Below are 230,686 nucleotides of genomic sequence, written 5' to 3' on the forward strand. Positions count from 1 at the left end.
TGAGCACCAGTAGCACCTTGAGCGCCCGCCGGCCCTTGAATACCTTGAGGTCCTTGAGGTCCAGTAGCGCCTTGAACACCTGCTGGTCCTTGAGCGCCTTGAGGCCCTTGAGGTCCAGTAGCGCCTTGAGCGCCTGCCGGTCCCTGAGGCCCAGTAGCACCTTGAGCACCCGCTGGTCCTTGAGGTCCAGTAGCACCAGTAGCACCAGTAGCGCCAGTTGCTCCTCCTCCAAGGCATCCTGACCCGTATTGAACTAGGATAGCTTGGATCTCTGTTATGAGTTTAACTAGTTTGTCGGTCGTACAACAATCTACTTTGAATAACTTAGCGATATACAATAAATAATTAAGCAGGCTTTGTAGTTCAACGTACAACGCTCCGCATGAGAAAGGTGTTGTTCTTAAAATAGTTAATAGATTAGCAATGATAGAATTTCCAATTTGTTTTTGTGCTGGAGATAAATCTAAGCAATTGAGAAATTTTTGTAAGTTATTTAGGGCAGCGATTAAGTTATCGATATTATTTTGAGAAGGGTTTTGAAAGACAGCTTGAATAGCTTGGCCAAGAGCTTGAAGAAGTCTAACGAATTCTGTAAGTTCGGACTTAGAGATGTTAATATGACTACAAGCTCTGACTTCGCAACAGTCATTACCATAAAATACTTTTCCTTTATTTTTATTGTTCATCTTTTCATTCCTTTCTTTCATAGAATCAATAGTCATTACTATATATTAAAATGAAATTTATACTAAATCCGTGATGGACAAACTACCATTTCTAAAAAAATAAGAAATTGGCCCGCTTGGCAAACAAATAAGTAAGATATAGAGAAGGTTTCATATAATGTAAAGAAGAAAAGTTCAACATAAAAAACTGCATGTCGATTGTTAAGGGATTTAACAATTGACATGCAGTTCGTGGATTGGATTTTATTTGTCTTGATTTAATCTTTCAAGGGCTGTTTTAGGTAAGATTGGAATTGAAATAGTAAAAGTAGTACCATCTTCATTACTAGTCATTTTTAATGTACCGTTATGATTTTGAATAATTTTTTTCGTTACTGCCAAGCCGAGTCCTGTACCGGAATCTTTTGTTGAGAAGAATGGATCAAATATATATTCTTGAATCGCTGATGGAATACCAGTTCCATTATCAGTAAAAGTAATACGAACAAAATTATCTAGGCGGTAACTAGTAATTTGGATAGAAAGTTTTTTTTCTCCTTGAGCATCGACAGCGTTCTGGAATAAGTTTAAAAAAACTTGCACAAGTTCATGACGATCAATATGAACTAAAATATCATCTAATTCGGTAGAAAAATTATAATCAATTGAAATGTTATGTAAAAAGACTTCGCTAGCTAGTAACTGTTGAATATAATCACGTAAAAATGTATTAATTGGAAAGGGTTCTCTTGTAAATTCACGTGTTTTTGAAATAGATAAAAATTTTGTAATGATACTATTTGCGCGATCTAATTCAGGAATAAGTAAGTTTTTAAATAGTTCTTTATTAGATGGAGAAACAGTTTCTTGTAAAAATTGTAAATAACCTCGTACGGTTGTAAGAGGGTTACGTACTTCATGTGCAATACCAGCTGCAATTCGCCCTGCTAACGAAAATTTTTCTGCATCACGTTCTGTGTTTAAATAATGAAAGACACTAATAACTCTAAAAATTTCTCCGTTATAATCACGAATAATCCGGTTATTTAAAATGCCATAGTTTTTGTCTAAAACTTCTTCATTATATATTTCTGTGCCTGTTCTTAATGTTTCAAGAGCTTTAATTTTTTCTTCAGGTAATTTTAGTAATTGTTGAATTGGTTTTCCGATTATATCATTTCGTACTACACCAAAATCATCTGCCGCAGCCTGATTACATAAAGTTATATTTCCTTTATTATCAACAAAGGTTACATGATGTGAAAAAGCATCAAAAATATGAACAAAGTATGTTTCAAGTTGTTTAAATAAAAATAATGAATCGCAAGTAAGCTGAAAATCAGCCTCTTTATTCTCTTTTTGTATGTTTTGAATAGAATGAGTTGATCTCGTTTTCTTTATTTGTAAACCAATCTGTGGATTTTTATATGTGAAATGATGTGGTAATTGATTCACAAGTTCTTCATAAAAACGTACTTTATTTTCTAATTCTTCTATTCGTTTTTCATGACACACAATATCATCTTTTGGAAGCATAAATAAATAACCCCTCAATTTAAAAATTCTTCCATCTAGTATATCATATTTTTATACGGATACTCTTAAAGAAGGGACTACTTAATGAAATTGATTGGTCGAAGTGTTCAGGAAGTGAGTAGAATAGATAGTAGGTGAAGTTAAAAAGGGAGGAATATATTTGCTTTTCATTGGAGTAACAGGGTGGGGAGATCATGATTCTTTATATATAGACCCCTATGAAAATAGAAATAAATTACGAACATATAGTGAGCATTTCCCTATAGTAGAAGTGGATAGTTCATTTTATGCGATGCAACCTGCACGAAACTATACGAAATGGGCAATGGAAACACCGAAAGATTTTTCTTTTATCGTCAAAGCATATCAAGGAATGACAGGACATATGAAAGGTGAAATTCCTTTTTCTACGTTCGATGAGATGTTTGATGTATATAAACAATCTATTTTTCCTTTAATTGAAGCTGGTAAATTAAAAACGATTTTATTTCAATATCCACCATGGTTTGATTGTAAAAAGAAAAATGTAGATTTTCTCCGATATACGAAAGAAAAAATGGAAGGTTTTCCGTGTGCAATAGAATTTCGAAATCAAACATGGTTTTATCCAGAAATGAGAGATAAGACGTTAAAGTTTCTAGAGCAAGAGAAATGGATTCATACAATTTGTGATGAGCCACAGGCAGGGATGGGTTCGGTACCACTCGTATTAGAAGTAACGAATGCAGAGATGGTGTTAATACGTTTTCATGGCCGAAATGTTCATGGCTGGCTTGATAAAGGGGAAAATTGGAGAGCGGTTCGTTGCTTATATCGCTACAATAATAAAGAATTAGAAGAATGGGTAGAAAGATTAGAACAATTAAAAAAGAAGACAAAGGACATATACGTACTATTTAACAATAATTCAGGTGGAGATGCGGCTGATAATGCGAAACAGCTTATGAAAATGATGAACATTACATATGGTGAGCCAAAGCCTGAGCAATTAAATTTGTTTGAGTGATAATAAACAAGAAAGGCACTGTACAAACAGGGGGAATGTACAGTGCCTTTCTATATGAAAAAGAGGGGTAACAATGTTACTGAGCGTTTGGTTGATTCATCAATTGTTGGCTTCGTAATAAATGATAATGGTTATCATTATCATTGTCAATGGTTTTCCTGAAAATAAATAAAAAAATTTTTATGAGGTAGTAATGATAGGGAGATCCCTAATAGAAGTTTGGCTAAAGTAAGGAATTGTTTCGAGATAGATTTCCGGCAAACCCCTGATAAAGTATAAAAAAAGAACAGCAATTAATGCTGTTCTTTGCTAGTGATGAATTGTTGTAAATCAAAAGGAGTTATCGCTTGGATAAATTCTTTTGAGATAAGTGTTTGAACAAGAGTACTCTCAGAAATAGAAGCACCTGTTTTCTTTTCATAAGCTTGTTTTAATAAATCAAGTTTTTCAGCCGTTTCTTTCGGTAATTCAATTGTTAAAGTGTTCATAATTTCTCCCCCTTACTATTAGAGTACCACTACAATATAGGAGAGACAAGAAAAGAGAATGTGAAACATAAAAAAGGTTACCATTTATAAATGGTAACCTTTTTTATGTATAAGAGTTATTAAGCAATACCGATATACTTTAAAGTTTTTGATGGAGTACTATGATCAAAGAAGTGTTGTAAAAATGCGATATCAACACCTGATTTGTATGCACAATATCCCCAAGTTTTTCGAAGTGTATGTGAGCTAATCCCTTCTAATCCAACTTCTTTTGCAGCTTTGTTTAAAATGTACCACGCATGTTGTCTCGTAATAGATTTTGTTCCTTTTTGAGACTTTAACAATGGTTCATTACGTTTCCAAGTTTTACGTTCTTTCATATAGTCTTCGATCGCGTGCTGTAAGTCTTCATTTACAGCGAACCATTTATGTTTCTTTACTTTTTCATTGTAAAATAAAATGGAATGGCGAACATTTTCATTTTCATCGATTACATCACTAACTTTTAATTGTAAGATTTCGCTTACTTTTAAGCCAGAATTTACAGCTAATACGAATAATAAGCCATCACGTTTCGAAGATTGTAAAAGTATATTTTTGATAGTTTCTAATTGTTTTTCGTTTTGAATAGGTTGTCCTGCTTGTTTCATTTCACGCACTCTCCTCTTTTATATGTGTAAAGGAAAGGATTAACTTGTTTCTTACTATAAAGGGAGAGTGTGAATTTCATGTGAACTCCTAGTGAAATTAAGACAAATTATTTGACTTCTTTTACTTTTTGTAAATTAAAGTAGAATACAACACTATTAGTCGTATTATATACACCGTACTCGGCATGGTGGAGGTCTAAAATATTTTTAACAATAGATAATCCAAGACCAGTACCACCAGTATGACGGCTACGCGATGCATCTAAACGATAGAAACGATCCCAAATTTTTTCAAGACTTTCTTCTGGAATAGGGTTTCCTGTGTTTTCGATTTCAACTTTTACTGTATCTTCCATTTCCATAACGGAGACTTGTATTTTTTCTCCATCTGGTGTATAGCGAATTGCATTGCTAAGTAAATTCACAACTACTTGTTCAATACGACTACGATTCGCTTTCACAAATATAGAAGGGTCTACATCTATATTCACTTGTAAATGCTTTTCCTCCATGCTAAATAATAACTTTGTATAGACTTGTTGAATTAATTCACCGATTGAGAACGTCGTCATATCTAATTTGTACGTACCTGATTCTAATTTTGCTAATTCTAACATTTCAACAATAAGTCTGTTCATATTTTCAGTTTCTTCTAAAATAACATCTGTGTAATACGTCGTATCTTTACTAACGCCATCTTTAATTCCCTCAGCGAAACTTCTAATTACACTGAGCGGTGTTTTTAATTCGTGTGATACACCAGAAATGAATTCTTTTCGCGTTTTTTCTAATTGACGTTCACGTTCAATATCTTGTTGTAATTTTGTATTGGCAACATTTAATCGATCGATTCGGTCTTTTAAATTTACAGATAACGTATTAATACTACCGGAAAGCCCTCCAATTTCATCGTCTGCTGTTACAGGTAATTTTTCGCTAAAATCAAAATTGGCCATTTTCTTTGTAACGCGATTCATTTTAATTAATGGTTTCACAATGATTTTTGAGTAGTAGAAGGATAACAAAATAATTACGAGAAATACGATGATTAAGGCATAGACATAATAATCTTTCAAAACGAGCATCGCTTCATTAACAGGTTGCAAAGATGCTATCGCAAAAGCATATTCTGTAATCTCTCCATTTTCTATAATAGGTTTTACAAAGATACTATTCTTTATATTCTCCCCGCTATCTATTATATAAGTGTTTAATTGCTGCGAGTTAGCAGTGCCATTTCTAATAAGCTCTGCAAAATATTGAACGGCTTGCAATGTTTCAATATCATTTGCAAGACGAACCTCCGCTTTCGATGGAAGCTGTAATTTAGAGATCGTACCAGTAAACTCAATTTGAGTAACAGTTTTGTATCGGTTTGTAAGTCTATTTTTAGAAGGGTTACCATTAATAGATGAAAAATCTGAATTGGTATATTCGTTTTGCCATCGATTATAATTTGTTGTCAATTTTATTGGTGTTATTGTTTTGTTTTGTAGCAAACCGACGACGTTTATCACATCGTCTTTTTTCAATCCTAAGTTTTCGAATTTCTTATATTCTTCGGGTGTTAAAAGATTATTGAGAGGAATAGAATATGTCTCATTATTTTTAGGATTAAATACATCAATATAGTAATTGTTGTCGCTTTTAATAATGCCATTCGTATTTAAAAATTGCATGTCAGCATTTGTTTTATCATGAAATTCTTGTTTTAGTTTTCGAATTTCTTCATAAGTTTTCCCACTTTTTTCGTACGTATCTACGAACTTTTCAAAAGCAGTTTGAACTGTTTTTACTTTTTTATTAATATAAAATTTCTCTAAAAATAGAGATTGTCCTAGGAAAAATAGGAGGAATATGATTGTAAATAATGTTGATGTTAATAGAAATAGTTTAAAGACGATACTTCTGTTTTTCACTGCGTCACCTCTTGTGAGAAATACTGTAAATGGTTTCTTTATTATAACAAACGTTACAAAAAAGTAGAGGAGAAAATCTGTCTCTTCTGGAAGTAGTTTTTAATAAAAAGTCACATAAAAAGAACTCGACAGACGTATGACGAGTTCTTTAATGTATTATTGTTGAATTGCTGCATCTAAAGCGATTTCAATCATTTCGTTAAATGTAGTTTGACGCTCTTCAGATGTTGTTTCTTCACCAGTGAAGATGTGATCGCTTACTGTTAAGACAGATAATGCATTTACACCGTATTTCGCTGCTAATGTGTAAAGCGCAGTTGTTTCCATTTCTACTGCTAGTACACCGTAATCTCCAAGCTTTTTAACCATGTCCATGCTTTCGCGGTAAAATACATCTGCTGTTAAAACGTTACCAACACGAACGTGTAGGCCTTTTTCAGTTCCAGCATCGTAAGCTTTCTTTAGAAGATCGAAGTTTGCAGCTGGTGCAAAATCAAATCCTGGGAATGTTAAACGGTTCATATTAGAATCCGTACAAGCTGTCATTGCAATAATAACGTCACGTACTTTTACGTCTTTTTGAATGGCACCGCAAGTTCCAACGCGAATTAAATTTTTAACTCCGTAGCTTTGGATTAATTCGTTTACATAAATAGAAATAGAAGGAACACCCATACCTGTACCTTGCACAGATACACGTTTTCCTTTATAAGTTCCAGTGAAACCTAACATACCACGCACGTTATTATAGCAAGTAACGTCCTCTAGAAATGTTTCAGCAATATATTTTGCACGCAATGGATCACCAGGTAATAGAATAGATTCAGCAATTTCGCCTTGTTTTGCTTCAATATGTACACTCATGAAAAGTCCTCCTTATAATGTATTGATAGAAATCAATATCATTTGCATTATACACTACGAATCCTTTTAATTAAAATCTTTTTATCCTTTTCGGCAAGAAGACTCCATCTGATTTGTGTTACGGGTGAAACCCAACAATTCAGGTGGAGATGAATTGCCGTCAGTCAATAAGGCTGAACTCTTTTGTTTCGCTTATAACAATTTTCCCAGGGGGAATGTTTGTTTCTTTTTGTCTTACAATATGTCGGAAATAAGGAGGGAATATATCTTAAGATAACGAAATTGGATAATTATAATCGTTTTGTTACTTACACCAAAAGGAATGAATAAGTTAATTCTTTAAGAAAGGTGGTGAAAACAATGGCTAAAAAGAAAGCAGTGAAAGTATTATGGAAACAAAAGAAAAGAGAAACGCTGCGACGTTTCACGCAAAAGCAAAATATCGGACGAGCTTGCCTGACTGCACAAGAATTTCGTTTACTTCAGCGCATGTCACACAGTTCAAAGGCATTGCGAAATGTTGGGTTGTACACGATGAAACAAAGTTATTTGAACCACAATAAAATGGCTACTGTAAAAGAAGTGGACACTGCCATGCAAGCCGATATGAACTACTGGGGTATTCAATCAAACTCTGTTCAAGCGATTCGTAGAGCCTTGTTTACAGAAGTGAAGAGCTTTTTTAAAGCATTGGAACAGTGGAAGGAAAATCCTGAGAAGTTCACAGGTCGTCCGAAGTTTCCAAATTATTCTCATTCCACCGACAAACGAATTATTGAAATCTATCAAGTTCCAAAAGTGGATGAGAACGGGTTTTGGATGATTCCGATGAGTGTTGCATTCAGAAAAAAATTCGGTTCCATTAAAATACGTATGCCTAAAAACTTAAGAAATAAAAACATCTCCTACATTGAGATTGTACCGAAGCAAAAAGGTCGGTTCTTTGAAGTGCATTACACATATGAAATGCACGTTTCTCAAATGAAGAAACAACCCATGACTACGAGTAACGCTTTAGGTTGCGATTTAGGTGTAGACAGATTAGTAAGTTGCGTGACCAATACAGGTGATGCCTTCTTAATTGATGGAAAAAAACTAAAATCCATTAACCAGTACTTCAACAAAACGATACGTAATCTACAACAAAAAAATGTGGAAAATGGACTTTCAAAACGAATTGTAACGAACAAAATCGCTGCACTTTGGCATAAACGAGAACGACAAATACATGGTTACATTGCACAAACGGTAGGTTTGTTGTTCAAAAAAGTGAAAGAATTCGATATAGATACGATTGTTGTAGGGTATAACGCTGGTTGGAAACAAAACTCTCATATGGGGAAAAAGAATAATCAAAAGTTTGTTCAAATCCCGTTCCATAAACTGATTGCAGCAATTGAGAATAAATGTATAAAAGAAGGTATCCGATTTTTCAAACAAGAAGAAAGCTATACTTCAAAAGCCAGTTTCCTAGACAAAGATCCGGTTCCAGTTTGGTCTAAGGATGATAGGACGCAGTATCGCTTTAGCGGCAAACGAATTACTCGTGGTCTGTATCAAAGTAAAGCAGGAACATGTATTCATGCGGATATTAATGGTGCGCTGAATACATTGCAAAAATCACAAGTTGTAGAATTGGATGGCAATCTCAAAGTAAAAACGCCGATTCTATTAGAAGTGCAAAAACGGAAGGCTGTTGCTTCGCGCATAGCTTAGTGGGTGTGTCAACCATCCATGTGTACCCGACTTGTCGGGGCTTGTAGTACACGCCAGATTCATCTGAGTGGTGGCTTCTTTCATAAGGAAGAACTGCTCTTTTTCGAAAGGGTGGTGCAAGTGGGAAAACGATCGTTCGTTGCCAGTACCAACCAAAAACAGACTTGGGGTGTTACCATAAGGTAGCATGGATGCTAGAGCGTCAACCGTCTAGCGATAGATGAAAAGACCTAGTGTTCTAACTCAAGCCCCCACTGAAATGTTTTATCTCAGTGGGGGTAGTTGACTATTTGTAATATGTGCAAAACAGAAGGATTTCATAAATTGTCATCTAGAATATATATGTAAGAAGTTTTGTATGAATAGAGACTATAAAAATGGTAGGTGATGTTTTGAAAAATCTTGTCATTGGACTCGTTGCTTTGCTATTTGTTGTAGTAGGCGGATTTTACATAAAAAAGTATCAAGAAACTACAGAGACTGTAGGTGATGTTCAGGAAGTAAAATGGGATGTGTCAAATGGAAAAGGAAATGAGAAAGCAGATATTGTGTTTCAATTATTAAATAATAAAAGTAGCGAAGTGCGTGGTGTGAATGATCAAATTCGGGCAGTTATTGTAGACGGACAATTAAAACATGTACAACAAATGAAACCTACATTCGCAGGAAATGGATCATATAAGGTATCTTCTAAAATAGCGAAAGATGAAGGATATACAATATTTTTATATGAAGACAAAAATAAGTCTGTGCAATCATTTGCGAAGAAAGATTTTGGGAAGGAAATAGAGGAGAAAAATAAGAAAAAAGTAAAATTTCCAATCGATAGTGTACTTACAAAAAAAATAGGGGAGTATGAAGTTTCTCTTTTATTCGGTGCACTGCATCCGAATGAGCCAGTGACGTTAACATTTCAATTTCAAGCGAAAAAGGGTGAAAAATTGAAATTACATTCAGAGAGAGGAGAAGTGGAGGCGCTCTATATTGTGGACGAAACGAGAGAAAATTTTTTATATGCAATCCCTGTTGATACAGATGGACAATTACAATACCGTATTACATTTCCTGCTGAAGGAACGTACAAAATATGGGGAGATTTCTATATAAATGGTAAGAAATATGAAAAAGAATTTATTGTACAAGTTCAAAAAAGAAAAAACAGCTAACTATTTAGCTGTTTTTTCTTTTTCCTATTAATTTTGTTACAGAGAGCATTGTAATTGGTAAAGAATGATTCTTTCTAAATGCTAAATATTTACCGCTCCATGCTGGTTTATATTTTTCTTTAAAATGTCGTAATCCGCTGAAACTATATGTATAACGAACATTATTAAAGATGGCAGCAGCAACCCGTTCAGACCAGAAAGATTGTGTCGATAAACCTACATTTGAAAGTGGTGCCATACCAATATTAAAGGAGTGGTATTCATTTTCTTTTGCCCACTGGAATAGGTGGATGAAAATTGCATCCATAATGCCGCTAGGCGCATCTGGATAATAGCGCATTAAATCAACAGACAATGATCCGTCTTGATATACGGGCATAAATGTCGTGAATGCAATGATTTTTCCATCTGCATCAGATAATGTAGCGATAGGAGCACGGCTAATATATTCACGATCAAAGTATCCGAGTGAGAAACTTTTCTCTTTTTTTCCACCGAGCCACGCATCTGAAACTTTTCTTAATTCTTCAAATAGTTCATCTGAGAACGGCGGCTGGTGAATAGAGAATGTATAGCCTTCTCGTTCAAAACGGTTGAAAGTCGCTCGCATACCGGCACGTTTTTTTCCTGTTATTGTAAATGTGTTCAAATCAACGACAGCTTCTTCACCAAGCTTAAAGAAGTTATAACCAAAATCATGATATAAACTCATCCATTTACTTTCGATTTGGTAGAATACACAAATGTATCCAAATCGGTCAGCTTCAGCTAAAAACTCTTGTAACACAGTACGGTAGGAGGAAGGATCTCCAATTGGATCACCTAGCACAACAAGACGTTTTCCAGTTATAGAGAAGAGAAGGAGCGCTTTCCCATCACTACTAAAGAAGAATTGTTTATCACCTAAAAAACCTAAATGACTAAGTACATTTCCACCATGTTCATCTAAAAAGTTTTGCAATCTTTTATCATTAGCTGGTTGCCCGGGAAATTCATTTCGATAACGATTAGCAATGAGTGAGCCAATCAGTAAAAATGTAGGAACGAAAAAGGCAGCTGCTAATGCACTTCGTTTTACTTGCGTAATATTACGAACGACAAAATCAGGTTTAAAAGCTTCTTTTGCACCTGCAAATAAAATACCTAAGTTTTTATATAAATATAAAGTTATAAGTAAGAATATAAAAACTTTTACGATATCAGAAAGTGAGACTTCCATTTTCTCGCGTACAAATCTTTTACGAAGCATATATAATACAGCGAGTACAATTAATAAAATAAACGTTTCTTCAATATCAATCCCTTTTAGCGTATTAAAGATAGCTGCTCCGATTAAAGAAATAATCGTCATATAGTAAGAACGCTTTGTTCCATAATATATGCCTCGTGAAAGGATCAGGAGGAGAATACCGAATGTTAGTGATAAGCTAAAAGAAAATTGAATAAGATGTTTTGGAGCTAGAATATGTAAGGCGTGAGCTCTATTTATACTTGTCGGTAGAATGGTCGATAAAATAACCATTAATCCAGCAAATACTGTTAAAGCAGCAGAGGCCCATGAACCTAGTTTTCCTAGAAAATCACGCTGCAAAGTCCATATAACACCAGTTGTTTCTAATGCAGGCGCAATAAAAGGTTTGTCTTCAAACTTTTTAATGGCCACGCCTGTCATTTCAAAAGCTGCAAAAATAAGACCGAGGCAGAATGGTAAAATGTAATAGACGAGGCGATATAATAACATAGCAGGTAGTAATACGCCTGTATCAATGCCATATTGTCCGAGCCCAGTTAAAAAGACAAGGTCAAATGAACCAAGTCCACCAGGTACAAGACTAACAACACCAGCTAAAGCAGCAATGACATACACACCTAAAAACTTTTGAAATTCGATATCAATGCCAAATAATATTAGTATGACGTACATAACAATGCCAGCAGATACCCACTCAATTAATGAAACTAATGAGTATAAAACAGTTGGATTTTTCTCTTCTTCTCGTTCATCTTGTCCTTCGGTTTGCTTTGGTTTTCTATTTTTTAGTTTAGAAAAGCCGATGTATATAGGGACGAAAAGGGCGAAGAAGATCAAAACAGGCCATAGCCACGGTTTTTCATGCAAAATAAAACTTGTGTCTAATATTCCAATAAGGCCGAGGAATGAAAGAATAGCGAGTCCGTTAATAAAAGCAGTTGTCATCCAGGCGATACTTTTAATCAGCTTGCCATTTTCTTTTATGTATGGACGATAAAGCATCGTACGTACACCCGCTCCAACGAGACCACCAAATCCAATAAATCCATTTAAGGTATTAGCAATCCATGAGATACGAAAAATCTTTTGGACAGGTATATCAGCTTTTAAATAACGAAGCATAACATAGTCGTAAAAGAACATTGTTGATACGGCAAATGCACCAAGTGTAATTGCTAAAAAGACTCCTCCGGTTGGAATGTTTTTAATTGTATTGATTGCTTCTAAAAAAGAAATGCCTGCTAATTCTTTTTTTGCTTGAAAGAATACAATGGTTAATACAACAAATGGGAAGATAATTTTCCCGATTTGTAAGAAACGTTTCCATGAAAACGACATAAATACAACTCTCCTTGTATAAGAAAACTGAGACAATAATATTATTATGACAAACTTCAAGAAAAATAAAAAGGTAAATTCCTGTATGAGGAAGCTATTTTTTTATAGGGATTATATTTAAAAGAGTATTTCGTTTGTCAGAAAATTAAGTTAAAATAAATTGAAAGAAGGAAGAGAGGGGAAGTAGATGATTATAATAGGTTATGCGGGATATGAGCTAGAGAAAGCAAAACCTAATACATCAGAAGATTTCTTTAATAGATCTGAAGTGACATATATATTAAATGATAAAGAAAGAACCTTTTCTGTTTTATATGTTCGATATTTTGAAGAAGTTTTACAAGAAATTACTCCTTTTGAAGGAAATCCGGTATGTAAAGTAGAAAATCAAGACATATATTTGCGGGATATTGTAGCGATCTGTTGTTTACTGAAAGAGAATGAGCTTCGCATGCAAAAACGTTTGTATTTAAATAATATAGAAGAATTCCAACAATATTTTGATGAGGAAATAGTCGTGAAAGTACAAGAAATATTGGCTGAATTACATAAAAATAAAAGAGTAGAAATAGCGTGAACTGGCAAAGGAGAGGGAAAAATGTCTAATCTAATGGTGGAAAATCAAACAGAACAAGTTTCTATGTTTTTAGAAGATGTTATTCATTTGATAACCAATTATGTAAATTATCATACGTTGCCTTCTTTATTAGAAGAGACACCGGCAGGAAACGAACAATATTATAAAGGGTTATTAGCGTCAATAAGACGTCTTCTCGTTTTTTGTGAAGAAGGGCATGATGCGTGTTTTGTTTTGTTAAATAGCCAGCCATTTCGAAAGACAGCAGCTGAAAAGATTTTATATAAAATTTATCATCAAGTAATTGCAGAGTTTTTTTCACCAAAGAGTGATCATTGGTATGAAAATAGTCGATCTGCTTATACAGGGAAAAACTCCATCGTTTTTCAACAAACGCCACCTGCATCTATAGAGCAAGTAATGAAGAATTTAGAAGGTAAATTTCAATTGATGCGTGAAGAACTAGAATATTATGAGACGGATTACCAAACAAAGATGTTACACAAATATTAATTGTGAAAAAGAAGCTAAGGGTACTTAGCTTCTTTTCCTTTTGCACAGTTATATAAGGGATTTCCTTTGAATATATTTAAGGGGATAGCATTAAGGAGGTGTAACATGAGTCAGCAAGGTGTATTCACAGATTACTTTCATGAAGTAGAAAGCTGGTGTGAAAGTGTTCTTCACGTATTAGATAGCCGTGCAATGGAAGTGTATGATGTCCATATGCTTGCTTATAAAATTCAAACGTTATTAGATCGTATGAAAGAGCATGAGTATGATACAGATGCAGAGTTTATGTATGAAATAAGTGATGATGTAGAACATATTCAGCATCATTTGCAGGAAGTATTCGTGCAGGGAGAAGAGGAATATGAACTATGTGAAAGAGGGGATAGTGAACGAGCTGTTCCAATTGGAGGGCATACACTCCCGCCACTACCATATCCATATAATGCGTTAGAACCGTATATTTCTAGAGAAATTATGATGTTACACCATGATAAACATCATCGTAGTTACGTGGAAGGATTAAATAAGGCAGAGAAGATGATGGAAGAAGCGAGAAAAACAAATCAATTTGATTTAATTAAGCATTGGGAAAGAGAAGCTGCTTTTCATGGATCAGGTCATTACTTGCACACAATATTTTGGAATAACATGAAAAAAGGTGGCGGCGGAAGTCCAAGAGGGGCTCTTTCACACCGGATTGAACAAGATTTTGGAAGTTTCTTGCGTTTTCAAAAACATTTTACAGAAGCAGCCTCTAAAGTGGAAGGTTCAGGATGGGCAATTCTCGTTTGGGTTCCGCGATCGGGAAGATTAGAAATTTTACAGAGTACACTTCATCAATTATTTACACAATGGGATACGATACCGCTCCTTGTACTAGACGTGTGGGAACATGCGTATTATTTACAATACCAAAATCGAAAAGATGAATATATTAAAAATTGGTGGAATGTTGTAAATTGGCCGGATGTAGAAAAAAGATTTGAAAGTGCAAAACAAATAGAATGGACACCTTATTAGACGCAGATTCTCTGCGTCTTTTTTATTGGTAGGAGAGGGAGATTTCGTTCATATTTTAAAAGGCCAAGCATACACTTGTACAAAAAGTGCCAAAAGGACGTGGGGGGAAATATGAGACGAATTTGTGTAATCATTACGCTTCTTATTATGTACGCAAGCGTTATACCAATTCCTACATATGCAAAGATGACCAGCAATGTTAGTGCTCGAAATGCTGTATTAATGGAGCAACAGTCAGGTCGCGTATTATACGGAAAAGCAGAACATGAGCCGCAAAAGATTGCTAGTATAACAAAAATTATGACTGCCTTGTTAGCTGCTGAGTCAGGAAAAATGAAAGAAATGGTCTCGGTTAGTAATGAAGCAGTGAGAGTAGAAGGCTCAGCAATTTATTTAAAGCCTGGACAGAAAGTAAAATTAGAGGATTTAGTATACGGACTCATGCTTAGATCTGGTAATGATGCAGCACAAGTAATTGCTGAAAATGTAGGAGGGAGTATAGAAGGGTTTGTATATTTAATGAATGAAAAGGCGAAACAAATTGGAATGAAAGATACTCACTTTTCAAACCCACATGGTTTGGATGGAGATGGATCCCATTATTCGTCGGCCTATGACATGGCACTTTTAACAAGGTATGCAATGGGGAACGAAACCTTTAAGAAGATTTTTGGGACAAAAACGTATAAATCAGATTCGTGGGATTATCCGTGGAAAAACAAACATAAACTTGTGACGTCTTATTATGAATTTGCAACAGGAGGAAAAACGGGTTTTACGAAGAAAGCAGGACGGACGCTTGTTACAACAGCATCAAAAGATGGACTAGATTTAATTGTCGTAACTTTGAGCGCTTCTAGCGATTGGGATGATCATATGAATTTATTTGATAAAGGTTTTGAACGTTTCAAACAAACAAACGTTGTAGGACAAGGAGCTCTTGCTGAAATAACTGAAAAGAAATATGCCAATCATGTTTATACGAAAAATAGTTTTGCGGTACCTTTAACTGAGCAGGAAAGAAAGAATGTCGTATTAAAAGTTGAACTCGATAAAAGTGCGAAACTTAAGGATGGAGTAAAGGTTGGAAAGACAGAAATTTATGTTGGCAATGAGAAAGTTGGAGAACGAAATTTATTTTATAGTAAACGAAAGTTAGTAGCTACAACGGGAGTGTATTGGAATAATGTGAAAGAAATTTTTTCTCATATGATAGGTGTTGGAAGCGATGGTTAATCTCGTATGGGTAGCGATGGCAGTCATAGGGATTGTATATGCCATGATAAATGGAACGATGGAAGCAATCAATAAAGCAGTATTTGATGGAGCAAAAGACGCAGTAACAATTTGTATAGGACTCATTAGTGTTTTAGTATTTTGGCTCGGTTTAATGAAAGTTGCAGAGGAAGCAGGGTTGTTAAAAAAGTTAGTGTCACTTTTTATGCCGATAGTAAAAAGATTGTTTCCAGAAATACCAAAGGACCATCCGTCAATGGGATTTATTTTATCGAATATGATGGCTAACTTTTTTGGGTTAGGTAATGCTGCGACCCCTCTTGGTATAAAAGCGATGGAACAATTGAAAGAGTTAAATGGGGGAAAGGATTCGGCGAGCCGTTCTATGGTGACGTTTCTTGCGTTAAATACATCAGCGATTACTTTAATTCCTACTACTGTCATTTCGATTCGAATGACGTATGAATCAGCGAATCCAACTGAAATTGTTGGGGTAACATTCATTGCACAAGTACTCTCTATGATCGGAGCGATTTGGATTGATCGCTATTTTTACCGAAGAAGGAGTAGGAAGGGGCGGAAAAAATGAGTATTGTTAATACGATATCATTATGGGTAATCCCTTGTGTAATTGGTTTTATTCTTTTATATGGAACGATAAAGAAAGTGCCGACGTATGAATCGTTCGTTGAGGGGGGAAAAGAAGGAATTCAAATTGCAATCTCTATTTTACCGTTTATGGTTGGAATGCTCGTATCTATTTCTATATTTCGAGCTTCAGGTGCATTGGATGCAATGATATCAGTAATGAAGCCGATGTTAGATTTAATTCATGTCCCAGCAGAAATTGTTCCACTGGCACTTATACGCCCTATTTCGGGCTCTGCTGGTTTAAGTATTACGACCGATTTAATTGCCACATATGGGCCAGACTCGTTCATTGGGCGATTGGCTTCTACGATGCAAGGGAGTACAGATACGACTTTTTATATTTTAACAGTATACTTCGGAGCTGTTGGAATTAGAAAAATGGGAGATGCATTAAAAGTAGGACTTTTTGCTGATTTAATCGGAATTATTTGTTCGATTGTGTTTGTTTCTTTAATGTTTAAGTAATACTATTCATTTTTTATGCTATTTCGCTTATAATACGTATACGACCACTATTAAGGTGTTGCTTAATAGTGGTTTTTTTATGCGGTATTTTTGACAAAATAATGAACTTTTATTGTGAGCAATATGAAAAATATGGACAATAATAAAAGGTAAAATCATGATTTGACCTTTATATGTTTATTATCATCGCTATGTTGTTTAAGTAAGAGGAAGCGAAAAGCCGTTAAGTGTATGCGGTTGCCAAGTCTTTCTAATGTAAGGTAAGATAAATTCGAGGTGAAAAAAAGAAATGGAACGATTACAAAAAGTGATTGCGCAAGCAGGTATTGCATCGAGAAGAAAGGCTGAGGAATTAATTCAGCAAGGAAAAGTGAAAGTTAACGGAAAAATAGTGAAGGAGTTAGGAACGAAAGTAACTCCTCAAGATAAAGTAGAAGTAAATAACATTCCTCTTGAAAAAGAAGAACCTGTTTATTTTTTACTATATAAACCAACTGGCGTAATTTCAAGTGTATCAGATGATAAAGGAAGAAGTGTTGTAACAGACTTTTTCCCGGAAATTACACAACGTTTATTCCCAATTGGACGTTTAGATTATGATACGTCTGGCGTATTATTAATGACAAACGATGGGGACTTTGCAAATGTATTAATGCACCCTAGATATAAAGTTGAAAAAACATATGTTGCAAAAATAAAAGGGCCTCTAACAGGTGAGAAAATCCGCATGTTAGAACGCGGTGTTATGTTAGAAGACGGAAAAACAGCACCAGCGCGTGTGAAGATTATTTCTTGGGACAAGCGTAAAGAAATGGCGATTGTACAATTAACAATTCATGAAGGACGTAACCGTCAAGTACGTCGTATGTTTGAAGCTTTAGACTGTAAAGTAGTGAAACTAAAGCGTGAACGCTACGCCTTTTTAGAAGTGGGTAGCTTGCGACCTGGTGATGCAAGAGAATTGACACCGCATGAGGTGAAACAATTACGTGCATTGGCTTCTACAAAGCCTCGCTAATCGATATTGTGAAACTTTCACCAGTGGAATGCTCCGCTGGTGATTTATTAAAAATACATATATTCATCACTCGTCGAAGAGAGGGGAAACAATATGAAAAAAAATCGCTTATTATTTCGCGTTATTATTCTGCTCATTTTAAGCGGTGCTGTAGGATTTACACTTTATCAAGGATATTTCTCTAAAGAAGAGAAAATGGAAATTGGAAAAGAAGCACCTAACTTTGTTGTGACAGATTTAGAAGGAAAGAAAATTGAGCTAAAAGATTTTAAGGGAAAAGGTGTATTTTTAAACTTTTGGGGTACGTGGTGTAAACCTTGTGAGAAAGAAATGCCTTATATGAATGAACTATATCCAAAGTATAAAGAAAAAGGCGTTGAAATCATTGCGTTAGATGCAGATGAAACGGATATTGCTGTTAAGAATTTTGTGAAACAATACGATCTTAAGTTCCCCGTTGCAATCGATAAAGGTGGAGAAATTATAAAAACGTATGGAGTAATACCATTACCAACAAGCTTCTTGATTGATAAAGATGGTAAGGTGATTCAAGAGATTAAAGGTGAACAAACGAAGGAACAATTGGAGGAGTATTTAAAGAAAATCACTCCGTAATAAAGAAAACCTTTACATACAAGGCGCTTACCTATAGTGCCTTCGGTTTAAAAATTCTGAGTATTGTGGTAACTTGAGGTTAGAATATACAATAGTACATATAGATACAGGGGCGGTGAGAGTGTTGAAAGAAATTAAATGTGAATGTGGACATGTGAATCCGATAGGAACTGTTTTTTGTGAAGCTTGTGGGAAACCATTTGAAAGCAATGAAAATATAAAACTATTGGATATGCGCTATGAGGGGAGTGCTCGGAGATCTCTCACGCAAACAAAAACGATTATTGATAAAATTTGGAGCTTTTTCTCTTCTGTAAAAGTGGGTGTATGGCTCATTGTAATCACTTTAGCTGCATCGGCGATAGGGACTATTTTTCCGCAAGAAATGTACATAACTCCAGGAATTGCACCAGCTGAATATTATAAGCAAGAATACGGATTTTTAGGGCAATTATACTATCAATTAGGCTTTAATAATTTATACGGTTCATGGTGGTATATGATGTTAATTGCTTCAATTGGTATTTCTCTTGTGATATGTAGCTTAGACCGTGTCATTCCACTTTATAAAGCTTTAAAGAAGCAAGGGGTAAAAAGACACCCTAGCTTTTTAAAGAGACAAAGATTATATGGCACTGGTACACCGCAAGAGGGAGATTTTGAAAAAGTTCAAAAGAACTTAAAGAAAACGAACTATAATGTGAAAGTGGAAGACGGAAACGTTTTAGCAGAAAAGGGACGTTTCTCGCGTTGGGGTCCATATGTAAATCATATCGGTCTTATTATCTTTTTATTCGGTGCGATGCTTCGTTTTTTACCGAGTATGTATGTAGATGAAACGCTTTGGTTACGTGATGGTGAAACGAAAGAAATACCAGGGACGGATGGCCAATATTATTTAAAAAGTGAGAAGTTTATAAAGGAAGTTTATGATAAAAGTAAGGACAAGGAAGTTTTTGATGAAGCAATTGACCGTGTAGGTGATAAAATGATTGCGAAAAACTTCCAAACGAATGCCGTATTATATAAAGCGGTAGGTGAAAAGATAGCTGGACAAAAACCAAAATTGGAAAAAGTAAAAGAAGTTGAAATTCGAGTAAATGAACCGCTGAAATTTGATCAATTTGCTGTTTATCAATTGAGTTATAGAGAAAATGAATTTAAAAGTATGTCCTTCCGTTTGCAAAATAAAGAAAATAATCAAAAGTGGGGACCGATTAAAGTTGATTTAACAAACCCTGCAGAAAAATATGATTTAGGAAATGGTTATTCTTTAGAACTATTAAGCTATTTCCCTGATTTTTATTTTGATGAGAATGGAAGGCCAAATACAAAAACAAAATTACCAAACAACCCTGCATTTGTATTTAAAATGTTTACGCCTGAAACACCAGATGGTGAAGTGAGTTTTGTTGGTATTCAGCAAAATATAGAACCTGATGGAAATAATAAATATAAAATGTCCTTTGCAGGCGTGGAAATGCAAAATGCAACAGCACTTACTGTAAGGAAAGATTTAACGCTTTGGATTCTCGGTATTGGAGGATTTATATTTATGGTTGGTGTCATTCAAGGAATGTATTGGAATCATCGCCGTATTTGGATACAACGCGTTAATGATGAATGGTGGATTGCAGGACATACGAATAAAAACTGGTTCGGTTTAAAGAAAGATATTGAAAGAGTACTAGAAGGTACAGCAATTCCGCAACCAAATGATACAGTAGTCGATAAAAAAATTAGTTAAGGTGGGGAAACGATATGGTGCAAATAAGTAGTAACTTTCTCTTTACCGCATTTATTTTATATTTAATTGCCACTCTATTTTTTGGGGGAGCAATTAAAGAAAAGGGTCATAAATGGGCAAACGTAGGAATAACGATTACAATTTTAGGGTTTATTGCACAAACAGTTTATTTTGTAACAAGGTGGATCGCATCAGGTCATGCGCCAGTTAGTAACTTTTTTGAATTTGGTACGTTTTTCGGCATGATGCTTGTCGGAGCATTTATTGTCATGTACTTTATGTACCGCGTAAGTATAATCGGACTATTTGCATTACCAGTTGCGCTTTTATTAATTGCTTATGCAAGTATGTTTCCGAGGGAAATATCACCGCTTATTCCATCTTTAAAAAGTAATTGGTTACATATTCACGTGACGACTGCGGCTGCAGGACAAGCAATTTTAGCAATTAGTTTTATTACGGGCGTTATGTATTTATTGAAAAATGTAGATCAATCAGTGAAAAGTAAACGTACATTTTGGCTAGAGACTGTAGTATTCACACTTGTTTGTACAGTTGGGTTTATTGGAGTGACAACGGTATATTCTAGTATGAAATATGAAGCGAAGTTTCAATGGATTGATAAAAATGAACAACAAGTGGAAATGAAATACAATCTTCCGGCTTTAGTGGGGCCGCATGAAGGGAAGTTACTGACAGAAAATAAATTAGAGCCGACAGTTGAAGTTCCGGCGATTGTAAATGCGAAAAAATTAAATACTGTTATTTGGTCAGTGTTAGTTGGAACGTTACTCTATATCGTATTAAGGCTAATTTTACGTAAACGAGTATCAGCGGCACTTCAGCCGTTAGTGAAAAATACGAATAGCGATTTGTTAGATGAAATAGGATATCGTTCTATTGCAATTGGATTCCCAGTTTTCACATTAGGTGCATTAATTTTCGCCATGATTTGGGCTCAAATAGCGTGGACACGTTTTTGGGGCTGGGATCCGAAAGAGGTTTGGGCACTTATAACTTGGCTCTTTTATGCGGCGGTATTACATTTACGTTTATCAAAAGGATGGCATGGAGAGAAGTCAGCATGGTTAGCTGTAATTGGTTTTGCAATCATTATGTTTAACTTTATTGTAGTAAACTTAATTATCGCGGGTTTACATTCATACGCATAGAGAAATAAAATAGGAGAGTGTATGTCACTTTCCTATTTTATTTTTGTCAACTTTTCTTCTTTTTTGAGAAAAACATGACAAAGTAGCGGTTGATTTTGTAAAATGATGTCGAGGACATTATATACTGTTCAAAAAAAATACATAGTTTTGGAAAAAAATTGAACAAACTTTATTATTCTTGTGAAGCATAATATGGGAAGTGAAACATTTAGAAGGTTGCTTAAATAAACGAGAATAGCGCAACATAATAGTATAGAAGGGTAGGTGTGAACCGTTGTGGTAAAAGTACGCAACGGGTAGAAATGGAAAATGAATCAAGAATTTTAATTGTAGACGATGAGGATCGTATTCGTCGTTTGTTGAAAATGTATTTAGAGAGAGAACAATACACAATTGAAGAAGCAGACAATGGTGATACAGCTTTAGAAATGGCGCTGCAAAATGATTATGATTTAATTTTATTAGATCTTATGATGCCGGGTAAAGATGGTATCGAAGTATGTAAAGGGGTTCGTGAGAAGAAAGCGACGCCAATTATTATGTTGACAGCAAAAGGTGAAGAAGTAAATCGAGTACAAGGGTTTGAGGTAGGAACTGATGATTATATTGTGAAACCATTTAGCCCACGTGAAGTAGTGCTTCGAGTGAAAGCGGTCTTACGCCGTTCTGTACCAACAACATTCTTTACACAAGATACAACGACAAAAGATGTTACTGTATTCCCTCATTTAACAATTGATAATGATGCACACCGTGTTACAGCAGATGGTAATGAGGTGAACTTAACACCGAAAGAATACGAATTACTATTATTCTTAGCGAAAGCGCCTGATAAAGTATTCGATCGTGAGCAATTGCTAAAAGAAGTATGGCAATATGAATTCTTCGGAGATTTACGTACAGTTGATACGCATGTAAAGCGTTTACGTGAGAAGTTAAGTAAAAAATCACCCGATGCTGCGAAGATGATTGTTACCGTTTGGGGAGTAGGTTACAAGTTTGAGGTTGTGAACGACTGATGCTTTGGAGAAGTGTAGTAGGGAAGTTATGGATGACCATATTACTTCTAGTTTCGTTCGTGCTTGGATTTGTTGCGATTTTACTTTCACAGTTTTTTAGAACATATTATGTTGATATGAGTGAAGCTAGGCTTCAAAAAGTTGCAACAAGTGTTTCAGAGTTAATTGAAGAAGGTGCCGATGTAAAAACGATTGAGAATATCGCATACAAATTCTCTGATCCACTTTCAAGGATCATTATTGTAGAAGATGGAAAAGAAATATCTTCTTCACCGAAACAAGAAGGATTAGTCACTCTTACAATGGATGACTTAAAAGAAGATAAAGAATTAGCGGCTGTGTTTACAGACAAAAAAGAAATTAAGAATAACATTAGAAAAGCCTCTAATAGTAGAAAGAATAAAAATACTGAAAATGATATTATGATTGTTGGAAAACCAGTACAGTCAAAAAATCAAAGTGCAGTGTTTGTATACGAATCTTTACAAGTGCCGATACAAGGTATGGAAAGAACGACTGATTTTATATTCTTATCAGCAGGGATTGCGATTATATTAACAACTTTCTTTGCATTCTTCTTATCTACTCGAATTACAGCACCGCTTCGTAAAATGCGTGAGGTTGCTTTTGAGGTATCGCGTGGGAAGTTTGATGCAAAAGCTCCTATGGTATCCCAGGACGAGATTGGTGAGCTTGCAACAGCCTTAAATCAAATGGGGAAACAGTTGAAGTTTAATATGAATGCCCTGCAGCAAGAGAAAGAACAGTTAGCTAGTATTTTAAGTAGTATGGCAGATGGGGTTATTACATTAAATCAAGAGGGTGAAGTCGTTGTAATCAATCCGCCCGCTGAACATTTCTTACAAGTTTGGCAAGAAGAAAAAGAGATAGAGCTCAGTAAAAAACTACCTTCTGAACTTGTTGAACTATTCCATCTCGTTGTAGAAAGCGAACAACAACAAGTGGTTGAAATTAATTTACAAAAAGGTAACTATGTAGTTCTTATGACGCCGCTTTACAATCAAACGAAAATTCGTGGGGCTGTAGCTGTATTGCGTGATATGACGGAAGAACGCCGTCTTGAGAAAATGCGCCAAGACTTTATTGCGAACGTATCACATGAACTTCGTACACCGATGGTCATGCTCCAAGGGTATAGTGAAGCAATTTTAGATGATATTGTGCAAACAAAAGAAGAAATTAACGAGTTTGTTCAAATCATTTATGATGAATCCGTTCGTTTAGGGAAACTTGTAAATGAATTGTTAGATTTAGCGCGTATGGAAAGTGGTAATGTAGAGTTACATATAGGTGAAGTTGATATTCATCCTTTCGTTGAAAAAATAGGTCGTAAATTCCAAGGAATTGCAAAGGATAAAGAAGTCGCGTTAACGGTTGATTTCAAAAATCCAATTGAGCAATACCCGTTTGATGCAGATCGTATGGAACAAGTATTGACGAATTTAATTGATAACGCAATACGTCATACGAACGCAGGTGGACATGTAACGCTTGTAATTGATACGAAAAATAATGGTCTTATTTTTGAAGTACAAGATTCGGGCGCTGGTATTCCAGAAGAAGATATTCCATTTTTATTTGATCGTTTCTATAAAGCTGATAAAGCAAGAACACGTGGAAAAAAAGGTGGAACAGGACTCGGGCTTGCGATTGCAAAAAATATTGTGCAAGGCCATGATGGGAAAATTGCTGTTTCAAGTGTTGTTGGAGAGGGAACTACATTCTCTGTATATTTACCGAATCGTATAATTTAAATATACGTTTTAAAAGTTGATAATGAATAAAGTTCTACTGTTGTTTATTTTTTTGTAAAATCAATTAAATAAATAATAGTAGAACTTTTTTTCTAACTTAGTCGAATGAAGAATGATGAGAGGGGTGTCGTAAAGCGATGAAATTATATACAAAAACAGGAGATAAAGGGACAACAAGTGTAATAGGCGGCAGAGTGGATAAAGATAATATCCGAGTTGAAGCATATGGCACAATAGATGAGGCGAATTCTCATATTGGATATGCGATGACTAAACTACAAGGCAGGTCTTTCGGAGATATTTATAATGAACTTGAAAATATTCAACATGAACTATTTGATTGCGGGGGAGACTTGGCGATAGTAGGCGAGAAAATTCCTTATAAAGTAAAAATTGAAATGGTCGAAAACTTAGAAAGTAGGATTGATTCGTATATAGAAGAAGCACCGCCGCTAGAACGTTTTATTTTACCAGGTGGAAGCGAATCGGCAGCTGCTATTCATATTGCACGTACAGTTGTAAGGCGAGCAGAACGATGTATCGTGTCCCTGCAAAAAGAAGGAGAAATAAATGAAGTTGTTCTAAAGTATGTAAATAGATTATCTGATTATTTATTTGCAGTAGCTAGAGTAATAAACGCTCGATTACAAGTAAAAGATGTAGAGTATAATCGCAGTGCAATCGTTTTTCGTGATAAGAAAGAGAAGGAAGTGGAGTGATTCACTTTCTTTTTTTGTATAGTTTTTTCTGTAATATACCAAAATAGAGAAGGTATGGTCGTAATTAGAAAACGGAGGATGTATATGAAAGCTTTAAAATATGGCGTCATGTTATTGACAGTACTATTTTTATCTCAATTACATGTGTACGCAGAGGGAAATCAATGGGCATGGCCTGTTGAAGGACAGATAAGTGATTATTTTGGAACAAGGCACGGAAAACACTACGGTATAGATATAGCGGCACCGATCGGCGCGCCTGTGTCAGCTATTCAAGAAGGTAAGGTAACAAAGTCTTATTATTCAAGTAGTTATGGAAACGTTGTTTTTATTAAACATGGAGAATATGAGGCTGTGTATGCACATTTAAATAAGAGATATGTAGTTCAAGGGGATTATATTTCAAAAGGAGAAATAATTGGAGAAGTAGGAAATACAGGAGAATCCCGAGGTGCACACTTACATTTAGAAGTTCATCAAGGAAGATGGACGATGGCAAAAAAGAATGCGATGAATCCATTGCTTGTTTTACATGAACAAAGAAATGAAGCAGTTTCTTCATCGTTATACGTCGTCCAAAAAGGCGACACTCTAGTTAGCATTGCGCGGAAATTTAGAATGTCAGTTAAGGAAATTCAAGAAAAAAATGGGTTGCAACAAGAGCTGATTTATCCAAATCAACAATTATATGTAAAGTAAAAAAAGAGCTAGTTAAAGCTAGCTCTTTTTTACCAAAAAATAAAGACACATATAAATCCAGAAATAGCTAAGTAGCTATATAAGTAAAATACTTTCGCTCTTGTTTTTTCGTTTGTTCGAAATAGTACAATAGTCGGTTCAATTAAACCAATTGTCAAACAAAGTAAACCAAGAAGCATACAACCGATTGAAATAGAGTACAGGGCGATTTGTGGTCCTTGAAATGGAATCATCCATTTTAATAAAAATGCAATGAGTGCAGTATAGCAAATGCTGCCGATGTATTTATTCAACGGTGCATTAGAACGGAAACCAGGAAGCTTTTTTAAGAAAGAGCGGGAAACAACTTCAATTTGTAAAGGTGTATGCTCTTCTATTATTTTTTGAGCTTCTTTTCCTTTTTGGAAAAGGGATAATATCCAGTTTCGCTCACCTTGAAAAATAAATTGTGAAGTTGTCAAATAATGATCAACCTTTACTTTATTCCAACTCTTCCATGGATGACGCTCACATAATTTTAATTTACTTTCTGAATTTTTATCATACTGATAAATACTGATGCCATCTTCATCGAAAGCAGCATAGTATGTCTCGCTTGAGAATGTGCCTAAATCAATTGGACAGTAGAAAAGTAATTCTTTTTTTAAGTAAAAGTATTCTTTCCTTAAGTTTTTTTTCATTGTTTCTCGAATAGAGTGTCTCTTTTCTTTCTTCATGACATTTCCTCCATAATCCAGAAAATGTTCTTATCTTAACAATTCAACATCTTATCACTTTTAATTATATATGACTAGGGGATTCATAGGAGAAATGCCGAATACTAAAAAATATGGAGTGTATTGTAAAATATAATGAATGATTTTGATTATGTAAAATCAATAACTTATTTTTAATAAGTTACGATTTTTTTGTTCACAATACGATCATGTTGTTGTATAATGAAGTAGAAAATAGAATATCGGTCTATCTTCGGGGCAGGGTGAAAATCCCGACCGGCGGTGATGAACTATATGTGATTTTGTTCTAAGCCCGCGAGCCGTTAAGGCAGGATTTGGTGTGATTCCAAAGCCGACAGTACAGTCTGGATGGGAGAAGATGGAGGTTCAAGCGTTCAAAAAAGATAGGTATTTGAACGTCTGTTTGATGTGCCTTAAATTCTCCCTTTGTGTAAAACACAAAGGGTTTTTTCGTTCTATGAAAAAGTAGGCATAGCAGAACCTTTCCACTTTCCATGAGATGATCGATGGAAAAGGAGAGAGAAAGATGAAACAAAAAAACAGTGTAGTGCAGATGGTGAGTGTAGCAATGCTAAGTAGTATTGCATATTTACTGATGATGTTGGATTTCCCATTCCCAGGGCTTCCGCCATTTTTAAAAATTGATTTTAGTGATGTGCCAGCTCTAATCGCTGCGATTATTTTTGGGCCAGTTGCAGGGGTAATTGTAGAAGCGATAAAGAATATTTTACATTACGGGATTCAAGGGAGTTTAACGGGAGTACCAGTTGGAGAAATTGCTAACTTTATTGCAGGATGTTTATTTATTGGACCAGCAACTTTCTTATTTAGGAAGTATCGTACTGTTAAGAGTTTAACGACAGGATTAATGCTAGGGACAATTACAATGGTGCTCATTATGAGTGTATTAAATTACATCATCATATTCCCAGCTTACACTTGGTTTTTAAATTCACCAGCTATGTCTAGCGAAGCGATAAAAACAACGGTTGTAACGGCAATCTTACCATTTAATTTGATTAAAGGAATTGTTGTAACAATTGTATTTGTAGCGTTATTCTCACGCCTGAAAGTATGGGTATTTGCAAAAATGAAAAATGCATAAATATAAAATAAAACCATTAGTAGTATACAACTACTAATGGTTTTTTATTAAGGAGACTGAAAATAGAAAACAAAAAATACCCCTCAAATGAATGAGGGGTATTTTTTGAAGTTAATAAAAGACTATTCGAATTTTAAAGCATCGCCGTCGAATGATTCGTCAGCAACTTTAATTGAGTCAGTTGGACAACCTTCGAATGCATCCATCATATCTTCAAGTAATACATCTGGAATTTCAACGATACCTTGGTTATCGTCTAATGTTACGAATGCAATACCTTCATCATCATAGTCATAAATGTCTGGTGCAGCAGCGCCACAAGCACCACATGCAATACAAGTATCTTTATCAACGATTGTATATTTTGCCATCTTTTTTCCCTCCTGATAATATGTATGTGAAAAGCTCGCCATAAAAATTATAACCTTATTGTAAAACGGTTTTTAAAACTTTTCAACATAAAATTATAATGATAATCCTTATCAATTAGAGTGTCAACTAATTTTTGCATTATGTCATAAGATTTTCAAAATACGTAAATGTTATTTCGTTTGGTACAATATAATATATACAAGTATATATTGCCCATATGATAAGTTTAATGAGTAACGGTAGATGGCGCAATCATATCAAAAGTAATTAAGTTAGATTGAAAGGTGGAAGCGGTAATGCAACTACAATATACTGTATTGTATTGTTTAAAACAATTGAATGGTGAAAGAACCGTTTCTTCTATTTATTATTTATTAAAGGGAAAACGTTCTTCGCAAACGTTACAAGATGGAAATATGTTCCGAATTTCTTTTTTGTTTGGAATATATAAATCGTTAAATAGAAATGAATATGATCGTGAAGTTGCAAAGTTGTTGCAAGCAGATTTGATTCAAGAAATACATGAAAATACATATTTGTTAACACCTAAAGGTAAAATGCAGTTACATACATGGGAGGAAGGGTATGCTTTTCCAGCCCATTTGCATGGTTTGCACTATGGTGAATTAGGTGAAACGTTTTGGAAAAGATTATCTTTAATTATTCAAACTGTATCTAATTTACAACAGAATAATACGAAGTTTATTCCTATTCAACAAGATACAGAAATAATGGTGTGGGTGAAGCGATTTTTAACAGGTATGCCGTATAGGCGAAGTGAATTGGCGAAAAGATTATGGAAAGAAATACATAATCTTTTAGGGAAATGTGATGTGATAGAAGCGACGATTGTAACATATAGATTAACAGGATATGAACGTATCGGTTGTACATTGCAGCAGTTAGCGGAAATTACGAAACGAGATATTTTCAGGGTATATTTCTTATTTTGGGGTACAATTCATTTCCTTATACAAGAAGTTCGCGATAAAGAAAATGAATTTCCGTTATTAGCTGAGATTATCTCTTATCCAAATGAGAGAGCTGAATTATTTAGTTTATCAACGAAAAAAACATATAATTTTTGGAGACAAGGGCGCTCATTAGAAGAAATAGCGACAATTAGAAATCTAAAGGTTGCAACGATAGAAGATCATTTTGTTGAAATTGCTTTGCGTGAAAGAGATTTTTCTATCGAGATGTTTATGGAAAAAGACAAAATAGATAAAGTAACAGAAGTAATTGATGCATTACAAACACGTAAGTTGCGTGAGTTGAAACAAGCTGTTGGAGAGGGTATCTCTTATTTTGAAGTTCGTCTTGTATTGGCGCGGATGGAGGGTATAAATGAAACTTGAGGAATATTTATATAGGTGGTTTGGATATTCTGAATTTCGTCCAGGTCAAAAAGGGGTAATTACAGATTTATTGGAAGGAAAAGATGTTATAGCGATGCTTCCGACCGGAAGAGGGAAGTCTATGTGCTATCAACTTCCAGGGCTCATGCAAGAAGGGACAGTACTTGTTGTATCACCATTATTATCTTTGATGGAAGATCAGGTTACACAATTAAAATATGTTGTGAAAAACCGAGTGATAGCATTTAATAGTTTTCGGACATTACATGAAAAAAGAGAAGCAATGAAAAGGTTAGCTTCCTATAAATTTATTTTTGTTTCACCTGAGATGTTGCAGTCGGAATTGTTAATAAGAGAATTGAAGAAAGTTCATATTTCATTATTTGTTGTGGATGAAGCTCATTGTATTTCGCAATGGGGTTATGATTTTAGACCAGATTATAAAAAACTAAATGTAGTTATTGAAAATATCGGGTCTCCTACGGTACTAGCATTAACTGCAACAGCGACGAAAGATGTACTCCGAGATATAGCAGAGAGTTTGAATTTGGAGAATGTGACGCAGCATGTGTATTCTATTGACCGTCCAAATATAGCAATGGAAGTACAATTTGTGGAGACGATAGAAGAGAAGAAAGAGGCGCTTTTGGAACAGGTGATGTATTTACAAGGGCCGGGGATTGTATATTGTTCAAGCAGAGCATGGACAGAACGTTTAACGGAATATTTAAGAGGAAAAGGCGTTACTGGTGTCGCTTTCTATCATGGTGGTATGGAACATGAAGAGCGCATGTTAATTCAACAGCAGTTTATGAATGACCAGTTGCAGCTTGTAATATGTACAAGTGCTTTTGGTATGGGAGTAAATAAATCAAATACGAGATATATTATTCATTTCCACTATCCGACTAATATAGCTTCTTATTTACAAGAAATCGGAAGAGCTGGAAGAGATGGTGAACCTAGTATAGCTATTTTACTATGCAGTCCGTTAGATCACGATTTACCAATTTCAATCATTGAAGATGAATTGCCAAGCCAGTCACAAATACAATTTTTATTTTCTTTACTGCAGGAAAGAATGTTTCAAACGAAAGAATTACCAATAGAAGAGGTAGAAGAAATTTGTTATAATGCAGCAAGATTTAATGAACAATATTGGCGTTTCATCCGCTATCATCTTGAAAAGCTTGGAATCATACAACAGAGAAAATTAATATTAGAGAGCTTGTCAGATGAAATTATGACAAGATTAATAGCTGAAGTAGAAATCAGGCTACGTAATAAATATAGTGAGCTAGAAAACATGAAATCATGGATACAAGTGAAAGAATGTAGACGTGAATATTTGCTGCGACAGTTCGGTTACAGAAAAGAGGGCGAGTTAAAGAATTGCTGCGACTATTGTCATATTACAAAAACAGATTATAAAAAAAGACAAGCGCAACAATCGGATTTCGACTATAATTGGGAAACAGAGTTACAAAAGCTTTTCGGTCTAGAAAAGATGGGGGAATGATGAACATTCAAAGGCATAATATTGAAGATATGAGTCCGAAAGAAATAAGGTTGAATCTGTATATCACACAGTTCATTATTATCGGTATCGGTTGTTTACTAGCATATATACTATTCCGAGATATAAAGTCGGTGTATAGTCTGTGGAAATGGGAACCGGTGTCTATACTTATAATAGGTGGCTTGTTAGCGATTGGTATTGTGTTATTAGATTATGTTGCAATGCGAGTATTTCCAGAGTCTTGGTTTGATGATGGTGGTATTAATGATAGGATGTTTCAAGGGATGTCAGTTATGCATCTACTTGTTATTACATTCATTATCGGCTTTGCAGAAGAATTTTTATTTAGAGGTGTAGTGCAGACGCACTTTGGAATTGTAATAGCGAGTTTCGTATTTGCAGTATTACATATTCGGTATATAAAAAAGCCATTTTTGTTTTGTTTCGTCTGTTTCATTAGTTTTGTTTTTGGCTATGTATTTGAATGGACAGGAAATTTGTTTATAACAATCTTTGCACACTTTCTTGTTGATTTTATAATGGGGCTCCAATTAAGAAAATAAATGGAAGGTGGTGGTGAACAACATGAGAAGACGAATTCCTGATTTTGAAGAGGAATTAGAAGTTGAGCGAGTGGAAGAAAAAGAAGGTTTACCGCCGCGTAGTGAAATTCATAGAAATAAAGAGAAAAAACAAAAGTTTAAAATGAATCATATTTTCGTCCGAGTTTTAACATTTCTATTCATATTACTACCAATTAGTATTTTATGGTATACGGATAAATATATTCAGGTGAAAAGTGATGGTAATAACGCTGGAAAAAGTGCATTTGAGGTCATTTTCTTTGATTCAGCTAAATCTCAGTCCGAGGCATCATCTGAGAAAGTTGTCACACATACGGTGAAAGAGGGAGAAACCTTAGAAAGTATAGCGAAGCAATATTTTTCAGATGAAACTGGGATCGAAGTGATTAAAAAGTATAATGATTTACAAAAAGATGAAGTGAATGTAGGTCAAGAATTAAAAATTCCGATAAAAGATAAGTCCACAAAGCGAGAGAGTTAGTAAAATACTTACTATAAAAACTGGGGATTATCTTTATGAGGAAGGGAGTAAAAAATATATGATATGGATTATCTTATTAAGTACTCTCGTTTGTATTGGTATTATATTTCTTCTTGTAATGTATACGGAAGCAACGCGTAATACGGTGCTAGAACATACTTTAATATTTGAAGAATTTCCGAAAAGTTTTCAAAAAGTAAATATATTCTTTATATCAGATATTCATAGAAGGGGCATTTCGAATTCGTTAATTGAACAAGTAAAAGGAAAAGTAGATCTTGTAATTATTGGTGGTGATTTAGCGGAAAAAGGTGTCCCTTTATCGAAAATCTCTGCAAATATACAAAAGTTAAGAGCGATAGCTCCTGTATATTTTGTATGGGGAAATAATGATTATGAGATTGAATATCATGAATTGGATGCTTTATTATTAGAAAATAATGTGAAAGTTTTAGATAATACAAGAGTTGTATTTGAGTCTGAATTAGGAGAGAAAATTTGTTTGCTCGGTGTAGATGATGTTGGTTTGAAACGTGATCGTTTAGATTTAGCGTTGGCTGATTGTAAGGAAGATGGTTTTCGCATATTAATTAGTCACAACCCTGATATAATAAATAAAATGTCTGGAAAAGAACAAATTTCACTTGTGTTAAGTGGACATACACATGGAGGACAGATTCGATTATTCCCATCTAAAAAATATTTAAAAGGTGGCGTATATAAGCATTCAAATATGACTCTTTTTGTTAGTAATGGGTATGGAACAACGTTGGTTCCACTTCGCTTCCGAGCACCTGCTCAAACACATATTATTACGTTATGCGGAGGGAAATGATGCCAACTCTAAACGGAAAATATAATATAAAAGCTGTTTCGAATATAATTGGAATTCAACCAAGTACGCTTCGTGCATGGGAAAGACGATATCAAATGATTGCCCCAAAGCGGAATCATGCGGGGCATCGATTATATACAGAAGAGCATATTCAAATTTTAAAATGGTTAATGGACAAGGTTTCTTCCGGCATGATGATTGGACAAGCAGTTCAATTATTAGAAGGGAATCGTTTGCAGAATAATGTTCAAAATGAAATACATTACGATAGAGAAGTTGTTTTAGTGGACGATATACTACAAGCTTTGTTAAAATTTGATGAAATTACAACTTCTGCATTGTTAAACGAGGCTTTTAGTATTTATGCAACAGAAAAAGTTATAGCAAGTATTGTTCTTCAAGTGTCAAATAAATTGTTAACGTTAAAAAATAATAATGAAGTTACAATGGTGCAATTCCAATATGTCGTATCATTTTTACAAACGCGTCTAGGGATGGTATATCATAATGCATCATCGTTTTCTTCTATACACAAAGTTGTCGTGTTAGAAAGTAATATGTTGAAAGGGTTTGTTTTCTCAACGTATTTACGATTAAAAGGATATGATGTGATATATATTCGGGCAAGCGTAGCGGAAGATAGTATTTCGTTAGCTGTTGAGCAAATAAGACCTAAATATGTAGTAATCTCTTTTGATGACGGACGAGAACGGAAGAACGTAATGAGCTATGTGGATTTTTTGCAAGAAAAAAATGAGAACCTTTCTGTTGGGATTATAGGAGAAATAGGTGCTCGAGATCAGTTGAACATTCAAACAAGCCTAATTGGTGATACGAAAGAAGAATGGGATGATTGGTTAAACATGTTAGAATAGTTGTTTGAAAAGAACCATCTATTTTCTATTTCATATAATAAAAATTATATTCATTGGTTGCGTAGGGAGGGTATGATATGAGGCTGGAACGATTAAATTACAATAAGATAAAAATTTTCTTAACATTTGATGATTTATCTGAAAGAGGATTAACGAAAGAAGATTTGTGGAGAAATGCACCGAAAGTACAGCAATTATTTCGTGATATGATGCAAGAAGCAAATAAAGAATTAGGATTTGAAGCGGATGGTCCGATTGCAGTTGAAGTATTTTCTCTACAAGCGCAAGGAATGGTCGTAATTGTAACGAAAGAACATCAAGAAGCGGATACAGATGATGAGTTCCGTGACGAGTTTATTGAAATGCAAGTGACTCTAGATGAAAGCGAGCATATCCTTTATGAATTTGCTACACTAGATGACGTAATTAACCTGTCGAATCGTTTATATAACCTTGATGTAACTGGCGGAAAATTATATACGTGGGATGGGCGTTTCTATCTTTGGATGGAAGAAGAGGAGCAAATTCAATTACTGAAGGCAGATTTTATAGCTATTTTAGCGGAATATGGTAATCCGTCTACAGCAACTATTTATCGTCTAATGGAGTATGGTAAAGAATTAATGGCTTCTCAAGCAATTGAACAAATACACAATTACTTTGTGAAAAAACAAAACCTTAGCTAATATAACCTAAGGTTTTGTTTTTTTTATTGTACTTAAATGTATCTTTTCAAAGTGCTGTACATGAATAAAATAAAAAATATTTAAATATTTAAGTATTTTACTTTTCTAAAAGTAATAAAAGGACTATAATGATAGTGAAAACGCTTGCAACAGAAAATACTTTGTATATATTTGTTAGCGTTTTCTATTGCATTCCAAATTTAACGGTGTATACTAGGCAATGAAGGTTTACTAAACAAGTGAAATTACAGGGGGTTTACTTACTATGGTAGCCGAAAAGGGAACTCAAACAAAAACACAACAACAAAGGGAACAACATTTTGAACTATTGAATTCAACACAAATTGTTATCAGTGAAGCGTTAGAAAAATTGGGTTATCCAAACGAAGTATATGAATTATTAAAAGAACCAGTTCGTATGATGACAGTGAAAATACCAGTTCGTATGGATGACGGGACTGTTAAAATATTTACAGGATATCGTGCACAACATAATGATGCTGTTGGTCCAACGAAAGGTGGAATTCGCTTCCATCCGAATGTAACAGAAAATGAAGTGAAAGCACTTTCAATTTGGATGAGTTTAAAATGTGGTATTGTCGACTTACCATATGGCGGAGGTAAAGGTGGAATTATCTGTGACCCACGTGAAATGTCATTCCGTGAGTTAGAAAGATTAAGCCGCGGTTATGTACGAGCAATTAGTCAAATCGTAGGGCCGACGAAAGATATTCCAGCTCCAGATGTATTCACAAACTCTCAAATTATGGCATGGATGATGGATGAGTATAGCCGTATTGATGAATTTAACTCGCCAGGATTTATTACAGGTAAGCCACTTGTATTAGGTGGATCACATGGACGTGAAACAGCAACAGCGAAAGGTGTTACAATTTGTATTCGCGAAGCTGCAAAAAAACGCGACATTGATATTAAAGGTGCGCGCGTTGTTGTTCAAGGATTCGGTAATGCTGGTAGCTTCTTAGCTAAATTTATGCATGATGCAGGTGCAAAAGTTATTGCAATCTCAGATGCTTACGGCGCATTGCATGATCCAAATGGATTAGATATTGATTATTTATTAGACCGTCGTGATAGCTTCGGTACAGTAACAAAACTATTTAATAATACAATTTCAAACAAAGAATTGTTAGAACTTGATTGTGACATTTTAGTTCCAGCTGCAATTGAGAATCAAATTACAGAAGAAAATGCTAATGATATTAAAGCAAAAATTGTTGTTGAAGCTGCAAATGGTCCAACAACATTAGAAGCAACTAAAATTTTAACAGATCGCGGAATTTTACTTGTTCCAGACGTATTAGCGAGTGCTGGTGGGGTAACAGTATCTTACTTTGAGTGGGTACAAAATAACCAAGGTTACTACTGGACTGAAGAAGAAGTAGAACAACGTTTAGAAAAAGTAATGGTAAGATCATTTGATTCTATTTATGAAACAGCACAAGTTCGTAAAGTGAACATGCGCTTAGCAGCGTATATGGTCGGTGTTCGTAAAATGGCTGAAGCAAGTCGCTTCAGAGGTTGGGTATAATATTATATTGTGAGAAAACGTGATTCCTTTCGAGGGAATCACGTTTTTTTTTGTTGAAGTATTAGAGTGAGGTGTTGTAAATGGGAGATGGAATGATGGAACGAGTAGAACAATTAGAAGAAAAGGTTAAGAGGTTAGAGGGAGAACTCGTAAAAACGAAGCAAGATCGAAAAGCAAGTACCGCTCGGGTGTTCGGAGAAGGATTATTATTTTTAATATTTGGTGCGGTTGTAGTAGGGCCGATTATCGCTTTTATATTGGTAATTATTAATTGGTTTGTTGAAAAATAAAATAAAAACAAAAAGAACGCTTGTTCTACACGAACAAACGTGCTATACTCTCCTTAGATAAACAAAACGGAAATGATTTTAAGGAGAGATAAATGATGAAAATGACAGTAGACCAAAGATTTATGATGCCAGCAGATGTTGTAGAACGAGTGGAAGTATTAAGAAACAAACAAAGTAAGCGCGGCACATTATTACAATCAGTAAATAAATTTTTCGGTTTAGATACGAAAGAAGATTGTGTTTGGTTTTACGGTTTTTATGGAGTTGCTGTAAGTATTTTATTATTTATGGTGTTCACATCAAATATTTTCGATTTTCTCTTTGCGTAAGAAATATGCTATAAGGACATTGCTACCGAATACATATATAAAGAAGTAAGGTAATCTTCTGAAGCGGGAGTTGGTAGTAATGGCGATGTTTCCTATAGAGCGTAACTATATTGGATATGGAAGTTCACGACCGGGTATTCCTCTTTCTAAAGTAAGGTTTATTGTAAGTCATGATACGGGGAATCCTGGTAGCAATGCGATTGGGAATCGGGATTATTTTAATGAAATACAGCCGAAAGCTTCGGCACATACATTTATAGATGACAAAACGATATTAGAAATTATTCCTATAAATGAAGTTGCCTACCATGTTCGATATGGTGTGCCGACAGATAATGACTTATATGGATATGATGCCAATAAGGCTGCCATTGGAGTGGAGCTTTGTTATGGCGGTGATGTTAACTTTTGGGAAGCATATACCCGTTTTACGTGGTATCATGCGTATTTATGTCAAAACTTCGGCTTGAATCCGAAAAAAGATATCGTATCACATAAAACACTTGACCCAGCTAGAAAGATTGATCCTGAAAATGTATTAGGGAAACAAGGTATTAAATTTCAGCAGTTTTTAGCAGATGTCTATCGGATGTACGTTTCGTTTAGATGACAAATATATGAAAAATGAATACAATAAAGATAGGTGCCTACTGCTGTAAGTAGGTTTTTTCTTGTTTTTATAAATAGTGTATTGGTAGAAGACTAGGAGTGAACCGAGTATGCAGAAAGAAACAGCTATTATAATTGGAGGCGGTCCGTGCGGATTAGCAGCAGCAATTTCGTTGCAAAAGGTAGGGATAAATCCGTTAGTAATTGAAAAAGGAAACATTGTAAATGCAATTTATAATTATCCAACTCATCAAACATTTTTCTCCTCTAGTGAAAAATTAGAAATTGGTGATGTAGCTTTTATTACAGAAAATCGTAAGCCTGTTCGAAATCAAGCGCTTGCGTATTATCGCGAAGTAGTAAAACGTAAATCTGTACGTGTAAATGCTTTTGAACGAGTGGAGAACGTTCAAAAAGATGGAGAAGCTTTTCAGGTTGAGACGACAAAGCGTGACGGAAGTAAAGAAGTATATATAGCGAAATATATTGTAGTAGCAACTGGATATTATGACAATCCAAATTATATGAATGTTCCTGGTGAGGAATTGAAGAAGGTAGCTCACTATTTTAAAGAAGGACATCCTTATTTTGATCGAGATGTAGTCGTTATAGGTGGGAAAAACTCGAGTGTAGATGCCGCTTTAGAGCTTGTGAAAGCTGGTGCGCGTGTAACGGTTTTATATCGCGGAAGTGAGTATTCACCAAGTATAAAGCCGTGGATTTTGCCAGAGTTTGAGGCGTTAGTCCGAAATGGTACAATTGACATGCATTTCGGAGCTCATGTGAAAGAAATTACTGAACATACATTAACGTATACAGTTGATGGCGAAGCATATACAATCCAAAATGATTTTGTATTTGCGATGACTGGTTACCATCCTGATCATAGTTTCTTAACAAAGATGGGTGTTCGGATTGATGAAGAGACAGGACGTCCAATTTATGCACAGGATACGATGGAAACGAACGCTGAAAATATTTTCATTGCAGGTGTAATTGCTGCTGGAAATAATGCAAATGAAATATTTATTGAGAACGGTCGATTTCATGGGGATGCGATTGCGCAAACCATTGCAACAAGAGAAATATAAAAAGAAGCTGTCGAAATAAACTTCGACAGCTTCTTTTTTAATCGTGCATAAACATGTTTTGGATTGCTTCATGAGAAGTTGTATTCTCTAATGCAACTAATAATTTAATACGTGCTTTTTGAGCGTTTAAACCGTATGTGAATACAATACCCATATCTTTTAATTGTTTGCCGCCACCTTCATATGAATATACATCTTGAACGATGCCATTGAAACAGCGAGAAACTAATACGACAGGAATTCCTTTATTTATTAGTCGCTCTAGACTAGGAAGTGTTCTTGGGGGTAAATTACCTTGTCCAAGCGCTTCAATAACAATCCCGTCTACCGGAAGATTTTCAATTGCTGCTAACAATGTATCGTCCATACCAGCGTACGCTTTTAGAACGACTACATTTTTAGAAACCTTATTTACTGAATATGTTTCGTGATGTACTAAAGCATGGTGGAATACAACACCACGTTTTGTTACCATACCAATTGGTCCATACTGTGGACTTTGGAATGTTGCTACATTACTTGTATGTGTTTTCGTTACGTTTGTAGCACAATGAATTTCGTCGTTTAATACGACTAAAACGCCTTTTTCGGCAGCTTCACTACTGCTAGCGACTTTTACAGCTGATAAGAAGTTATATAGACCATCAGCACCTAATTCATTGCTAGAGCGCATTGCGCCTGTTACAACGATCGGAATAGTTGCTTGTACTGTTAAATCTAAGAAATAGGCTGTTTCTTCTAATGTATCCGTACCATGCGTAATGACTACGCCATGAATGTTGTCTTGTTTTACTCTTTCATCAATGATGACTTGTAATTGTAACATTTCGCTCGGTGTCATATGAGGAGATGGTAGATGAAACACATCTTCAACGATTAAATCAACATCGCCTTCTAAATCCGGAATGAATTTTAAAAGAGGATTTTTTTCACCTGGTTGTACGACCCCAGTTTCTTTATCTTCCTCCATTGCAATTGTTCCACCTGTGTGTAAAACTAGGATTCTTTTCAATGCTTATACCCCTTTCAAGTAAAAAAATACATTTAGAACATAACATGTTTTGAGTAAATTCGACAATGGAAATGTATAAAAGTATGCCTCGAAAATGACAATAAAATGAAATGCTATATGTACGATGTATAAAATTACGAAACGAAATGTGCAAATACAGTATAGGAGGGAGCTATTACGTTGAAAAAGATGGAGAGAATGCTTATTCGTATATTAATAATACAATTCATTTGTCTTTCTGTTGTGCAATTGTTATTTATACATAAGTCATCAGTGAAATATTTATCTAAAATTGTTTATTATGAAGGTGTCATGGTAAAAAACAAAGCAGAAATCTTACGGGTGAATAGGTAGTTTTCATTTTCTTCTATGAAGGATTATGCTACAATAATTGAGGATTTAATGACGTGAAGCAAATGAGAAGAAGCAGGAGAATACCTGCTTTTCGTTTTGTTTTATAAGTGAAAAAATGAGGTGTTACAATGGATAAACGAATTTCAATTGCTATAGATGGTCCAGCAGCTGCTGGAAAAAGTACAGTTGCAAAAGTTGTAGCGAAGAAGCTTTCTTACGTTTATATTGATACAGGCGCAATGTATCGTACAATTACATATGCAGCCCTTGAGCAAAAAGTGGACATTGAAAATGAAGAGCAGTTAATGGAAGTTGTAAAAAATGTAAAAATTGAGTTTCAGCAAGGAGAAAATACACAACTTGTATTTTTAAATGGACAAGATGTTTCGGAAGTCATTCGTACACCTGAGGTGACGAATCGAGTATCAATTGTGGCAAAACATCGCCTTGTTCGTGAAGAAATGGTACGTCGTCAACAAGAGTTAGCAGAAAAAGGCGGCGTTGTAATGGATGGCCGTGATATTGGTACACATGTGTTACCAGATGCTGAAGTGAAGATCTTTATGCTTGCTTCTGTTGAAGAAAGAGCAGAGAGAAGACATTTAGAAAATATGAATAAAGGCTTCGATTCTAATTTAGAGCAGTTAAAAGAAGAAATTGCTCAGCGTGATAAATTAGATTCAGAACGTGAAGTTTCTCCTCTAAAAAAAGCTGATGATGCATTGGAATTAGATACAACTTCTTTATCAATTGAAGAAGTTGTCCAAAAGATTATGAGTATTGTTTCAGGAGTGTTTGCGAAATAAAGAAAGGGCATAGCCCCTTTCTTTTTTTATTTATGAAATGTAAAGGATACGTGAATTGTGAGTCTCTTTCCTTGACAAATAATCAGATTTGTAAGAAGTTAATAAAAGAAGGATAAAACTTTCAGAATATATTCGCTATTATATTTCAAAACATACTTTCTTCAAGATGATTTTGCTGTATACTATTTATATAGGTTTAATATATTTTCTAGTGAAATGTATGAAGCTTACGTATGTGATGATAAATTCTTAAACATGCAAATGAAAACAATTGTTTTCATTTCGTATATACATAAAAAATGCTTTGTCAATTCTGTAGGGAGGTATTTCCATGGTAGAGAAAATGAATGAAGAAGTTATGGATTCAAAAGAATTACAAGTTGGTGACGTTGTTACAGGTTCTGTAACGAAAGTTGAAGAGAAACAAGTGCTTGTAAATGTTGGATACAAAACAGATGGCGTAATTCCAATTAGTGAATTAGCTAACGTTCATATTGAAAAAGCAAGCGATGTTGTAGAATTAGATCAAATACTAGAATTAAAGATTATTAAATTAGAAGAAAATGATCTTGTCTTATCTAAACGTGCTGTTGATGCAGAAAAAGCATGGGTAGAATTACAAGAGAAATTTACTTCTGGTCACGTATTTGATGTTACCGTAAAAGATATCGTGAATGGTGGATTAGTTGTGGACCTTGGTGTTCGTGGGTTTATCCCAGCTTCACTTGTAGAAGTACATTATGTAGAAGATTTTACTGACTATAAAGGGAAAACATTAGCCGTGAAAATTGTTGAATTGGACCGTGAAAAAAATCGCGTGATTCTTTCGCATAAAGCGGTAGTAGAATTAGAACTAGATTCTAAGAAGAAAGAAGCAATTTCTTCATTAAAAGAAGGAGACGTTGTGGAAGGAACAGTACAACGACTAACGGATTTTGGTGCTTTCGTTAATGTTGGAGGTGTGGACGGTTTAGTTCATATTTCACAAATTTCACACGAACGTGTAGAGCAACCTTCTGAAGTATTAGAGCAAGGTCAAAAGGTAAAGGTGAAGGTGTTATCTGTGGATGCTGATACACAACGTATTTCTTTATCAATTAAAGCAGCTCAACCAGGACCTTGGGAAAATATTGCTGGTGAAGTAAAAGCTGGAGATATTCGTGAGGGAATAGTAAAACGTCTTGTTACATTTGGTGCATTCGTTGAAATTTTACCTGGCGTCGAAGGTCTTGTGCATGTATCTCAAATTGCAAATCGTCACGTAAAAAATCCAAATGAAGTATTGGAAATGGGACAAGAAGTAAAAGTGAAAGTACTTGAAGTTCATGTAGCAGAGAAACGTATTTCTTTAAGTATAAAAGAAGCGCTTGAGGAAAATAATGTAACTGAAGATTATAGTCAGTATGAACCGAATGCTGATTCTGCTACTTTCCAATTAAGTGACATTATTGGTGAACAACTGAAAAAATTAAAGAAATAAAGAGGGGTACAAGTGGTAAGGGCAAAACGTAAATTAGATCATATTGAATACGCTCTTTCTACTGGTCAGTCTCGTACGCATGGCTTTCATGATATTGATTTTGTGCATCAAAGCTTGCCAAATTCAAATTATGACACAATAACATGTGAAACAAAAATCGGCGAACTTTCACTAAGTTCGCCGATTTTTATCAATGCGATGACTGGTGGTGGAGGAGAGAAAACGTTACATATTAATGAGCAATTAGCATATGTAGCGAAACATCATAACCTTGCTATGGCTGTAGGTTCGCAAATGGCGGCGTTAAAAGATGAAAGTGAGGCAGCTTCTTATAAGATTATCAGAAAGGTAAATCCAAATGGTATTTTCTTTGCTAATTTAGGTAGTGAGGCAACTATCGAACAGGCAGAGCGTGCTGTTGATATGATTGAAGCGAATGCATTGCAAATTCATTTAAATGTCATACAAGAGTTAACGATGCCAGAAGGAGACCGTGACTTTACTGGTGTACTTCGGCGCATTGAGAAAATTGTTTTAAATAGTAAAGTTCCTGTCATTGTGAAAGAAGTTGGATTTGGGATGAGCAAGGAAACAATGCAACAGTTAGCGAGCATAGGTGTAACGGCAATTGATATTGGCGGACAAGGTGGTACGAATTTTGCTGCTGTTGAAAATGAAAGAAGACAGCGAATGCTTTCTTATTTTAATAACTGGGGCATACAAACAGCAACCTCGATTGTTGAAGCAACCTCTACAAATAATAACCTCTCTTTTATTGCATCTGGGGGTATACAAACAGCGCTTGACGTAGCGAAAGCAATCGCATTAGGGGCGAATACAACTGCTTTTGCTGGATACTTTTTACGCATTTTAATGCAAGATGGCATCGAGAAGTTAGTGGATGAAATTGATCTTCTACATACAGATTTGAAATTTATTATGACAGCTCTCGGTGCGAAGACGATAGAAGAGTTACAATCTGTACCTCTTGTTGTAAAGGGCGAAACGTATCATTGGTTAACGCAGCGTGGAATTGATACGACGCATTATAGTAGGAGATAAAAAATCAACCGTTTGGTTGATTTTTTTGTTTTCTATTCATTTTAGTAATATAAAGTGAGGGATAGAATTGATATTCTAGAAAAATGAAATAATTCCTATATATAAACAGTATCTTGTAAAATTTGCGACTGAAAAATGTAGATAATGTGCCATTGAATTATTGCAGAAGGCTTAATTTTGCTAAGAAAAATAGGTATGGATAAAAATAAAGTTTAGAAAGATTTGTATGTGAAATGTTATTTCAATATGAATAGAAATTATGAAGAAATATGTAAAAGACGGTTTCGTACAATATCGAAACCGTCTTTTTGTATTCATTAGTGCTGATTCTGTTTTCGAGCTTGCTCAGGTGTATCAAGTCCAGTTGCACCCGGATATTGTAGTGATTGGTCACGGTCAGATTCAACGCGGCGTGATTCTCTTAGTTTTCGTTCTTGACGATCTTTACCCATAATGAATAGCACCTCCTTATTAAAAGTGTTGCTGTTATATGAAAAAACTATGCGCGAAGAAAGTGGATTAACTTTCATAAAAAGTTCCCATAATGGAAAACATAGGAGGTGAAATGATGGAAGGGAGTACTTTTTATTTTGTAGCTTGGATAGGGTGGATTGTCGTAACGTTTTTTATGAAAAAGGACTCTATTCGGTGGAAGATAAGCGCCTGTATATTGATTTTTATTATTTGTTCTCCGTTACATGTAACGATTGCTTCATTCACGGTATCAGTAAATGCACTTTTACTTTCTGGTATAGCTTTTATAGGGCTCACGCTCTATTCTATTTGGAAAAAATTATATAGCTTACTTTCGGCACTTATTATTGCAATGTTATATACAAGTTTTCATTTGTTAGAAGTATATGATCCAATTTGGATTGTGGTGGACAGGTTGTTTTTGTTAAGTAGTGCTCTTGTATATGCATCCGTTTTATTACATGAGGATCGCATATTACGACTATGTTCTCTTTATATAGGAATGTTGCAGGGAGAATTGTTTGTGACAATTATTTTTCGGAAACTGCATTTTCCTTACGATTACGGTAGTTTAGCGTTTTTTGATATCGTTGCTGTTTCTACATTATTCATAGCAATTTTATTTTGGATTGCGAAGGTCTCCGTACACATGGAACAGTTTAAGAGGAAAACACGTAAAAGAAAGGCGAGGGTAATACATGATTGAATATACACCGGCCATTTTATGCGGCGTAATAGCAGGGACAGTAACGAGAGTGCTTATGCTCCGGACAGATACGCGGCAATATCCGACGAGGCTCCACGGGAAAATTATTCATATTGCGATGGGGTTAATTGCGGCAGCTTTAGGAGCGATTGCGATTCCGTCTATATTGAAAAAAGATTTTTCTGCCATTACGTTTCTTACGTTAGCAGCAACACAGTTTCGTGATGTGCGTAATATGGAAAGAAATACATTGCAACAATTAGATGGTTATGAGCTTGTACCGCGTGGGAATACATATATTGAAGGAATTGCATTAGTTTTTGAAAGTCGCAACTATTTGGCGATGTTAACGTCGTTTGTAACGACGTTTGCTTATATAGGGTTCCGTTCATGGATTGCTGGAGTAGTTATGGCTATCATCGCATTTTTTATCGCGAAAAAATTAATGTCTGGTAAGAGGCTGCATGATCTTGTTGATATCGAGCATGTTCCACTTCGTTTTGAAGGAGCGGGGCTGTATATTGATAATATTTACATTATGAATATTGGATTGCCAGCAAGACAAGAGGAAATTATGAAGTATGGAATGGGTTTTATTTTAAGACCGAAATCAATTGATGCGATGGTGACAATCTCTAACTTAGGACAACGACAAGCTATTTTACATGATGTTTCTGTTGCTTTAGGAATTTATAGAGATTCTGGTACGCCGGCACTTGTACCGTTAGCAAAGCGTGATTTAGAGGATGGCAGGGTTGGAATCTTTGTCTTGCCACAAGATCAAGATGCGGAGAAAGCAATAGGTGTCATAGGGAACGTGCCGACGTTAGAAAGTGCTGTTCATATGTCATCGGAAGCTCCGAAAGGAAGGGGAGATAAGAGATGATGTTAGAAAGTGTAATTCTTGCAGTTATTACAACGACCCCGGAGAAATTTGCTGGTGGTGCTCCTCTGTTTACTTGTGAATCTAAAGAGGAATTAGAATTTGTTGCAAATAATTTAGAGGCAATTCTAGATGGCATTGCGCATCGCTTACAAGAGAATGTATATATTATTGTGAAACATTAGCAACGTGTGTTATAATGTGAGGTGTTTTGATACGTTGAGAAATATTCTGGAATGCAAATCCCTTCTTGCACAAAGAAGGGTTTTTTACATAATAAACAGAAGCAAGTTGAAAGGATGAAAGTATATGCCGAAACCAGTAATAGCAATAGTAGGCCGCCCGAACGTAGGGAAATCTACTATTTTCAATAGAATTGTTGGAGAGAGAGTTTCAATCGTAGAAGATATTCCAGGTGTAACGCGCGATCGTATTTATAGCGCTGGAGAATGGTTAAATCATGAATTTAACATTATTGATACAGGTGGAATTGATATTGGAGACGAGCCATTTTTGACACAAATTCGTCAACAAGCTGAAGTAGCAATTGATGAAGCGGATGTTATCATTTTTATGACAAATGGTCGTGACGGTGTAACAGCAGCTGATGAAGAAGTTGCGAAAATATTATATCGTTCAAATAAACCGGTTGTACTTGCAGTAAATAAAGTGGACAATCCGGAAATGCGCAGTGATATTTATGATTTCTATGCATTAGGATTTGGTGAACCATTCCCAATTTCAGGTACACATGGATTAGGATTAGGTGACTTATTAGACGAAGCTGCACAGCATTTTCCAAAGATTGAAGAAGACGGATATGATGAAGATACAATTCGTTTCTCTTTAATTGGCCGTCCAAACGTAGGGAAATCATCACTTGTAAATGCTCTTCTTGGTCAAGAGCGTGTAATTGTTAGTAATGTAGCAGGAACAACTCGTGATGCGGTCGATACACCATATAGTAAAGATGGGAAAGATTATGTAATTATCGATACAGCTGGTATGCGTAAAAAAGGGAAAGTGTATGAAAGTACAGAAAAGTATAGTGTACTTCGTGCACTAAGAGCGATTGAACGTTCTGACGTTGTTTTAGTCGTTTTAGACGGTGAAGAAGGAATTATTGAACAAGATAAAAAAATCGCTGGATACGCTCATGATTCAGGGCGAGCTGTCGTTATCGTTGTAAACAAATGGGACGCAGTGAAAAAAGACGAGAAAACAATGAAAGCATTTGAAGAAAACATCCGTGCTCATTTCCAATTTTTAGATTACGCACCGATTGTGTTCTTATCTGCGAAAACGAGAAAACGTACACAAACGCTAATACCGGTTATCGATGAGGTAAATGAAAGTCATAGTATCCGTATTCAAACGAATGTATTAAATGATGTAATTATGGATGCGGTAGCGATGAATCCAACGCCAACGCATAACGGTAGTCGTCTGAAGATTTTCTATGCAACACAAGTTGCGGTAAAACCACCAACATTTGTTGTGTTTGTAAACGATCCAGAACTATTGCATTTCTCATATGAGCGTTTCTTAAAGAATCGTTTACGTGAATCATTTGGCTTTGTGGGAACGCCGATTCACATTATCGCTAGAGCAAGAGACTAATGGAGAGGATGTGATTTTATGACAAAAATCACAGTAGTTGGAGCAGGTAGCTGGGGAACAGCGTTAGCGATGGTATTAGCTGACAATGGGCATGATGTACGTATTTGGGGAAATCGTTCTGAACTTATGGATGAGATTAATACAAAACATGAGAATAGTCGATATCTTCCGGGAATTACATTGCCAAGCACAATCGTAGCCTACTCTTCTTTAGAAGAAGCATTAGTAGATGTAAATGTAGTACTGCTTGTAGTACCAACGAAAGCGTATAGAGAAGTACTACAAGATATGAAGAAATATGTAGCGGGTCCGACTACTTGGATTCATGCAAGTAAAGGAATTGAACCTGGTACGTCAAAACGTATTTCGGAAGTGATTGAGGAAGAAATTCCAGAGGACTTAATTAAAGATGTTGTTGTACTATCTGGACCGAGTCATGCTGAAGAAGTTGGGTTACGTCAGGCGACAACTGTTACGTCTGCAGCAAAGCGTATGGAAGCGGCTGAGGAAGTACAAGATTTGTTTATGAATAGTTATTTCCGTGTATACACAAATCCAGATATCGTTGGAGTTGAACTTGGTGGTGCGTTAAAAAATATTATCGCATTAGCTGCTGGGATAACTGATGGTCTTGGATTAGGTGATAATGCGAAAGCGGCATTAATGACGCGTGGTTTAACGGAGATTGCTCGTTTAGGAAGAAAAATGGGTGGAAATCCGTTAACGTTTGCTGGTCTAACTGGTATGGGGGACTTAATTGTAACTTGTACAAGTGTCCATAGCCGAAATTGGCGTGCTGGGAATTTGCTTGGAAAAGGACACTCTTTAGAAGAAGTGTTAGAAAGCATGGGTATGGTTGTGGAAGGTGTAAGAACAACGAAAGCTGCGCATGAATTGGCAGAGAAAATGGAAGTGGAAATGCCGATTACAGCTGCTTTATATGACGTCTTATTCAATGGGAATAATGTAAAAGATGCAGTAGGCTCATTAATGGGGCGTGTTCGAAAACATGAAGTGGAAGCTATACCTGACTTACTTTAAAGAAAAGCGACAGAAGTACAATTGTACTTCTGTCGCTTTTTATTTTTTTGGGTCTTTTCACCATTTTTTTATTTTTGCATAGGATGAAGAGTAACTTGAGGAGAGGGTGAAAAGAATGGATAACAACATTTTTAATAACATTGAAAAAGAAGCGAAAGTGAATAAAGAAGATATTTTTAAATTAGCATCATCTGTACAAAATGCGAATTTACGTGATGAGACTGTACTTCGTCAATTGATTCATCAAGTGGCTCTTATGGCAGGACGTGAAGTGCCGAAAGAACAAGAGGATCAAATTGTAAAAGCGATTATTAACAATAATATGCCGACAGATTTTGGCTCGTTAAGCAAAATGTTTAAAAAATAAAATATGAGAAACAAAGAGTTTGTAGATTGCATATGATAGCCATGAAAGTATGGGAATAGAGCTGTTTTGGGCATATTTGGTCAACCGAAGCGAGTGATACACTCGCTTCGGTTTTATTTTTATCTAGACTGGTGGAAAATGCTGAAAAACCTATTGATTAAAACTACATATTCTCGATTTGTAGTAAAATGTTCTTTTTTGTATTTGTTTAAAGATTTTAATTTGTTAAAATAGTATAAAAATAGATTGATAAAAAGGGGTGTGTATATGTCGGAAGGGCTAATAAAAATGTGGTTTGCTTTAGGGGCAATTGGATTTATGTTTTTTGCAGTAAGTTTTATTTTGCTAAGCAGATATAAAATAAAGAATAAATTTTTGAAAGGGATTACAGCGTTGGTAGCGTACACCCTTATGATTGTATCAGGAATTGTTATTTTTCTTGTTGTATTTAGTGGACCTGTACAGCAGTAAAGGGAATGGTACGGAGCGAGTTATATTAGTATGAAAAGGTGATTGCTAGTGAAAAAAGTCCATATTATTTTAATATTTTGTTGTATGAGCATTTTAACAGGATGTCTGTATCCAAAAGAAAATATGAAACAAAATGCTGTGCCTTATGAAGATCAGCTGCAGGTCGTTCAAAAAGCTGTTGCGACATTTAAGGAGCAAAATGACGGGATATTGCCAATTAAGACGCGGGATATGAATACGCCTATTTATCAAAAATATCCAATCGATTTTCAAAAGATTTCTCCGCGTTACATACAAGAAGCGCCAGGGAATGCCTATGAAAGCGGGGGAGTATATCAATACGTATTAATAGACGTTGAAACAAACCCGACAGTAAAGTTAATTGATGTGAGGATGGCTGAACAAATTCAGCAATTATCATTAAAGCTTAGGATGTATCGAGATGAACATCAATATCCACCTTTTAAAAAGGTAATTTCAGATGGTGTGTATGAATTAGATTTCAAAAAACTTGGATATAAAGATGTACCGCAAGTGACAAGTCCGTATTCTGGTAAAGGACTTCCGTTTGTAATTAACGAAAAGGGAGAAATTTATGTTGATTATAGAATCGACTTATATGAAGCGCTGAAAAAAAACGAAGGACAATTTAAGGAGGGGGAAGATATTCGGAATATACTTTCGAAAGATTCTCCATTTGTACCTGCGTATTCTTTACCGTATACGGTAAAGAATGGAGAACCAATTTTTTTAAAATCATAAGTCATGAACCTTTCTTTTAGTGAATAAGTTCTAGAAGAAAGGTTTTTTATGTTACACAACTTGCGATGCAAACAAAAGGTATTTTTTTAATAGTCATATGAAATTGGACAAAATTATATGATATATTGTCCGAACTTCTAGAATACCATTATATTATATCAGATATTATAGGCAACGTTAGAGAAGGTATTAGTTGACTATAAACGTGGAATTATTCCCAAAAATATTGAGGGAGGGAATCACTTGGAAAAGGTAGATATTTTTAAAGATATTGCGGAACGCACAGGCGGTGATATTTATTTTGGAGTTGTAGGAGCTGTTCGAACAGGAAAATCAACATTCATCAAAAAATTTATGGAACTTGTAGTTATTCCTAATATTGAAAATGAGTCTGACCGTCAAAGAGCGCAGGATGAACTACCTCAAAGTGCTGCTGGCCGTACAATCATGACGACGGAACCGAAGTTTGTTCCAAACCAAGCGGTTTCTATCGAAGTAGATGAAGGTCTTGAAGTGAATATTCGATTAGTAGATTGCGTCGGATATACAGTTCCAGGAGCAAAAGGCTATGAAGATGAGAATGGCCCGCGCATGATTAATACTCCTTGGTATGAAGAACCTATTCCATTCCATGAAGCTGCAGAAATCGGAACACGGAAAGTAATTCAAGAACATTCAACAATTGGTGTTGTAATTACAACAGATGGAACGATTGGTGAAATTCCAAGAAGAGATTATATAGAGGCAGAAGAACGCGTCGTAAATGAGCTAAAAGAAGTCGGAAAACCTTTCATTATGATCATTAACACTGTACAGCCGTATCATCCAGATACAGAGCAATTGCGCCAAAGCTTATCTGAAGAATATGATATCCCAGTCATTGCGATGAGTGTTGAAAGTTTAAGAGAAACAGATGTATACAATGTACTTCGAGAGGCGTTATTTGAGTTCCCTGTTTTAGAAGTGAATGTGAACCTTCCGAGCTGGGTAATGGTGCTAAATGAAGGGCATTGGTTACGCCAAAGTTATCAAGAAGCCGTTCAAGAGACTGTGAAGGATATAAAACGTCTTCGTGATGTAGACCGTGTCGTATGGCAGTTTAGTCAGTATGAATTTATTGATCGAGCGAGCCTAGCTGGCATTGATATGGGGCAAGGCGTAGCAGAGATTGATCTATATGCACCAGATGAATTATATGATCAAATTTTAAAAGAAGTAGTAGGGGTAGAAATTCGAGGGAAAGATCATTTATTGAAGCTTATGCTCGATTTATCTCATGCGAAAATAGAATATGATCAAGTGGCGGATGCCCTGCGTATGGTAAAACAAACAGGATATGGTGTAGCGGCGCCTGCGTTAGCTGATATGAGCTTAGATGAGCCAGAAATTATTCGTCACGGTTCAAGGTTTGGTGTGAAATTAAAAGCGGTAGCACCATCTATTCACATGATTAAAGTTGATGTGGAGTCCACGTTTGAGCCAATTATTGGTACTGAAAAACAAAGTGAAGAACTAGTTCGTTACTTAATGCAAGATTTTGAAGATGATCCATTATCAATTTGGAATTCTGATATATTTGGACGTTCGCTGAGCTCGATTGTTCGGGAAGGTATTCAAGCGAAACTATCTTTAATGCCAGAAAATGCGAGATATAAATTAAAAGAAACGCTAGAAAGAATTATTAATGAAGGATCTGGCGGATTAATCGCGATTATATTATAAGAAAAAATCCCTCTCATCGTAGAGGGATTTTTTAAATTTTCGCATACAAAATAGGAAAATAAACAGCCATTATCTAATATATTGTTGTAAATTGTCAAGTTTCATCAGATTTTCACATTTTAAGAGTAACAATTTCCTTAAAAATATTGAATTATAAAGGAGAATCGTATAATATAGGCGTTGATAATGATTTATCTACATCTTTGTAGTATAGAATTTGTAAAAATTGCCTACAAATGAAAGTAAGACTCATTTTATGATCATTATACAGTCTTATCTTTGGGAGGAGGTGAATGGCATGAACAAGACAGATTTAATCAATGCTGTTGCAGAAGCAAGTTCCCTTTCTAAAAAGGACGCAACAAAAGCAGTAGACGCTGTTTTTGATTCTATCTTAGAAGCTTTAAAACAAGGTGATAAAGTACAACTGATCGGATTCGGTAACTTCGAAGTTCGTGAGCGTGCGGCTCGTAAAGGTCGTAACCCACAAACAGGTGAGGAGATTGAAATCGCTGCAAGTAAAGTACCTGCATTCAAACCTGGTAAAGCGTTAAAAGATGCGGTTAAATAATCCTTACATATTAACAGGGAAGAAGAGTTTCCTTTTAGGAAACTCTTCTTTTTGCTTTTAAAAACATAAATATGCTAGAATGTGTTCGTATCACTTTTAGGTTTTCGGGAGGGCTAGCGGATGGCAAAAGTTAATTTAGAACAAATTGAACATGCAGTACGTCTTATTTTAGAGGCAATCGGAGATGACCCAAATCGTGAGGGAGTACTTGATACACCAAAGCGTGTTGCAAAAATGTACGCAGAAGTGTTCTCAGGTATGCATGAAGATCCGAAAGAACATTTGCACAAAGTGTTCGGAGAAGATCACGAGGAGCTTGTACTAGTAAAAGATATACCGTTTTATTCGATGTGTGAGCATCATTTAGTTCCATTCTATGGAGTTGCTCACGTTGCATATATTCCGCAAGGCGGAAAAGTGACAGGGTTAAGTAAATTAGCTCGTACTGTAGATACAATTGCACGTCGTCCACAACTGCAAGAACGTATTACATCAACAGTAGCGAACTCTATTATGGAAGTACTAGAGCCGCATGGTGTAATGGTAGTAGTAGAAGCGGAACATATGTGTATGACGATGCGTGGTGTGAAAAAGCCAGGTGCAAAAACAGTAACAACAGCAGTACGTGGTGTACTAGAAAATGATGCTGCAGCACGTAGTGAAATTTTATCTTTTATTAAAACGAAGTAAAGAAAAGTGGGAAACTGCTTTTCTTTTTTTTTTTTTTTTTAATAAATGATATAGTTTTAGCAAGGCAGAGTGAGAATAGAAAGGCTACTTAAAAGAATAGAAGATGTTATGTAGTTCGATAGAAGTTTGGAAAGAGTAGCCAAGTTTTGGTTATAGAAAATAGAGTGTATGTGTTATAATAAGTTTTATGAATTAGAAAACAAGGGTGATTTTTGTGTGTGACATCTACGGAGGGTATGCGGGTATAAGAGAGAAATTGATGGTGAAATTACGCCATCCTTATTTTATAAACTATATTGAAGAACCATTTATTGATGAAGAGAAAATAGCATTGTTATATGGTGCTTTAAAAGGTGCAAATTTACATATAAAACAAATTGAGCATTATGTAGTGACGATTATGCTTGTGCAAATTGCGCTTGATACACATGAAAGAGTATCGAATAAAGTAGGGGAAGAAGCGAATGAATCGCATAAGCGCCGCCAGTTAACAGTGCTTGCTGGTGATTATTATAGCGGGTTATATTATTACTTATTATCTATGAATCGTGATATTGTTTTAATTCGTGCGCTTGCTGAAGGAATTAAAGAAATTAATGAACACAAAATAATGTTATATCAAAAAGCGCATAAAACGATGGATGACATACTGGAAAGTGTAGTAACGATTGAGTCTGCACTTTTGCAAAAAACATGTGATCATTTTCATTTATCGCATTGGAAATCGTTTATAACATATGTATTAGGGAAAAATCGTCTCCAAAAAGAATGTGAATTACATGTTGAAAAACAGCATTCACCTGTTTTTCAAGCGGTTCAAGAGATTTTGAACGATAAAGCGGATGCAGAAACAGTTATGAATGGATGGATGATGGAACTCGGAAAGAAAGAAAATCAATTTTTAGAAAATCACACAGATATAAGCGAAATAAACTCTGTGTTAAGAGATAAATCGAAGACATAAGCAATTTTACATTGGAAGAAGGTACGAGCATGCAACAATCAAAAGAAGAAAGAGTACATGATGTATTTGAGAAAATCTCTGATAAATACGATGTAATGAATTCTGTAATTAGTTTTCAAAGGCATAAAGCGTGGCGTAAAGAGACGATGCGCATTATGGATGTAAAACCAGGTAGTAAAGCGCTTGATGTTTGCTGCGGGACAGCGGACTGGACAATTGCGCTAGCTGAAGCAGTGGGTGAACAGGGCAAGGTTGTTGGTTTAGACTTCAGTGAAAATATGTTATCTGTTGGTAAGCAAAAGGTAGAGGCTTTACAATTAAAACAAGTAGAACTTCTACACGGAAATGCAATGGAACTTCCATTTGAAGATAACACATTTGATTATGTAACGATTGGATTTGGTTTACGTAACGTACCGGATTATATGCACGTATTAAAAGAAATGACGCGTGTAGTAAAACCGGGTGGAAAAGTAATTTGTTTAGAAACATCTCAACCAACAATGATTGGTTTTCGACAAGGTTATATTTTATACTTTAAATATATCATGCCGTTATTTGGAAAGTTATTTGCGAAAAGTTATAAAGAATATTCATGGCTGCAAGAATCTGCTAGTACATTCCCAGGTATGAAAGAATTGGCTAATATGTTCGAAAAAGCTGGACTTGAACGTGTGCAAGTGAAGCCATTTACTTTTGGGGTAGCAGCGATGCATTTAGGTATGAAACCAGAATCAAAATAGAAAAAAGAAGTTTTAGGTTAAGGTGAACAATATGAAGTTACAACTTATGTACTCTTTTTTACGATCGGATATTAATGTGATAGAAAAAGAATTAAAAAAGACAGTTGCTTCTGAACAGCCATTAGTAGAAGAGGCGGCATTACAACTTATTGAAGCTGGTGGGAAGCGAATTCGTCCTGTATTTGTGTTGCTTGCAGGGAAATTTGGAGATTATAAGTTAGACGCAATTAAGCATGTAGCTGTTGCGTTAGAACTTATTCATATGGCTTCTCTTGTTCACGATGATGTTATTGATGCCGCGTTTTTACGACGTGGTAGTGCAACTGTGAATGCGAAATGGGGAGATCGTATTGCCATGTATACAGGGGACTATTTATTCGCTAAGTCTCTTGAATGTATAACGAATATTGAAATTCCAGAGGCACATCAGGCTCTATCGCATACCATTTTAGAAGTTTGTAAAGGTGAAATCGAACAAATTAAAGATAAGTATGACTATGACCAAAATTTAAGAACATATTTAAGAAGAATAAAGCGAAAAACCGCATTATTAATTGCTGCAAGTTGCCAACTAGGAGCAATTGCTGCTGGCGCTAATCGTGATACAGTAAGTCGTCTGTTTTGGTATGGCTATTTCGTAGGGATGTCGTATCAAATTATTGATGATATTTTAGACTTCGTTTCCACAGAAGAGAAACTTGGAAAACCTGCTGGTGGTGATTTATTGCAAGGAAACATTACGCTTCCTGCTCTATATGCTATGGAAGATCCGGTTCTTTGTAAGAAAATCAAATCTGTACATGAAAATACAACAGCGGACGAAATGAAAGAAATTATTGAGGCTGTAAAAAATAGTGATGCTATTGATAAAGCATTTGCGTTTAGTGAACGTTATTTACATAAAGCATTAGAAATTATAAAACCACTCCCACGTGGACAAGCAAAGTATGCATTACAAAATGTAGCAAAGTATATTGGGAAACGAAAATTTTAGTGTTTTTTCTAAAAAATAAAATAATCTCTCTATTTCAAAACTATTGCACAATTGTGATAAGGGTGTTAATATGTGTGTGGGGATATACAATTACATACATAATTCAGAAGTGGAGAGATTTTTTATGGAAAAAACATTTCTAATGGTTAAACCAGACGGTGTACAACGTGCCTTCATTGGGGAAATTGTAGCTCGTTTTGAGAAGAAGGGCTTTCAATTAGTTGGTGCAAAATTAATGCAAGTCACTCCGGAAATTGCTGGACAACATTATGCTGAGCACACAGAGAAACCTTTCTTTGGTGAATTAGTAGACTTTATTACATCTGGCCCTGTATTTGCAATGGTATGGCAAGGTGAAGGTGTAGTAGATACAGCTCGTAACATGATGGGTAAAACAAGACCACATGAAGCAGCTCCTGGAACAATTCGTGGAGATTTCGGTGTAACTGTTGCGAAAAATATTATCCATGGTTCTGATTCGTTAGAAAGTGCAGAGCGCGAGATTGCTATTTTCTTTAAAGAAGAAGAATTAGTTGACTACTCAAAATTAATGAATGAATGGATTTACTAATTATTTTGAAATAATTTGTAAACGCTTTAATCACTGTGATAATAGTAGAAAGTGCAAGGAGAATAGGGGTATTCTTCTTGCACTTTTTTTATTTCTATTAGTTACGAAGTTAGAGCTGTTATGATATATTGATATGTAAAGTAACGGCCTATCGGAGAATAAGCGAATGGCTGATGTATTCATAACTCTTTCATATTTTTAGAGTAATGAAAGATAATATTATTGCTTAATATAGCGAGATAAATACATATACGAAAAGAGGAATAACGTATGCGATATATTACAGCTGGTGAATCTCATGGTCCACAACTTACAACGATTATAGAAGGTGTTCCGGCCGGACTACCATTAGTAGCGGATGATATAAATGAAGAGTTAGCTAGAAGGCAAAAGGGATATGGGCGCGGTAGACGCATGCAAATTGAAACAGATCAAGTGCAAATTGTAAGTGGTGTTAGACATGGAGAGACATTAGGTTCTCCAATTGCGCTTGTTGTCGAAAACCGTGATTTTGCACATTGGACAAAAATTATGGGTGCAGAGCCGTTAACGGAACAAGAAGAAAAAGAAATGAAAAGGAAAGTAACAAAACCAAGACCTGGACATGCTGATTTAAATGGTGCGATTAAATATGGTCATAGAGATATGAGAAATGTACTGGAACGTTCTTCGGCTCGCGAAACGACAGTACGTGTTGCTGCTGGTGCGGTTGCTAAAAAAGTGTTGGCGGAACTTGGTATTGCAGTAGCAGGCCATGTAATTGAAATTGGTGGTGTACAGGCTAAGGAGACTACGTATCGTTCAATTGAAGAATTAAAAAGTATTACAGAAGCATCACCTGTACGTTGTTTAGATGAAGAAGCTGGTAATCAAATGATAAAAGCAATTGATGATGCGAAATCAAATGGTGATTCAATTGGTGGCATCGTTGAAGTAATTGTGGAAGGAATGCCGATTGGAGTAGGAAGCTATGTGCATTATGATCGAAAACTAGATGCAAAATTAGCAGCCGCAATGATGAGCATTAATGCTTTTAAAGGTGTTGAGATTGGAATTGGTTTTGAAGCAGCGCATAGACCGGGCAGCGAAGTTCATGATGAAATTGTGTGGAATGAAGAGCATGGATATACAAGAAGAACAAATAACGCGGGTGGCTTAGAAGGCGGTATGACGACTGGAATGCCAATTGTTGTACGCGGTGTGATGAAACCGATACCTACACTATATAAACCGTTGCAAAGTGTCGATATTGATACGAAAGAGCCTTTTACAGCAAGTATTGAACGTTCAGATAGTTGTGCTGTTCCAGCAGCTAGTGTCGTTGCAGAAGCGGTTGTAGCTTGGGAATTAGCCACAGCTCTAATAGAACAATTCGGATTAGATCGTATGGACCTTATTCGTGAAAATATTGAGAGACATAATGAATATGCGAGGGGATTTTAATGGGAAACATACATATTCAAACGAAATCAAAAGAATATGATGTATATGTAGGGAAAGAATCGTTGTCACATTTGACAACGATTGTTCAAAATATGAAGCCATCTGTATCAAACATCATGATTATTTCAGATGAAGCTGTTGCATCTTTACATTTACAGACGGTTGTAGATGCGTTGCAAATAGAGCAAAAAGTATTTTCATTCGTTGTACCGAGTGGTGAAAAAGAGAAGTCCTTTGAAAATTTCTATGCGGCTCATACGTCAGCTCTTGAAAATAAATTAGATAGAAATTCTTTAATTATCGCACTTGGAGGCGGGATGATTGGAGACTTAGCTGGTTTTGTTGCTGCGTCATTTATGCGTGGAATTCGCTTTGTTCAAGTTCCGACGACTTTATTAGCTCACGATAGCGCAGTAGGTGGGAAAGTAGCAATCAATCATCCGTTAGGTAAAAATATGATAGGTGCATTCCATCAACCAGAAGCAGTCGTATATCATACACCGTTTTTACAGTCTCTTCCTGAAAAAGAGTGGCGCTCAGGTTATGCAGAAGTGATAAAACATGCTCTAATTGGTGATGTAAAACTATATCATTGGCTAAAAGAAGAAGTGCAAACATTAGCAGATCTTCGTGATGAGAAATTAATCCACATATTAACGAAGGCGATTCCTGTAAAGGCAAACATTGTAGCACAAGATGAAACAGAAAAAGGTGTACGTGCTCATTTGAACTTTGGACATACGTTAGGTCATGCTCTTGAAAAAGAACTAGGATACGGAAATATTACTCACGGTGACGGAGTAGCGGTTGGAATGTTATTTGCTATATTCTTAAGTGAGCAAGTGTATAAGGTTAATCTTGCTTATGAAGAGATGAAGCAGTGGTTTTTAAAGTACGGTTATCCAAAAATGCCAAGTGATTTGAATGTAGAACGCCTCGTCGGGTTGATGAAACAAGATAAGAAAGCGAATGCTGGAGCAATTCATATGGTACTTATGCAGGAATATGGGGTAGTGAATGTCGTATCTATTCCAGATGAGACTGTTCATATTGCGTTAGAGGCATTTCAAAAGGATATGGTTTAAGAGCTAAGGGGTGCTTGTTTCAAGGTGTCCTCGTAATAGTGACGGTTAAGATAAACGATTGCAGTGAGAGATTATAACCTCATTGTAATCGAATTGAATAAAACGACTGGGGGAAGAAAAATGAGAGTAAAAGAACAATTGTTAACTTTGAGAGCGTATGTGCCTGGGAAAAATATTGAAGAAGTAAAAAGGGAATATGGATTATCAAAAATTGTGAAATTAGCATCGAACGAAAATCCATTCGGTTGCTCAGCGCGTGTAACAGAAGCATTAACTTCTTTAGCGAGCCAATATGCCCTTTATCCAGATGGATATGCCTTTGAACTTCGGACAAAAGTAGCGGAACATTTAGGTGTAAAAGCAGAACAACTACTATTTGGTAGTGGATTAGATGAAGTCATTCAAATGATTAGCCGTGCATTACTACACGAAGGAACAAATGTTGTAATGGCGAATCCGACATTCTCGCAATACCATCACCATGCTGTTATTGAAGGAGCAGAAGTTCGTGAAGTACCACTTAAAGATGGCATTCATGATTTAGATGCGATGCTAGAGCAAGTAGATGATAAAACGAAGATCGTATGGATTTGTAATCCGAATAATCCGACAGGTACATATGTAGAGAAACAAAAATTACTTTCATTTTTAGAATCAGTTCCTAAGTCAGCGCTCGTTATTATGGACGAGGCATATTATGAATATGCGGGGGCGGAAGACTATCCGCAAACGTTGCCACTTCTTGGAAAGTATGGAAATCTTATGATTTTACGCACGTTTTCAAAAGCATACGGTTTAGCCGCTTTCCGTATTGGGTATGCGGTTGGTAATGAGCAGTTAATTGGGCAATTAGAAGTAGCAAGGTTACCATTTAATACATCGACTGTAGCGCAATCTGTAGCACTCGCTGCTTTAGAAGATCAAGCATTTTTACAAGAATGTGTGAAAAAGAATGAAGAAGGTTTACATCAGTATTATGCATTTTGTAAGGAATATAACGTATTCTATTATCCATCTCAAACAAATTTCATTTTCTTAAAGCTCGGTATTCCTGGTAATGAGGCTTTCGAACGATTAATGAAGAAAGGCTATATCGTTCGTTCTGGTGCTGCATTTGGTATACATGATGGCATTCGTATTACTGTCGGTTTGAAAGAAGAAAATGATGAAATTATAGAACTGTTGAAAGAGCTTGTAAACGAGCAAGTAAAGAAAGAAGAAACATACTCTTAAGAGTTTGTAAAGGCTCCTAATATAGGAGTCTTTTTTATTTAAATAAAGAAGAACTGTAAAGAGTTCGTGCGGGCTAATAATTCATAAGGGGAGTTATTTGCACGGTCATAAAAGAAAACGGTACAATAGAAAGTAGTAATGCGGTATCGGTGTCATATTTGAATCGTTATCAGTGAAAGTACAAGAAGAAGTATGCTCATTCTAAAGGTTGCGTTCTTACACCTAGTTGCTTATGATAAAGTGAAACTTTAATTAGTAGGGGGATGTTTATCCCCCGCTGATTATTAGTTGAACCAATCGGGCTTTTACGGGCAGTTGACCCAAAAACTAACTTCTTTGCCTTAGCTGAATTTTGAGGTGGGGTCTTACTGCCCGTTAATAGCGGGGGAAATGAACAGAAAAGAATATTTTTTAGAATTAAAGGAGACGTTTATGCAAAAGTTTGAACAAGTTGTTTCATATATTGAAAATGGTGAAGCGGAAAAAGGATTACAATTATTAAAAGAACAATTAAAAATTGCGAATGATGAAGAGAAGTATGATATCGCTCGCTATTATCATACACTTGGATTTACGGATGAAGCGTTAGCTATTACAGAAGACTTACGTTTATTGTATCCAGAGGAAAGTGAATTCACTGTATTTTTAGCAGAATTATATATTGATCTAGACAAAGAAGATGAAGCGATTGAAGTGCTTCATGATATTCCAGAAAATGATGATTTATATGTTCAATCGTTATTACTTGTTGCGGATTTATTCCAAATGCAAGGTTTCGATGATGTAGCAGAACAAAAACTATTAAAGGCGAAAGAAATGATGCCTGACGAGCCTGTCATTACGTTTGGATTAGCAGAGTTATATAGTAGTAAAGGTGAAGAACAAAAGGCAATCACTTATTATGAGTCGCTATTAGCGGAACATAAAGTAATGGGTGGTGTTGTCATTGCGCTACGCCTTGGAGAAACGTTAAGCGCGATTGGAAATTGGGAAGAGGCGATTTCTTACTACGAAGCAGGTTTAGAGGAACAAAAAGATATTCACTCATTATTTGGATATGCCTTCACGTTATACCAAGGTGAAGAATACCAACGAGCAATTGGTGCTTGGCAAGAACTGAAAGAATTAGATCCTGAGTATGCATCGCTTTACATGTATTTAGCGAAAAGCTATGAAAAAGAAGGGATGCTTCAAGAAAGCTATGAAACACTTCATGAAGGAATTAAAGTAGATGAGCTTTCTGTACCATTTTATGTAGAATTAGCAAACATTGCAGCGAAATTAGGGAAAATTGCGGAAGCAGAGGAAGTACTTCAAAAAGCGCTTGAGTTAGATCCAGGACATTTAGGTGCAACATTAAAATATGCGTACATCTTAAAGGAACAAGAAAAATATGAAGAGTTAATCGCTGTTGTAGAGCGTGCAATTGATAGCGGAGAACCAGATACACAACTACTTTGGGATCTTGCATTTGCAAAAAAACAATTAGAAATGTATTCGGATGCATTAAAACACTATGAAAGTGCATATACTTCTTTTAAGAATCATCCAGACTTCTTGGAAGAGTACGGTTATTTCTTATTGGAAGAAGGTATGCGAAAAGAGGCGAAAGAAGTATTTACTCAGTTAATACAACTAGACCCGACACAAATTCATATTGAAGAATTGTTATATAATTTAGAGGATTTTTCATAAGTTGGAAGGAAACTGAATGCCGCTTCTTGAATCTAAAAAGAAAAGAGAAAGACAGAGGAGGGACTTAATTGCTATGAATACCCCTGTTTCTGTAAACGAGAAGAAGGATTTTGTAAAATGGTTTTTGAATAATTACCAACTGAAACAGCGTGAATGTGTATGGATTTTGAATTATTTAATGAGTCACGACCAATTGATGCATAAAGTCCACTTCGTAGAGCATGCAAAATATTGTCCGCGTGGCTTAGTAATGTCCGCGAATTGTGTAAAAGATACACCGTTTCACTTTTTTAAACAAAATGTTATGACAACAGATGCTGAAAAATCGTTTCATGATATTCGTTTAAATCGAGATGAGGATATTTATATTCAACTCAATTTTAAATCATCGTTTCAAAATGCCAACTATGTAGCTGTATTAGAAGAAAACCCGTATTTACCAAAGCACATTGAAGTAAATGAAAAAGATCGTTTACTTGCAGAAAGGTTTTTAGAAGAAAGTGTATTTTCTTTTAGAAGAGAACGTCTTCTAAAGCAAATTGATGAAGCGCTGGATAAGCAAGATAAGGAAGCGTTTCATAGGTTAACAGCGGAGTTAAAGATGTTATAAAATTCATTTGGATTCATAAAATTTTACAAATTTCAGACTTTTTAAGAAAAACTACCTTAATATAGGTAGTTTTTCTTTTTTTACCTCTTTTAGTATGGTTTAATATATATAAAGTGAAAGTTCTGTCATTTCCAGGTGAGGGAGGGAAGAAATTTGAAATGGATTGTAAAAGATGTGGAGCAGTTTGAGCAAGCAAGAGAATATGTAGATACGGGTGTTATACCACTTTTATCAATTTCAGCAGCAAAAGAAATGAAAACGGTAGTAGAACAAGGCGAATTTATCGAATTGTTGAGTATGGAGCTAGAAAGAGAATATAAAGGAAGAGTGCTTTTACTACCTGCATTTACGTATCTAGTAGAAAGTCAAAAAAACGAAAAAGGCCGTTTGCAAGAATGGACAAATCATTTGAGAAAGCAAGGTTTTAAGCATATTGCTTATGTTACAAGTGATTTTTCATGGAAAGAAGATATGCAAGAATTGCAGGGAGATTTATTTTGGTTTCCTTCATTAGCGTTAGAACAATTTAGTGATCAAGCGAAAAGAGAAGTGATTCATGCACATATAAAAAATATAATGGTAATGTTAGAAGAAAAATGGGGAAAACAATAATAAACAGAAAGTTCTTATTATTATGAGTAGTATGATATTGACCTGTGCATGAGCGTATTATATCATGATAGTGTCCTAGTTTTTATTTTTTATATAATTTATCACGAGGGGACAATTTCTGATAGAGGGGGGAAATTTTCGTGAGCGAGAAAGAACATCGTGTGTCAAGAAGACAGTTTTTAAATTACACCCTTACAGGGGTAGGAGGCTTTATGGCAGCGGGTATTTTAATGCCGATGACGCGATTTGCGCTTGATCCGGTGTTAAGAAAAGAAGCGGGAACGGATATGGTTGCTGTTGCACAAGTAAAGGATATTACAACAGAGCCGAAACGTTTCGACTTTAAGGTGAAGCAGGTTGATGGTTGGTACAAGTCCGAAGAGCCAAAATCAGCTTGGGTTCATAAAGATGAAAGCGGAGACATTGTTGCGTTCTCTCCAGTATGTAAACATTTAGGATGTACAGTTAACTGGAATTCGGACAAAGCACATCCGAATCAATTCTTTTGTCCATGTCACGGGGGCCGTTACACAAAAGACGGAATTAACATTAAAGGCACGCCGCCCCTTGCTCCACTTGATGTATACGAATCTAAAGTGAAAGATGGAACGTTGTATCTAGGAAAAGCGAAGCCAAGAGGGGGTGCAAAGTAGATGCTAAATAAAATTTATGATTGGGTAGATGAAAGGTTAGATATTACACCAATATGGCGTGATATCGCTGATCATGAAGTACCTGAACATGTAAACCCGGCACATCACTTTTCTGCATTCGTTTATTGCTTTGGCGGACTTACCTTTTTCGTTACTGTAATTCAAATTTTATCTGGAATGTTTTTGACGATGTATTATGTGCCTGATATTAAAAATGCTTGGGAATCGGTTTATTATTTGCAAAATGAAGTTGCATATGGGCAAATTGTTCGTGGTATGCACCACTGGGGTGCTAGTCTCGTAATTGTAATGATGTTTTTACATACACTTAGAGTTTTCTTCCAGGGTGCGTATAAAAAGCCTCGTGAGCTAAACTGGATTGTTGGTGTTCTTATTTTCTTTGTTATGTTAGGTCTTGGTTTTACCGGATATTTATTACCGTGGGATATGAAAGCGTTATTTGCTACGAAAGTAGGGATTCAAATTGCAGAGCAAACGCCGCTCATTGGTCCTTACATTAAAACATTACTCGCTGGTCATTCCGAAATTGTTGGCGCTCAAACATTAACTCGCTTCTTTGCTATTCACGTCTTCTTCTTACCAGCAGCACTTCTAGGTTTAATGGCCTTCCACTTCATCATGATTCGCAAACAAGGTATTTCCGGTCCACTATAAGAGATTGCTAAATTAAAGGGGAAAGAACTAAAGGAGGGAGATTATGCATCGCGGCAAAGGGATGAAGTTTGTAGGAGATTCTCGGGTACCAGTAGCTCGGAAACCAAACATTCCAAAAGACTATTCGGAATACCCAGGGAAAACAGAAGCATTTTGGCCGAACTTCTTGTTAAAAGAATGGATGGTTGGTGCAGTTTTTTTAATCGGTTATTTATGTTTAACAGTGGCGCATCCGTCACCGCTTGAAAGAATGGCGGATCCAACTGATGCTGGGTATATACCACTTCCAGATTGGTATTTCTTATTCTTGTATCAGTTATTAAAGTATTCTTATGCTTCTGGCTCATTTACTGTAATTGGAGCGTTCATTATGCCAGGGATTGCGTTTGGCGCATTACTGTTAGCTCCATTTCTTGATCGAGGCCCAGAAAGACGCCCATTGAAGCGTCCTGTAGCAACGGGATTTATGCTTTTAGCAATTGCATCGATTATCTTTTTAACTTGGGAATCTGTAGCACACCACGACTGGGAAGCTGCAAAAAAACAAGGAGCAATTGTAAAAACAGCACCAGTTGATAAAAATGATGGCGGTTATAAATTAATGCAAAAAAATACTTGTTTAACATGTCACGGTGACAATTTACAGGGCGGAGCAGCAGCACCGGCACTGCAAAATTTAACTTTGAAGCCAGAAGAAATTGCTAAAATTGCGAAAGAGGGAAAAGGTTCCATGCCTAAAGGTGTATTTAAAGGTACAGATGAGGAGCTGAAGAAGCTTTCGGAATTCGTTGCAAAGTATAATAAAAAATAATAAAAAGCTGACTACAAAATTTGTAGTCAGCTTTTTATTTTGATGATAGAAAGTTTACTATATAATAGAGTAGAGTTTGATGAAAGAATGAAAGGTGTTGGACATACAACTTGGTTTATTTGTATGCAATGTTAAGACAACGCTCCGTATTATTATTTTTATTAGTTGTTAACATATTAGGTACAATATACGGATTTATATGGTATGGAAATCAATTAAAAGAAACTTCACCTATATTTTGGCCGTTTGTACCCGATAGTCCTATGGCAAGTCTCTTTTTTGTCTTTGTTTTAATTGCTTTTTTAATAAAAAGAAATTGGGGATTAATAGAGGCGCTAGCGATTGTTACTTTAATAAAATATGGAATATGGGCTGTTGTTGTAAATGGGATTATGATCTATGTAAAAGGTCCTATTGGCTTTATCGGGTATATGTTAATGCTTTCACATTTTGCGATGGCAGTACAAGCAGTGCTATATGCACCGTTTTACCGTATAAAAAAATGGCATTTTGCAGTAGCAGCTATATGGACATTACATAACGATGCAATTGATTATTTGTTTTGGCAAATGCCGAGATACGGAATTATGCATTTGTTTGTAGGGGAAATTGGTTATTTTACGTTCTGGTTAAGCATTGCTGTGCTTTGTATGACATATTATTATTGCTTACGTGAGAATCGAAAACAGTTTTCTTTATAATCGTTAGAACATTAGGGGGAGAAAATGAAGAAAAATACGAGTGGTACAAAAATATTGGATCGATTGATTACGATAATTGTTTCATATAGCATAGCATTTTCTATATTTGCACTCGCAACAACGGCGGTTGTATACGGAAAATGGCTATATTATTTTGAAATTGATTTTTTAAACATTCCAGATTTAGCAGATATGACGAAGGATGATATTAAAAGAAATTATGATGTGCTTATCACATATTTATCTCCGTTTTATGACGGTGCATTACAGTTGCCCACATTAGATATGTCTACAAATGGTCGTATTCATTTTGTAGATGTTAAAAATATTTTAGTAAAGATACAATATGTAATGTATGCGACAATTATGATTGCAATAGTAGGCGGCATGTATTTATTAAAAAAGAAAAATGAAAAGTTTTTACTGCATGGATCGATTGTAACAATTATCTTTCCGATTGCGCTTGTGTTACCAATCGCTATTAATTTTGAAAAGAGTTTTGTATTATTCCATAAGCTTTTATTCAGTAATGATTATTGGATGTTTGATATTGAAACGGATCCGATTATATTAATGTTACCAGAAGAGTTCTTTATGCATGCAGCGTGTGCTATTTTATTATTTATTTTATGTGGTAGCATAATTTGTTATAGCTTGTATAAATATTTTGTAAAAAAGAAAAGGATTTCAAAAGAAAAATTCTCTGTTTAAAGAGAATTTTTTTGTTTGTAAAACGATAATATATTTTTCCGTCCAGTTCTGTTCTATTCTTGTCCAAATTAACATATTTTGTACTAGTAGTTATAGGGGGGACCGTGATGAAGAGAACATTAGTTGGATTGATAGCATTTCTAATTATAATGTTTCCGTTACGTATATATGCTGAAGAGTGGAGTGAACTAACAGGCTTGTTGGATGACTCATTACAATTAGTGAAGCGTAATGAAGATGAAAAAGCAGTACAAGTATTACAACATTTCTCGGAGCAGTTTGTCATAAAGGGGAATGAAAAGAAGCAAGAAGTAACGCCAGATCAAGTTAGAGTTATTTCTTTAGCTTACGACAAAGCGAAACAATCTCTCGCGGAAGAAGAGGTAAGTAAACAAGTTAAAATTGATAATGTACTAGCACTGCAGCTCGCTGTTGATGCACAAGTATCGAAGTACCAACCACTTTGGATGGAAAGAGAAGGAAAAGTAATGGATGCCTTTTCTCAAATGGAAAAAGCGATGACAAAAGAAGATACGGGACAGTTTCAACAAACGTTAAACACATTTTTACATGAATTTAATATTATTTATCCAAGCTTAATGATAGCTCTGCCAGAAAACGAAGTGCAGCGTGTAAATGCCCATTTATCTTATTTGGATGAATTCCGTAACGTTATGTTAAAAACGAAAGGTGGGCAAATGCAAGTAGGAATCATTAAAGGGGATTTACAAAAGATATTTCATACAGTAAAAAAAGACGAAATTGCACCCTCTCTCATTTGGTTTATGACAATTACTGGAGGTCTTATTTTATTCACATTAACTTATGTTGGATGGAGAAAGTATAAAGGGGAGAGAGAAAAAAGAAAAAGTAATGTACATTCTAAGAATAGATAATGTAATAAATAAAGATACGGATTGTAAGGTTTATTCATTGACAATGGTGGCAGAAGAAAATAGAATGAGAAGTACTATAATTAAAACTTCAATGGAGGTTCATGATGTTTTATTTAATTTACTTCGCGATCATTTTGATCATACCGTTGTACGCACAGTCAAAAGTACGTAGTGCCTATAGCAAGTATTCACAAGTTTACTCAACATCAGGTATGACAGGAGCAGAAGTGGCTCGGAAAATTTTAGATGAGAATGGATTATACAACGTAGCCGTTGAAGAAACACCAGGTCATTTATCAGACCATTATGATCCAACTGCAAAAACAGTTCGATTATCAACAGATAACTATTACGGTCATTCAGTTGCTGGTACAGCAGTTGCAGCACACGAAGTAGGACACGCAATTCAAGATGCAAAAGATTATAACTTTATGCGCGTTCGTCATTCGTTAGTGCCAGTTGCAAACTTTGGTTCGAATATGTCTTGGATTTTCGTCCTAATCGGTATATTTGCACAAATGTCTGGTTTGTTGTTATTAGGTATCATTTTAATGGCAGCAGGTGTTGTGTTCCAACTTGTTACATTACCAGTTGAATTTGATGCATCCAAGCGTGCAATGCAACAAATTGAAGCGTTAGGTATCGTATCAACCGATGAATATGGGCAAGCTCGTAAAGTATTAAATGCGGCAGCATTAACATATGTAGCAGCTGCAGCTGTAGCGGTATTTGAATTATTACGTCTTGTATTGATTTATACTGGTATGCAGCGTAGCGACGACTAAAGACTATCAATTTTGATAGTCTTTTTTGTTTTATGAATTGAATTATATAATATATGGCAAGTAGCAATAATAGAAGTAATGCGGAAAGGTGGTGGGGCAAATGAAATATCCAAGTCATTTAGTAAAACAAGTGAAAGAACGTAGTGCTCCTTATCAGCTAGAAGGCTTTTTAAGTGGACAAGGTCCTGAAAATCCAAAATTTATGTTGTTAGGAGAAGCGCCTGGTGAAACAGAAATTCATAATGGAATTCCGTTTAGCGGGAGAGCGGGAAAACAATTAATGGGGTTTTTAGAACGTATTCACGTTACAAGGGAAGAAGTATATATTACGAGCGCTGTTCGGAGTAGACCTTATAAATGGCGAGAGAAAAAAGAACGAAATGGTGAAATCATACAAAAAAAGTATAATAGAACGCCAAATCAAGGAGAAATAGTTGCCCATGCGCCTTTGTTAGATTATGAATTAGAGAAAATAAATCCGAAGCTTATCGTCACGCTTGGCAATATCGGTCTTCAACGTTTAATAGGAAAAGATAAAAAAATCACAGACGTACACGGACAATTATTAAAACAGCCCATTCAAAAGTTAAAGGATATGCAAAGTGCAGAGTTTACATGGTCAGAGAAAGAATATCATATTTTTCCGATATTTCACCCTGCTTCCATTTTTTATAATCGAAGTTTATTGGAGCTTATTTATGAGGATTTAGATAAACTTGAAAAATATGTAATAAAAAACTAGAAAAGCTAAAGAGCTTTTCTAGTTGCGTTTATGTATGTAACGGATTTTTATTTTCATCCAATGTAAAACCTTCACCAACTACATCGTGTACGTCACTTACAGCAACAAAGGCGTGAGGATCTACAGAAGTAATAATGTTTTTTAGTTTCACGATTTCATTTTTAGCAACAACGCAATACAATACGTTCCGTTCCACTTTTGTATACGACCCAACAGCTTTTAAAAAGGTTGCTCCGCGCTCCATCTCAGATAAAATTTTGGCAGCAATTTCATCGTTTTTATCTGAGATAATCGTTGCTCCTTTTGCTGCATAGGCTCCTTCTTGCATAAAATCAATCACTTTCGCTCCGATAAAAACAGCAACTAACGTATACATACCCTCGCGATATGATAAATAGGTAAGGATAGAGACGATAATGACGATAGCATCAAACATAAACATCGTTTTCCCCATACTCCAGCCAACATATTTATGAGCGAGTCTCGCGATAATATCTACACCGCCAGTAGTTCCGCCGTATTTAAATATAATCCCAAGACCGATACCAATAAATGCTCCGGCGAATAAAGCAGCAAGTGTCATATCGTTTTGTAAGTTTACATGTAAGTTGAGAACTTCGTAACGCTGAAAAATCCATAGAAATAAAGATACGCTAAAGGTGCCGATTAGTGTATATATAAATGTCGTTCTTCCAAGTAATTTCCAACCAATAAAAAATATAGGGATATTTAAAATTAAGTTTGAATAAGAAGGGTCAAACTTAAATAGAAAATACAATAATAGTGTAATACCGGTAAATCCACCTTCTGCAAGGTGATTTTCAATATTGATATTCACAATACCGAAAGAAAAAATAGCGGAACCGATTAAAATGAAAATGATATTTCGAATCTTCAAATTTGATGTCATATAGAAATCCCCCTAATTATGTAAATGGCATTGCTCCGCTGAAACGGTAAAACATAATGATAAGTAATTTCTAGTTGCTAGTGAAAATAGTGAAGGCTGTAAAAACGCAAAAGAAGTTTCACTTTACCCCGTTCCAACGGCTGGTAGGGAATAAAGCAAGGAAGCAGTGAAAACCAGCCGTAGGAACCCGATTGGTTCAACTAATCTTTTGCGAAAAGCATGCAAAAGAAGTTTCACTTTATTATAATCTTTCCCAAAAAGGGTCGCAAATAGGTGTTTGGCGGGGAATAATATTTGTCAAATCGCGATGAATTGGCTAACATGAAAGAGGAAGGATTAGAGGTGAATTGTATGGAAGCGAAAACGATGAAGGATATGCAGAAAGAAGTAGATGCATATATTGGTCAGTTTAAAGAAGGTTATTTCAGTCCACTTGCAATGATGGCTCGTTTAACGGAAGAAATGGGGGAGCTTGCAAGAGAGGTTAATCATTATTATGGTGAGAAACCGAAGAAAACAACTGAAACAGAACGTAGTATTGAAGAAGAGCTTGGAGATGTATTATTTGTTATGATTTGTATGGCAAATAGTTTAAATATTGATTTAGAAACAGCACATAACATTGTAATGAATAAATTTAATACTCGCGATAAAGATCGCTGGACACGTATTGATGAGGGAGAGAAAGAATAATGAAAGAAATTAAAGTAATTATCGCTGGACCAAGAGGACGTATGGGACATGAAGCAGTTCTTCTTATGGAAAGAACGGAACATTTTAATTTAGTAGCAGCAGTGGATTATAAGCATGGTGGAGAGAAAATCTCTGATTTACCTGGAATGCCAGCGTTAGATACACCTATTTACGCGGATTTACATACTTGTTTAGAGGAAGTAGAAGCAGATGTGTTGTTAGATTTAACAACGCCAGAAGTTGGAAAACAACACGTTACACTAGCAGTTGAGCGTGGACTTCGTTCTGTTATTGGTACAACTGGATTTACAGAAGAAGAGCTAAAACAATTAACCGAGACTGCAAAAGAAAAAGCAGTAGGAACAATTATCGCTCCAAACTTTGCAATTGGTGCAGTTCTTATGATGAAATTCTCACAAATGGCAGCGAAGTACTTCCAAGATGTTGAAGTAATTGAATTGCATCATGATCAAAAATTAGATGCACCATCTGGTACTGCGGTAAAAACAGTAGAATTGATTCGTCAAAATCGTGAATCTAAGCAGCAAGGTCATCCAAATGAAGTAGAGCAACTAAAAGGAGCTCGTGGTGCAAATGTAGACGGCATTCACATTCATAGTGTACGTTTACCAGGACTTATTGCACACCAAGAAGTAATGTTTGGTGGAGACGGACAAATGTTAACAGTTCGTCATGATTCATTCAATCGTGCATCATTTATGTCTGGTGTAAAACTATCAATTGAGACAGTAATGAATCTAGATCATCTTGTGTACGGTTTAGAAAATATTATCGACTAAAGGGGAGACAACGGATGAAAATTGCCTTAATCGCACATGACAAAAAGAAAAATGACATGGTTTCGTTTGCATACGCATATAAACCAATTTTTGAACAACATGAATTATTTGCAACAGGAACGACAGGGCTTCGTATTATGGAAGCGACCGGTTTAGTTGTAACAAGATATCAATCTGGTCCTCTTGGTGGCGATCAAGAAATTGGTGCAATGATTGCGAAAAATGATTTAGACATGGTAATTTTCTTCCGCGATCCATTAACAGCACAGCCGCATGAACCGGATGTGAATGCATTGCTTCGTTTATGTGATGTATATGCAATTCCACTTGCAACGAATATGGCGAGTGCTGAAATGTTAATGCACGCATTAGAACGAGGAGATTTAGATTACCGCAAGTTAAGAAAATGAGGGGAACAATTATGAGTGGATTACATATATTAGCGTTTGGTGCTCATGCCGATGATGTTGAAATCGGCATGGCTGGTACCATTGCTAAATATACGAAGCAAGGGTATGAAGTAGGTATTTGTGATTTAACAGAAGCTGATCTTTCTTCTAATGGAACGATAGAGTTAAGAAAAGAAGAAGCAAAGGCGGCAGCTCGTATAATGGGAGTAAAAACGAGACTAAATTTAGCGATGCCAGACCGTGGTTTGTATATGAAAGAAGAGTATATACGTGAAATTGTAAAGGTAATTCGTACATATAAACCAAAACTAGTTTTTGCACCGTATTATGAAGATCGTCATCCAGATCATGCAAATTGTGCAAAACTTGTGGAAGAAGCTATTTTTTCAGCGGGAATTCGCAAATATATGCCAGAGGTTCCACCACATCGTGTGGAGTCTTTTTATCATTATATGATTAATGGTTTTCATAAACCGAATTTTTGTATAGATATTAGTGAATACGTATCGCAAAAAGTGGAAGCACTAGAAGCGTATGAAAGTCAGTTTTCAACAGGGAGTGATGGTGTGAAAACGCCGTTAACAGAAGGTTACGTTGAAACTGTAGTCGCTCGTGAGAAAATGTTTGGAAAAGAAGTTGGAGTCTTATATGCCGAAGGGTTTATGAGTAAGAAACCGGTTTTATTACATGCTGATTTAATAGGGGGATGTAAATGAAATTAAAAATAGGTATTACATGTTATCCTTCTGTAGGTGGTTCTGGAGTTGTTGGAACAGAATTAGGAAAGCAATTAGCGGAACGCGGGCATGAAATTCATTTTATTACATCGGGTTTACCATTCCGGTTAAATAAAGTGTATCCAAACATTTACTTTCATGAAGTGACAGTAAATCAATACTCTGTATTTCAATATCCACCGTACGATTTAGCGTTAGCGAGTAAAATGGCAGAGGTTGCACAAAGAGAAAACCTAGACATTTTACATGTGCATTACGCAATACCACATGCCATTTGTGCTTATTTAGCAAAACAAATGATTGGCGAGCGTATTAAAATTGTTACAACCTTGCATGGAACAGATATTACTGTGTTAGGTTCCGACCCTTCTTTAAATAATTTAATTCGTTTTGGTATTGAGCAATCCGATGTTGTGACGGCTGTCTCGCATTCATTAATTAACGAAACGCATGAGCTTGTAAAACCAAATAAAGACATTCAAACGGTATATAACTTTATAGACGAACGTGTATATTTCAAGCGTGATATGACTCAATTAAAGAAAGAATACGGTATAAGTGAAAGTGAAAAGATACTCATTCATATTTCAAATTTCCGTAAAGTGAAACGTGTGCAAGATGTTGTGCAGGCTTTTGCTAAAATTGTTACAGAAGTAGATGCGAAGTTGCTTCTTGTTGGAGATGGACCGGAATTTTGCACGATTTTACAGTTGGTGAAAAATTTACATATTGAAGATCGCGTCTTATTTTTAGGGAAGCAAGATAATGTTGCAGAGTTACTTGCGATGAGTGATTTAATGTTACTTCTATCAGAGAAAGAGAGTTTTGGTCTTGTTTTATTAGAAGCGATGGCGTGTGGTGTACCTTGTATCGGAACAAGGGTTGGAGGTATTCCAGAAGTCATTCAACATGGTGAAACAGGATATTTATGTGAAGTTGGCGATACAACAGGAGTGGCAAATCAAGCCATTCAGTTATTAAAGGATGAAGAACTTCACCGTAATATGGGAGAGCGAGCAAGAGCAAGTGTTTACGAGCAGTTCCGCTCTGAAAAAATCGTCTCACAATATGAAACGATTTACTATGATGTACTAAGGGATGACAAAAATGGAAAGATTTAAAAAAGCTAGTTCTATTATTGAGACTTTAAAGCAACAAGGGCATGAGGCCTACTTTGTCGGCGGAAGCGTACGCGATCTTATTATCGATAGGCCGGTTGGAGATATTGATATTGCGACATCTGCTTTACCAGAAGAAGTGATGGCTATATTTCCAAGACATGTTCCTGTTGGTCTTGAGCATGGAACTGTAATTGTAGTAGAAAATGGTGAACCTTATGAGGTAACCACGTTTCGAACAGAGAGCGAATATGAAGATTTTCGAAGACCTAGTAGTGTTCAATTTGTTCGTTCATTAGAAGAGGATTTAAAACGTCGTGATTTCACAATGAATGCAATTGCTATGACAGAAGAAGGCGAAATGGTTGATTTATTTGCTGGGCAGGAAGCGATTCAAAAGAGAGAAATTGTGACAGTGGGAAATGCTGCGGATCGTTTTCAAGAAGATGCCCTGCGAATGATGCGTGGTATTCGGTTCGTAAGTACGTTAGGTTTTTCTTTAGAGACGAAAACGAAACAAGCAATTGAAACATATGGACATTTGCTGGAACATATAGCAATTGAGAGAATTACAGTGGAGTTTGAAAAACTGTTAACTGGCACATATTGTGTGAAGGCTCTCAAAGAATTAGTAGAAACGAAACTATTTTCCCATCTACCATATTTACAGATGTCAGAAGAGAGATTGTTAAAAGCTACGCAGTATAACTGGGATTCTTTTGAAACAGACATTGAGGCATGGGCCTTTTTCTTATATTGTATCGGGGAAGAACATCCAGCTGTCTTTTTACGTCAATGGAAGTTTTCAAATAAAAAAATAAAAGATATCGTCGCAGTTTTATTAACAGTCCGTAAGAGAAAGGAAAAGGATTGGGATACAGTTCTTCTTTATAAAACGGGAATTCATATAGCTGAAATGGCAGAAAGAGTATATGAAGCGATGATTGAAAGCTATGATCATACATCTGTGAAACGAGTACAAACGTTGTTTCAAGCATTGCCAATCAAGAATCGACAAGAGATGAATGTGACTGGGAATGATTTGTTAAACTGGGCAAGTAAAAAGCCAGGTCCGTGGGTTGCTGAAATGATTCAAAAAATTGAAGAAGCAATCGTACAAGGAAATGTAGTGAATGAGAAAGAGTGTATAAGGGAGTGGCTGCAAGAATGCAATCTACTATAAGAAAGCAGTTATTGCAAGTTTTTTCGGAAGCGGATGGCGAGTTTGTATCTGGTCAAACAATTAGTGATAAACTTGGTTGCTCAAGAACTGCTGTGTGGAAACATATGGAGGACCTTCGGAATGAGGGGTATGAACTTGAAGCTGTGCGTCGATTAGGCTATCGAATTGCAAGTAAGCCAGACAAAGTGACTGCGAATGAAATTCAGTTAGGATTACAAACGAAACATATTGGTAGAACAGTGTATTTTGAAGAGTCTGTTGAATCGACGCAGTATATTGCAGCAAAACTCGCTTATGAAGGGGCAGAAGAAGGAACGATTGTTGTGGCAGAAGAACAAACAGCGGGTAGAGGTCGTTTAAGCAGAAAATGGCATTCACCAAAAGGAACAGGAATTTGGATGAGTATTATTTTACGTCCATCAATCCCGGTTCATCATGCACCACAACTTACTTTGTTAGCCGCTGTTAGCGTTGCGCAAGCAATTGAAAAGTGCACAGGTGTAAATGTAGGAATAAAATGGCCGAATGATATTTTAATTCAGGGGAAAAAAGCTGTAGGTATATTAACAGAAATGCAAGCTGATCCTGATAAAATTAATGCTGTCATTATGGGTATTGGTATTAATGCGAATCAAAAGCAAGAACATTTTGATGAGGAAATTCAGCATATTGCTACTTCTTTAGCGATTGAATCTGGTAAGCCAATTGTTCGTGCGGAGCTTATGCAACAAATCTTTTTACAACTAGAAAAATTATATGAAGAGTATTTACAAAATGGTTTCTCTGTCATTAAAATTCTTTGGGAAAGTTACGCTGTGAGCATCGGGAAAGAAATTAACGCTCGAACGATGAGAGAGACAATTACAGGGATAGCAAAAGGAATTACAGAGGATGGTGTATTGCTTCTAGAAGATCATGAAGGAAAAGTACATCACATTCATTCTGCGGATATCGAAATTAAGTAAAAGAAGTTCCTCTTTTGGAACTTCTTTTTTATTTTAATATTTTTGAAATGAGTTTGCGGTGCGATAATGAATTTTTTAGTATTTACTTGTCATTTGACGATTACTTTTCCCTCCATTCCTTTAAGAAGGTGATACCGGCATATTAATTCATATGTACCAGTATTTTTAGGTTTCACGGTAATATTTTTTTCTTGTCCTGACTCGACTACGACGTCAATGCCGAGCTTTTTTACTGTAAAGGTGTGCTCGCTCTTGCCTTTATTTTTCAATAGCAATGTTGTTGATTCTTCAATTGGAATCGTGATGACGTTCGGTTTAAAGTAATCATCGTTTAGCTCGACTTCAATCACTTTGGCAGACTCAACAGGTTGTGTTACGACGTTAATTGATGCAAATACATTGAGGGAATTTAAAGTTGTTACTCCCACAAGCATCACAAGAAAACCGATGAATCGAAATAACCATGTGCTTATAGACATTAGCAATTCTCCTTTTGTAAGTATGTTTCCTCAATTAACCTGCATCATTATTTTAAGAGTTATACTATGCATGTAAACAAATCTGTTTATCTTTCTATGCATACGTTATTTAAAAATTTCACATACCGTAATAAGGATAAAAATTATTTTTTCAAAAAAATGTAGTAATTCCTTTTTAGAGTTTGCTATAATTAGTTCGAATGTGGGCAGTATCAGAGCGAACTGCACCATGATTCGATGCAATACGAAAAATAATAACTTGGATTCTGCCTTGATCCAATAACGGACTGGGACAGAGGGATGAATAATGCCGACTAACACACAACCCTTCTGCCCTTTTATGGCCAGAGGGGTTTTTTATATGATTTCGGCCATCTCCTCTCTCCTGTATAAAGGAGGAGTAGTTTTTGAAAACAAAAACAGATTTTTTGAAAATGAAAGAGCAAGGTGAGCCGATTACAATGCTAACGGCGTATGATTATCCATCTGCTAAGTTAGCAGAAGAAGCGGAAGTTGATATGATTTTAGTTGGAGATTCCCTTGGGATGGTTGTGCTCGGCTATGATTCAACAGTACCTGTAACAGTAGAGGATATGATTCATCATACGAAAGCTGTACGCCGAGGAGCGAAAGAGACGTTTATTGTAACTGATATGCCATTTATGTCGTATCATGTGTCGCCTCAAGATACGATGGTGAATGCACGCCGCATCGTTCAAGAGAGTGGTGCTCATGCACTGAAGGTAGAAGGTGCAGGAGAAGTGATATCAACTATTCATTACTTGACGAGTGCGGGAATTCCTGTCGTGGCACACTTAGGCTTAACTCCTCAATCTGTAGGAGTGTTAGGTGGCTATAAAGTACAAGGAAAAGATGCTGAAAGTGCAAAAAAATTAATAGAAGATGCGAAGAGATGTGAGGAAGCTGGTGCGATAGCACTTGTATTAGAATGTGTGCCAATGCAGCTAGCAGAATTCATTTCGAAGCAACTAACAATTCCAACGATTGGAATTGGAGCAGGACAAAAAGTGGATGGGCAAGTACTCGTTTATCATGATCTTATCTCATATGGTGTAAAGCGTGTTCCGAAATTTGTGAAGCAATATACGTCGGTTCAAGAGGAGATTGTGCGAGGGATTTCACAATACGTTACTGAAGTAAAGACAGGTCAATTTCCGGAAGAAAAACATTCATTCACAATGAAAGAGGAAGAATGTTTAGCGTTATACGGAGGAAAACAATAATGAAAATCGTAACTACAGTACAAGAGATGCAGCAAATTACAAACGAACTACGTGCAAGTGGAAAAAGTATTGGTTTTGTCCCAACGATGGGTTATTTACATGAAGGTCATGCGACTTTATTACGTAAGGCAAGAGAAGAAAATGAAATTGTAGTTTTAAGCGTGTTTGTTAATCCGCTACAGTTTGGACCAAATGAAGATTTAGATCGATACCCTCGTGATATTGATAGAGATGAAAATGTAGCAAAAGAAAACGGTGTAGATTATTTATTTTATCCGAGCGTAGAAGAAATGTATCCAGCAGAACAAACGACAACAGTAGAAGTTGTGAAGCGTACCGATGTGTTATGCGGAAAGCAAAGACCTGGTCATTTCGCTGGTGTTGCGACTGTACTAATGAAACTATTTAATATTACATTGCCAACACGTGCTTATTTCGGTATGAAAGATGCACAGCAAGTTGCTGTCATTGAAGGATTTGTCGCTGATTTTAATATTCCGGTTACAATCGTACCGGTGGATATTGTAAGGGAAGAAGATGGATTAGCGAAAAGTTCTCGTAACGTGTATTTGTCACAAGAAGAGCGTGAAGAGGCTCCTCATTTATACCGCAGTCTATGTATAGCGAAAGAAAGAATTGAGGCAGGAGAACGTAATGCAGAAATCATTACAACTCTTGTGAAAGAGTATATTGAGACGTATACGAAAGGCACTGTAGATTATGCTGATTTATATACGTATCCTTCACTACAAGTAGTGGATAAAATTGAAGGACGAATCATTTTAGCAATTGCAGTTAAATTTGACAATGTACGATTAATTGACAATATAACATTAACGGTTAAATAAGGGGGAGCATCTATGTTTCGCACAATGATGAGAGCGAAGTTACATCGCGCAACAGTAACAGAAGCAAATTTAAATTATGTAGGTAGTATTACAATTGATGAAGATTTAATGGATGCAGTAAATATTGTAGAAAATGAAAAAGTCCAAATTGTAAATAATAATAATGGTGCTCGCTTAGAGACATATGTTATTAAAGGAGAACGTGGTAGCGGTGTTGTTTGTTTGAATGGTGCAGCTGCAAGGCTTGTACAACCAGGAGATAAAGTTATTATTATTTGCTACGGTCTAGTGGCAGAAGAAAATATTCATAAACAAGAGCCGAAAATTGCAGTATTAGACGATAATAATCAAATTATTGAAATGTTAGGTGCTGAAAAAGCAGGAACGATACTATAAGTAAGAAGGCTATCTCTATTACGGAGATAGCTTTTTTGTGCATCTTTTCATTAAGATGAGATAAAACGTGGTATAGTAACATTATATAATTTTCTGTTTGATAGGTAAGAAATTGAGGTGTTACATATATGAGTAAGCGTTATGTCGTTGTGGATTTAGAGACGACAGGGAACTCCTGGAAGGATGGGAAAGATAAAATTACCCAAATTGCAGCTGTTGTAGTGGAAGATGGAGAGATATTAGAGATTTTTTCATCTTTTATTAATCCGAAGAGAGAGATTCCGCCATTTATTACAGAGTTAACAGGGATTGATGAGAGTATGGTTAAGCAAGCCCCGTTATTTCAAGATGTAGCCCCGATGGTTGTTGAGCTATTACAAGGTGCAGCTTTCGTTGCACATAATGTTCATTTTGATTGGAATTTTTTAACGGAAGAATTAAGGCAGGCTGGATATACAGAAATACATTGTCCAAAAGTTGATACAGTTGAGTTGGCGCAAATTCTTTTGCCAACGGCTGATAGTTATAAATTACGTGATTTAGCTAAACAACACGAATTAGAGCATGATCAACCGCATCGTGCGGATAGTGATGCTCTTGCAACAGCGGAATTGTTTTTACAATTTTTAAATGAAATTGAGAAGTTACCCCTTGTCACTTTGCAATCGCTTTATGAATTGAGTGATGTGTTTCAAAGTGATATAGCGGATGTGCTTTCTGAAAATATTTTAAAGAAAATGATGCATGGTAAAAAAGGAGCAGAGGGATATGAAGTGTATCGAAATATTGCACTTCGAAAACGGAATTATTCTTTAAACTTAAGTGAAACATGTGCATTTAAATTTGATGCTTTCTTGCATAAGACAATTGATAAACTTGAGTCGAATATGCCAAAGTTTGAAAAAAGAGAAAGCCAACAGAGTATGATGAAGGAAATATATACAGCGCTAAGAGATTCTAGGTTTTCACTAATTGAAGCAGGAACAGGAACAGGGAAGACTCTTGCATATTTGCTTCCAAGTATTTATTTTGCAAAGAAAAAAGAAGAACCTGTCATCATAAGTACCCAAACTGTACAACTGCAACAACAAATACTAGAAAAAGAAATTCCATTATTACAGAAAATCATGCCATTTTCATTTGAAGTAGCTCTGCTAAAAGGAAGAAAGCATTATCTTTGTCTACATAAATTTGAATATGCTTTGCAAGAAGAAGAGAAAAATTATGATATGGCGCTCACGAAGGCAAAAATTTTAGTGTGGTTATTGCAAACGGAAACGGGCGATCGTGATGAATTAAATATTCCTGAGGGCGGAAAGTTACTTTGGAACCGTATTTGTAGTGATGTACATAGTCCAGGCGGGATGCAAAGCAACTGGTTTAGTCGTTGTTTTTATCAACGAGCAAAGAATAAAGCATTATTTGCAGATATCGTTATTACAAATCATGCGTTATTATTTCAAGATTTTTCAAGTGAAGAACCCCTGTTTGCGTCATGTGAACATATTATTTTTGATGAGGCTCATCATATTGAGGAAGCGGCGAGTAGAACATTAGGTGAACAGTTCTCCTGTATGTATTTCCAGCTAGTTTTATCTCGTCTTGGTACGCTAGAAACAGATGATGTGCTTTCTAAAGTATATAAAATGATGAAAAAATCAGAGCAAGCCTCCCGTTCTACTTTCCGCATGGTAAGTCATAGTTTGAAGGAGTTGAAATTTGATGCGGATGAGCTATTCCAAATGTTACGTGCATTCATCTTTAAACAAACAAAGCAGGAACAAGGGATCAGCAATATGCCACTCATTTATCGATATAACACGGAAGTAGAGAAAGGTAAGTTATGGGATAGTATTACCGAGTTAACAAATCGCTTTGTATATGATGTAAGAAAATTACTCTCTACACTTGAGAAGCAAGTTGATATATTGCAAAGTAAATTAGAATGGGAAATGCATGTTGTCACAGGTGAATTTATGCATTTAATTGAGTTGTTGAGAAAGATGGCGCAATCTTTACAAGTACTCATTTTAGAAAAAAATTCATATGTGACATGGATGGAAACTGAAACGAAGGGAACCATTCATTCAACTGTTTTATATGGACAACCTGTTCGTATTGGTGAAAGATTTGCTGATGAATTTTTAACAGAGAAAAAGAGTGTTATTTTCACATCAGCAACGCTAACAGTAAACGATTCATTTGACTATATAAAAGAAGAGCTAGGCTTACATGATTTTGCTCCAAATACATTACAGGTCCCATCACCATTCCATTTTGAAGAACAGATGAAATTAATGGTTTCAACGGATGTGCCTTTTATTAAGCAAGCAAGTAATGAAGAATATATTGAATCTGTGTCGGCTCATATTGCAAAAATAGCGAAAACTACAGAAGGTAGAATGCTTGTTTTGTTCACTTCGTATGAAATGTTGAAAGAAGCGTATACGAATTTGAAAAATGATGAGGAATTAGAAGGCTATTTATTATTAACGCAAAGTGTGAATAATAAGAGCAGAAGTCGCCTCATTCGTAAGTTTCAAGAGTTCGACAAATCAATTTTATTAGGAACAAGTAGTTTTTGGGAAGGGATAGATATACCTGGAGATGCCCTTAGTTGTCTTGTTATTGTCCGCCTTCCCTTTACGCCTCCTCATCAACCGATGATGGAAGCAAAAGGAGAGTGGTTAAAAAATCAAGGAGAGGACGTATTCGCTAAGTTAGCACTCCCGCAAGCAATACTGCGTTTCAAACAAGGATTTGGTCGTCTTATTAGAACAAGTACAGATACCGGGACGGTGTTTGTATTAGATCGTCGTTTGACAAGCGCTTCCTATGGAAAACGTTTTTTACAATCAATTCCAACTGTTCCGCTTTATGAAGGCCCTTTAGAAGAATTGTTAGAACAATTAAAGGAACGGCCAATTGAATAAAATTGGAAGAAAAAATACGCCTGAAGTGCATGTAAACTTCAGGCGTAAAAAATGTGGGTAGGAGGAATTTTATTTTTCTTACTTCTTGTATACAAAATGTATTGGTTTTCGACTTGAAACCTTTTTTTGCTGTACATGTCCTGCTATAATAGATGGGTGATGAAGCAGGGGTTGTAAAGAATGTACTCTTATTGTAACCGCATTGCGTTCTTCTATAATTAGAAATTTTTGTGTAACGGAGGAGTTTTTTCATGGATAAGAAAATCGAAGTCCTATCAACGACGCGTATTAAATATTCGTCTGACTTGTATAAAATCGTTGATAGTTTGAATCGTACGTTAAAAGAGCAGGACCTCATGTTCGGATTAGCATTAGACGAAAAAGATAAAGAAACAGCTGTATTTACGATTTACAGAACGTAGTGATACAATGAAAAAGTGGATCTTTGCAATCGTTATCGTAATCGTTGCTAGCGGAATATATGGGGCGTATGTTTATAATAAAGCAATGGAAAAGAAAATCCCTAAAGAGGCAAAATCTGTAGAAATTGCAAAAGAAAAAGCAAAGCTTGTAAAAGTAAAATCTGTGGATTATTATAACGGAAATTCTTCATATACAGTCGTACAAGGTGTAGACGAAAAAGGAGAACAAATTATTGTTTGGGTGCCTAATAAAAAAGGGAATGTCCTTGTGAAGAAAAAGAGTGAAGGTATTCCTGAAAAAGAAGCTTTGCAAAAGTTGGCTGAACAAGCTACAGGAAAAGGCGATGAGCCGAAGCCAAAGCCAAAAGAAATTATAAAAGTAAAATTAGGTGCTCAAAATGATATTCCGTTGTGGGAAATTACATATATTGATCAGGAAGATCGTTATACGTATTATTATTTAGAGTTTCAAAATGGGGCTTATGCTGGTCATTACAGCATTGAAAAATAGATGTAGGGGGAACTACAAATGAAATTAGCAAAGCGAGTAGCTGCTTTAACACCATCTGCAACTTTAGAAATTACAGCAAAGGCACAAGCATTAAAAGCAGAAGGTCATGATGTAATTGGATTAGGGGCAGGAGAACCTGACTTTAATACGCCAGAACATATTATGGATGCTGCACATAAAGCGATGTTAGAAGGACATACGAAGTATACACCAACAGGTGGATTACAAGCGTTAAAACAAGAAATTGTTAAGAAGTTTACTCGCGATCAAGGAATTGCGTATGATCCGTCTGAAATTATTGTATGTAACGGTGCAAAGCATGCATTATATACATTATTCCAAGTGTTACTTGATGAAGGAGATGAAGTTATCATCCCTACGCCATACTGGGTAAGTTATCCGGAACAAGTAAAACTTGCTGGTGGTAAGCCAGTTTATGTAGAAGGCCTTGAAGATAATGAATACAAAATTACAGCGAAGCAGCTGCGTGAGGCAATTACAGAGAAAACGAAAGCAGTTATTATTAATTCACCGAGCAATCCAACAGGAATGATTTACAGCAAAGAAGAATTACAACAGCTTGGAGAAGTATGTTTAGAACACGATATTTTAATCGTTTCAGATGAAATTTATGAGAAATTAATTTATGGTGGAGCAGAATATACTTCGGTTGCCCAGCTTTCTAATGCATTAAAAGAACAAACACTTATTATTAATGGTGTATCTAAATCTCATTCTATGACAGGATGGCGTATTGGATATGCAGCAGGAAATAAGCAGCTTATTAAAGCGATGACGAACTTAGCGAGTCATAGTACGTCAAACCCTACTTCAATCGCTCAATACGGCGCAATCGCGGCATATGCAGGCTCACAAGAACCTGTAGAAACAATGCGTCAAGCATTTGAAGAGAGATTAAACATTATTTATGAGAAATTAATTCAAATCCCTGGCTTTACTTGCATTAAACCACAAGGTGCATTTTACTTATTCCCTAATGTAAAAGAAGCAGTAGCTTTATCAGGATACGAAACTGTTGATGATTGGGCAAAAGCTCTATTAGAAGAGGAAAAAGTAGCTCTTGTACCAGGTACAGGATTTGGTGCTCCAAATAACGTTCGTTTATCATATGCGACATCTCTTGAACAAGTGGAGAAAGCATTAGAACGTATTCATACGTTTATGAAAAGTAAAGTGCAAGCTTAATTGTATATTTTATTAACGTAATACAAAAAAACCTTCCTACAATAATAGGGAGGTTTTTTTGACGAATTGTGGCAAAAAGAAATAGCGAAAGGTGTGTTATACTAGAGAGCGAGGTGTTTGGTGATGAAAAAGAAAATGATGTTACAGTGGTTTGAGCAGGGAAGCATTGCAATTCCAAAATTACTTATGATGCATTATAAAAAATTAGGGTTAAATGAAACGGAATTTATGGTTGTACTTCATGTACATACATTTTTAGAATCGGGCAATTCGTTTCCGACTCCGTCAGAGATTTCAGAACGGATGACGATTACCGAAATGAAATGTATGGAAGTTATTCAGGCATTGATTCAAAAAGGTTTTTTATCACTAGAAGGTGGACAAAAATCAGAAGCGATGATGTGTGAAAGTTATTCTTTACAACCGCTATGGGAAAAAATATTGCATTTCTTAATGAATGAATCAATAGAGGAAGAACAAAAAGAAATAAAGCAACTGCAAGTAAATTTATATACAGTATTTGAAAAAGAATTTGGAAGACCACTCTCTCCATTTGAATGTGAAACGTTGGGAATGTGGGAAGATCAAGATCAACATCATCCGAATTTAATTCAAGCGGCCCTCAGGGAAGCTGTAATGAGTGGTAAGCTTAATTTCCGATATATTGATCGTATTTTATTTGAATGGAAAAAGAATGGTATTAAAACAGTAGATCAAGCCCAAAACCAAGGACGAAAATTTAGAGCAAATCAACAACGAACGCAGCAAACGACAAAACAAGAGACGAAATTTACTGGAAAAGTACCTTTTTATAATTGGTTGGAGCAGTAATGTAGGAGGAAGTATATGTTAAATAAAACGCAAATTCGCTATTGTTTAGACACAATGGCGGATATGTATCCAGAAGCACATTGTGAATTAATTCATGATAATCCGTTTGAACTAGTAATCGCGGTAGCGTTATCTGCACAATGTACAGATGCACTTGTAAATAAAGTGACGAAAAATTTATTTCAAAAATATAAAACGCCAGAAGATTATTTAAGTGTTTCGCTAGAAGAATTACAACAAGATATACGTTCTATTGGTTTGTATAGAAATAAAGCAAAAAACATTCAAAAATTGTGCAGAATGTTATTAGATGATTACAATGGGGAAGTGCCGAAAGATCGAGATGAGCTTACGAAGTTACCAGGAGTAGGTCGAAAAACAGCAAACGTAGTTGTTTCGGTAGCGTTTGGTATTCCGGCAATTGCTGTTGATACGCATGTAGAAAGAGTGAGTAAACGGTTAGCGATTTGTAGATGGAAAGATTCGGTGTTAGAAGTAGAAAAGACATTAATGAAGAAAATTCCGATGGATGAATGGAGCGTCACACATCACCGTATGATTTTCTTTGGACGTTATCACTGTAAAGCGCAGCGACCACAATGTGAGGAGTGTCCTTTACTAGAAGTATGTCGTGAAGGAAAGAAGCGAATGAAGGGGAAATAAAGGATGGAGCGAGTGATAGAAATACCGAAAGAATTTCGATGCTTACCATTTTTTAAAGAAAGTATAAATTCGATTGCGTATTATACAGAACAGTCTTTTGAAGAAACAGTACAAAATACTTATTTTATATATGATATGGAAAGACAATATGAGCCGTGGAATGAAATTGAAAATAGTATTCCTGTAATGTTGAATGTATGGAAAAGTAAGCATGAAGACATTGCGACACTTTTTCGAAACAGAAATAAGCAAGAAGCTGAAGGCCCAATGATTCTTTTTGCAGCACATTTGTTATCAATTGTATATTGGCTAAATGAACAACCTGTTTATAGTTTGAACGAAATGGAAGATTACACGAGTATGTTGGAAGTACAACCAGTGAATTTTATAGAGCGCTATTCGTTCATTATAAAGAAACCGAATAATTATCATTCTTATATTCAGTTAGCGCAGTTGTATATTGAAATAGAAAAGTTATATGTAAAGAAAATGATAACAAAAAAGAAGTCCTTTTCTCGTTAAGAGAAAAGGACTTCTTTTTTGTATTAAGACTCTGTTGTAACAACATTTCCGTCTGCGTGTGGTGTATCTTCACCGGTATTGTGTTGTTGTTCTTGTTGTTTCTTAGCTTCTTCTTCAGCTTTTTTTCTAGCTTCCTCTTCAGCTTTCTTTTGAGCCTCTTCTTGCTGTTTACGTTGTTGTTCTTGTTGTTTTTTAGCTTCTTCTTCAGCTTTTTTTCTAGCTTCCTCTTCAGCTTTCTTTTGAGCTTCTTCTTGTTGTTTACGTTGTTGTTCTTGCTGCTGTTGCTCTTGTTGTTTACGCTGCTCTTCCTCAGCTTTTTTCTTAGCATCTTCTTGTTTTAATTTATCTTCATTAGCCTTTTTCTGAGCTTCCTCTTCAGCTTTCTTCTTAGTAGCCTCATCTTCAGCTTTCTTCGCGTCTGGAGTTCCTCCAGGCGCAGTGAAGGATGCTCCAACTGCTGGGCTTGTTCCAGTACCTTTTTTCGCTACTACAGAGAAGCTGTAAGTAACGCCCGGTTTAATACCACCAAGAGTAGCTGTCGTACCTTTTATTGATAAACTACCACTTGAACCGTCAGTCGCTTTATAGCTTGCTGCATACGCATCAACTTCTGCTGGTCCAGACCAGTTTAGTGTAACTGTGCTAGCGCCATCGAAAGTGACATTAAGACCACTAGGTGCATCTACTTTAATTTGTTTCACTGCATCTTTTTTAGCGCCTTTTACGTACAATTCACCATTTAATTCTTGTACAGAAGAAGGACGTTCGAAACGAGTTTTATCTGTAGCGAATTTGCTCATCATTACTTGGAACATTTGCTGTGCAATTTTAGTATAACGATCACTAATGTAGTTTTCTGGGCCATTTTTTTCGTACCCAGTCCATACTGCCATTGTATATTGCGGTGTATATCCAGCGAACCAGCTATCTCTGTTTGCATCAGCTGGAATACCATATTCTTTTATAACGTCTGCATCAAAGTTTTGTGTTCCTGTTTTACCGGCAACATCAACACCTGAAACGTATGCTGTTGGACCAGTACCGCCAGAACCAGGTTTTACGACGTCACGAAGAACGTCAGTCACCATGTAAGCTGTGTAGTCTTGCATCGCACGTTGTTCTTTCGGTTTAAAACTTTTCTTTTTCCCATCTGGGAAGATAACTTCTTTTACGAAGTGCGGTTTATTGTAGTTCCCACCATTACCAAAGGCTGCATATGCACCTGCTACTTGTAATGGTGAACTATCGTTACTACCAATTGCTGTTGATTCATATGTTTTGCCGTCTTTAAATGTCATACCTAAACCTTCAGCAAACGCTTGTGACTTAGGAAGACCAACCGCTTGAGCTGTCTTTAAAGCCGGAATGTTTAATGATTTTTTCAAAGCTTCACGTAGTGAAACGTCACCTTTGTAACTATTTGTTGCATTTCGTATTTTTTTACCATCGGAATACGTATATTCTGAGTCATTTAATTGATGGTATGTAGACCATTGTAAATTCTCAATTGCTGGACCGTAGTCGAAAATTGGTTTCATTGTTGAACCAACTTGGCGTTTTAAATCAGTGGCCATATTATGACCTTTGAAAGTAGACTTACTTTCTTTACGCCCAGCCCCAATTGCTCGAACTTCTCCAGATTGTGTATCCATAAATACGAATGATCCTTGGAATTGATCGTTCGGATACTTAATAAGATTGCCATCCATAATTTTTTCAGCATAATCTTGAGCATCTTGATCAAGTGTTGTATGAATCGTCAAACCATCTGAACCAATATTTACATCAGGATATTCTTTTTCAACTTCTTTTACAACCGCATCTAAAAATGCTTGATACTTCATCTCAGTTATTTCTGAAGACGGTTGAAGACCCTCTGTTACTGGGATCTTAACTGCGTTATTCATTTCTTCTTTTGTTATATAACCATGTCGATTCATTAATGACAATACGACATTACGACGATTTGTTGCTCGTTCAACATTTTCCTTTTTGGTTGGATCATAAATGTTTGGACCTTGGGGTAAACCAGCGAGCATAGCAGCTTCATGTAATTGCAAGTCTTTTAAATCTTTACCATAATATTTTTGCGCTGCTGTCGCAATACCATATGAACGGTTACCTAAATTAATCTTATTTAAGTACATTTCTAAAATTTCATGTTTAGAGTATTGTTGCTCTAATTTGTAAGATAGGTACCATTCTTGTACTTTTCTCTTTGCAGTTTTGTCCATCGTTAGAAAATAGTTTTTGACTACTTGTTGTGTAATCGTACTACCACCTTGAGATCCGAAACCTCCAGTGACATTTTCCATAACTGCTTTTGTAGTTCGTTTAAAATCAATTCCATTATGATCATAGAAACGTGAGTCCTCAGTTGCAAGGAATGCATTTTCAACTACTTTTGGAATTTGATCATACGTAACGTGGGTTCGTTTTTCAGCACCGTATTCATAGAAAAAGTTCCCATCTTTATCAAGAAACTTTGTTGATAAAGGATTGACAAGTTTTGATTTGTCTAATTTTGGAGCGTCCTTCACCATAACAAAGAAAACGGAAACGCCAGCTACAAGACCAACGATACCAAGAAGTAGACAACCTATAAGGAATTTTTTAAAAAAGGAGCCTTTTTTCTTTGGTTTTTTCTCTGTATTTGTTTCTTGCTTTTGATTTTTTACATGATTTCGTTCTGTACGAGAACGATAATTATCTGACATTATACTTTCTCCTACCTTTCATTCTCTCCCCAAAAGTCGAAAAAAGAGCCTTAGTGATGACTCTATCACGAAAAATAAACCGTGTCTAGTACACGGATATAATCAATCCGAGGGTGATAACCGCATGATAATAAAGATCCATGCTCTACTATTTCTTCTTTCGTAATCGATTTTCGTCCACCAGTATTTTGACGATTCCAAAATGCAATAATATGTTTTGCATCTAATAAATAAAGTTCATCAAAAAGTGTAAATTTAATAATGACAAATGCAATTCCATTATGAGCGATTACTTGCTTCATATGCTCAATTTGATGAAGGTGGAAGTTTTGAAGTGGAAAACTCGTTTTATTTTTTGTTTCTTTCGCTTCAAAATCGATGTATTTCCCTTTATATACACCGTTGTAATCTGTTGTAGAAGGTTGTTTAAAATACGCTTCTTTTACCACTGCAGCACTTCGAGCGGGGTAATCTACTTTTACAATTTGAAGAGGTGTAGGTTTTTTATGTACACATGCAATATTATGGGTTAAGTAATATTCATTTGTTTCATTCAATTCCTCTTCAAGGGACATACCTCTGTTACTATAAGTATGTTTTTTTATTGGTGTTTTATGAGGTTGTGAAGCTTGATTGTACCGTTTTCCATTTGGGTAACGAATGGTCATAGTGTGTCCACTCCCAACTTGCTAAGAATTACTTACAAAGGTGATTATAACAAAAAATGAAAAAAGATGTGACCTTTTTGAAGAAAGGTATGATGACTTATTCATGTTTACATGGAATGATTATGAAAAAATTAAACAATATCGTAAAAATACGGTCTGTACAGAGGAAGAAAAAACAATGGTTTACAACATGAAGAGGGAAATAGAAATAGCTAATATGGACAACATTTCTCGAACGCAGTGTTATCAAGAATATTATGTAAGAAATAGTGAAATTAGGTGGGCTTTTTTAGCGAGTATGGTCTCGAGAAATGCGGGATGGAATATGACTGATTTACAAGGGAGGTATTATGCTACTGTTTTACCTCAAACAGTAAAAAAACATTTATTTTTGACTTATGAAGAAGCGAATTGGATTATTTTTTTAGATGCATTTCCTCAGCTGTTGTTATATGAAGAAAGTAAGAGGAGGCAGGTGCCACTATTCCATTTGTTACAATATTTTAACGTATCCATTTTTATGGAAAAGGAATGGATATATTTTTGGGAGAAAAAAGATATAAATAGACTTATGATAGCGCTTATTATAAATGAACAAAATAAAATTCAAAAACCAGTTATTGAGAATGCATATTTTAAAAAACATGTATTCCATACAGCGCTTTTTAAATTACAAGAAATGCTTCATATTAGTGCCGTTATATTCCCAACCGTTGAAGGGAAGATGTATGGTTTTTCAATTTATCAATTTGAAACGTTACAGAAGCGTATAGAACTAGGAAAGAAATTAGCAGCGTTACTATTTCATTGGAAGTATAAAAGTTTATTCCATAGGTTTGCATCGCAAACGATACACACAGGATCAAGAGCAGATTATGAATGTTATGTAAGAGAAGCTAGAAAATCTTGTACACCAGCTCTTAGAGAAGTTTATCCTGCTGTTGCACATGATGAAATAAGTATGAGAGATTGGTTTTGTAGAGATACGGAAATAAATGAACTATTTTTACCAGAAGAGTATAAGGGTGAAGTTGATATAACAGAATGGTATAAAAGAAAGAGGGAGCAAATCTATATTGCTTCCACCGTAAATCGTTTTGTTAAAAGGATAGATGAGTTCGTGATATAATAAAAAAGAAGTCCCGTCTTCATTTATGAAGACGGGACTTCTTAATGTGAAGTAACCCTGCTATGCGTGCTAAACATTTAATCTCAAAACGTAATGAATATAAGAGATTAAAGAAGTTTTACTTTATGTAGCAGGGAAGTTTGGACCATCTAATTTTGGGTTGCCAGTTTCGGGTTTATTTTGTTTATTTTGTTTTTTCTTTTTTTCGTTTTTGTTCTTTGCCATTTTCATGCACCTCCTTTTTGTATTGTTACCATTTCTATAAATGACATACAAAATGATTTCTTTGACGAATAACAACTAGTTTTGTCATGTGAGAAGGAGTGTGAAATCATTCGGCGAAATTACATGACAAAGGAAAAGCAAAGAAGGAGGCGTTTTGTATATGGCGATGGTTCAGAAGGAAGATGTAATGAAAACAATGGATCAAATGTTAAGTTCTCTCGATTTGCTGGAAATGAATATAGGGATTAGAATGAATCATGCATTAAAGGATAAGAGTGAAAAAATATGCAACAAGATAGAAATAACAGAAATGCATATTGAGCATATGGAAAATAAATTAGTGCATCACGAAGAAAAAGGGAATTGGGTGAAGGCATTTCAAAACGTCGTAGTGAGTGCATAATAAGGTGGGAATAAAATGAAGTATGAAGCATTAATACAGTCTTCGGAAAAACTTATGCAACATAATAATGAAGCAAATGTGAAAAAAAGAGAAATGATTGAATACGATTTTTATAAGGATATGAAACCGTTTGTAGATATGGTAGATGAGGAATTAAAAGTGTGGAAAGAATTAGCTTATGAATGGATTAAGGAAGAAAAACCAAAGTATATACATGTACAGCAAATTGATCAAGTGTACGATAATTTACAAACAAATGTGTTGCAATGTTTTGTAAATAAAGGAAAAGGTAAGCGATTCTTTGAAACGCATCAAGCCATTTCGTATACTTTGCAAAATATAATTGAGCAATGTAAGTAACAAGAGGGGAAACCCTCTTGTTTTTTATGCTTCTGTCATCGTTGTAGGCTTTGTTGCGCCGTTTATCTCTAATTCTTTTATTAATGTTCGGTAATCTGAAATACATATTTTTCCTTCGAGATACCAATGTCTCGCAAAGTCTAACAATTCATTTACATTCTCTGTGTAATACCCCTTTTTTTGAGAAAACGCTTGTTTTAAATCCCCTAATACCATGTTGATTCCTCCCCCATGAGAATCTTCTTCTTTTTTATCATAGCATGGAAGGGTTTTCTTTTATAATTTTTTAAAAATTTAAACTTCCGACAAAAATAGACAGATAATCCGTCACACAAATTATTTTACAAGTACATATTATATATGTAGAAACTTATGTGAAGGAGGAGAGAATGCATGTTTCAACAATCTAACGTATATCAGCAATCTAATCCATATGCACAGCAAAATATGTACCAATATAATACGGATACATATTTACGTTATAATATGTATCCTTTCGAGCCTCATTATGGAAATCAAAATTATTACCAGCCATTTGAAGTGTCGTTTATGAATCAACCGCAGCAACCTTATATGAACCAACAACCGCAACCTTATATGAATTCACAATACTATATGCCACCGCCATCCCCCTATAATCAACAAGCGATGTTTTATCCACCAAAACAACCGTACCCGACGCAAAATAAACAAAAGCAACAGCAACAACCAAGTCAATTTTCTAGTTTCGTTTCCCAATTTAAAAATTCAGATGGTAACTATGATGTAAATAAAATGATGAATACAGCTGGACAAATGATGAATGCAATGAATCAAGTAACAGGCATTGTAAAGCAAGTGGGAGGTTTTTTTGGTAAGTAATTTTGGAGGGTTGGCTATAAAAACATTGTATACGAAATAAAGGTCTAGACAAATTTCCTTAGAATAAATGGGTATATATAACAAGCGGCTTAACCTCTTTTCTCATATTGTAAAGTGTAATCAGATTTTTTTTATGAGAGAGGAGAGAAAAAACTATGCATCATTGTCATCCTTGCTTTGGAGGGCATAAGCCTACAGGACCTATTTGTACGACTGCTCCTGTCATTCATCCGACGAAACAATGCGTAACACATTCTTTTTCAACAACGGTGGTGCCACACATTTTCCCAACGCATACAACACATGTACACCATCAACAAATTAAAAACCAAAACTTCTTCCCACAAACAAACTCAAATGTAAATGTTGTAGACCCAATCGATCCAGGGTTCGGCGGATGTGGACCGTGTGGTCATGGACATCATCACCACGGTCATCAAATATCTCCATTTGGACCAGGGCCGAATGTATCACCGTTTGGACCAGGACCTAATGTATCACCATTTTTACCAAACAATGTATCACCAGTTGGACCAAATATTGGACCAAACGTTGGTGGAATATTTAAAAAGTAAATGATATGTTAGAACTAGCGAAATGCTAGTTCTTTTTTTGTAATTGGAGTGTTGATATGAAAGTTATTGCAGTAACAGGATATAAGCCATTTGAACTTGGAATATTTAAAAATGATCATCCAGGAGTAGAATGTATAAAAAAGGCGTTGCGTCGTAAATTAACTGCTTTTGTAGAAGATGGTTTAGAGTGGGTTATAATAAGTGGCCAGTTAGGTGTAGAATTATGGGCTGCTGAAGTTGTTTTTGAAATACAAGTAGAATATCCAGATTTAAAATTAGCGGTATTTACTCCATTTTTAGAACAAGAAGAGGGTTGGAAGGAAGATAACCGTGAATATTACGAGTTTATTCTCTCTCAAGCAGACCATGTTGATAGTATCACGAAACGTAAGTACGAAAGCCCAGAGCAATTTAAATTAAAAAATCAATTTTTTATTGAAAAAAGTGATGCGCTTTTAGCTGTATATGATGAAGAAAAACCAGGGAGTCCTAAATATATTGTAGAAGCAGCAAAGAAAAAAGGAGAAATAGAAAATTATCACAGTTATTTCATTCTTTTTTCCGATTTACAAGATATAATAGAAGAGGAACAGTGGAATAATGCTGAGTAATATGTAATATAGTACTCGTATATATGATTGACAAAAAGCATTGTTTCTGAAAAAATTTAGTTAATGAAAGTTTTGGCAAAAATTTGAGGTGAAGAAAATGATTTCGGATAAAATTAAATTAACGGCGAAAGATATTTTAGAAAAAGAATTTAAAACAGGTATGAGAGGTTATCAACAAGAAGAAGTAGACAAGTTTCTTGATATGATCATTAAAGATTATGAAGCTTTCCACAAGGAATTTGAGCAATTAAAGCAACAAAATGCTCGTTTAAAGCGTGAACTAGAAGAACAAAAGCTAGCAGCAACGCAAGTTCCGCAACAACCTGTACAAACACCAGTTGCGCAACCAGTATATAACAACACGAATACGGACATTTTAAAACGTCTATCGAATTTAGAAAAAGCTGTATTTGGAAGCAAGTTATACGAATAATTTCTGGTGATAAAAAGGTTAAAGCATTTTACATAGAAAAAAACATTGCAAAATCTTTTTGTTTCCACTATACTAATGGATGTCATAACGTTTGGGTAATCGCTGCAACGCCAACGTTGTAGAGGAAAGTCCATGCTCGCACGGCCTGAGATGGCTGTAGTGTTCGTGCCTAGCCAATTCATAAGCTAGGGTATTCTGGCTGTAAGGCTGGTTTAACGGCAGGGAAAAAACCTAAGTCCTTTCGGATATGGTTTGACTACCTTTAAAGTGCCACAGTGACGAAGTCCTTGAAGAAATGATAGGAGTGGAACGAGGTAAACCCCACGAGCGAGAAACCCAAATAATGGTAGGGGAATCTTTTCCAAGGAAATGAACGATGGGAAAGGACAGGTTGTATAACCTGTAGATAGATGATTGCCACCGGAGTACGAGGCGTGGGCCGTTTGCAGTACAAAGGAACAGAACATGGCTTACAGAACGTTATGAACCAACTATGAAATAACTCAGCTCTCCTTTGTTAGAGGAGGGCTTTTTATTTGTATGAAGTTATAAATGATGAGTTAAAATGGTTAATGAGAAAATTCTTCGTAAAATGTAATAATTAATAGGAGAAATAGCTATTAATTATTGTTTGAATATACATAAGAGGTGAATGCAAATGGGAAAAGTTACTTTAATCGCAACAGCGGCAATGGGTATTGAAGCTTTAGTTGCCCGAGAAGTTCGTGATCTAGGTTATGAATGCCAAGTAGAAAACAGCAAAGTAACATTTGAAGCAGATGAAAAGGCGATTTGTCGCACGAATTTATGGTTACGTACTGCGGACCGTGTGAAAATTAAAGTTGGCGAATTTAAAGCGACAACATTTGATGAGCTGTTTGAGAAAACGAAAGCATTAAACTGGGGAGATTATATTCCAGAGAACGGTGAGTTCCCTGTTATCGGTAAATCTTTAAAATCTGAGTTATTCAGTGTTTCGGATTGCCAACGTATCGTTAAAAAGGCTGTCGTTGAAAAATTAAAAACAACATATAAACGTACAACTTGGTTTGAAGAAGATGGCCCGTTATTCCGTATTGAGATTGCAATGTTAAAAGATATCGCAACATTAACAATCGATGCGAGCGGTGTTGGACTTCATAAACGTGGATATCGTGTGGATCAAGGGGAAGCTCCTTTAAAAGAAACATTAGCTGCGTCTTTAATTAAATTAACAAACTGGAAGCCAGATCGTCCTTTCGTGGATCCTTTCTGCGGATCAGGTACAATTCCGATTGAAGCAGCATTAATTGGACAAAATATCGCACCAGGTTTTAACCGTGGTTTTGCATCGGATGAGTGGGGCTGGGTTGGTAAACAAAACTGGCGTGAAGCTCGTCAAGAAGTAGAAGATTTAGCGAACTATGATCAACCATTGCAAATCATTGGATCAGATATTGATCATCGTATGATACGTGTTGCTCAAGATAATGCAGAAGAAGTAGGTTTAGGTGATTTAATTACATTTAAACAAATGCAAGTAAAAGATTTCACAACAAAAGAGGATTATGGCTATGTTGTAACGAATCCTCCATACGGAGAACGTTTAAGTGAAAAAGCACTTGTTGAACAACTGTATAAAGAAATGGGACAAGTATTCCGTCCATTAGACACATGGTCGACGTATGTATTAACAAGTTACGAAGCATTTGAGAAGTGCTACGGAAAAGATGCATCGAAGAAACGTAAACTGTTTAATGGATTTATCCGTACAGATTACTACCAATACTTCGGAAAACGTCCACCTCGTAATTCATAGTATAAAACTCCTTTAGCGCGCATATACTGGCTATTATGTAATGCGTAAAGGAGGAACTGATATGGATAGTTTCCAATTATCAATGATTCAAAAAGCTATTCACCGTACGTATGATGAGCTCGGAAAAGAAGTGGATAACGAAGGTGCGATTGTAGATGAAATACAAAAAGCACAAGAAGAATATTTGTTAGCTCTTTCGCATGAAACAGCGATAGATAAACGGTATTTAAAGTCATTAATATAGAAGAAAATTTTCCTTTTTCGAAAGGAAAATTTTTTTTCGTGTATTTCCATGTATTGCAACAGGGGAAAGTGGCTGCGCACATATGAGTAGCAGTTGCTATATCTTTTATAGAAAAACTTTTTGGTTGGAGGCTAAGGATGTTTACTGAGAAGAGATTACCATTTGAAGTAGGGAAACAAGACAATTTTTATGATAAGTTGAATGAGTGGATTGGAGATGTGTTTTACGACATCCTTCCGGAAAAAGGCTTTGAAGAGCGTGATGAACAAATTTTTATGGCGTTTCAATTAGAGCGTGCTTTCCAAGAAAAGAAAGTAATGTTCGCAGAAGCGGGTGTAGGAACCGGGAAAACAATTGTATATCTTCTATATGCAATTTGTTATGCACGTTATACTGGAAAGCCAGCGATTATCGCTTGTGCAGATGAAACATTAATTGAGCAGCTTGTGAAAGAAGAAGGGGACATTGCTAAATTATCTGAGGCATTAGGCTTATCGGTAGATGTAAGACTTGCGAAATCGATGGATAATTATTTATGTTTACGTAAACTTGAAGATGTTATGAGTGGACGAGCTCCAGAAGTAATTGAAGATGTATACTACGAATTACCGCAGTTTGTATTTGACCACGGTACGATGCAAAACTTTACTCACTATGGTGACCGAAAAGAATTTCCGCTTTTAAATGACGAGGAATGGTCAAAAGTAAATTGGGATTACTTCCAAGATTGCTTCACTTGTGATTCTCGACATCGTTGCGGGCAAACTCTATCACGTGAACATTATCGTAAAGCAGCAGATTTAATTATTTGCTCTCAAGATTTCTATATGGATCATATTTGGACGTATGATGCTCGTAAGCGTGAAGGACAAATTCCATTATTACCAGAAAGTAGTTGTGTTGTATTTGATGAAGGACATCTTGTGGAGTATGCAGCTCAAAAAGCTTTAACATATCGTTTAAAGCAAACGATGATGGAGCAACTTTTAACGAGATTATTACAAAATGATATTCGCGAGGAGTTTGCGCATTTAGTAGAAGAAACAATTTGGCAAACAGAGCGATTCTTTGATGTGTTACAAGAGAATAAAAAAGAAATTGCCGGTTCTGATCGTTTAGAAATTACTGTGACAGAAAAAGTAACGGCTGAAGCGAAGCGACTTTATGCGAAAATTGGTGAAGTCGGTGATGCATTAGTATTTGAAAGTGAAATGCATACAGTAAACACGTATGATTTAAATATCGTTGATGAACATTTAGATGTATTAGAGCACTCGCTGCGTCTATTTATGCACGAGAAAAATGTAATTACATGGGGTGAAGAAGGTGATGGAGCCTTCACGTTAGTAATTATGCCGCGTGCAGTTGAAGAAGTATTACAAGAGAAAGTATTCTCGAAGAAAATCCCGTATATTTTCTCTTCTGCTACATTATCTAACAACGATTCATTTGCATTTACAGCAAATAGCCTAGGGGTAAAAGATTACTTATCATTCTCAGTTGCCTCACCGTTTGATTACGAAGAGCAAATGGCAGTAAACTTACTATCGCATACGAAAGAAAATGAATGGGAAAGAAAGTGTCAATATACACTTGAAAATATACAGAAAACAAATGGACGTACACTTGTATTATTCCGTACAACACAAGAGCTTGCAGCGTTTAAAGAATATGTAAGTAAAGAACAAATGTCAGTTCCGTTCTTATATGAAGGGGACCAAGAAATTAGTCAGCTCGTTTCTCGTTTCCAAAATGAAGAAGAGACTGTACTTTGTGCCGTTCATTTATGGGAAGGTTTAGATATTCCTGGTTCATCATTATCACATGTTATTATTTGGTCATTACCATTCCCTCCAAACGATCCTGTGTTTGAAGCGAAGCGTAAACACGTAAATGACCCATTCTGGGATGTAGATGTACCATATATGATTTTACGTCTTCGTCAAGGGATTGGCCGTTTAATTCGTACGAGCGACGATAAAGGTGCTATATCAATCTTCTTATCTGATACAGAAGATGAGAAAGTGGTAGAAGCGGTGAAAAACGTACTACCAGTAGAAGGTAAAGAATTATAAGGAGAAAGCTTGGCGCTTGCCAAGCTTTTTTTCTATTATAAAAGGAATTTGGATTTTCGTGTCGAATTAAGTTTGAGGTAGAAAAAGGAGGTTTTTATAGGATGACAGTAGCTACATATGAAGTGGAAAAACAATTTTTAACATATGTGAAGAAGATACAGAATTATGGAGAAGCATTAAGCTTAATGTTTTGGGACTTGAGAACAGGTGCGCCTAAAAAAGGTGTAGACCAGCGTTCAGAAGTAATTGGCATGCTTTCATCAGAAGTATTTGCTATGTCGACTTCAGATGAGATGGGGAACTATTTAACAGAGCTTGAAGCTTTAATAAGTGAAGACAAACTTTCTGAAACGACGAAGAAAATGGTGGAAGAGTGTCGTAAAGAATATGATAGAAATAAGAAAATTCCACAAGCGGAATATGAAGCGTATGTGAAATTAGAAGCGAAAGCAGAAAGTGTGTGGGAAGAAGCTCGCGAAAAATCTGATTTCGAAATGTTCCGTCCGTATTTAGAACAAATCGTTGAATTTAAAAAGAAGTTCATTACATATTGGGGTTACGAAACATATAAATATAATACATTATTAGATATGTATGAGCCGGGTATTACGGTAGAAGTATTAGACCACGTATTTGGTCAACTTCGTGAGCGTATCGTACCGCTCGTAAAAGAAATATCGGAGTCGCAAAAGAGATTAAAGACAAGTGCTTTATCGGAACATTTTTCAAAAGAAAAACAAAAAAACTTTACATTAGAGCTATTAAAGCAATTAAATTATGACTTTGAAGCAGGTCGTCTTGATGAAACGGTACATCCATTCGAGATCACATTAAATAGAGGGGATGTTCGTATTACGACACGCTATGACGAAAAAGACTTCCGTATGGCTGTGTTTGGCACAATTCATGAATGTGGTCATGCTGTATATGAGCAGAATATTGCAGAGAAATTTGAAGGTACACCGCTATGTAGTGGAACATCTATGGGTATTCATGAGTCACAATCATTATTCTTTGAGAACTTTATCGGTCGTAATAAATCATTCTGGAAGAAAAATTATGATTTATTAAAAGAGTATAGCGATGGTCAATTCAATGATTTATCAGTAGATGAGTTTTACGATGCGATTAATGAATCGAAGCCGTCGTTTATTCGTATAGAAGCAGATGAGCTTACATATCCGCTTCACGTCATGGTTCGTTATGAACTTGAGAAAGAATTATTTGATGGTACATTACAAGTGAAAGATTTGCCAGCGGCTTGGAATGATAAGATGGAAGCATATTTAGGAATTCGCCCGGCTAACGATGCACAAGGCGTATTACAAGATGTTCACTGGGCTGGTGGTTCATTTGGATACTTCCCATCTTATGCGCTTGGCTATATGTATGCAGCGCAATTTAAGCAAAGAATGTTAAAAGACATTCCGAACTTTGATGCATTATTAGAAGAAGGAAACGTAACACCAATTCGTGAATGGTTAACAGAAAATATTCACCAATACGGTAAAACGAAAAAGCCACTTGAAATTTTAGAAGATGTAACAGGTGAAGGATTAAATGCAAATTACTTAGCAGATTATTTAGAAGCGAAGTATAAAGAAATTTACGAGTTATAAAAAGAGCTGCTTACTTGCAGCTCTTTTTTTAAAGGGGGGAGAAAAATGGATTATACATATACAGTAATGACGCAAGAAGAAGCAGAAGAAATTGCATACAACTGGCATTATGAAGGGGAATATTCCTTTTATGATATAGAGGCAGATGAAGAAGATTTAGCTGAATTTTTACATGATGAGAGTAGGGGGGATCATACCTTTTCTGTGAAGGGAAATGGCACTCTCATTGGTTATTTTACTGTTTGTAAAATAAATGATGGGACGGTTGATATAGGTCTTGGAATGAAACCTAATATAACTGGAAATGGATTTGGATTACAGTTCGTAAACGCTGGACTAGCTTTTAGTAAAGAAAAATACGGATGCAAGTATATAACACTATCAGTAGCTACATTTAATAAGAGAGCAATTAAAGTGTATAAAAGGGCAGGGTTTGAAGCAGTTGGGACGTTTATACAGAAAACAAACGGTAGTTATTTTGAGTTTTTGAAAATGAACTATATATGTAAAAATGATTAAAAACAGAAGAATCTCCTCTGTTTTTTATTTTGATGTAGAAATAAATAATATTTTTGTAATTGGGTGCTTTGAATTTTTGATAGAGGATGTGTATGATTGAATTTCAGTAGTAAATGTGAAGTTTAGTCAGGAGAGGTAGAATGGTTACAATTAAAACGAAAAATGAAATAGATGTAATGCATGAATCTGGAAAGTTACTTGCTTCATGTCATAGAGAAATTGCGAAAATAATGAAACCAGGTATTACAACAAAAGAAATTAATACGTTTGTGGAAGCATATTTAGAACGGCATGGTGCAACGTCTGAGCAGAAAGGGTACAACGGATATCCATATGCGATATGTGCATCTGTAAATGATGAAATGTGTCATGCGTTTCCGGCCGATGTTCCTTTAACTGAGGGTGATATTGTAACAATTGACATGGTAGTAAACTTAAATGGTGGTCTTTCAGATTCTGCTTGGACGTATAGAGTTGGAAAAGTTTCTGATGAAGCAGAAAAGTTGTTACTAGTAGCTGAGAATGCTTTGTATAAAGGCATTGATCAGGCGATAATTGGTAATCATGTAGGAGATATTGGTTATGCGATTGAAAGTTATGTAGCAAGTGAAGGTTTTTCTGTCGCAAGAGACTTTACGGGACATGGAATTGGTAAAGAGATTCATGAAGAACCAGCAATTTTTCATTTTGGTAAGCCGGGACAAGGGCCTGAGTTACAAGAGGGAATGGTAATTACGATTGAGCCAATTGTCAATGTAGGTATGCGATATTCGAAAGTAGATTTAAATGGATGGACTGCGAAAACGATGGATGGGAAATTATCAGCTCAATATGAGCATACAATTGCGATTACAGAAGATGGACCGATCATTTTAACGAAGTTGTAATTTGGAATGAAAGAGTTTACAAAACTCGAACGAAAATGATGATTTTATAAAATTTGTCCGTGTTTTATTAATAAAAGCTTTTCAAAGTATAAAAAGTACGTTATAATCCTTCTATAAAATAAATAGTTAGCTACACTCATATAATCGCGGGGATATGGCCTGCAAGTTTCTACCGAAGTACCGTAAATACTTTGACTATGAGTGAGGACGAATATATTTGCTTGTTTAGCATTCTTTTTTTGCGAAACTCCAAAAGCGCGTCTCTCACTTGTAACGAGTGGTGGCGGCTTTTGGAGTTTTTTTATTGCATAAGAGGGGGAACAAACATGAAAGTATTACAAGAAAAGATTTTGAACGAAGGAAAGGTTTTATCTGGTGACGTATTAAAGGTAGATGCTTTTTTAAATCATCAAATTGATCCAGTACTTATGCAAGAAATCGGAAAAGAATTTGCTAAACGTTTTAAAGAAGAGAACATTACAAAAATCGTGACGATTGAATCTTCAGGTATTGCACCAGCGGTTATGGCTGCATTAGAACTTGGTGTAAAAGTAATTTTTGCTAGAAAGCGTAAATCGTTAACGTTACAAGATAATATGTATGTGGCAAACGTATATTCATTTACGAAACAAGAAACGAATGAAATTTCATTATCTCGAAATCATATCGATGAAAGTGATCGCGTTTTAATTATTGATGACTTTTTAGCAAACGGTCAGGCTGCTTTAGGTTTAATGAGTTTAGTAGAGCAAGCCGGAGCAAGTATTGCAGGTATTGGTATTGTTATTGAAAAAGCATTTCAAGATGGAGGAAAGAAGCTTCGTGAACAAGGAGTTCGTGTTGAATCACTAGCAGAAATTGCATCACTTGATAACGGCACAGTTACATTTGTACAGCATGAAACTGCGGAGGTGAAATAAGCGATGAAACAACATCCATTTAAAATCGCATCACTTGGTATGCAGCATATGCTTGCAATGTATGCTGGTGCAATTATCGTTCCGCTTATTGTGGGCGGCGGACTTGGTTTAAATCAAAAAGAGTTAACGTACTTAGTCTCAATTGATTTATTAATGTGCGGCGTTGCGACAATTTTACAAGCATTATCAAATCGCTTTTTCGGTATTGGACTTCCAGTTGTACTTGGTTGTACATTTACAGCGGTTGGCCCGATGATTGCAATCGGGAAACAATACGGCGTATCCTCTATTTATGGAGCGATTATTGCTGCGGGGTTATTCGTTGTTATTTTTGCGAAATTATTTGGAAAGCTTGTAAAGCTGTTTCCCCCTGTTGTAACAGGATCTGTCGTTACCGTAATTGGAGTTACACTTGTTCCTGCCGCTATTAATGATATGGCTGGTGGAGTAGGAAGTAAAGATTTTGGTAGTCTTGAAAATTTAGCATTAGCATTTGGTGTGTTACTATTTATTATCATTATGTATCGTTTCTTTGACGGATTTATTCGTTCAATCTCTATTTTACTAGGTCTATTGTTCGGTACAATCGTTGCAGCATTTATGGGGAAAGTAAGCTTGCAAGCGGTTGGAGAAGCGGGTTGGTTCCATGGTATCCAGCCATTTTATTTCGGTACACCAACATTTGAATTAACGCCAATTATTACGATGATTCTCGTTGCTTGCGTAGGGATTGTAGAAGCGACAGGCGTTTACTTTGCATTATCTGATATTTGCAATAAAAAGATTGGTGAAAAAGAATTAACAAAAGGTTATCGTGCAGAAGGATTAGCGATGGTGTTAGGTGGTATTTTCAACGCTTTTCCGTATACAACATACTCTCAAAACGTAGGGCTTGTTCAATTAACTGGAGTAAGAAATCGCGTGATTATTTACACGTGTGGTGGTATGTTAATCGTTCTTGGGTTCATTCCAAAAATCGCCGCTATTACAACAATCATTCCGAAATCAGTACTTGGCGGTGCGATGTTAGCGATGTTCGGTATGGTAATGGCATATGGTATTAAAATGTTAAGTAGCGTTGATTTTGGAAGACAAGAAAACTTATTAATCGTTGCATGTTCTGTCGGAATTGGACTAGGAGTTACTGTCGTTCCTACATTATTCTCACAACTTCCAGAAAGCATTCGTATTTTAACAGATAACGGAATCGTACTTGGAAGTGCGTCAGCAGTCCTTTTAAATATCGTATTTAATATGGTGCCGCAGCGTAAAGTGAAAGTAAAGGATGAACCAGTTTCGATACAAAGTGCGGTAAGAGAAGCGTAAAATTGATAAAAGGTTCAAATCGCATGCGATTTGAACCTTTTATTTTTGTGTTGCTTACGAGACCTTGCTTTTCTTTTTAAGTGGCATCATCTTTCCGTACGTACCAAGGCGCCATATATACTCAAGTGGCCCGTATTGGTAACGTGACAGCCACCAGCGGCTAATAAAGATTTGCAGCGTGTAGAAACCGATGCAAAATAGTGGTCCTACCCATAATGGAGCAAGATAATCATTTTTGAACAATATTCCGAATACAAGCAACGTAACAATTGTATGCGAGATATAATTTGTTAATGCCATTCGACCAACGTACTGGAACGGACGTAATATCTTTTGCCATTTTTCTTTTTGTAATAAACGCATGAGCGTGAAAATGTAGAATATGAATAATGTCTTTCCGCTTATCATCGTAATACCCATAAGTGAAAATGGTGTGTATGGTTGATTGTTCATAAAGAAGTAAACCATAATAAACCACATCGGTAATGTTAAAATGAACATAATGATTTGCCATTTTTTAAGTTTTGGATCTAATACCTTAGCACGGCGGAAAATGTCTTTTTTACCGGCATATAATCCGAGTAAAAACAATCCTAGTGTTTCAGGAAGCATAATAAGACTGTTACGTATTGCTTCAGAATAGAAAGAATGGAATCGGTCTGTGATTTGTAAGCCCCAGTTTTCTAACGGCATAATTGCTGTGGAAAGGCCTAATTCCTCTACTGGCACGATTAACATGAGAAGAGAACCTAATAATGAGAACAGTTGCATGAAACTTAATAGTACAATTGACCATATTAAAATAGTACGTGGCTTTCTTTTGTAAAATAAAAATAAGAAAAACCCGGTAATTGCATAAGTATGTAAAATGTCTCCGTCCCATAAAAGAACGTAATGTAAGAAACCAAATAATAATAAAATAAGTAAGCGACGAACAAATAAAGTTTTTGGTCGATCTGTTTTCGCTTCAGCACGAGTCATAAAAATGTAAAATCCTAGGCCGAATAAAAACGAAAAGATAGTATAAAACTTTGTTTGAATAAACATATCGTAAAATAGGCGAATGTAGCTGTCTATCCCTTCGTAAATTCCTGTAATATCACGTGAGTCAATCCCGGCGATAACAGGCCAGTTCACAAGAAAAATACCAAGTACAGCTATTCCTCTAATAATATCGATGGAGTGTATCCTCTCGCCTTGTGAAATATTTTGTGTCATTATTTTCCTCCTTGTTAAGTAATTCCCTTTTATTATACAAAATGTAAGATGGAGGGTATAGGGTGGATTTCCATTTTTTTTAACTATTAAGTTATGTAAGATGAGATATAATAAGAGTGCACAACAAGTTTTACCTTTTTTCAAAACAGGCAGTGAAGCTCCTTCTTATAAGGGGCTTTCTTTATGAAAAAGTGTTGATAATGATTCTCTTTAATGATAAAATGTATTCAAAAGTGATAATCATTATCAAAAAAGGTTGGTGCATGAGTATGGTATATGCATTAGTAGCAGGTACAGTCGCTGTATATGCAGTTATTGCAAAGTATGTTTTAAATGGAGTAGGAACAGCAAAATGAGTGATATTACATAAAATCCCTTTCATTTGTAAAAAGAATGAAAGGGATTTTTTATTTTTAATGAGAATATGCTGAAAATTTAGTATGATAGTAAAGTGAAAAGATAATCAATGAGTAGGTGCATTTCTCACTGGTTATTAGCTTGCAAATAGCATATACATCTTGGATAAAGGGGAACAAGGGGATGACAAACATAGTACAGACAAACGGTATGAAAAAACTTGTTTGTTTTTATGAAGAGTGGCAAAAACACGGCGATGCAGAGAATAGCTTAAAGTTGTTTGAAGTAATTCAAAAATATAAACGAGAGCAGCTTATGATAGCATTCTGCGGTCACTTCTCAGCAGGGAAATCAACGATGATGAATCATCTATATAAAGCGCAGTTGTTACCGACAAGTCCAATTCCGACAAGCGCTAACGTCGTTAAAATTGAAAAGGGATTTGATCGTGTTGTTGTAACGATTAAATCTGGAGAGCAGTACGAATATGACGGTGCATATTCAGCAGAAGAATTAAAACAAATTTGTAAAGATGGCGATGAGGTAATTGGTGTTCATATTTATCGGAATGATGCGCCAATTCCTGAAGGTGTTATGTTAGTTGATACACCAGGGATTGATTCAACAGATGATGCCCATCAACTAGCGACAGAATCAACGCTGCATCTAGCAGACGTGATTTTTTATATGATGGATTATAATCACGTCCAATCGGAAGTGAATTTACAATTTGTTAAAGAATTGAAACAACGTAATAAAACGGTTTATCTCGTTGTAAATCAAATAGATAAACATAAAGAAAATGAATTATCGTTTGCGGATTATAGAGATAGTGTAAAACAATCATTCTCTAACTGGGATATTGAAGTAGATGGAGTTTATTATACATCATTACGAATGATGAACCATCCACATAATGAAATTGAAAACCTAGAAACGCTAATTACTTCTATTATGAAAGAAAAAGAGCAGTATGTAAGAGATGGAATGGAGCGAGAAACAGAATATTTAATGGGGGAACATTTCTCGTTTATTCTTTCTGAAAATGAAAAAGCTCTTTTGAAATATGAGGAAGAGTTAGCATCACCGCTTTCCATTTCAGAAATAGTTGAAAAGAAAGAAGAGCTAACGGAAATGAAACATCGCGAGGCTAATAAAGAGTCTCAAATGAGAAATGAATTTATAAAGGGCTTACAAGCTATATTAGATAACGCGTATTTAATGCCATTTGAAATGAGAGAATTGGCAAATGCGTACTTAGAAACGAAATTAACAAAATTTAAAGTTGGTTTGCTATTTGCGAAAGGAAAGACTGAGCAAGAAAAACAGAGACGTTTAGATGCTTTTTATGCTGCTTTGCAAAAGACTGTCGAAACGCAACTTGATTTTCATGTGAAAGAATTTATTGTTGCCTTCTTAAAAGAAGAAGGGTTGTTTACAGAAGAGATTGGGAAAGACATATATGCTTTAGAAATTGCTTTTGGACCAGAAATGTTAGCGGAAGTAATTAAACAAGGTGCAGGTTTCACAGGTGATTACTTACTTCTTTATACAGCGGATGTAGCGAATGAATTAAAGAAACGTTATTTTACAAAAGCACAGCAAATTTTTGATAAAAGTGCAGTCGTTTTAAAGCAAAAGGTAAAAGAAGCAGTTGATCGTGTTGAAGAAGAGATTGAAACATATACGATGTTGCAAACTGCGAAAGAAACACAATTGCAATACAGTAACAATTTGGAGGCATATGAAGGCTATTTACAAAATATTTGGCATGATCGTGTTGCTACACCAGAAGGATTGCAAGTAGAGGAAATATTGCAAAGTAAAAAACAAATTGTTAGTGAGAAATTCACACTACAAGAGCAGGAAATTGTAAATGATAACGTAGCGGCTCGTGAGGAAGAGATAAAAGGAACGGCAGCTTTAAATATTCAGCGTATATTAGAGAAAGTGAAGAAAGCTGAAACGATATTAGAGCCATTGCCAGCGCTAAAACATGTACAGCAAGAGGTAATAGAAAAAAGGCGCCGTGTGGAAACGAAACAATTTACAGTGGCATTATTTGGAGCTTTTAGTGCTGGGAAATCATCATTTGCCAATGCATTGCTTGGTGAAAAAGTACTTCCTGTGTCACCAAATCCGACGACGGCAACGATTAATCAAATTTTGCCAGTTACAGAGGAAAAACCACACGGAACAGTAATGGTTCAATTTAAATCAAAGCAAGCCTTATTAGAAGATATGAAAGCTGTTTATAAGCTGTTTCATTATGAGATTACTACGTTAGATGAAGCGTTAGCACAGATTGATAAAGTTATGAAATACCCTTCACCAACTGGAAAGCAAAAAACAACATTTAGCTTTTTACGAGCGGTACAAAAAGGGTATGATACGGTTTCTGCGCATTTAGGTGAGCAAGTACAAGTTACATTAGATGAGTTTTCTGATTATGTAGCGAATGAAGAAAAATCTTGTTTTGTTGAGTACATGGAGCTTTATTATGATTGTGCATTAACAAGGCAAGGAGTAGCGCTTGTAGACACACCTGGAGCGGATTCTATTAACGCCCGCCATACAGACGTTGCGTTCCAGTATATTAAAAACGCAGATGCTATTTTATTTGTCACGTATTATAATCACGTGTTCTCTCGTGCTGACCGTGAATTTTTAATTCAGCTTGGTCGTGTAAAGGATACTTTTGCTCTTGATAAAATGTTCTTCTTAATTAATGCGGCAGATTTAGCAGAGTCTGAAGAAGAGCTTGAAATGGTAAAAGGTTATATCGCAGATCAGCTACTGCAATACGGTATTAGGAATCCGCGTTTATTTGCAATTTCAAGTTTATGTGCGCTTGAAGAGAAACAAGGGAAAAATATTGAAAAAGAGAAGTACGGTATTTTACAAAACTCTGGGATTGCTAAGTTCGAGGAATCATTTACATCCTTTATGATGAGAGATTTAATGCTCGTATCTGTTCATGCTTTATATGGTGCATTGCAAGGGGCAGATCAGCTGTTAGTAAATATGATAAATGGTGCAAAGCAGGGGAATGAAGAGAAAGAGAAGCAAACGAAAAAATATGAAGCAGAGCGTGATCAACTACTTCATATTATTTCATCATATAGTGTGCTTGCTGAAGAACAGGCGATGCAAAATGAAGTGAAAGAATTGCTTTATTACGTGCAACAACGTCTATTCCTACGCTATAACGATGTGTTTACTGAATTTATTAATCCAGCATCGCTTCGAACGGATGGAAATGTGAAAGTGCAGTTGCAGCAGTGTGTTATGGAATTAGTAGCATTTATTCAGCATGATTTATTACAAGAAATGCGTGCGACATCATTACGCCTTGAAAAATGGATAGATGAAGCGATGAAGCGTGCAAAGAATGAAATTGTGGTGAACTGTAAAGTAGAAAATGAATCAATTTCTATGAATGGAACAGTGGAATATGAATATAAAGATATTACACATAAAGAACCGTTCCCTTCAGTTGAAATAAAAGATTTCAAAAAAGCATTGGCACACTTTAAAAACGAGAAAAGCTTTTTTGAAAAGAATGACAAAGCCTTTATGCAAGAAGACGCTAAATCTGTATTAGAACCTCTCGTATCAAACTATGTAGCTGATGAAAAAGATTTATTTGTTCATCATTATAAGCAAGAGTGGGATTTGAAATGGAACTTATTCCAAAAAGTGATGCAGCAAGATGTGATGAATTATTATGAAAGTGTATTATTTGCATTGGCTGAAACAATTGATGTATCACTATATGAACAAAGTAAAGAACAATTGCAAAAGCAATTAGTAGAGATTGAAAAAGAAATGTATGTGATGTAGTCGTTATGAGAAAAAGATTCGTTCGATTTTCTTTTGTAGTACAGTATCTAAAGATTTGACAAACCCAGCAAATTCATCGGTAGAAATCATATGAGTAAGAACGAGTCGTCTGCCGTCTGGTGTTTCACCGCATAAGACGAACGAAGAAAATTCATATGTTTTGTTTTCTACTACTAATTTTGGATAGGAATACGTGTCGCTCTTCTTCTTCTTTCCATCAATAGAGATGACGTTGCATTTTTTCTCATTGTTGTCCATGGTGAATCCCTCCTTTCTATTACTTATGGTAGACAAGGAGGGTTTAGAACAATAGAGAAGGGGGAATTTTTTATGACTGTTGTAATAGAACGTATTTCAAAAGAAGCTATACCGAAGTCTTTATTACTACTTGCCGATCCAAGTGAACAGCAAATTGGTGCATATGTACAAAGAGGATTAACATACGTAGCTAAGCAAGAGGATAATGTAATCGGTGTATATGTGATTTTGGAAACAAGGCCGAAGACGATGGAAATTATGAATATTGCGGTTGTAGAGCATTTGCAAGGAAGAGGCATTGGAAAGAAGCTAGTAAGTCATGCTATAGAAACTGCTAAAGGATATGGTATGTCAAAACTTGAAGTTGGTACAGGCAATTCTAGTGTTTCACAACTTGCTTTATATCAAAAATGTGGATTTCGTATTTTTTCTATTGATTTTGATTACTTTTCGAAGCATTATGAAGAAGAGATTATTGAAAATGGGATTGTATGCCGTGATATGATTCGGCTTGCAATGGAATTAAATCAGAACGTATAACTTATTTAGGGGGAAGAGAAGATGGAAGTACATAAAGCAATTACAGCACATTCTCGTAAACAAAATGAAAGTGTAAAAGCATGTTTACAATTAGATGCGCAGCGTGAAGCAGCTATTGAAGCAGCCGTATCTCTTGCGTCAAATGGGAAAGAATTTTCGGTTGATGTCATTAATGTTGTAACGAAGCAAATTAATGCTCTTGCAAAAAATGGTGTTACACTAGAGCGTAAATATGTTACAAAAGAAATGGTTATGGAGTATGTAAGTCGTTTGAAAGAGAAAGAAGGTCGTTAAAGATGTTAGTTACAGTCGAATGGTTACGTGAGCATATAGAAGATGAGAACGTCCGTATAATCGATTGTCGTTTTGATTTAGCGAATCCTAATTGGGGTAGAGAAAAGTATGAGGAAGAACATATTCCTCATGCATTATATTTTGATTTGAATGTAGATTTATCAAGTCCTATAACAGAACATGGTGGTCGCCACCCGTTACCGAATATTGAGGAGTTTGCAGACAAGCTTTCGCAAGCTGGTATTGATGAACATACGAAAGTGATTGCATATGACAGTGAAGCGGGTGCAAATGCTTCTCGTCTTTGGTGGTTATTAAACTATGTAGGACATGAGAAAGTATATATATTAGATGGCGGATTTCCAGCATGGAAAGAGAATGGACTACCGGTAACAACGGAAATTTCTGTTACTAAACGAAAAGCATTCAAAGCAAATGTACAAAATCATATGCTTGTAACGATGGAAACGGTGAGAGAGAATATTTATGCAAGTGCAGATGTTACGTTAATTGATTCTAGAGAGCCAAAACGTTATGCTGGTGTAGAGGAACTTGTTGATCCGAAAGGAGGACACATTCCAACAGCAGTAAATTATTTTTGGAAGGATGGAATGCTGCAATCAGGACAATTTAAGAATGAAGCTCAGCAACAAGAACGATTCCAAAATCTTTCGAAAGATAAGGAAACAATTGTATATTGTGGTTCTGGTGTTACAGCATGTCCAAATATCGTTGCATTGAAATTAGCTGGATTCCAAAATGTTAAATTGTATGCAGGTAGCTGGAGTGATTGGATTTCTTATCCAGAAAATCAAATTGCAAAAGAAGAAGATTAATCACTTGCATGCAAAAATAATTTGTATTAAAATAAGGTCACAAGCAAGAGATTGCTCGAAAAACTTTGTATTTTACACATTGGAAACAATGTGATAATATAACGACAAGTAAATAATACATCCTGCGGTGTACGTAACTTATTTATGTCTAAAACCGATGTTAGTTATACGGAAGCTCAATATTTAGCGACCATCATCAAGCCTTCCTTGTGGAGGAAGATGTACGGTAACTGTGAGGGCATCCACCTGCGAGTAGCGGGTTTTTGGACATTTACGAGGAGCGGCACGTGCGGGGGTCTTATTTCAACTAACATTATATAAAATTCCTACGGTGTACGTAGCTTATGCATGTCTTAAACCAATAAGTTTAATATGGAAGTTCAATATTTAAATGTAGCTAACATGCCATCTTTTTAAGAAGGAAGTTACAAACATTTGTGAGAGCATCCACCTGTGAGAGCAGGTTTATGGACATCTAGAGAGAACGGCATATGTGGGGCTATATAAAAACCTTACGTTTTATACGTAAGGTTTTTTTGTTGCATACATATATCCATGTTATCTCGATTCACCTGTGAAGTTTCCGTAATAAATATAGCATTTTCTGTCTTCATCAATTTCTCTTGAATCTAAAGTAAACTCCATATGCATGCCGTCGCGCTGAATATATATAATATCTGAATGAAGAGATGGTAAAATTTCTTCATAGTTCCATACATCTTTACTTTCAATCAAGTTTGAACTTGTATCCTTTAGCTCTCTAATTTCAAAACCGATTTATCATGACATCCTATATAATAGGAATAGAATTTAAAAAGGGGAGTGCGAAGGTGACAAAAACGAAATGGCTAGTAGGTGGTGTCGTAACGTCTTTAATGACTGGCACCTTATTTGGCTGCGCACAAGATCTTCCCCCAAAACCGAATGATAAAAGTTGTTCAGATTGGGATTGGGATGATGAACTTGGGGTATGGCAGTGTGATGATAGTAGTTCAGGTTATCGTGGGCATTATTTCTATGGCGGAACATACTATCAAAATAAATCCACTTTTAAAAATTCATCGGCGTTTAAATCGTATCAATCGTCTGCCGAATTTAAAGGGGGGATTGGAAGCGGTTCAAAGGGAGGATTTGGGGGCTAAAATATGTCGCAGTACATAAGGGATCGAAAAGAGTTTTATTCGATATATCCGGATTTCTGGTCGGATCTATATGAATGTGAGTATAGCTTATTTCATGTTTTCTCTATAACAAATGAGACTAGGAAACAATTGCAATTAGCAACTGAACGAATGGGGAAAATATTTTTTAAGACCGCTAGACTTTTGCGTAATTTAAGTGACGAACAGCTTCTTGAACTTGGATTTCCCCTCGCAAGCTTATCGTTCATTAGAATGAAAGGATTATATCCTGAATCTGTTATTTCACGATTTGATTTCGTTTTAACAGGCGATAACCAAATTAAAATGCTTGAGTTTAATAGTGATACACCTACCTTTATTATGGAATGCTTTCAAATGAATGGGGAAGTTTGTAAAAAGCTAGGTTATGATGATCCAAACTTAGGTCAAGAGCGATTGCTATCCTCTGGTGTTACAAAAGCTGTAATGGAAGCGACAAAGGGAAGAGACAACCCAAATGTTGTTTTTACAGCGCATCATGAGCATATTGAGGATTGGAATACGACTATGTATTTAAGTCAGTTATGCCGTGTTGAAAATAAAGTAGTACCAATGTCAGAACTTAGAATTACAAAAGATGCTTTAGTGGATAGGGATGGAGTGCAAATTGATGTTTTATACCGCCAAACATATCCAATAGAAGATTTAATTGAGGATCAAGATCCTGAAACTGGAGATTTGGTTGGTGTGGAGCTATTGCAACTTGTGAAATCTGGAAAGCTTTTTATTATAAATCCTTTGTCATCATTTTTACTTCAGCCAAAATCAATTCAGTGTCTTATTTGGGGGCTAGCAGAAGAAGAGGCCTTTTATACAAATGAGGAACGACAGTGGATTAAAGAATATATGTTACCTACATATTTAGAACCAGATTTATTTTTAGGAAAAGGTTCTTTCGTTCAAAAACCTTCATTTGGTAGAGAGGGAGATACAATTACGATTCGCGATAAGGACGAAAATATTATGCTTCAAAATACATACCAAACGTATAAAGCGTCGCTGCCGATATTTCAAAAGTATACAGAACTTCCAGTCGTATTGTTGGAAACAGAAAAAGGGATGGAGAATTTGTCGTATGTGTTTGGTTCATTTTTAATTGCTGGAAAAGCGAGTAGTATTGGTATTCGTGCTGGTGAAAAAATTACGGGGAATGAATCGTACTATTTACCAGTAGGTATAAAAAAGGAGGAAGTATATGATTAATTTTTTATTATATTTAGCAGTAACACTTGGTCTTTTATGCATAGGTCTTTTCCTGATGGAAGTGACAACGAAAGTAAAAGAATTTAAGTTAATGGCCCAAGGGAATAAGGCAGTAAGCTATGTACTTGGAGGGCGATTACTTGGGTTAGCTATTGTTCTATATTCGACAGCGGCTAATTCCATTTCACTTCTTGATATGGTTTCGTGGGGAGCGGTTGGGATTCTGGCTCAAATTATCGTCTTTTACTTGGCTGAGTGGCTTACACCACGCTTTAATATAAATAAAAGTCTTGAAGAAGATAATCAAGCGGTCGGTCTTTTTCTTATGTTTTTATCGCTTTCAATTGGGATTGTAATTGCTGGTTGTATAACTTATTAAAAACTTTACGTTTAAACGTAAAGTTTTTTATTATATCTAGGTTAGTTTGTTATACCTTTCGAAAAAAATGTAGGCTACTGTTGACATCTATTTTAAATAAGAGTAACATTTTCTATGTAATAAAAATAAGTCTCTGTTAGGTGAGGCTCCTGTATAGAGAAATGCTACTGCCCAAAAATGTCGAGAGACGCCAATGGGTCAACAGGAATGATCGAATTAAGGTTTTTCTTAACGTAGCTGGTAATGTACCTATGCTATACAGTGCTAAAACTCGGCGAGGGAGAGGTCCGTAGATTTCTAATTGTATTAGGAATCGTTTATTTGTGTATGTCATGGCCTTTACTCTTTTCGGAGTAAAGGTCTTTTTGTTGCAAAGCTATGAGTAATTTCATAGTATAAACTATAAAATAAAACGAGGAGGTGAGGAGCATGTCAAATTCTGACTCGGTTCCGTTACCCATATACTTCAAATCAAAAATATATGATGTAGGCAGGAAACGACTTGTTCCTCCCTTTATATTTATCATCATGTAGCGTTTATATGTATGTTTAAGCGCTAAATACTTTCACAGTAAAGTAGATAAATTGAGAAACAAAGCGTTTCTTCCTACGTTGTAAAGGAGGAGACGATAATATGTTATATGCAAACAAAACTGTGGGTAACACGTCATATAAATTAAGTAAAAAATCAATGAAAGAACAAACATTGCTTCAAAAAAATAAAGATTTATTAATTGAAATCGCAACGAGAGATGTAAAATCTGTATTTGCGTATTTTAAAACAACAAGAGATGGATTATCTATGAAAGAGGCACAAAAACGTATTCAAGTATACGGCCGAAATGAATTAACTTCAAAAAGAGCTCGTATTGCGGAAGTAATGATGAAGCTAAGTGGAATGATCCCAGGTTTTTCAAAACAACATGTGAGAGATGGATTACAATGTGAAAAGATTACTGTGTCTCGAGTAGAATGTTCTAGTGTAACAGGTTTAAATGGTGAATTAAAAATGATGGATTTGCCAGTACAAGAGCTTGTTCCTGGGGATATAATTTTCCTTTCAGAAGGTGACACAGTACCAGCAGATGTACGTATCATTTATGCAAATGATTTATTAGTAAATGAATCTGTACTAACAGGAAATGATGCGAGTATTGAGAAGTTTGAAAGCTGCTATCATCTTGAGCGCAAACGATTTATTCCTTTAAAAAGAATGAAAGACTATAATCCACTTGAACTTGAAAATGTATGTTTCAAAGGAACGTATATTGTTGGTGGAAATGCGAAAGCTGTAGTAGTTTCAACTGGGAAAAATACGTATACAGGGATTCTTCATACTTGTTGTAGTAGAACGTCTTAATGTGTAAATGATGCTAAATATACAAAAACAATGTATAATAGACAAAGTTGAAAAACGTAGAATGGTAATCTATTTATATAACCTTACGTGATGACGTGAGGTTATTATTTTTTTGGTAGGAGAGGAATTATGAAAAAAGTATTATTAGTTGATGGTATGGCACTATTATTTCGTGCTTTTTATGCAACAAGTGTCTATGGACAGTTTATGAAACGACAAGATGGTACCCCTACAAATGGGATTCATGGTTATATGAAACATTTATTAACGGCAATACAAGCAATTGAACCGACACATATCGTAACATGCTGGGATATGGGAAGTACAACATTTAGAACAGAATCGTTCTCAAATTATAAAGCAAATCGTGCAGCGCCGCCTGAAGAATTAATTCCGCAATTTGATCTAGTGCAAGAAATGACTGCAAAATTATCTGTTCCAGTTATCGGTCTGAAAGGGTATGAAGCGGATGATTGTATCGGTACACTAGCAAAACAATATTGCAATGAAGCGGAAGTTTATATTTTAACAGGTGATACGGATTTACTTCAGCTTGTTGATAAGAACGTTACAGTTATGCTTCTGCGCAAAGGAATTGGAAATTACGAGTATTACACACCGGAGAAAATTATGGAAGAAAAAGGTGTAGAACCGTGGCAAATTGTTCATGCGAAAGCTTTTATGGGAGATACAAGTGATAATTATCCAGGTGTAAAAGGTATTGGTGAAAAAACAGCGTATAAGCTTATTCAAGAACACGGAACAGTATCAGCTGTACTAGAAAACATAACATCATTAACGAAAGCGCAACGTACGAAGATTGAAAGTGATTTAGAGAATTTAAATATTTCATTACAATTGGCACAAATTCATTGTGAAGTTCCTATTTCATGTTCACTAGAAGAAGGATTACACACAATAGATGAAGAAAAATTACGATTCGTTTGTGAAGAAATGAATTGGGGAAGACCTGAAATATTAATCAATATGCTGTAAATAGTTGAAAAGAAGGATGTTGCATAAGTCGAACTTAGACTAGGTGACACCTTCTTTTTTAATTTGGAAAACAGTATGTTAATAAGTGAAAATATATGAAATTTAGATTGTGATATATAAACGTTTAGATAATATAAACCGATATAAGATGATGCAAATGGCGATTGATGTAATTGAATGAAACAACTATAGACTTTTTTAGGGGAATCTCTTTTTTTGAGTGTTCACAAAGTTGTCAGAAAATAAACGTAATTTTCATGTGAAGTTCAAATGGAATTCACAACAATCAATTATTATAAGAACAACCAGATAATTCATTATCTTTTATCCCACTTTAATGGGCAGTAAGACCCCCATCTTAAAATTCAGTGAAAGCAAAGAAGTTAGGTGGGGGATCAACTGCCCATAAAAGTCCGATTGGTTCAACTAATAATCAGTGGGGGATGAAGAAAACCCCCACTGATTAAAGTTTCACTTTATATAAATCATCCCCCAAGGAGGACAATGAAAATGAGAAAAAAAGTGAGAAAATCTTTTAAACAATTATTAATTGAAAATAAACAATCACTATTAAATAATAAAGAAAATATGAAAGAAATTGAGGAACGAATTGAGAAACGACATGTAGCATATCAAGTTGCTAGTAATTGAGTATAATAATTTTCCCTATGAAAAAAGCTTGTAGTTTAGAGACTATCCAAACTACAAGCTTTTTCTTTTGTATTACTTCCACCAAATCCAAGCCCAAAAGTAATTTCGTACATTTCGAGGAGTAATCCGTATGAAGCGTTCACCGTCAAAGAAGCAATTCAAATTTGGAAGTGTTTCATCTGGATTTTCTGGAACAAAGGTGACGATGTTTTCGTTACTTATAACAGATACTGTAATTGGTGGGTCCGTAGGCGAGACTTGAAGTTGTAACGAAATAGTAGTCGTATTTTTAAATTCATTAGTAACAGGTGGACTTATTACTTGTACTGTGAATAATACAATAATTGTTTCGTTTGGTTCTAAATTAGTAGCGACTAGGAAACCGATATTCGGATTCGCTAGTGGAGAGTGTTCACCGTTAATGGAGACAGTGCCGTTTATAAATTGTAAACCTGCTGGAATAGTATCCTGTAAAGAAATATTTAAGAGTGAAATCTCCGAAGTATTCGTAATACGCACCGTGTAATCAAAATATTGATTTAAATAAGCAGAGCTGACGGAAGCGTTTTTCGTGACTGTCGCAGTTACAAATTGAACTGGTATACGAACGATATTCGAATTAACAACGAAAGTAATAATCGGATCCTGTGGTGTCAATTGGAAAGCGGCTGTAACTGTTGCAGAATTTATAATTGTATTTTTTGAAGGAATAGAAGTTACGAGCACTTGAAATGTTATCGTTGCTACTGAGCCTGCAGGTAAAGCGCCGATATTCATACCAGTGTCTGGACGGACAGTTGGTACCGGAGTACCGTTAATTGTTACGCTATTTTCTATAAATGTTGTACCAGCCGGAATAGTGTCTATAACAGAAGTATTGATTGTCGGAATTGGGGAGTGATTAAATACCGCTAATGTGAATGTAATTATATCTCCAATAACGACAATAGATTTGTCAGCTGTTTTTTCAATACGAACCATCGGATCAATGACTGTCGTTGTAACGGTATTTGTTTGTTTTGTAATTGTAATAGGTGGTTTTGTTGGATCGATGATAACGGTATAGGAAACAGAAGCATCATTATTAATTGTAGGTTGAAGAGTAGAAGAAGATATTGTTATTTGGAACGTAATAATAACAGATTCACTAGGAGCAAGAGTTCCTAACGTAATACCATTTTCAGGATTCGTATTAGGTTGATTGATTCCGTTAATTGTAACACTACCAATAACGAATGTCGTATCTACTGGTGCTGTGTCTACTAAAAGAAGATCTTCAATAGTGATATTACCACTATTAGTAATAGTAATGGTGTACGTTAAAGTTTGATCAGGTAAGGCACTCGTGAAATCAACAGCTTTTATGGCAATGACATTATCATTTTGGACAGTCGTTGTGACAGTATTTGTTGTGGTTGTATTTGTAACAGGTGCGTTATTTGGATTGACGGTATAGTTAAAGGTAGTAATTGCATTGTTGTTGAGTTCATTTGGTGTTGGGATAGAAGTCACAGAAACTTGGAATGAAGCGATAGCATCTCCACCAACAATTATAGTGTCAATTGGTATACCGCTTACTGGATTAACTCCCGGAAGCGTTTTTCCGTTTACAATAACGCTATTTTCTATAAACGTAGTACCTTGAGGAATTATATCTTGAATGACTACATCATTTGCTGCAACATTACCAGTTTGATTGAGTGTAATCGTATACGTTAACGTATCACCAACCGTTGCAAATGCCAGGTCAACAGCTTTATTACTATTTAAAGTCGCGTGATTAATTTCTGTTACGGCAGCTGATGAAATAATAGTTTCTGTAATAGGTGGTCGATCTGGTAACGTGTATTGAAATTCAATTGTACTCGTGTTAGAAATTGGATTTGTTTGTGGGATCGAAGTAACACGTACTTGGAATAGAATAGTTGCTGTCGTATTAGGTGGAATGGTATCAATTTGTATACCGTGAAGAGGGTTGTCATTTGGCCGAGCGTTGCCGTTCACGATAACACTATTCTCTATAAAGCTCGTATCTGCCGGGATAATATCTGTAGCAATAATGTTTTCGACTTGTATATTTCCGTTATTTATGATGGAAATTGTATAAGGGATGATAGTTTGTAAGTCAGCATATTGGATAGGTGTTGTTTTTGTCGCAATTACATTAGCGGAAATAACTTCAGTGAAGGTAATATTGCTAGTCGATATTTGTTCTTCCACGTTAATTGTATAACGAGAAGTTGATTGATTTTGAACATGGCCGGTAGCTGGAAGAGCTATGACGGTAACAGAAAATGTGACTGAGATAGAAATGTTAGGAGCAATCGTTCCTACAAGTATACCGGTACTTGGATTGGCGTTAAGTTGCGGAATATTATTTATTAAAACGCTACCGTCAATAAAGGTAGTTCCACCAGGAATGTTGTCTGTAAATACAACCGCAGTGGCATCTGTATTCCCTGTATTCGTTAAAGTTGTTGTATAAGTTAAAATGTCACCAATCGCTACAGAAGTTAAATCAACAGTTTTAAGTGAAACGATATCAGCATCATTAATTTGAACAAAAGTAGTGTTGGAAGTAGTCGATTTTTGAATTGGTGCAAAATCAGGGGTGAAAACAAAGTCGTAGATGATGTTTGCAGTATTAGGTGTTGGATTTACATCAGGTAAATTCGTAACGGAAACTTGGAAGGTTATTGTAGCCATTTGACCTGATGCGATATTAGGAATGGAAAAGCCGATATTCGGATCTGCTGCAGGAAGCACAGTATTGTTAACTATTACACTTCCCGGAATAAATACTGTTCCATCTTCTATCGTATCTGTAAAAAAGATGGAGTTAGTTGTAGTGGATCCGTTATTTTGAATAAAGACTGTATATGCAACGGTTTCATCGATATTAGCTAATACTGTATTAGCGGATTTTGTAGCGGTAAGAATTACATCAATAAATTGTATATTGGTAGTATTGGAAAATGCCGTTTCTGAAATTGGTGGTAAGCTTGGATCTGGCTCATACTCATAGTGGATGACGGCGATATTATTCATGTTATTTTGAGAAGGTATAGAGACTACATTTACTTGGAATGTAACGATAATTGTATTGTTTGGAAGGATAATATTAAGGGTGATACCGGTAATTGGATTTTCGTTAGGTCTTGGTATGCCATCTACAAGAATGCTATTTGGAACGAATGTAGTGCCAGCAGCAATTGCGTCAATTAGGAGAGTATTTGTAATAGGTACTGTACCAGTGTTTGTAACCGCGACTGTATATGTGATGATTTGACCGATGCGTGTAATAGATCTGTTAGCGGATTTAATTGCAATAACATTTGCTGTACGGACTTCAGTATTTACTGCATTTGATAACGATCTACGCTGAATAATAGGGGAACTAGGCTCAATTTGATATTCATACGAAGTGTCTGAAATGTTAATGACTGTGTTGTCAGGAGGTATACTTGTAAGTTGTACTTGGAATGAAATAGTGACTGTTTCATTTGGTTGTATCGTGTCAAGCGTTATGCCAATTTCAGGATTCGCACCAGGCTGAATCACATTATTTATTGATAAGCTATCTTTAATGAATATCGTACCTTCTGGAATATTGTCAATGAACACTGTATTGTTAGCCGGAACCGTTCCGATATTTTGTAGTGTATTTGTGTAGGTAATATTTTGCCCGATAGATACGAAAGTAACGTTCGCCTGTTTAACAGAAATAATATTTGCATTTTGAAGCGATGTTGTAACGATATTAGAAGTTACAGAACGATTCACTGGGGGAGCTGCAGGAATACTTACATATTGGTACGTTGCTGAAGATTGATTTACAATTTCGGTTTCAGTAGGTGGATTATTTGTTTGTACTTGAAATAGTATTGTTTTGGAACTGTTAGCTTGAATCGTTCCAATTGCTATTCCGTTTTCAGGGTTTACACCTGGCTGAAGTACACCGTTAATTGTGACGCTGTCGGTAACGAATGTAGTCCCAGCTGGAATAGAATCTGTAAAAATAATATTTATTGCGTCAACATTGCCGAGATTTTTCACTTCAGAAATATAAAGGATCGTTCCGCCAATATCTACAGTTGTTGGATTGGATGTTTTTGTAATTGTCAATTGTGCTTGCACGAAATTTGTAATGACGATATTACTAGTAGATGTTTCCTTAATAGGCGGTTGCTCTGGATCTGGTTGAATTGTATATGTTGTATTAGATTGATTTGTAATCGATTGTTGCGAGAATGGATCGTTAATAAGAACTTGGAACGAAATAAGGTGAGTAGCGTTTGCTGCTAGGTTAGGTAAAGTAACCCCTGCGTTTGGATTTGCACCAAGTATAGCTGTTCCGTTAAGTGTAAAACTATTTTCTATGAATGTAGTCCCTTCTGAAATAGTATCTGAAAATATGAGATTTGTAGCTGGAATATTTCCGGTATTCTCTAGTGTTATCGTATAGGTCAAAATGTCACCTGTTGTTGCTTGTTGTGCATTAACTGCTTTTAAAGAAAGGACATTCGCATCCGAAATTTGTGTGAAAGCTGGATTAGACGCAATTGTTCGAGAGATGATAGGAGCGTTTGGATCGGCGATAAAAGTATAGTCAATACGGGCTATATTAGAAATTGGATTCGCGGTTGGAATAGATTGAACGATAACTTGGAATGTGACGGTGACGATTTCTGACGGCGCAATGGAGTTTATTGGTATTCCTACGTTTGGATCGGCACCTGGAATTGAGATACTATTAATGGTCACGCTATTTGGAATCAATGCAGTTCCTTCTGGGACCAAATCTGTTAAAGTAACCGTATTTGCAGTTGTATTCCCGTTGTTTTGAATGACGACAGTGTAAGTGATTGTACCGTTAGTAGATTGTACGAGAGAATCTGTATTTTTAATTACGGATAACGATGCATCAACGACGGCTGTACTAACCGTATTAGATGAAGAGGTTGCTGTAACTGGAGGTTGACTCGGATCGACAGTATACGTGTAACTTGTAAGTGCTTGATTTATAATTGCTCCTTGCGGTGGAATAGAGCTTGCACGAAATTGGAACGTAATAGTAGCAGAATTACCTGGTGCGACAATACCAACGGGAATGCCAAGAGTTGGACTTGCATCTGGAAGTGAAATCCCGTTGAGTGTAACACTATTTGGAATAAATAATGCTCCTTCAGGAACTCCGTTAATGAGTAATACAGAGTTTGCAGGGAAGTTTCCAGTGTTTGTTAATGTTGCAGTGTACGTAATTATATCTCCAATAGATACGATTGTTCGATTTGCTTCTAAAAGCGTTGTAACAGTAGCGTTATTAATTTGTGTAGAAGCGCTATTAGAAGTTATTGTGCCGGTAACAGGAGGAGATGCCGGATCAACGATGAATTCGTATTGAATAGATGCAACGTTTGTAATTGGGTTGGAAGGTGGAGTAGATGTAACTATGACTTGGAAAGTAACGATTAAGGAACTGTTCGTACTAACGGTTCCGATGTTAACTCCGTTATTTGGATTTGCATCTGGAATGGTACTTCCATTTACAGCAAAACTATTTTCAATAAAGGTAGTTCCTTCTGGAATGAGGTCTGAGAAATTTACATTCGCAGCGTTCGTATTGCCGCTATTTTGAATTAAAACTGTATAAGTGATCGTGTCGCCAATATTTGCAAAGGCTGTACTAGCAGTTTTTATAGCTGAAAGTATTGCTGTATTAATAGAAGTAACAAAGACGTTCGTTTCCACGTTGCCAGGCTGAGCCTGTAATGTATTGCCTACGTTATATTGGAAGTTCACAAATGCTAAGTTTTGGAGTTCAGGAGTGAATGTTGTTGGATTGCTTACAATTTGAACTTGGAATATGATTGTTACAGTTTGATTTGGATTGACTGTATTTATGCCAACACCGTTAATGATAGAAGCGGATGGTAATGAAGTACCGTCAACAACAACTGATCCTGCAACAAATTGTGCCCATGAAGGTAAAGGGTCTGAGAAAACAACGTTGTTAGCTGGAATATTTCCTGTATTCATAATCGTAGTTGTATACGTAATCGTATCACCAATCGTCGCAAAAGCTTTATCTCCAATTTTAATTGTGTTTAAAATTGCGCTTTCGATTTTTGTTGAAATAGTAGTAGAAGCAATACTTTTTGAAACTGGTGGATTAGCAGGGTTAACGATATGCTGGAAGTTAACGCTAGCTTGATTCGTAATTGGATTTATAGGTGGAATTTCATTGGTATTAATATGAAATGCTACGATGACAGACTGGTTTGGCGCGATATCACCAATTGGAACCCCTGTAACGATATCTGCATTTGGGATGCTAGTTCCGTTAAGTGTAAAACTATTCGGTTCAAAGGAAGTTCCATCTGGAATAAGGTCGGTGAAAATAACATTTGATGCACTAACATTTCCGCTATTTGTAATGGTAACGGAGTAGATAATATCTTGCCCAATATTTACTGTTGACACATTTGAATTTTTCTGTGCAGTAAGGATAGCGCTATTAATTTGTGTAGTCGTTGTATTAGATTGATTAGAAGTTGTAATAGGTGATTGGCTAGGATTAACGACATAATGATATGTGATAGAAGCAGAATTAGAAATAGGATTCAGTGTTGGAAGTGTAGTAACAGTTGCTTGGAATGTGATAATTGCCGCATCACCACCGTTAATGGAACCGATATTTACACCAGTAGATAAATCAGCATTTGGAATGGTTTGCCCATTAACTGTGAAACTATTTGAAACGAAACTTAAATTGCTATCAAGTATATCGATAACGGTAACATCAGTTGCAGCCACATTCCCGGTATTAGGGAGGTTAAGTGTAAATGTTATTGTATTACCAACATCCGCAAAGGTAAGATCTGCTGTTTTTGTACTTATAATATTTGCGTTGTTTATTTGAAGAAGCGTTGTGTTGGAAGTAGCTGAACTCGATACTGGAGGGTTAACAGGATCAACAATAAACTCATATGTCGTTGATGCTGTATTCGGTGCTGGATTAATAGGGGGAATGCTGTTCACTGTAACTTGAAAGACGATACTATATATTTCATTTGGTGGAAGTGTTGCAAGCGATACACCAGTATTCGGATTCGCGTCAGGTTGTAAAACACCATCAACGGTTAATGTATTAGGAACAAATGTGAGTCCACTCGGTAATACATCCGTGAATACAATACTAGTCGCATCCGTATTTCCTATATTCGAAATAGAAGTAGTATAAAAAGCAGTTTGCCCAATATCTGCAAAGGATATATTTTCGTTTTTAGTCATAGATAATATAGCTTCTTTAATTTGTGTGGAAACAGGATTGCTAATTGAAGTTTCTGGATCAGGTGGTGAGACTAATTGATATGATGTTGATGAGAAATTTACAATTGGGTTTTCGGTTGGTAATGATGTTACAGTAACTTGGAATGAAACTGTTATTGTATTCCCAGCTGTTATAGTCCCGACATTTACACCATTGGATGGATCCGCACCAATTTGGGGAATTCCATTAATAGAAAATGTGCTTGTAATAAATGTAGTTCCGCTCGGTATTGTATCTGAGAAAATAACATTTTGTGCGGATGAGTTTCCATTGTTTGTTAAAGTGACAGTGTAAGTGAGTGTATCTCCGATATGGCTAAATGCTTTATCAACTTGTTTAGATGAAAGAATGGTAGCTGTATTAATTGTAGTAAATGTTGTGTTTGAAGTAACATTTCTTGAAACAATTGGTGCATTTGGATCAGCGATAAATGTGTAAGAAGCAGTAGCGGAATTGGCAATAGGATTTTGGGGTGGTGTAGAAGTAGCAGTAACTTGAAATGCTATAGATATTGAGCTGTTAGGAGCAATTGATCCAATTGTAATACCTGTATTAGGATTAAGGCCAAGTTGTGTGAGGCCATTTATTGTGACACTACCAGAAACGAATGATGTGCCGTCTGGAATAAGGTCAGTGAACGTAATATTCGTAGCGTTTGTATTCCCGGTATTTGTCAAAAGTGTCGTATAGGTAATGGTATCATCTAGTGTTACAAGTGTTTGATCTACAGATTTCACCATCGTTATCATAGCATCTAGTACAGGGTTTGTAACGATATTCGTTGAAGTAGAAGTTGTAACAGGAGTTCCGTTTGGATCGACAGTATAAGAATATAAAATTGTGTCATTACCCATAATTGAACTTGAAGGGGGAACAGAAAGAACATTTGCTTGGAAAGTAACGGTTACTGTTTCACCAGGAGCGATATTTGGTATATTTACTCCAAGAGCTGGCTGTGCACCAAGTTGCTGAACACCATTGATTGTGATTGAATTTGGTATAAATGTAGTGTTAGCTGGAATAGCGCTTGTAAATGTTATGTTTTTTGCTGTCGTATTTCCTGTATTTGTAATCGTAGTTGTATACGTAATCGTATCACCGACAGAAATAATGGATTTATCAGCGCTTTTTGTAGTAGTTAATATGGCACTATTTATTGTCGTAGTAACGGTATTAGATGAAGCTGTTTGAGTGATAACTGGTTGACTTGGATTAACAATATGCTGAAATTGTACAGAACTAGAATTAGAGATTGGATTTATACTTGGAATGTTTATAACAAGTGCATTAATAGTAATAACGGCCATTCCGCTCGGGTTTATATTTCCAATTTGTATGCCATTAGCTGGATTTCCGATTTGCTGCGTACCAGAATCATTTACAAGAGTACCAGATATAAATGTTGTTCCATTAGGTAAAATATCGGTGAAAATTATATTTTGTGAAGTGACATTTCCAGGGTTACTTAATGTAATTGTATAAGAAATTGTATCGCCAATTGTTGCGAAAGTTTTATCTACAGATTTAACAAGTGCGATTTCCCCAGAATTTATTTGTGTCGAAACAGAATTGGATGTCGTATTTCGTGAAACAAGTGGTAAATTAGGTCCTGCCATAAATTGATAATCAATAGAAGCACCGTTTACAACCGGTGAATTTGGCCCCCCAGGTCCAATTGTGAAAATTGGATTTGGAATGCTAACTACTTGCACACGGAAGGTAACGTTTATAAAATCTCCTGCAATAATATCCCCAATTGGTATCCCGTTCGCTGGATTTACCCCAGGCAATAAAACCCCACCTACTCGAACACTATCTTCTATAAATACTGTATTGTTTGGAATCGAATCTGTAAAAATGATATTCGTAGCAGTTGTGTTCCCTATATTTTCTAATAAAACAGTATACGTTAAAAAGGAATTTCCAGGTGCGACGTCAGAGAATAGTCGATCCACACTTTTCGTTGCTTGAATGATTGCTTCGTTAATTTGCACTAAAGTTGGATTACTTGTAGCTGTTTCCGTCACCGGCGGCTGGGTAGGATCAACAATGATAGAGTATGTTGTGCTAGATTGGTTCAATGTTGGATTTGTAGCTGGTATTGAGCCAACGATAGCTTGAAAGCTAATTGTTATCGTTCCTCCAACTGGAATTGCGTCTAAAGAGATTCCGCTATCTGGCCTAAATCCAAGTTGTGGGCTGGAGTTAATTTGTACACTATCAGGAACGAATGAAAGTTCGGGTGGTAATATATCGATAAAAACAGGTGTGTTTGCAGTAGTATTTCCGCTATTAGTGAGGATAGTCGTATACGTAATTATATCTCCAACAGCAGCAAATGCACTGCTTGCAGTTTTTGTTGCGATAACGGAAGCAGTATTTACTTGTGTAAAAGTTTTATTGGATTGAACTGTTCGTGAAACAGGCGGTTCATTTATATCTACAATAAAGCTATATTGAAGTGATGATTTGTTAGGCATTGGATTAGGATTTGGAATCGTTGTAATGTTTACCTGAAAACTGAGTGTAATTGATGCATTTGCATTCAAGTTACCGATATTGATACCGTTTTGTGGATTTGCATTCGGAACGGTTACACCATCTATCTTAAAGCTATTTGGGATAAATGTAGTACCGTTTGGAATTGTGTCTGTAAAAACAATGTTGTTTGCAGTAGTATTTCCTGTGTTTGTAACAGATGAAGTGAATGTAATCGTATCACCAATTGTAGCGAAAGTTGTACTCGCATTTTTATTTAAAACTAAAGTAGCATCAATAATTGGAGTAACCGTCGTATTCGTAATTGTGCTACCAACAGCAGGTGATTGGTTTGGGTTCACGGTATACTCATAATTTACAAGAGCATTATTTGTTAATGTGCCACTAGGTGGTATAGCTAAAATTTGGGCTTGAAAAGTAATCAATACAGTATCTCCCGGCGGAATATCTGCCAAGTGAATACCAAGTGATGGATCTAACCCTGGCTGAGGAACATTATTGATAGTTACTGAATTTTGGATAAAGGACGCGCCGGCACCAAGTCCATCTGTTAAAACTGTAGCACTAGCAGGAATATTTCCTGTGTTCGTAACTGCAATCGTATAAGTAACGATATCCCCAATTGCAGCTGTCGGTGTATTTACTGACTTCGTAGCGACAATTGTAGCATTATTAATTTGAGTTGTTATTACGTTACTTAACGCATTGGAAGATGCTGGAGGTAAGTTGGGATCTATGACATATTGGTACGCTGTATTGCTTTGGTTCGGGATTGGATTTGGACTAGGAATGGAATTTACTATTACTTGAAATGAGATTGTTGCACTTGTATTAGGGTTTATTGGATCAATTGCAATCCCACTTGCTGGATTTGTATTAGGGAGTGTATTCCCATTTACTGTTACACTATTAGGAATAAATGATGTTCCGTTTGGAATTACATCTGTAAAAATTACATTTGATGCAAGTGTGTTCCCGTTATTCGTTAAAGTAGTTGTGTACGTAATCATATCATTTACGTTAGCAAACTGTTTATCTGCCGATTTTACAGCGGCAATTGTAGCATTATTAATAGTCGTCTGTACGGTGTTAGACGCCACCATCTGCGTTACAACTGGTTTGGATGCGTCGTACGTGTATTGGAATGTAGTGCTCGATTGATTCGTAATCGGATTTGGACTAGGAATAGTTGGTACAGAAACTTGGAATGAAACAGTACGTGATGAATTCGCTCCTATTGTACCAATTAAAATGCCATTAGCAGGGTTTGTATTAGCTAGGGGGACACCGTTAATCGTTACAGTGTTAGGAAGGAAGATGGTACCGGCTGGAATGATATCTGAAAACGTTACATTGGAGGCAGGGATATTGCCGTTATTCGTTAAAATCGTTGCATAAGTTATGACATTGCCAACATCAGCGAAATTTGTACTTGTTAGTTTCGTAGCAACAATATTAGCGGTGTTAATTTGAGACGTTACTATATTGCTAGTAGCATTTCTCACAACAGCAGGTAAATTTGGATCAGCAATAAAGTTATATTGCAGTGCAGCACTGTTTTGAATTGGATTTTGTGTAGGCAAACTACTTGCGCTTATTTGAAAAACAATCGTTGTAAATCCGCCAGCAGGAATTGTCCCAACTTGAAGACCGGTACTTGGGTCTGCACCTAGCTGTAAAGCACCGCCTATAAAAGTACTATTTGGTACGAGAGTTGTGCCAGAAGGGAGTATATCGGTAACAACTACATTATTCGCTGGAGTATTTCCTGGGTTAGCTAGGGAAATGGTATATGTGATTGGTTGCCCAACATCAGCAATAGTTAAATCTACCTGTTTAACAATAACTACATTTGCTAAATTAATTTGTGTACTTACAGTATTACTTAAAGATGTTTCTATAGTTGGTGGATCGCCCGGATTTAGAATAAAGCTATATTGTGTACTAGATGAATTTATTGTTGGGTTTTGTGTTGGTAAAGAGGTGACAGTTACTTGATAAGAGACGGTAAGTGAGCCGTTAGCAGGAATGGAAGGTAACGGAACACCGACATTTGGATCGGCGTTATTTTGGAGTACACCATTAATAAGGAAAGTGTTTTGGATAAAGGTAGTACCGTTTGGATTTGTATCTACGAAAGTAGGACTATCAGCAGAAACACTTCCTGCATTCGTTAAAACGACGGTATAAGTTAATACATCCCCTACAGTAGCGAACCCTTTATCCACTGTTTTGGCTGAAATGACATTTGCATCGTTTACTTGCGTAAATGTAGTAGTTGAAGTTGTGTTTTTACTTACAGGTGAAGCATTTGGATCAACAATAAAGTTATAAGAGATGGAGGCGCTATTTGAAATCGGGTTTGGGTTTGGAATGCTAGTGATTACTACTTGGAATGAAGCTGTAAGTGTAGTATTAGCATTGATGTTACCGATATTGATGCTAGCTGGTGTTGCGCCCGGCTGAGTAGTACCGTTAACTATAACACTGTTCGGTACAAAGGAAGTACCGTTCGCTATTGAATCGGATAGTAATACATTGTTTGCCGTAACATTTCCGTTGTTTGTAAGAGCTAAGGTATAGGTTAATACATCTCCAACTTCTGCAAACGTTTTATCTACAGATTTAGTAGCTTGAAGGTTTGCTAATCTAATTGTTGATGTAACAGAATTAGAATTTGCGGTTTTTGAAGTTGGTGGCAGACCAGGATTTACAGTGTATAAATAAGAAGCGAAAGCATTATTAATGATAGGATTTTGGGCGGGAATATTGATGACAGTTACTTGGAAAGAAAGTGTAAAAGTAGCTCCGCTGGGAATTGTGCCAATAGGAAAAGCAACGAGAGAATTTACATTTTGCAAAACACCGTTTAGTGTTACAGTACCTGGAGTCAATATTGTACCATTTGGAAGTGGATCTGTTAGTTGTACGTTCGTTGCAGCTGTATTTCCACTGTTTGAGATAAGGATTGTATAACTAATTGTTTCGCCGATTGTAGCAAATTGTTTATTTGTTGATTTTGTTACTGTTACATTCGCATTATTAATTTGAGTGGAAACGAGATTAGAAGAAATATTTTTTGTAACGGGTGATTGGCTAGGATTGACGATGTATTGATAAGAAGCGTTTGATCCATTAGATACGACATTTGACGCGGGTATTGTATTTACTACTACTTGAAATGAAACATTTTTTGTTGTACCAGTTGGGATCGATCCAATATTCACACCGTTTGCGGGATTTGCGCCTACTTGTGTCGTTCCGTCTATTGTTAAACTGTTGAGAACAAAAGTTGTTCCAGTAGGAATGGCATCTGTAAAAATAACATTGTTTGCACTTGTATTACCTGTACCTGTAAAGGAAACGGTGTACGTTAGTGTATCACCAATATCTGCAAAATTTTTATCTACTGCTTTCGTCATTGTTACAGTAGCATTATTCACTTGAGTGGAGACAATATTCGTCGTATCAGTCCCGCTTACTGCCGGTTGATTTGGTATAGGAGTATATTGATATGTTGTTGTTCCACTATTTAATATGGGGTTTGTTTGGGGGATAGATGGAACGAGTACTTGGAATGAAATAGTAGTTGTAGAATTAGCAGCGATAGACCCAATTGATATACCATTAGCGGGATTCGCTCCAGCTTGCGTAATTCCGTTAACAGTTACACTTCCTGGAACGAAAGTAGTCCCGCTAGGAATCGGATCCGTATATATAACGTTCGTTGCGGTGATATTTCCTATATTAGTTAAGGCGATACTATAAGTTAATGTTTCACCAATGTCAGTAAAGATTTTGTTAACTGATTTTGTTCCATTCATATCTGCGAGGTTAATTTGTGTTCCTGCAGAGTTGCTTGTTGCAAGACCGTTAAAAGTCGTTCCTCCAGCAATTGGTGTATATTGAAATGTGATAGTAGCGGTGTTAGAGATAGGGTTTTGACTTGGAAGAGAAACGACGGTTGCTTGGAAAGTTACTGTACGAGAAGCACTATTATTAATTGTTCCAAGAGATATACCAGCGGCCGGATTTGCATTTGTTTGCGGGACATTATCCACTGTTACAGTGCCAGGTATAAAGGAAGTACCGTTAGGGAGTATGTCTGTAAAAGTAACGTTATTAGCAGGAAGTAGCCCGGTGTTAGGGATAGTAACTGTATAAGTGAGAATGTCTCCAATTGCCGCAACACTTTTATTTACGCTTTTCGTTGCTTGTATGTTAGGCGAGTTTATATTAATTTGTAATCCGACTGTATTTAACATATATGCATCTCCGTTAGTTGTTAAACGGATTGCTGCGGACACTTGAGAGTTTGTTAAATAAGGAGAAATATCAATAGAAGTAATGTCCCAACCTTGCCGACCTGCGGAAATATTTGTGCTTGTAGAAGCACTCTGATTTCGTGTTCCAAATGTCCCGGTTGTATCTAAATTTCCAGCCGCATTATTGACCTGAGAACCGAAAAAATTATTTACAGCATTATTTGGCCCAGATAAAGCATTTAATGAACTGAAATTTGGTCCAAACAAAGCTTGATCCCCAGTTAGATCAGCATCTCCTTCGGTAGAACTTAAAAACAATCTCCCGCTTACAGGTCCTCCGGAAGGTGTTAAAAATCCTGAAACAGATACATCGGCACTACCAGTTTCTGCAGAAACACGGTTTCCTGCTACATAAATCGTTAAGTTTCTTGCGGGTAATGTTCCGTTCTGATAAGCAACGATAAGCGTCCATCCAGCTGAATTAATCGCCCCATTAGAAGCATCTAAAGGATCCACAAGTCCAGGAACAGATCCAGTCGTATAAGAACCGCTTCCCGCAGCTTGAATGAGTGATGTTACATCTGCTGAACGCGTATAAAATCCAAATGTGACTGATCCAGAAACGAATGTTTGATTAGAAGCTGTAACGGATGAAGGGGTAATCGAGTATGTTGAAACAGGTGTTGTAAAAGAAACGGGGTTTCCTAAAACACTTGTAATGTTTTGATCACGAGATAAATAGTTTCCACCCCAAACGAGTTCTGCGTAAAGAATTGTACTACCGGCAGGTATATTTAAAAGAGCGGTAGAACTATTTTGTGTATAGTTTAACGTTGTACCAGCAGGAAAAGTAGGTACTTGTAAAGCGGTATTCGTAGTTGCGAATGCACCAATTGCCCCGATTGTACCAGCACGGTTTTGATTACTAATTTTACTTAAGCCTAAAGTATTTCCTGTAATAGCGAGTGCGCCGTTAGTGGTGGTAGAAAATCGATTCGTAATGGGCATGTTGTCACCTCATTTACAATATAGTCTTGGTCAAAATAGGATATGTGTGTGACAAATAAAGGGTAACATGTACAAGTTGAATTGGGAAGATGGATTTAAATGTCTAGATAAGGGGATGGAGTATGATTGAATTGGAATTTAGCGTGGAGCGTCTTAGGGAAGAACAAATAGGCGATATTGTAGCATTATCATCTTATATTGGTTGGGATTATAACAGGGAAGAAGTTGAAACAATTTTTAACTCAGGTATTGTATACGGCGTATGGAATGAGAGAAAGGAACTTATTGCTAGCGCAGCAATAATATTATATGGGGAGGCGTTGGCATCTATCGGAATGGTAATTGTACATCCAGATTATAAGGGAAGAGGAATTGGAAAGATGATTACAAATTCATGCATGAATAGCGTATCAGCTCAAACTCCATTTATGCTTATTGCTACGGATGAAGGGAAACCTTTATATGAAAAATTAGGATTTAGGGCAGTAAGTTATGTTTCTAAATACATATGTAACTCATACAATGCGAATGATTATTGTGTAAGAAATGAAGATTATGTGATGAATTATGAAGAGGGTGAGTTAGAAAAAATAATAAAAATAGATGAATATGCGTTTGGAACAAATAGAAAAGAGTTTTTAAAGAAAAGAATTATGCAAAGTGAACAGTGTATCGTTGTAAAGGACAAGGAACAAAATGTATTAGGTTACGGTTTAAGCATACAAACACCAGAAAATAAAATAATAGGACCGGTTGTTGCTAAAAATGATGCGATGGCAATGAGAATTGTACATGCTTTAGCAAGGGGCCATAATGGGAGATTAAGAATAGATGTAACAGAAGGAAAGGACGATTTTCTGAAAGAGTTAGAGATTGCTGGTTTTAAAAGGGCGAATATACCACCCATTATGTTGAAAAATAGTGATCAATTATTGAAAAGAAATGGAGAACTATACAGTATTGCAGCGCAAATTTTTGGCTAAAAAAGAATCCTTTTCACGTAAGGATTCTTTTTTAGTTCATTTAATCACGATATTGGTCATGAGTTGGCTGAAAGAGATCTTCCTCGACATCTCTCACCATAGAAAAATGATCAACGTTATAATGCCCATGTAAAGTTTTATTGTGATGACCAATAATTTGCTCGGCAGACAATACGTCAGAATCAGTTGTGGAATGACCGTTTTTAATTAATGTAACATCAAAGCCTTGTACAGTTGCTGTTCGAACAGCGGTGTCGATACAATGTTCTGTTTTACATCCACCTATAACAATATGGTTAATTTTTTCTTCTTTTAACAGTTCAAGTAAAGAAGTACCATAGAATGAATTTGTTGCGGCTTTATTAATAAGGATTGCAGATTGAGGTACTTGAATTTGATTATGTACTTCAAATCCTTCTCCGCTACCAGAAGCAACATCGATATCTCTTACGAAAACAATAAGGGCATTGGCATCTATTGCTTTCTGCACGGCTGTATTTAGTGTGGCTAATAGCTCAGTTTTACGAAAAACTTCATTTTCTTGTTCATTACCATCCATTAATTCTTGCTGTGCATCAATGATTAATAGTGCTTGTTTCATCGTGTCTCCCCTTTAATATGAAATAAGTTCCACTGTACATATTCCTCCATATTATAAGGAAATCCTCCATTGCAAGCGAAGTAGCGACTGGTTTACAAAGTTGTCAAATAAATTTCATTCTCATAGCGTGTAAAAACATGTATGATAAGAAGTGGAGAATTTTTGAGTAGGTGGGAATATCATGCAAACAGTAGAAGATTATCTTTCATTCTTACATACGAAAGGATTTAAATTATCAGAGGAAGCGCAAGGGTTTATTATGTTCGGACAAGGATATACGGGTGCATCTGATGGCATTGTAAACGCAGCAATAGAAGCGACAATTAAACATCAATTGCAGTTTGATGGCAGTTATTTTGTTGCGCTATTAGAACGATTGAAAGAAGAAGAGATTACAGATAAAAAAAGCGCTAAGGCTTTTATGCGGAAGTTACAAGCGTAACTTCACGCAGCCTGCGCTTCTTTTTTTGTTTTAGAAGGTAATTCAACGAAAACCATACCTAGGAAAATACAGAGGCATCCGATAATAGCAGAGATAGAAAGTTGTTCGTTTGCAACGAGAACGCCTGTTAAGGCAGCGAACACGGGCTCCATTGCGAAAATAATTGCTACTCTCGTTGGAGACGTATGTTTTTGTGCTGATGTTTGAATGAAAAAAGCAATGGATGTCGCGAACAGGGAAGTTAGAAATAGAGCAAATAAAAAGGAAGAATTCGTCCATAGTGCTACTGAAAATAATTTTTCCCAATCTTCAAACAAAAAGGCGCAAATAGAAGAAAACATACCGACAGCTAATACTTGCGATGTGCTTAATAATAAAGGTGATATTTTTTTAGAGAAGAAGCCGTTAACGAGAATATGAGCAGCGAAAGCAACTGCACAACCGAGAACGAGTATATCTCCAATGTTTAATTGAAAAGAATCACCTGCTGTTAATAAATATAAACCCGCTGTTGCTACAGCAATGCCAATTACGATAAAAATAGTAGCTTTTTGTTTTAAAAAGATAAAAGACAAGATTGGTACCATAACGATACTAAGCCCTGTTAAGAAACCAGCTTTTGAAGAAGTTGTATAAAGTAAGCCGAATGTTTGTAATACATAGCCGACGCATAAAAAGAATCCAACGGTTAATCCAGCGAGGCTACTCTGTTTTATATCTTGTTTTGAAGCTTTTTTTGAGAAAAGTATTTGAACGAATAATAAAATAATTCCAGCGAATAAAAAGCGTATACCATTAAATGTAAATGGACCAACGAAAGACATAGCATTTTGAACGACGACAAACGTAGCTCCCCAAATAAAAGAGACGAATAGTAAAGCAAGAGGAGCAATCCAATCTTTTTTCACACTCATACCCCCGTTAATTTTGTAAGATAGCTTTTCTAGCTAACTCATCAGCAACTTTATTTTGACTACTTGGAATCCACTTAATAAAAAAGAGATCGAAACTTTTTATGTACTGCAGTGCTTCCTCTAATAGTGGTGCAAACATTTTATTTTTTGCATATTCTTTTTCAACAGCTCGCTCGACAAGTTGCGAATCTGTACGAAAAGAGACAATGTTATAATTATGCTCTGTGCAATATTTTAATGCCGCAAGTAAAGCGTGGTATTCCGCTTCATGATTGGACATTGTCCCAAGGGGTAATGATAATTGTACAGCGGGTTGAACCCCTTTAATAAATACGCCTGCACCAGAAGGACCAGGATTTCCTTTTGATGCACCATCAATATATACTTCAATCAAAATGAGAAACCTCCAAATGATAAGATGATCCCCTACTTATATGTTTCTTTGAAGTAGGGGATAGAGTAACTTAGCCGATTGTAATACTATAACGACATGTAAATGTTTCATTCGCTTGTAAAGACTGAATTCCTTTTTTTTTCCTTTAAATCTTTTGCTGGATTTACTTCATCAGCAATTCCATACCAAGGTTCGATACATAAGAAAGGAGCATTCTTGCCTGGTGTCCATACGCCGACAAATGGGAATCCGTCAAATTCTACTTTTACGAATTTATTATGTTTATGAGAACGGATGGAGATTTCATCCGTATTCATATTTTCAAAAATAAGTGCATCGTTTTTAAATAGGTCGTATGTAAGTGGCAATTCATTCGTACTTTCAGCAATTAGTTGCTTCGTATTTGAAAGGTAAGGTCCTTCTAATACGCTCGTTTCTAAACGTTCTGAACCATTAAAAGATAGATGGTAATCTGTAAATGATTCGCCTTCTAATAACGGGAAATTGAAACCAGGATGCGCCCCGATTGAGAAGAACATCTCTTTTGAAGTAGGGTTATTTACTTCGTATGTTACATGAACGGTTTGTCCGTCTAGTTCATAAGAAACGAGTAATTTGAATTCGTATGGGTATTTTTTTAATGTTTCTTCATTACTAGTTACAATGTAGGTGATTTTCGTTTCACTTTGTTCTTCTACAGAGAATGTAAGATCACGAGCAAAGCCGTGTTGTGTTAAAGAATAAGGTTTACCATCTACGTAGTATGTATTATCTACTAATCGGCCGACGATTGGGAATAAAATTGGTGCACGGCGTCCCCAATAAGTAGCATCACCTTGCCATAAGTATTCTGTATTGTCTTCTTTTAAGCGAACGCTTTGTAATTCTGCACCTTTGTCAGAGATGGTAACGATCACTTTTTCATTTTGAATTGTTGCAGTCATGAAGTAAAACCTCCTAAATCTTTCATATATTTCATTATACGTTGTCTAAAAGAAAAAGGGTAGTTCATGGTAGGAATCTATTGACGAAAGGGGGGCTACCGCGTAAAATATAATCTTGTTGCTAAAAAAACGAATAACGTGGTTCGAAACCATCCCACGTAAAAAAACTAAGGAGATTTTGTCATGAATATTAGAACTTTAGTCGGTAATGGTATTTTAGCGGCATTATATATTGCTGTTTCTATGCTTATTCAGCCATTTGGCTTTACGAATGTACAGTTTCGTATTTCAGAGATGTTTAATCATCTCGTTGTATTTAATAAGAAAGCAATTTACGGAATTGTATTAGGTGTATTTTTAACGAATCTCTTTTTCTCACCTATGATCGCTTACGATTTAGTATTTGGAGTAGGGCAATCTATTCTTGCATTAGTTGCAACGATTATTTCTATGCGATTTATTAAAGGTGTTTGGGCTCGTATGATTTTTAATACAGTTATTTTTACAATTACAATGTTTATGATTGCAATTGAACTTCATCTTGCATTTGATTTACCATTTATGTTGACTTGGTTAACATGTGCAATCGGTGAATTTGTTGTTATGGCGATTGGTATGCCTGTAATGTACTGGATTAATAAACGAGTACAATTTGAAAGATTTATGTAATAGATGAAAGAGCTATTCCTATAGGGATAGCTCTTTTTGCATGTGATAATATTGAATATAATTCTTTGACTCTTGATAAAATATAATAAAATAAAGTGAGGCTTTCATTAGCTGGCTACATATAAGAAGTCTTATATAAGGGGAATTTAGTATGAAATATAAAATTCATTGGTTGTATAAAACAAAGCGCGGTTTGCAGACGGACTTAACGACAGATTATATGAACATAGAAGAAGTACTTCAATTTGCAGAGGATTTCGAGAAAACAGGAAGAGTGAAAGAATTATTATTTTACGATGAAATGGATGCAGAATGGTCATTAAAAGAAATGAAAAAACTGAGTAAGCAAGTGGAGGATGAGCCTCAAGAAATACTCGTTTATTTTGATGGTGGTTATGATGTGCAGACGAAAGAAGCTGGAGTAGGTATATGTGTGTACTATAAAAAAGGAAATAAAAACTACCGAATTCGCCGTAATGCATATATAGAAGGCATATATGATAATAATGAAGCGGAATATGCATCATTACTATATAGCATGAATATACTCGAGGAATTAGGGATTAAGTATGAAGCGGTCACGCTTCGCGGAGATTCTCAAGTTGTACTGCAGCAATTGGCTGGAGAATGGCCTTGTTATGATGAACATTTAAATCATTATTTAGATCAAATTGAGCAAAAGGCGAAGCAAATGAAATTAAAACTTGTATGTGAGCCTATATCAAGAAAACAAAATAAAGAAGCACATCAATTAGCTACGCAAGCATTAGAAGGAACAGTGATTGATAGTCATAAAGAAATAACCGAATAGAGAGGTGCAAGAGTGGATAAAAAGCAACTCATTACAGAGGTAAATGACTTATTAGAAACGTATTGTGAAGGATGTTTTTTGCGAGAACATAATCGAAAGACAAATAGTAAGTATTATGCTCATTCCTTTTGTATAAGACAATGTACAGTTGGAGAAACATTGAAAAAATATGGGGAACAGTTGTCATGAAAAAACATCCAGAGAAAACTCTCTGGATGTTTTTTAGTGCTTCGCTTCATTTAATTGATGCTCGCACTCGCTTAATTTCTTTTCCTCATTTATTAAAAATGGCTCGTCTAAATCTGTTGCAACAGATTTCATAATTTCAAGCTGAGAGCGAGCTGCTTCTACAGCAGTAGTCGCATGCTCTAATGTATCTGGATCCATTGAAATTGTCGCTGATCCTACCATTTTTTGTGCTGTTTCTACACGGAATTTCACTTCTTCAAAATCATTTACTTCTGATCCCATTAATAATTCCTCCTTTGTATAGTGCGCATTTCACATAGTTTTTGCTCTGGAAAACGGAAATATACAAAGGAATAACAAAGGAGGTTACCAAGTAAGGTAACCTCCTGTCATATGTTGGATTAAAGTTTTACTACGTTAGCAGCTTGAGGTCCACGGTTTCCTTCAGTGATATCGAAAGATACTTCTTGACCTTCTTCTAAAGCTTTGTAGCCTTCGCCTTGAATAGCAGAGAAATGTACGAATACATCGTCAGCGCCTTCAATTTCGATAAATCCAAAACCTTTTTCGTTGTTAAACCATTTTACTTTTCCTTGCATGTTACAATTCCTCCTAGAAAACATTTACGTTTTTTCATTTAGTGAAATTCATTTGAAAAGATAATATAAACTAAAAATGCTATAATCTTGAATATTCTGCTAAATGATTAATTTAAATATACACGAATTGGGAGAATTTAGTCAAGTAAGCGATTTTATTTTTTTGTATTTTTAAATAATTTTTTAGCCAAATTTTTTAATAGGTATAGGACAGGCCGAGTATGTAATAGTCTTAATTGAACGCTATACATAATGAGGTGAAAGAATGAATGAGTCTTATTTATTAGATAATGAAGGAATGAGAACGAGAAACGACATACCGAATTGGGTTGCAAAGGAATTTCAAAATTTTTCGAGTGTTGTGCTAGAACCAACTTTTCCGTGCTATTTCGGCTTAACAGCTTTAAAAAAGAATGAACTTCGTTATTCATTTCTCTCTCATAATGATTGGAGTCATTTGCCACATACAATGTTATCTTTTTTAGAGTTAATGAAAGAGCGTCCAATTGTAAGAAGAGGATTTTTTCTTTTTGTAGAACCGGAATGTGAGGAGCAATCACTGGAATATTACCGTGATTACTTTTGGAAAGTACTACAATATTTACATGAAAACGATAAGGAAACATGGCCAAAGCAAATTCCTGAAGACCCAGATCATTACTTATGGGAATTTTCATTTGGCGGGGAACCGATATTCGCATTTGGAAACGCACCAGCCTATAAACAACGAAAAACTAGGCATTTAGGAAATTCTCTCGTTATTGGATTTCAGCCACGTACTATATTTGATGGATTAGAAGGGGATCGTCCTAAAGGAGCATATTCTAGGCAAACGGTCCGTGAGCGAGTTGAAAAGTGGGATCAGCTGCCGAAACATCCTAACATTAGTCATTATGGTGATCCGGATCATCGTGAATGGAAACAATACTTTATAGGAGACGATGTAGAACCGTTAAAAGGAAAATGTCCTTTTCTTCATAAGATAGAAAAGTAAGAGTCATCATCTGGATGGCTCTTTTGTATATTTTGGATAAAAAAGGGTATTTTAGTAGTAAATATTTTGAGGAAAGCTAGTCTATTTTTAATTATTACATCATTACTTAATAGTAAAGGAAGTAGAAAGGATAGAGTGATGTTTGGAGCAATTATACAACAAATTGTATTAGGTATTTCATTAGCTGCGCCAGTAGGTCCGATTAATATTGAAATGTTAAAACGAGGAATTGAACGAGGTTTTTGGCATGCGTGGGTTGTTGGAATTGGTGGAATGACAGCAGATATTTTGTTTATGCTTCTCATCTATTTCGGTTTATCTTCTCTGTTTATGTATACATATGTACAAGCTTTTATGTATTGCACAGGGTTTTTCTTATTATTTTATTTAGGATTTCAAAGTGTAAAACAAGGAATTTCTCAATCGAATATGGAATATAAAAAAGAAGAGGTAGGCGGCCTTAAACAATCGTTTATGGCAGGTTTTTTAATTGCGATATCCAATCCATTAAATCTTGTTTTTTGGTTTGGTATATACGGAAGTACACTTAGCTCATTGCTTACGAAGGTAACGAAACAAGAAGCCTTTTTGTACAGTCTTTGTATTATCGTTGGCATTATTTTATGGAATGTAAATATTGCTTTTTCTGTCCATTTTGGCAGAACATTATTAAAGCAAAAAGCACTTGGCTATATAACAGCCGGAGCAGGTATTATTTTAGTAGGATATTCTATCCATTTTGCATACAAAGCTTTACAGTTGTTCACATAAGATTGAAGGGGAGATTTTTATGTATCGAACCACTATTGACGGAAAAGAAATCATTATTACGTTAGCACCAAAAATTAGAAAAGAAATTACTGATAGAAATCCACTATATGAAGCGGTATTTCATAATGCAGCAAGATTACTACAAACAAAGCAACCAACGTTTGCTGTAAATCATGAAATATTTGGACTTATCATTGGAGAGGTACAAAGAGGAGAAGTAACAGTGTTTGCGGTAGAACATATTATTCCAAAGCAAAATATATTTGGACCGAACAATTTTTTCTCGACAATAGAGCAACAGGCAAATTTGTAAAGCGTATAGAATAAGATATAGAAAAGAAATAGTCGTAACGATATGTTGCGACTATTTCTTTTGAAAAGGGGGAAGGAAGATGAAGAGGGTGGGGAAAGAGTTCTTTTTACAACATGATATCGTTATTATGTATAGTATTTTATTTGTTTTTATTATTATTTTAAAAATGCAATTTTTTACATGGATCGGTTTGTTAGCATGTTTGTTTGGGATTATTTTTTATACGCTAAACGAATATATGACACACCGGTTTTTATTTCACTTAAAACCACCTAAAAACGTATTTTTATTAAAAATGCTAAGAAGATTACATTATGACCATCACGTATATCCAGATGATTTAAAACTTTTATTTTTGCCTGTATGGTTTAGTATACCGAGCTTTACTATATATTTACTTATATCATACGTGATAACAAAAAGTGTTACCATTACACTTTCATTCGGAATCGGAATGATTATTATGCTTCTCGTTTATGAATGGAAACATTATATTGCACATAAGCCAATTCGTCCCGTCACCAAGTTTGGTAGGTGGCTAAAAAAACAGCACATATTACACCATTATAAAAATGAAAAATTTTGGTTTGGTGTTTCAAATCCAGTATTCGATTTCATATTTGGAACACTTAAAGATGGAAAAGACGTTGAATTAAGCGAAACAGCTCGTAATTTAGAAAAAGAGAAAAAAACAGAAGTGGTGCGATAAGCATTACTTCTGTTTTTGTTTTAATGAGTATGAAAGCTGCACTGGCACGTGAATTTTATGTTGAAAAAGTATATTAAAAATTTAGGGGAAAATGCCGAAAAATGTCTATCGAAAAATCTTTGCAGGAATGTATGGATTGTCTAAAATGAAAATAAGTTTCTGAATATTTATAAAATTTAGTTTTTGGGTATACAAGGGGGAATTGTACTTTCAGTAAGAGAGGGGATTAGAGAATGAAACGAGATGATACGTCAGCACGTAAGTTACAAAATGAGGTGAATTATACAGAGGTTGTTCAGTCAGAAGAATTTCAATTGTTATTAAATACGAAAAAGAAGTTCATCGTTCCAATGAGTATTTTCTTTTTAAGTTTTTTTATTGCGTTACCTATTTTAACATCGTATTCAAAGGTACTCAATACACCGGCATTTGGTGATGTTACGTGGGCGTGGATATTTGCTTTTGCACAATTTATTATGACGTGGTCATTATGTATGATTTACAGCAAAAAAGCTGAATCCTTTGATAAAATCTCACAAAACATTCTGCAAGAGATGCAAAAAGGGAGGGGCTGACTTTGAATACAACCGCTTTTGCACTATTTTTAATCATCGTACTTGGTACACTCGTCATAACTTATTTTGCATCGAAGAAAACGAAAAATGCGAGTGAATTTTATACAGCTGGAGGGGGATTAACTGGTTGGCAAAATGGTCTGGCCATTGCGGGAGATTATATGTCTGCTGCGTCTTTTCTTGGTATAGCGGGAGCGATCGCGTTAACTGGGTTTGATGGTTTCTTCTATAGTATCGGTTTCTTAGTTGCTTATTTAGTTGTACTATACTTAGTTGCAGAGCCGCTTAGAAACTTGGGGAAATACACATTAGCAGATATGATTGCGGCGCGTTTTGATGCGAAAAAAGTTCGCGGAGTTGCAGCGCTTAATACGATGACGATATCCATTTTTTATATGATTGCACAATTAGTTGGTGCGGGTGCACTTATTAAATTATTATTAGGAATCGAATATACAACATCTGTATTAATCGTTGGTACACTTATGACTGTGTATGTTATTTTTGGTGGTATGACTGCGACGAGCTGGGTGCAAATCGTTAAGGCTGTATTACTTATGGCTGGTACATTTATTATTTCTGTAATCGTTTTCGCCAAATTTAATTTCAGTGTGACGGAAATGTTCGCGCAAATGAAAACAGCTACTCCGTTAAAAGAGTCGTTTTTAAATCCCGGTGTAAAGTATAAAGATGGTCTTGATACGCTATCTTTAAATTTAGGACTAGTTCTTGGTACAGCAGGGTTACCACATATTCTTGTCCGCTTTTTTACAGTACGTGATGCAAAAACGGCACGTCAATCTGTTGTATATGCGACATGGTTAATTGGCGCATTTTATATTATGACGATTTTCTTAGGATTTGGGGCAGCAGCGTTTGTAGGAAATGAGGCAATTATTAAAGCAAATCCAGCTGGTAATATGGCAGCACCTTTATTAGCTAAAGCATTGGGCGGAGATTTCTTATTTGCTTTCGTATCAGCAATTGCTTTTGCAACGATTTTAGCTGTAGTGGCAGGCCTTGTATTAACAGCAGCATCCGCATTCGCACATGATTTTTATAATGAAATTATCCGTAAGGGGAAATCAACGGAAAAAGAGCAAGTATCCATGGCTCGTTATGCGTCTATTGGAGTAGCTGTATTATCTATTATACTAGCGTTATTTGCTCAAACATTGAACGTAGCATTTTTAGTTTCGTTAGCATTTGCAGTTGCAGCGAGTGCAAACTTGCCAGTTATATTATTCACAATATATTGGAAGCGCTTCAATACAACAGGTGCCATCTCTGGTATGATTGCTGGTCTTGTATCAGCTATTGTTCTTGTAGCGTTAAGCCCAAATGTATGGAACCCTGTAGCTGGAAAAGCTATATTTGTTGGGGAAGCGATATTCCCATATACGACACCTGGAATTATTTCGATTCCGCTCGGATTTCTTGCAGCGTATTTAGGAACTGTTTTATCTAGTAAGAAAGAAGATGCAGCGAAATTTGATGAAATTCTCGTGAAATCTAATACTGGGCATGGTATTAGTGACGCGTCTTCGCATTAAAAAAGAGGAGCTTTTCGATAGATAAGAAAAGCTCCTTTTTCTTTTGTCATTTTCTTGTAAATAATACTGCTTTGTAAGTAGGATTTGTCTTAATTTTGTGGAATGAAAATAAGCAGGGAGAAATTTAAATCATCATGGTACCAGCGCAGCTTTTGTGAAAAATAAGTTGTTATGGAAGGTGGAAGAAATGATGAAAACGAAACAGACTGATGAATTATTAGCAAAAGATGAGCAATATGTTTGGCACGGAATGCGTCCCTTTAGTCCAAATAGTACAATGGTAGGGGCAAAAGCAGAAGGGTGCTGGGTTGAAGATATACAAGGAAAAAGATATTTAGATGGTATGAGTGGTCTTTGGTGTGTGAATAGTGGATATGGCAGAAAAGAGCTTGCAGAGGAGGCCTATAAGCAATTACAAACATTATCATACTTTCCGATGTCACAATCACATGAACCGGCTATAAAGCTTGCAGAAAAATTAAATGAATGGCTTGGAGGAGAGTATGTTATTTTCTTCTCTAATAGTGGTTCGGAAGCGAACGAAACAGCTTTTAAAATAGTGAGACAATACTATGCGCAAAAAGGTGAACCACATCGTTATAAATTTATGTCACGTTACCGCGGCTATCATGGGAATACAATGGCAACGATGGCAGCGACGGGACAAGCACAGCGTAGATATCAATATGAGCCATTTGCTTCAGGGTTTTTACATGTAACGCCGCCAGATTGTTATCGTATGCCTGGAATAGAAAGAGAGAACATTTATGATGTAGAATGTGTAAAAGAAGTAGATCGGGTCATGACATGGGAACTAAGTGAAACGATTGCAGCTTTTATTATGGAACCAATTATTACAGGCGGAGGCATTTTAATGCCGCCACAAGACTATATGAAAGCTGTTCATGAAACGTGTCAAAAACACGGTGCCCTGCTTATTAGCGATGAAGTGATTTGTGGTTTTGGACGTACAGGAAAGGCATTTGGATTTATGAATTATGATGTGAAGCCTGATATTATTACAATGGCAAAAGGTATTACGAGTGCATATTTACCATTATCAGCAACAGCTGTGAAAAAAGAAATATATGAAGCATTTAAAGGAAAGGGAGAATATGAATTCTTCCGTCATATTAATACATTTGGTGGAAATCCTGCAGCTTGTGCACTAGCACTTAAAAACTTAGAAATTATGGAAAATGAAAATTTGATTGAGCGATCTGCACAAATGGGTTCTCTTTTATTAGAGCAATTAAAAGAAGAAATTGGGGAGCATCCACTTGTTGGAGATATTAGAGGAAAAGGTCTACTAGTGGGAATTGAACTAGTAAACGATAAAGAGACGAAAGAGCCAATTGATAACGACAAAATTGCAAGTGTTGTAAATGCTTGCAAAGAAAAAGGGTTAATTATAGGTAGAAACGGTATGACAACAGCAGGATATAATAACGTCTTAACATTAGCGCCACCACTTGTTATTTCAAGTGAAGAAATTGCCTTTGTTGTTGGAACGTTGAAGACAGCGATGGAACGCATTTAATGAATTGAGCGAGCTGTGATTACAGCTCGCTTTTGTTTATCCCACTTAATGGGCAGTAAGACCCCCACCTCAAAATGCAGCGAAAGCAAAGGAGTTAGGTGGGGGGCGGGCTGCCCATTAAAGTCCGATTGGTGAGGGCTGATTAAAGTTTCACTTTATTAGGTGAAATATGATACGTTTTCAAAGGGAGGGAAATTATTATGAAGAAATATGATCCTAGTCAACATTATCACATCGGATATTATGAAGATGGATATGATTTAGAAGTGACAGCGTACAAAAGAATACATGAACCAGTTTGGGATGCTTATATTCCACACTATGAGGTAGACGATTTTTATAAGAAAGTGGAGGAAATGAAGCTAGGTGAATATGTAGATGATTATGGCATTATGGTGTATTCATTTCGTAATGATATTGATGATGATGAAGCGCGAATTATTTTTGAAAAATGGTTAAAAACGAACGGGATTGTTTAAAGATAAAACGAAAAAGAAGCTTACTATCTTATAAGATAGTAAGCTTCTTTTTTATTAAACTTATTTACTTGCTTTCATTGCTTTATCTTTTGCACCAAAAGTGTATTTTAACATTGGTGGTGTAATCATTGTAGTTAAAATAACGACAATAACGATAGCTGTAAAGTAATCTTGTGCTAGTAGACCTGAAGAAAGTCCTGTTCCTGCGATGATAAGTGCAACTTCACCACGAGAAACCATTCCAGAACCGATAATTGCAGAAGACTTAGCGTCAAATCCAGTCATTCGTGCACCTAAGCCACAACCGATTAGTTTCGTTAATACAGCGATTACTGTTAATGCTAGGATGAACCAAATTTGATCGCCAATACCGTCAAATGTAATATTCATACCGATACTTACGAAGAATACTGGAACGAACATAGCGTAAGCAATTGGTTCTACTTTCTTTTCTACCTCATGTTTGTAGTTGGTTTGAGAAATTGCGATACCAGCTGCGAAAGCACCGATAATACCAGCAATTCCTAATAGTTCGCCGAAATATGCGAATGAGAAACAGATGATAAGAGCCGCGCTCACGATAGACTCAGATACGCGTAGCGGTGATAACCAGCGCATAATCGCAGGAACACCTTTCCATCCGATTAAAATAATAGAAGCGAAGAATACAACTTTCTTCAAGATAATCATTGTTAAGTTAACATCGTCAGTACCTAGGAAACTCATTGCAAATGCTAATAAAATAACGACAAGAATGTCATCAAATACAGCTGCGCCCAGCATAGTTGTACTTTCACGTGTTTTCATTTTTCCTAAATCGCGAAGTGTTTGTACGGAAATACTAACACTTGTCGCACATAGAAGTAATCCTAAAAATACAGCATTTCCTTGTTCCATTCCCATAATAAGACCAGAAACGTAACCACCTACGAATGGAAGAATGATACCTCCAAGTGCAACAGCTAAAGAAGAATTACGATTTGCGTTTAATTCCTCTAAGTCTGTTTCAAGTCCTGCCATAAACATTAAAAGAATAACACCAACATTACTTAATTGTGTTAGAAGCTCTGAATTTTCAATCCAACCTAATACAGCTGGACCGATAACGATACCGACAATTAATTTACCTAGTACAGAAGGTTGACCTAATCTAACACTAAGATCACCAGCAAGCTTTGTACTTAATAAAATAAGTGCAATTTGAAAGAAAAATTCGAATTCCATCGGATCCTCTCCTTATCATTTTTATTTTTATCATACGATTTCTCGGAATTTGCCTAATGAAAATATGTAAAACCCATTAAACAAAGGGTCTAATTACAAGTTCTTTTGAACTCGTAATTTGAACCTGTAATTAATATATAATAGATTTTACAAAAAATCAATGAAAAAATGGGGGTTTTTTTAGAGAGAGACTGTGTAATTGGGGATATACATATAAGAGTAGCGTGTGAATTTATATATGTATGAAATAGTATGAAGTCCTTTTTCATTACAAATAATAAAGCCTAAATACGATTTCACGAGTTATAAATGTGAAAGGGAGGGTTTATAGTTTGAAGTCATTAAAAAACAACGTGTCTATCGTTGCTTTAGGTGGAGTAAATGAAATAGGGAAAAATATGTATGTTATTCAATTTGAAAATGATATTGTCGTTATTGACTGTGGATCAAAATTTCCAGATGAAAGTTTATTAGGAATTGATTTAATCATTCCAGATGTCACCTACTTACAAGAAAATAAAGAAAAAATTCGCGGATTAGTCGTGACGCATGGACATGAAGACCATATTGGCGGAATACCATATTTTTTAAAACAACTAAACGTACCAATCTATGCGACGAAGTTAACGTTAGGTTTAATTGAAATTAAATTAAAGGAACATAACCTTCAAGGTGATACAGAATTAATCGTGATTCATTCAGAATCAGAAATTGATTTCGGTGCTATTAAGACAACTTTCTTTAAAACGAATCATAGTATTCCAGATTGCCTCGGTATTGTTTTCCATACACCAGAAGGTACTATAGTACATACAGGTGATTTTAAATTTGATTTAACACCAGTTAATAATCAACATCCTGATATTCATAAAATGGCTAAAATAGGTAGTGAAGGTGTATTAGCTTTACTATCTGAAAGTACAAATGCAGAACGACCTGGATTTACCCCATCAGAAAGGTCGGTGGGGGAACGGATAGAGGAAATATTTATGAAAGCAAATAGGAAAGTGATTATTTCTACTTTTGCTTCTAATGTGAATCGTGTTCAGCAAATAGTTGAAGCTTGTATAAAAACAAATCGAAAACTGGCTTTGCTCGGCAGAAGTATGGTAAATGTAGTAGAAGTTGCTCTAGAGAAAGGGTATCTAAATATTCCAGATGGTATGCTAATTGAAGCAAATGAGGTAAATAATTTAGATCCAAAGCAGGTCGCAATACTTTGTACAGGAAGTCAAGGAGAACCAATGGCAGCTTTAGCGCGTTTAGCTAGTGGAAACTATAGACAAGTAGATATTTTACCAGAAGATACAGTTATTATAGCTGCGACTCCTATTCCAGGAAATGAACGTAATGTTTCGCGAATTATCGATAACTTATTTGCATTAGGGGCAAGAGTGATTTACGGATCAGGCAGTTCTACTGGAGTCCATGTATCTGGCCATGCATATCAAGAAGAATTAAAGTTAATGCTCACATTAATGAAGCCAAAATATTTTATCCCCATTCATGGAGAGTTTAGAATGCTACATCACCATAGCTTGCTAGCGGAATCAATTGGTGTTGAAAAAGAAAATATCTTTATCGTTCGTAATGGAGATGTTGTAGATATAAGTAATCAAGTGGCAATTCAATCGAGAAAAATACAAGCAGGAAATATATATGTAGATGGATTAGGAATTGGTGATGTTGGAAATGCATTATTACGTGATCGAAAACAACTTTCAGAAGATGGAATGCTCGTTATAGTTATTACTTTTAATAAAGTGGATGGAGAAATAATTTCAGGTCCTGATATTATTTCTCGTGGATTCGTCTATGTTCGTGATTCAGAAGAATTTTTGAAGGAATTAAATAAATTAGCTGTTATTACGATTAATAATGTAAAGAAAGAGAAAGTGAATAGCTGGGGGATTTTGAAAAGAGAAGTAAGAGAAGCTTTAGGGAAGTATATATATACGAGTACGAAAAGAAAACCGATGATTCTTCCTATAATTATAGAGGTGTAATAATGAATAAAAAGAATTCTCTTAAGGGAATTCTTTTTTGTTTTGAAGATAGAATGAACATATAATGAAATAAATAGAAATGGAAGGGAATAAAAGATGTTATTAAACAAGCGCTTTACAATTGGAGAAATGGCAAAAATGCATAATATAGCGGAATCTACTTTACGTTATTATGATGAAAAAGGAATTTTTCATCCGTCCATTGTGGACCCACAAACAAATTATCGCTATTACACAATCGATCAATTTTCACTATTAGATACGATTAAGTTTTTACGCCAATTAAATATTCCATTAAAGGAAATTAAGAAATATATTGATGAAAGAAATCCAGCATACGCACTCAATTTGTTGGAAAAACAACAAGAAATGATGTTGAAAAAACAAAGAGAAATTGAGTATGCTTTGGCGAAAATGGAGCATAGAATTCATTTGATTAAGGAAGCAACAAAAGCAAAAGCTAAACAAATGGTAATAAAAGAGATCCCGCGGCGAAAAATAACAGCCATTGCGGTTGCTCCGAATACGACGGATGATATGTTTGAGTACTACATTCATTCGTTGCAAAAAAATATGAGGCAAATGGATGATAGTTTATTTTCTGGAGATATTGGTGTAACAGTTGCGAAAAAAGGATTCATGCAAAATGAGTTTCAAGCGTATAGTAGCGTGTTTATTCTTTTGGATTATATGCCGTATGAAGTGCATAATTCAGATGAGATTAAGGAAGGTTTATATGCTTGTTCTTATCATCATGGACCGTATGAAGAAACAGATGCAACGTATAAGGAATTACTTGCATACATTGATCAAGAAGGATATGAAGTAAGTGGAGATGCGATTGAGATTGGATTAATCGATTGGTCTGTAACAGAAAATCCAGAGGAGCAAGTAACAGAAATTCAAATTCCTATCATGAAAAAATAAAACAATAAGCTGTAGCACTCGTATCATTACAAATGGGTATTAAATACGATAATTCAGTTACCTATTTTTTAAATTCTCTATTGACCTTCAAGTTACTTGAAGGTTTAAACTAAGAAAAGAGAGTTGAAAAAAGGAGCATAATAGTATGGAAGCAACAGAAAAATTAAGAGAAAAACCGATAAAAAGTTTATTTATTTCTTATTTAATACCAGCTGTTCTAGGAATGGTATTAATGTCGGTTAATATTGTAATTGATGCGGTAATGATTAGTCGGGGAGTTGGAGCAAATGGATTGGCAGGAGTAAACGTGGCTATTCCAGCGTTTTCAATTTTCTTCTCTATTTCATTATGGATTGGAATGGGCGGGGCAACGTTATATTCCATTGCATTAGGTGAAAATAAAATTGAAAGAGCAAGGTCTATTTTTACTCAATCCATGACGGTAGCAGTCATTATTGTAGGCGTTTTAGCGGCAATTTGCTTATGGAGAATAGAAGATTTAGCATACGTATTCGGTGCGAATGAAGTAATTTTACCGTATGCGTTAGACTATTTACACGTATTATTAACATTTGGAATGATATACGTTTTAGAAAATATTTTAAGTACATTTATACGAAATGATGGAAATCCTAATTTAGCAATGGCAGGTTTAGTTGTAACAGCTGTATTAAATATAGTGTTTGACTATATCTTTATTTTCATCTTTAAATGGGGCGTAACAGGAGCTGCTTCAGCAACTATTCTTTCAGCAGCGATTGGTTTCCTTGTATTATTAACGCATTTCTTTAGAAAAAGTAGTATTTTAAAATGGACGAAATTCCATTTTGAATGGGATACAGTAAAACAAATTATGATAATCGGTTTCCCGAGCTTTACAGCAGAAAGTACAGTAGCGATTGTAACGATTGGTTTTAATATTGCATTCGTTCAATATGCAGGAGAAGTAGGAGTCGCTTCTTATGCGATGGTGAATAGTATTCATGCAATGACATTACTATTATTCTTTGGTGTAGGTGCAGCATTACAACCGATTGCTAGTTTCCATTATGGTGCAAATTTAGCAGAGAGACTTCGTGAAGGATTGCAGTTTGCAGTGAAAATTGCAGTTGTACTTGGAGGCGTTGCAATAATTGTCGGATTATTCTTCGGGAAATATATTATTGGTCTATTTGATGTCCAATCTCCAGAGTTATTGGAGTTAACATTAACAGGTATGAGCTTGTTCTTTATCCAATATGTATTTTTAGGCTATAACATTGTGTATGGAGAGTACTTCCAATCAGTGCGACAAACGACAAAATCAGTACTTATTATAATGAGCCGAGGGCTGCTATTTATTATTCCGTTATTATGGATTATGCCGAAATTATTTGGGATAAACGGAATTTGGCTCGTTATGCCAGTAGCGGAAGTATTGACAGCGATTATCGTATTTACGATGAATCGTATGAAACATCCTGTGCCATTAAACATGGCAGGCGAGAAAGAAGCAATATGATGAAGAAAATCCCCTTGAGCAAGTAAGGGGATTTTTTATTCTTTTAAACTAATAGCAAAAGATCCATCCGTTTCTTGAACAGACGCAAAGGCAACGTTTTTAATATTTGTGATGCCTTTTTCTTTTAATTCTTTATATAACCACTTTTCGTCCTTATGAATTAACTTTAAGTTATCGTATTGAATTTGTGAATCAACGATAAGGGCAATTGGTAATCCAGCATACTTAACATCTATGTTCAAATCTTTCGGAGTTAATGGGACAAGTTCACGCTTTGGTAAAATGCTAATGGCTCCATTCGCTTCTAAAATAGCGTATTCAATTTCATGAACACTTGGATATCCTGCGACACGAAGGTTAGAAAGTAATTCAGCAATGGGATACCTACTTTTTTGTAAGTTCTCAAAAATAATATCACCATGTTTAATTAAAATAATCGGGTGTCCGAGAATGAAACGATTTAGTTTGTTGAATAGGCTTAATTTTGTAAGGATTAAATGCAAACATGTAATAACGACCATACCGAGAAAAGCTTGCAAAGCACCAGAGACTGGTATGGCCTGAAAAGCTAAATAAGATAAAAAGATAATAGCACCAAAATCATGAGGAGTTAGTTGTGCTAAAGCTGATTTACCGAGCATCTTAAGTGATAGTAAAAATAAGATAAAAAAGAACGATACGTTACATAAAAAGAGAAGCAATAGAGACACTCCTTCGTGCAAAGTTGTACTTACTGTTCCCGAAAGAAATATAAATATTACTTTCTAGAGGATAAATTAGGTTGAATTGGAATTTGTCTGTATACAAACAAATAAATGGATATTATCATGAAAGAAGCAAAGAACATAGGAGTATATAGATATGAGAAAGAAAAAAATAATGAAGTATATGATAGGAATGATAATGGTTTGCGCCGTTTATGTGGGATTTTTACAATATAACATTTATAAGCATGGGCAAATGAATGCCACCTATGAAGCTGATTATATCATTGTATTAGGCTCGAAAGTAAACGGAACGAAACCATCGTACTCATTGCAATATCGTATTGATAAAGCAGCTGAGTATTTGAAAGCACATGAGAAAGCAATTGCTATTGTGTCTGGAGGAAAAGGAAAAGGGGAAGATATTTCAGAAGCATTAGCAATGAAAAATGAATTAATAAAACTAAAAATTGCAGAAGACCGCATTATAATGGAAGATAAGTCAACGAGTACAGATGAAAATATTAAATTCTCAAAACCTTTAATTCCGGACAATATGAAAAAAGGACTGATCGTAACAAATGACTTCCATATGTTTAGAGCGAAAAAAATAGCAGCTAAGCAAGGTTTACAATTAGAAGGTCTTCCGGCCGAAACACCAAAGCGAATTGTCATTCCATCGAATATACGTGAATATTTAGCCATTACGCAATATTGGTTTATGAATCGAATATAGTGGACGTGGTCCCGCCTAGCATTCTAGGCGGGATTTTTTGAGGGGAATCTTACAAATATGTCATCTTAATGAAAGGTAAAGCGATAGTTTCTAGAATGGATTCCTGACATAATGAAGATAACAAAAACTATTTAGAGGTGAATCGGATGAAAGGAAATAATATATTATCTTCACTATGTTACTTTAGTATCTTTTTTGCACCATTTTTACTACCAATTATCGTGTACTTCGTTGCAGAGGATGAAGTGAAATATCACGCGAAAAAAGCATTTTGGTCACATATTTTCCCGTATGCAATTTTATTCGGAGGGGTAGCGATATCAGGAATATACGGTTTAGGATTCAATCAATCTGACGGTGCTGGAATTGGGATCATGATCACATATGCAGTGTTCATTCTTGTAGGGATTTATTACTTCATTTGGAATATCGTAAAAGGTGTTAAAGTGTTGAAAACAGCGCAATAAGATAAGGGATAATTTGGAATGAATTTGTCGTTATTTGTCGGTAAGTCGATATATTGAAAAAATCGTCGATATAATTTCATTTACCGTATTAATAGATCTTTTAAAAGGAGCAATTCAAAAAGAATTGCTCTTTTTGTGCTTATAAGTTGTGAATATTGGAAAAGATATGTTAATTTTTCATTAGGAAGAGAAAAAAGGAGTGATTTTCATGAATGAGATGATACATAAAATGGAGCAACACGTTTCAGTTCGTAAATATAAAGAAGAATCCATTCCGAAAGATGTAGTAGAAAGAATGGTGCAAGCTGCGCAGCATGCTGCTTCCTCGCATTTTGTACAAGCTTACTCTGTTATATATGTAACCGATCAAGACTTAAAGGCGAAACTAGCAGAGTTATCCGGAAATCGTCATGTGAAGGACTGCGCAGCATTCTTTGTTTGTTGTGCAGATTTAAAACGACTTGAAATGGCATGTGAAAAACATGGTACAGAGATAAAGCATGAAGGAGTAGAAGACTTTATCGTAGCAACGGTAGATGCTTCACTCTTTGCGCAAAACTTGGCGTTAGCAGCAGAATCGTTAGGATACGGTATTTGTTATATTGGTGGTATTCGTAATAATCCGGGAGAAGTGAGCGAATTGCTTCATTTACCAGATAAAGTATATCCTGTATTCGGAATGACAGTCGGTGTATCAGATGAAGATCATGGAGTAAAACCACGCTTACCAGTAGCAGCAATCCTTCATGAAAATGGATATGATGAAAAGAAATATGATGAATTACTAAACGAATACGATGAAACGATGAGCGCGTATTATAAAGAAAGATCATCAAATAAGAAAAACGCAACATGGACGGAATCGATGAGTTCGTTTATGTCTAAAGAAAAAAGAATGCATATGAAAGAGTTTTTAAGTGAAAAAGGATTTAATAAGAAATGAGTAAAAAGGCAGATCTGAAGCGAAGGAGAACTTGCAATATTTTAAAAATGTAACAGAGATTTGTGATGAAATGTTAGTTTAAGTGAATAGTTTGATTGCTAATACCTAAGTTCAGAATGTAGATACCATTTTCTGAACTTAGGTATTTTATTTGTTATCATATACATAAAAATTAAAAAATTTTTACAAAAGTGATAGGAAATGAGAGTGAAATGCCAATAGTAAGTAAAGGCAGCTGCTAAAGGGGAATTGAGGAAGGAAGATGTTTATGATTTTCGATTCTGAAGTGGATTTAATTACAGCTATGAAAAAACGTGATCAAGATGCTTTGAAAGAAGTAATTGATCAATATGGAAAATTAATTTTATACATTATTCATAAATCATTAAGTAGCCCTATGGAGAAACAATATGTGGATGATTGTTATAACGATGTATTTACTGTCATTTGGTTTCATATCGAACAATTTGATATGGAAAAGGGAAACTTCAAATCTTGGATGATTGGTATTACTAAATTAAAGACATTGGAATATAAAAAGAAAGTATATAAAGAGAATAAAGTCGATAAAGACGTAGAGATAGATACAGGTGTCCATGATAGGTATGAAATAGAACAAGAAGAAGAGATTATGGAAATAGTCCAAGATTTAAACAAGAAGGATCGATATATCTTTTTAAAGAGGTACATTGATGGATATTCCATTGACGATATTGCAAAAGAATTAAAAGTAACGGCGGATTATATATACAATCGAATTTCTCGTGGGAAGAAAAAAATTCAAAAACTATGGAAAGGGAGTGTGTAATATGGATAAAAGATTATTATCTATGTTAAATGAGCTCCAATATTCAGATGAAGAAATTGCACGTTTAGAGAAAGAAGCGGATGAGACTATCAATATAGATAAGTATTATGTGAAAAACGGAGAATTATTGAAGAAATTAACGGTGCAAATGTTGGAAGAATCAGTTCGGAAAGAGTTACAAGAAGGAGAAGAAATTGAATGTGAAATATTAGTAGAAGAGGGGAGCCTTGTAAATTCTAAAGTTATACCAAGTATAGTAACCGCAGGGGCTACTTTTTATTATTACATTGTTTTAACAAATACAAGATTACGAATTAAATCGTTAGATTGTTATTTCAAAAAAATAAATGAGTATAATGTGCTAATTAGTTCAATTCAAGCAGTTTCGAGACATAAAAAAATGAAGAATGTATATGGAATTACTATAGATAATAACTATATACAATTAGGAAGTACCGAGCATGAGCAAGAATTGAAAACGGTAATTGAGAAGCTAAAACAACGAGGGGTGAAAGAAGAGAGATATAAAGAGTTTGAAAAAAGTTGGCTGATTTTTTTCAATGTGTTTGTAATAGCGATAGGTGGGCTTCTAGTTTTAAAATATTTAATTTGAAAATAAAAAGCGGCATAATAGCCGCTTTTTATTGTTATCACGTTTAAAAATATTGAAAACTTATCCGTTATGACACAAACTAAAGCAACTTCTATAACGAATGCAAACTTTCAATAAGAAGATACATGCCCGTGCAACTTAAAAGGATGTACGTAAATATTTTAAAAATCCGTTGATTAAGCCATTTGAAAATAATTTGACCTATATACAAACCTAGAAATACGATTGGAATAGCGTAAAAACTTGATTCCCAAATTGTTTTGTTTGTGCCAGTAAAGAGTATTTGCGTTAGTAGACTAATGAAATATATAAATAGATAAAAAGCTAAAGTAGTTGCTCTCAGCTTCTCTTTTTTTGTATCAGTTCCTGTAAAGTACAGTAACAGAGGTGGTCCCGGCATACCGATACTTGTCGTTAAAAGACCGGATAATCCTCCCGCTAAGAAATCTCTAGATTTTGTTGATTGAATCTTAAAGTTACAGATTAGCATCAACGTTAATAGTAAGAGCAAGATGCTAATTGCTAATTTAAACGTATTGATGTTAATGGAAACGAAAATGAAAATACCAAAAGGAACACCAACTATACTGCCGACAATTAATCTTTTCAGTAGAATACAATCAATGTCCATTCTTATTTTCCAAATGAGTGATATAGAAATAATGAATGATAAAATGATATTTATTTGTATAGCTTCTTGTGGTAGAAATAACATGAGTAAGAAAGGTGTTGCCATAATAGAAAAGCCAAAACCGGTACTCGTTTGTAAAATAGAAGCTACTAATATAATACAAATGAACATGAATATAGTATTCAAAAAAGCCCTCCTACATAATCAAATTTCATTAATATTTTAACATAAAGTAAAACTTTAATCAGTGAGGGCTTACTACCTAGCAAATCGCCGCTTGTTATGTTGCGGTTAATATTCCAATGATGATCCTGTAGCCTTAAAATATTTTTCTCGTGAAGGAGTCATTACTCGGATTGCTAATAAACAGGAAAGGAAAAGGATGAGTAACGAGCTACTTATTACAGTCATTTGAACGGAAAGAAATTGTGCGGATGCTCCAATTGCTAAAATGAAAAAGATTTGGATAAAACTTTTTATGGAATCAAATACGCTATCGATACGTCCTATCATATGAACCGGGATGTTATTTTGATAAAATGTAAAAAAGCCAGTACCAGCAAATGATGAAGAAATGCCAAGTAAAATGAAACCGCCTGCCGCGACGATAAATGAATTTGAAAAGGCGAAAATTACATAGCCTATTGCTGTGAAAATTGTCCCTAATCCGATACAATATTGAATTGGTAAACGTTTGGCAAAAAGAGAGACAAGAAATGAACCGGAAACGTAAGCAGCGCCAGTTATACTAACAAGCATACTGTATTCTATATCGGTTAAAAACAGTACTTGTCTTGTAAAAACAACTTCTTGTGAATCAAGTGCCATAGCGACAAGCATAGTCGCTTGAAATAAAACGAATATGAGAATAATGTACGTTTCAGTTCGAGCGAATGAAAAAACTTGTTTCCAATCACTTCGTAATGTTTGTACGAAAGTATTTGCAACTTCTTCGCTTTGCTTTGTTTGTAACGTAATATTAGGTAAGAAATAAATGAGAATAGTAGAAAGTAGAAAGGAAAGTGAGTTGCAGTAAATTACAAAGGATGCTGAGTGCGTGGTGAGAAGTATTCCAGCAAGAGCTGGACCGATAATAAAAGCCCCGCTTGTACAAAAGCTACTCCAAGCGTTGAATTGAGCGCGTTCTTCAGCAGGTATAAGCATTGTTTTATAAGAAAATGAAGCTGGATCGAAAAATGATGTAGCGATACGAGTTAAAAAGATAAAAATATAAATGGCCCAAATAGAATCAAATAGTGGAACGCAGCCAATGAGAGCTGCCCGAATTATATCTGTGATGAGCATAATAGACCGTTTGTTTAATCGATCTACTATACTACCAGACCATATTTTTGTAACAACGGTCGCAATTGGACCGACAATCCATAATCCTGCTACAGCAGCAGGGGAGTTTGTGCTATGTAACACCATTACGTTTAGGGCGATGAGATACATAAAATCACCTAAACGAGAAATTCCTGTTCCCGACAATAATAATAATTTATTTTTCATGAACAAATGGCCCTTTCTTTCATTGTTTTTTTAGCCTGCAGGAAATAGCGTATTCCTCTTCAGAGTTTGATTGACGAGCGGTTTTGTTTTCCCATCGTAATAAAACTTGTGTAACTTCCCAAGTAAGCTGTTGTAATTCCTCTGGAGTTAAAAATAAATGAGATACAATATGACTGCCTGTATTCGTTCCTTCTGTGCCGCTTTCTTCAATATAGAAATGAGCGGATTTTGCCTTGTAATATTTTTCAATAATTCCTCGTTTTTCTTTCGTGTCTACTAATTCAAGTAACCCTCCATCGTACAAAATTTGAATGTGATAATGTACGCTACCAGCAGATTTATTTAGTTTAGTAGCTACTTGCTTTGCAGTGAGTGCTTCGTTTTTTAAAAGGTGAAGAATTTGAATACGTGTTGCATTGGAAATAAGTTTCTGCTGCTCAGCTGAAATAGTAAGCCTATCTTCAAACATTATAATATCCCCTTTCTTATAATCTGAATTTATTGTACATTCTAAAAAATTAGAACGTAAGAAAAATAAATCGCCTTTTTCCTCTGTTTTTCGACATAAATAAAAATAGCATGTACATAAACATGCTATTAAGTAATAGTAGATTCTTCATTAAGTTTCCCGCGATAAAACAGGTAAAGCCATATAAAACTTACAAATATACAGCATGTAGCTAGAAAACTACCAATGATTTGAGGAGAAAGGATTTCTAATAGCCATCCTGTAATGAACATAGAGAACTGTATAAGTGAACCGTAAATTGAGTAATGAAAGGAAAAAACTTTACCAATCATACTTTCGTGCGTGTAAGTTTGAAGTAATGTCGTATCAAGTGGAACGATGATTCCTCCTGCTATGCGCATACAGAGCAATGTAATGATACCGAAAATAAGTTGATCGGATAGAATGAATCCAAGAAAGAAAATGCCTTGTAGGAAGTAGGCCCAACCAAATGCTTTTTTCATTTTTTCTTTATTGCTGGATATGTAAAGAGTAACGAGAAGGCTTCCTATCATAAGCCCAGCCCCTTGAACCGTATATAAAATCCCAATGTTCGTGTGGAAAATTTTTTCGGCATAGATTGTTAGAAGTAGCTGATAAGCACCTCCAATAAGCCCCCATGAAATGCCTACAAAAATTAATATTAAAATGATTTTTGTTTGTAATATGTATGTGTAACCATCTTTTATATCAGTAAAAAATGCTTTTTTCTTCTTACAAGTATCATAAGAGGGAACACTCATATTATAAATAAAATAGGCCGAAATAAAGTATGATAGGCTATTTACTAAAAAAGCGAATTCAATATGTAAAGATTGTGCAATAATCCCGCCAAGAGAGGCCCCCATAATAGACATAAAACCATTTATTGTACTAGAAAGAGAGTTAGCAGTTACGAAATGATTTTGATGTACGATGTTTTTTAAGGTTGCTTGTTTAGCCGGCTCAAATAAACAAGAAAGTACGGATAAACATATATTAGAAATGAAAATAATCTCAATTTTATATAGTGCGAATAAGTAAGTGAGGACGATTATGCCTCGTAAAATATCGGTAAAAATCATAATGTTCTTTTTAGAAAAACGATCTACAACTCCGCCTATGAAAGGACTAAGCAGAAGCTGAGGTAAACCTTTACTTATAAAGGTGAGTGCAATCATAAATGGAGATTCCGTTATGCTATAGACGAACGTTAATAAAGCTACAGTATGAAACCAATCTCCAAGCACACTTAATGTTTGCCCATAAAATAGTTTTTTGAAGTTATTATTTGTTTTAAGAAGCGCGGAATAAGAAACTGACATAAAAAGATTAATCCTTATGTAATGATGATGCTTGAACTTGTTTTTTCCACTCACTTAAATACACTTTCTCCTCTGTAGGGAGTCCAACAGGTAATTGTGCAATCAATTCTAAACTATTTCCGTCAGGATCGTTAAAGTATACGGCGGCATGCGCTAACTCTGGAAAAACAATTGGTTCAATTGGCTCCATTCCAAAATCTTTTCGTGCTGAAATGCCTTTTTGGTTTAGCCAATGTATTGCATGTTCTAAATCATGTAAGCTTACTTGAAAGGCGATGTGTCGTAAAGAGGGATGATAATTTACTTTGTATTCTGTACCTTCCCAAAGACCGAGCCAACTTTCATTTTCCTTAATCCAAAAGAAAGCAATATCGTCTCCTCTTTTATATAATTTTAGTCCTATCGATTCGTAAAAAGGTATAGACACTTCTAAGCTACGGACGGGTAAATGTGCTTCGTAAAGACCTTTAATCATTGTAATCCTCCTAAGTAAAAATATTTCTTATTTCATAGTAAACGTTTTTTTATTAGTTGAAATCACAAAAAAGAGGGATATAACTTCATACGAAAGTATGAAAAAACAGCTCAAATATGAGCTGTTTTCTTATAGTTTTTCGTTCATTTGTTAAGGATAGGATATATTAGTATCCGTATCCGCCGCCACCCCAACAGCTACATCCGATGATGATTAGAAGGATGAATAGTACGATAAGCAAAGCAAATCCACCGCCGAAACCAGCGCAACTTCCACCATAACTCATATGTTTTCCTCCTTTTGAGTAAGTTAATCTATATAATTCATGGACTACTGTATACAGTATGTTTTTCGTATGGAAAAGGAGCCAGTCTCTTGAGTAATTAGACAAACGCCTGTATGGTCATTTTGATTGTATATGGAGCTAGGGGTATGTGAAGAAATCATTATATATTTCGCGATTTGTTCATAAAAAATATAAAAATTGTAAAAAAAACCATTTTTATATTTTTTTATGAGAGGATTTGTACTATAATTTTACAAGTAATATTATGGGAAAAGGGAGTTTTAGTGAAGAGATGGAGATGGGACAACTACAAAATAAAATAGAAACTAAAAAGAAAGAGCTAATTCAACTTGTTGCTAGACATGGATTGGATCATGATAAAGTTTTGTTATTTAGCCGAGATTTAGATATACTTATTAATAAGTTTATGAATGCGAAAGATAAAGTACATAAATAATTTGCAGTTTTTTATATTAAGATATTCAACGAAGAGGAGAGAGATATATTTGGAACATTTACAAGAAGAGCTATATAAACAAATAAAAGAAGAAAAAAGTATTGTTACAATTTTTTTAAAGAGTGGCGTTAGAATAGTAGGAGAAGTTGTTGCAATAGACAAATTTACCGTTTTAATGTTAGTTGATGGAAAACAACAACTTATTTACAAGCAGGCTGTATCAACAATAATGAAATAAGACACTCGTACTGAGTGTCTTATTTCATTATTGTTTGCAAGCTTCAACGTCAATGCCGGCAGCTAATAATTTTTTTTCACCATCTTGCTCAATGATTTTTTGTAATTTAGATAGGAAAGAATCAAAGTTTGTATGCTTTGCTACTTGGAATGTCATTTTATGCTCAATTGGCAACCACGTATCAATATCAGCTTCGTTATGCTGAATTTTTACCTCAAGCTTATCAAGTGCGTTAGCAACTTTTGCTTCGTATGTTTCTTTCGTTTCAAACTCCATCCATAAATCATATAATTCCTCGCCGAGAGAACCTTTTAATGTTCGTTTAATATTTAAAATTGCTTCTTGTTCATTTATTTGTTTTTGTAATTGTAATTCATGACTATTCATTGTATCAAAAGCAGGAATATCACCAGCTTCTGCTTCGACTAGATCGTGAATAATAACCATTTTAAGTAATTTTTCAATATTTACTTTCTGATCTAAATAAGGTTCAACTAAAATGGCCATTAGAGACATGCGCCACGTATGTTCAGCAACGCTTTCTTGACGTCCGTTAGAAAGCCAGCTATGTCGCATTTCATATTTTAGTTTTTCTGCTAGTGCAATGACTTGTAAAATGTTATGTTCCATCGTGATCCTCCTCATATTTCTATACTATAATTTTAATATGGAAATGAAATGTGTCAATTTTATGAGTATATTGCGATAAATAGATGGTAAGCGTATAATAAACATTATATATGAAAACGCATTATTAAAATAAAAAAATGTTTTACAAAAATGAAAAGGAAAGGGCAGGAATATGGGAGACGAAAATCAAGGATTTGCTAGACCAGAAAGAAGAAAAAGGAAATTTGACATTTCTAGCCCAGTTGGCATTATAGTAGGTTTTGCCATAGTGATAGCGGCAATTATGCTTGGCGGCGGCGGAATAAAAGCTTTTAAAAACTTTTTAGATGTTTCATCTATTTTAATTGTCATAGGGGGAACAACTGCGACAATTGTTGTGGCATATCGATTTGGAGAAATAAAAAAATATACGAAAAGTATTTTTACTGTTTTACATAGAAAAGAAGAAGATTTAGAACAGTTAACGGATTTGTTTGTTGATTTTTCAAAAAAATCTAAAAAACACGGTTTGCTTTCTTTAGAGGTTGATGGAGAGCAGGTGGACAATACTTTTATTCAAAAAGGAATTCGATTAATGTTAAGTGGTTACGATGAAGAGGAATTAAAAGAAGTGTTAATGAAAGATGTTGAAACGGAAGTGTATGAATTAAGAAAAGGGGCAGTATTATTAGATAAAATTGGCGATTTCGCTCCGGCTTGGGGTATGATAGGGACTTTAATTGGTCTTATCATTATGCTTCAAAACTTGCAAGACACATCGCAAATTGGTACAGGGATGGCAGTTGCGATGTTAACGACATTGTATGGATCAGTACTTGCAAATATGATTGCAATCCCTCTTGCTGAAAAAGTGTATCGTGGTATTGAAGATTTATATACAGAGAAGAAGTTTGTTATTGAAGCAATTTCAGAATTGTATCGTGGACAAATTCCGTCTAAATTAAAGTTAAAACTCGATACGTATGTATACGAAACAAAGATAAAAAAAGTAAAACGAGCAGCCTAATATTGCAAGGAGTGGTATGGTGATGATAAAACGACCGCAAAAGGGATCGCCTCGTTGGATGACGACTTTTACAGATTTAACGATGTTATTATTAACTTTCTTTGTATTACTAGTTGCTACTTCAAAGCAGGATGCAGTAAAATTGTCAAAGATGCTTGAAAAGTTTAGTGATACGGAGCAAGTTGATGCAAAAGTAATGGAAAATACTATACCAGATATTTCACATGAAAAAAATGATGAAAAAATGGTCTCAAAAAAGCGAATGGACGACTTGTACAAAAAGTTAAAAGCATATGTAGATAATAACGGTATTAGTCAAGTGAATGTATATCGAGAAGATACAGGGGTAAGCGTTGTTATAGTAGATAATTTAATATTTGATACAGGTGATGCGAACGTTAAGCCTGAAGCAAAAGAAATTATTAGCAAATTAGTCGGATTTTTTCAATCCGTACCAAACTCAATTGTTGTGGAGGGGCATACAGATAGTAGACCGATCCATAATGAAAAGTTCCCTTCTAATTGGGAATTATCTTCAGCACGAGCAGCTAATATGATCCACCATTTAATTGAAGTGTATAATGTGGAGGATAAAAGGTTAGCTGCGGTAGGATATGCAGACACAAAGCCAGTTGTACCGAATGATTCACCGCAAAATTGGGAGAAAAACCGTCGCGTTGTCATTTATATTAAAGAATAGTATTTTAGTATTTTAGTAATAAAATACTAAAATGCAGAAATTCTTTTAAAAAAATATTAAATTTTATCGTTTTATTTTGTATAATGAGTGAGAATGATAAGGTGAAATATTAAGATATATTTATACATAGAAGGAGAGAATCAAAAAGAATGGCACATAAAATTTTAGTTGTAGATGATGCGATGTTCATGCGAACAATGATTAAAAACTTATTAAAAAGTAATTCTGAATTTGAAGTAATCGGAGAAGCGGAAAATGGAGTGGAGGCAATTCAAAAATATAAAGAACTTCAACCTGATATTGTAACATTAGATATTACTATGCCAGAAATGGACGGACTTGAAGCATTAAAAGAAATTATGAAAATTGATTCAAGTGCAAAGGTTGTTATTTGTTCAGCAATGGGACAACAAGGTATGGTATTAGATGCAATTAAGGGCGGGGCAAAAGACTTTATTGTAAAGCCATTCCAAGCAGATCGCGTAATCGAAGCTTTAACAAAAGTAGCAAATAGCTAATATAAAAGGGGTGCCACAAGGAATCAAAACAGTGATAACGGATAGATGTGTGGCCCCTTTTTTCTCATTTTAAAACACTAAATTGTTATACATAAATGAAATGTTTGTTAGACAGGTAGGGGATGAAAATGCAAACAGATCTATTAAATATATTTTTTGAAGAATCGGAAGAACATTTACAGTCGCTAAATGAAAATGTGCTAACTTTAGAACAAAATCCCACTGATATGGATGTTGTGGGAGAAATATTCCGCTCAGCCCATACATTTAAAGGTATGTCTGCGAGTATGGAATTTACGGAAATGGCGGATTTAACGCATAAAATGGAAAACGTTTTAGATGAAATTCGTCATGGGAATATAGTAGTACATGCGGATATTATTGATGTGATTTTTGAATGCATTGATAATTTAGAGAAAATGGTTGCAGATGTGCAGCAAGGCGGAATGGGTAATATTGATGTAGTCGCAACGAAGCAAAAATTAGAAGCGTTATTGAACGGAAATGCAGAAACTTCTATGGAACATGTAGAGCAAGAGTCTATAAACAATGATGATGCAGTTTCGCATGAAGTGCATATAACCGTTGAACAGCAAGCTATTTTAAAAGCAGTACGTGCCATTATGTGTATTGAAGCACTGCAAAATATAGGCGATATACAAAAAACGGTTCCTAGTATTGAAGAGATCGAAGCGGATGCTTTCGGTTTTGAGTTTACAGTATTTATGAATACGGATCGTAGTGAAGAAGAAGTGAAACAGGTAGTGCTTCACGTTTCTGAAATTGAGAAAGTAGTAGTGAAACAAGGAGAATCATTACAGGAAGTAGATTCGATGGTTGCTACGCAAGAAACTACGCGAGTAGAAGAAATGATACAGCCGTCTGTAGTTGCGCAGGTGGAAGCACCTATTGAGGCAGCGAAGCAACCTGCAAGTGCTACGCCAACTAAAAGTACTGCAAAAACGAAAAATGCTAAAGGTGAGAATCGTTCCATTCGTGTGCAGCTAGAGAAAATTGAACGATTAATGAACATGTTTGAAGAGAGTGTAATTGAGCGTGGTCGCATAGATGAATTGGCACAAGCAATTCAAAACAAAGAATTAATTGAGCATTTAAATCGATTAGGCGATATTTCAAAAGATATTCAAAATGTACTTCTAAACATGCGTATGGTGCCGATTGAAACAGTCTTTAATCGTTTCCCGCGTATGGTACGTATGTTAGCGAAAGATTTAGGGAAGAAAATCGATTTACAAATTACGGGTGAAGATACAGAAGTTGATAAAATTGTTATTGATGAAATCGGTGATCCACTCGTTCATTTAATTCGTAATGCAATTGATCATGGTATTGAGACTGTTGAAAAACGTCGTGATGCAGGGAAAAATGAGACGGGTACAATTAAATTAGAAGCGTTCCATAGTGGAAATCATGTCGTAATTCAAATTACGGATGATGGAAATGGAATTCATAAAGGGAAAGTATTAGAAAAAGCGATTAAAAATGGTGTTGTAACAGAATCTGAGGCAAATAAATTAACGGATCGTGAAGTGTTTGATCTCATTTTCCAACCAGGATTTAGTACAGCAGAAGTAGTATCGGATCTTTCGGGGCGCGGGGTTGGATTAGATGTTGTAAAACATACAATTCATAGTTTAGGTGGACATTTAATTATTGATTCAGAAGAAGGAAAGGGAAGTACATTTAGAATTGAACTTCCATTAACGTTGTCCATTATTCAATCTATGCTTGTTCAAACGAATGATAAACGTTATGCTTTACCTCTTGGTAATATTGTTGAAGCAATTCGAATTAAGAGAGAAGACATCCAATCCATACAAGGAAAAGATGTGTTAAACTATCGTGATCAAATTATTGAAGTGAAGCATTTAAGTACTGTATTTGGTGAAAAAACAGTAGATGAGGCATTTGAATCATATGAAAGTCAAATGGTTCCTGTGTTAATTGTTCGTAATACACATCGCAGCTATGGACTTATTGTAAACACAATTATCGGTCAAAGAGAAATAGTCTTAAAGTCATTAGGTGATTTCTTTGCAGAGAGTTCGAACTATTTCTCTGGCGCGACGATTCTCGGCGATGGACGAGTGGTCCTCATTTTAAACCCAGAAGGTTTATAATAGGAATGAAGGAAAGCTCCCCACTTGTATACAATTGGGGAGCTTTTTGGTTAACTACATACTAATATAAAAAAATAATATATATAACAGGAAATAAATACATGTTCACGATTTACGTAATAAGTTTGTTAAAATGTAATGAGTGTATTCATTTAATAGAAAAACAAAAATGAGGAGGCAGGGAAAATGCCTGAGCAACACACAAAAGGGGATACGAGCACAATTGTGCTAGAAAAAGAAAAGGAGCTTTTAACGCCTCAAGAATGTGATATTCTTGGCGAAATTGCAAATATATCATTTGGCTCTGCTTCGACAGTATTATCAACGATTTTAAATAGGCAAGTAAGTATAACTGCTCCTCATGTAGAGTTAGTGGATTTATACGATACAAGTGATGTTGAGGTTCCTCATGTTGTATTAAATATTCATTTTACAAAAGGATTAGATATGGAAAATCTACTTGTCCTTCAGCAAGATGTTGCTTTATCTATTGCTGATTTAATGATGATGGGAACAGGTGAAGTGGAAGAGGGAAAAGAACTTGGTGAATTAGAGCTAAGTGCTGTACAAGAAGCGATGAACCAAATGATGGGATTCGCAGCGACGTCTATGTCGGAATTCTTCCAAGATACAGTAGACATGTCACCGCCGACAATTAAAGTCGTAAAGTTATTAGAAGAGATGGAGAAAATCTCTGGAATAACTGGAAATAACACGATTGTGAAAGTGTCGTTTGACCTTAAAATAGATAATCTTGTAAACTCTAAACTCGTACAAATTGTTTCAGTTGAACATGCGAAACAAATGATAAATAAATTACTACAATTATCTGGTGGCGTAGAAGAGCAAGACGAGCCAGCTGAAGTAGCGGAAGCTGAAATTGTAGAAGAACATGTTAAAAAAGAACAGTTAACGCAAGAAGAGAAAGATGTACTTGGGGAAATTGCCAACATTTCCATCGGTTCAGCTTCAACGGTATTATCAACGCTTTTAAATCAGCCGGTTACGATTAGTACACCCAATGTAGAAGCGATTAATGTGCGTCATTATGACGGTGTACCGGTTCCCTTTGTGATTTTAAATGTCGATTTTGTTGAAGGTTTAAAGAATGAGAACGTATTCGTATTTACGAAAGATGTTGCTTTGACAATGGTAGATTTAATGATGATGGGAACAGGGGAGATTGATCCAGAGAAAGAGCTTAGTGAATTAGAGCTGAGCGGTATTAAAGAAATCATGAACCAAATGATGGGGCATGCGGCAACAGCGATGTCAGAAATGTTTAAAGAGAAGATGGACATGACGCCGCCAGACGTTAAATTTGTCACGTTAAAAGAAGAAATGGAATATTTGGGAGAGTCAATGGAAGTGGATGAACTCGTTCAAATTACGTTCAACCTTGAAATTGGCGACTTGCTTCAATCGAAAATGTATCAAATTTTACCGATTTCAGAAGCGAAAGAAATGGTAAGACGACTGCTATATCCAATGGTGGAAGCAGAAGAAGAGATTGCAGAGGAAGAAATGGAAGAAGAGGTTGTAGAATCTGTTGTACAACCTATTGAATTTAAAGAAGTGAAACAAATTGAGCCAGTGTATATGGATACATCTATTCTACAAAATGTAGAAATGAATGTGAAATTTGTATTTGGAAGTACAGTGAAAACGATTCAAGATATATTAAGTTTACAAGAAAATGAAGCCGTTGTATTAGATGAAGATATTGATGAACCAATTCGAATTTATGTAAATGATGTATTGGTGGCGTATGGTGAACTTGTAAATGTAGATGGATTTTTCGGAGTAAAAGTGACGAAATCACTATAAGGCGTTGAAATAGTAGATGAAAAGCGTAAAGTTTTTTCTAATTTGCTGGCTATGCATACATGTGTGCTTGCTCTTCCCGCTGCAAAGTCAGGCGGAAGAGCAAAATGTACCAGAACAAAATATAAATGAAGTGAATGTACAAGAAGAGAATAAGGAAGTTCAAGAACAGCCAGAACAGGTGGAAATGAAGCAAGATAAAAAGGAACAACAAGAAGTAAAGAATGAGCAAGAAACCGAAAAAAAGATAGAGACGGATCAAGGGATTATTACAATAAATAAGCGAGAATTAAAGGTTGGCGAAGAAGTACGGATTATTGTAGAGCCAAAAGAGAAAAATATTCAAAGTATAAAAGGTATGTTGCGTTTGCCAAAAAACAGTAATCTGTATGAGCAAGAAAGAATGATACCTTTTGACTATGAAGAAGAGACGAAGCGATGGATTGCTAACTATAAGGTCGGGATTTTTGATTTGCAAGGTGATTGGAACCTTCAGCTTATTCAAAGTTTTAAAGAAAATGAGAAAGAAGAGCTTATAGAAAATGAAGTGAAAGTTCCTCTTATTCGTATAAATAATGAAACACCAACAATAGATAAAGAGATGCCGAAGTTGCATAAAGTCACTATTGACGAGGCGACGGAGAATGTAATCGAACGAAAACGAGGCGATTCTATACGTGTAAGAGTGAAGGCGGCAGACGTGGAATCGGTTGTGAAAGAAGTTCGTGTTACATTAAAAGGAAAAGAAAATAAAGAGATTACATTTTTATTAGATTACAATAAGCGCGACATGGAATGGCAAAAAGTATTTGAAATAACGGATGCATTGCCAAATGGGACATACGAGCTACTTGTAGAGGTAGTAGATGCGGCTGGAAATAAACTCGTTGAAGAAAGTGAGTATGTCGTTTCTGTTTTGGAACAAAAAACAGAAGATGATAAAAAGACAGAAGAACGAGAGAAAGAAGATAAATTAGAAAATAAAATAGAAGATAAGAAAGAAACTGAGAAGCAGGAAGACACGAAAGTAGAAATCCCGCTTCAGGAAGAAAAACAGCCAGTTGTTCAAATTCTGAAAAAAGAAGAGAAGGTAAACGACCTTATAAAAGAACCATTGAAAGAGAAAGAAAAAATTACTTATGTTATAAAAGAGCCTCTCACAGACAACAAGGAAGTAAATAATACGAAGGCTCAAAAAGATAAAGATAATAACAATCAAGTCATTTCGAAAAAGAAAGAAAAAAAAGAAGAGCCAGAAGATAAGAAAGAAACTAAAAGTGACCATGGAATACAAGCTTCTAATGTATTTGCTATTATGTCAGGTTTATTCGTACTATTTTTAGTGTTAAAGAGTAATAAAGAATGGGGCTAATTATTTCATCATAGTGGAGGCGCTTAAATGGAAATTAAACGTACGACAATTGAAAATAAGACGCTACAACCATTAAAACAGCCTGCAGCTATTTCGGAACATGAAATCCAGAAAGAACGAAAGTATAGTAATCTAGTGTTTACTGGACAGTCTAAGATTATTTCGAAAAATAATGAAATCGGGATTTTACTTGCGAGTTTAGGTGATGGAAAGGTTATGAAGGAAATGCTTTCTAAAGAGATGGATACAGTATTACAACTCTTTAAAAAGTTACATACATTATCTGGAGAAGGAAAGCAAACAGATAAAATATTTGAACAAGTCATGAGAAGCCTGCAAGGACTTGTTAAGCAGGCGCATATAAAAGAACTTCCTTTGTTAGATGGAACGTATGATTTCGCTGAAGTACAACTATCATTTGGTAGAAAGGTACACATTCCGTTATTAGATGTAAGTGCACTCCTCTCTAGCGTGGAGAGTGATTCATCAGAAGGAAATATAAATTTAATGGTAACGGTTATTACTGCGTATATCACGAAATTGTCTAACGAAACCATTTTAATTAGCGTCACGGATCGCACAGCTAAAGAGCGGGATGCAAGTGTATGGAGAGCACTGGCAGAAATGAATATGACACAATTATCACAGGCGTTGAAACAAACGGTGCAAGAACATAAATGGTCTATGACGTTTCTTTTTCTCCTTATATGGGTTGCTTGTATTATTTTAATTCGAGTTATATAAAAAATGAACGGAATCACGCAATTCTTCGTTATGATTTTAGTAAATAAATACAAAAAAAGCAGGGTGCAATAATCCTGCTTTTTTCTATATTTTTTCATAAAAGAATGTATCAAAACGCTGAAGATTGAATCGTTCAGGTGTTAAAATTTGTTCTGTGCTACCGACAAATAACACACCGCCTTTTCGTAAAGAACGGCTAAACTTTTCATACAGCTTGACTCTTGCTTCTTCAGTGAAATAGATCATTACATTACGACAAACAATTAAATCGTAATTTGTATCGAACGATTGCATTAATAGGTCATGCTGTTTGAACGTGACGTGTTGCTTAATATTTTGATGTAATGAATATATATCATCTTCTTTTGTGAAATGACGTTCTTTCAAATCGCTAGGTAATTCTTTCAAAGAACGTTCCGTATATTGAGCACGTTTTGCACTCTCTAAAATATGAAAATCAAGATCCGTTGCTAGTATTTCATAGCGAAATGGAGAGAGATGTTTCGATAAAATTAAAGAGAGTGTATATGGTTCTTCGCCAGCAGCGCAAGCGGCACTCCATACTTTTAATTTTCCGTTATTTTGTTCGAGTAATTTTGGCAGTGCTTTCGATTCTAACGTTTGCCAACGTTCTTTATTTCTAAAAAACTCTGAAACGTTAATTGTAATATAGTCAATAAAACTTAAAAATAAGTTTTGATCAACACGTAAAGTACTTAAAAACGTAGTGTAGTTTTCAAAGCCTTTTCTTGAAATAAAAGCATCGATTCTACGGCGCATCCTATCTTGTTTATACGAAGCGATATCCATATTGAATTGTTGTTTAAAACTCGCGATAAAATGATCATAATCTTGTTCAATTATCATATTTACAATGGGCACAATAACGATATTGTGCCGCCCCCTTTACATCATACGAATTTTTTGTTCAAAGCTTTTTTTCATTTGTTTTTCATGTAAACCTGGTAAATCATAAATGACAGCATCAATCCCAGCTTCTTTTGCAATGTCAACGGGAATGACAGATGTATGTTTGTCTCCGTTATAAAAACAGAGAACTAAATCGGTATCTTCAATAATTTGTTTCACAAAAAACATATAATCAGATCGATAAATAGAGTCGGAAGGGTGATCAAAAGCAACATACTCGGCTCCGTGTGATTTTAAATAATCTACGATTTCTTGGAATTCATCTGTTACTGCTTGTAACGGTTGGAGCGTGTAAAGGCATAAATTTTGAGCGAGTCTTTCGTTTTCAACGAAAAAACGAAGTACCTCATTTTCAATAGATTTATAACATAATATGTAAATTTTATGTTTGTGAGCATAGTCAGTTAAAAATTTTTTGATTTCTTCTTGATCTAATGCTGTTAATTGATTTGAACCACAAAGAAAAATATTCATAGAATTGTGCCACCTCATGCTAAATTGTAACATATCTTCTATAAAAAATAACTGCAAAATATTAGTGTTCAGAGTATAATTATAAATAACTAGATTTTACGATTAACTTTTGGAAGAAATAAAAAAATAAATAGGTGATATATATGCTGCGTTCAATCTCGCATAATCCAATCTTATCGCATATACCGCCTGCTACTCAAATGCCGAAAGAAGCAAATGTCAGGACTGGACTTGCATTTTCGGATAATTTGCATGCAGATCCGAAAAAAGATAAGTTGTTAGAACAAATGGAAGCGTTTGTTGATAATATTGGAGAAATTAAAGAAAAAATCGAAATGGAATTAACACTTGATAACGTAATGGAATACAAAAATACAGTAAAATCATTTTTGAATTTTTACGTTGATAATGTATTGCAATATAAAGATGTCATGTCTCGTCATCCGCGTTATGGCTATTCACAGAAAATGACGATTGTAAAACAGGCGGAAATGGGATTGAATGAGTTAGAAGATGTTATGAACTTAATTAATACAAAAACAGGACATTTAGAAATGTTAAATCAAATTGGAGAAATCCACGGTTTAATTGTAAATTTAGTCTTGTAAAAGGGAAGGAAGCTATATGTATATACAATTATATGAAAAGCTCGTTATTATTCAAAAAGCATATGAAAACATTCAAACGCTTGGAGAACAAATATATGAGAATTTAAAAAATAAAAATGTAAATGCAGTTCAAAAGTTACAAGTAGAGCAATTGCAGTACATTGAAGGTTTAAAACAATTATCGAGATCATTTGAAGAAATGGTTGTTCAGTTTTGTAAAGAACAGGGAGTGGAATCATTTCGCGTAAGTGCGTTATTTTCGTATTTTTCTCAAGAAGAAATTGAGAAAATGGAAAAATTACAAAAAAACTTAATTGGATTAGAAGAAAATGTAAAAATGCTTCTTTTGAAAAATCAATATTACTTAAACGTACTATTAAAAACTACAGAAAGTATTGTGGATTCAGTTTCTGAATATAACTTAGAACGAAACAATAATTCGCAAATCTTTATGAATGAACTATTGTAAAGGGGAAGTGAAGCATTATGCGATTATCTGATTACAATACCCCGTTATCGGGTATGTTAGCGGCCCAAATGGGATTACAAACGACGAGACAAAACTTATCAAACATTCATACACCTGGCTATGTGCGCCAAATGGTGAATTACGGATCTGTTGGAGCGAGCAATGGCCATACGCCAGAACAGAGAATTGGTTATGGTGTACAAACGTTAGGTGTTGATCGTATTACAGATGAAGTGAAGACGAAACAGTTTAACGACCAATTATCTCAGCTCTCTTACTATAATTATAAGAACTCGGTTTTATCACGAGTAGAGTCTATGGTAGGAACGACAGGCAAAAATTCACTATCTAGTTTAATGGATGGATTCTTTAATGCTTTTCGAGAAGTTGCAAAAAATCCAGATCAATCAAACTATTATGATACGCTAATTTCTGAAACTGGGAAGTTTACAAGTCAGGTAAATAAACTTGCGAAAAATTTAGATTCAGTAGAAGCGCAGACGACAGAAGATATTGAAGCGCATGTCAATGAATTTAATCGTCTTGCTGACAGTTTAGCAGAAGCGAATCAAAAAATTGGGCAAGCTGGTACACAAGTGCCAAATCAACTTTTAGACGAACGTGACCGTATCGTTACAGAAATGTCTAAGTATGCCAATATAGAAGTATCTTATGAATCTATGAATCCTAATATCGCAAGTGTTAGAATGAATGGCGTTTTAACAGTGAATGGACAAGATACATATCCATTGCAATTAAATAAAACGAAAGAACCTATGTCTGTTGAAATTTACGGTTCGGAAATTCCTTTAACTAGTGGGGCAATAAAATCTGCAATCGATACGAAAGGGCAGATTGCTAGTTATAAGAAAAATCTTGAAGAGTTAATGGGTTCAGTGAAAAATCAAGTAAATACAGTGATGGGAAAAGACTTCTTCGTTGGAGATTATGCGAAAGAGTTGAAATTAAATCCAGAATTTGCGAATGATTTTTCGAAAATGAAAATATCTGCTGAAACTGCAAATAAATTGGCAGGAATTACAGATGAAGATTATAAAGATGGTCTTTCATATAAAAAAGCATTAGACCAATTCATAGTGAAGGTAGCATCTGATAAAAGTGAAGTGAACGGTTATCAAAAAATTCATGGAGACTTATTAGAAGGTATTCAGCAAGAAAAGATGAGTATCGAAGGCGTGAATATGGAAGAAGAAATGGTTAATTTAATGGCCTTCCAAAAATACTTCGTTGCGAATTCTAAAGCTATTACTACAATGAATGAAGTGTTTGATAGTCTGTTTTCAATCATTAGATAATGAGAGGTAAAAACAAAACCCTTTTCTTTTATGTTTGAAGAGAGGGCCAGCAGAGTGTAGAAGCGGTCAGTGCCTAATAGAGGACCTATCGGTGTGAGACCAGAGATATGGAGCGGGTGCCAGATAAAGTAGAAGAGGAAACGACCTAGATTTGAGAATGGAACGCTTTGTAGCACCTTTTGTATAACGATGAATGAGAGGTAAAAGCGAAACCTTTTTCTTTTATGTTTGAAGAAAGAGCCAGCGGAGTATAGTTCCGGTTTCAGCTTCCAATCAATTTTCAATAGATAAAGGAGGAGATATAAATGAGAGTATCTACATTTCAAAATGCAAACTGGGCAAAGAACCAGTTAATGGATTTGAATGCCCAACAGCAATATCATCGAAATCAAGTAACTTCAGGGAAGAAAAATCTTCTTATGAGTGAAGATCCACTTGCAGCAAGTAAATCATTTGCAATTCAACATTCGTTGGCAAATATTGAACAAATGCAAAAAGATATAGCGGATTCTAAAAACGTGTTAAGTCAGACAGAAAATACATTGTCAGGCATTGTGAAATCTTTAACGAGAGCGGATCAATTAACAATACAAGCATTAAATGGACCAAATGGTGAAAAAGAATTAAAGGCAATCGGTGCAGAAATCGATCAAATTTTAAAACAAGTTGTATATTTAGCGAATACGAAAGAGCAAGGTCGTTATCTTTTTGGTGGAAATAATGCAGAGAAACCTCCATTTGCGGATGATGGGACATACCAAGGTGGCGAAAAAGATGTAATGTGGAAGCTAAATGACGGTTATGAAATTAAAGCTTTTCGTAATGGCGAGAACTTACTAACTCCTGTTATTCAAACGTTAGTAAAGATGAAAGATGCGATGCAAAGTGGTGATCAAAAGGCGTTGCAACCGATTTTAACGGAAAATAAGAAAAACTTGGATAGTGTTATTAATCGTACAACAGAAGTGGGAGCAACGATGAACACTGTAGAGACGTTTAAGACAATTTTAAGCGAGCAAAATCTAGCACTTCAAGAAAATCGTAAAGAAATTGAAGATGTTGATTTAGCAGTAGCAATTTCTGACTTGGCGTATATTAACGCGACGTATGAAGCGACGCTTAAAGCGGTTAGTACGATGAGTAAAACGAGTATTTTAGACTACATGTAAAAAATAAGGAGTGAGAAATATGGCAGGAACGATAACAGGTATTGGCGGTAGACAACAGATTTGGAATCTCGGAAATAACATGATCGATACTTCTAATTTCGTTGAATTAGAAATGAATGCGTTAGATATGAGAAAAACACCGTATACAACTGAAAAGAATAGCCTTTCACAAGATAAACTTTTATATACAAGTTTAAAATCGGAATTCAGTTCTTTCACACAAACATTTAAAAATTTAGCGGCTTTTAAAGGGAATGAGAAAAAGGTAACAACATCACAAGACGGTTATATTAATGTCAAAGCTGATGGTGGAGCTATTGCGGGAACTTTTAATATGAAGATTACACAGCTTGCGCAGCGCCATCAAATAGCTTCTGATGAAATTAAAGATATAGATGCAAAGCTTAATAGAGATGAAACATTAAAACTAGGTGATAAAGAACTAAAAATAACATCTGATATGACATATAAGGATTTAATTAATAAAATTAATGATGGAGATTATGGTGTATCAGCTTACACACTTGGAAATAAAATTTTTATGACCTCAAAAAAAGAAGGAAAAGATGGAGTAATTAATTTTGAGGGGAACACATCTAAATTTTTTCAAGATATAGGGTTAGCTAATGAGAAGGGTGCAGCGATCCATATAATCAATGAAGCGCAAAATGCTGAATATACGATTAATGGTATTACAGGTAGCAGCTCCACCAATACAGTTGAAGCCCTTCCAGGTGTGAAAATTGAATTATTAAAAGTAACTGAGCAAAAAGTAGAGGAAAAGCCAGTAGAAAATCCGGGCGGAGAAAGTACAGAGGTTGATCCAAAGACAACAGAGGCACAAGCAAAAGGGATAGAGCTGAAGTTTACAGTAAGTGACTCAAACGTAACAGACGCATCAAATGTTATTAAAAAAATGGTTGCGGATTATAATAAAGCTGTTTCTACAGTAGATATCTTTGCTGGTAAAGGCGGGGCGTTCCAAGGTCAAGCTATTATGCAAAGTGTACGCCAAGCGATGAATAGCGTCGTAACATTTTCTCAAGATGGTAATTACTTATTCTCATTTGGTATTCAATTAAAGCAAGATGGAACGATGGAAGTTAATGATGAAGCATTAACGAAAGCGTTAAAAGAGAAGCCGGATGCAGCGAAGCAATTTTTCTTTAGTTCTAACGGATTAGGGAAAATGATGGAAGAACCACTTGAAAAATTATTTGGTGATAAAGGTGTAGTAGGAGAACGAGTAAAAAGTATTGATTCACGTGTAAGTGATTTAGATAAAAAGATTAAAGATATTGAAGCACAAAACTTGCAAAAACAAGATGAAATTGTGAAGAAGTATCAAAAGCTAGAAAGTACATTAGCGGCACTAGATAGCCAATTAAAAACAATTAAAGCAATGACAAAACAAAAAAGTGATGATTAATGAAAGTTGAGGAAGTGATCGTATGCAAGCATGGCAACGTTATATGCAAAATGATATTATGACGAGTAATCCGATTAAAAATACAATTTTTATTTATGAAAGATGCATTGTAGAGTTTCGTAATTTAGAAGAGCTTTTACATACTTTTAAACTACAAGAGGGAGATGCGCTTCTTGAGAAGTTAGAACGTATTTTTGAAGAATTAAAGCTTCAATTAAACCCTGAGATTACGAAAGATTTATATGATAGTCTTTATGGTTTATATGACTGGATTAGTGTTCAAATTCAAACGATGAAAGTAACACGTGAAGCGAAAGATATTGATGCGATTGTGAAAGTGTTACAAGATTTAATTGACGGTTATCGCGGAGCGCTTGAAAATGAACAATGATATTTATCGAGCATTTGTCGGCTGTTTTAATGAAATCGGTGAATTGCAAGTGTCAGATGAAGAGTTTGCTGAGAAGAGCGCGATGTTAAATCGCTGGATGATGACATTGGATGAAGAAACGCGCGCACAAGTTGCGGCAGAAGTAAGTCCATTTATTATTAAGGCAGCACAGCATATTCGAGATAAGCAAAAGATTTTGGAAGAAATGATTATGACAAATGATGGGCGAATGAAAGCAAATTCATTTTACGGTAAATATTAATTATAAAGTGTGGAAACGGATCCCCCTTATTAAAAGGGGATCCATTCCTTCATGTAAATGAAGAATTCCGCTGATTGAGGTTTCATTTTATGACTGTAAAAAAAAGAAGTAATCTAAATAATGTAAAAAATAATCTGCAGCTAGTCGTAAATATGTTGAAATATTATATAGATTACTACGCGTATACAGTTTTTTTGTATTCTTTTTTATATTTTTGTATTTTTCTAAAGACAACAATGTAAAAATGGAATAAAATATGTAAGGGTACATAATAGTTAATATTTTAATAAACACATATAAGAAATTAAATAATGAAGTGAAACTTCCATCAGTGGATTATTATGCCAAAATGATAAGTTAAAAAGGAAGGGTGTGGAGTATGCCAGATTTAGTGACTGATGTAAGCCATTATATGAATTATTTAGTGACGAAACGAAATACTGTTTCTAGTAATATTGCAAATGCGAATACACCTGGCTATAAAGCACAAGACGTTACATTTGCTGAGCAAATGAATAAAAGTAGTGCATTATATAAGAGTAATACTGCGGATTTAAAGACTAATGCAGATTTATATCAAACGAATGAAATGCACTTACCGACAGTAAATACGAAAAATACATATGCGAAGATTCAAACGAAGTCAATGCAAACGAATAAAGATGGAAATAGTGTGGATGTAACGACAGAAATGCTAGATTTAATGAAAACAAACCAATTGTATGGGATTTCAATTAACGCAATTAATACACAATATGCAATTAACCAAGCAGCTCGCGGACGTTAATAGTAGAAGGAGAGACAACGATGTTTCAGGCAATTAATGCAAGTGGATCAGGGCTAACAACAGCGAGAAAATGGATGGAAGTTACTTCAAATAATATTGTAAATGCCAATACAACGGCAGCTCCGGGGGCAGATTTGTATGAGCGCCGTAGTGTAGTGCTTAAATCAAATAATAGTTTTGCGAATATGTTAGACAGTGCACCGACTAACGGGGTGAAAATAAAAAGTATTGAGGCAGACAAAACTGAAAACTTAGTGTATGATCCGACGCATCCGCATGCAAATGAAGAAGGGTATGTACGGTATCCGAATGTTGATGTGACTGCTGAAATGACGAATGTAATGGTTGCTCAAAAAATGTACGAAGCAAATACAAGTGTATTAAATGCGAATAAAAAAATGCTGGATAAAGATTTAGAAATCGGCCGAGGATAAAGGGGGAATATGGGAAGATGAAAATCCAACCAATGTTACATACACAGCCATTTGGCGCGATTCAGTCAATTGGTGCACCGAAGAACACGCAAGCATCTGTAGTCGAGGGGAAGAAGTTTATCGATTTATTGGAAGATATGAATCAAACACAAAACAATGCGCAAACAGCTGTATATGATTTACTAACAAAAGGAGTAGGAGAAACACATGACGTTTTAATTCAGCAAAAGAAGGCTGAGTCTCAAATGAAAACGGCTGCTCTTGTACGTGATAATCTTATTGAAAATTATAAGTCACTAATTAATATGCAAATTTAGGAAAATGGACGGGTGTGTTTAAATGGAAAAGTTAAAAAATGTTTTCCAATCGTTAAAAACGTGGCATAAGTTAGTCATTGGTGCTGCGCTTTTAGCAATTGTAACAGGAGCACTTTTATACTTCACCTTGCCAGATAAATATGTTGTTGTATATCAAAATTTAAATGATGCAGACAAGCAAGAGATTACAGCAGAATTATCGAAGCTAGGTGTCGATTACCAATTAGCAGCCGATGGTTCGATTCGTGTGCAAAAGAATGATGCTCCATGGGTTCGAAAAGAAATGAATGGAATGGGCTTACCGTTTAACTCAAAAAGCGGTGAGGAAATTTTATTAGAAAGCTCGCTCGGTTCAAGTGAGCAAGATAAAAAAATGAAGCAAATTGTCGGTACGAAAAAGCAATTAGAGCAAGACATTGTAAGAAATTTTGCGACAGTTGAAACGGCAAATGTTCAAATTACATTACCTGAAAAAGAGACAATTTTTGATGAAGAAAAAGCAAAAGGAACAGCTGCAATTACGGTTGGTGTAAAGCGTGGTCAACTATTAACGGCTGATCAAGTTGCGGGTATACAGCAAATGATCAGTGCAGCAGTTCCTGGTGTAAAAGCAGAAGAAGTAAGTGTGATTGATAGTAAAAAAGGTGTTATCTCAAAAGGGGCAGATGAAGCACATGCTACTAGTTCCTCTTCTTATGAGAAAGAAGTAGAGATGCAGCACCAAATTGAAGGTAAATTAAAGCAAGATATCGATGCAACATTAATGACGATGTTTAAACCAAATGAATATAAAGTGAATACGAAAGTATCTGTAAACTACGATGAAGTTACACGTCAGTCTGAAAAATATGGTGATAAAGGTGTACTTCGTAGTAAACAAGAGCAAGAGGAAAGCTCTACTGCGCAAGAAGGTGCAGATACGAAGCAAGGCGCTGGTATTACAGCGAACGGCGAAGTACCAAATTACGGTACGAACAATAATCAAAATGGCAAAATTGTCTACGATAATAAAAATGGTAACAAAATCGAAAACTATGAAATAGATAAAACAGTTGAAACGATTAAGAAACACCCAGAGTTAACGAAAACAAATGTTGTTGTATGGGTAGATAATGATACGTTAGTAAAACGAAGAATTGATATGACAACTTTCAAAGAAGCAATCGGCACAGCTGCTGGGCTTCAAGCTGATCCGAATGGAAACTTTACAAATGGTCAAGTTAACGTTGTAACTGTTCAGTTTGATCAGCCGAAAGAAGAGAAGAAGAAAGAGCCAGAAGAAAGTGGTATAAACTGGTGGTTAATCGGTGGTATTACAGGTGGCTTATTAGCGCTCTTTGGTCTAATATGGTTCTTCTTAGCTAGACGTAAGAGAAAGAAAGAAGAAGAGGAATATGAAGAATACTTAGCAGAAGATGAAGTTGCTGCAAGTAGTGAAAGTATTATGGAAATTCCTGAAGAGAAAATAGTACCAGAGCCAAAACCTGAGCCAGAACAACCGAAAGAACCGACGTTAGATGAACAAGTGCAGGATGCTACGAAAGAACATGTAGAAGGTACTGCAAAAGTAATTAAAAAATGGTTAAACGGACAGTAAGGGAGGAACAACGATGTTAGATGAAATCTCCTCCAAAGAAAAAGCTGCCATCCTCATTCGTACATTAGATGAAGAGGTGGCAGCAAAAGTCATTGAATATATGACGGCTGAGGAAAAAGAAGTGTTGCTTCGTGAAATCGCGAAGTTTCGTGTATATAAACCAGAAACGTTAGAGAATGTGCTAGGGGAGTTCTTATATGAACTAAATGTAAAAGAATTGAACTTAGTCACTCCAGATAAAGAGTACATTCGTCGCATATTTAAAAATATGCCAGAAGACGAGCTTGAAAAATTATTGGAAGACCTTTGGTACAACAAAGATAATCCATTTGAATTTTTAAATTCACTTACAGATTTAGAGCCACTTCTTACAGTGCTGAATGATGAATCACCACAAACAATTGCAATTATCGCTTCTTACATTAAACCGCAACTTGCTTCTCAATTAATTGAGAGATTGCCAGATCATAAGCGAGTAGAAACGGTAATGGGGATTGCGAAACTAGAACAAGTTGACGGTGAACTCATTAATCAAATTGGTGAGCTATTAAAAGCAAAATTAAATAATATGGCATTTAGTGCAATCAATAAAACAGATGGCTTAAAAACAATTGTGAACATTTTAAATAACGTTTCACGAGGCGTTGAAAAAACAGTCTTTCAAAAGCTGGATGAAGTTGATTATGAGTTATCTGAGAGAATTAAAGAAAATATGTTTGTCTTTGAAGACTTACTTGGTCTTGAAGATCTTGCGCTTCGCCGTGTGTTAGAGGAAATTACAGATAACGGTGTCATTGCAAAAGCGCTTAAAATTGCAAAAGAAGAAATTAAAGAGAAATTATTTACATGTATGTCTTCAAACCGTAAAGAGATGATTCTGGAAGAATTAGATGGCTTAGGACCACTTAAGATGACAGATGCTGAGAAAGCGCAGCAAATGATTACAGGTACGGTGAAAAAGCTAGAGAAAGAAGGAAGAATTATCGTTCAAAGAGGTGAAGATGATGTCCTTATTTAAAAACAGAATTCCGAAGAATTCTGTTTCTTTTTCTGAAGAAACGTATGAATTACAATTTCCAAAACCAATACCAGTTCACGTAGAAGAAATACAAGTAGATCATGAAGAACTTCTTGCGCAGCAACAATCGTTACATGTTGAACTAAATCAGTTAAGGCAAGAGCAGCAAATATTAGAGCGAGAGCGTCAGCAGCTATTACATGATCAAGAACAATTTCAAATGCACGTTCAGCAGCAGATGAAAGAAATAGAATCGGCACGTCAGCAGTTTCAAAAAGAGCAACAAGAAACTGCATACGAATGGACAGAATTATTATGGGATCAATCTTTCCAACTAGCAGAAAAAATTGTGAATCAAGCAGTAGATACTAGATTGCTTGATGTGTTACCTATTTTAACTGGCATCGTTCAAACGTTACCTACTTCGTTTGAAAAACTAGTTATTACCGTACATCCAGAAACGTTTGAACGTATTCAAGAAGAGAAGGAAAATACGAAAGAATATTGGTTGCTACAATTAGTAGAATGGAAATATGATTTCTCCTTACAGTTCGGTGAATTTGTTCTAGAAGAGGAGAAAGAGTTCTTTGAATTTAAGTTTGCACCTATATTTGCGAAACTTCGCCAGAAATGGGAAGAAGAGAAGTTATTTGAGGAGCAAAATGTATGAATCGACTATTAATGAATGAAAACCAAAAATGGAATACATTTATTGAAACACCGTTTTATACGAAAGTCGGTAAAGTTCATAGTGTGCAAGAGCAGTTTTTCGTAGCGAAGGGACCGAAGGCGAAAATCGGTGATGTTTGTCTCGTTGGAGAACATAGCGTCTTATGTGAAGTAATTGCAATTGAAAAAGAGAACAATATGTTACTCCCGTTTGAACAGACAGAAAAAGTATGTTACGGAGATTCCGTTACATTAATTGCAGAAGATGTTGTTATACCTCGTGGTAATCATTTACTCGGAAAAGTGTTAAGTGCAAATGGCGAAGTGTTAAATGAGAACGCTGAAAACATTCCGCTGCAAAAAATAAAACTAGATGCTCCGCCTATTCATGCGTTTGAACGTGAAGAGATTACTGACGTATTTGAAACGGGAATTAAATCCATTGATTCTATGCTAACAATTGGTATCGGTCAAAAAATTGGTATTTTCGCTGGATCTGGTGTTGGGAAATCTACTTTACTCGGCATGATTGCGAAAAATGCAAAAGCGGATATAAACGTTATTAGTTTAGTAGGAGAACGTGGCCGAGAAGTAAAAGACTTTATTCGAAAAGAATTAGGCGAGGAAGGTATGAGGAAAAGCGTCGTTGTCGTAGCGACGTCAGATGAAAGTCACCTTATGCAACTTCGCGCTGCTAAGCTTGCGACATCTATTGCGGAATACTTCCGAGACGAAGGCAATAACGTACTACTTATGATGGACTCTGTTACTCGTTTTGCAGATGCGCGTAGAAGTGTTGATATTGCTGTTAAAGAGTTACCGATTGGTGGTAAAACACTTTTAATGGAAAGTTATATGAAGAAGCTGTTAGAGCGATCTGGGAAAACACAAAAGGGGTCTATAACAGGTATTTACACTGTACTCGTTGATGGAGACGATTTAAATGGTCCTGTACCAGATTTAGCACGTGGTATTTTAGATGGACATATTGTATTAAAACGTGAACTTGCAACGCTCAGTCATTATCCTGCTATTTCCGTGCTAGACTCAGTAAGTAGGATTATGGAAGAAATCGTTTCACCAAATCATTGGCAACTTGCAAATGAAATGAGAAAAATTTTATCTATTTATAAAGAAAATGAATTGTATTTTAAATTAGGAACGATTCAGGAAAATGCAGAAAATGCTTATATTTTTGAATGTAAAAATAAAGTAGAAGATATAAATACATTTTTAAAACAAGGTCGATCAGATCGTTTCCAATTTGCTGATATTGTTGAAGCAATGCACCATATAGTATAAGACCTTGCGCGATGCAGGTCTTATTTTTTTGTTTTTTAATATTTCACAGATTTTTTTGGAAAAAAACTATATAATAGAAAAAGAGAGCGTTATAATAGGAAGGGGCTATAAAAACAGGTGGATAAGCAGCAGTACGACACGATAAAATTGCAAATAAATCAAGAAAAAGAACAGATTTTGAAAGAAGTGTATGAATTAACAGCTGAAAAAAGAAAAATAGAGCAAAAAAAAGAATATGATTTATATGTTGTAAAATCGCGTAGTAAAGTCGTACAAACTGGGCAGCGAATTATGGCTGGCATGCTTTCGTCACATACGTTTTCACCTGAAAGAATAGAAGAATGGAATCGGAAAATTAAAAAAACGGAAGATTTTATTCAAAAAAATGAAAGCCTTTTAGAACAAGTAAAAGAAAAAGAACGTGTCATTGATGAGATGTATCAAGAAGATTGTAGAAAGCTTGCGAAAATACGAGAAAAGCAGGAAGAAAAAATGCTTCTTGATTTGAAAATGTGTATGAATGGATGAGGTGAATGTAGTGATACAGTCTGTATTACCGGTGCAACAAAGTTTACCTCCGCAAAAAGAAAAAGGGCTAGAAGTACAATCTAAAAGTGAAGATTCTTCATTCGATCATGCGATGAGAATGGAAAACAAAAAGCAGCCGCAAACGGAGAAAACAAAGCGAGAAGATGCACCAGAAGATAGAAAAGAAAACATTCTTTCTAAAAAACCGGAAACGAAAGAAGAGCCAAGTGTAAAGAAAGAAGAAAAAAAAGAGACAGAACAGTTATTGTTAGCTGTATCTGAGCAAATGGTTGCAATTGAGAAATTACGTGTGCAGCCAGAATTGTTATATCAATACATACAAAAAATACAAGAGTTATATAAAGAATATGGAAATATAAAACTTAACGAATTACCCGCAGGGGAATTACAACAATTACAAGAACTTCTTTCCAATATAAATATCAAAAATGCTATATGTTTAGAAGATACAATGCAAATGGCATTAGACAAAGTGAAGATGCCAGAGCAAATGATGCAAGTATTGAAAGTGGTAGAAACAGAAACTTGTAATATTGCAAAGAAACAAGAAGAGTCTAAAGACTTAGATGGAGATCTTCCGAAAGCTGAGAGTGAAGATATCAAGGTAGAGTTGCCAGAAGGTGATGTATTCAACGATTCGAATTCTGCCGGTGCGGAGTTATTAAATAAAGCGACGAGTACTGATCAAATAGGAAAATCCAATAGTGGCGCTGAGAAAGTTTCATTGCCTGACTTAGGAAAGAAAATGGAAGCACAAGTAGAAGCCTTGCAAAAGTTTGTAGTGAAACAAGAACGTGTGTTATTTCAGTTAAATCCAGAAAAACTCGGTACATTAACAGTGTTTATGAAAAAACATGGAGATCAAATTGATGTTCACGTAGAAATGGAAAAACACGATGCGAAAAAACGTGTGGAAATCATTTTTGATGAATTGAGATTGAAGTTAAAAGAAAAAGAAATCAACATTCAAATTAGCTATGCAGATAAAGATGAAAATCGTAAAGAGCAGCGAGAACACGAACAAAGGCAAAAACAAAAATTAGCAAGTACGACACATGAGAAACAAGAATCAAAAGAATTTGCGGGATTATTGGAGGAATAAAGCGTGCCAACAGTTGGATTAAATACAACGAGTACAAACCATATTCCATTACAAGCAGGAGTACAGAATAGGAACGCATCTGTTAACGGTGCACAACCGGCAGTAGGACAAACAAATGGAGTATCAGCAGGAGAACAAAAGACTCCTGGTGTAATGGGGAAAGATGATTTCCTAAAATTATTTTTAGCGAGCTTTCAACATCAAGATCCATTTAATGCGATGGATATGAATCAAATGATGAACCAAACAGCGCAATTATCTCTTATGGAACAAGTACAGAATATGACGAAAGCGGTAGATAAACTGCAATCAACGATGTATTCAACAGCGCTTGATGGTGGAATGAAGTTTTTAGGGAAGTATGTAAGAGGTGTTGACGGTGATGGTAAAAAAGTCACTGGTCAAGTAGAGACAGTTCGCCTCGCAGAAAATAATGAGGTACAGCTCGTTATTGATAATAAAGTCGTATCTCTTCGTTTCGTTGAGAGAGTGTCTGATAAACCAATTGGAGACACGAATCCAGAAGATGCAAAGAAAGACGAGCAAAAAGTAACGGAAGAAGTAAAAACTACAAATTCATAAGGAGTGTCCATACGTTATGATTAAAGCGTTATATACAAGTATTACAGGAATGAATGCAACACAAAATGCATTAAGTGTAACTTCAAATAATATTGCCAATGCACAAACAGTAGGTTATAAAAAACAAAAAGCAATGTTCGATGATTTACTATATAACAACTCAATCGGTGCAAAAGGTGATGGGAATTACGCAGGAACGAATCCGAAAAGTATCGGTAACGGTGTGAAAATGAGCGGTACAGTTACAGATTATAGTGATGGTACAATTACGCTAACTGGTGGAAAAACACAAGCAGCAATGGAAGGTAATGGTTTCTTCGTAGTAGGTGATTCAAAAGGTGGTAATATGGAATTTACTCGTAAAGGTACGTTTGGGATATCTTCAGATTACTATATTACGAATACAGAAGGCCAATACGTATTTGCATACCCTGCAAATGAAGCAACTGGTGAAGTTGATTTATCTGGTATTCCTGGACCGTTGCAAATTCCAATGGGAACAGCAATTGGTGGTATTCAAACAACGAAGGGTACAATTAAAGGGAATATTCCGGTGAGTGAAAGTAAAATTACGCAAGATTTACCGTTTTATGATGATGCCGGTAATACATGGACGATGCGTGTAGAATTTACGAAAACGAATGACCATGAGTATACGTATAGCGTTCAAAGACGAAATGACTCAGTAAAAGATTCAAAGTTTGAAGTAGTGACAGGACAAGGTTCAACAGGTACTTTGAAATTTAATGGCGTTGGAAATCCAGACCCGGTACAACAAGGAGCAAATATCCCGTTTAACGGCGGAACGATAAATTTAGATTTCAGTAAATTAACAAACCATCCGACAGATAAAACATTATCAGTAACAGAGGTAGACGGTAGAGCAGCAGCAACTGTTAAAGATTGCTTTATTGCTGACGGTGGATATGTAATGGTAAAATACTCTGATGGAAGTATGAAATCAGCTGGTCAGTTAGCTGTTGCGATGTTCCCGAACGAAGGTGGACTCATGAAAACAGGTAACGGTAACTATACAGCGACGAATACAACTGGTATTTTAGCACTTGGTGCATCTGGTCAAAACGGTGCAGGTAAAATACGTGGTGGTGCACAAGAAGGTGCAAACGTAGATTTATCCGTAGAATTCGTTGACTTAATGTTATACCAACGCGGATTCCAAGGAAATGCGAAAGTAATTAAAGTGTCAGATGAAGTATTAAATGAAGTTGTAAACTTAATTCGATAATATATAATAAAGAAAAATTGTAATGTAGTAGAAAGGGTTTTTCATTCGTATGACAAGACAAGAGCGAATTTTACAATTGCCTTTTTTCGAAAATAAACGTGACCTTGCTGAGCAAGTGTTAAAAATGGAACGAGAAGAGCATGTATATTTACCAGATCAATTTGAAATTAAGCAAGTGCCTCCCTATTCATTTGGTGAAAAACAAGCAATCATTGGCCGTATTCACGAATTTTATTTCGTAAGTATTGGTAGTGAGGGCGAGTGGAAGTATCAACTGTTTAAAGATGAAATGAAGTGCCGTGAGTTTTTTGTTACGTTGCCAGATATCGCGGATCAGCAGATAGCATTCTGGTTCAATAACATCGAGTTACTGAAAAGATCTTAAAAAAGATTTTAAAAGCTCTTTTTTATGTTTTGAGAGAGGGTCGAGCCGTATGTGGTAGCGGTTGGGGCTTATGTGGTGCTCGACCGTTGTTTGAAGACCAGAGATATGTAGAGCTACTAGGGTAGTTTAAATAGATTTAAGCGAAGTGTAGTATGAATAATGCTTGTGGTCTTAACGTGTTTGATGTACTAATAAGTTTATTTGTGGCGATAGATTTCTATAAAAGGAGAGGTGAGGAGGATGGCGCAGAATAAGTATCGCGTTACATTCATTTCGCCGAGTGAGGTTGAGCAGCGGACTGTCATGACGGCGAGTAGTTTGCCAGATTTAATTCGTAAAGTAGAGAGTATTATTGCAGATCCTAACGGTTATTTTGTAAATGATAAAAAAAATAATTGCTATTTTAAAGTGATTAAAGAGAATGTTACATTCATTCAATATGAGTTGCTATTTTCAGATAAAGAGATTCATATTGAAAAATTAAAACATATAGCACCGGCAGTATTAAAACGATTATTTGCAAAAATAAATGATCCGGAACTATATGCACTTGCGCTACTGGATGTTGATATAGCAACGAAAGAATATGTGCTAGAAGTAATGAATGCAGAGTTAAGAATAAGAGTAGAAACAGAGCTTTCGAAAAAATGGGAAGCGATGCCGACAGAAATTGTAGGAGCGCAAGAAGTGCTATTAGAAGCACTTGCTTCGTTTATACAAGAGTAATTGTCTTTTCAAATAAAGAAATGAATCGTTCGACTATCTATATTTTTTATATAGGTAGTTGACTTTTTCGTTTTAATAAAGCTTAATAATTAGATATACGGAAATAATGAAAGGGGAGCGACACCTTTATGTCACAAGCACAAAGTATTTTATTAGAAAGCGGAACAAATGAATTAGAGATTGTTACATATACTGTTGGTGAAAACCTATTTAGTATTAACGTAATGAAAGTACGTGAAATCATTAATCCATTCCCTGTTACAACTGTGCCAGAATCTCATCATGCAGTTGAAGGTGTTGTTCAAGTACGCGGTGAAATTTTACCAGTTATTAACTTAGCGACAGCTCTTAATTTAAAATCAACAAAGCCACTTGATCAAACGAAATTTATCATTTCAGAATTAAACCAAATGAAAGTGATTTTCCGCGTTGATGAAGTGCATCGTATTCAACGTATTTCTTGGGAGCAAATTGATGAACCAGCTTCATTATCTATGGGACTAGAAGAAACGACATCTGGTATTGTAAAACTAGATGGAAAAATCATCTTACTATTAGATTACGAGAAAATCGTATGTGAAATTAGCGGTACTGGTTATGATAATAAATCACTTTCAAAATTAGAACAAAAAACAGATCGCGGTGAAAAAATTATTTATATTGCGGAAGATTCAGCAATGCTTCGTCAAATATTAGAAGAAACATTATCATCAGCTGGATATACGAAAATGAACTTCTTCAGCAATGGTGCAGAAGCGTTAGCGCAAATTGAAAAGCTAGCGAAAGAGCAAGGAGAAAAAATGTTTGAACATATTCACATGTTAATTACGGATATTGAAATGCCGAAAATGGATGGACACCATTTAACGAAAGTAATTAAAGATAGTGAAATCATGAATCGTTTACCAGTCGTTATTTTCTCTTCCTTAATTACAAATGAATTATTCCATAAAGGCGAAGCGGTAGGAGCAAATGCGCAAGTAAGTAAGCCAGATATTCAAGAGTTAATCGGCTTAGTAGATAAGTTAGTGTTGTAAAAGATTTTTAAAAGCACTTTTTTGCTTGAATAGAAGCTTTAGCCATGTGTGGCAGCGGTTAGTGCCTAATAGAGTCCTATGCCATGTTAAGACCAGAGATATGTAGCGAGTTTTTTAGGTAAGTGGAAGAAGTGGGGCAGTGAGAGTGGTGGTGGCGGTTAAGCCACACGCGATGTGAGGTTTTAATTGAAGATTTGTAGATTCTACTTATAACTCTATTCTTTTAGTGGAGAGAAGGGAACTAACCGTGTGTAGTATTGGTTAGTTCCTTTTTAGTGTTTTATACTCTGTATAGGTGGAAAGATGGGGTGTTTGTGGTTGTATGTATGAAAAATCTTCATTTGAAGATTTTTGATTTAAAAATATAAAAATGTATCTTTGGATTTTTTAGTAATATTTCGTGATAACGCAAATTTTTTCGGTGAAATTACATTCTAAATACCATATAATATAATTAAAAGTGATTAATATGCAATTGTGCATATTAATGAAAAAATCTTTTTCTATTTCTATACTTTCTATACATTTTTGTATGTTTATTATTTGACAGACAATTTCGAAATGTTATAATATGGATATGTAAAAATTGCTATTTTCTGAAAAGACATGGGAGTCAGATGAGAATTGTGAAAGGATGAGGGGGAGTGGCACAGATTATGTATCACCACACAGCAATCAATGTATTAAGTCTCTTACAAAACATGTCAAATAATAAAATGAACGATATGCAACTAGAAGCGGAATTTAAAAAAATAGAAAAACAATTCCAAGTAAAATATGAAGAACTAGTTGATTTACATAATAGAATGGTATTATTTCAAATAGATATAGAAAAACATGGCGGAATGCGAGCATATGAAAAATCAACGATCACATGGCTCAAGTCTGAACTAGAGTTACTGTATGAAGTGTATCAATTTTGCCAACGTCACGGTTTAAACATTATTAACATTTCAAAATATGTTAGTAAAAATGAACTAAATCTTTTCCCGAAAACAGAAAGTCAATTACAAAATACGTATTACAAATTAAAAAAACGTGAAATACCGTTTGAAAATATTGAAAAACAAAAACCTGGACGAAAACGAAAATATACACCTGTAAAAGAAACAATCGTTGAAATGAAAACAGAAAACAATCAAGTATTAAAAGAGGAAATCCAGCATAAAGAGAGTGAAAAAAGCCTCGTAACAGTTATATCTGGTATCGTTGATAACTTTGAAACAATTAGTCAACATAGTGAGAGAAAAGAAGATGAATTACATCAGTTTATGGAAGGGATTTATAAGCTTTCTAACATGGCTGCAGGGCATTTCAAAGAAGAGTCGAATAGAAGTAGTCTGGAGAGTGAATTGCGAGCGCTACGATCGGAAAATGAACGATTAAAACGAGAAAAAGAAGAACTTCTGCAAGATGTGAAAGATATGACGCAACATTTAACTAATTTCATTAAAAGTTCGGATGTCAATCAAATTCGTAAATTACCAACCTTCGTACAAGAATGTAAAATAGAATTAAATAAGCTAGGTTTATATAATCCACAAGATGGAAAAATGAAAATAAGGATCGACCGTAGGGGACAAGTTATGACGGTAGCACCATAGAAGTATTGGGTACAAAATAAAAGGGAGATACATAGTTTATATGTATTTCCCTTTTATTTTGTATGGAATCGTTTCAAAGAGTGGAATGACAATTATGATTGCAGTAATTTATATACCATTTGCGGAATTTGATTAGCTTGTGAAACCATACTAAGTGCAACTTCAGTTAACAATTTATATTTTAAAAAATCACTCATCTCCTGCGCCATATCCGCATCCTCAATTCGGGAAGCAGCATCTGTTAACGCTGTACTTTGACTATTTAAATTTTCGATATTAAATTGCAGACGGTTAATCATAGCCCCGAGATCGGCACGGTGAAGTGATACATTTTGTAAAGCTTCTTCAATTTTACGAATCGCCGCTCTTGCTTCTTTTTCTGTTGAAATGTTGATGTCATGTTGTGTAGGGGAAGGGGGAATATGTTTCTTTACATTTACTGTATGACCAATATCACCTAACGTAACAGGCCGGTTTTGTCCATCAAATACGGATAAATCATTAAACTCAGTCGTCTCATCAATATAGCCAATTTGTTCTGTTAAAGATTGAAACTCTTTATTAAGTGAATCACGGTTTTTACTGGAATTTGTACCATTTGCAGATTGAACAGCTAAATCACGCATACGCTGTAAAACATTCGTCACAGTTTGAAGGGCAGCTTCCGCTGTACGCAGCATCGATATCGCATCCTCATTATTTCGAATCGCCACGCGCATACCACTCGCTCTCGCATGCATACGAGTCACAATCGCAACATTTGCAGGATTATTAGAAGCATGATTCAACTTCTTACCAGTCGCCAAATGCTCCATCGCAACATTCATACGTTTTTCATTCTCGTATAGTGATTGCCTAGCATTCATACTCAAAACATTCGTACCAATACGCATAATAGACACTCCTTATAGATTGATATAGTCGGTATCTCTTAATCTAATAAACAGCTATAAACAGAAAAAGAGACGTATGCTTATCTTCTAGTTGTGTTTTAACATGAAAGGGGGATAAAGATAGGCACTGACCGCTTCTACGCCACGCGGATGCTCTCTTCCATCACAAAAAGGAAGGTTTTACAAAAAATAAACCTCTCCGCAAGCAGAGAGGTTTATTCATGAAACTAACTCAAATGGATTATTGTAATAGTTTAGAAACCATTTGTGGAGTTTGGTTCGCTTGAGAAAGCATGCTAATACCAGCTTCGTTCAAGATTTTGAACTTAGTCATTTCAGACATTTCTTTCGCCATATCAGCATCTTCTACTTGAGAAGCAGATGATGCCATAGCTGATTGTTGACTCTTAAGGTTGTTTACGTTAAAGTCAAGACGGTTTAATGTAGCACCTAGAGTTGCGCGGTTGTCTGCAACTGTTGTAAGAGCTTTATCAATAGCAGCAATAGCAGCTAGTGCTGCGTCTTTACTTGTTTCTGCAGTTGTTTCTGTAGTTGTTTCTGTAGTCGGTTTTACACCTTTAAAGGCATTAAATATGGCCTTTGCGTCATCTTCCCCTTTATCAGTTTCAAATTTCTCGAAAGCTTTTGTAATTTTTTCAGCATCTTCAGTGCTTAAAGAAGTTTTGATTTTATCAAATTCCCCTTTAGCTTTTGTAACGTCAGCTTCCATTGTGCCTGAATCAGGATTTTCTAGTTTAGCTACAGCTTTTGTAACCGCAGATAAATCTACCTTAGCTGGTGCTGCTGCTGATTTATCAACAGGAGTTACATCCTTAACTGCATTAAAGATAGCCTTTGCATCATCTTCCCCTTTATCAGTTTCAAATTTCTCGAAGGCTTTTGTAATTTTTTCAGCATCTTCAGTGCTTAAAGAAGTTTTGATTTTATCAAATTCTCCTTTAGCTTTTGTAACGTCAGCTTCCATTGTACCTGAATCAGGATTTTCTAGTTTAGCTGTAGCATCTTTAAGGGCAGTAAGATCTACTTTAGTAGGGTCAGTAGTACCTTCAGATTTACCAATAGAAATGTTGTTAATACCTAATTTGTCAAGAGTAACAGCTTTTAAGTCAATACCGATTTGTTGACCTGTAGTACTTGAGTCAAGTGTTTGGATGCTAACAGTGCTGTCTTCTTTTAATAAGTTTTTATCATTGAATTGAGTGTTGTCTGCAATATAAGTAATTTGTTTTTGTAATTCAGCAAATTCTTTTTGTAATGCAGATTTGTTATCGTTAGTGTTCGTACCGTTAGCAGATTGGTTAGCAATGTCACGCATACGAAGTAAGATGTTTGATACTGAGTTCATTGCTGAGTCAGCTGTACGGATTAATGCCATACCGTTTTGTGTGTTGTCAGCAGCAACACCTAATCCACTTTCACGTGCACGCATACGAGTTGCGATTGCAAGACCTGCTGCATCGTCAGAAGCGTTGTTGATACGTTTACCGCTTGATAAACGGTCCATAGCGTTGCTCATTTTAGCTTGGTTTTGGCGCATGTATTCTTGCGTACGCATGCTATTAATGTTTGTATTAATTCTCATGTAAAAGAACCCCCATTTTTTTATATTGACTTTTCTGCAAATTGAAAAACGGTAATATGCGAAAAAATCGATTTCGAATTTATTGTAAGCCTTGCTATAATGGGTGTCAACTGAAAATTTGAATTAATAAATATAAAAAAATAACAGTTTAACAATTTAGTCGTTTTTTTATTACAATATAATTGCAAAGGATTATTGCAAACTTTACGAAAAAACTCTAATATTAGATTATCTTTGTTTACCGAAAAGGTGATATTATGGTAATTGGAAATATAGTAAAAGAAGTACTTGCATATAAAAAAGGACAGTTTCAGCAAAAGTTAAGTAGTCCGGAGGCGTTCGTGAGTAGTCGTTTTCAAGAGAAGTTGCAAAGCGAGCCTATGAAGGAGACGAAGGCTACGACGCAACCGGCAAAAGTAGAGGATATGAGTCAGCCAGTACAATCTACGAAAATAGAAGCGGTTGCGAATAAACCAGCAGAGTCTATTCATAAAGTAGAAGAAGCGAGTCAGCCGGAAGAAAAGCCTGAAACGAAGAAAGTTGATGAAGTGCAAGGTGCGCAAAAAGAGTTTGAACGACGTTTCCCGGAAACGAAAAATGAGGCTGTTGATACGTGGGGATTAACGAAGAAGTATAATATTCAAAAAATACGTTCTTCAAACGAAGGGAAGTATGAGGATATTATAGATAGAGTAAGTCGTACATACGGAATTCCGAAAACGTTAATTCAAAAAATGATTGAAGTAGAGTCTAATTTTAATCCGAAAACGGTGTCACATGCAGGGGCGATGGGACTTATGCAGCTTATGCCGGCAAATGTGAAAGAGATGGGTATAAAAAATCCATTTTCACCAGCTGAAAGTATTGAAGGCGGCGTGAAAGAGTTAAGCGGTTATTTAAAGAAAAATAACGGTGACTTAGTTTTAGCGCTTGCTTCTTATAATGCTGGTCCTGGTAATGTGAGAAAGTACGGAGGCGTACCTCCATTTAAAGAAACGCAAGGATATATTAAAAAAATATTAAATATCGACGTTTCAAAATAAGAGATTTCATTATATAGAGAGAATATGAAATTTTCGTGAACATGATATGGGAGTTGGCTAGATTGAAATTACAAGATGATATTCCGTTAACAATTTATTTTGAAATCGGAAATACGAAAAAGAAAATTGAAGATCTGCTTCATATTACGAAAGGTACATTGTATCGTCTTGAAAATTCAACAAAAAATACGGTGCGTCTTATGCTTGAGAATGAAGAGATTGGAACCGGGAAGATTTTGACGAAGAATGGAAAAATGTACGTTGAAATCGTTGAATTGAAAAGGTAGGGAAGGGGATTTTCATGAGCGGCGATAAATTAAGCCAAGAGCAAATTGATGCCCTGCTGAAGGCGGTAAATGAAGGCGAGGAAATGCCAGCTTTCGCACAAGAAGCAGGGAAGCAAGATAAATTTCAAGAGTATGATTTTAATAGACCGGAGAAGTTCGGTGTTGAACATTTACGTAGTTTGCAAGCGATTGCTTCTACGTTTGGAAAACAGACGTCACAGTCGTTATCTGCGCGTATGCGCATTCCAATTGAACTAGAGCCTTCGACAGTGGAGCAAGTTCCATTTACGAGTGAGTATGTGGAGAAAATGCCGAAAGATTATTATTTATATTGTGTCATTGATCTCGGACTTCCAGATCTTGGAGAAATTGTTATTGAGATTGATTTAGCATTTGTTATTTACATTCATGAGTGCTGGCTTGGCGGGGATAGTAAGCGTAACTTTACGATGCGTAGACCGTTAACTGCATTCGAGTTTTTAACGCTTGATAATATTTTTGCGCTTTTATGCAAAAATTTAGAGCAATCGTTTGAAAGTGTTGTGGCAATTAAACCGACATTTGTAACGACAGAGACAGATCCGAATGCACTTAAGATTACGACAGCGAGCGATATTATTTCATTACTGAACGTAAATATGAAAACGGATTTTTGGAATACGACAGTTCGTATTGGGATTCCGTTCTTATCTGTTGAAGAAATTATGGATAAGTTAACGTCTGAAAATATTGTTGAACATTCTTCAGATAAACGTAAAAAGTATACGTCTGAAGTGGAAGTGAAAGTAAATCAAGTGTATAAACCAGTTCATGTTGCCATTGGTGAGCAGAAGATGACGATGGGCGAGATTGAACAAATTGAGGAAGGCGATATAATTCCGCTCCATACGAAAGTTTCGGATGAATTGCTTGGTTTTGTAGATGGAAAGCATAAATTTAATTGTTTTATTGGAAAAGATGGAACGCGTAAGGCGCTCTTATTTAAAAGTTTTGTAGAGTAGGAGGATCCATATGAAGCATGAAGTATCTCCTGTGTCATTAATGGGGTTAGAAGAATTTGCAGGAAAGCGAAATGAAGCAAGTAAAGCACATATTGATACTGTTTCAGATATTTCGATTGAACTTGGTGTAAAGCTTGGGAAAACATCTATTACGCTCGGTGATGTGAAACAGTTAAAAGTGGGTGATGTTCTAGAAGTAGAGAAAAACTTAGGACATAAAGTAGATGTGTATTTAAGTAATATGAAAGTCGGCATTGGAGAAGCGATCGTAATGGACGAGAAGTTCGGTATTATCATTTCTGAAATTGAAGCTGACAAGAAGCAAGCTGCGCTTATGAAAGCGCAAAGTCAAATGCAAGATAAAGAGTAGAGGAGGAGTCATATGTCGTATATGACGACCTTATTTCAAGTCGTTTTACTGTTTGGTGCGCTCGGCTACGGTGCATATTTTATGACGAAAAAGACGCGCAAACAGCAGTTTTTTAAACAAGGTGAAAATGGCCACATTCAAGTGAAAGACGGCGTTTATTTAAATCATCAAACGAGCGCCTTTTTATTTGAAGTAGATGGCAAGCAAGTGTTCACTGTTATTAGTAATAACGGTGTACAATCTGTGCAATTAACAGGAACAGGAAATCAGTTTCAACAAGCGCTAGAAGACGCGGTGAAGAGTGAAACGAAAAAAGTAGAGGATCCATCATGAGAATAAAGAAACAGTTATCATTATTAGCCGTTATTTTCGTATTTTCTATCGTTTTTTCAATTATTTTTGTAAATCCAGCGTATGCAGCCCAAAACGGTTTTATTAATTTCGAAAATGGAAAAGAGTTTACGAGTAATTCAAGTGTACAATTATTTGCGCTCGTTACCCTTTTATCATTATCTTCATCTATCGTTCTATTATTTACACATTTTACTTATTTTATGATTGTTCTTGGGATTACACGTCAAGGACTTGGGGTAATGAATTTGCCACCGAACCAAGTGCTCGTTGGACTTGCCTTATTTTTATCACTCTTTACGATGCAGCCTGTTCTTGGGCAGCTAAAGAGCGATGTGTGGGATCCGATGACGAAAGAGAAAATAACGGTAAGCCAAGCTGCGGAAACGACAGCGCCGATTATGAAAGAGTATATGTCAAAGCATACGTATAAGCATGATTTAAAAATGATGCTGAAAGTGCGCGGAGAAGAATTACCGAAAGATTTGAAAGATCTTTCCTTATTTACGCTCGTACCATCCTTTACGTTAACGCAAATCCAAAAGGGATTATTAACAGGGATGTTCATTTATTTAGCGTTTGTATTTATAGATTTGATTATTAGTACACTTTTAATGTACCTCGGGATGATGATGGTACCGCCGATGATTTTAAGTTTACCGTTTAAAATACTCGTTTTCGTATATTTAGGTGGATATACAAAAATCGTCGACATTATGTTTAAAACGGTCGCCTGAAGCGTTTGATGCTATGTGATAGGAGTCATATAAATGAATACGTCACCAATTATAGATATTTTTCAAACCTTTTTTTATAAAGGGGTTATGATTTTAATGCCGGTTGCCGGCGTAAGTATGATTGTCGTTATTATCATCGCTGTTATTATGGCGATGATGCAAATTCAAGAGCAAACGCTGACGTTTTTACCGAAAATGGCGAGTATTGTACTCGTTATTATCATTTTAGGTCCTTGGATGTTTCAAGAGTTAACGACGCTTATTTTAGATTTATTTGATAAAATTCCATCGCTATTGCGTTCGTACTAAGATAGGTGAACTGAAATGAATATGGAATTATGGGCGGCGACGTTTTTTGCGTTTTGCCGCATTACTTCATTTTTATATTTTTTACCGTTTTTCTCTGGTCGATCTATTCCAGCTATGGCGAAGGTTACAGTTGGACTTGCCCTTTCCATAACAGTTGCCGATCAAGTTGATGTCTCTCACATAAAGACAACTTGGGACGTTGCAGCTTATGCAGGTACGCAAATTGTAATTGGATTATCACTTTCAAAAATTGTAGAAATGCTGTGGAACATTCCAAAAATGGCTGGGCATATTTTAGACTTTGATATCGGTTTATCACAAGCAAGTTTGTTTGATGTAAATGCAGGCTCACAGTCTACTTTACTATCAACCATTTTTGATATATTTTTTCTCATTATTTTTATTTCACTTGGCGGCATTAATTATTTCGTTGCCACGATTTTAAAGTCGTTTCAATATACAGAGGCGATTTCAAAATTGTTGACGACTAGTTTTTTAGATAGTCTACTCGCAACGTTATTATTTGCGATTACATCAGCGGTTGAAATTGCACTTCCGCTTATGGGAAGTTTATTCATCATTAACTTTGTTTTAATTTTAATCGCAAAAAACGCTCCGCAATTAAACGTTTTTATGAATGCATATGTGATTAAAATTACGTGTGGTATTTTGTTTATTGCGATGAGTGTACCGATGCTCGGTTATGTGTTTAAAAATATGACGGATGTATTGCTTGAGGAATATACGAAACTATTTAACTTTTTCTTAACGAAGTAGGGGGACGCACATGGCAAAGGATAATAAAACAGAAAAGGCCACCCCGCAGAAGCGTAAGAAATCGCGTGAAGAAGGGAATATTGCCCGGAGTAAAGATTTAAATAATTTATTTTCCATTCTTGTATTAGCAGTTGTCGTTTACTTTTTCGGAGATTGGCTCGGGTTTGAGATTGCCAATTCTGTATCGGTGCTGTTTGATCAAATTGGAAAAAATACAGATTCAACCGAGTATTTTTATATGATGGGGATGTTACTACTAAAAGTATCAGCACCTATATTAATACTCGTATACGCTTTTCATTTATTCAATTATATGATTCAAGTCGGTTTCTTATTTTCTTCTAAAGTGATTAAGCCGAAAGCGTCGCGTATTAACCCAAAAAACTATTTTACGAGATTGTTTAGTCGTAAAAGTTTAGTAGATATTTTGAAATCACTGTTTTATATGGGATTAATCGGTTACGTCGCTTACGTGCTCTTTAAAAAGAATTTAGAGACAATCGTGAGTATGATTGGATTTAACTGGACTGCGTCACTTACTGAAATTATTAGGCAAATTAAATTTATCTTCTTAGCTATTTTAATTATATTAATCGTTCTTTCTATCATTGATTTTATTTATCAAAAATGGGAGTACGAACAAGATATTAAGATGAAAAAAGAAGAAGTAAAACAAGAGCATAAAGATAATGAAGGGGACCCGCAAGTAAAGGGGAAACGAAAAAACTTTATGCACGCTATATTGCAAGGGACAATTGCGAAGAAGATGGATGGCGCAACGTTTATTGTAAACAACCCGACTCATATTTCAGTCGTACTCAGGTACAATAAACACGTTGATGCAGCACCAATTGTCGTTGCAAAAGGGGAAGATGAGCTCGCTTTATATATACGAACGCTTGCCCGTGAACAAGAAATACCAATGGTGGAAAACCGTCCGCTTGCTCGTTCTTTATATTATCAAGTCGAGGAAGATGAGACGATTCCAGAAGATTTATACGTAGCTGTAATTGAAGTTATGCGCTATTTAATTCAAACGAATGAACTTGAAGTATAATAGCGCGTTTGGAGGAGATTTCTTTGTTTAAGATAGATTCTGCAAGAACCTATTTTTCTATCTTTTTAGCAGCGTCATTCGTAGTGGCGCTCTTAATTCCACTTCCACCATTTATACTTGATATCATTATCGTTTTTCTACTAAGTATGTCAGTGCTTATTTATATGCGAGCGACAAGTATTAACGAGTGGGATGAATTAAAGTCATTTCCGACGATGTTGTTATTAATCGGGATTTTCCGCGTATCGATTAACGTATCGACGACGCGAGCGATTTTGACAAACGGAAATGCCGGTCATGTTATTGAAGAGTTCGGCCAGTTCGTAATTGGCGGGAACTTATTAATTGGTATCGTTATTTTTACAGTATTAATTATATTCCAGTTTATCGTTGCAAACGGTGCATCTCGTACAGCTGAAGTTGCAGCTCGTTTTACACTTGATTCTTTACCAGGGAAACAAATGTCGATCGATGCTGATTTAAACCAGCGTATTATTTCAGAAAAAGATGCACAGGCGAAACGAAAAAAATTAAATATGGAAACAGAGTTTTACGGGGCGATGGATGGTGCCGGGAAGTTCATTAAAGGGGACGTTATTTTCGGGATTGTCATTTTATTCGTAAACATCATTTTCGGTTTAATTGTCGGAATGATGCAGCAGGGCATGAGCTTTGGTGAAGCGGCTCTTCATTACACGCAGTTAACTGTCGGTGATGGAATTGTAAACCAAATCGGTTCTTTAATGCTTGCGATTTCAACAGGTATTATTGTAACGCGTGTATTTGACGGTTCACCGGATACAGTAACAGAAGGTATCTTTAAAGAGTTATTAGCACATGAAGTCGTTGTATATGCGCTCGGTGGTTTATTTATCGCAATGGGTATTTTTACTCCGCTACCATTTCTACCGTTCGCACTCGTTGGTGGAACAATTATCTTCTTAGGAATTCGAAATAAAAATCGAATGAAGAAAGAAAAAGAAGATGAGCTTCAAAAAGAATTAGAAATGATTCAAGGCGAAGATGAGCAATTGCAACAAGTGGAAGATTCATTTGGCGTATTTACAGATAAATATCCAATTATTGTAGAACTAGGTTTAGATTTAGCGGCACTTGTAAAGCAGAAAATTAACGGGGAAACAGCTCGTGATAAAGTTGTTCTTATGAGGAAATCGATTATTACCGACCTTGGTATTAACGTTCCTGGAATTAACTTTAAAGATAATACGAGTTTTAGACCGCGCGGACGTTACATTATTCGCATTAAAGGTGCGAAGGCAGCTGAAGGTGTTTTGAAATCAGGTTACTTATTAGCGCTGAAAACACCAAATGTAATGGCCGATTTAGATGCAGAACCAGCGAAAGATCCGATTTTTGGCGAGGATGGATATTGGATTTTAGAACATATGGTACAAGATGCACAAATGAAAGGCTATCAAGTATTAGAGCCACTTAGCATATTAATTACACATTTAGATGTTGTCGTTAGACGTAACCTGCATGAGTTAATTCAGCGTCAACATGTAAAAGATTTAATTAACTCCCTTGAAAATGATAACGGCGTTTTATTAGAAGAGATTAAGAAGAAAGAAATCGACTTATCACTTGTTCAAAATGTTATTAAGCAATTGCTAAAAGAAGGTATTTCTATTCGTGATTTACCAACCATTATTGAAGGTATTATTGACGGAAAAGAAATTTATCAAAACCATGTTGATGGCGTAACGTCATTCGTCCGTGAATGTATTTCAAAAGTGATTTGTGAAAATGCGAAAAATCCTGACGGGAAAATATATGCGGCGCTCTTCTCAGATTCAATCGAGTTAGATGCAGACGTTGTGAACAATTCTTATCAAGGTTATTTATTAAACTGGGATTTAGATTTAGAAACGCGAGTCGTTGAACAAGTACAACGCGTATTGAAACAAGCGAGGTTAATGGGAAGGGAACCAGTATTATTAACGCGTAGAAAAGATTTCAGGTTTGCGATTGTAAGACTTCTTGAGCGTTATCAAGTAGAAGCGCAAGTACTTTGTATTAGCGAATTAGCACCAGAAATTGTTGTAGATCAAATTGCCTATATTGAATAGTAGGGGGTGAAGTAATGGAAAGTACAGAAAAGAAAGAAGCGTTAATGCGAATAAAAGCAGCTTCGAAAAATGAATTGTATCGAAAGTTATTTGACCAATATGGTACAGATTATTATTACGTTGTCGATGAAAGTGTAAAACGCAATATCCCGTTTTTTTGGAAAAAGAATTATGAAATGTTAGTTGCTTTTCCAGAGGATAAACAGGAAGAAGTGAACGAAGGCACAGCTCAATTTCATGAACAATTAATGGATGTTGTAAATGATTCTTCAGAACAAATTGTGAAGGCGAACGGAATTCAATCGGTACTGCACAATTTAGAAAACGTGACGACTCCTATGTCGTACGCGGCGATGCAAACAGGAAATAGTGAAGAATGGGCAAGAAAGAAAGAGAAACTATTAAAGCTGTTTGAAAAAGGTATCGTCGTTGTGAAACAGACGGAAGAAACGAAAGTAACGAAAAAGCAAAAAGCTGTGAAAAAAGTCGTTCCCGTCAAAAAAGAAGAAGTGGTTGTAAAAAAAGAAAAGCAAGAATCTGTACCATTTATTATTCAAAAAGTAATTCGCATGCTAGAACAAAACGATGTAGAACAATACTTCATTCATGCATATGCTGAAAAGTTAAAAGTGAAGTTTGAGAATGCAACGATGATTACAGAAGAAGAAGTAATCGAATATATATTGGAAGATATGAGCTCTCATTTCAATACGGAAAATGTATTTGAAAAAGAAGTACAAACAATTGCATTAATCGGTCCAACTGGTGTTGGAAAAACGACGACACTTGCGAAAATGGCGTGGCAGTTTCACGGTAAGAAAAAAACGGTTGGTTTTATTACGACCGACCATTCTCGCATTGGGACAGTTCAGCAACTGCAAGATTACGTAAAGACAATTGGATTTGAAGTAATCGCTGTGCGTGATGAAGCTGCAATGACAAGAGCACTTACGTATTTTAAAGAAGAAGCGCGCGTCGATTATATTTTAATTGATACAGCTGGGAAAAATTATCGTGCGTCAGAAACTGTAGAAGAAATGATTGAAACGATGGGACAAGTAGAGCCAGATTATATTTGTTTAACGTTATCAGCTTCGATGAAAAGTAAAGATATGATTGAAATCATTACGAACTTTAAAGATATTCATATTGATGGTATCGTCTTTACGAAATTTGATGAAACGGCAAGTAGTGGGGAATTGTTGAAAATTCCAGCAGTATCATCAGCCCCCATTGTATTAATGACAGACGGACAAGACGTAAAGAAAAACATACATATCGCTACAGCGGAACATTTAGCGAAACAAATGTTGCAAACATCATAGAAAAGAGGTGAAGAATAAGGCAATTGCCTTATTCAATCGAGTATGAACGGTCTTTATATAGGTTCAATGGGTATGATGAATTACATGCAGCGCATTAATGTTCATTCGAATAACGTTGCAAATGCCCAAACGACAGGATTTAAAGCAGAAAATATGACTTCTAAAGTATTTGATGTACAAGACACATATCGCCGCGGTGACGGAGCTGTAACAAATATTGGCTCAGTCGATTACGCTGTAGTACCAGCCGCAACGCATGTGAACTTAGTACAAGGAAATATACAAATGACAAATAGTGCTACAGATTTCTTTTTAGATGACGGTGCAAACGGTACAACATCATTTTTCGTTACATCTAAAAACGATGAAACGTTTTTAACGAGAGATGGTAGTTTTACAATAAATAGTGATCGTTACTTGCAAACATCATCTGGTGCTTTTGTTATGGGAGAAAATAATGAACGTATTCGTATTCCTGAGGGAGCAAAGGTAGCTGTACAAGCAGATGGTACATTATATGATGAAGTAACACAAAATAATATTGCTCGCCTGCAAACAAAAACAGTAGATGCAGAAGCGAATAATCGTCTTGTGCAACGAGAGAACAAAAGCTTTACACTAGCAGAAGGAAATATTGCTGATTTACCGAACGGAACAGGCTTAGTAAAAAACCATATGCTAGAAAATTCAAATGTAGATATGACGAAAGAGATGGCAGATCTAATGACAGATCAAAGAATGATTTCAGCATCACAACGCGTTATGACTTCATTTGATAAAATTTATGAAAAAGAAGCAAATGAAATATTGAGATAGGGGACTTCCGTTAGCGGAAGTCTTTTTTATTTCTGTTTTAAATTTCAGAATTATCAATTGACTTTGTGGAGCTTCTTTTTTATATTAGTAGGTATAACTATAACTACTAAAGAGGTGAGAGTATGACAACGGCATTATATTTAGAAGATGCATACAAAACGAGTTGCGAAACAGAAGTGATAAAAGTAGAAGGAAATAAAGTATATGTAAAAGAAACAGTTTTTTATCCAACTGGTGGAGGGCAGGAATGTGATACGGGTGTCATTGTACAAGATAGGTCTGTATTTGAAGTTGAAAAAGTAAAGAAGGAGCAGGGAGAAATAGTTCACTATATAAAAGATGGAGCTCAAGTAAATTTAGGTCCAGTTAAATTAGAGATTAATTGGGAAAGACGTCATAACTTAATGCGTCATCATTCTTTACTGCATCTTATCGGAGCTGTCGTTTATGAAAAGTATGGAGCTCTATGCACTGGAAATCAAATCTATCCTGACAAAGCACGTATCGATTTTAATGAGTTACAAGAGTTATCGAGCGTGGAAGTAGAAGAAATTGTTAAGGAAGTGAATAAACTTATTAAACAAAATAAAGAAATTTCCACTCGTTATATGAGCCGCGAAGAAGCAGAAAATGCTGTAGGAATGATTAAAACAGCCATAAACCTCCTGCCAACTACTATACAAGAAATCCGCATTGTTACAATTGAAAATTTAGACGAACAAGCTTGTGGAGGCACACATGTGAAAAATACGAATGAAATAGGAACACTTGTTATTGATAAAGTAAAAAGTAAAGGTAAGCAAAATCGTCGCTTTGAAGTTAGAGCGATTTAGATTGTGAGGAGTACTAATGGATGAAATTATAAAGGAATTACAAAAGCTAGGTTTTTCCCAGTACGAATGTAAAGCGTATATTGGACTACTAAAACATTCCCCAGTAACTGGGTATGAAGTGAGTAAACAAACAGGAGTACCTCGTTCTATGATTTACGAGGTACTAGGTAAGTTAATGGATAAAGGAGCAGTACATATTGTACCTTCTGAACCAGTTAAATATGTACCAGTACCAGCTACGGAATTAATGAATCGAATGCGAAAAGACTTTGAAAAATCCTTTGAATTTTTAGATGAGAAATTAAATGGTTTAGAACAAGAGCGACAAATAGATGTAATTTCGCATATTCGCTCAAATGATCGTGTTTTGAAGGAAATATGCAATATAATTAATAGAGCGAAGGAAGAGTTATGGATTTCTGTATGGGAAGATCAAGTGCATGAAATTGAGCCATACATTCATCAAAAGGAAGAGGAAGGAGTACATATATTTTCAATCTTATTTGGCGCTCCAGAAACAAAAATAGGAGCGACGTTTCACCATAATTATATGATGCCCCACGTTGTTGAAAAGAGAATGGGTGGTCATTTAACTGTAATCGCACGTGACGGGGAAGAAGTATTAATTGCGAACTTCTCAAATGATAGCACTTCATGGGCTGTTACAACGTATGACCCAGCTCTAGTTCTCGTTGCTACAGAGTATGTGCGGCACGATATTATGGTTGAAGAAATCACGCAGGAATTTGGAGCTGATAAGTTAGATACGTTATGGCGTGAAAATATAGATTTAGTTCATGTCGTAACAGGAAAACGAACTTTAGAAGGAATGGAGGATGATACGGATGAGTAAAGCTCAGGCACATGTAGCTTTGCAAAGCGATGATACATTTCAGCAAGGAGTAAAAGATTGTTTACCAACTGTATTTGGTTATTTAAGCATCGGTATAGCAGCTGGTGTAATTGCAAAAACAGCAGGTTTCTCCATTATTGAAATTGCGTTTATGTCCACTTTAATTTATGCAGGTTCTGCCCAATTTATATTAGCTGGTATGTATGCAGCTGGTGCACCTGCTTCAGCAATCATTTTCACCGTCTTTTTTGTTAATTTACGCCACCTTCTAATGAGTGCTGCGCTTGCACCGTACTTTACGAAACTGCCTCTATTTAAAAACTTACTAATTGGTTCTCAAATTACAGATGAAACGTTCGGCGTTGCAGTACAGCATGCTGCGCAAAAAGGATATTTAGGCGAAAGATGGATGATTGGGCTAAATGTAACGGCTTATTTAAATTGGATCCTTGCTACTATTATCGGCGGGCTATTTGGTGAATGGATACCAGATCCGCATACGTACGGTATGGATTATGCATTACCAGCAATGTTTATCGGGTTATTTGTACTTCAGCTCATAAGTAGTAAACCGAAGTTAGCAATTCATCTTACTGTTGCAATTGTAGCAATTATCATCGCATATGTTTCACACTTATTTATGCCAGATAGTATAGCGGTTATTATCGCAACACTACTAGCTGCGACGATTGGAGTGGTGATTGAAAAATGGAAATGAGATTAGATATAATATTACTTTTATTAGCAGCAGGAGCTGTCACACTCGTGCCACGTATTTTACCTCTACTCGTATTTAGTAAACTACAAATTCCAGACTGGGGTTTAAAATGGTTAAATTACATACCAATCGCGATATTAGCAGCACTTTTAGCGCAAGTTTTATTTATGCATGAGACGATGCAGTGGGATTACCTGATCGCAGCAATTCCAACATTTCTTGTAGCGATATATACTCGTAGTTTATTAGGTACAGTATTAACGGGTGTGATTGTGATTATTTTGTTACGTTTCTTTTTCTAAAAAGGATTACGCTCATATAATAGCGAAAGGTGTAATAACATGAAAAATATAGGGGTGGTGTTATGATACTTTTAACGATAGGAGCAATTTTGTTAACGTTGTTTATTTTCTTTATTATCGGCTTCATTACGTTTATGATGTTTGTTGATAAGGCGACACCTCAAATTTATTACACACCTTGTGAATCAGTGACAGTGAAAGCTAAAGGTAAAAATAGAAGGAAGAAAAGTTGAAAGTTGACTTTTCTTTCTTTTGTTTTATCTGATTTTTCTGTATAATTTAAGTTAGTTATCCAACTAACTTAAAAGGTGGTCATAGAAGTGGCAAAACCAAATGTTGTTAATAAAGAGAATTTACTACAAGCAGCAAAAGAAATTATTGCAGAGCATGGGATGGAAAAGTTGACATTAAAAGCAGTTGCAGAGAGTGCTCAAGTTACACAAGGTACCGTATATTATCATTTTAAAACGAAAGATCAATTATTACTGGAAGTAACTGAATCGTTTTGTAAAGCGTCGTGGGAACAACTAGGAAAGGATGTACAGTTAGAAAAGGCTTTGCAGTCTGCCGAAAGTAGATGTGTGAAAGATTCAATGTATCATCATTTGTTTTTTCAATTAGTAGCTAGTGGATTACAAAATGATGCGATGAAAAATAAAATTGGTGGATTGTTACATTATGAAAACCAAGAATTAACAAGAGTGTTAAATAAAAATATAGGAGGTACAATGACATCTCAAATTTCAACTGAAACGTGGAGCATTTTATGTAATGCATTAATTGATGGATTGGCATTGCAAGCCTTATTCAATCCATCTTTTTCTAGCGACAAAGTATATGGTGATTTGCACCTGTTATTGGAAAAGTTCATAGAGCTACAAAAGGGAGGTAATGGTAGTGAATAATAAACTTTGGCTCACTATTTTATTTTCTATCGGCGTTTGGTTTTTTGCCTCAGCGTTCTTCATTATTTTCGGTTCTTCTGTTTTATTGGAATACACTTCAAGTAGATTTTTTCTACAATTAACGTTTCTTGAATTAGGAACGGCTATAGCTTTATACTTTGTAATGTGGCTATACAAAAAACTAGATACTACGAAATATGCAGTTATTAAGTTAGGTATATGCGGTACAGCAATCGGTTTAATTTTAGATACTTACATTTTATATAATTCTTCTAATCTATTCTCACAATTCTCCTCACAGCAAATTATGTCATTTACCATTTGGATGGCGATTGCTTACGCTCTTTATTTAATAATTCCTTTCGTTATGGAACGAAAAAGACTGTTATAAAGAGGATTTTTATCCTCCTTATAACAGTCACATCCCCGAAAGAAGTAAAAAAAAACAGCCCAAATAAAAAACTAATAAAGGAAAGAAAACCGATACATATGGAGAATACACGGTTGTTTCTCCATTCGCGCCAGAAAGCGATAAAGCCTAATATGCAAAGGAAAAACCAAATGGGCAGGAATAGTAACTCGCTAATTTTCTCAGGGAGTAACGCATAAAAAGATGTTAAATATAAAATCCAATTTGTAAAAAATAAATTGTAAACGATAATAGATTGTAAGTAGGGGCGTTTGGAAAACGCTCCTTTTTTTACGGTTACTAGAATAATAGTTAGCACTGAGAAAAAAGCAATGAATATGAAAATAAGTAAGAGTAATGTAAGTGTCATGTACATCTCCTTTATAAGAGTGTTTTTTACAAGAAATGTATTTATTACATTGTATGCTTGTTTTTCAGGGAATACAAGTAAGGTAGCACATGATGGTTTCATATGAATATAGTCACGTATACGGGAACTATAGCATCCGATAATAAAATCTATTTTCGGATTGTTACTACATAGCCATGAGATGGTAGCACCAACACTAAAGCCGATAAGTCCAATATGTGTGTAAAGACTAGACAGATGAGTAATGAATGTTTCAATTTGCTTTTTTCCATCTTCAAATCTAATATGATTCATAAAAAAAATGTAAAAATAAAAAAATGGTAAAATTAACTGAAAAATAAAAATAGTAAAACGGCTATGAAAATCTAACTGTTATGCTAAAATAGTACTATAAAACAAATATATTTCTAATTAAATGTCAGGAGGTGGAGGCGTTGAGTAACAATAGGGTAAAGAATAGAAAAATAATAAAAGTCATTGTAGTATGGATGAGTATATTTTTAATACTATCTCAGTTACATTTTTTTAGTCCACCAGAGAATGTAAAAGCAGAAATTACTGAGGATGAAGGTTTTAACGAACCGACTTATCAATCCATTCATAAAGGTGATATGTATTCTACTGGGAATGTGAATTTAGGTATTAAAGCCACTGAAGCTCAAAAGAAAACAGCATTATATTCGGATATTAACTATACTTATGGAACAACACCGAATGGTTATATACGTGAACTAATTGATGTTGATGATGATCCAACAACTACAAATTCATCTAAGGCATACATTCCTGTTCCGGAAGATGCTGAAATTGAATGGGCAGGATTATACTGGAGTTCTACACGTTACGAATTAACGCAACAACAGTATTTAGCACCAGTTAAGTTTACTACTCCGGCAGGAATGAGTTTTCCAGTAACACCAAGTCATACGTATTACGGAAGTGGATTGCTGTATGGTTTTGGGATTAATGGTACGTATTATTCTAATTATGCGGAAGTTACCGACCTTTTGAAATCATCGAATGCAAAAGGTGGAAGCTATACTGTAGCAAATATTCCATATCCAAATACAGGCGATGCATATGCTAGTGGGAAATATTCTTTTGCTGGTTGGTATATGCTAGTAATCACGAAAGATAAGTCAAAAACAAGAAAAGCATTTACTGTGTATGATGGTGGATTGAAAAGAGCCAGTGGTTCTGGAGAAAAAGAATTCACAGTGAAAAACTTTATCGCTTCAAAAGCTGGGGATTTAGATCCGAAAGTATCTGTTTTTGCTGTTCAAGGTGATAGGTATTGGCAAGGTGATAAACTTTTTGTTCATACAGATAATAAGTGGAAGGAAATAACGGATAAGTTGAATCCAACGGGGAATATATTCAATTCCACTATTTCTGAATATGAAGAACATATGCGAGATAAGTATCCTGGTACATTTAATCCTGATTATAAAAATAATTTAGGGATTGATGCAGATTTAATAAAGCTACCAGCGGGATATATAAAACCGGAGCAAAAGGAAGTACGTTTAAAAGCTGCGACATCTGGTGATGACTACGTATTAAACACTTTAGCCTTTGCGGTGAATGCAACAGCGCCAGAACTTGATATTGAGAAAACAGTCGTTAATGTGAAAGAAAAATACGAATCAGGTGAAGAAGTTACATATCGATTAAAAGTCAAAAATATTGAGCCGAATTCAAGTGCAGTTGATACAAAGATTGAAGATGTTCTAGATCGTCGTTTAAAGTTTATACCTGGATCGGTGAAAATCATTTCTGGTCCGAATGCGGGTGATCAAACTGATCAGGCGCTAGATGATCAAGTTGATTATGATGAGAAGACGAGAAAGTTAACGATTAGAATTGGTGAAGGAGCAAATGCTTCACAAGGCGGAATTTATACTGATAAAACACCTGAAACAATCGTTGAATTTAAGGCGAAATTAAGAGGGAGAAAAATAGAAAGTGAAATTCCGAATACTGCTATTGTTCGAGGATTAGATGAGCTGACAGGAAGTAAAGTTGAAGATAATGCTTCTAATAAAGTAGTAGTAAAAGTAAAGCCTAATCTTGATGTGAAACAAGGTAAACTTGAGGCTGAAAAATTAGCTAAAAATGTAAATGGTGAAACTCTTAATGTAGGAGATAAACTGGAGTACACGATAAAAGCTAAAAATAGTGTAACCGATTCTATATTAAAAGCTGTCACTGTAACGGATCCACTACCTGAAGGGGTAGAGTATGTTCCGGATACATTGAAGATAGATGGAAAGAAACAAACAGACGCGGAAGATGATGATCGTGCACATATAAAAGATGGAATTATATATGCAAATATTGGTGACCTTAATGGGGATGAAGAACGAGCAATTTCATTTGAAGTCGTTGTGAAACCTGAAATGGCAAATAAGAAAATTAAAAATAGTGCAGTAGTAGAATCTATTAGTGTACCAGAACAAGAGAAACCAGAAGTCGAAACATCAGTTAACCCGTTGTACGGACAACTAGATGCGAAGAAAGAAGTAACGGGGGGAGTAGACGGAAAAGTACATGTAGGCGATGAGCTTGAGTATAAAATTAAACTTCGGAATAAAGTTGAAAATGGACTTATAAAAGATGTTCGCATTGTCGATAAGCTTCCTAACGGAGTGGAGTATATAGCAGGTAGTATGAAAATGAATGGGAATTCGTTAACTGATGCGATAGATGAAGATGCGGGATCGTATGAGGATTATACAGTTAAATTTAATGTCGGTGATGTATTTGATACAGAAGAACGAATTGTAACTTTCAAGGTGAAAGTTACAAAGGAATCGCTGAAAACGAAAGAAATAGAAAATATAGCGATTGTGGAAGGAAAAACACCTGATGGCAAAGAACTGCCACCAGAAAAACCAAACGTAAAAACGAAAGTGGAAGCGAAGGAACCAAAGGTTATAAAAACAGTTTCTGATGCAGATGAAAAAGAAGTAGAAAAGGCAACGTTACAAAGTGAGAATGAAGAGTTTACATGGCATGTAAACTATAATTTTGGAAATGATGTAGCATACTTGGAGAAAATCGTATTACAAGATGATTTAGAAGATATTTTACAAGTTGAACAAGTAAGACTTGTAAATGCAAATGGTGAAGAGATACAAGTTATACCTGAAATCGATGAGCAGTCGAAAAAGGTGAAAATTGAATTACCAAAGCAAGATGGAAGTTATGAGTATCTAGTTGATCAAGCGTATACGATGCACATTAAATCAAAGTTGAATGTAGATAAAGGTGTGGAAGTATTAGAATCATATACTGCAAAAGGTGGTATACGAAATACTGCGGAGTTACTATTTGATCAAAAGCAAACTGTGTCAAATGAAGCCTTTATTCTACCACCGTCTTTCGGGAAGATTGAGATTGAAAAAGTAGATGCGAACAATGAAAATCTCAAATTAGAAGGCGCAGTATTTCAAGTAATTGATAAAGATGGAAAAATAGTATCTGAATTAACAACGGATAAAAATGGTGTAGCTATTTCAAATCCATTGTTAGTTGGAAAATATACGTTAAAAGAAGTACAAGCACCAGTAGGATATATGCTTTTGAAAGAGCCAATTGAAATTCATGTGACTAGCGATGTATCCGCCCCAAAAATAAAAATAGTAAATCATAAAAATGAGTGGATTATCCCTGAAACAGGTGGCATAGGAACAATTGTCTTTTATGTAATTGGTGGAACATTGATGTTCATTACATCTTTCTTCTTTAGAAAAAGAAAGATTATGAAATAGATTAGTAGTTTGCAACAAAGATAGATACAATAGGGGAGTGACGAATAATGAAAAGGATTTTTAGCTTATTATTAATATGTGTATTAGCTGTTTCAACATTAATGAATATGACGGTTAGTGCTGAATCAAGAAGTACAGGTACTTTAACGATTCATAAGTATGAGAAGGATAAAGATGCAAAGCCTGGTGTAGAGGGCAATGGGAAAGAAGGACAAAGTGTTCCAGATGGAGCAAAACCTTTAAAGGATGTAACATTTGAAATTAAACGCATTGCATCATTTGAAAAAAGTTCTGATGGGAAAGAAATTATGAAAGAACTTACAGATAGTCCGATTACAAAAGTAACAGATGATAAAGGAGAAGCGGTTTTTTCAAATCTTCCTTTAGGACGTTATGAAGTAAAAGCGATTAAAGCTCCAGATCGTATTGAGTTGGATAAGACTAAGTTTATAGTTGATATTCCAATGACGAGCGCAGATGGTAAAGATTTAAATTACGATGTTCACATTTACCCAAAGAATGAAACGAAACGCGGTTCAGTAGAGTTAATAAAAAAAGGTGAGGGAGGCCGTGTATTAGAAGGTGCGGAATTCCATTTATTTAAGAAAAATGAAGATGGAACACACACACAAGTAAAAACACCTCATCCATTAGTATCAGGAACAGATGGTAAGATTCATGTGGAGTCATTAGAGTATGGAGACTATTATTTTATTGAGGAGAAGGCTCCAAAAGGTTATATAACAAGTAAACAAGAGTATCCTTTTTCTATTAGAGAGAAAGATATACCAGTTAAATTAGAAAAAGATGTAGTAAACTTTAAAGAACCTACAATTGAAAAAACGATTAATGATGATTCTAAAAATGCGGGAATAAATCGTGAAACAGAGTATACGTATGATATTAAAACATTGCTTCCTGAGGATATTCAAACGTATAAAAATTACGTCGTAACAGATGTTTTAGATGATCGTCTAGAGATCGTTGGGACTCCAGTAGTAACGATTGATGGTAAAAAGGTTGCTGATAGTACTGTAAATGTGATTGTAGCTGGACAAAAGGTTATTGCTTCGATAGAAGATTTTTCGAAAGTAACAGGTAAAGAATTACACTTACAGATTACTGCAAAAATTAGAAGTAATGTTGAATCTGGAGTGAAAATTCCAAACAAAGCAGTACTTGATTTTGTAAATAAAGATGATGTTACATCAGAAAAAGATGGAAAGCCATCTAATGAAGTTATTGTTACACCAACAATGGGAACGATTAAAATTGAAAAAGTTGATGGTAAGGATAAGTCTCTGAAATTAGAAGGTGCAAGATTCGAATTACGAGATAAAAAGGGAAATGTTGTAACAGTAAACAAAAAGAAAATGGATGATATCACCGATGCAAATGGTATTATTACATGGAATGAAATCCCGTACGGTGAATATCAAATTGTTGAAACGGTAGCACCAAAGTATAAAGGTAAAGATGGTGCGGTAGAACAATATCAAAAATTAAGAGATCCGATTGATATTAAAATAGATAAAGATAAAAATGTAATTGATTTGCAAGTTGAGAATAATAAGAGTGGATGGATTATTCCAGCAACAGGTGGCATGGGAACAATTCTCTTTACGGTAGTTGGTCTGTTATTAATGGTGACAGCAGCGTTTATTTTCTTTAGAAAGAAACCGGTAAAGAATTCTTAATTCATATTTTATAATAATTGAGTTTGGAAAAGAGGAAAGGTAAAATGCTTTCCTCTTTTCCGTATTTTATCCGAAGTGAAAGAGGATGTTATGAAACGAAATATTATCTTTGGAAGTATTTTTTTACTAGGATTAAGTATATTTCTCTATCCAACTGTGAGCAATTGGTTTGCAACAAGAACACATTATTCAGAAGTAAGTACCTATGACGAAGCAGTAAAGAAGTTGGAGAAAGAAGAGATTGATCGTAAAGAAACGGAAGCACGAGAGTATAATAAGAAGGTCCAAAATACGACGCAAACATTTTCGGACCCGTTTCATGAAAAGAGTGATGAGGAAAAAAGTTCATATGTAGATATGTTAAATATAGGGGATGTTATGGGGTATGTAGAAATCCCTAAAATTAATGTGAATCTTCCAATTTATCAAGGGACGACGGAAGAAGTGCTAAGTCGTGGAGTTGGACAACTGAATGAATCTTCACTACCAGTAGGGGGAGAAAATACGCATACAGTTTTAACTGGGCATCGCGGTTTGCCTTCAGCACTAATGTTTACTCATTTAGATAAAGTCGAACAGAATGATATATTTTATATACATTCATTAGATAAAATACTTGCTTATAAGGTAGATCAAATAAAAGTTGTATTACCAAATGAAACGGAAGACTTATTAGTTGTACAAGGACAAGATTACGCAACATTAATTACGTGTACCCCGTATGGAGTGAACACGCACAGGTTACTAGTGAGAGGACACCGTGTTCCATATGATGCTGGTGAAAAAGAAAAGATTACAAAGTCTTTCATTTTAGAAGATTGGATGATCGTTTTTCCTATTGGTATTATTTGCATCGTCCTTCTAATAATCTATTTAAAAAAACGAAAATAGTATGTATTGTATTGTGTGGTGAGTGTGTGAGAAGGGGATTTATAAGCGTATCATTGTTTCTTACAGGATTATCACTATTTATATATCCAATGATCGCTAATTATATAAACAATTATGTGTATAAGACAGAAGTGATACGTTATGAAAAAATGGTTGATGATTTAAAAATAGAAGATGTAAATGAGAAGTTTCGAAAGATGGAAACATATAATAAATCGTTAGGGAAAACTACTTTCAAAATGAGTGACCCATTTGTACAGGATGATGAAATAAGTACGGACCTGTTACATTTTATAAACAAAGATGAAATATTTGGCACAATTTCTATTCCGAAAATAAATGAGGAGTTGCCAATTTACTTAGGAGCAAGTCAAGAAAACTTAAGTAAAGGAGTAGGGCAAATTGAAGGGACTTCTTTACCTATTGGTGGGAAAGATACACATGCTGTATTGGCAGGACATCGTGGATATCACGGGGCAACGATGTTTCGTCATCTTGATCAGTTAAGTGATGGAGATGTATTCTATGTAAAGGTATTTGGAAAGCAGCACGTGTATAAAATAATTGGACGTGAAATCATTAATCCAAATCAAGTGGATAAATTAAATGTAGTAAAAGGAAAAGACAAAGTTACACTGCTTACATGTGAACCATATACATCAAGTAAATATCGTTTGTTAGTATATGGGGAGCGAGTAGAAAGTGAGCAAAAGGAAATGGAACGTCTGAAAAAGAGTGTAGTCGAAGTTAAAAGTTATGAAACAAGAGACATAATTGTAAAACTAGCTTGTGGAATAGTAGGTTTCATTGTAATTTGTATTGGTTTGTATGGATTACTAAGGAGAAAATAAGAATGATGATACTTAAATAGAACAAAGAAAAATGCCACTTCAAAAAATGAAGTGGCATTTCTTATATTTCCTCTAAGCTATTAACTGGAACTGTTAATTCGCGTCCTGGGTTTTTTACTTCATATATGCGGGCGGTTTCATTGCTCTCGTCGACGTGTTGAATCATAACAGGCATGCCTTGAAAACTAACATTCGCTTGCTCTGCTGACACAGAAAGCTCTTTTGCACGTTGAATATTCATTTATATTCCTCCCATCATTATTATCTTTGCTAAAAAGGAGGAATAATATACCATTTCGAGACATTCTTAAAGTTTTTGTATTATTTGTAATGTTTCTTTAATAAATGAAGAGAAGATCGAATCAGGATAGCTATCTATTGTTTGAACGGCTTCTTTTGCCTCTTTTAAGGCAGATTTTTTATCTTGAAGTTCTATATAGCAAAGGGCGCGATAAGATCCAGCTGTTAATAACCACGATTGATCAAGTGGATGAGTCATATAATCTGGTATGGTAGCGTGTTTTAATGTTTTCAAAGCTTCCTTATAACGTTTTAAACCATACAAAGATTTTCCTTTTTCAAGATAATACAGCCCATCGTCTTGGAAAATTGGATCATTTTTTAGTTTTTCTCGAAATTGTTCTAGATGTTCTAATGCGATTGTATATTCATTAGTAATTGTATTGTAGTAATAAGCTTTTAATATATCTATATTTGCAGCGGATAAAGTATCTTCTGTAAAAATGGCAAATTGCTCAGATTTTTTTATGTAATATAAATATCGTTCTTTATCAGCTACAATGATTTTTTGATAAGATAAAATACGGTAAAATTCATCTGTTTTATAATACACTTGATGTTTTTTTGAAAATGCAAGTGCATCTAAAATGACTTTTTCACATTTTTCATAATTGCCATATGCGAGTAAAATAATTGCTTCTTTTAAATATAATTGTATATGTGTAATAAGATCCATTTCTAAATTCTTCGTTTTATATTCATCGCGAATTCTGGCGATCAATTGTAAACATTCTTTATATTTTTTACGTTTGAAGAGCATATAGTAAAACAGTAGTTTCGTTTCAGTACTTTCGCGATACAAAGTATATTTTTCAAATATAGAAACAGCTGTTTCAACGTAATATTCAATATTATAATCGTTCATAATAGCCGCTCCAGTTATGAACTGTTTATATAAACGTGCTGTATTTAAAGTTGGAGGTAAATCTGTTTGAACGATAGGTAGTAAAGTTTTGTATACTTCATCGCCATTTGCCTTTATTAGTGGCTCCATTTTTTGAATAAGTTCTACAACTTCTCCTTCATCTTCTTCTAATAAAAAGCTCGGTTCACATTCAAGTTTTTCTGCAATATATTGTAATGTTTTCATAGAAGGTGTAGCTTTTCCATTTTCAATTTGACTAAGCATACTTTTTGTCAGTTCTGAACCTGCTAGTTCAGTTTGTGTAAGTTTTTTTTCTTTACGTAATGCTTTAATTTTTTCGCCGAGAGTTGCCATAGTGTAGCTCCTTTATAATTAAAAAGTTAAATACAATTAAACTTTTTGTTGTAATAATGGGAAAGGTGATTATATAATAAGTTTAACACAATTTAACTTTCAAAGGGAGAGTGTCATAATGGAAGATGTAAGTATAGGACAACATGATTCAAGAATGAAGATTGCAACGAGAAATATTATTTTAATGATGATTGGAAAAATGACGTCTTTATTAGGAGCAGGTATTTATACGTTTGCAATGGGATTATACGTATTAAAGACAACTGGTTCAGGAATGGGATTTGCAACTACGCTCGTTTGCGGATCACTTCCAAGGATGATCTGTGGCCCAATTGCAGGTGCTGTAGCTGACCGCATCAATCGAAGATGGCTTGTCATTGGTACTGATTTATTGAGTAGCTTAACGATGCTTATTATGTTTATTCTTGCTACTATATTTGGACCATCACTTCTTTTTATTTATGTTTCAGCAGCATTATTATCAATTTGTGCAAGTTTTTATTCTGTAGCATTAACTTCGTCTATTCCGAGTTTAGTAGACGAAGGACGTATTCAAAAAGCGAGTGCTTTAAATCAAACGGCGGCTTCTTTATCAAATATTTTAGGGCCGATTATTGGCGGAGTCGTATTTGGTTTCTTTTCAATTCAGTCGTTCTTTTTGTTAAATAGTATTACGTTCTTTTTAGCAGTTATTTTGCAATTATTTATCGTATTTGATTTATATAAAAAAGAAGTGGCTGAGAGTAAAGAGCATTTCTTGACGAGTATAAAAGAAGGTTTTTCATATGTAAAACGACAACATGAAATATATGGTTTAATGAAAATAGCATTGTGGGTAAACTTTTTTGCGTGTGGGCTAACCGTTGCACTGCCATACATTATCGTCCATACATTGCATTTATCTTCAAAGCAACTCGGTACTGTAGAGGGAATGTTAGCAGTCGGGATGCTAATGGGTGCGATTGCTTTATCTGTGCGTAAAGAAGTAAATAATCCGTTTCGTTCTATTTATATTGGATTGTTTTTATTTGCGGGTTTAAGTTTATGTACAGTCTTTCCGTTGTTAGTTATTATTCCAAAAGTAGCGAGTTTTATTTACTATATCGCTTTTATGATGTTAACGGGTATAGCAATTATGGTTGTCAATATTCCGATGCAAGTACATATGCAAAAAACGACAGATCCGAACTACTTAGGGCGTGTATTTGGCCTACTTGAAACAATTGCGACTGCAATCGCACCGCTCGGTATGATTGTATATGGATTATTATTAGATATGTTACCAACTAGCATTGTTATGATGACAATAGGCGGAGGTTTATTGTTAGTTGTATTAGTTGGAGTAAGGCAACATATGGCGAAAAAGCAAGTGGATGTGTCGGCTTAAAAATAATAAAATAATAAAAATTTGACTTATTATTATAAAAATGACCGAATCAGTATTTTAGTTTTTGAAACTCTTTTTCATGTATGTTAAAGTAAAGTGAGCAGGCAAAGAAAAGGAGACAACAGCATGAAAAAATTAAGTTTTGTTATGCTTTTTCTGTTAGTCGTAATGGCTGGATGTAGTAATTATGACACATATATTGAAACAGGTATGCAATCATTGAAAGATGAAAAATATAGTGATGCAACAATGTGGTTTGAAAAAGCAGAAAAAGAGAAATCGGGAAATGAAGCGAAATCATATAAAGAAATGGCCGAGAAAATGGATCACGGAGCGACAGCATTAAAAGACGGTAAGTATTTAGAAGCGAAAGACATTGCAAATGAAGTGTTACAAATGAAAAAAGACGATGCACTTGAAACAGCTGTAACATCAAATGCGGAGAATATGCTTCAAAAAGCAAAAGATGTAGAAAAGAAAGTAAATGAAAGAGTAGCAAAACGGAGAAAAGTAGAAGAAGAAGGAATTGATAAACTCATTAAAGCTGTAGATAGTATAGATGATGTGAAAGAAAAAGAGAAAAAAGTTTCAGAAGCATTAGATAAGGCTGAAGAGGCGCAAGCAAAAATTGAAGCGAAGAAAAATAAATAGAGTTATAGCTTAAAAGGCTGTCGTGTAAAACGACAGTCTTTTAATTTTTTGTTGCATAAGAAGTGATGTTATGTAGTAAAAAAGAAATAATTTTAGAATTCCATCTGTCCTCATGATGAATCGTATAAATATTACGTTGAAATTCAAATTCAGGGATGGGTATATAGCATAGTTCATTTCGTTGTACTTCTTGTTCAATAGCAAGTTTAGAAATAAAGGCAACCCCATTACCGTATTTTAAAATTTGTTTCATCGTTTCTAATGAATCTAATTCAATTTCGGATTGGAATGTAATGTTATGAGCTAACATCCATTTTGTAAGTAAATCTCTCGTTGTAGATGGATTACGATGCAATATTATACGTTCTTTTTCAATATCTTGTAGTGATACATTTTCTTTTTTTGAAAAATGATGTTCTTTGGAGAAAGCAAGAACAAGTGTATCAGGCATTACATTCGTCTGTTTTAAAGATGATTCATCAAACGGTGCTGCTGAAATTACACCGAGATCAATTTCATGATTTTGTAGCATCGTTCGAATTTCAGGAGCTGTTTTTACCATGAGTGTTATTTTTATATTTGGAAATTCACATTGAAATTGATGAACAATTTCTGGTAAAAGATATGTCGCTGGTACATAACTAGCGCCAATTGTTATAGCTCCTTTATGAAAATCTTTAAACTCTTGCGTGACTCGCCTAGCTTCTTTCATAAGCGCATCTATTTTACAAGCATAATGATGCAATGCCTCGCCAGCCTCTGTTAAGAAATATCTTCCAGAACGTAATTCAAATAAAGGTACACCGAGTTCCTCTTCTAAGCTTTTTATATGGAATGTAATAGTAGGTTGTTTAACACCAAGCTGTTCTGCAACAATCGTGAGCTTTTTGTATTTCTTAATAAGCACTACAATTTCTAATTTTAAGAGATTCATGGCAAGTTGCCCCTTTTTCTTCTAACTATAGAAAAAATCTATAGAAATAAATAGTTTATTAGAAGTTTTTTAATTTAATCTTTACAGTACATTAACATTCAGTATAAATCTTCCATATAGAATGAAAGCAGGTTAAGAGTGAGGGGAGAGAGGTGAAACGATGGATATTAAAATTAGTGGATTAGAAAAATCATTTGGAAAAGTACAAGCGTTAAAGCCGTTACAAATTGTGATGAAACAAGGTGAATTCACCACACTTTTAGGACCTTCGGGATGCGGGAAAACGACATTACTCAGAATGATTGCAGGACTGGAAGAGCCAGATAAAGGTGAAATATATTTTGGAGATACGTGCATGTATTCTTCTTCTAAAAAAATAAAAACAGCTCCTCATGAACGTAATATCGGTATGGTATTTCAAGATTTTGCTTTATGGCCACACATGACTGTATTTGAAAATGTTGCATTTGGTTTAAGAGCTACAAAGCAAACGAATCAATTACGGGAAAAAGTAGAAGAGGCAATAAAGCGAGTTCGCTTGCAAGGAATGGAGAAAAGATATCCGCATGAACTCTCTGGCGGACAGCAGCAACGTGTCGCATTTGCGAGAGCAATTGTAACGAAACCACATTTCATTTTGTTTGATGAACCGCTCAGTGCACTCGATGCAATTTTGCGAGAAGAAATGAGATTAGAGCTTATGGATATCGTTCATTCTATTGGTTTAACTGCATTGTATGTTACTCACGATCAAACAGAAGCGATGTCAATGTCAGACCAAATTATTGTCATGAAACAAGGAGAAGTATTACAAAAAGGAACACCAGAAGACATTTATGTGAAGCCATCTCATGAATTTGTTGCAAAATTTGTTGGTAAGGCAAATTGGCTTGTAGAGGGGGAGAAAATGGTTCGCCCAGAGCATATAAGTTGGACAAAAAATGAAGTGTGCGAAATGTATACAGGTGAAGTTCAGCACGTTACATATGTAGGAGAACGCTATGAAGTGAAAGTAAATATGGGGGCAATCGGAATATGGACAGCTTATCACAATAGTAAGCTAAGCATCGGAAAGCCAGTATCGTTATATGTACCGAAAAAATGTATTCATCATATAGGGGGAGAATCGTATGAAGAAATTCAGTTCGCTTAAGTCGTTATTTGTATGTACTTTATTATTTTCTGCCGTAGTAACAGGGTGTAGTTCAAAGACAGGTAATGCAGATGCAAAAAGTAAAACTACGAATGAAAAGAAGATTGTTGTATATAGTGCAGGACCAAAAGGATTAGCAGAAAAAATTCAAAAGGACTTTGAAAAGAAAACGGGTATAAAAGTGGAAATGTTTCAAGGAACAACAGGTAAGATTTTAGCGCGAATGGAAGCCGAAAAGAAAAATCCAGTCGTTGACGTAGTCGTACTTGCATCTTTACCAGCGATGGAAGGATTAAAAAAGGATGGACAAACGTTAGCTTATAAAGAAGCGAAACAAGCTGATAAGCTTCGTTCTGAATGGTCGGATGATAAAGGACATTATTTTGGATATAGTGCTTCAGCGTTAGGAATTGTGTATAACACAAAAAATGTGAAGACAGCGCCTGAAGATTGGAACGATATAACAAAAGGAGAATGGAAAGGGAAAGTGAATCTTCCAGATCCAGCACTTTCAGGTTCAGCTTTAGACTTTGTAACAGGATATGTGAAAAAGAATGGAAAAGATGGATGGAATTTATTTGAACAGCTTAAGAAAAATGAAGTTACAGTAGCAGGGGCAAATCAAGAAGCGTTAGATCCAGTTGTAACAGGAGCAAAAGATATGGTCATTGCGGGTGTTGATTATATGACGTACAGTGCAAAAGCAAAGGGTGAACCAGTTGATATTGTTTATCCAAAAAGCGGAACAGTTATTAGCCCACGTGCAGCAGGTATTATGAAGGATAGTAAAAATGTAGAAGGTGCAAAAGAGTTTATTGATTATTTATTATCAGATGATGTACAAAAACAAATTTCTAAAGCATATTTATTACCTGGTAGAACAGATATAAAAGCTGAAAATAGACCAAATGTGGAAGAGATTCCAGTATTAAATATTGATTGGAAAACAGTTGAGAAAGAACAAGATGAAATAGGAAAACAATTTAAGAAAGTATTTCAATAAGATGGTGATTACATGGTAAATCGATTTGGATCAGTAAGGCAAGTTGGGATGACGGTAGCGTTGTTACTTGTGGCGATGTTAATCGTCATCCCGCTTTTTCTCATTTTACTTTCCAGTGTATATGAAAATAGTAGTTGGAATTTTTTAAAGCCGTTTGAAGTGATGCAGAGTGGTGGATTAGCTGGAATTTTTCTAAATTCGATGCTTCTAGGTGTACTCGTAGTAATAGGGGCAACCATCTTTGCATTTCCATTGGCTTTCATTATGAGCAAAACAGATGTTGGAAAGCATAGCAAGTTAGATATTGTTTTTATGATTCCATTTATGACACCGCCGTATATTGGATCGATGGGCTGGATTTTGTTCATGCAACCGAACGGCTATTTTGAACAGTTTTTTCCGATGCTAAAGACGGTTTCATCTTCGTTCTTTAGCTTAGGAGGTATGGTTTTAATTATGAGTCTGCATTTATTCCCATTTCTTTACTTCATGTTGAAGAATACATTACTTCAAATTGGGAGTAGTAAAGAAGAAGCGGCAGCAGTTCATGGTGGAAGCTTTTTCTATCGTTTAAGAAAAATAATATTGCCGTTATTAGTATCCAGTTATGTAATGGGTGCTTTACTCATTTTCGTAAAGACAATTGCTGAATTTGGAACACCGGCTACATTTGGACGAAGAATAGGGTTTCATGTGTTAACATCAGAGATTCATAAATTCATTTCGAGTTGGCCAATTGATTTTAGTAGTGCAACAGCATTATCTTCTTTATTACTTAGTGCATGTATGCTCATTTGGTATATGCAAAACGTATTAAATCGAAAGTATTCATACGCAATGGTTAGTGGAAAAGGTGTGAAATCTAAAAGGTATACATTGTCTATATTTACGCGCATTGTAGCGTGGTTTTATGTAATTGGTTTATTAATCGTATCAATTGGAATCCCGTATTTTTCTATACTGATTGCTTCATTATCAAAACTAAGAGGTGGTGGCCTACATGTAAATAACTTTACAACAAGCCATTATGAAGCATTATTTACAATCGGATCTCCGGGATTAGAGGCCTTATGGAACAGTTTTCTTTTTTCACTTATAACAGCGATTATTGCTGTTATGATTGGCGTCTTTTTAGCACTTATGATTCGAAAGGGGAAAAAGCCTTCTGAAAAATGGCTTGATATGTGCGGTATGTTACCGAATATGGTACCAGGAATTGTGATGGTTGTAGGGCTTATTTTATTTTGGAATTCACCCTATATGCCTCTGTCCATTTACAATACACCAGTCATGGTAATCGTAACATACGTTGTTCTTTTTTTACCTTATACGGTGCAGTATGTAAAAGCATCGCTCGGGCAAATTGATGATTCTCTTGTGCAAGCAGGAAGTATTTTTTCTGGGAATTATATGTATATTTTCAGAAAAATAATATTACCTCTTATTATCCCGGGCATTCTTGCTGGATGGGCGATGACATTTACAATCTCAATAAGAGAGTTAGTAGCATCGCTTCTCGTACTACCCCCATCGGTAGAAACGTCAGCAACATTTATTTTTGCTCAATTTGAACAAGGAGAAGTATCTATTGGAATGGCGATGGCTGTCGTTTCAGTTGGACTTACAACACTATGTTTATTACTTCTGCAACATATGGAGCAAAAACGAAAAGGGGTAGTATGATGAGGATAGAAGTATGGGGAGGAGCGGGAGAATACGGTCGCTCCTGCTACTTTGTAAAAAATAAAGAGACGAAAATATTATTTGATTGTGGTATTAATCGATCATATGAGGATAGTTATCCAAAAATAGAACGGGAAGTTGTACCGTTTTTAGATGCAGTATTTTTGTCACATATTCATGAAGATCATACGATGGGCTTACCTTTATTAGCGAAGTATGGATATAAGAAAAAAATATGGACAACTCGTTATACGAAGGAGCAACTCCCAGCTTACTATGAAAAATGGAGAAACTACAATTTGGCGCAAGGATGGCATGTACCTTATACCGATCAACATGTGAAAGATTTAAATTATGTATATATTGATGAGATTAGCAATCCGAATGAATGGGTACAGATTACCCCTACATTGCGTTTTCAATGGGGGTATAGTGGGCATGTATTAGGAGCTGTTTGGTTTTTAGTGGATATGAGTCATACATATGTATTCTATTCTGGCGATTACTCAGCAGAGTCTAACATACTACGAGCTAATTTACCTGAGAAGTTGCACGGCGATATAAAAGTCGCAATCGTAGATGCCGCTTATCATACTGATGATGTTTCGCAACATGAACGAATAAAAGAACTATGTACAGAAATTGAACGCGCCGCCGGGAATAAAGGGATAACATTACTACCATTGCCACCCCTTGGTAGGGCGCAAGATCTCGTATTGTATTTATATAAAAAATATAAAGAACTCCCCATTATAGTAGATCAAGAAATTTTGGATGGATTCCAACAGATGTTCGCATATAAAGATTGGATCAAAAATAATGAAGAACTTGAAGAGCTTATGGAGAGTTTAAAAAGAAACATAATAGTTATGGATGATGACAGCGGTACGCAACATAGTTATGGAATAGTTGTAATGAGTGATGCAAATATGCAAACGAAGCGAGCGCAGTTATATTATGAACAACTCCGGAATGAAGAACGAAATTCTATTATCTTTACTGGACATATTGCGAAAGGGAGTTTTGCAGAAAAAGTTTTGAAGGAACGTGTAGGTAAAGAATGTAGGGTGAAGCGAGTTCCATATAAAGTTCACCAAAGTATAAGAGATGTGAAAGAGATGTTAAATACATTATCACCAGAACATACGGTGTTAGTACACGCATTGAAAGAGGATACGGATCGATTACAGAAAAAGCTTAGCACAGCAGGGTATGAAAATGTATATTCACTTACTATGGAACGTATAGAAGTCATTTGAAATGTAAAGGGGATAGGTATATGAAAAAAGTATTTGTATTCGTAAGTATTTTCTTTTGTTGTTTCCTTTATAACGTTAAAGAAGGATTTGCTGCCAGTCCAATGACACCTAGTTTTGAAGTGAAGTTATTATTAAAGCCAGAACAAGTATTAGGTTATAGCAAAGAGATGAACGAAGAGGTACTAGAATATTTCCAGGCTGGTACAAATTATGAAAGAATACAAGTGCAATTTTTAGATACAGCGAATAAAAATTTAAGTAGTGAAGGTTGGTTTGCGAGAATTCGAAAGAAAGAATTTAGTAAAGATTTTGAACTAACATATAAAAAAAGATATCCTATTCCAAATGGTGTAATTCAAGATGCATTAGAAGTAGCTAAAAAAGAAGGATTTGATAGTAAAACTGATAATTATGAGGCAGAAATAGACTGGGGATTTGAGAAGAAAACGTTAAGTATTTCAAATAAGAAAAGTTACAGTGCGAAAGGATATGGAATACTTGATTTACCAAACGAACGAGCTGCTCAAAACATGTTAATAGAAAAATTACCAGGGAAAATGAACAAATGGCTGTATACAAATTGGGGAGAAGAGATGTTAAAGAATTCCCGTATTTACGGTCCTGTATTAATGAAACGATATACAGGAGAGTTTGAAAACATAAAAGCAAATATTGAAATTTGGCCATTAAGTAATACCGGAAAATTAGAAGATGACTTCGTAATAGAAATGTCATTTAAAACAAATGAAGAAAGTATTGCGACAAAGCAAAGGGAATTATTAATGGCGAATTTAGAGAAAAAAGGCTGGTTGTTACCGAAAGATAGTTTGAAGACAGAGCTTATTTTTCAGTAAATAGTAAAAATGAATCCATATGCCATGGATTCATTTTTTTATATGAGTATTAAGCTAAATCAGCTGACACGAACATATCATTATTTTGAAGATTTTTAGAGCGTAAACTATAAGCAACTACTTTCTTTTTATGTTGCTTGACAACATCAACATGCTCTTCATGACTATAAATATAAAATGTAAAATCTTTTTTGCCGCGCTTTGCATGAATAATTAAAGGCGTACCCTCATTATGTGGCGGTGCGTAATAGCGATCTAAAAATAAACCTTCGTTAAAATCATGAATAATTTTGGATTTTTGTTCGCCTTCTAAGTTATTTCCATTGATTGTAACAGTCACATTCTCTTCTTCCAGTTGCGGATGTGTTTCGTACTTGCTAATAATGGATTCAATAACAGTGTTAGGAAGGCTCGAAACGATAATTTTAAATGCCCCAAATACAACTAACATAACAATAAACCAAGTCGTCATAGTATATCATCCCCTTTTTCCTATTAAATAATATAACTCATATGATAATAGTACATATGGTGAACTTTTGTATAATTTGTGAAAAATCTTCCTGTTTTTGAACGTTTTTTAACAAATGGAGCTTTGTAAAGACTGAGAGGGAATATTTGGTATGATAAAAGTGTAGAAGCTTTCTATATATTATAAGGGGGTTATGAAATGGGGAAATTAGATGGTAAGGTTGCTTTTGTTACAGGAGCTGCGATGGGGAACGGAGCTGGAATTGCTCATGTATTTGCAGAGCTAGGGGCGAAAGTATTACTTGTTGATATTTCAGAGACAGTTCATGAGACAGCCAAAAATATTGTAAGTAAAGGGTTAGATGCTGCAAGTTATGTAGTCGATGTAGCTGATATGGATGCTGTTAAAGAAGTAGCGAAAGATGCATATGAGAAGTACGGAAAGATTGATGTGTTAGTAAATAACGCCGGTGTTATTCGACTTGCAAATTTTTTAGATATGTCAGATGAAATGCGTGATTTTCAATTTCAAGTAAATATTAATGGGGTATGGAATTTTTCTAAAGCGGTATTGCCATATATGGTTGAGAAAAATTACGGAAAGATTGTGAATATGTCTTCTGTAACAGGAACATTGGTTGCTGATGAAGGTGAAACTGCATATGCAACGACGAAAGCAGCAATTTGGGGATTTACAAAAGCGTTAGCACGAGAAGTTGCAAAACATCATATTACCGTAAATGCAATTTGTCCAGGTTACATTATGACACCAATGGCAGAGCAAATAGCAAATGAATCTGATCCAAATGAGCCGAGTAATGTAATCGATGGAATTGCTTCAGGTGTTCCTTTAGGACGTTTAGGGAAAATTGAAGAAGTAGGTCAGTTAGCAGGTTTTTTAGCATCCGATGAATCAAGCTACATAACAGGTACACACATTGTCATTGATGGTGGTAGTACATTGCCAGAAACGGTTTCAGTGGGTGTAAAGTAAAAGGATTATGAATGAGAGTTTTAGTTCTTTGAATGATAATGCTAAAAGAAATCTGAAAGAGATTTCTTCTAGCATTATCATGTTATGTGATATTATTATTAGAAAAATCAATTTTGTTACAAAAAGTTGAAATTGAAGTATTTTAAAAGAAAAAGGTTTATAATAAAAATATAACTAATAACCACATTACTAATTATAAGGAAGTGTAACTATGAGTACTGTAACAATCGTGTATGGTATTATTCTTTCCACAATTATCGTTTTATTTTTCGTTGGGGTTTCACGTTACATTCACAAATGGAAAGAAGGCGTTGCGAAATTAAATCACATTGAAGAAGAACTTAGTGATTTAATGTTACATCATGGTAAGTAAAAAGTTTATTTTTAGCTAAATAATGTGAAAAATATCACAAAACATGCTCTCCTTATGAAGGCATGTTTTTTTGTTATGTGAATGATTAGGCACATTCATACATTTTTTCCATACGATACAGTGTGAAGATGGAAATGTTCGGAGTGGAAAAGAGGGATAAAATGAGTAGTTCAGGTTATGTTCCAGATAATAAAAATTTAAAGAAGAGCTCAGGAACTCCAAACCTTTTCTTTGATTCGAGAAAAAATATCTTTTTTAAAAGGGATGAGAAAAACGTTGCATATGAAGTTACGTCAACGCAGTTACCAGCCATGATAGGAGGAGCGTTTGTTGATTTATTTATGACGAAAGGGCATATGCGGGAACCACATTGGCATCCGAATGCGTGGGAGTTAGATGTTGTAGTATCAGGAGAAGCAGTTACATCCATTTTAAATCCGGAAACGAATCAATTGCAAAATTATCATATGAAAGCGGGGCAAACTGTCTTTATTCCAATGGGATGGTGGCATTGGATCACAGCGGTAACAGAAGAAGTACAATTACATTTGTTCTTCAATAACGATCAGTTTGAAACAGCAGAAGGATCAGACATACTTAGATTAACACCGCCAGAAGTATTTCAAGCTGCATACGGTGTAAGTGCGGAAAAATTAGGGAAAGACCTTTCGCCAATTAAGGAGTCAGTTGTAATTGGTCCCCCTAACTTAAATCGAATAAAAGGTGTTAAAGAAAGTGGCGACTCAAATATAGTCGTTACGTTAAATGGGCAAATAACTTCATGTGAAATAGAATAACTCTTTCTTTTTAGGAAGAGTTATTCTATTTTGTATAATTTTGTAATTAGATTCGTTATAATTATAATATAGAAGGGAATATATGAGAGGGGGTATATTGTGAACATATTAAAAATTATAGGAATTGTTGCAGGAGTCATTATAGTAGCTGTTATAGCTTTCTTTGTTATTATGAATTACTATTTGTCAAAAGAAGATCCTGATTATGTATTACAGTACATAAAAGAACATAAAGAAGATGAAACATGTTCATTATTTATTAAAAGAAATGGAGAAGTAGTAACATCTATAAATGAAAATGTAAAATTACCATTAGCGAGTATGGCAAAAATCGTAATAGCAGTTGAATTTGCTAAGCAAGTGTCAGAAGGAAAGATAAGCCGAGATGAACAAATTTCATTACAGGAGCTAGAAAAATATTACGTTAAAAACACTGATGGTGGAGCGCATCCTGACTGGTTAGAAGACGCTGAAGCTAGAAAGTTAGTGAAAAATGGACAAATCGCTTTAGAAGAAGTCGCTAAAGGTATGATTCATTATAGTTCTAATGCAAATACGACATATTTGTTAGAAAAGCTTGGAATAGAAAGAGTAAATGAAAGCATAAAAGAGTTAGAGCTTACTAGTCATGATAAGTTTACTTCTTATACGGCTGCACTATATATGAGAGGATACGTAGAAAAAGAACTTCATGTGCCAGAAAATCAGTCATTAAAAACGTTACGTAACATGTCAAAAGATGAATATAATAAACATGTGTTACAAATACAGGAATGGATGAAAGATGAAGAAGAATGGAAAAAACGGGATATTCCATTAAAAGTAGATATGGAATTCCAACGTATTTGGTCAGATCGATTAGTGGGTGCAAACGCTAAAGATTATATGAGTATAATGGAAAAGATAAATAGTAGAAAGTATTTTCCAAAATCAATGCAAGAAGCAATCGAGAACATTTTCAAAGGAACAGTTAAAAATAGTAAGTTCGAATATGCTGGTCAAAAAGGTGGCTCTACCGCATTCGTATTGACAAAAAGCTTGTATACTATAGATAAGAAAGGGAATAAAGTAGAAGTTGTCATTATGTTTAACGATATAGAAAATCAAGTTGCATATCAAAAGCTGAGAAATAATGTAGATTATTTTATTCGAGATGATATAACAGATGAAGAGTTTAGAAATAAATTATAATGAAATAATTTTATTATGTAAACAATGAGCTGTTAAAGGTAGGTGTTGAGATGAGGTTGAATGAGTATATGCTTGAAACGTTTCCAAATTTAGAACTTAGACCACCTTTATTTTATAATGGGGATATTGGTATTCGCTTTAGGTTAGGTGTGAACTATGATTGCAATAACATTTATGAAAACTGCCCATATTTAGAGGGCGTTTATAATAGAGCTATTACTTTATTTCGGTCTTTACATGCAACAGAAGATGATATTTATATCGTAGTGGATGTAAATGAATATGCAGACGGTGAAACTTTCAAACACAAATTGAATATCTTTTCTAAGTATGTAAAAGAGAAGTCTGATTTGTTTAAGTTACAGAAAAATACAATCCCTTATGTTTTTCCAGAAGACGATGAAGACGGGGTATATAAAACACATAGATATACTTTGAAATGTAAAGTTTCAGACTTGAAATATATTCCTATGATAAAAGCAATTTGTAATCAAGATATGGGGATAAAACCGCGTATTTTTCATAGGGTGTATTTCATAAATATTAACAAGAATACTATATTTCACATTTATGATGATAGAGGTTGTGATGTATTAGCTACCTCTCCTAATACAATTAGGAATATGTATCATACATATAATGATTGGATATTAGAATACGACAGAAATAAAATTGATAAAGTATTTAATTGAATGTAATCTATTTTAAATGAGGGAAATACCATAGAGGTGTTTCCTTTTATTAATATGAAAATCAATATTTAAATTTGAAAGCACTTATTACAAAGGTAAAGGGATTTGATGGTAATGTATTGAATTTGGGTAGAAACGGAAAAAGGAGATGAATAAATGACAACAATATATTTCGTTCGCCATGCCCATTCTACCTATACAAAAGAAGAACGGGAGCGTCCTTTATCTGAAAAAGGACACTTGGATGCAGAGAATGTAACAAGGTTATTAAAAGATAGACATATTGATGTAGTGATTTCTAGCCCGTACAAAAGAGCAATTCAAACTGTACAAGGGATTGCGAATACATATGATGTATCGATACAAATAGAAGAAGATTTACGAGAAAGGTTATTAAGTTCAGAGTCAGTAGCAGATTTTAATGATGCGGTCCAAAAGGTGTGGGAAGATTGGGATTTTGCACACGAAGGCGGAGAATCGAATGATGTAGCGCAAAGGCGTGCTGTAATATGTATGCAAAATATATTAAAAAAATATGAAGGTAAGAATATTGTAATAGGAACTCATGGGAATATTATGGTATTACTCATGAATTATTTTGATTCAAAATATGATTTTCGATTTTGGAAAACAATTCGTATGCCCGATATATTTAAGTTGAATTTTCATAATGAGGATTTAGTTTCTGCCGAAAGGATAGAGAATACGGGTCATCAGATAAATAATTTGTAAAAGTTTATCAAAAAAAGAGGAAAGAGAGATATTATTGTAGAAGTATGACTTTGTAACATAAAAAATATGTTAAAGGAGGCTGTTTACATGTTTGAGAAAGAGAAAGAAGGGCTTATTGAAGTTCACAACGTATATGAAATTGTACCACCAGATGGAACAATTATTGGTATGGCAACGGAAGAAGAAATGGAAATTGCTGCTGAACTAGAGCTGCAGTACTATGCTCATTCTCGTTTGTTAGAAGCAAATATTCAGTTAGACGGTTCCTCCTACAAAGAGTTACTTCAGGAGTTCCAGGAGTACGAAAGAAAATCAATGAGCTTTTGGCGAGCAATACATAAGCGTTTAGCTGTGCCGTGGGCATGGGTATTACGTATTGATGTTGCGAATGGCCCTATATATGTAAGTAATGGGAATGCGTATTACGAAGAAATCGATGATGAAGAAGATTATGAATAGATAAGTAAGGAAGCAGCTTTAGTTGCTTCCTTTTTTTATTTTTAGGGAGTGAACCGCTTCAATGATAATATCTGGTCGATCATTTTCAATTCCGTGGCCAGCATGTTCGGCAAGTATATATTGGCTGTTTATTGAGAGTTGTAATTGTTCATGAATCAGTTCTTGCCACATTGCTTCAAGTTGTGTCGCTTCCTCTTTTTGCATGCCGCCCTCAGTCAACTGAGTAATAGAATATTGAGGGTCTCTACCGATAACGATTAAAGGTACTTCTAATGTTTTATAGAGTTCTTTTATTGAGCGAGCACAATTTTTCCACGTAGATAGTTCAGAAGCTGTCGCTTTATATAATGTAGGAGAGGTAGAAAATTCAATGTACTGTCTTGATTGGTTAGCGAGTATTGGCTTTAGTTCATTAGAAAGCATGTCTACATCCATTTTAGAGTATGTATTATATTTTTGAAGCCACATATCATCCGAATCAGTCTGATCAGAAATTGGTAAATGAAGTTCATCTAATCGGTGTAAGTTCATGGATGTAGAATCAACTAAAATAAGTGCTTGCAACTTATCTTCATGTAACATCGCAAAATGTTGTGCACATAAACCTCCATAGGAATGACCGATTAGAATGATTGGTTCGTGAATATCTAGTTTTTGTAGTAACATATGAAGTTCTTTTGTTACTTGTAACGTAGTACGTGAATAATTCCCTAGTTCACTTTTTCCGTAACCAGGGCGATGGTAGGAAACGACTGTAAAGTGCTGTGAAAGCTTTTCGATAATAGGAAGCCAATCATAAAATGAGCAAGTCATTCCGGTTTGAATGACTACCGTTTGTTTACTACTTCCTTTCATATATACTTCTATAGTTTGCCCCAATACCTCTACAAGTTTATAAATAGTAACCCCTCCTAACTAAGATTGAAGTAATTTTTGACAAGCAAAAACAATGCACCAAACACCTATACCGAACAGGACAGATGTACTAAGTGAAAACGAATTTTTTAATCCAATATAAACGATAAATAATAGTAGTGCGGATGCAGGAAATCCATATAATACACCTATAGCAAATTGACTTAATTCTTGTTTGTTCCCGCCTTCGAAAGAAATCCAAAATAGGCTTAGTAAACTTACGAGAGGAAGGGCAGCAATAAACCCGCCAATCGTACTATAATGTTTAGCGACTTCAGTAATAACACCGATAATAAGTGCCGAAACGATTACTTTAACGAGGAAATGCATACTTTGCCTCCTTCGCTAATAACGAAAAAGCTCTTTCGATTACTTGTTGTTCTTCTTTCGATAATTGCGATTCTAATATTTTTATCTTTTCTTTATCTAGTAAAGTATGCTTTTCTAATACTTCAATGCCTTCTTTCGTTAAAGTAAGGTTCACAACTCTTTCATCTTGTTTGTTTCTTTCTTTCATGATATACCCTTTTTGAATAAGGCGCTT

The 230,686-nt window shown here is 35.3% G+C and carries 239 protein-coding genes, 3 other RNA genes, 4 pseudogenes and 4 riboswitches (2 of these 250 only partly in view); of the genes and pseudogenes, 197 read left to right on the forward strand and 49 right to left on the reverse strand.

The window, feature by feature from the left end; genetic code table 11:
* Positions 1 to 686 carry the beginning of a Gly-Xaa-Xaa repeat protein gene (locus MKY00_RS07865; protein WP_341034748.1) on the reverse strand. It extends 1,459 nt beyond the left edge of the window, so 686 of the gene's 2,145 nt are visible here — the first part of the coding sequence; the start codon lies at positions 684 to 686; its stop codon lies beyond the left edge, outside the window.
* Positions 687 to 929: 243 nt separating this feature from the next.
* Positions 930 to 2,201: an ATP-binding protein gene (locus MKY00_RS07870; RefSeq protein WP_016716999.1), complete on the reverse strand. Its 1,272-nt coding sequence runs from the start codon at positions 2,199 to 2,201 to the stop codon at positions 930 to 932.
* A gap of 160 nt (positions 2,202 to 2,361) precedes the next feature.
* On the opposite strand from MKY00_RS07870, the gene MKY00_RS07875 reads away from it, so the two are divergent.
* Positions 2,362 to 3,207, forward strand: coding sequence for a DUF72 domain-containing protein (locus MKY00_RS07875; protein WP_016717000.1), 846 nt, complete (start codon positions 2,362 to 2,364; stop codon positions 3,205 to 3,207).
* A gap of 293 nt (positions 3,208 to 3,500) precedes the next feature.
* Here MKY00_RS07875 and MKY00_RS07880 read toward each other — a convergent pair whose 3' ends face one another.
* The 4 genes from MKY00_RS07880 to deoD form a co-directional block, all read right to left on the reverse strand.
* The gene (locus tag MKY00_RS07880) at positions 3,501 to 3,695 is read right to left on the reverse strand and encodes a DUF3924 family protein (protein WP_001094859.1); all 195 of its coding nucleotides are present in this window, start codon (positions 3,693 to 3,695) and stop codon (positions 3,501 to 3,503) included.
* Positions 3,696 to 3,814: 119 nt separating this feature from the next.
* Positions 3,815 to 4,345 carry a tyrosine-type recombinase/integrase gene (locus tag MKY00_RS07885; RefSeq protein WP_000806236.1) on the reverse strand — a complete coding sequence of 177 codons (531 nt, stop codon included), beginning with the start codon at positions 4,343 to 4,345 and terminating at the stop codon, positions 3,815 to 3,817.
* A gap of 107 nt (positions 4,346 to 4,452) precedes the next feature.
* Entirely contained in the window at positions 4,453 to 6,264 is a 1,812-nt protein-coding gene (locus MKY00_RS07890) for a sensor histidine kinase (protein WP_000797531.1), read from the reverse strand.
* 156 nt (positions 6,265 to 6,420) lie between these two features.
* On the reverse strand, positions 6,421 to 7,128 hold the full coding sequence (gene deoD, locus MKY00_RS07895) for a purine-nucleoside phosphorylase (protein ID WP_000110707.1): 708 nt from the start codon (positions 7,126 to 7,128) through the stop codon (positions 6,421 to 6,423).
* Positions 7,129 to 7,488: 360 nt separating this feature from the next.
* Between deoD and MKY00_RS07900 the strand changes: the two genes are divergently transcribed.
* Both MKY00_RS07900 and MKY00_RS07905 read left to right on the forward strand, forming a co-directional pair.
* Positions 7,489 to 8,844 (forward strand): RNA-guided endonuclease TnpB family protein, encoded by a 1,356-nt coding sequence (locus tag MKY00_RS07900; RefSeq protein WP_016717002.1) that lies wholly within the window; start codon positions 7,489 to 7,491, stop codon positions 8,842 to 8,844.
* A gap of 377 nt (positions 8,845 to 9,221) precedes the next feature.
* Positions 9,222 to 10,010, forward strand: coding sequence for a hypothetical protein (locus MKY00_RS07905; RefSeq protein ID WP_041184453.1), 789 nt, complete (start codon positions 9,222 to 9,224; stop codon positions 10,008 to 10,010).
* A 4-nt stretch (positions 10,011 to 10,014) separates the two neighbouring features.
* On the opposite strand, the gene mprF is transcribed toward MKY00_RS07905, so the two are convergent.
* Entirely contained in the window at positions 10,015 to 12,600 is a 2,586-nt protein-coding gene (gene mprF, locus MKY00_RS07910) for a bifunctional lysylphosphatidylglycerol flippase/synthetase MprF (RefSeq protein WP_074585568.1), read from the reverse strand.
* 187 nt (positions 12,601 to 12,787) lie between these two features.
* Here mprF and MKY00_RS07915 point away from each other — a divergent pair, with 187 nt between their 5' ends.
* The 14 genes from MKY00_RS07915 (at position 12,788) to MKY00_RS07980 (ending at position 25,826) form a co-directional block, all read left to right on the forward strand.
* Positions 12,788 to 13,177 (forward strand): hypothetical protein, encoded by a 390-nt coding sequence (locus tag MKY00_RS07915; protein ID WP_000583785.1) that lies wholly within the window; start codon positions 12,788 to 12,790, stop codon positions 13,175 to 13,177.
* 21 nt (positions 13,178 to 13,198) lie between these two features.
* Entirely contained in the window at positions 13,199 to 13,690 is a 492-nt protein-coding gene (locus MKY00_RS07920; RefSeq protein ID WP_000067566.1) for a YpuI family protein, read from the forward strand.
* A 105-nt stretch (positions 13,691 to 13,795) separates the two neighbouring features.
* Positions 13,796 to 14,710, forward strand: coding sequence for a superoxide dismutase (locus MKY00_RS07925; RefSeq protein ID WP_000082669.1), 915 nt, complete (start codon positions 13,796 to 13,798; stop codon positions 14,708 to 14,710).
* A 111-nt stretch (positions 14,711 to 14,821) separates the two neighbouring features.
* Positions 14,822 to 15,946 (forward strand): D-alanyl-D-alanine carboxypeptidase DacB, encoded by a 1,125-nt coding sequence (gene dacB, locus MKY00_RS07930; protein WP_001252623.1) that lies wholly within the window; start codon positions 14,822 to 14,824, stop codon positions 15,944 to 15,946.
* Entirely contained in the window at positions 15,939 to 16,535 is a 597-nt protein-coding gene (gene spmA / locus MKY00_RS07935; RefSeq protein WP_000247807.1) for a spore maturation protein SpmA, read from the forward strand. The genes dacB and spmA overlap by 8 nt, the downstream gene beginning before the upstream one ends.
* Positions 16,532 to 17,062, forward strand: coding sequence for a spore maturation protein SpmB (spmB, locus tag MKY00_RS07940; protein WP_000029511.1), 531 nt, complete (start codon positions 16,532 to 16,534; stop codon positions 17,060 to 17,062). Before spmA ends, spmB begins: the two co-directional genes overlap by 4 nt.
* Positions 17,063 to 17,351: 289 nt before the next feature.
* Positions 17,352 to 18,080 (forward strand): 23S rRNA pseudouridine(2605) synthase RluB, encoded by a 729-nt coding sequence (gene rluB, locus MKY00_RS07945; RefSeq protein ID WP_000440555.1) that lies wholly within the window; start codon positions 17,352 to 17,354, stop codon positions 18,078 to 18,080.
* Between the two features lie 93 nt (positions 18,081 to 18,173).
* The gene (gene resA, locus MKY00_RS07950; protein WP_000742210.1) at positions 18,174 to 18,695 is read left to right on the forward strand and encodes a thiol-disulfide oxidoreductase ResA; all 522 of its coding nucleotides are present in this window, start codon (positions 18,174 to 18,176) and stop codon (positions 18,693 to 18,695) included.
* A 121-nt stretch (positions 18,696 to 18,816) separates the two neighbouring features.
* Positions 18,817 to 20,442, forward strand: coding sequence for a cytochrome c biogenesis protein ResB (gene resB / locus MKY00_RS07955; RefSeq protein WP_016717004.1), 1,626 nt, complete (start codon positions 18,817 to 18,819; stop codon positions 20,440 to 20,442).
* Between the two features lie 14 nt (positions 20,443 to 20,456).
* The gene (gene resC, locus MKY00_RS07960; protein WP_000250096.1) at positions 20,457 to 21,614 is read left to right on the forward strand and encodes a cytochrome c biogenesis protein ResC; all 1,158 of its coding nucleotides are present in this window, start codon (positions 20,457 to 20,459) and stop codon (positions 21,612 to 21,614) included.
* Between the two features lie 302 nt (positions 21,615 to 21,916).
* Positions 21,917 to 22,633 (forward strand): DNA-binding response regulator ResD, encoded by a 717-nt coding sequence (gene resD / locus MKY00_RS07965; RefSeq protein WP_000426862.1) that lies wholly within the window; start codon positions 21,917 to 21,919, stop codon positions 22,631 to 22,633.
* The gene (gene resE / locus MKY00_RS07970; protein ID WP_000964682.1) at positions 22,633 to 24,408 is read left to right on the forward strand and encodes a sensor histidine kinase ResE; all 1,776 of its coding nucleotides are present in this window, start codon (positions 22,633 to 22,635) and stop codon (positions 24,406 to 24,408) included. Before resD ends, resE begins: the two co-directional genes overlap by 1 nt.
* A 137-nt stretch (positions 24,409 to 24,545) precedes the next feature.
* Entirely contained in the window at positions 24,546 to 25,127 is a 582-nt protein-coding gene (locus MKY00_RS07975; protein ID WP_016717005.1) for a cob(I)yrinic acid a,c-diamide adenosyltransferase, read from the forward strand.
* 84 nt (positions 25,128 to 25,211) lie between these two features.
* A complete protein-coding gene (locus MKY00_RS07980; RefSeq protein ID WP_000645699.1) occupies positions 25,212 to 25,826 on the forward strand; it encodes a peptidoglycan DD-metalloendopeptidase family protein in 615 nt (204 codons plus the stop codon).
* Between the two features lie 29 nt (positions 25,827 to 25,855).
* Here the strand turns inward: MKY00_RS07980 and MKY00_RS07985 are convergent, their stop codons facing one another.
* The gene (locus tag MKY00_RS07985) at positions 25,856 to 26,542 is read right to left on the reverse strand and encodes a hypothetical protein (RefSeq protein WP_016717006.1); all 687 of its coding nucleotides are present in this window, start codon (positions 26,540 to 26,542) and stop codon (positions 25,856 to 25,858) included.
* Positions 26,543 to 26,787: 245 nt separating this feature from the next.
* A riboswitch (FMN riboswitch) is annotated at positions 26,788 to 26,927 on the forward strand.
* Positions 26,928 to 27,089: 162 nt separating this feature from the next.
* Between MKY00_RS07985 and MKY00_RS07990 the strand changes: the two genes are divergently transcribed.
* The gene (locus tag MKY00_RS07990; RefSeq protein ID WP_016717007.1) at positions 27,090 to 27,668 is read left to right on the forward strand and encodes an ECF transporter S component; all 579 of its coding nucleotides are present in this window, start codon (positions 27,090 to 27,092) and stop codon (positions 27,666 to 27,668) included.
* Positions 27,669 to 27,790: 122 nt separating this feature from the next.
* Here MKY00_RS07990 and MKY00_RS07995 read toward each other — a convergent pair whose 3' ends face one another.
* Positions 27,791 to 28,039 (reverse strand): ferredoxin, encoded by a 249-nt coding sequence (locus MKY00_RS07995; RefSeq protein ID WP_001151996.1) that lies wholly within the window; start codon positions 28,037 to 28,039, stop codon positions 27,791 to 27,793.
* 297 nt (positions 28,040 to 28,336) lie between these two features.
* On the opposite strand from MKY00_RS07995, the gene MKY00_RS08000 reads away from it, so the two are divergent.
* The 12 genes from MKY00_RS08000 (at position 28,337) to MKY00_RS08055 (ending at position 38,249) form a co-directional block, all read left to right on the forward strand.
* Positions 28,337 to 29,398, forward strand: a complete 1,062-nt coding sequence (locus MKY00_RS08000) for a helix-turn-helix domain-containing protein (protein WP_014893181.1) — start codon at positions 28,337 to 28,339, stop codon at positions 29,396 to 29,398.
* Positions 29,388 to 30,917 carry a RecQ family ATP-dependent DNA helicase gene (locus tag MKY00_RS08005; RefSeq protein ID WP_016717008.1) on the forward strand — a complete coding sequence of 510 codons (1,530 nt, stop codon included), beginning with the start codon at positions 29,388 to 29,390 and terminating at the stop codon, positions 30,915 to 30,917. The genes MKY00_RS08000 and MKY00_RS08005 overlap by 11 nt, the downstream gene beginning before the upstream one ends.
* Positions 30,917 to 31,480: a CPBP family intramembrane glutamic endopeptidase gene (locus MKY00_RS08010; protein ID WP_001025765.1), complete on the forward strand. Its 564-nt coding sequence runs from the start codon at positions 30,917 to 30,919 to the stop codon at positions 31,478 to 31,480. Before MKY00_RS08005 ends, MKY00_RS08010 begins: the two co-directional genes overlap by 1 nt.
* Positions 31,481 to 31,502: 22 nt before the next feature.
* Complete coding sequence (locus MKY00_RS08015; protein WP_001254344.1) at positions 31,503 to 31,982, forward strand: LysM peptidoglycan-binding domain-containing protein; 480 nt, start codon at positions 31,503 to 31,505, stop codon at positions 31,980 to 31,982.
* A 58-nt stretch (positions 31,983 to 32,040) separates the two neighbouring features.
* On the forward strand, positions 32,041 to 32,817 hold the full coding sequence (locus tag MKY00_RS08020; RefSeq protein WP_016717009.1) for a metallophosphoesterase: 777 nt from the start codon (positions 32,041 to 32,043) through the stop codon (positions 32,815 to 32,817).
* Positions 32,817 to 33,692, forward strand: coding sequence for a MerR family transcriptional regulator (locus MKY00_RS08025; RefSeq protein ID WP_016717010.1), 876 nt, complete (start codon positions 32,817 to 32,819; stop codon positions 33,690 to 33,692). The genes MKY00_RS08020 and MKY00_RS08025 overlap by 1 nt, the downstream gene beginning before the upstream one ends.
* Before the next feature lie 77 nt (positions 33,693 to 33,769).
* Positions 33,770 to 34,378, forward strand: coding sequence for a genetic competence negative regulator (locus tag MKY00_RS08030; RefSeq protein WP_001235392.1), 609 nt, complete (start codon positions 33,770 to 33,772; stop codon positions 34,376 to 34,378).
* Positions 34,379 to 34,643: 265 nt separating this feature from the next.
* On the forward strand, positions 34,644 to 35,930 hold the full coding sequence (gene gudB, locus MKY00_RS08035) for an NAD-specific glutamate dehydrogenase (RefSeq protein ID WP_000225176.1): 1,287 nt from the start codon (positions 34,644 to 34,646) through the stop codon (positions 35,928 to 35,930).
* An 80-nt stretch (positions 35,931 to 36,010) separates the two neighbouring features.
* Positions 36,011 to 36,220: a hypothetical protein gene (locus tag MKY00_RS08040; RefSeq protein WP_016717011.1), complete on the forward strand. Its 210-nt coding sequence runs from the start codon at positions 36,011 to 36,013 to the stop codon at positions 36,218 to 36,220.
* A gap of 92 nt (positions 36,221 to 36,312) precedes the next feature.
* Entirely contained in the window at positions 36,313 to 36,549 is a 237-nt protein-coding gene (locus MKY00_RS08045; RefSeq protein WP_001983018.1) for a DUF3961 domain-containing protein, read from the forward strand.
* A 79-nt stretch (positions 36,550 to 36,628) separates the two neighbouring features.
* Positions 36,629 to 37,159, forward strand: coding sequence for a peptidoglycan recognition protein family protein (locus tag MKY00_RS08050; protein ID WP_001240643.1), 531 nt, complete (start codon positions 36,629 to 36,631; stop codon positions 37,157 to 37,159).
* Between the two features lie 109 nt (positions 37,160 to 37,268).
* Positions 37,269 to 38,249, forward strand: coding sequence for a YpdA family putative bacillithiol disulfide reductase (locus tag MKY00_RS08055; protein ID WP_016717012.1), 981 nt, complete (start codon positions 37,269 to 37,271; stop codon positions 38,247 to 38,249).
* A gap of 37 nt (positions 38,250 to 38,286) precedes the next feature.
* Here the strand turns inward: MKY00_RS08055 and ansA are convergent, their stop codons facing one another.
* The gene (gene ansA / locus MKY00_RS08060; RefSeq protein ID WP_000822020.1) at positions 38,287 to 39,261 is read right to left on the reverse strand and encodes an asparaginase; all 975 of its coding nucleotides are present in this window, start codon (positions 39,259 to 39,261) and stop codon (positions 38,287 to 38,289) included.
* Positions 39,262 to 39,441: 180 nt separating this feature from the next.
* Here ansA and MKY00_RS08065 point away from each other — a divergent pair, with 180 nt between their 5' ends.
* The 4 genes from MKY00_RS08065 (at position 39,442) to MKY00_RS08080 (ending at position 42,963) form a co-directional block, all read left to right on the forward strand.
* Entirely contained in the window at positions 39,442 to 39,615 is a 174-nt protein-coding gene (locus MKY00_RS08065) for a YpfB family protein (protein WP_014893178.1), read from the forward strand.
* A gap of 128 nt (positions 39,616 to 39,743) precedes the next feature.
* Complete coding sequence (gene cmk, locus MKY00_RS08070; RefSeq protein WP_000361265.1) at positions 39,744 to 40,421, forward strand: (d)CMP kinase; 678 nt, start codon at positions 39,744 to 39,746, stop codon at positions 40,419 to 40,421.
* A gap of 331 nt (positions 40,422 to 40,752) precedes the next feature.
* On the forward strand, positions 40,753 to 41,901 hold the full coding sequence (rpsA, locus tag MKY00_RS08075) for a 30S ribosomal protein S1 (protein WP_000229551.1): 1,149 nt from the start codon (positions 40,753 to 40,755) through the stop codon (positions 41,899 to 41,901).
* Positions 41,902 to 41,913: 12 nt separating this feature from the next.
* Positions 41,914 to 42,963, forward strand: a complete 1,050-nt coding sequence (locus tag MKY00_RS08080; RefSeq protein ID WP_000251031.1) for a type 2 isopentenyl-diphosphate Delta-isomerase — start codon at positions 41,914 to 41,916, stop codon at positions 42,961 to 42,963.
* Between the two features lie 317 nt (positions 42,964 to 43,280).
* Here the strand turns inward: MKY00_RS08080 and MKY00_RS08085 are convergent, their stop codons facing one another.
* Positions 43,281 to 43,415: a YpzI family protein gene (locus MKY00_RS08085; protein ID WP_000513900.1), complete on the reverse strand. Its 135-nt coding sequence runs from the start codon at positions 43,413 to 43,415 to the stop codon at positions 43,281 to 43,283.
* Between the two features lie 116 nt (positions 43,416 to 43,531).
* Here MKY00_RS08085 and MKY00_RS08090 point away from each other — a divergent pair, with 116 nt between their 5' ends.
* The 29 genes from MKY00_RS08090 to MKY00_RS08230 all read left to right on the forward strand — a co-directional run bounded on the left by MKY00_RS08090 (position 43,532) and on the right by MKY00_RS08230 (position 68,194).
* Positions 43,532 to 44,143 carry a YphA family membrane protein gene (locus MKY00_RS08090; RefSeq protein ID WP_061184008.1) on the forward strand — a complete coding sequence of 204 codons (612 nt, stop codon included), beginning with the start codon at positions 43,532 to 43,534 and terminating at the stop codon, positions 44,141 to 44,143.
* Positions 44,136 to 45,029, forward strand: a complete 894-nt coding sequence (locus MKY00_RS08095) for a YIEGIA family protein (protein WP_000575281.1) — start codon at positions 44,136 to 44,138, stop codon at positions 45,027 to 45,029. The genes MKY00_RS08090 and MKY00_RS08095 overlap by 8 nt, the downstream gene beginning before the upstream one ends.
* Positions 45,026 to 45,211: a capping complex subunit for YIEGIA gene (locus tag MKY00_RS08100; protein ID WP_000979051.1), complete on the forward strand. Its 186-nt coding sequence runs from the start codon at positions 45,026 to 45,028 to the stop codon at positions 45,209 to 45,211. The genes MKY00_RS08095 and MKY00_RS08100 overlap by 4 nt, the downstream gene beginning before the upstream one ends.
* Before the next feature lie 124 nt (positions 45,212 to 45,335).
* The gene (gene der, locus MKY00_RS08105) at positions 45,336 to 46,646 is read left to right on the forward strand and encodes a ribosome biogenesis GTPase Der (protein ID WP_001125892.1); all 1,311 of its coding nucleotides are present in this window, start codon (positions 45,336 to 45,338) and stop codon (positions 46,644 to 46,646) included.
* 18 nt (positions 46,647 to 46,664) lie between these two features.
* Positions 46,665 to 47,687 (forward strand): NAD(P)H-dependent glycerol-3-phosphate dehydrogenase, encoded by a 1,023-nt coding sequence (locus MKY00_RS08110; protein WP_000161775.1) that lies wholly within the window; start codon positions 46,665 to 46,667, stop codon positions 47,685 to 47,687.
* Between the two features lie 115 nt (positions 47,688 to 47,802).
* The gene (locus tag MKY00_RS08115) at positions 47,803 to 48,054 is read left to right on the forward strand and encodes a stage VI sporulation protein F (protein WP_000369754.1); all 252 of its coding nucleotides are present in this window, start codon (positions 47,803 to 47,805) and stop codon (positions 48,052 to 48,054) included.
* A gap of 267 nt (positions 48,055 to 48,321) precedes the next feature.
* Positions 48,322 to 48,525, forward strand: coding sequence for a DUF2768 domain-containing protein (locus tag MKY00_RS08120; RefSeq protein ID WP_001288995.1), 204 nt, complete (start codon positions 48,322 to 48,324; stop codon positions 48,523 to 48,525).
* 48 nt (positions 48,526 to 48,573) lie between these two features.
* Positions 48,574 to 49,287 carry a hypothetical protein gene (locus tag MKY00_RS08125; RefSeq protein WP_049113550.1) on the forward strand — a complete coding sequence of 238 codons (714 nt, stop codon included), beginning with the start codon at positions 48,574 to 48,576 and terminating at the stop codon, positions 49,285 to 49,287.
* Positions 49,288 to 49,530: 243 nt separating this feature from the next.
* Positions 49,531 to 51,009, forward strand: a complete 1,479-nt coding sequence (spoIVA, locus tag MKY00_RS08130; RefSeq protein ID WP_000416519.1) for a stage IV sporulation protein A — start codon at positions 49,531 to 49,533, stop codon at positions 51,007 to 51,009.
* A 298-nt stretch (positions 51,010 to 51,307) separates the two neighbouring features.
* Entirely contained in the window at positions 51,308 to 51,580 is a 273-nt protein-coding gene (locus MKY00_RS08135) for an HU family DNA-binding protein (RefSeq protein WP_001043860.1), read from the forward strand.
* Positions 51,581 to 51,700: 120 nt separating this feature from the next.
* Complete coding sequence (gene folE, locus MKY00_RS08140) at positions 51,701 to 52,270, forward strand: GTP cyclohydrolase I FolE (RefSeq protein WP_001151482.1); 570 nt, start codon at positions 51,701 to 51,703, stop codon at positions 52,268 to 52,270.
* A gap of 214 nt (positions 52,271 to 52,484) precedes the next feature.
* Positions 52,485 to 53,234: a heptaprenyl diphosphate synthase component 1 gene (locus tag MKY00_RS08145; RefSeq protein ID WP_016717014.1), complete on the forward strand. Its 750-nt coding sequence runs from the start codon at positions 52,485 to 52,487 to the stop codon at positions 53,232 to 53,234.
* Between the two features lie 29 nt (positions 53,235 to 53,263).
* A complete protein-coding gene (menG, locus tag MKY00_RS08150) occupies positions 53,264 to 53,977 on the forward strand; it encodes a 2-heptaprenyl-1,4-naphthoquinone methyltransferase (RefSeq protein WP_001187662.1) in 714 nt (237 codons plus the stop codon).
* 31 nt (positions 53,978 to 54,008) lie between these two features.
* The gene (gene hepT, locus MKY00_RS08155; RefSeq protein ID WP_000776070.1) at positions 54,009 to 54,971 is read left to right on the forward strand and encodes a heptaprenyl diphosphate synthase component II; all 963 of its coding nucleotides are present in this window, start codon (positions 54,009 to 54,011) and stop codon (positions 54,969 to 54,971) included.
* Between the two features lie 124 nt (positions 54,972 to 55,095).
* Positions 55,096 to 55,542 carry a nucleoside-diphosphate kinase gene (gene ndk, locus MKY00_RS08160; protein WP_000415885.1) on the forward strand — a complete coding sequence of 149 codons (447 nt, stop codon included), beginning with the start codon at positions 55,096 to 55,098 and terminating at the stop codon, positions 55,540 to 55,542.
* Between the two features lie 270 nt (positions 55,543 to 55,812).
* Positions 55,813 to 56,985 carry a chorismate synthase gene (gene aroC, locus MKY00_RS08165; protein WP_016717015.1) on the forward strand — a complete coding sequence of 391 codons (1,173 nt, stop codon included), beginning with the start codon at positions 55,813 to 55,815 and terminating at the stop codon, positions 56,983 to 56,985.
* Positions 56,985 to 58,070, forward strand: a complete 1,086-nt coding sequence (aroB, locus tag MKY00_RS08170) for a 3-dehydroquinate synthase (RefSeq protein WP_016717016.1) — start codon at positions 56,985 to 56,987, stop codon at positions 58,068 to 58,070. The genes aroC and aroB overlap by 1 nt, the downstream gene beginning before the upstream one ends.
* A gap of 120 nt (positions 58,071 to 58,190) precedes the next feature.
* Positions 58,191 to 59,303, forward strand: coding sequence for a histidinol-phosphate transaminase (gene hisC / locus MKY00_RS08175; RefSeq protein ID WP_016717017.1), 1,113 nt, complete (start codon positions 58,191 to 58,193; stop codon positions 59,301 to 59,303).
* Positions 59,304 to 59,735: 432 nt separating this feature from the next.
* Positions 59,736 to 60,998, forward strand: a complete 1,263-nt coding sequence (locus MKY00_RS08180) for a tetratricopeptide repeat protein (RefSeq protein ID WP_016717018.1) — start codon at positions 59,736 to 59,738, stop codon at positions 60,996 to 60,998.
* Between the two features lie 73 nt (positions 60,999 to 61,071).
* Positions 61,072 to 61,608, forward strand: a complete 537-nt coding sequence (locus MKY00_RS08185; protein ID WP_001095923.1) for a ReoY family proteolytic degradation factor — start codon at positions 61,072 to 61,074, stop codon at positions 61,606 to 61,608.
* A 135-nt stretch (positions 61,609 to 61,743) separates the two neighbouring features.
* The gene (locus tag MKY00_RS08190; protein ID WP_116733345.1) at positions 61,744 to 62,220 is read left to right on the forward strand and encodes a YpiF family protein; all 477 of its coding nucleotides are present in this window, start codon (positions 61,744 to 61,746) and stop codon (positions 62,218 to 62,220) included.
* A 140-nt stretch (positions 62,221 to 62,360) separates the two neighbouring features.
* Positions 62,361 to 62,873, forward strand: coding sequence for a menaquinol-cytochrome c reductase iron-sulfur subunit (gene qcrA, locus MKY00_RS08195; protein WP_001290418.1), 513 nt, complete (start codon positions 62,361 to 62,363; stop codon positions 62,871 to 62,873).
* Positions 62,874 to 63,548: a menaquinol-cytochrome c reductase cytochrome b subunit gene (gene qcrB, locus MKY00_RS08200; protein ID WP_000932700.1), complete on the forward strand. Its 675-nt coding sequence runs from the start codon at positions 62,874 to 62,876 to the stop codon at positions 63,546 to 63,548.
* A 43-nt stretch (positions 63,549 to 63,591) separates the two neighbouring features.
* The gene (qcrC, locus tag MKY00_RS08205; RefSeq protein ID WP_016717019.1) at positions 63,592 to 64,359 is read left to right on the forward strand and encodes a menaquinol-cytochrome c reductase cytochrome b/c subunit; all 768 of its coding nucleotides are present in this window, start codon (positions 63,592 to 63,594) and stop codon (positions 64,357 to 64,359) included.
* Positions 64,360 to 64,469: 110 nt separating this feature from the next.
* Entirely contained in the window at positions 64,470 to 65,060 is a 591-nt protein-coding gene (locus tag MKY00_RS08210) for a DUF1405 domain-containing protein (RefSeq protein WP_000262825.1), read from the forward strand.
* A 24-nt stretch (positions 65,061 to 65,084) separates the two neighbouring features.
* Positions 65,085 to 65,771: a lipoprotein intramolecular transacylase Lit gene (lit, locus tag MKY00_RS08215; RefSeq protein ID WP_000742535.1), complete on the forward strand. Its 687-nt coding sequence runs from the start codon at positions 65,085 to 65,087 to the stop codon at positions 65,769 to 65,771.
* Between the two features lie 107 nt (positions 65,772 to 65,878).
* Positions 65,879 to 66,667, forward strand: coding sequence for a sporulation protein YpjB (ypjB, locus tag MKY00_RS08220; RefSeq protein ID WP_000831687.1), 789 nt, complete (start codon positions 65,879 to 65,881; stop codon positions 66,665 to 66,667).
* Positions 66,668 to 66,771: 104 nt separating this feature from the next.
* Entirely contained in the window at positions 66,772 to 67,452 is a 681-nt protein-coding gene (locus MKY00_RS08225) for a zinc metallopeptidase (RefSeq protein WP_000499537.1), read from the forward strand.
* A 100-nt stretch (positions 67,453 to 67,552) separates the two neighbouring features.
* On the forward strand, positions 67,553 to 68,194 hold the full coding sequence (locus MKY00_RS08230; RefSeq protein WP_016717020.1) for a uracil-DNA glycosylase: 642 nt from the start codon (positions 67,553 to 67,555) through the stop codon (positions 68,192 to 68,194).
* 28 nt (positions 68,195 to 68,222) lie between these two features.
* Here MKY00_RS08230 and MKY00_RS08235 read toward each other — a convergent pair whose 3' ends face one another.
* Entirely contained in the window at positions 68,223 to 69,104 is an 882-nt protein-coding gene (locus MKY00_RS08235; protein WP_000203308.1) for a YitT family protein, read from the reverse strand.
* A gap of 351 nt (positions 69,105 to 69,455) precedes the next feature.
* On the opposite strand from MKY00_RS08235, the gene MKY00_RS08240 reads away from it, so the two are divergent.
* From MKY00_RS08240 to MKY00_RS08270, 7 genes are read left to right on the forward strand one after another with little or no spacing between them, the layout of a single operon-like run.
* On the forward strand, positions 69,456 to 69,797 hold the full coding sequence (locus tag MKY00_RS08240) for a nucleotide pyrophosphohydrolase (protein WP_001992677.1): 342 nt from the start codon (positions 69,456 to 69,458) through the stop codon (positions 69,795 to 69,797).
* Positions 69,797 to 70,597, forward strand: coding sequence for a dihydrodipicolinate reductase (dapB, locus tag MKY00_RS08245; protein ID WP_000658804.1), 801 nt, complete (start codon positions 69,797 to 69,799; stop codon positions 70,595 to 70,597). Before MKY00_RS08240 ends, dapB begins: the two co-directional genes overlap by 1 nt.
* A gap of 14 nt (positions 70,598 to 70,611) precedes the next feature.
* Complete coding sequence (gene mgsA / locus MKY00_RS08250) at positions 70,612 to 71,007, forward strand: methylglyoxal synthase (RefSeq protein WP_000684765.1); 396 nt, start codon at positions 70,612 to 70,614, stop codon at positions 71,005 to 71,007.
* Between the two features lie 11 nt (positions 71,008 to 71,018).
* Positions 71,019 to 71,723, forward strand: coding sequence for a bacillithiol biosynthesis deacetylase BshB1 (gene bshB1, locus MKY00_RS08255; protein WP_000015666.1), 705 nt, complete (start codon positions 71,019 to 71,021; stop codon positions 71,721 to 71,723).
* Positions 71,720 to 72,865: an N-acetyl-alpha-D-glucosaminyl L-malate synthase BshA gene (bshA, locus tag MKY00_RS08260; RefSeq protein WP_016717021.1), complete on the forward strand. Its 1,146-nt coding sequence runs from the start codon at positions 71,720 to 71,722 to the stop codon at positions 72,863 to 72,865. The genes bshB1 and bshA overlap by 4 nt, the downstream gene beginning before the upstream one ends.
* The gene (locus MKY00_RS08265; RefSeq protein WP_016717022.1) at positions 72,852 to 74,045 is read left to right on the forward strand and encodes a CCA tRNA nucleotidyltransferase; all 1,194 of its coding nucleotides are present in this window, start codon (positions 72,852 to 72,854) and stop codon (positions 74,043 to 74,045) included. Before bshA ends, MKY00_RS08265 begins: the two co-directional genes overlap by 14 nt.
* Positions 74,030 to 75,010 (forward strand): biotin--[acetyl-CoA-carboxylase] ligase, encoded by a 981-nt coding sequence (locus tag MKY00_RS08270; RefSeq protein WP_016717023.1) that lies wholly within the window; start codon positions 74,030 to 74,032, stop codon positions 75,008 to 75,010. The genes MKY00_RS08265 and MKY00_RS08270 overlap by 16 nt, the downstream gene beginning before the upstream one ends.
* Before the next feature lie 89 nt (positions 75,011 to 75,099).
* On the opposite strand, the gene MKY00_RS08275 is transcribed toward MKY00_RS08270, so the two are convergent.
* Complete coding sequence (locus tag MKY00_RS08275; RefSeq protein WP_000028419.1) at positions 75,100 to 75,489, reverse strand: cupredoxin domain-containing protein; 390 nt, start codon at positions 75,487 to 75,489, stop codon at positions 75,100 to 75,102.
* 407 nt (positions 75,490 to 75,896) lie between these two features.
* On the opposite strand from MKY00_RS08275, the gene panB reads away from it, so the two are divergent.
* The 10 genes from panB (at position 75,897) to MKY00_RS08325 (ending at position 85,065) form a co-directional block, all read left to right on the forward strand.
* A complete protein-coding gene (panB, locus tag MKY00_RS08280; protein WP_016717024.1) occupies positions 75,897 to 76,733 on the forward strand; it encodes a 3-methyl-2-oxobutanoate hydroxymethyltransferase in 837 nt (278 codons plus the stop codon).
* Positions 76,733 to 77,581: a pantoate--beta-alanine ligase gene (gene panC / locus MKY00_RS08285; RefSeq protein ID WP_016717025.1), complete on the forward strand. Its 849-nt coding sequence runs from the start codon at positions 76,733 to 76,735 to the stop codon at positions 77,579 to 77,581. Before panB ends, panC begins: the two co-directional genes overlap by 1 nt.
* A 12-nt stretch (positions 77,582 to 77,593) precedes the next feature.
* Complete coding sequence (gene panD / locus MKY00_RS08290) at positions 77,594 to 77,977, forward strand: aspartate 1-decarboxylase (RefSeq protein WP_000490177.1); 384 nt, start codon at positions 77,594 to 77,596, stop codon at positions 77,975 to 77,977.
* A 128-nt stretch (positions 77,978 to 78,105) separates the two neighbouring features.
* Positions 78,106 to 80,910, forward strand: coding sequence for an ATP-dependent DNA helicase DinG (dinG, locus tag MKY00_RS08295; RefSeq protein ID WP_016717026.1), 2,805 nt, complete (start codon positions 78,106 to 78,108; stop codon positions 80,908 to 80,910).
* Positions 80,911 to 81,161: 251 nt separating this feature from the next.
* Positions 81,162 to 81,332, forward strand: a complete 171-nt coding sequence (locus MKY00_RS08300) for a YpmA family protein (RefSeq protein ID WP_000358352.1) — start codon at positions 81,162 to 81,164, stop codon at positions 81,330 to 81,332.
* Positions 81,333 to 81,339: 7 nt separating this feature from the next.
* Positions 81,340 to 81,843 carry a cell wall elongation regulator TseB-like domain-containing protein gene (locus MKY00_RS08305; RefSeq protein WP_000758750.1) on the forward strand — a complete coding sequence of 168 codons (504 nt, stop codon included), beginning with the start codon at positions 81,340 to 81,342 and terminating at the stop codon, positions 81,841 to 81,843.
* An 18-nt stretch (positions 81,844 to 81,861) separates the two neighbouring features.
* Positions 81,862 to 83,049, forward strand: coding sequence for an aspartate transaminase AspB (gene aspB, locus MKY00_RS08310; protein ID WP_016717027.1), 1,188 nt, complete (start codon positions 81,862 to 81,864; stop codon positions 83,047 to 83,049).
* A gap of 123 nt (positions 83,050 to 83,172) precedes the next feature.
* Positions 83,173 to 83,880, forward strand: a complete 708-nt coding sequence (gene dnaD / locus MKY00_RS08315) for a DNA replication protein DnaD (RefSeq protein WP_000728540.1) — start codon at positions 83,173 to 83,175, stop codon at positions 83,878 to 83,880.
* 15 nt (positions 83,881 to 83,895) lie between these two features.
* A complete protein-coding gene (gene nth / locus MKY00_RS08320; protein WP_000933025.1) occupies positions 83,896 to 84,543 on the forward strand; it encodes an endonuclease III in 648 nt (215 codons plus the stop codon).
* 3 nt (positions 84,544 to 84,546) lie between these two features.
* The gene (locus MKY00_RS08325; protein ID WP_073529919.1) at positions 84,547 to 85,065 is read left to right on the forward strand and encodes a YpoC family protein; all 519 of its coding nucleotides are present in this window, start codon (positions 84,547 to 84,549) and stop codon (positions 85,063 to 85,065) included.
* Between the two features lie 23 nt (positions 85,066 to 85,088).
* On the opposite strand, the gene MKY00_RS08330 is transcribed toward MKY00_RS08325, so the two are convergent.
* Positions 85,089 to 87,782, reverse strand: coding sequence for a PBP1A family penicillin-binding protein (locus tag MKY00_RS08330; protein WP_341034766.1), 2,694 nt, complete (start codon positions 87,780 to 87,782; stop codon positions 85,089 to 85,091).
* A 65-nt stretch (positions 87,783 to 87,847) separates the two neighbouring features.
* Positions 87,848 to 88,450 carry a Holliday junction resolvase RecU gene (gene recU, locus MKY00_RS08335; protein WP_000155593.1) on the reverse strand — a complete coding sequence of 201 codons (603 nt, stop codon included), beginning with the start codon at positions 88,448 to 88,450 and terminating at the stop codon, positions 87,848 to 87,850.
* Positions 88,451 to 88,553: 103 nt separating this feature from the next.
* On the opposite strand from recU, the gene MKY00_RS08340 reads away from it, so the two are divergent.
* Entirely contained in the window at positions 88,554 to 89,579 is a 1,026-nt protein-coding gene (locus MKY00_RS08340; protein ID WP_029141089.1) for a DUF2515 domain-containing protein, read from the forward strand.
* A gap of 123 nt (positions 89,580 to 89,702) precedes the next feature.
* Here MKY00_RS08340 and MKY00_RS08345 read toward each other — a convergent pair whose 3' ends face one another.
* Positions 89,703 to 89,879 carry a hypothetical protein gene (locus tag MKY00_RS08345; RefSeq protein ID WP_001982922.1) on the reverse strand — a complete coding sequence of 59 codons (177 nt, stop codon included), beginning with the start codon at positions 89,877 to 89,879 and terminating at the stop codon, positions 89,703 to 89,705.
* Between the two features lie 85 nt (positions 89,880 to 89,964).
* Here MKY00_RS08345 and MKY00_RS08350 point away from each other — a divergent pair, with 85 nt between their 5' ends.
* Together MKY00_RS08350 and MKY00_RS08355 are read left to right on the forward strand one after the other, a co-directional pair.
* Positions 89,965 to 90,207 (forward strand): hypothetical protein, encoded by a 243-nt coding sequence (locus MKY00_RS08350; protein ID WP_001252039.1) that lies wholly within the window; start codon positions 89,965 to 89,967, stop codon positions 90,205 to 90,207.
* A 15-nt stretch (positions 90,208 to 90,222) separates the two neighbouring features.
* On the forward strand, positions 90,223 to 90,567 hold the full coding sequence (locus tag MKY00_RS08355) for a YppE family protein (RefSeq protein ID WP_000872959.1): 345 nt from the start codon (positions 90,223 to 90,225) through the stop codon (positions 90,565 to 90,567).
* Between the two features lie 24 nt (positions 90,568 to 90,591).
* Here MKY00_RS08355 and MKY00_RS08360 read toward each other — a convergent pair whose 3' ends face one another.
* On the reverse strand, positions 90,592 to 90,783 hold the full coding sequence (locus MKY00_RS08360) for a YppF family protein (RefSeq protein WP_000242661.1): 192 nt from the start codon (positions 90,781 to 90,783) through the stop codon (positions 90,592 to 90,594).
* A gap of 177 nt (positions 90,784 to 90,960) precedes the next feature.
* Between MKY00_RS08360 and MKY00_RS08365 the strand changes: the two genes are divergently transcribed.
* From MKY00_RS08365 to pbuX, 13 genes are all read left to right on the forward strand, one after another.
* Positions 90,961 to 91,428, forward strand: a complete 468-nt coding sequence (locus tag MKY00_RS08365; protein ID WP_014893168.1) for a YppG family protein — start codon at positions 90,961 to 90,963, stop codon at positions 91,426 to 91,428.
* Positions 91,429 to 91,583: 155 nt separating this feature from the next.
* Positions 91,584 to 92,003 (forward strand): CotD family spore coat protein, encoded by a 420-nt coding sequence (locus MKY00_RS08370; RefSeq protein ID WP_000546263.1) that lies wholly within the window; start codon positions 91,584 to 91,586, stop codon positions 92,001 to 92,003.
* A gap of 56 nt (positions 92,004 to 92,059) precedes the next feature.
* Complete coding sequence (locus MKY00_RS08375; protein ID WP_000862921.1) at positions 92,060 to 92,614, forward strand: DUF1273 domain-containing protein; 555 nt, start codon at positions 92,060 to 92,062, stop codon at positions 92,612 to 92,614.
* Between the two features lie 97 nt (positions 92,615 to 92,711).
* Positions 92,712 to 93,047 (forward strand): cell division regulator GpsB, encoded by a 336-nt coding sequence (gene gpsB / locus MKY00_RS08380; protein ID WP_000622429.1) that lies wholly within the window; start codon positions 92,712 to 92,714, stop codon positions 93,045 to 93,047.
* Positions 93,048 to 93,134: 87 nt separating this feature from the next.
* An RNA gene (rnpB, locus tag MKY00_RS08385) (RNase P RNA component class B) lies at positions 93,135 to 93,525 on the forward strand.
* A 180-nt stretch (positions 93,526 to 93,705) separates the two neighbouring features.
* Positions 93,706 to 94,845, forward strand: coding sequence for a THUMP domain-containing class I SAM-dependent RNA methyltransferase (locus MKY00_RS08390; protein ID WP_000521235.1), 1,140 nt, complete (start codon positions 93,706 to 93,708; stop codon positions 94,843 to 94,845).
* A 61-nt stretch (positions 94,846 to 94,906) separates the two neighbouring features.
* Complete coding sequence (locus tag MKY00_RS08395; protein WP_016717030.1) at positions 94,907 to 95,089, forward strand: DUF3921 family protein; 183 nt, start codon at positions 94,907 to 94,909, stop codon at positions 95,087 to 95,089.
* A 137-nt stretch (positions 95,090 to 95,226) separates the two neighbouring features.
* Complete coding sequence (locus MKY00_RS08400) at positions 95,227 to 97,164, forward strand: ATP-dependent DNA helicase (RefSeq protein WP_000493699.1); 1,938 nt, start codon at positions 95,227 to 95,229, stop codon at positions 97,162 to 97,164.
* 101 nt (positions 97,165 to 97,265) lie between these two features.
* Complete coding sequence (ypwA, locus tag MKY00_RS08405; RefSeq protein WP_000215092.1) at positions 97,266 to 98,783, forward strand: carboxypeptidase; 1,518 nt, start codon at positions 97,266 to 97,268, stop codon at positions 98,781 to 98,783.
* A 45-nt stretch (positions 98,784 to 98,828) separates the two neighbouring features.
* A complete protein-coding gene (locus MKY00_RS08410) occupies positions 98,829 to 99,302 on the forward strand; it encodes a GNAT family N-acetyltransferase (RefSeq protein WP_016717031.1) in 474 nt (157 codons plus the stop codon).
* Positions 99,303 to 99,442: 140 nt separating this feature from the next.
* On the forward strand, positions 99,443 to 100,189 hold the full coding sequence (locus MKY00_RS08415; protein ID WP_000256355.1) for a type I methionyl aminopeptidase: 747 nt from the start codon (positions 99,443 to 99,445) through the stop codon (positions 100,187 to 100,189).
* Positions 100,190 to 100,305: 116 nt separating this feature from the next.
* Positions 100,306 to 100,407, forward strand: a riboswitch (purine riboswitch).
* Between the two features lie 108 nt (positions 100,408 to 100,515).
* Entirely contained in the window at positions 100,516 to 101,109 is a 594-nt protein-coding gene (locus MKY00_RS08420; protein ID WP_000866487.1) for a xanthine phosphoribosyltransferase, read from the forward strand.
* A gap of 3 nt (positions 101,110 to 101,112) precedes the next feature.
* A complete protein-coding gene (gene pbuX / locus MKY00_RS08425; protein ID WP_016717032.1) occupies positions 101,113 to 102,435 on the forward strand; it encodes a xanthine permease PbuX in 1,323 nt (440 codons plus the stop codon).
* 54 nt (positions 102,436 to 102,489) lie between these two features.
* Here pbuX and MKY00_RS08430 read toward each other — a convergent pair whose 3' ends face one another.
* Positions 102,490 to 103,653, reverse strand: coding sequence for a DUF418 domain-containing protein (locus MKY00_RS08430; protein ID WP_016717034.1), 1,164 nt, complete (start codon positions 103,651 to 103,653; stop codon positions 102,490 to 102,492).
* A 540-nt stretch (positions 103,654 to 104,193) separates the two neighbouring features.
* Between MKY00_RS08430 and MKY00_RS08435 the strand changes: the two genes are divergently transcribed.
* Complete coding sequence (locus MKY00_RS08435) at positions 104,194 to 107,853, forward strand: dynamin family protein (RefSeq protein ID WP_000182149.1); 3,660 nt, start codon at positions 104,194 to 104,196, stop codon at positions 107,851 to 107,853.
* A gap of 3 nt (positions 107,854 to 107,856) precedes the next feature.
* Here the strand turns inward: MKY00_RS08435 and MKY00_RS08440 are convergent, their stop codons facing one another.
* Positions 107,857 to 108,111, reverse strand: a complete 255-nt coding sequence (locus MKY00_RS08440; RefSeq protein ID WP_000369740.1) for a DUF3931 domain-containing protein — start codon at positions 108,109 to 108,111, stop codon at positions 107,857 to 107,859.
* Between the two features lie 72 nt (positions 108,112 to 108,183).
* Between MKY00_RS08440 and MKY00_RS08445 the strand changes: the two genes are divergently transcribed.
* The 5 genes from MKY00_RS08445 to ssrS (MKY00_RS08465) all read left to right on the forward strand — a co-directional run bounded on the left by MKY00_RS08445 (position 108,184) and on the right by ssrS (MKY00_RS08465) (position 110,285).
* The gene (locus MKY00_RS08445) at positions 108,184 to 108,651 is read left to right on the forward strand and encodes a GNAT family N-acetyltransferase (protein ID WP_016717035.1); all 468 of its coding nucleotides are present in this window, start codon (positions 108,184 to 108,186) and stop codon (positions 108,649 to 108,651) included.
* Positions 108,652 to 108,672: 21 nt separating this feature from the next.
* Positions 108,673 to 108,945: a YpbS family protein gene (locus tag MKY00_RS08450; protein WP_000451811.1), complete on the forward strand. Its 273-nt coding sequence runs from the start codon at positions 108,673 to 108,675 to the stop codon at positions 108,943 to 108,945.
* Positions 108,946 to 108,947: 2 nt separating this feature from the next.
* Complete coding sequence (locus tag MKY00_RS08455) at positions 108,948 to 109,781, forward strand: sulfurtransferase (RefSeq protein ID WP_016717036.1); 834 nt, start codon at positions 108,948 to 108,950, stop codon at positions 109,779 to 109,781.
* Between the two features lie 116 nt (positions 109,782 to 109,897).
* A non-coding RNA gene (gene ssrS, locus MKY00_RS08460) (6S RNA) lies at positions 109,898 to 110,080 on the forward strand.
* Positions 110,081 to 110,101: 21 nt separating this feature from the next.
* Positions 110,102 to 110,285, forward strand: a non-coding RNA gene (gene ssrS / locus MKY00_RS08465) — 6S RNA.
* A gap of 54 nt (positions 110,286 to 110,339) precedes the next feature.
* Here the strand turns inward: ssrS (MKY00_RS08465) and MKY00_RS08470 are convergent.
* Positions 110,340 to 110,558, reverse strand: a pseudogene (locus tag MKY00_RS08470) (hypothetical protein); the annotation flags it as partial.
* Between the two features lie 53 nt (positions 110,559 to 110,611).
* Here MKY00_RS08470 and MKY00_RS08475 point away from each other — a divergent pair.
* The 6 genes from MKY00_RS08475 to MKY00_RS08500 all read left to right on the forward strand — a co-directional run bounded on the left by MKY00_RS08475 (position 110,612) and on the right by MKY00_RS08500 (position 115,551).
* Complete coding sequence (locus tag MKY00_RS08475) at positions 110,612 to 110,923, forward strand: hypothetical protein (RefSeq protein ID WP_000169022.1); 312 nt, start codon at positions 110,612 to 110,614, stop codon at positions 110,921 to 110,923.
* 3 nt (positions 110,924 to 110,926) lie between these two features.
* Complete coding sequence (locus tag MKY00_RS08480; RefSeq protein WP_016717038.1) at positions 110,927 to 112,165, forward strand: glutathionylspermidine synthase family protein; 1,239 nt, start codon at positions 110,927 to 110,929, stop codon at positions 112,163 to 112,165.
* Complete coding sequence (locus tag MKY00_RS08485; RefSeq protein ID WP_000606860.1) at positions 112,158 to 112,544, forward strand: DUF350 domain-containing protein; 387 nt, start codon at positions 112,158 to 112,160, stop codon at positions 112,542 to 112,544. The genes MKY00_RS08480 and MKY00_RS08485 overlap by 8 nt, the downstream gene beginning before the upstream one ends.
* 125 nt (positions 112,545 to 112,669) lie before the next feature.
* Positions 112,670 to 112,835: riboswitch (M-box (ykoK) riboswitch) on the forward strand.
* 343 nt (positions 112,836 to 113,178) lie between these two features.
* A complete protein-coding gene (locus MKY00_RS08490) occupies positions 113,179 to 113,904 on the forward strand; it encodes a P-type ATPase (RefSeq protein WP_000964962.1) in 726 nt (241 codons plus the stop codon).
* 129 nt (positions 113,905 to 114,033) lie between these two features.
* Positions 114,034 to 114,900, forward strand: coding sequence for a 5'-3' exonuclease (locus tag MKY00_RS08495; protein WP_016717039.1), 867 nt, complete (start codon positions 114,034 to 114,036; stop codon positions 114,898 to 114,900).
* 510 nt (positions 114,901 to 115,410) lie between these two features.
* Positions 115,411 to 115,551, forward strand: a complete 141-nt coding sequence (locus tag MKY00_RS08500) for an FbpB family small basic protein (RefSeq protein WP_001228043.1) — start codon at positions 115,411 to 115,413, stop codon at positions 115,549 to 115,551.
* A gap of 72 nt (positions 115,552 to 115,623) precedes the next feature.
* Here MKY00_RS08500 and MKY00_RS08505 read toward each other — a convergent pair whose 3' ends face one another.
* Positions 115,624 to 130,656: a DUF7507 domain-containing protein gene (locus tag MKY00_RS08505; protein WP_341034769.1), complete on the reverse strand. Its 15,033-nt coding sequence runs from the start codon at positions 130,654 to 130,656 to the stop codon at positions 115,624 to 115,626.
* A 122-nt stretch (positions 130,657 to 130,778) separates the two neighbouring features.
* Here MKY00_RS08505 and MKY00_RS08510 point away from each other — a divergent pair, with 122 nt between their 5' ends.
* Entirely contained in the window at positions 130,779 to 131,639 is an 861-nt protein-coding gene (locus MKY00_RS08510; RefSeq protein WP_016717041.1) for a GNAT family N-acetyltransferase, read from the forward strand.
* A 40-nt stretch (positions 131,640 to 131,679) separates the two neighbouring features.
* Here the strand turns inward: MKY00_RS08510 and MKY00_RS08515 are convergent, their stop codons facing one another.
* A complete protein-coding gene (locus MKY00_RS08515) occupies positions 131,680 to 132,240 on the reverse strand; it encodes a cysteine hydrolase family protein (RefSeq protein ID WP_016717042.1) in 561 nt (186 codons plus the stop codon).
* 181 nt (positions 132,241 to 132,421) lie between these two features.
* Here MKY00_RS08515 and MKY00_RS08520 point away from each other — a divergent pair, with 181 nt between their 5' ends.
* Positions 132,422 to 132,682, forward strand: coding sequence for a DUF6123 family protein (locus tag MKY00_RS08520; protein WP_001195212.1), 261 nt, complete (start codon positions 132,422 to 132,424; stop codon positions 132,680 to 132,682).
* Between the two features lie 2 nt (positions 132,683 to 132,684).
* Here MKY00_RS08520 and MKY00_RS08525 read toward each other — a convergent pair whose 3' ends face one another.
* The 3 genes and pseudogenes from MKY00_RS08525 to MKY00_RS08535 form a co-directional block, all read right to left on the reverse strand.
* Entirely contained in the window at positions 132,685 to 133,590 is a 906-nt protein-coding gene (locus MKY00_RS08525; RefSeq protein WP_016717043.1) for a DMT family transporter, read from the reverse strand.
* A 13-nt stretch (positions 133,591 to 133,603) separates the two neighbouring features.
* Positions 133,604 to 133,990, reverse strand: a complete 387-nt coding sequence (locus MKY00_RS08530; protein WP_000573873.1) for a reverse transcriptase-like protein — start codon at positions 133,988 to 133,990, stop codon at positions 133,604 to 133,606.
* A 70-nt stretch (positions 133,991 to 134,060) separates the two neighbouring features.
* A pseudogene (locus tag MKY00_RS08535) lies at positions 134,061 to 134,934 on the reverse strand (aldose 1-epimerase family protein).
* Between the two features lie 132 nt (positions 134,935 to 135,066).
* Positions 135,067 to 135,111, forward strand: a riboswitch (PreQ1 riboswitch).
* A 6-nt stretch (positions 135,112 to 135,117) separates the two neighbouring features.
* On the opposite strand from MKY00_RS08535, the gene MKY00_RS08540 reads away from it, so the two are divergent.
* From MKY00_RS08540 to MKY00_RS08550, 3 genes are all read left to right on the forward strand, one after another.
* A complete protein-coding gene (locus MKY00_RS08540) occupies positions 135,118 to 135,603 on the forward strand; it encodes a QueT transporter family protein (protein WP_001026467.1) in 486 nt (161 codons plus the stop codon).
* Between the two features lie 151 nt (positions 135,604 to 135,754).
* Complete coding sequence (locus MKY00_RS08545; RefSeq protein ID WP_000875522.1) at positions 135,755 to 136,414, forward strand: ribonuclease H family protein; 660 nt, start codon at positions 135,755 to 135,757, stop codon at positions 136,412 to 136,414.
* A 12-nt stretch (positions 136,415 to 136,426) separates the two neighbouring features.
* Positions 136,427 to 136,603: a zinc-finger domain-containing protein gene (locus MKY00_RS08550; protein WP_000358801.1), complete on the forward strand. Its 177-nt coding sequence runs from the start codon at positions 136,427 to 136,429 to the stop codon at positions 136,601 to 136,603.
* Positions 136,604 to 136,636: 33 nt separating this feature from the next.
* Here MKY00_RS08550 and MKY00_RS08555 read toward each other — a convergent pair whose 3' ends face one another.
* Positions 136,637 to 136,885, reverse strand: coding sequence for a DUF2564 family protein (locus MKY00_RS08555; protein WP_000534391.1), 249 nt, complete (start codon positions 136,883 to 136,885; stop codon positions 136,637 to 136,639).
* Positions 136,886 to 137,004: 119 nt separating this feature from the next.
* Positions 137,005 to 137,202 (reverse strand): cold shock-like protein CspB, encoded by a 198-nt coding sequence (gene cspB / locus MKY00_RS08560; RefSeq protein ID WP_001161727.1) that lies wholly within the window; start codon positions 137,200 to 137,202, stop codon positions 137,005 to 137,007.
* A 265-nt stretch (positions 137,203 to 137,467) separates the two neighbouring features.
* Here cspB and MKY00_RS08565 point away from each other — a divergent pair, with 265 nt between their 5' ends.
* From MKY00_RS08565 to MKY00_RS08600, 8 genes are all read left to right on the forward strand, one after another.
* Complete coding sequence (locus MKY00_RS08565) at positions 137,468 to 138,196, forward strand: YqcI/YcgG family protein (RefSeq protein WP_016717045.1); 729 nt, start codon at positions 137,468 to 137,470, stop codon at positions 138,194 to 138,196.
* Positions 138,197 to 138,334: 138 nt separating this feature from the next.
* Positions 138,335 to 138,967: a LysE family transporter gene (locus MKY00_RS08570; protein WP_000466557.1), complete on the forward strand. Its 633-nt coding sequence runs from the start codon at positions 138,335 to 138,337 to the stop codon at positions 138,965 to 138,967.
* A 19-nt stretch (positions 138,968 to 138,986) separates the two neighbouring features.
* Entirely contained in the window at positions 138,987 to 139,280 is a 294-nt protein-coding gene (locus MKY00_RS08575; protein WP_000286361.1) for a hypothetical protein, read from the forward strand.
* Between the two features lie 79 nt (positions 139,281 to 139,359).
* Entirely contained in the window at positions 139,360 to 139,989 is a 630-nt protein-coding gene (locus tag MKY00_RS08580) for a sterol desaturase family protein (RefSeq protein WP_000832152.1), read from the forward strand.
* A 233-nt stretch (positions 139,990 to 140,222) separates the two neighbouring features.
* Entirely contained in the window at positions 140,223 to 140,564 is a 342-nt protein-coding gene (locus tag MKY00_RS08585) for a DUF485 domain-containing protein (protein ID WP_000817374.1), read from the forward strand.
* Between the two features lie 2 nt (positions 140,565 to 140,566).
* The gene (locus MKY00_RS08590; protein WP_001098251.1) at positions 140,567 to 142,117 is read left to right on the forward strand and encodes a solute symporter family protein; all 1,551 of its coding nucleotides are present in this window, start codon (positions 140,567 to 140,569) and stop codon (positions 142,115 to 142,117) included.
* A gap of 190 nt (positions 142,118 to 142,307) precedes the next feature.
* Positions 142,308 to 143,657: an aspartate aminotransferase family protein gene (locus MKY00_RS08595; RefSeq protein WP_029141090.1), complete on the forward strand. Its 1,350-nt coding sequence runs from the start codon at positions 142,308 to 142,310 to the stop codon at positions 143,655 to 143,657.
* Positions 143,658 to 143,857: 200 nt separating this feature from the next.
* Entirely contained in the window at positions 143,858 to 144,136 is a 279-nt protein-coding gene (locus tag MKY00_RS08600) for a DUF3986 family protein (protein WP_016717048.1), read from the forward strand.
* A 60-nt stretch (positions 144,137 to 144,196) separates the two neighbouring features.
* On the opposite strand, the gene MKY00_RS08605 is transcribed toward MKY00_RS08600, so the two are convergent.
* A complete protein-coding gene (locus MKY00_RS08605) occupies positions 144,197 to 145,360 on the reverse strand; it encodes a cation:proton antiporter (protein WP_000393887.1) in 1,164 nt (387 codons plus the stop codon).
* A gap of 332 nt (positions 145,361 to 145,692) precedes the next feature.
* Here MKY00_RS08605 and MKY00_RS08610 point away from each other — a divergent pair, with 332 nt between their 5' ends.
* The 3 genes from MKY00_RS08610 to MKY00_RS08620 all read left to right on the forward strand — a co-directional run bounded on the left by MKY00_RS08610 (position 145,693) and on the right by MKY00_RS08620 (position 149,794).
* Positions 145,693 to 147,366, forward strand: a complete 1,674-nt coding sequence (locus MKY00_RS08610) for a ribonuclease J (RefSeq protein WP_016717049.1) — start codon at positions 145,693 to 145,695, stop codon at positions 147,364 to 147,366.
* Positions 147,367 to 147,462: 96 nt separating this feature from the next.
* The gene (locus tag MKY00_RS08615) at positions 147,463 to 148,293 is read left to right on the forward strand and encodes a MerR family transcriptional regulator (protein WP_000925926.1); all 831 of its coding nucleotides are present in this window, start codon (positions 147,463 to 147,465) and stop codon (positions 148,291 to 148,293) included.
* 145 nt (positions 148,294 to 148,438) lie between these two features.
* The gene (locus MKY00_RS08620; RefSeq protein ID WP_000388382.1) at positions 148,439 to 149,794 is read left to right on the forward strand and encodes an MATE family efflux transporter; all 1,356 of its coding nucleotides are present in this window, start codon (positions 148,439 to 148,441) and stop codon (positions 149,792 to 149,794) included.
* Between the two features lie 35 nt (positions 149,795 to 149,829).
* Here the strand turns inward: MKY00_RS08620 and MKY00_RS08625 are convergent, their stop codons facing one another.
* The gene (locus MKY00_RS08625) at positions 149,830 to 150,495 is read right to left on the reverse strand and encodes a DUF421 domain-containing protein (RefSeq protein ID WP_000923931.1); all 666 of its coding nucleotides are present in this window, start codon (positions 150,493 to 150,495) and stop codon (positions 149,830 to 149,832) included.
* 187 nt (positions 150,496 to 150,682) lie between these two features.
* Between MKY00_RS08625 and MKY00_RS08630 the strand changes: the two genes are divergently transcribed.
* The 5 genes from MKY00_RS08630 (at position 150,683) to MKY00_RS08650 (ending at position 154,065) form a co-directional block, all read left to right on the forward strand.
* The gene (locus MKY00_RS08630; protein WP_308196943.1) at positions 150,683 to 151,234 is read left to right on the forward strand and encodes a YdcF family protein; all 552 of its coding nucleotides are present in this window, start codon (positions 150,683 to 150,685) and stop codon (positions 151,232 to 151,234) included.
* A gap of 146 nt (positions 151,235 to 151,380) precedes the next feature.
* On the forward strand, positions 151,381 to 151,701 hold the full coding sequence (locus tag MKY00_RS08635; RefSeq protein ID WP_000678047.1) for a DUF4870 domain-containing protein: 321 nt from the start codon (positions 151,381 to 151,383) through the stop codon (positions 151,699 to 151,701).
* 208 nt (positions 151,702 to 151,909) lie between these two features.
* Entirely contained in the window at positions 151,910 to 152,644 is a 735-nt protein-coding gene (gene nfsA / locus MKY00_RS08640) for an oxygen-insensitive NADPH nitroreductase (RefSeq protein WP_001004533.1), read from the forward strand.
* A gap of 262 nt (positions 152,645 to 152,906) precedes the next feature.
* Entirely contained in the window at positions 152,907 to 153,452 is a 546-nt protein-coding gene (locus MKY00_RS08645) for a sigma-70 family RNA polymerase sigma factor (RefSeq protein WP_029141091.1), read from the forward strand.
* A gap of 1 nt (position 153,453) precedes the next feature.
* On the forward strand, positions 153,454 to 154,065 hold the full coding sequence (locus MKY00_RS08650) for a flagellar motor switch protein FliG (RefSeq protein ID WP_016717050.1): 612 nt from the start codon (positions 153,454 to 153,456) through the stop codon (positions 154,063 to 154,065).
* 91 nt (positions 154,066 to 154,156) lie between these two features.
* Here the strand turns inward: MKY00_RS08650 and MKY00_RS08655 are convergent, their stop codons facing one another.
* The 6 genes from MKY00_RS08655 to MKY00_RS08680 all read right to left on the reverse strand — a co-directional run bounded on the left by MKY00_RS08655 (position 154,157) and on the right by MKY00_RS08680 (position 158,781).
* Positions 154,157 to 154,882 carry a sulfite exporter TauE/SafE family protein gene (locus MKY00_RS08655; RefSeq protein WP_001092071.1) on the reverse strand — a complete coding sequence of 242 codons (726 nt, stop codon included), beginning with the start codon at positions 154,880 to 154,882 and terminating at the stop codon, positions 154,157 to 154,159.
* Between the two features lie 105 nt (positions 154,883 to 154,987).
* The gene (locus MKY00_RS08660; RefSeq protein WP_016717051.1) at positions 154,988 to 156,208 is read right to left on the reverse strand and encodes an MFS transporter; all 1,221 of its coding nucleotides are present in this window, start codon (positions 156,206 to 156,208) and stop codon (positions 154,988 to 154,990) included.
* Between the two features lie 19 nt (positions 156,209 to 156,227).
* Positions 156,228 to 156,677, reverse strand: coding sequence for an ArsR/SmtB family transcription factor (locus MKY00_RS08665; RefSeq protein ID WP_016717052.1), 450 nt, complete (start codon positions 156,675 to 156,677; stop codon positions 156,228 to 156,230).
* A 128-nt stretch (positions 156,678 to 156,805) separates the two neighbouring features.
* Positions 156,806 to 158,020: an MFS transporter gene (locus tag MKY00_RS08670; RefSeq protein ID WP_029141092.1), complete on the reverse strand. Its 1,215-nt coding sequence runs from the start codon at positions 158,018 to 158,020 to the stop codon at positions 156,806 to 156,808.
* A 7-nt stretch (positions 158,021 to 158,027) separates the two neighbouring features.
* Entirely contained in the window at positions 158,028 to 158,495 is a 468-nt protein-coding gene (locus MKY00_RS08675) for a VOC family protein (RefSeq protein WP_016717054.1), read from the reverse strand.
* A gap of 166 nt (positions 158,496 to 158,661) precedes the next feature.
* Positions 158,662 to 158,781, reverse strand: coding sequence for a YjcZ family sporulation protein (locus tag MKY00_RS08680; RefSeq protein WP_000120179.1), 120 nt, complete (start codon positions 158,779 to 158,781; stop codon positions 158,662 to 158,664).
* Between the two features lie 238 nt (positions 158,782 to 159,019).
* On the opposite strand from MKY00_RS08680, the gene MKY00_RS08685 reads away from it, so the two are divergent.
* Positions 159,020 to 159,238 (forward strand): aspartyl-phosphate phosphatase Spo0E family protein, encoded by a 219-nt coding sequence (locus MKY00_RS08685; RefSeq protein WP_016717055.1) that lies wholly within the window; start codon positions 159,020 to 159,022, stop codon positions 159,236 to 159,238.
* Between the two features lie 49 nt (positions 159,239 to 159,287).
* The gene (hfq, locus tag MKY00_RS08690) at positions 159,288 to 159,476 is read left to right on the forward strand and encodes an RNA chaperone Hfq (RefSeq protein WP_016717056.1); all 189 of its coding nucleotides are present in this window, start codon (positions 159,288 to 159,290) and stop codon (positions 159,474 to 159,476) included.
* A 27-nt stretch (positions 159,477 to 159,503) separates the two neighbouring features.
* On the opposite strand, the gene MKY00_RS08695 is transcribed toward hfq, so the two are convergent.
* Positions 159,504 to 160,106 carry an HD domain-containing protein gene (locus tag MKY00_RS08695; protein ID WP_016717057.1) on the reverse strand — a complete coding sequence of 201 codons (603 nt, stop codon included), beginning with the start codon at positions 160,104 to 160,106 and terminating at the stop codon, positions 159,504 to 159,506.
* A 172-nt stretch (positions 160,107 to 160,278) separates the two neighbouring features.
* Between MKY00_RS08695 and MKY00_RS08700 the strand changes: the two genes are divergently transcribed.
* From MKY00_RS08700 to MKY00_RS08730, 7 genes are all read left to right on the forward strand, one after another.
* The gene (locus MKY00_RS08700) at positions 160,279 to 161,112 is read left to right on the forward strand and encodes a flagellar motor protein MotP (RefSeq protein ID WP_016717058.1); all 834 of its coding nucleotides are present in this window, start codon (positions 160,279 to 160,281) and stop codon (positions 161,110 to 161,112) included.
* Positions 161,113 to 161,134: 22 nt separating this feature from the next.
* Positions 161,135 to 161,812 carry an OmpA family protein gene (locus tag MKY00_RS08705; RefSeq protein ID WP_000596046.1) on the forward strand — a complete coding sequence of 226 codons (678 nt, stop codon included), beginning with the start codon at positions 161,135 to 161,137 and terminating at the stop codon, positions 161,810 to 161,812.
* Between the two features lie 149 nt (positions 161,813 to 161,961).
* Positions 161,962 to 162,330: a response regulator gene (locus tag MKY00_RS08710; RefSeq protein ID WP_000940577.1), complete on the forward strand. Its 369-nt coding sequence runs from the start codon at positions 161,962 to 161,964 to the stop codon at positions 162,328 to 162,330.
* 128 nt (positions 162,331 to 162,458) lie between these two features.
* Positions 162,459 to 164,471: a chemotaxis protein CheA gene (locus MKY00_RS08715; RefSeq protein ID WP_016717059.1), complete on the forward strand. Its 2,013-nt coding sequence runs from the start codon at positions 162,459 to 162,461 to the stop codon at positions 164,469 to 164,471.
* A gap of 186 nt (positions 164,472 to 164,657) precedes the next feature.
* Positions 164,658 to 166,298 (forward strand): flagellar motor switch protein, encoded by a 1,641-nt coding sequence (locus tag MKY00_RS08720; protein ID WP_061184038.1) that lies wholly within the window; start codon positions 164,658 to 164,660, stop codon positions 166,296 to 166,298.
* Positions 166,299 to 166,314: 16 nt separating this feature from the next.
* Positions 166,315 to 167,667 (forward strand): hypothetical protein, encoded by a 1,353-nt coding sequence (locus tag MKY00_RS08725; RefSeq protein ID WP_016717061.1) that lies wholly within the window; start codon positions 166,315 to 166,317, stop codon positions 167,665 to 167,667.
* A 27-nt stretch (positions 167,668 to 167,694) separates the two neighbouring features.
* Positions 167,695 to 168,411: a hypothetical protein gene (locus MKY00_RS08730; protein ID WP_016717062.1), complete on the forward strand. Its 717-nt coding sequence runs from the start codon at positions 167,695 to 167,697 to the stop codon at positions 168,409 to 168,411.
* 84 nt (positions 168,412 to 168,495) lie between these two features.
* On the opposite strand, the gene MKY00_RS08735 is transcribed toward MKY00_RS08730, so the two are convergent.
* A complete protein-coding gene (locus MKY00_RS08735; protein ID WP_016717063.1) occupies positions 168,496 to 169,278 on the reverse strand; it encodes a CheR family methyltransferase in 783 nt (260 codons plus the stop codon).
* A gap of 39 nt (positions 169,279 to 169,317) precedes the next feature.
* Positions 169,318 to 169,815, reverse strand: a complete 498-nt coding sequence (locus tag MKY00_RS08740) for a flagellar motor switch protein FliG (protein ID WP_001020115.1) — start codon at positions 169,813 to 169,815, stop codon at positions 169,318 to 169,320.
* Positions 169,816 to 169,958: 143 nt separating this feature from the next.
* On the opposite strand from MKY00_RS08740, the gene MKY00_RS08745 reads away from it, so the two are divergent.
* The 22 genes from MKY00_RS08745 (at position 169,959) to MKY00_RS08850 (ending at position 188,814) form a co-directional block, all read left to right on the forward strand.
* A complete protein-coding gene (locus tag MKY00_RS08745; protein ID WP_000946323.1) occupies positions 169,959 to 170,423 on the forward strand; it encodes a YaaR family protein in 465 nt (154 codons plus the stop codon).
* Between the two features lie 16 nt (positions 170,424 to 170,439).
* Positions 170,440 to 170,892: a hypothetical protein gene (locus tag MKY00_RS08750; protein WP_000275907.1), complete on the forward strand. Its 453-nt coding sequence runs from the start codon at positions 170,440 to 170,442 to the stop codon at positions 170,890 to 170,892.
* Positions 170,893 to 170,909: 17 nt separating this feature from the next.
* Positions 170,910 to 172,208: a flagellar hook-associated protein FlgK gene (gene flgK, locus MKY00_RS08755; RefSeq protein ID WP_001239726.1), complete on the forward strand. Its 1,299-nt coding sequence runs from the start codon at positions 170,910 to 170,912 to the stop codon at positions 172,206 to 172,208.
* A 305-nt stretch (positions 172,209 to 172,513) separates the two neighbouring features.
* Positions 172,514 to 173,377: a flagellar hook-associated protein 3 gene (locus MKY00_RS08760; RefSeq protein WP_016717064.1), complete on the forward strand. Its 864-nt coding sequence runs from the start codon at positions 172,514 to 172,516 to the stop codon at positions 173,375 to 173,377.
* A 19-nt stretch (positions 173,378 to 173,396) separates the two neighbouring features.
* Positions 173,397 to 174,806 (forward strand): flagellar hook-associated protein 2, encoded by a 1,410-nt coding sequence (locus MKY00_RS08765; protein WP_016717065.1) that lies wholly within the window; start codon positions 173,397 to 173,399, stop codon positions 174,804 to 174,806.
* A 22-nt stretch (positions 174,807 to 174,828) separates the two neighbouring features.
* Positions 174,829 to 175,197 (forward strand): flagellar export chaperone FliS, encoded by a 369-nt coding sequence (locus tag MKY00_RS08770; protein ID WP_001149522.1) that lies wholly within the window; start codon positions 174,829 to 174,831, stop codon positions 175,195 to 175,197.
* Complete coding sequence (locus MKY00_RS08775; protein WP_001058066.1) at positions 175,187 to 175,459, forward strand: hypothetical protein; 273 nt, start codon at positions 175,187 to 175,189, stop codon at positions 175,457 to 175,459. The genes MKY00_RS08770 and MKY00_RS08775 overlap by 11 nt, the downstream gene beginning before the upstream one ends.
* 379 nt (positions 175,460 to 175,838) lie before the next feature.
* Positions 175,839 to 176,246 (forward strand): flagellar basal body rod protein FlgB, encoded by a 408-nt coding sequence (gene flgB / locus MKY00_RS08780; RefSeq protein ID WP_016717066.1) that lies wholly within the window; start codon positions 175,839 to 175,841, stop codon positions 176,244 to 176,246.
* A gap of 20 nt (positions 176,247 to 176,266) precedes the next feature.
* The gene (gene flgC / locus MKY00_RS08785) at positions 176,267 to 176,680 is read left to right on the forward strand and encodes a flagellar basal body rod protein FlgC (RefSeq protein ID WP_016717067.1); all 414 of its coding nucleotides are present in this window, start codon (positions 176,267 to 176,269) and stop codon (positions 176,678 to 176,680) included.
* Between the two features lie 17 nt (positions 176,681 to 176,697).
* The gene (fliE, locus tag MKY00_RS08790; protein ID WP_000701665.1) at positions 176,698 to 176,997 is read left to right on the forward strand and encodes a flagellar hook-basal body complex protein FliE; all 300 of its coding nucleotides are present in this window, start codon (positions 176,698 to 176,700) and stop codon (positions 176,995 to 176,997) included.
* Between the two features lie 22 nt (positions 176,998 to 177,019).
* Complete coding sequence (gene fliF / locus MKY00_RS08795) at positions 177,020 to 178,594, forward strand: flagellar basal-body MS-ring/collar protein FliF (protein ID WP_016717068.1); 1,575 nt, start codon at positions 177,020 to 177,022, stop codon at positions 178,592 to 178,594.
* Positions 178,595 to 178,607: 13 nt separating this feature from the next.
* Positions 178,608 to 179,612: a flagellar motor switch protein FliG gene (gene fliG / locus MKY00_RS08800; protein ID WP_000883350.1), complete on the forward strand. Its 1,005-nt coding sequence runs from the start codon at positions 178,608 to 178,610 to the stop codon at positions 179,610 to 179,612.
* Positions 179,599 to 180,282 carry a FliH/SctL family protein gene (locus MKY00_RS08805; protein ID WP_000051719.1) on the forward strand — a complete coding sequence of 228 codons (684 nt, stop codon included), beginning with the start codon at positions 179,599 to 179,601 and terminating at the stop codon, positions 180,280 to 180,282. Before fliG ends, MKY00_RS08805 begins: the two co-directional genes overlap by 14 nt.
* Complete coding sequence (gene fliI, locus MKY00_RS08810) at positions 180,279 to 181,583, forward strand: flagellar protein export ATPase FliI (RefSeq protein WP_016717069.1); 1,305 nt, start codon at positions 180,279 to 180,281, stop codon at positions 181,581 to 181,583. Before MKY00_RS08805 ends, fliI begins: the two co-directional genes overlap by 4 nt.
* Before the next feature lie 117 nt (positions 181,584 to 181,700).
* Positions 181,701 to 182,111 carry a hypothetical protein gene (locus MKY00_RS08815; protein WP_000360871.1) on the forward strand — a complete coding sequence of 137 codons (411 nt, stop codon included), beginning with the start codon at positions 181,701 to 181,703 and terminating at the stop codon, positions 182,109 to 182,111.
* Between the two features lie 10 nt (positions 182,112 to 182,121).
* Positions 182,122 to 183,234, forward strand: coding sequence for a flagellar hook-length control protein FliK (locus MKY00_RS08820; RefSeq protein WP_029141093.1), 1,113 nt, complete (start codon positions 182,122 to 182,124; stop codon positions 183,232 to 183,234).
* Positions 183,235 to 183,237: 3 nt separating this feature from the next.
* Positions 183,238 to 183,816: a flagellar hook assembly protein FlgD gene (locus MKY00_RS08825; RefSeq protein ID WP_016717071.1), complete on the forward strand. Its 579-nt coding sequence runs from the start codon at positions 183,238 to 183,240 to the stop codon at positions 183,814 to 183,816.
* Between the two features lie 16 nt (positions 183,817 to 183,832).
* Positions 183,833 to 185,062 carry a flagellar hook protein FlgE gene (locus MKY00_RS08830; RefSeq protein WP_016717072.1) on the forward strand — a complete coding sequence of 410 codons (1,230 nt, stop codon included), beginning with the start codon at positions 183,833 to 183,835 and terminating at the stop codon, positions 185,060 to 185,062.
* A gap of 49 nt (positions 185,063 to 185,111) precedes the next feature.
* A complete protein-coding gene (locus MKY00_RS08835) occupies positions 185,112 to 185,447 on the forward strand; it encodes a DUF3964 family protein (protein WP_016717073.1) in 336 nt (111 codons plus the stop codon).
* A 240-nt stretch (positions 185,448 to 185,687) separates the two neighbouring features.
* Positions 185,688 to 186,173, forward strand: a complete 486-nt coding sequence (locus MKY00_RS08840) for a hypothetical protein (RefSeq protein WP_016717074.1) — start codon at positions 185,688 to 185,690, stop codon at positions 186,171 to 186,173.
* A gap of 128 nt (positions 186,174 to 186,301) precedes the next feature.
* On the forward strand, positions 186,302 to 187,210 hold the full coding sequence (locus MKY00_RS08845) for a chemotaxis protein (RefSeq protein ID WP_000075952.1): 909 nt from the start codon (positions 186,302 to 186,304) through the stop codon (positions 187,208 to 187,210).
* A 656-nt stretch (positions 187,211 to 187,866) separates the two neighbouring features.
* Positions 187,867 to 188,814: a DNA-binding domain-containing protein gene (locus tag MKY00_RS08850; RefSeq protein ID WP_016717075.1), complete on the forward strand. Its 948-nt coding sequence runs from the start codon at positions 187,867 to 187,869 to the stop codon at positions 188,812 to 188,814.
* Positions 188,815 to 188,906: 92 nt separating this feature from the next.
* Here MKY00_RS08850 and MKY00_RS08855 read toward each other — a convergent pair whose 3' ends face one another.
* Both MKY00_RS08855 and MKY00_RS08860 read right to left on the reverse strand, forming a co-directional pair.
* Positions 188,907 to 189,707, reverse strand: coding sequence for a flagellin N-terminal helical domain-containing protein (locus tag MKY00_RS08855; protein ID WP_016717076.1), 801 nt, complete (start codon positions 189,705 to 189,707; stop codon positions 188,907 to 188,909).
* Positions 189,708 to 189,948: 241 nt separating this feature from the next.
* Positions 189,949 to 191,310: a flagellin N-terminal helical domain-containing protein gene (locus tag MKY00_RS08860; RefSeq protein WP_074585825.1), complete on the reverse strand. Its 1,362-nt coding sequence runs from the start codon at positions 191,308 to 191,310 to the stop codon at positions 189,949 to 189,951.
* A 257-nt stretch (positions 191,311 to 191,567) separates the two neighbouring features.
* Between MKY00_RS08860 and MKY00_RS08865 the strand changes: the two genes are divergently transcribed.
* The 19 genes from MKY00_RS08865 (at position 191,568) to MKY00_RS08955 (ending at position 205,475) form a co-directional block, all read left to right on the forward strand.
* Positions 191,568 to 192,353: a lytic transglycosylase domain-containing protein gene (locus MKY00_RS08865; RefSeq protein WP_016717078.1), complete on the forward strand. Its 786-nt coding sequence runs from the start codon at positions 191,568 to 191,570 to the stop codon at positions 192,351 to 192,353.
* A gap of 62 nt (positions 192,354 to 192,415) precedes the next feature.
* Entirely contained in the window at positions 192,416 to 192,640 is a 225-nt protein-coding gene (locus MKY00_RS08870) for a flagellar motor switch protein FliN (RefSeq protein WP_000775712.1), read from the forward strand.
* Between the two features lie 14 nt (positions 192,641 to 192,654).
* Complete coding sequence (gene fliM, locus MKY00_RS08875; RefSeq protein WP_016717079.1) at positions 192,655 to 193,641, forward strand: flagellar motor switch protein FliM; 987 nt, start codon at positions 192,655 to 192,657, stop codon at positions 193,639 to 193,641.
* Between the two features lie 10 nt (positions 193,642 to 193,651).
* On the forward strand, positions 193,652 to 194,011 hold the full coding sequence (fliN, locus tag MKY00_RS08880; protein ID WP_000680025.1) for a flagellar motor switch protein FliN: 360 nt from the start codon (positions 193,652 to 193,654) through the stop codon (positions 194,009 to 194,011).
* Positions 194,012 to 194,023: 12 nt separating this feature from the next.
* Complete coding sequence (locus tag MKY00_RS08885; RefSeq protein ID WP_000121170.1) at positions 194,024 to 194,344, forward strand: hypothetical protein; 321 nt, start codon at positions 194,024 to 194,026, stop codon at positions 194,342 to 194,344.
* Entirely contained in the window at positions 194,341 to 195,099 is a 759-nt protein-coding gene (locus MKY00_RS08890; RefSeq protein ID WP_001220586.1) for a flagellar type III secretion system pore protein FliP, read from the forward strand. The genes MKY00_RS08885 and MKY00_RS08890 overlap by 4 nt, the downstream gene beginning before the upstream one ends.
* A gap of 33 nt (positions 195,100 to 195,132) precedes the next feature.
* Entirely contained in the window at positions 195,133 to 195,408 is a 276-nt protein-coding gene (locus MKY00_RS08895; RefSeq protein ID WP_001098085.1) for a flagellar biosynthetic protein FliQ, read from the forward strand.
* Between the two features lie 15 nt (positions 195,409 to 195,423).
* Positions 195,424 to 196,185, forward strand: coding sequence for a flagellar biosynthetic protein FliR (locus MKY00_RS08900; protein WP_001055716.1), 762 nt, complete (start codon positions 195,424 to 195,426; stop codon positions 196,183 to 196,185).
* 10 nt (positions 196,186 to 196,195) lie between these two features.
* Positions 196,196 to 197,242, forward strand: coding sequence for a flagellar type III secretion system protein FlhB (gene flhB / locus MKY00_RS08905; RefSeq protein WP_001030107.1), 1,047 nt, complete (start codon positions 196,196 to 196,198; stop codon positions 197,240 to 197,242).
* 23 nt (positions 197,243 to 197,265) lie between these two features.
* Positions 197,266 to 199,332 carry a flagellar biosynthesis protein FlhA gene (gene flhA / locus MKY00_RS08910; RefSeq protein WP_000472544.1) on the forward strand — a complete coding sequence of 689 codons (2,067 nt, stop codon included), beginning with the start codon at positions 197,266 to 197,268 and terminating at the stop codon, positions 199,330 to 199,332.
* A 14-nt stretch (positions 199,333 to 199,346) separates the two neighbouring features.
* Entirely contained in the window at positions 199,347 to 200,657 is a 1,311-nt protein-coding gene (flhF, locus tag MKY00_RS08915; protein WP_016717080.1) for a flagellar biosynthesis protein FlhF, read from the forward strand.
* A 42-nt stretch (positions 200,658 to 200,699) separates the two neighbouring features.
* Positions 200,700 to 201,473, forward strand: a complete 774-nt coding sequence (locus MKY00_RS08920; RefSeq protein WP_001013941.1) for a flagellar basal-body rod protein FlgG — start codon at positions 200,700 to 200,702, stop codon at positions 201,471 to 201,473.
* Positions 201,474 to 201,595: 122 nt separating this feature from the next.
* The gene (locus MKY00_RS08925) at positions 201,596 to 202,306 is read left to right on the forward strand and encodes an alanyl-tRNA editing protein (protein ID WP_016717081.1); all 711 of its coding nucleotides are present in this window, start codon (positions 201,596 to 201,598) and stop codon (positions 202,304 to 202,306) included.
* A gap of 16 nt (positions 202,307 to 202,322) precedes the next feature.
* The gene (locus MKY00_RS08930) at positions 202,323 to 203,159 is read left to right on the forward strand and encodes a TrmB family transcriptional regulator (protein WP_016717082.1); all 837 of its coding nucleotides are present in this window, start codon (positions 202,323 to 202,325) and stop codon (positions 203,157 to 203,159) included.
* On the forward strand, positions 203,152 to 203,877 hold the full coding sequence (locus MKY00_RS08935; RefSeq protein WP_016717083.1) for an AzlC family ABC transporter permease: 726 nt from the start codon (positions 203,152 to 203,154) through the stop codon (positions 203,875 to 203,877). Before MKY00_RS08930 ends, MKY00_RS08935 begins: the two co-directional genes overlap by 8 nt.
* Positions 203,868 to 204,179 (forward strand): AzlD domain-containing protein, encoded by a 312-nt coding sequence (locus MKY00_RS08940; protein WP_016717084.1) that lies wholly within the window; start codon positions 203,868 to 203,870, stop codon positions 204,177 to 204,179. Before MKY00_RS08935 ends, MKY00_RS08940 begins: the two co-directional genes overlap by 10 nt.
* Before the next feature lie 62 nt (positions 204,180 to 204,241).
* Complete coding sequence (locus MKY00_RS08945; protein WP_016717085.1) at positions 204,242 to 204,412, forward strand: DUF3951 domain-containing protein; 171 nt, start codon at positions 204,242 to 204,244, stop codon at positions 204,410 to 204,412.
* An 87-nt stretch (positions 204,413 to 204,499) separates the two neighbouring features.
* Entirely contained in the window at positions 204,500 to 205,084 is a 585-nt protein-coding gene (locus MKY00_RS08950) for a TetR/AcrR family transcriptional regulator (RefSeq protein WP_001118328.1), read from the forward strand.
* Positions 205,077 to 205,475: a DUF5367 family protein gene (locus MKY00_RS08955; RefSeq protein WP_016717086.1), complete on the forward strand. Its 399-nt coding sequence runs from the start codon at positions 205,077 to 205,079 to the stop codon at positions 205,473 to 205,475. The genes MKY00_RS08950 and MKY00_RS08955 overlap by 8 nt, the downstream gene beginning before the upstream one ends.
* 27 nt (positions 205,476 to 205,502) lie before the next feature.
* Here the strand turns inward: MKY00_RS08955 and MKY00_RS08960 are convergent.
* Positions 205,503 to 205,863, reverse strand: a pseudogene (locus MKY00_RS08960) (hypothetical protein).
* Positions 205,864 to 205,866: 3 nt separating this feature from the next.
* Positions 205,867 to 206,169 (reverse strand): annotated as a pseudogene (locus tag MKY00_RS08965) (dienelactone hydrolase family protein); the annotation flags it as partial.
* 182 nt (positions 206,170 to 206,351) lie between these two features.
* On the opposite strand from MKY00_RS08965, the gene MKY00_RS08970 reads away from it, so the two are divergent.
* The 4 genes from MKY00_RS08970 (at position 206,352) to MKY00_RS08985 (ending at position 213,075) form a co-directional block, all read left to right on the forward strand.
* Positions 206,352 to 209,636: an isopeptide-forming domain-containing fimbrial protein gene (locus tag MKY00_RS08970; protein ID WP_175574679.1), complete on the forward strand. Its 3,285-nt coding sequence runs from the start codon at positions 206,352 to 206,354 to the stop codon at positions 209,634 to 209,636.
* A 47-nt stretch (positions 209,637 to 209,683) separates the two neighbouring features.
* Positions 209,684 to 211,333, forward strand: coding sequence for a SpaH/EbpB family LPXTG-anchored major pilin (locus MKY00_RS08975; protein ID WP_016717089.1), 1,650 nt, complete (start codon positions 209,684 to 209,686; stop codon positions 211,331 to 211,333).
* A 90-nt stretch (positions 211,334 to 211,423) separates the two neighbouring features.
* Entirely contained in the window at positions 211,424 to 212,224 is an 801-nt protein-coding gene (locus tag MKY00_RS08980) for a class C sortase (protein ID WP_000827797.1), read from the forward strand.
* Positions 212,225 to 212,250: 26 nt separating this feature from the next.
* Positions 212,251 to 213,075, forward strand: coding sequence for a class C sortase (locus MKY00_RS08985; RefSeq protein WP_033677747.1), 825 nt, complete (start codon positions 212,251 to 212,253; stop codon positions 213,073 to 213,075).
* 61 nt (positions 213,076 to 213,136) lie between these two features.
* Here MKY00_RS08985 and MKY00_RS08990 read toward each other — a convergent pair whose 3' ends face one another.
* Complete coding sequence (locus MKY00_RS08990) at positions 213,137 to 213,316, reverse strand: H-type small acid-soluble spore protein (RefSeq protein ID WP_001025740.1); 180 nt, start codon at positions 213,314 to 213,316, stop codon at positions 213,137 to 213,139.
* Positions 213,317 to 213,382: 66 nt separating this feature from the next.
* Positions 213,383 to 214,594 carry a helix-turn-helix domain-containing protein gene (locus tag MKY00_RS08995; RefSeq protein WP_016717090.1) on the reverse strand — a complete coding sequence of 404 codons (1,212 nt, stop codon included), beginning with the start codon at positions 214,592 to 214,594 and terminating at the stop codon, positions 213,383 to 213,385.
* A gap of 118 nt (positions 214,595 to 214,712) precedes the next feature.
* Between MKY00_RS08995 and MKY00_RS09000 the strand changes: the two genes are divergently transcribed.
* Together MKY00_RS09000 and MKY00_RS09005 are read left to right on the forward strand one after the other, a co-directional pair.
* Positions 214,713 to 215,981, forward strand: a complete 1,269-nt coding sequence (locus MKY00_RS09000; RefSeq protein WP_000390441.1) for an MFS transporter — start codon at positions 214,713 to 214,715, stop codon at positions 215,979 to 215,981.
* Positions 215,982 to 216,107: 126 nt separating this feature from the next.
* Positions 216,108 to 216,632: a DUF4398 domain-containing protein gene (locus MKY00_RS09005; RefSeq protein WP_000736432.1), complete on the forward strand. Its 525-nt coding sequence runs from the start codon at positions 216,108 to 216,110 to the stop codon at positions 216,630 to 216,632.
* Between the two features lie 40 nt (positions 216,633 to 216,672).
* Here MKY00_RS09005 and MKY00_RS09010 read toward each other — a convergent pair whose 3' ends face one another.
* On the reverse strand, positions 216,673 to 217,566 hold the full coding sequence (locus MKY00_RS09010) for a LysR family transcriptional regulator (protein ID WP_001050630.1): 894 nt from the start codon (positions 217,564 to 217,566) through the stop codon (positions 216,673 to 216,675).
* Between the two features lie 160 nt (positions 217,567 to 217,726).
* Between MKY00_RS09010 and MKY00_RS09015 the strand changes: the two genes are divergently transcribed.
* Genes MKY00_RS09015 through MKY00_RS09035 form a run of 5 tightly spaced genes read left to right on the forward strand, consistent with a single transcriptional unit; the run spans position 217,727 to position 223,518 of the window.
* A complete protein-coding gene (locus tag MKY00_RS09015) occupies positions 217,727 to 218,719 on the forward strand; it encodes an ABC transporter ATP-binding protein (RefSeq protein ID WP_016717091.1) in 993 nt (330 codons plus the stop codon).
* Positions 218,697 to 219,722, forward strand: coding sequence for an ABC transporter substrate-binding protein (locus MKY00_RS09020; protein ID WP_016717092.1), 1,026 nt, complete (start codon positions 218,697 to 218,699; stop codon positions 219,720 to 219,722). The genes MKY00_RS09015 and MKY00_RS09020 overlap by 23 nt, the downstream gene beginning before the upstream one ends.
* Positions 219,723 to 219,734: 12 nt before the next feature.
* Positions 219,735 to 221,405, forward strand: coding sequence for an ABC transporter permease (locus MKY00_RS09025; protein WP_016717093.1), 1,671 nt, complete (start codon positions 219,735 to 219,737; stop codon positions 221,403 to 221,405).
* Entirely contained in the window at positions 221,402 to 222,664 is a 1,263-nt protein-coding gene (locus tag MKY00_RS09030) for an MBL fold metallo-hydrolase (RefSeq protein ID WP_016717094.1), read from the forward strand. Before MKY00_RS09025 ends, MKY00_RS09030 begins: the two co-directional genes overlap by 4 nt.
* 20 nt (positions 222,665 to 222,684) lie before the next feature.
* Positions 222,685 to 223,518, forward strand: a complete 834-nt coding sequence (locus tag MKY00_RS09035) for a hypothetical protein (RefSeq protein WP_016717095.1) — start codon at positions 222,685 to 222,687, stop codon at positions 223,516 to 223,518.
* Between the two features lie 49 nt (positions 223,519 to 223,567).
* Here MKY00_RS09035 and MKY00_RS09040 read toward each other — a convergent pair whose 3' ends face one another.
* Positions 223,568 to 223,990, reverse strand: coding sequence for a YfmQ family protein (locus tag MKY00_RS09040; protein ID WP_016717096.1), 423 nt, complete (start codon positions 223,988 to 223,990; stop codon positions 223,568 to 223,570).
* A gap of 198 nt (positions 223,991 to 224,188) precedes the next feature.
* Between MKY00_RS09040 and ucpA the strand changes: the two genes are divergently transcribed.
* The 7 genes from ucpA to MKY00_RS09075 all read left to right on the forward strand — a co-directional run bounded on the left by ucpA (position 224,189) and on the right by MKY00_RS09075 (position 229,227).
* Positions 224,189 to 224,983, forward strand: a complete 795-nt coding sequence (gene ucpA, locus MKY00_RS09045; RefSeq protein ID WP_000517016.1) for an SDR family oxidoreductase UcpA — start codon at positions 224,189 to 224,191, stop codon at positions 224,981 to 224,983.
* 211 nt (positions 224,984 to 225,194) lie between these two features.
* Positions 225,195 to 225,356 carry a hypothetical protein gene (locus MKY00_RS09050; protein ID WP_000109006.1) on the forward strand — a complete coding sequence of 54 codons (162 nt, stop codon included), beginning with the start codon at positions 225,195 to 225,197 and terminating at the stop codon, positions 225,354 to 225,356.
* A 161-nt stretch (positions 225,357 to 225,517) separates the two neighbouring features.
* Positions 225,518 to 226,153: a cupin domain-containing protein gene (locus tag MKY00_RS09055; RefSeq protein WP_016717097.1), complete on the forward strand. Its 636-nt coding sequence runs from the start codon at positions 225,518 to 225,520 to the stop codon at positions 226,151 to 226,153.
* Between the two features lie 99 nt (positions 226,154 to 226,252).
* Positions 226,253 to 227,344, forward strand: coding sequence for a serine hydrolase (locus tag MKY00_RS09060; protein WP_016717098.1), 1,092 nt, complete (start codon positions 226,253 to 226,255; stop codon positions 227,342 to 227,344).
* Between the two features lie 50 nt (positions 227,345 to 227,394).
* On the forward strand, positions 227,395 to 228,036 hold the full coding sequence (locus tag MKY00_RS09065; protein WP_029141095.1) for a DUF3885 domain-containing protein: 642 nt from the start codon (positions 227,395 to 227,397) through the stop codon (positions 228,034 to 228,036).
* A 156-nt stretch (positions 228,037 to 228,192) separates the two neighbouring features.
* Positions 228,193 to 228,768 (forward strand): histidine phosphatase family protein, encoded by a 576-nt coding sequence (locus MKY00_RS09070; protein WP_016717100.1) that lies wholly within the window; start codon positions 228,193 to 228,195, stop codon positions 228,766 to 228,768.
* A gap of 87 nt (positions 228,769 to 228,855) precedes the next feature.
* A complete protein-coding gene (locus tag MKY00_RS09075) occupies positions 228,856 to 229,227 on the forward strand; it encodes a hypothetical protein (protein WP_000461775.1) in 372 nt (123 codons plus the stop codon).
* Between the two features lie 18 nt (positions 229,228 to 229,245).
* On the opposite strand, the gene MKY00_RS09080 is transcribed toward MKY00_RS09075, so the two are convergent.
* The 3 genes in view from MKY00_RS09080 to MKY00_RS09090 are tightly spaced (at most 60 nt apart) and all read right to left on the reverse strand, a layout consistent with a single transcriptional unit that may run on beyond the window.
* Positions 229,246 to 230,082, reverse strand: coding sequence for an alpha/beta hydrolase (locus MKY00_RS09080; protein WP_392387547.1), 837 nt, complete (start codon positions 230,080 to 230,082; stop codon positions 229,246 to 229,248).
* Between the two features lie 60 nt (positions 230,083 to 230,142).
* The gene (locus MKY00_RS09085; RefSeq protein ID WP_016717102.1) at positions 230,143 to 230,472 is read right to left on the reverse strand and encodes a DUF3147 family protein; all 330 of its coding nucleotides are present in this window, start codon (positions 230,470 to 230,472) and stop codon (positions 230,143 to 230,145) included.
* Positions 230,456 to 230,686, reverse strand: partial view of a MarR family winged helix-turn-helix transcriptional regulator gene (locus MKY00_RS09090; RefSeq protein ID WP_016717103.1) — the 3' portion only. Its footprint extends 180 nt past the window's final position; only the last 231 of its 411 coding nucleotides appear in the window; the start codon falls outside the window, past its right edge; its stop codon occupies positions 230,456 to 230,458. The genes MKY00_RS09085 and MKY00_RS09090 overlap by 17 nt, the downstream gene beginning before the upstream one ends.

Origin of the sequence: Bacillus sp. FSL R9-9834 (assembly GCF_038006905.1) — a bacterium.
Lineage (GTDB): Bacteria > Bacillota > Bacilli > Bacillales > Bacillaceae_G > Bacillus_A > Bacillus_A pacificus.

Coding starts and splice junctions, on each gene's coding strand:
- MKY00_RS07870 (WP_016716999.1), bottom strand. CDS start 2,201: ATGCTTCCAAAAGATGATATTGTGTGTCATGAAAAACGAATAGAAGAA.
- MKY00_RS07880 (WP_001094859.1), bottom strand. CDS start 3,695: ATGAACACTTTAACAATTGAATTACCGAAAGAAACGGCTGAAAAACTT.
- MKY00_RS07885 (WP_000806236.1), bottom strand. CDS start 4,345: ATGAAACAAGCAGGACAACCTATTCAAAACGAAAAACAATTAGAAACT.
- deoD (WP_000110707.1), bottom strand. CDS start 7,128: ATGAGTGTACATATTGAAGCAAAACAAGGCGAAATTGCTGAATCTATT.
- MKY00_RS07900 (WP_016717002.1), top strand. CDS start 7,489: ATGGCTAAAAAGAAAGCAGTGAAAGTATTATGGAAACAAAAGAAAAGA.
- MKY00_RS07905 (WP_041184453.1), top strand. CDS start 9,222: ATGGTAGGTGATGTTTTGAAAAATCTTGTCATTGGACTCGTTGCTTTG.
- mprF (WP_074585568.1), bottom strand. CDS start 12,600: ATGTCGTTTTCATGGAAACGTTTCTTACAAATCGGGAAAATTATCTTC.
- MKY00_RS07915 (WP_000583785.1), top strand. CDS start 12,788: ATGATTATAATAGGTTATGCGGGATATGAGCTAGAGAAAGCAAAACCT.
- MKY00_RS07920 (WP_000067566.1), top strand. CDS start 13,199: ATGTCTAATCTAATGGTGGAAAATCAAACAGAACAAGTTTCTATGTTT.
- MKY00_RS07925 (WP_000082669.1), top strand. CDS start 13,796: ATGAGTCAGCAAGGTGTATTCACAGATTACTTTCATGAAGTAGAAAGC.
- dacB (WP_001252623.1), top strand. CDS start 14,822: ATGAGACGAATTTGTGTAATCATTACGCTTCTTATTATGTACGCAAGC.
- spmA (WP_000247807.1), top strand. CDS start 15,939: ATGGTTAATCTCGTATGGGTAGCGATGGCAGTCATAGGGATTGTATAT.
- spmB (WP_000029511.1), top strand. CDS start 16,532: ATGAGTATTGTTAATACGATATCATTATGGGTAATCCCTTGTGTAATT.
- rluB (WP_000440555.1), top strand. CDS start 17,352: ATGGAACGATTACAAAAAGTGATTGCGCAAGCAGGTATTGCATCGAGA.
- resA (WP_000742210.1), top strand. CDS start 18,174: ATGAAAAAAAATCGCTTATTATTTCGCGTTATTATTCTGCTCATTTTA.
- resC (WP_000250096.1), top strand. CDS start 20,457: ATGGTGCAAATAAGTAGTAACTTTCTCTTTACCGCATTTATTTTATAT.
- resD (WP_000426862.1), top strand. CDS start 21,917: ATGGAAAATGAATCAAGAATTTTAATTGTAGACGATGAGGATCGTATT.
- resE (WP_000964682.1), top strand. CDS start 22,633: ATGCTTTGGAGAAGTGTAGTAGGGAAGTTATGGATGACCATATTACTT.
- MKY00_RS07975 (WP_016717005.1), top strand. CDS start 24,546: ATGAAATTATATACAAAAACAGGAGATAAAGGGACAACAAGTGTAATA.
- MKY00_RS07980 (WP_000645699.1), top strand. CDS start 25,212: ATGAAAGCTTTAAAATATGGCGTCATGTTATTGACAGTACTATTTTTA.
- MKY00_RS07985 (WP_016717006.1), bottom strand. CDS start 26,542: ATGAAGAAAGAAAAGAGACACTCTATTCGAGAAACAATGAAAAAAAAC.
- MKY00_RS07990 (WP_016717007.1), top strand. CDS start 27,090: ATGAAACAAAAAAACAGTGTAGTGCAGATGGTGAGTGTAGCAATGCTA.
- MKY00_RS07995 (WP_001151996.1), bottom strand. CDS start 28,039: ATGGCAAAATATACAATCGTTGATAAAGATACTTGTATTGCATGTGGT.
- MKY00_RS08000 (WP_014893181.1), top strand. CDS start 28,337: ATGCAACTACAATATACTGTATTGTATTGTTTAAAACAATTGAATGGT.
- MKY00_RS08005 (WP_016717008.1), top strand. CDS start 29,388: ATGAAACTTGAGGAATATTTATATAGGTGGTTTGGATATTCTGAATTT.
- MKY00_RS08010 (WP_001025765.1), top strand. CDS start 30,917: ATGAACATTCAAAGGCATAATATTGAAGATATGAGTCCGAAAGAAATA.
- MKY00_RS08015 (WP_001254344.1), top strand. CDS start 31,503: ATGAGAAGACGAATTCCTGATTTTGAAGAGGAATTAGAAGTTGAGCGA.
- MKY00_RS08020 (WP_016717009.1), top strand. CDS start 32,041: ATGATATGGATTATCTTATTAAGTACTCTCGTTTGTATTGGTATTATA.
- MKY00_RS08025 (WP_016717010.1), top strand. CDS start 32,817: ATGCCAACTCTAAACGGAAAATATAATATAAAAGCTGTTTCGAATATA.
- MKY00_RS08030 (WP_001235392.1), top strand. CDS start 33,770: ATGAGGCTGGAACGATTAAATTACAATAAGATAAAAATTTTCTTAACA.
- gudB (WP_000225176.1), top strand. CDS start 34,644: ATGGTAGCCGAAAAGGGAACTCAAACAAAAACACAACAACAAAGGGAA.
- MKY00_RS08040 (WP_016717011.1), top strand. CDS start 36,011: ATGGGAGATGGAATGATGGAACGAGTAGAACAATTAGAAGAAAAGGTT.
- MKY00_RS08045 (WP_001983018.1), top strand. CDS start 36,313: ATGATGAAAATGACAGTAGACCAAAGATTTATGATGCCAGCAGATGTT.
- MKY00_RS08050 (WP_001240643.1), top strand. CDS start 36,629: ATGGCGATGTTTCCTATAGAGCGTAACTATATTGGATATGGAAGTTCA.
- MKY00_RS08055 (WP_016717012.1), top strand. CDS start 37,269: ATGCAGAAAGAAACAGCTATTATAATTGGAGGCGGTCCGTGCGGATTA.
- cmk (WP_000361265.1), top strand. CDS start 39,744: ATGGATAAACGAATTTCAATTGCTATAGATGGTCCAGCAGCTGCTGGA.
- rpsA (WP_000229551.1), top strand. CDS start 40,753: ATGGTAGAGAAAATGAATGAAGAAGTTATGGATTCAAAAGAATTACAA.
- MKY00_RS08085 (WP_000513900.1), bottom strand. CDS start 43,415: ATGGGTAAAGATCGTCAAGAACGAAAACTAAGAGAATCACGCCGCGTT.
- MKY00_RS08090 (WP_061184008.1), top strand. CDS start 43,532: ATGGAAGGGAGTACTTTTTATTTTGTAGCTTGGATAGGGTGGATTGTC.
- MKY00_RS08095 (WP_000575281.1), top strand. CDS start 44,136: ATGATTGAATATACACCGGCCATTTTATGCGGCGTAATAGCAGGGACA.
- MKY00_RS08100 (WP_000979051.1), top strand. CDS start 45,026: ATGATGTTAGAAAGTGTAATTCTTGCAGTTATTACAACGACCCCGGAG.
- der (WP_001125892.1), top strand. CDS start 45,336: ATGCCGAAACCAGTAATAGCAATAGTAGGCCGCCCGAACGTAGGGAAA.
- MKY00_RS08110 (WP_000161775.1), top strand. CDS start 46,665: ATGACAAAAATCACAGTAGTTGGAGCAGGTAGCTGGGGAACAGCGTTA.
- MKY00_RS08115 (WP_000369754.1), top strand. CDS start 47,803: ATGGATAACAACATTTTTAATAACATTGAAAAAGAAGCGAAAGTGAAT.
- MKY00_RS08120 (WP_001288995.1), top strand. CDS start 48,322: ATGTCGGAAGGGCTAATAAAAATGTGGTTTGCTTTAGGGGCAATTGGA.
- MKY00_RS08135 (WP_001043860.1), top strand. CDS start 51,308: ATGAACAAGACAGATTTAATCAATGCTGTTGCAGAAGCAAGTTCCCTT.
- folE (WP_001151482.1), top strand. CDS start 51,701: ATGGCAAAAGTTAATTTAGAACAAATTGAACATGCAGTACGTCTTATT.
- menG (WP_001187662.1), top strand. CDS start 53,264: ATGCAACAATCAAAAGAAGAAAGAGTACATGATGTATTTGAGAAAATC.
- hepT (WP_000776070.1), top strand. CDS start 54,009: ATGAAGTTACAACTTATGTACTCTTTTTTACGATCGGATATTAATGTG.
- ndk (WP_000415885.1), top strand. CDS start 55,096: ATGGAAAAAACATTTCTAATGGTTAAACCAGACGGTGTACAACGTGCC.
- aroC (WP_016717015.1), top strand. CDS start 55,813: ATGCGATATATTACAGCTGGTGAATCTCATGGTCCACAACTTACAACG.
- aroB (WP_016717016.1), top strand. CDS start 56,985: ATGGGAAACATACATATTCAAACGAAATCAAAAGAATATGATGTATAT.
- hisC (WP_016717017.1), top strand. CDS start 58,191: ATGAGAGTAAAAGAACAATTGTTAACTTTGAGAGCGTATGTGCCTGGG.
- MKY00_RS08180 (WP_016717018.1), top strand. CDS start 59,736: ATGCAAAAGTTTGAACAAGTTGTTTCATATATTGAAAATGGTGAAGCG.
- MKY00_RS08185 (WP_001095923.1), top strand. CDS start 61,072: ATGAATACCCCTGTTTCTGTAAACGAGAAGAAGGATTTTGTAAAATGG.
- qcrB (WP_000932700.1), top strand. CDS start 62,874: ATGCTAAATAAAATTTATGATTGGGTAGATGAAAGGTTAGATATTACA.
- qcrC (WP_016717019.1), top strand. CDS start 63,592: ATGCATCGCGGCAAAGGGATGAAGTTTGTAGGAGATTCTCGGGTACCA.
- lit (WP_000742535.1), top strand. CDS start 65,085: ATGAAGAAAAATACGAGTGGTACAAAAATATTGGATCGATTGATTACG.
- ypjB (WP_000831687.1), top strand. CDS start 65,879: ATGAAGAGAACATTAGTTGGATTGATAGCATTTCTAATTATAATGTTT.
- MKY00_RS08225 (WP_000499537.1), top strand. CDS start 66,772: ATGTTTTATTTAATTTACTTCGCGATCATTTTGATCATACCGTTGTAC.
- MKY00_RS08230 (WP_016717020.1), top strand. CDS start 67,553: ATGAAATATCCAAGTCATTTAGTAAAACAAGTGAAAGAACGTAGTGCT.
- MKY00_RS08235 (WP_000203308.1), bottom strand. CDS start 69,104: ATGACATCAAATTTGAAGATTCGAAATATCATTTTCATTTTAATCGGT.
- MKY00_RS08240 (WP_001992677.1), top strand. CDS start 69,456: ATGGAAGCGAAAACGATGAAGGATATGCAGAAAGAAGTAGATGCATAT.
- dapB (WP_000658804.1), top strand. CDS start 69,797: ATGAAAGAAATTAAAGTAATTATCGCTGGACCAAGAGGACGTATGGGA.
- mgsA (WP_000684765.1), top strand. CDS start 70,612: ATGAAAATTGCCTTAATCGCACATGACAAAAAGAAAAATGACATGGTT.
- bshB1 (WP_000015666.1), top strand. CDS start 71,019: ATGAGTGGATTACATATATTAGCGTTTGGTGCTCATGCCGATGATGTT.
- bshA (WP_016717021.1), top strand. CDS start 71,720: ATGAAATTAAAAATAGGTATTACATGTTATCCTTCTGTAGGTGGTTCT.
- MKY00_RS08265 (WP_016717022.1), top strand. CDS start 72,852: ATGGAAAGATTTAAAAAAGCTAGTTCTATTATTGAGACTTTAAAGCAA.
- MKY00_RS08270 (WP_016717023.1), top strand. CDS start 74,030: ATGCAATCTACTATAAGAAAGCAGTTATTGCAAGTTTTTTCGGAAGCG.
- MKY00_RS08275 (WP_000028419.1), bottom strand. CDS start 75,489: ATGTCTATAAGCACATGGTTATTTCGATTCATCGGTTTTCTTGTGATG.
- panC (WP_016717025.1), top strand. CDS start 76,733: ATGAAAATCGTAACTACAGTACAAGAGATGCAGCAAATTACAAACGAA.
- panD (WP_000490177.1), top strand. CDS start 77,594: ATGTTTCGCACAATGATGAGAGCGAAGTTACATCGCGCAACAGTAACA.
- dinG (WP_016717026.1), top strand. CDS start 78,106: ATGAGTAAGCGTTATGTCGTTGTGGATTTAGAGACGACAGGGAACTCC.
- MKY00_RS08300 (WP_000358352.1), top strand. CDS start 81,162: ATGGATAAGAAAATCGAAGTCCTATCAACGACGCGTATTAAATATTCG.
- MKY00_RS08305 (WP_000758750.1), top strand. CDS start 81,340: ATGAAAAAGTGGATCTTTGCAATCGTTATCGTAATCGTTGCTAGCGGA.
- aspB (WP_016717027.1), top strand. CDS start 81,862: ATGAAATTAGCAAAGCGAGTAGCTGCTTTAACACCATCTGCAACTTTA.
- dnaD (WP_000728540.1), top strand. CDS start 83,173: ATGAAAAAGAAAATGATGTTACAGTGGTTTGAGCAGGGAAGCATTGCA.
- nth (WP_000933025.1), top strand. CDS start 83,896: ATGTTAAATAAAACGCAAATTCGCTATTGTTTAGACACAATGGCGGAT.
- MKY00_RS08325 (WP_073529919.1), top strand. CDS start 84,547: ATGGAGCGAGTGATAGAAATACCGAAAGAATTTCGATGCTTACCATTT.
- MKY00_RS08330 (WP_341034766.1), bottom strand. CDS start 87,782: ATGTCAGATAATTATCGTTCTCGTACAGAACGAAATCATGTAAAAAAT.
- recU (WP_000155593.1), bottom strand. CDS start 88,450: ATGACCATTCGTTACCCAAATGGAAAACGGTACAATCAAGCTTCACAA.
- MKY00_RS08340 (WP_029141089.1), top strand. CDS start 88,554: ATGTTTACATGGAATGATTATGAAAAAATTAAACAATATCGTAAAAAT.
- MKY00_RS08350 (WP_001252039.1), top strand. CDS start 89,965: ATGGCGATGGTTCAGAAGGAAGATGTAATGAAAACAATGGATCAAATG.
- MKY00_RS08355 (WP_000872959.1), top strand. CDS start 90,223: ATGAAGTATGAAGCATTAATACAGTCTTCGGAAAAACTTATGCAACAT.
- MKY00_RS08360 (WP_000242661.1), bottom strand. CDS start 90,783: ATGGTATTAGGGGATTTAAAACAAGCGTTTTCTCAAAAAAAGGGGTAT.
- MKY00_RS08365 (WP_014893168.1), top strand. CDS start 90,961: ATGTTTCAACAATCTAACGTATATCAGCAATCTAATCCATATGCACAG.
- MKY00_RS08370 (WP_000546263.1), top strand. CDS start 91,584: ATGCATCATTGTCATCCTTGCTTTGGAGGGCATAAGCCTACAGGACCT.
- MKY00_RS08375 (WP_000862921.1), top strand. CDS start 92,060: ATGAAAGTTATTGCAGTAACAGGATATAAGCCATTTGAACTTGGAATA.
- gpsB (WP_000622429.1), top strand. CDS start 92,712: ATGATTTCGGATAAAATTAAATTAACGGCGAAAGATATTTTAGAAAAA.
- MKY00_RS08390 (WP_000521235.1), top strand. CDS start 93,706: ATGGGAAAAGTTACTTTAATCGCAACAGCGGCAATGGGTATTGAAGCT.
- MKY00_RS08395 (WP_016717030.1), top strand. CDS start 94,907: ATGGATAGTTTCCAATTATCAATGATTCAAAAAGCTATTCACCGTACG.
- MKY00_RS08400 (WP_000493699.1), top strand. CDS start 95,227: ATGTTTACTGAGAAGAGATTACCATTTGAAGTAGGGAAACAAGACAAT.
- ypwA (WP_000215092.1), top strand. CDS start 97,266: ATGACAGTAGCTACATATGAAGTGGAAAAACAATTTTTAACATATGTG.
- MKY00_RS08410 (WP_016717031.1), top strand. CDS start 98,829: ATGGATTATACATATACAGTAATGACGCAAGAAGAAGCAGAAGAAATT.
- MKY00_RS08415 (WP_000256355.1), top strand. CDS start 99,443: ATGGTTACAATTAAAACGAAAAATGAAATAGATGTAATGCATGAATCT.
- MKY00_RS08420 (WP_000866487.1), top strand. CDS start 100,516: ATGAAAGTATTACAAGAAAAGATTTTGAACGAAGGAAAGGTTTTATCT.
- pbuX (WP_016717032.1), top strand. CDS start 101,113: ATGAAACAACATCCATTTAAAATCGCATCACTTGGTATGCAGCATATG.
- MKY00_RS08430 (WP_016717034.1), bottom strand. CDS start 103,653: ATGACACAAAATATTTCACAAGGCGAGAGGATACACTCCATCGATATT.
- MKY00_RS08435 (WP_000182149.1), top strand. CDS start 104,194: ATGACAAACATAGTACAGACAAACGGTATGAAAAAACTTGTTTGTTTT.
- MKY00_RS08440 (WP_000369740.1), bottom strand. CDS start 108,111: ATGGACAACAATGAGAAAAAATGCAACGTCATCTCTATTGATGGAAAG.
- MKY00_RS08445 (WP_016717035.1), top strand. CDS start 108,184: ATGACTGTTGTAATAGAACGTATTTCAAAAGAAGCTATACCGAAGTCT.
- MKY00_RS08450 (WP_000451811.1), top strand. CDS start 108,673: ATGGAAGTACATAAAGCAATTACAGCACATTCTCGTAAACAAAATGAA.
- MKY00_RS08455 (WP_016717036.1), top strand. CDS start 108,948: ATGTTAGTTACAGTCGAATGGTTACGTGAGCATATAGAAGATGAGAAC.
- MKY00_RS08480 (WP_016717038.1), top strand. CDS start 110,927: ATGTCGCAGTACATAAGGGATCGAAAAGAGTTTTATTCGATATATCCG.
- MKY00_RS08485 (WP_000606860.1), top strand. CDS start 112,158: ATGATTAATTTTTTATTATATTTAGCAGTAACACTTGGTCTTTTATGC.
- MKY00_RS08490 (WP_000964962.1), top strand. CDS start 113,179: ATGTTATATGCAAACAAAACTGTGGGTAACACGTCATATAAATTAAGT.
- MKY00_RS08495 (WP_016717039.1), top strand. CDS start 114,034: ATGAAAAAAGTATTATTAGTTGATGGTATGGCACTATTATTTCGTGCT.
- MKY00_RS08500 (WP_001228043.1), top strand. CDS start 115,411: ATGAGAAAAAAAGTGAGAAAATCTTTTAAACAATTATTAATTGAAAAT.
- MKY00_RS08505 (WP_341034769.1), bottom strand. CDS start 130,656: ATGCCCATTACGAATCGATTTTCTACCACCACTAACGGCGCACTCGCT.
- MKY00_RS08510 (WP_016717041.1), top strand. CDS start 130,779: ATGATTGAATTGGAATTTAGCGTGGAGCGTCTTAGGGAAGAACAAATA.
- MKY00_RS08515 (WP_016717042.1), bottom strand. CDS start 132,240: ATGAAACAAGCACTATTAATCATTGATGCACAGCAAGAATTAATGGAT.
- MKY00_RS08520 (WP_001195212.1), top strand. CDS start 132,422: ATGCAAACAGTAGAAGATTATCTTTCATTCTTACATACGAAAGGATTT.
- MKY00_RS08540 (WP_001026467.1), top strand. CDS start 135,118: ATGAATATTAGAACTTTAGTCGGTAATGGTATTTTAGCGGCATTATAT.
- MKY00_RS08545 (WP_000875522.1), top strand. CDS start 135,755: ATGAAATATAAAATTCATTGGTTGTATAAAACAAAGCGCGGTTTGCAG.
- MKY00_RS08555 (WP_000534391.1), bottom strand. CDS start 136,885: ATGGGATCAGAAGTAAATGATTTTGAAGAAGTGAAATTCCGTGTAGAA.
- cspB (WP_001161727.1), bottom strand. CDS start 137,202: ATGCAAGGAAAAGTAAAATGGTTTAACAACGAAAAAGGTTTTGGATTT.
- MKY00_RS08565 (WP_016717045.1), top strand. CDS start 137,468: ATGAATGAGTCTTATTTATTAGATAATGAAGGAATGAGAACGAGAAAC.
- MKY00_RS08570 (WP_000466557.1), top strand. CDS start 138,335: ATGTTTGGAGCAATTATACAACAAATTGTATTAGGTATTTCATTAGCT.
- MKY00_RS08575 (WP_000286361.1), top strand. CDS start 138,987: ATGTATCGAACCACTATTGACGGAAAAGAAATCATTATTACGTTAGCA.
- MKY00_RS08580 (WP_000832152.1), top strand. CDS start 139,360: ATGAAGAGGGTGGGGAAAGAGTTCTTTTTACAACATGATATCGTTATT.
- MKY00_RS08585 (WP_000817374.1), top strand. CDS start 140,223: ATGAAACGAGATGATACGTCAGCACGTAAGTTACAAAATGAGGTGAAT.
- MKY00_RS08595 (WP_029141090.1), top strand. CDS start 142,308: ATGAAAACGAAACAGACTGATGAATTATTAGCAAAAGATGAGCAATAT.
- MKY00_RS08600 (WP_016717048.1), top strand. CDS start 143,858: ATGAAGAAATATGATCCTAGTCAACATTATCACATCGGATATTATGAA.
- MKY00_RS08605 (WP_000393887.1), bottom strand. CDS start 145,360: ATGGAATTCGAATTTTTCTTTCAAATTGCACTTATTTTATTAAGTACA.
- MKY00_RS08615 (WP_000925926.1), top strand. CDS start 147,463: ATGTTATTAAACAAGCGCTTTACAATTGGAGAAATGGCAAAAATGCAT.
- MKY00_RS08620 (WP_000388382.1), top strand. CDS start 148,439: ATGGAAGCAACAGAAAAATTAAGAGAAAAACCGATAAAAAGTTTATTT.
- MKY00_RS08630 (WP_308196943.1), top strand. CDS start 150,683: ATGATAGGAATGATAATGGTTTGCGCCGTTTATGTGGGATTTTTACAA.
- MKY00_RS08635 (WP_000678047.1), top strand. CDS start 151,381: ATGAAAGGAAATAATATATTATCTTCACTATGTTACTTTAGTATCTTT.
- nfsA (WP_001004533.1), top strand. CDS start 151,910: ATGAATGAGATGATACATAAAATGGAGCAACACGTTTCAGTTCGTAAA.
- MKY00_RS08645 (WP_029141091.1), top strand. CDS start 152,907: ATGTTTATGATTTTCGATTCTGAAGTGGATTTAATTACAGCTATGAAA.
- MKY00_RS08650 (WP_016717050.1), top strand. CDS start 153,454: ATGGATAAAAGATTATTATCTATGTTAAATGAGCTCCAATATTCAGAT.
- MKY00_RS08660 (WP_016717051.1), bottom strand. CDS start 156,208: ATGAAAAATAAATTATTATTATTGTCGGGAACAGGAATTTCTCGTTTA.
- MKY00_RS08665 (WP_016717052.1), bottom strand. CDS start 156,677: ATGTTTGAAGATAGGCTTACTATTTCAGCTGAGCAGCAGAAACTTATT.
- MKY00_RS08670 (WP_029141092.1), bottom strand. CDS start 158,020: ATGTCAGTTTCTTATTCCGCGCTTCTTAAAACAAATAATAACTTCAAA.
- MKY00_RS08675 (WP_016717054.1), bottom strand. CDS start 158,495: ATGATTAAAGGTCTTTACGAAGCACATTTACCCGTCCGTAGCTTAGAA.
- MKY00_RS08680 (WP_000120179.1), bottom strand. CDS start 158,781: ATGAGTTATGGTGGAAGTTGCGCTGGTTTCGGCGGTGGATTTGCTTTG.
- MKY00_RS08695 (WP_016717057.1), bottom strand. CDS start 160,106: ATGGAACATAACATTTTACAAGTCATTGCACTAGCAGAAAAACTAAAA.
- MKY00_RS08700 (WP_016717058.1), top strand. CDS start 160,279: ATGGGAGACGAAAATCAAGGATTTGCTAGACCAGAAAGAAGAAAAAGG.
- MKY00_RS08705 (WP_000596046.1), top strand. CDS start 161,135: ATGATAAAACGACCGCAAAAGGGATCGCCTCGTTGGATGACGACTTTT.
- MKY00_RS08710 (WP_000940577.1), top strand. CDS start 161,962: ATGGCACATAAAATTTTAGTTGTAGATGATGCGATGTTCATGCGAACA.
- MKY00_RS08715 (WP_016717059.1), top strand. CDS start 162,459: ATGCAAACAGATCTATTAAATATATTTTTTGAAGAATCGGAAGAACAT.
- MKY00_RS08720 (WP_061184038.1), top strand. CDS start 164,658: ATGCCTGAGCAACACACAAAAGGGGATACGAGCACAATTGTGCTAGAA.
- MKY00_RS08725 (WP_016717061.1), top strand. CDS start 166,315: ATGAAAAGCGTAAAGTTTTTTCTAATTTGCTGGCTATGCATACATGTG.
- MKY00_RS08730 (WP_016717062.1), top strand. CDS start 167,695: ATGGAAATTAAACGTACGACAATTGAAAATAAGACGCTACAACCATTA.
- MKY00_RS08735 (WP_016717063.1), bottom strand. CDS start 169,278: ATGATAATTGAACAAGATTATGATCATTTTATCGCGAGTTTTAAACAA.
- MKY00_RS08740 (WP_001020115.1), bottom strand. CDS start 169,815: ATGAATATTTTTCTTTGTGGTTCAAATCAATTAACAGCATTAGATCAA.
- MKY00_RS08745 (WP_000946323.1), top strand. CDS start 169,959: ATGCTGCGTTCAATCTCGCATAATCCAATCTTATCGCATATACCGCCT.
- MKY00_RS08750 (WP_000275907.1), top strand. CDS start 170,440: ATGTATATACAATTATATGAAAAGCTCGTTATTATTCAAAAAGCATAT.
- flgK (WP_001239726.1), top strand. CDS start 170,910: ATGCGATTATCTGATTACAATACCCCGTTATCGGGTATGTTAGCGGCC.
- MKY00_RS08760 (WP_016717064.1), top strand. CDS start 172,514: ATGAGAGTATCTACATTTCAAAATGCAAACTGGGCAAAGAACCAGTTA.
- MKY00_RS08765 (WP_016717065.1), top strand. CDS start 173,397: ATGGCAGGAACGATAACAGGTATTGGCGGTAGACAACAGATTTGGAAT.
- MKY00_RS08770 (WP_001149522.1), top strand. CDS start 174,829: ATGCAAGCATGGCAACGTTATATGCAAAATGATATTATGACGAGTAAT.
- MKY00_RS08775 (WP_001058066.1), top strand. CDS start 175,187: ATGAACAATGATATTTATCGAGCATTTGTCGGCTGTTTTAATGAAATC.
- flgB (WP_016717066.1), top strand. CDS start 175,839: ATGCCAGATTTAGTGACTGATGTAAGCCATTATATGAATTATTTAGTG.
- flgC (WP_016717067.1), top strand. CDS start 176,267: ATGTTTCAGGCAATTAATGCAAGTGGATCAGGGCTAACAACAGCGAGA.
- fliE (WP_000701665.1), top strand. CDS start 176,698: ATGAAAATCCAACCAATGTTACATACACAGCCATTTGGCGCGATTCAG.
- fliF (WP_016717068.1), top strand. CDS start 177,020: ATGGAAAAGTTAAAAAATGTTTTCCAATCGTTAAAAACGTGGCATAAG.
- fliG (WP_000883350.1), top strand. CDS start 178,608: ATGTTAGATGAAATCTCCTCCAAAGAAAAAGCTGCCATCCTCATTCGT.
- MKY00_RS08805 (WP_000051719.1), top strand. CDS start 179,599: ATGTCCTTATTTAAAAACAGAATTCCGAAGAATTCTGTTTCTTTTTCT.
- fliI (WP_016717069.1), top strand. CDS start 180,279: ATGAATCGACTATTAATGAATGAAAACCAAAAATGGAATACATTTATT.
- MKY00_RS08830 (WP_016717072.1), top strand. CDS start 183,833: ATGATTAAAGCGTTATATACAAGTATTACAGGAATGAATGCAACACAA.
- MKY00_RS08835 (WP_016717073.1), top strand. CDS start 185,112: ATGACAAGACAAGAGCGAATTTTACAATTGCCTTTTTTCGAAAATAAA.
- MKY00_RS08840 (WP_016717074.1), top strand. CDS start 185,688: ATGGCGCAGAATAAGTATCGCGTTACATTCATTTCGCCGAGTGAGGTT.
- MKY00_RS08845 (WP_000075952.1), top strand. CDS start 186,302: ATGTCACAAGCACAAAGTATTTTATTAGAAAGCGGAACAAATGAATTA.
- MKY00_RS08850 (WP_016717075.1), top strand. CDS start 187,867: ATGTATCACCACACAGCAATCAATGTATTAAGTCTCTTACAAAACATG.
- MKY00_RS08855 (WP_016717076.1), bottom strand. CDS start 189,707: ATGCGTATTGGTACGAATGTTTTGAGTATGAATGCTAGGCAATCACTA.
- MKY00_RS08860 (WP_074585825.1), bottom strand. CDS start 191,310: ATGAGAATTAATACAAACATTAATAGCATGCGTACGCAAGAATACATG.
- MKY00_RS08865 (WP_016717078.1), top strand. CDS start 191,568: ATGGTAATTGGAAATATAGTAAAAGAAGTACTTGCATATAAAAAAGGA.
- fliM (WP_016717079.1), top strand. CDS start 192,655: ATGAGCGGCGATAAATTAAGCCAAGAGCAAATTGATGCCCTGCTGAAG.
- fliN (WP_000680025.1), top strand. CDS start 193,652: ATGAAGCATGAAGTATCTCCTGTGTCATTAATGGGGTTAGAAGAATTT.
- MKY00_RS08885 (WP_000121170.1), top strand. CDS start 194,024: ATGTCGTATATGACGACCTTATTTCAAGTCGTTTTACTGTTTGGTGCG.
- MKY00_RS08890 (WP_001220586.1), top strand. CDS start 194,341: ATGAGAATAAAGAAACAGTTATCATTATTAGCCGTTATTTTCGTATTT.
- MKY00_RS08895 (WP_001098085.1), top strand. CDS start 195,133: ATGAATACGTCACCAATTATAGATATTTTTCAAACCTTTTTTTATAAA.
- MKY00_RS08900 (WP_001055716.1), top strand. CDS start 195,424: ATGAATATGGAATTATGGGCGGCGACGTTTTTTGCGTTTTGCCGCATT.
- flhB (WP_001030107.1), top strand. CDS start 196,196: ATGGCAAAGGATAATAAAACAGAAAAGGCCACCCCGCAGAAGCGTAAG.
- flhF (WP_016717080.1), top strand. CDS start 199,347: ATGGAAAGTACAGAAAAGAAAGAAGCGTTAATGCGAATAAAAGCAGCT.
- MKY00_RS08920 (WP_001013941.1), top strand. CDS start 200,700: ATGAACGGTCTTTATATAGGTTCAATGGGTATGATGAATTACATGCAG.
- MKY00_RS08925 (WP_016717081.1), top strand. CDS start 201,596: ATGACAACGGCATTATATTTAGAAGATGCATACAAAACGAGTTGCGAA.
- MKY00_RS08930 (WP_016717082.1), top strand. CDS start 202,323: ATGGATGAAATTATAAAGGAATTACAAAAGCTAGGTTTTTCCCAGTAC.
- MKY00_RS08935 (WP_016717083.1), top strand. CDS start 203,152: ATGAGTAAAGCTCAGGCACATGTAGCTTTGCAAAGCGATGATACATTT.
- MKY00_RS08940 (WP_016717084.1), top strand. CDS start 203,868: ATGGAAATGAGATTAGATATAATATTACTTTTATTAGCAGCAGGAGCT.
- MKY00_RS08945 (WP_016717085.1), top strand. CDS start 204,242: ATGATACTTTTAACGATAGGAGCAATTTTGTTAACGTTGTTTATTTTC.
- MKY00_RS08970 (WP_175574679.1), top strand. CDS start 206,352: ATGAGTATATTTTTAATACTATCTCAGTTACATTTTTTTAGTCCACCA.
- MKY00_RS08975 (WP_016717089.1), top strand. CDS start 209,684: ATGAAAAGGATTTTTAGCTTATTATTAATATGTGTATTAGCTGTTTCA.
- MKY00_RS08980 (WP_000827797.1), top strand. CDS start 211,424: ATGAAACGAAATATTATCTTTGGAAGTATTTTTTTACTAGGATTAAGT.
- MKY00_RS08990 (WP_001025740.1), bottom strand. CDS start 213,316: ATGAATATTCAACGTGCAAAAGAGCTTTCTGTGTCAGCAGAGCAAGCG.
- MKY00_RS08995 (WP_016717090.1), bottom strand. CDS start 214,594: ATGGCAACTCTCGGCGAAAAAATTAAAGCATTACGTAAAGAAAAAAAA.
- MKY00_RS09000 (WP_000390441.1), top strand. CDS start 214,713: ATGGAAGATGTAAGTATAGGACAACATGATTCAAGAATGAAGATTGCA.
- MKY00_RS09005 (WP_000736432.1), top strand. CDS start 216,108: ATGAAAAAATTAAGTTTTGTTATGCTTTTTCTGTTAGTCGTAATGGCT.
- MKY00_RS09010 (WP_001050630.1), bottom strand. CDS start 217,566: ATGAATCTCTTAAAATTAGAAATTGTAGTGCTTATTAAGAAATACAAA.
- MKY00_RS09015 (WP_016717091.1), top strand. CDS start 217,727: ATGGATATTAAAATTAGTGGATTAGAAAAATCATTTGGAAAAGTACAA.
- MKY00_RS09020 (WP_016717092.1), top strand. CDS start 218,697: ATGAAGAAATTCAGTTCGCTTAAGTCGTTATTTGTATGTACTTTATTA.
- MKY00_RS09025 (WP_016717093.1), top strand. CDS start 219,735: ATGGTAAATCGATTTGGATCAGTAAGGCAAGTTGGGATGACGGTAGCG.
- MKY00_RS09030 (WP_016717094.1), top strand. CDS start 221,402: ATGATGAGGATAGAAGTATGGGGAGGAGCGGGAGAATACGGTCGCTCC.
- MKY00_RS09035 (WP_016717095.1), top strand. CDS start 222,685: ATGAAAAAAGTATTTGTATTCGTAAGTATTTTCTTTTGTTGTTTCCTT.
- MKY00_RS09040 (WP_016717096.1), bottom strand. CDS start 223,990: ATGACGACTTGGTTTATTGTTATGTTAGTTGTATTTGGGGCATTTAAA.
- ucpA (WP_000517016.1), top strand. CDS start 224,189: ATGGGGAAATTAGATGGTAAGGTTGCTTTTGTTACAGGAGCTGCGATG.
- MKY00_RS09050 (WP_000109006.1), top strand. CDS start 225,195: ATGAGTACTGTAACAATCGTGTATGGTATTATTCTTTCCACAATTATC.
- MKY00_RS09055 (WP_016717097.1), top strand. CDS start 225,518: ATGAGTAGTTCAGGTTATGTTCCAGATAATAAAAATTTAAAGAAGAGC.
- MKY00_RS09065 (WP_029141095.1), top strand. CDS start 227,395: ATGAGGTTGAATGAGTATATGCTTGAAACGTTTCCAAATTTAGAACTT.
- MKY00_RS09070 (WP_016717100.1), top strand. CDS start 228,193: ATGACAACAATATATTTCGTTCGCCATGCCCATTCTACCTATACAAAA.
- MKY00_RS09075 (WP_000461775.1), top strand. CDS start 228,856: ATGTTTGAGAAAGAGAAAGAAGGGCTTATTGAAGTTCACAACGTATAT.
- MKY00_RS09080 (WP_392387547.1), bottom strand. CDS start 230,082: ATGAAAGGAAGTAGTAAACAAACGGTAGTCATTCAAACCGGAATGACT.
- MKY00_RS09085 (WP_016717102.1), bottom strand. CDS start 230,472: ATGCATTTCCTCGTTAAAGTAATCGTTTCGGCACTTATTATCGGTGTT.